The following is a 222719-nucleotide window of genomic DNA, read 5'->3' on the forward strand; positions in this document are numbered from 1 at the left end:
CGAGTACCTGCCGGCACTGTCGAACCCGATGACCCAGACGATCGCGGGCGAAGCGGGCCGGGGCGATGTCAACTTCAGCCAGGGCTGGACCTCGTTCTACTGGGCCTGGTGGATCTCCTGGTCACCCTTCGTCGGCATGTTCATCGCGCGCGTCAGCCGTGGCCGTACCGTGCGCGAGTTCATCATCTGCGTGCTGCTGATCCCCTCGCTGGTCTGCGTTCTGTGGATGAGCGTCTTTGGCGGCACCGCGGTGCACCAGGTGGTGGCTGACGGCTATACAGCCGCGCAGAGCGCCTCGCTGGAACTCAAGCTGTTCAAGATGCTGGATGAGTTGCCGCTGGCGGCCATCACCTCCTTCATCGGGATCATCCTTGTTATCGTGTTCTTCGTCACCTCCTCGGACTCCGGGTCGCTGGTGATCGACACGATCACGGCGGGCGGCAAGGTCGACGCGCCGGTGCCGCAGCGGGTGTTCTGGTGCATCTTCGAGGGTGCCGTGGCCATCGTGCTGCTGCTCTCGGCGGGTGGCCTGTCGTCGCTGCAATCGATGGTGATCTCCACCGGCCTGCCGTTCACGGTGGTCCTGCTGGTGATGTGCTTTGCCATCTGGAAGGGCCTGATGGCCGAGCGGAAGGCGCTGTAAGCGGTCATCGCAATACATGACAGGAAAGGCCCCGGCGGTGACGCCGGGGCCTTTTCCGTTTCGCCCTGGCGGCATGGGTTGACGCGCGGCGTCACAGGCGCATTGTCTCCGGCAAGCAAGAGCGATTGGGGTGACATGCTGGATATCGATTTCGTGCGGGCGCAGTTCCCCGCCTTTTCCGAACCCTCTCTTCAGGGGCAGGCCTTCTTTGAAAACGCCGGCGGGTCCTATGCCTGTCAGCCGGTGATCGACCGGCTGACGCGCTTTTACACCCAACGCAAGGTGCAGCCCTACGGCCCCTTTGCCGCCAGTGCGGCAGCGGGGGCGGAAATGGACGAGGCGCGCAGCCGCCTGGCGGCGCTGCTTGGCGTGGACAGCGACGAGCTGAGCTTTGGCCCCTCGACCACGCAGAACACCTATGTCCTTGCGCGCGCCTTCCGGCAGTTCATGCAGCCCGGAGAGGCGATTGTCGTCACGAACCAGGATCACGAGGCCAATTCCGGCCCCTGGCGGCGGCTGGAGGCCGAGGGCATCGAGATCCGCGAATGGAAGATCGACCCGGACACCGGCCACCTCGACCCCGAGGCGCTGGAACCGCTGCTGGACGAAAAAGTGCGGCTGGTCTGCTTTCCGCACTGCTCCAACGTCGTTGGAGAGATCAACCCGGTGACGGAAATCACCGCCCGCGCCCATGCGGCGGGGGCCTTTGTCTGCGTCGACGGGGTCAGCTATGCGCCGCACGGTTTCCCGGATGTGGGCGAGCTGGGGCCGGATATCTACCTGTTTTCCAGCTACAAGACCTATGGCCCGCACCAGGGGATCATGGTTGTGCGCCGCGCGCTGGCCGAGGTGCTGCCGAACCAGGCGCATTTCTTCAACGGCGACGTGCTGACCAAGAAGTTCACGCCCGCCGGGCCGGACCACGCCCAGGTGGCCGCCTGTGCCGGCATGGCGGATTACGTCGATGGGCTGGCCGCACATCATGGCTGTGAGGCGCATGAGTTGCACGACCTGATGCGCGCGCATGAAACACGGCTGTTGCAGCCCCTGCTGGACGCGGTTTCGGGACGCAATGGCGTTCGCCTGCTGGGGCCACGTGACGCGGCTAACCGTGCGCCGACCGTGGCGCTGGCCTTGCCAAGCTCGGCCGAAGCCGCGGCGGCAGAGCTGGCGACGCGTGGTATCATGGCCGGGGGCAGCGATTTCTACGCTGTGCGTCCCTTGCAGGCGATGGGGATCGACCCGGCGCGCGGCGTGTTGCGCCTGTCCTTCGTGCACTACACCAGCGAGGAAGAGGTGGCCAAGCTGATCGAGGCGCTCGACGCGGTTCTCTGATCCGGGGCTTGTCCTTTGCAGGTTTGCGCTATGTCGCATCCGGCAAGCCAGAGAAGGAGCGCGCCTTGTCCGACACATCTCCCGTTATCCTCTGGGTCCGGCGCGACCTGCGTCTGTCCGATCATCCGGCGCTGGATGCCGCCTGCGAGGCCGGACGCCCGGTGATCCCGGTCGTGATCCGCGATGCGGTGATGGACGGGCTGGGCGCCGCGCCGAAATGGCGGATGGGGCTGGGCATCGGGCACCTGGCAGAGCGGCTGGAGGCAAAGGGATCGCGGCTGGTGCTGCGGTCGGGCGACCCGGTGGAGGTGCTGCGGGCGCTGGTGGAGGAAACCGGGGCAGGGGCCGTCTACTGGATGCGGGCCTATGACCCGGCCAGCGTAGAGCGGGACACGGCCGTGAAATCCGCGCTGAAAGAGGCTGGCGTCGAAGCGACCAGCTTTGCCGGGCACCTGATGTTCGAACCCTGGCGCGTCGAGACGAAGCAGGGCGGATTCTACAAGGTCTTTACCCCGTTCTGGAAGGCCGTGCGGGGGCTGGACGTGGCCACGCCGCTGTCGACTCCGGGCCGGATTCCGGCGCCGGATGCCTGGCCGAGCAGCGAGTCACTGGAGGATTGGGCGTTGGCGGCCGCGATGCGGCGCGGCGCGGATGTGGTGCGGCCCTGGGTGCAGCTGGGCGAGGAGGCGGCGCAGGGCAGGCTGGGGGCTTTCATGGCTGAAAAGGTGGCCGCCTATGGCGACACCCGTGATCTGCCCTGGACCGATGGCACCTCTTGCCTGAGCGAGAACCTGGCACTGGGGGAAATCACTCCGCGCCAATGCTGGCACGCCGGGCGGCGCGCGATGGAGGACGGCAAGAAAGGGGCCGAGACCTTTCTCAAGGAACTGGCCTGGCGCGAGTTTGCCTATCACCTGATGTGGCACACGCCGCACCTGCTGGACAGCAACTGGCGCGAGGAATGGGAGGCCTTCCCCTGGAACGAGGACGAGACCCGCCCGGAGGTCATCGCCTGGAAACAGGGGCGCACGGGCATTCCCTTTGTCGATGCCGGCCAGCGCGAGATGTATGTCACCGGGCGGATGCACAATCGCACCCGTATGATCGTGGCCTCATACCTGACCAAGCATCTGCTGACGCACTGGAAGATCGGGATGCGCTGGTTCGAGGATTGCCTGATCGACTGGGACCCGGCCTCGAACGCGATGGGTTGGCAGTGGTCGGCCGGCTCCGGTCCGGATGCGACGCCCTACTTCCGGGTCTTCAACCCCGTCACCCAGCGCGACAAGTTCGATCCCAAGAGAAAATACATCGACCGCTGGATCGCAGAAGGCCGCAGGCACCCGTCCGAAGAGGCGCTGAGCTATTTCGATGCGGTCCCGGTCAGCTGGGGGCTGTCCGCCGGTGACGGTTATCCCGACCCGGTCGTCGCCGCAGACGAAGGGCGCAAGCGCGCCCTTGCGGCCTATGAAAATCGCGGGTTCTGATCCCGTGCCGGAAGGCTCAGTTGGTCACGCCGCCCATGCGGTCCATCTTGACCCAGCCGCTGGAATTGCCGGCATAGGCGATCTTGCAGACCGGCTTGGCGTCGGAACAGGTCTCGACGTAGCCGCCTTCGCCGGGTGCGAGGGTGCCGACCTTCTGCGTGAACTCGACGTCGCTATAGACCGCGATGGGCAGGGCGGACATGTTGAAGTAGGGGATGTCGCGCGCCACGTTGCGTTCCCAGGATCCGCCGGAAACCGGTTTGGGCTGCACCTCGCGGACGGGTTCGGACAGGGTCATGGCCGGTCGCGCCTGCGGAGCCTTGGTCTCGCCCTTCTCGACGCCAACGAAACTCATCACCTTGCCACATCCAGAGGTTGCAAGAGCCATGAGGCACACCGCTACCAATTGCTTCTTCATCTGTCATCTCCCGTTGTGAGGGAACGTATCGCTCCGGACTGATACCAGAAAACACCATGTTGACGAAAATCCAAAGCACAAATCCTTGCCACAGGTGGTTTGGGCCATAAACTTCGATAAAATATCGGCTTCTCGAAAGAAACTTATGCTATTGACAGACACCCAGGGGCAGGAACGGCTGCCCCGGTACTTCGCGCGGGTCTTCGACATGGCCCGTGGGATGGGCAGCGGCCGGCTTGATTTCGTGCTGCGCGACGGGCGCGTGTTTCGTGCCGAGGGTCGTGTGCCTGGCCCGGTGGCAGAGCTGCACCTGCATCACGACGACATCTTTGCCCGGCTGATCCGCGAAGGCGACCTTGGGTTCTGCGAGGCCTATCTTGACGGCTGGTGGTCCACCCCGGACCTGATGGCCTTCCTTGACCTTGTGCATGCCAACGAGGAGATGTTCGACGGCTACCCCGGCGGTGGGCTGGTGCGCATGTGGGAGCGGTTCCGGTTCTGGATGCAATCGAACTCCAGGAAGCAGGCGAAAAAGAACATCGCCCATCACTATGACCTGGGTAACGATTTCTACGGCCTGTGGCTGGACGACACGATGACCTATTCCTCGGCCCTGTTCCGCACCGGGCAGGAGAGCCTGGAAAAGGCGCAAGAGTTGAAATACGCCTCGATGATCGACCAGATGGGGGCGAGGCCGGGCGATCATGTGCTTGAAATCGGCTGTGGCTGGGGCGGTTTTGCCGAATATGCCGCCAGGGAGCGCGGATTGCGCGTGACCGGGCTGACCATCAGCCAGGAACAATTCGCCTATGCGCAGGACCGGATCGCAAAGGCCGGGTTGACCGACCGGGTGGACCTGAAACTGCAGGACTATCGCGACGAACGCGGCAGCTATGACGGGATCGCCTCGATCGAGATGTTCGAGGCCGTGGGCGAAAAATACTGGCCCACCTATTTCGAGACCGTGCAGGCGCGCCTGAAACCCGGCGGACACGCCACGTTGCAGATCATCACGGTACAGCACAAGCGGTGGGAGATCTATCGCCGGGGTGTGGACTTTATCCAGAAGTACATCTTCCCGGGCGGGATGCTGCCTTCTCCCGAGGTGCTGCGCGCCGAGGTCGAGCGTGCCGGCCTTCAGGTGGTCCGCAGCCTGGAATTCGGCGAGAGCTATTCCCAAACCCTGCGCCGCTGGCACGAGACCTTCAACGACCGCTGGGACGAAGTTTCCGCCCTTGGATTCGACGCGCGGTTCCGCCGGATGTGGAATTTCTACCTGGCCTCTTGCGCGGCGACCTTTCACAGCGGTAACTGTGACGTGACCCAGATCACCATCGCAAAGCCCGCCTGACTGATGCCCAACGCCGCGAAACTGATTGCTGCCCTCGGTCTCGCGACGCTGGGATGGATCGTCTCGGACATGATCAGGCCCCTGGTGCCCTTCAGCGTCGATTTCGGCTGGTTCAACTACGTCAACGCGGCGATAGGCGTGCTGGTCGGCTGGCTTTTCCTGGGGCCCCGGGCGGGGCAGGGCATCACGTCCGCGATCAACAACGGTATCACCGCCGCCATTGTCATGGTCATCGTGGGCCTGTTGGTACAGGGCGTAAACGAGATGGTGCGCCTGTCCTTTGCCCGCCGCTATGACACCCCGTTCGAGGCGATTGCCGCCATCTTCGAGATCAGCCTGGACTACGGGATGATCCTTCTCGACATGCAGGTGATCCTGACGCTGCTGGGCGGCGGGATCGTCGCCGCGCTCGTGGCCGAGGCCTTGGGCAGACGCTGGAGTTAACCTTGTCAGACCTGTTTTTCTACGGAACGCTGCGGCATCTGCCGCTGCTGGAACTGGTGCTGGGCCATGCGCCCGAGGTCGAGCCGGCGCAATTGGCCGATCACGCGGTGCTCTGGGCGGCGGGCCAGGCCTTTCCGATGATCGTGGCGCAACGCGGGGCGCGGGCCGAAGGGCTGCTCGTGCGGGGGCTCAGCGAGGCGGATCGCGCGGCGCTGGATTACTACGAGGGCGGTTTTGCCTACGAATTGCGCCCCGTGACGGTCGAGACCGGGGCGGGGTCTTGCGCGGCAGAGGTCTTTTTCCCCGTGTCAGAGGAGCGCTGGAAACCGGGGGCGCCCTGGTCGCTGGACGATTGGCTGGACCGTTGGGGCGGGGTGACGATGCGCGCGGCGCAGGAGGTCATGGACCGGCGCGGCGCCTATGCGGCGCGCGAGGTGGCGGGGATGCTGCCGTTTTTCCGCGCGCGGGCCTGGGCGCAGGACATCGCCGCAGAGGGCGCGCCGCAGACCCTGCGCCGCGCCAGCGGGATCGAGGACGTGGATTACCAGGGGCTGCGCGGTCGGCCCTACCGCGGATTCTTCCGGATCGACCCGTTCCGCCTGCGCTACCGTCGCTTTGACGGGGAATGGAGCGCGCCGCTGGAACGGGAGTGTTTCATCGCTTTCGACGTGGCACTTGTGCTGCCCTACGACCCTGTGCTGGACAAGGTTCTGCTGATCGAACAGATGCGCTTTGGCCCGATCCATCGGGGCGATCCGGCCCCCTGGGTGCTTGAGGCGGTGGCCGGTGTCATCGACGCCGGCGAAAGCCCCGAAGAGGCGGCCCGGCGCGAAACGGTCGAAGAGGCCGGGCTTGAGGTGCACGCCCTGCTGCCTGCCTGCAAGGGCTATGCCTCACCGGGGTACACCACGGAATTCTATCATGCCTTCGTGGGGCTTTGCGATCTGTCCGGTCGAGACAAGAGGATCGGCGGGCTGGACGAAGAGCACGAGGACATTCGCAGCCATGTCGTCACTTTCGATCATGCGATGGAGTTGATCGAGACGGGAGAGATCAACGCCTTGCCGCTGGCAATGCTGATAAACTGGGTGGCGGCGCGGCGGGCGGACTTGCGCGCGGGGCAGGTCGGGCAATCGTAAGGGCACAAGGGAGTGACCCGGATTCAACGGGTTACAGGATGGGTTGGCGGGCGTTCGCGCTCGGTTGGCTGCCTTGCGCTGTGCATTGATCGCGGCGCGCCCGGGACGCCGATGGCGCGGGCCGGACTGGCGCGGCCGTGAACGGCGCGCCGCTGCGTCTTGAGTTCCCCCGACCTCGGCCCTACACCAATGGGAACACGTTTCGGAAAGGACACGTCATGCGCAAATCGCAGGACCTCGCACAGGCTGTCGGACAGACGCCGCTGATCAGGCTTCGCAAGGCATCGGAGCTTACGGGGTGCGAGATCTGGGGCAAGGCGGAATTCATGAACCCGGGCCAGTCGGTCAAGGATCGCGCGGCGCTCTATATCATCAGGGATGCCATTGCGAAGGGACAACTTGCGCCCGGCGGCACCATTGTTGAAGGCACCGCAGGGAATACCGGGATCGGCCTGGCGCTGGTGGGCGCCTCGATGGGGTTCAAGACCGTCATCGTCATGCCCGAGACGCAGAGCCAGGAAAAGAAGGACATGCTGCGTCTTGCCGGGGCCGAGTTGGTGCTGGTGCCGGCTGCGCCCTACAAGAACCCCAACAACTATGTCCGCTATTCGGGCCGGCTGGCCGAGAAACTGGCCGCAAGCGAGCCCAACGGCGCGATCTGGGCCAACCAGTTCGACAACGTCGCCAACCGCCAGGCCCATATCGAGACCACCGGCCCGGAAATCTGGGAACAAACCGGTGGCAAGGTCGATGGCTTCATCTGCGCGGTTGGCTCCGGCGGGACGGCGGCGGGTGTCGGCATGGCGCTGCAGCCAAAGGGCGTGAAATGCGGGATCGTCGATCCGATGGGCTCCGGTATCTACAGCCTCTACAAGGACGGTGAGGCCAAACCCGAGGGCAGCTCGATCTCCGAGGGGATCGGGCAGGGGCGGATCACCGCCAACCTCGAGGGGTTCAAGCCCGACTTCCTGACCCAGGCCAGCGACGAAGAGGCGCTGCCCATCGTGTTCGACCTGCTGGCCGATGAAGGGCTCTGCATGGGCGGATCGACAGGCATCAACGTCGCAGGCGCCATCCACATGGCGCGCGAGATGGGGCCGGGTCACACGATCGTCACGGTGCTCTGTGACTATGGCACCCGCTATCAGTCCAAGCTGTTCAACCCGGACTTCCTGCGCGACAAGGGCCTGCCGACCCCGCCCTGGATGACGCGCGGACCGTCCAGCATTCCCGGTGTATTCGAGGACGCATGACCTCCACTTGTCGTTTCTTTCTGCGGGCGCTGACGGCGCTTGCCCTGTCGCTTTTTCTGTGGACCGCGGCGGCCCTGGCCCAGCAGGCCACGACGCCCGACTATTCCGCTTGGGACACGATCGCCACGCGGGCCGAGGCGATGATCGACGCCGAGCGCGCCTCTGACGACCGGCTGGAGACCCTGCGCACGCAGGTGGCGGACTGGCGGGAACAATTCCTGGCAGCACAGAACGCCAATGCCTCTCGTATCCAGACCCTGCAGGCGCAGATCAATGCGCTTGGTCCGGAGCCGGAAGATGGCACCGAGACTGCGGAGATCTCGGAGCAGCGGGCGGTCTTGAACCAGCAACTGGCCCAACAGCGGGCTCCGGTTCTGAGGGCTGAAGCTGCCTATTCCCGCGCCGATGCGATCATCGGCGGGATCGACCGGATCATTCGGGAACGGCAGGCCGATGCGCTGCTGGAATTCGGGCCGTCACCGTTGAACCCGGTGCATTGGCCGGGCGCCCTTCAGAACGTCCAGACCACCTTTGTCACGCTCTGGCAGGAGATCGTGCAGAACGTCAGCACGCCTGCCAACCGCCGGGCGGCCGTGCGGAACGCGCCCAGCGTGCTGTTGTACCTGGTGATCGGCATAATGCTGATCGCGCGGGGCCAGTACTGGGCGCGCGCCGGTGTCGAGAAACTGCGCGCAGGCACGCGGCGCGGCACGGGTGTGTTCCGGTTCCTGGTCTCTCTTGGCCATATCCTGTTGCCCTACCTGGGTATCGTTGCCCTGCTGCAGGCGGTGGCAGCGACCGGGTTCGCCATCGACGAATGGGACGTGCTGCTGAACAAGCTGCCGCTCTGGGCTGCGATGCTGTTCGGAATCCGCTGGCTGGCGGACCAGGCCTTCAACAAGGACGATGAGGTGGCGGCCCTGCCGCTGCCGGCAGAGGAACGCCCCAAGGCGCGCCGCCTGTCGAATCTGCTGGCTGTGCTCTACGTGATGGAATCCCTGGTCGCCACGCTGATCGAACTGGACGGGTATTCGCCCCAGACGGCGGCCGTGGTGCAATTCCCTATACTGGTGCTGTCGGCCTTTTTGCTGTTCCGCCTTGGCCGCTTGCGCAACGACGCGGCAATGGTCGGATCCGACGCCGCGCGCGAGGAAGGCGCCGGGGATTTCCGGCTGCGCTTTGCCAAGCTGTTGGGCCGGATCACCCAGATCGTCGGCATCATCGGCCCGATCATGGCTGCCATCGGCTATTTCAAGGTGGGCGAGGCACTGGTCTATCCGACCATCGCGACGCTGGCGCTTGTCGGCCTTGTCATGGTGCTGCAGCGTTTCATCAACAACCTGCACGAGTTGATCCTGGGCCGTCAGCCGGACCATTCCGAGAGCCTGCTTCCGGTGCTGGCAGGGTTTATCCTGTCCTTGGCCGCGCTGCCCCTGCTGGCGTTGATCTGGGGCGCGCGCGTCGCCGACCTGACAGAGATCTGGGCCCGTGCGCAGGAGGGGATTTCCCTGGGAGACACACGCATCTCGCCGACCTCGATCATCGTGGTGGTGCTGGTCTTTGCCGCCGGGTACATGCTGACCCGGCTGATGCAGGGGGCCCTGCGGACGTCGGTCCTGCCCAAGACCAAGATGGACCAGGGCGCACAAAACGCCATCGTGTCCGGCGTGGGCTATGTCGGGGTTTTCCTGGCGGTCATTATCGCGGTCACGGCCGGGGGGCTGGACCTCTCGTCGCTGGCGATCGTTGCGGGTGCGTTGTCTGTCGGTATCGGTTTCGGCCTGCAGAACATCGTGTCGAACTTTGTCTCGGGGATCATCCTGCTGATCGAACGACCCATCGGTGAAGGCGACTGGATCGAGGTCAACGGTACCCACGGGATCGTCAAGGACATCTCTGTCCGCTCGACCCGGCTTGAAACCTTCGACCGCTACGACATGATCATTCCCAACGCCGACCTCGTGTCGGGGACGGTGTCGAACTACACCCGCGGCAATTCGCTGGGACGGATCATCATCGACGTTGGGGTGGCTTACGGCACCGACACGCGCAAGGCCGAGCGCATTCTTCTGAACATTGCGCGCCAGCACGACATGGTTCTGATGAACCCGGCGCCAGCGGTGGATTTTATGGGCTTTGGCGCGGATTCGCTGGATTTCCGTATCCGGGCGATCCTGCTTGACGTGGGACAGGGCCTGGCGGTCAAGACCGAGATGCGTCACCAGATCGTCGAGGAGTTCGCCCGCGAGGGTATCGAGATTCCCTTTGCGCAGCGTGATCTGTGGTTGCGCAATCCGGAGGTGCTGGCCGACGCGGTGGAAAGCCGCTGGAGCGCATCGCAGGAACGCGATGCCCAATCGGGGCAGTCCGGCCCGGTGGCGCGCAAGTCCAATGCCATCATGGGGGATGAGCGCGTCGCAGAGGACGGCGAGGACGGATGAACCAGACCCTGCTCTACCGCGAAGATCCCTACCTGCGCGATGCGCCTGCCGAGGTCGTGGCCCTGACCGACGAGGGCGGCATCGTGTTGTCGCAGTCCCTCTTCTATCCGACCGGTGGCGGCCAGCCGGGTGACAGCGGCTGGCTGGAATGGGATGGTCGGACGCTGGAGATCGCGACCGCGGTCAAGGGCGATGGGGGCGCTTGTGTCCTCGTGCCGGCGGAACCGGCACAGCTGCCGGCGGTCGGGACGAAACTGGTCCAGATGCTGGATTGGGAACGGCGACACAAGCACATGCGCATTCACACCGCGCTGCACCTCTTGAGCGTGGTGATCCCCTTGCCTGTGACAGGCGGGCAGATCGGGGCCGGGACAGGGCGTCTTGATTTCAAGATGCCCGAACCGCCACAGGACCGTGATGCGGTGGAAGAGGCCCTGAACCGGCTGGTCGACCGTGACCTGGAAGTGACGGAAGGCTGGATCACCGAGGCGGAACTGGATGCACGTCCGGAACTGGTCAAGACGATGTCCGTTCAGCCGCCACGCGGCGCGGGGCAGATCCGGCTGGTCCGGATCGGCTCTGGCAGCGAGCAGGTGGACCTGCAGCCCTGCGGCGGCACCCATGTCGCGCGCACCGGGGAAATCGGCGCCCTGAAGCTGGGCAAGATCGAGAACAAGGGCAAACAGAACCGGCGCGTGTCCATCGCGCTGGCGTGATCGGCTGGCGGGGACGGGGCGGTTGAAGCAATGGGCGCTTCCGCGCGCTCTTGTCCGCATCTCGCCAGATGACGGTTTTGCCCCGCGTGGGTGAGGGTGGCTCGGTGGAGTGCAGCTTCTGGCCTCACCAGAACTAAGATCGGCAGTCGGGGTGGACCCTGTCAGCGTTTCTTGAGCGGGACGCCGTAGAGCTCCATGCGGTGGCCCTTGAGCCGGTAGCCCAGTTTTTCCGCGATCTTTTCCTGAAGTGCCTCGATCTCGGGATCGACGAATTCGATCACCTCGCCGCTGTTGAGATCGATCAGGTGATCGTGGTGTTCGCGTTCCGCGTCCTCGTAGCGGGCGCGGCCGTCTCCGAAATCGACCCTTTCGAGAATGCCGGCCTCTTCGAAGAGCTTGACGGTGCGATAAACCGTGGCGATCGAGATATTGGGATCGCGTGCAGAGGCACGGGCATAGAGATCCTCGACATCCGGGTGATCGGTCGCGCGTTCCAGCACCTCGGCGATGGTCCGGCGCTGGTCGGTCATGCGCAGGCCCTTGGCGGTGCAGCGGTCTGAGATGCTATCGGTCATGGGCCCGGAGTCGTTGGTCTGGCGCCCGTTTTAGGCAAAGCGGCGGGCGAGGCCAAGCCTCGAACGCGGCGGGCGCGTGCGACGTAGACGGCCAGGGTGACGATGACTACGGCGCCCCCCAGGATCATCCGGCGCGAAGGAGCCTCGCCGGTGCCGAGCCAGACCCAGATCGGGGCGAGCACGGTTTCGAGCAGCAACAGAAGGCTGACATTGGCGGCGGCGGTGTGGCGGGACGCCTGGCTGAGGGCAAAGAAGGACAGCGGCAGGACCAGGATGCTGGCCACGAGGATGGCCCAGAGCGTGCCCTGTGTCATCTGCGCGGGGCCAGTGACGGCCCAGCCTGTCGTCCCGGCGATCAGAGCGCCCAGGCCGATGGCCAGCAGCAGGGGCATGTCCGGATTATGACGCAGGGTGACGAAGTTGAGCGCCAGAGCGAAAGCCACGCCAAGACCGCAGGCGGCGCCCGTCAGTGCGGCTGCATCCAGTGCAGCCGCGCCCTTGTCCGTCACGGCGAGCGTCAGTCCGGCCAGCACCAGTAGAATGGCGATCCAGGTGGCGCGCGAGGTTGTCTCGCCGTGCAGGAGGCGGGCCAGAAGCGCCGCCCAGACCGGCACGCTGGCCACGCCGAGAAGCACCGGCGCCACCGGTGAAACAGCGATGCCGATCGGGAACAGCATCGCGTTCAGCGCGTGGCAGGCAATCACCATGAGCGCGGTCGGCGCGGCAACCTCGGTCAGGTCGGCGCGGTGGGTCCGGCTGGTCAGGGCCCAGGCGGCGAGGAAGATGAGTGCCATGCAGATCCCGCGCCAGCCCAGCATCTGAAAGCCGGACATGCCCGACAGCCGCATCAGCAGCGCGTCGGGTGTCAGGATCAGCGCCCCGGCCAGCGCGAGGCCGAGGCCGAAGGCCGGGGTGCGTGTCATGGATGTCTTAACCGTAGAGCGGTTGCAGGCCCATCTGCATGTGCAGCATGTTCACCACCGCCTCGTCGAGCTGCATGGCCTTGGCGAGTGTGTCGAGGTATTCGGCCTCGGCCTGGGTGTCGACGCGGATCGTCATCAGCGAGGCGGAATAGACCTGCATGCGCTGCGCTTCCGGGACTTCCGCGCCCAGGGCCTCGGGATCGACCGGGGCCTTCAGCTGCGCCTGGATGAAGGCGCGGTCCTCGGGATCGGCATCCTCGCCCAGCGTTTCGAGGATCTTGGCCTGTTCGGCCTTGTCGATGCCGCCGTCGCTCTTGGCGGCCTGGATCATCGCACGCAGCATCAGGGCGGCGGCTGCTTCGGCCTCTGGCGCGGTGGACTGGGCGTTCATGGCGTCCATCAACCCGGCGGCGCCCTTCCCCTGGGCCTGGGCCGCCGACCCCGCGAAGGCCGCAAGCATTCCGGCCATGCCGGAGCCACCTTCGCCCAGTTGCGACAGCAGCCCGCCACCCTTTCCGCTACCGGCCTGGCCCGTGAAGGCGGACAGGTCCATGCCACCGGTCTGCATGTTCTTCATCATGTCGGCCAAGGGATTGGCCCCTGCGCCACCGGTGCCGGGCATGCCGCTTTTCTGCGCCGCTTCCATCATCTCCTGCCAGCCGCCGCCCTGGGGTGCCTGGCCGCCCATCAGCTTGCCCATCTGTGCCTGCAGCGTCGCAGTCGGCGTTTTCGCCGGAACCTGCGCGCCGCCGCCCAGGAGACTGCCAAGCCCCTGGCCGCCGGACAGTCGATCGACCCCGCGTGCGGCGGCGTAACCGATGGCGAGTTTTGCCAGTGTTCCCATCAGACCCATGTGCTTTCTCCTCTCAGCCGATGATCTCCCTTGGAAGACTGTGACAGATGTTTGCCGCCGCGCACAGGGGGAGCGTCGGCGGCGGATTGACCTTGCCGGCGTCCGGGTGTCCAAGAGGGCATGGAACGCAAGCAACAGATGGACCTCGCCGGTGCGGTGGGGATGGTGGTTTTTGCCAATGTCCTGGCCTTCAACCAGGTGGCGATCAAGCTGACCAATGCCGGGATCGGCCCGGTCTTTGCGGCGGGGCTGCGCTCGGCCCTGGCGCTGGCGGTGCTGGGGATCTGGCTGCTGGTCAGCGGTCGGCGGATCACAGGCTTGCGGCGCACGCTGTGGTCGGGGCTGTTTCTGGGTGGTCTGTTCAGTGTCGAGTTCATCCTGTTGTTCACCTCGCTGGACCTGACCAGCGTCTCGCGCGCCTCGATCACCTTTTACGCCATGCCTGTCTGGCTGGCCCTGGTGGCGCATTTCACCCTGCCGGGTGAGCGGCTGTCTTCGCGGCGTCTGCTGGGGCTGGTTCTGGCGATGGCCGGGGTGGGCTGGGCGCTGGCGGATCCGCAGAGCCGGGGGGCGGGGGACATCCGCGGCGATCTGCTGGCGCTGCTGGCCTCATGGGCCTGGGCGGGAATTGCACTGAACGTACGTTTGACTCGCACCTCGGAGCTGAATGCCGAGGGACAGCTGTTCTGGCAGCTTGCGGTCTCGGCGGTGGTGCTCTGCGTGGTGGCGCCGCTCTTTGGACCGCTGTGGCGAGAGACCGACCTGTTGAGCCTTTTCGGGCTGGTCTACGGGACTTTGGTGGCTTCGCTCGGCTTCCTGTTCTGGTTACGGTTGATGGGGATCTATCCGGCGTCGGACATCGCCTCTTTCAGTTTTCTGTCCCCGGTCTTGGCCGTTGTCTTCGGCTGGCTGGTCTTCGACGAGCCGGTGGGGCCGGATTTCCTGGGCGCATTGGCGCTGACGGCCGTGGGGATCGTGCTGATCAACCGACGCCGCAAGACGCGGGCAGAGGTCCCGCCCGGTCCCGGGCAGGAGACACTGCGCAAAGAAGGCTAGGCTTGGGCAGAGGCCCCGGGTCAGGCCCGGGGCGGGGTCACGTCCGGTGGGTCATGTCCCGCAAAAGGTCGCACGGACCTTTTCGCCGCTCGACGGCGGGCGGCGTAGGTCGGCATAGCTTTCGTTCAGGTCGAATGGCGCCGAAAGCGCGGCGTTCAGGCGGTGGAATGGCGCATCGTCGCCCGCCACTGCGGCCTCGATCATCTGTTCGACTCGATGGTTGCGGGGAATAAGAACCGGGTTCACCGCGCGCATCAGCGCCTGCGGGGTCTCCTCCTGTTCCAGTCTCGCCTGCCAGCGTGCCTCCCATGCGTCAAAGGCCGCACGGTCGGTGAACTGGTCGCGAGCATCGCCATCCGCCAGGGCGCGGAAGGTATTGGTGAAATCGGCGCCACCCTCATGCATCAGGGTCAACAGGTCGCCGATCAGCGACAGGTCCTCCTGCGTCGGGGTGGACAGGCCGATCTTGGCCCCGAACCGCTCCAGCCAAAGCGCGCGCAGACGGTCGGGCATGGCGTGCACGGCCTTGGTGAAATCCTCGACGGCCTTGTCGGTGTCGGGCATCAGCGGGACCAGGGCCGTGGCCAGCTGCGCCATGTTCCAGACGATGATATCGGCCTGCGCGGCATAGCCGTAGCGGCCGAACCGATCGATCGAGGAAAACACCGTGTCCGGGTCATAGGCATCCATGAAGGCGCAAGGCCCGTAGTCGATGGTTTCGCCCGAGAGCGCACAGTTGTCGGTGTTCATCACCCCGTGGATGAAACCGACGCCCATCCATTGCGTCACCAGCTGCGCCTGCCGTTCGATCACGCCGTTCAGCAGGTCGAGCGGGTCGCGTGCATCCGGGTAGTGGCGGTCGACCGTGTAGTCGTAGAGCGTCTGCAGACGATCGTTGTCCTGGCGCGCGGCAAAGACCTGGAAGGTGCCCACCCGGATATGGCTTTGCGCCACGCGGGTCAGGACGGCGCCGGGAAGGGGACGTTCGCGGATGACCTCCTCGCCCGTGCGGATCGCGGCCAGCGCGCGGGTTGTCGGGACGCCAAGCGCGTGCATCGCCTCGGAGACGACGTATTCACGCAGGACCGGCCCCAGCCAGGCCCGGCCATCGCCACGGCGTGAGAAGGGCGTCGGGCCGGAGCCCTTGAGCTGGATGTCCCGGCGGATGCCATCGGTGCCGACGACCTCGCCCAGCAGCAGGGCGCGTCCGTCGCCCAGCTGGGGGTTGAACTGCCCGAACTGGTGGCCGGCATAAAGCTGGGCCAGCGGCTCGGCCCCTTCCGGCACGGCGTTGCCGCCGAATTGGGCTGCCAGCGCGGGGTCCTCGGCGCCGGTAATGCCAAGGAGTTCGGCCAGGTCGTGGTTGAAGGCCACGGTTTGCGGCGCCTTGACCGGGGTGGGGCCGAGACGCGCAAAGAAGCCCTCGGGCAGGCGGGCATAGGAATTGTCGAAGGGGATCTGCAAGGTCATGCCCGAGATATAGGGGCCCGATCACGGTTGCGCCAGCAGTCTTGCCACGGCTGTCCGAGGGCTAGGGTTGTCGGGGACGCAACGAACAGGAGCAAGACGATGCAGACGGACAATGCCTACGCGATGCGCCTTATGGACCGGCCCGAGTTTGCCTCGAAGCCGCAGCCGCTGACGTTTTCGCCGGACACGCTGGTCACGACCGCCGCGCAGGCGATGAACGAACGCAATTTCGGTTCGGTTGTCGTGGTGGATCCGGACAATCGCGTGTTGGGCGTGGCAACGGAACGCGACATCCTTCGCAAGGTCGTGGCCCGGAATGTCGACGCCGCCAGCCTTACGCTGCAGGAGATCATGACCCGCGATCCACGCGTGGCGCGGGAAACCGACGAGGTCATCGACTGGCTGCGCATCATGTCGAACGAGCGCTTCCGCCGCCTGCCGGTGGTGGACGAGCACGAGCGCATCAAGGCGGTCTTCACCCAGGGCGATTTTGTCAGCTACACATGGCCCGACCTGATCTACCAGGCCAAGGAGCTGGCCAAGGCAAGCGTCGGGCGCAACTATCCGATCTGGCTGATCGGCGGGGGCATCATGCTCTACTCGATCCTCATGGTGATCGTCGTGAGCGCGATGTAAGCCGGGCTCAGAGCACCCGGCTCATGAAGATGTAGCGATCACGGGGCTTGAAACGCGCGCGGCCATAGAAGCGCTGCGCGCGTTCGTCCTCGCGGTCGACTTCCAGGTGCAGGGCACGCACGCCCGCCTCGCGCATGGCCTTGGCGATGCCGTCCAGCGCCTCGATCCCCATGCCACGCCCGCGCACGGCGGGGCGCACGTACAGCTCATCAACGATGGCATCCAGTCCGCCAAACTCGACCGACCATCCGAAGGTCAGCACGATATAGCCTACCGGTGCGCGGCGCGGGCCGATCAGCCAAGCGGCGCCGTGGGGCGAGCCCTGCAGCAACGGCGAGATGGCGGCGGCGCGATGCTCGTCGTCGGTGCCATAGCCCATTTCGGTATGGAAGGCCGCAACGAGCGGCAGCAGCTTGTCGGCATCCGCTTCGCCAGCGAGGTGGAGGGATTTCATAGCCGCGCCAGCCTTTCGGTCAGCAGGGCGAAAAAGCCGTCTGCATCGACATCGCCCATGAACATGGCGTTGGGTGCGCGGTCGGTGACGCCCCACCAGTCAGCCACCGTCATGCCGCGCGTCAGGTCGGAGCGGGTCTCGATCTCGACGTTGATGAACCGTCCTGAAAAGAGATCGGGTTGCAGCAGGTAGGCGGTGACACAGGGGTCGTGCAGCGGGGCACCGTCCGATCCGTACTTTTCCTTGTCGAAGCGTTCGAAGAAATCGGTCATCTGGGCAACGGCGATGCCGACCGGGGTTCCGAGGGCGCGAAAGGCCTCGTTCCGGGCGGATGTGACCAGCGCCTTGTGCGTCACGTCCAGCGGCATGACGGTGATCGGTGCGCCGCATTTGAACACGATTTCAGCGGCTTCCGGGTCGACGTAGATGTTGAATTCGGCAGCGGGCGTGATGTTGCCCACCTCGAAGTAGGCGCCGCCCATCAGGACGATTTCCTGGATGCGCGTCGCGATGTCGGGCGCGCGTTGCAGGGCCGCGGCGATGTTGGTCAGCGGACCCAGGGGGCAGAGCGTGACAGTCTTTTCCGGCTGGGCGCGCAGTGTGTCGATGATGAAGTCGACGGCATCGCGGTCTTGCAGCGGCATGGTCGGCTCGGGCAGGTCGGGTCCGTCGAGGCCGGTCTTGCCGTGGACATGTTCGGCGGTGACCAGGTCATGCGCAAGGGGCCTGTCGCATCCGGCAAAGACAGGGGTCTCGGGCTTGCCCGCTAACTCGCAGACCATGCGGGCGTTCCGCGCGGTGAGTTCCAACGGCACGTTGCCGGCGACGGCGGTGATTCCCAGGACCTCGAGCTCGGCGGGTGATGCAAGGGCCAGGAGGATGGCCACGGCGTCGTCCTGGCCGGGGTCGGTGTCGATGATGATCTTGCGCGCTGCCATCTGTCTCTCCTGCTCGGTGCCGGAGGAGTGACACGGGGCAGGGGGCGGCGCAAGCTGGATCGGCGGTTCGGCGGTGGCTTGCCGGGACGTCGTGTCCAGCCGCTAGGCGGAACAGCTGGCCCCGCCAAGGACGCAGAACTTGGCGCAATGGGGATGGTTCAGCGAGACGTCGCGTTCTGCCGCCTCAAGGGTTTCGCCCAGGTCGAATTCCGGCTCGTAGGGCAGGAGGGTGCAGGCCACGACAGAAGGGCGTGCGGCGCCTTTGCGCTTGACCACCATGCGCGAGGAGGAACACATCACCTGTGTCGGATGCTTGTCGAGAATGCCCCAGCAGGCGGTGGTGATCTCTGGCACCTCGACGCTGAGATCCATTTCCGGGAAGAGGACGGTCATGCCCGGATCATGTGCGTCGATGTCGAACCCCTCGGTCCGGAACAGGCGGGCGAAGCCATCGCGCGACTGCGCTTCGGTCTCGTCCCACATGGTGCGGCCGGCGACCGCCATGCGGATGCCGGTATCGCGCAGCCAGCGCATCCCTTCGAGTGTTTTCTCGAATGTGCCCGCGCCACGTTCGGCATCGTGTTGGCGCGCCGACCAGTGATCAAGCGAGATGCGCAGCGTGAGCCGGTCGCCATATTCCGCCTGTAGTGCCTGCAGTCCTTCGCGCACGATGGGGCGCATCATCGGCCGCATGGCATTGGTCAGAATCAGGACCTGGTACCCCCGGGCGAGGCTGCGGCGAGTCATTTCGATCACCTGGGGGTTCATGAAGGGCTCGCCCCCGGTGAATCCGATCTCAGCCACACCCCAGTTTCGCGCCGCAAGCTGGTCGAGATACTCGGTGACTTCGTCCGCGGTGATATAGACCAGCCTGTCGTTCTCGGGCGAGCTTTCGATGTAGCAGTTCAGGCATTCGATATTGCAGAGCGTGCCGGTGTTGAACCACAGCGTCTGGGGATCGGACAGGGCCACATGCGCGCGCGGCTCACCCTTGGCGGTGTGGGCCGGGTCCTTGAACTTGTCGATATTGGCGGTGGAAGCGTCTTTCATTTCCAGTCCTTCAATTCGTCACCCAAGGCGTACGCAGTAGGCAAAGCCTGTGCCAGTCACAAGATTCCGCCTGACGCCATTGTGATGCATCAATTGGGTGTTAGACTTTGAAACGAACATGGGGTATTCGAAGCGCGAACAGGATGCGTTAGCGCTAACGGAACATTGCCGAAGGCAAGAGGCGGCCCGCGCCGCCCAACAGGAAAGGCAGGGGACTCATGGTTTCACGCGTAATTCCGGTCGACCCTTTCGATCTGGTGATTTTCGGGGCGACGGGCGATCTGGCCCGGCGCAAGATCCTGCCTGGGCTGTTCAGGCGCTTTTGCAGCGGCCAGATGCCCGAGGACGCACGGATCATCGGTGCCGCTCGCAGCGACATGGACACCGAAGGGTTTCGGCGCATGGTGGCCGAGGCCACACGCGAGTTCGGCGGTGGCCGTCATTGCGAGGATGGCACGCTGGAACAATTCCTCGAACGTATCGACTACGAGGCGGTCGACGCGATGGGGGAAGGTGGCTGGGAGGCGCTGAAGACACATCTGCGGCCGGGGACGGTGCGGGCGTTTTATTTCTCGGTTGGGCCGGCGCTGTTCGGTGCGCTGGCGGAACGGCTGCGGCATTTCGGGCTGGCGGATGACGAAAGCCGCGTGGTGGTCGAGAAACCCTTTGGACATGACCTGGACAGCGCCAAAGCGCTGAACGCGACCCTGCGCCAGCACTTTCACGAGGATCAGATCTATCGGATCGACCACTACCTGGGCAAGGAAACGGTCCAGAACCTGATGGCGGTTCGGTTCGGCAACATGCTGTTCGAACCGCTGTGGAACGCGCAGTACGTCGATCACATCCAGATCACCGTGGCCGAAACCGTCGACGTGGGCGGGCGTGGTGGCTATTACGACAAGTCCGGCGCCATGCGGGACATGGTGCAGAACCACCTGATGCAGTTGCTGTGCCTGATCGCGATGGAACCGCCTGCGCGGTTCGAGCCGGATTCGGTGCGGGACGAAAAGCTCAAGGTGATCCGGGCGCTGGACCCGGTGGACTATCATCATATCGTGCGCGGCCAATACGACGCGGATGACGACCAGCCCGGTTATCGCGCCCATGTGGAAAATCCGCGCTCGACCACCGAGAGTTTCGTCGCGATGAAATGCCATATCTCGAACTGGCGTTGGGCCGGAACGCCCTTCTACCTGCGCACGGGCAAGAAGCTGCGGGCCCGGGCCAGCGAGATCGCCGTGGTCTTCAAGGATGCACCGCATTCGATCTTTGGCCCCGAGGCAGGCACGCATCGCAACGTGTTGTCGATCCGGTTGCAGCCCAATGAGGGCATGACACTGGGCGTGACCATCAAGGAACCGGGGCCGGGCGGCATGCGGCTGGTGGATGTGCCGCTGGACATGAGCTTTGCCGAGGCACTGGGGCCGGAAGCGGAAGAGGTCCCCGATGCCTACGAGCGGTTGATCATGGACGTGATCCGGGGCAATCAGACCCTGTTCATGCGCGGTGACGAGGTCGAGGCCGCCTGGGCCTGGACCGATCCGATCATCGCCGGATGGCAGAGCCGGGGCGAGGTGCCGAAACCCTATGACCCGGGCTCGGCCGGGCCGGATGATGCGTTGATGCTGATGCATCGCGACGGGCGCCGCTGGCGCGACATCCGCGTATGAGCCTGGCAAGGCAAGGGAGGCCGGGAGCATGAGTTACGAATTCATCGAGTACCAGGACCGGGAGATGCTGGTCATCGACCTGGCCAACCAACTGGCCGGCGATTTGCGGCAGGCCCTGTCCCAGCGCGACCGGGTCGGTTTCGCGGTGCCGGGCGGGACCTCGCCCGGGCCGGTCTTCGACGATCTGAACACCGTCGACCTTGACTGGTCGCGCGTCGACGTGCTGCTGACCGATGAACGCTGGGTACCAGAGGACAACCCGCGGTCGAACACCGGCCTTCTGCGTGAGAGGCTGCTGATCAATCGGGCGCAAGCGGCGCGGTACCTGCCGCTCTATGCCCCGGCGGAACAGCCGGAAGGGGCGCTAGAGGCGCTGCAGGCGCCAATTGCCGAGGAACTGCCTTTAGCGGTGGTTCTTCTGGGCATGGGGGCCGATCTGCACACGGCCTCGATCTTTCCGGGGGCAGACCGGCTGGAAGAAGCCCTGTCCGCCAAGGCGCCCGTCCTGCTGCCGATGCGGGCGCCGGGCGCGCCCGAGCCGCGCATCACGTTGAGCGCCCCGGTGCTGAACGGGGCGCTGTCCAAACACGTCCTGATCTTTGGCGAGGACAAGCGTGCCGCGCTGGAAAGCGCGCGCGGCAAACCGGTCGCAGAGGCGCCGATCAACGCGGTCCTGTCCGAGGCGCGGGTGCACTGGGCGCCGTAAGCTGCGCACCGGGGTCGCAAATCTGTCATTTTCCGCCTGCTATGGGGTGGGCACATTTTCAAAGGGTCGCATCACGGGCGGCGAGGGGGATGGAATGTTCGAAGAACTGAAAACACTGGCCACAGGCATCGGCGAGCGCCGGATCGAAACGCTGTTCGCGGATGAGGGCCGGGCAGGGGCGTTCTCTTTGTCCGCAGAGGGTATGCTCTTCGACTATTCCAAGACGCAGATCGACGCCGAGGTGCGCGCAGGCCTGCTGGCCCTGGCCGAGGCGCGCGGCGTGGCGGCCCGTCGGGACGCGATGTTCGCCGGGGAAAAGATCAACGAGACCGAGGGGCGCGCGGTGCTGCACACAGCGCTGCGCAACCTGGACGGGGCCGAAGTGCGGGTGGATGGTGTGGACGTGATGCCGCCGGTGCTGGAGACGCTGGGCCGCATGGAGGCCCTGGCGCGCGAGGTTCGCGGCTCGGGCATCACGGATGTCGTCAATATCGGCATCGGCGGCTCGGACCTTGGCCCGGTCATGGCGACGCTGGCGCTGGCGCCTTATCACGACGGACCGCGCACGCATTTCGTGTCGAATGTCGATGGCGCAGATATTGCGGACAAGCTGGCGCTGTGTAACCCCGAAACAACGCTGTTCATCGTTGCCTCCAAGACCTTCACCACCATCGAGACCATGACCAACGCGCGCACCGCCAAGGCCTGGCTGGCCGGCAAGGGCGTGTCGGACGAGGGGCGTTTCGTGGCGCTGTCGTCGAACCAGGAAAAGGCAGCGGAATTCGGCATCCCGGCGGACCGCGTGTTCGGCTTCGAGGACTGGGTCGGTGGGCGCTACTCGGTCTGGGGGCCGATCGGTCTGTCGCTGATGCTGGCAGTGGGGCCGGAGGGGTTTCGCGCCTTCCTGACCGGCGGCATGAAGATGGACCGCCATTTCCAGGCGGCACCCCTGGCCGAGAACCTGCCGGTGCTGCTGGCGCTGGTGGGCATCTGGCACAACCAGGTGCTGGGCCATGCCACGCGCGCGGTGCTGCCCTATGACAACCGATTGCTGCGCCTGCCCGCCTACCTGCAACAGCTGGAAATGGAATCGAATGGCAAGGGCGTCAGCATGGACGGCGCCGATCTGCCCTATCACTCCGGTCCGGTGGTCTGGGGAGAGCCGGGCACGAACGGTCAGCACGCCTTTTACCAACTGATTCACCAGGGCACGCGGGTGATCCCGGCGGAATTTCTTGTCGCGGCAAAAGGCCATGAAGCTGATCTGAAACATCACCACGACCTGCTGGTGGCCAACTGCCTTGCCCAGTCGGAGGCACTGATGCGTGGCCGCGATTTGAACGAGGCGCGCGGCAAGGTGGCGGACAAGTTCGAAGGCGACGAGTTGGAACGGCAGGCGCGGCACCGGGTGTTCCCGGGCAACCGTCCGTCGACCACGCTGATCTATCCGCTGCTGGACCCCGAAACGCTGGGCAAGATCATCGCGCTTTATGAACACCGGGTTTTTGTCGAAGGGGTGATCCTTGGTATCAACTCCTTCGACCAATGGGGGGTGGAGCTGGGCAAGGAGCTTGCGACCGCCCTTGGGCCGATGGTGACGGGGGCTGCGCCGGTCGAGGGAAAGGACGCGTCGACCGCCCAGCTTTTGGAGTTCGTGCATACGCACGGACGCGGCTGAAGTTCCGGCTGGCGAAAAAAATATAGTGGGGAACAGGAGCGAAAAGAGACACGTTCTTCAGGCAGATCGAACGGAAAAAACGGAAGGAGTTCAACATGAAACGCTTCATGATGACCGTCGCTGCAACCGCTCTCATCCCCGCTGTCGCTCTGGCGGAAAGCCATGAAACCGGTGATGCGATGGACCCGGCCGCCGACCCGATGCCGATGGAGCAGGCCGACACCGCGGATCCGATGGCCGCTGACCCGGACGTCGCCAAATCCGACGATCCGGAGGTGACCGACAAGGATATGGCCGAGAGCGACGATCCGGCCGCACCAAAAGCGGATGCCACGGATACCGCAAGGGCCGACACCGGGCTGACCGCGCCGGTCAAGGCCTCGGTGATCGTCGGTGCGCCGATCTACACCCTGTCCGCCTCGGAGAGCGTGGATTGGGACGTGAACGTGAGCTATGACACCGTGGCCGACGAATGGACGCGCATCGGCTCGATCGACGATTTCATCGTCGACGAGAACGGCGAGATCATGGGCCTCGTGGCCGAGGTCGGCGGTTTCCTGGGGGTGGGTGACAAGTTTGTCATGCTACCGATGGATGAAACCAAGATGATCATGGTGAGCGAGGCGGATTACGCCGTCGTCACGCCGTTCACCAGCGATCAGCTGTCCGAAATGGAACGGGTGGAGTAACTCGCTGCAAGGGCAAAGCAATTGCGCCCGGGGCCCAGTGCCCCGGGCGTTTTCGTGCGCGTCATCCGGGAATGTTGAAACCCGGCGCGGCGAGTTCGAAACCTTCGAAGCGGAAGCCAGGTGAGACGGTGCAGCCCATAAGGGTCCAGTCGCCAAGGGACTGCGCGGCCTGCCAGTGACCGGCTTCGACGATGCCCTGCGGGCGCTGACCCCGGGCCAGGTCCGGCCCCAGAACCATGTCGTCACGTGGGCCATTGTCGGTTGCGGACCGCATCAGGCGCAGCGGGCTGCCGGCGTAGTAATGCCAGATCTCGCCGGCATCGACGCGGTGCCAATGGCTGCGCTCCTCCCCTTTCAGCAGGAAATAGATGCAGGTTCCCGGCGCGCGTTCGCCGTTGCCGGCGTCGGCCTCCCATGTCTGCCTGTAATGCCCGCCTTCGGGGTGTGGTGACAGGCCCAGAAGGGCGATGATCTCGTCAGCGGTCATGCAACGTACGGTCCCGTGAGGATTGGTTAAGAGCTGCGACGCACCCTCAGGCCATCGAGAGTGAACCGAGCAGGAGAGACTGGATGTCGACTCTGACCCCCCGCGTCCGCAGGATGGCCGAGGAAATCGTTGCCCGCGAGGGCGGATATGTCAACGATCCGGACGATCCGGGCGGTGCCACGAAATATGGTGTCACGATACATACAATGCGCCGTCTTGGGCTGGACCTGGATGGCAACGGGCGCGTCGATGCCGCCGATGTGCGCCAGATCACCCGCGAACAGGCGGTGACGATCTTCCTGACACATTACTTCCTGAAACCGCGCATCGCCGAATTGCCGGAGCCGCTGCACGCCACGGTCTTTGACATGTATGTTAATGCGGGTGGCAACGCGGTGAAGATCCTGCAGCGCCTGCTGAACCAGATGGGCGAACAGGTGTCTGTGGATGGCGTCATCGGCCCGCAGACCATTGCCGCCGCGGCGCGCGCCTATGCAAAGGCGCCGCATCACATGGCGGACGCCTACGGGATCGCGCGGCGCAACTATTACTTCCGCATCGCCGACAATCGCCCGAAGTCGCGCAAGTACGCGCGGACCCGCGCCGGCGGCAAAGGCGGCTGGATCAAGCGCGCCGAGGAGTTCATCGCGCCCAAGTACCACATGACGGAGGCCGAGTTTCACGCACGGGTGGCGGCATGGGGCTGATCGGTCAGCTTCTTGGTGTGCTGTTCGGCTCTGGCCGCAACGTGGTGACGGAGACGGCGGAGGTGTTCCGCGTCAATGCCGAGGCCCAGGCGCAGCGCGGCGCCGAGGCACAGGCCGCGGCGCTGGCGCAGATGGCGGGCGAGTTCCGCATTCGCCGTCGCGGCTGGTTCGACAGGCTGATGGACGCACTGAACCGCGTTCCGCGTCCGGCGATGGCCCTGGGGACGCTGGGCATGTTCGTGGCGGCGATGGTCGATCCGGTCTGGTTCGCGGCGCGCATGGCGGGCATCGCGCTGGTGCCGGAGCCCCTGTGGTGGCTGCTGGCGGCCATCGTCAGTTTCTACTTCGGCGCGCGCCACCAGGCCAAGGGGCAGGATTTCCAGCGTGACCTGGCGGTGACGATGGCGGCGGTCCCGCAAGTGGTGCAGACGGTCAAGGATGTCGAGGCGCTGCGAAATGCGACTCCGGATGCCGATGCCCCGGTCGAAACCGCGACATTCGAGGTGCCATCGGACAACCCGGCGCTTGCCGACTGGAGGCGGACCGCCGGCTAGCCGCTCTCCTGGTTTCGGTGCGATGACCGCGCTCCTGCACCGGGGCGCGGCTTTTTGATGGAGCAGGGCGGCACGCATATCATTGCGACAATGTGATCGGGGTATCCGGGCGAAAACGATTGGCCCGGAAGGGCGGCGCAACTATAACCCGAGACATGATTACAGAACTCGGACACTTCGCCCTGATCCTGGCCTTCCTGGTCTCGCTGGTTCAGATGGTCATGCCCCTGGTGGGCGCGCACAAGCGGTGGCCCGGGTGGATGGCCGTTGCAGAACCGGCGGCGACGCTGCAATTTCTGCTTGTCGCAAGCAGTTTCGCAGCGCTGACCTATGCCTTTGTCGTCTCCGACTTCTCGTTGAAGCTGGTCTATGAGAACAGCCACTCCGCCAAACCGATGATCTACAAGATCTCGGGCGTCTGGGGGAACCACGAGGGGTCCATGTTGCTCTGGGTACTGATCCTGGCGCTCTTCGGGGCCTGCGCGGCCTGGTTCGGCACCAATATCCCACCGACTTTGCGCGCCCGCGTGCTGGCAGTGCAAAGCTCGGTCTCGGCGGCGTTCTATGCCTTCATCATCTTCACCTCGAACCCGTTCACGCGTCTCAGCATTCCGCCGATCGACGGCACGGACCTGAACCCGTTGCTGCAGGACCCGGGGCTGGCGTTTCACCCGCCGTTTCTCTACCTGGGGTACGTCGGGCTGAGCATCTGTTTCAGCTTTGCGGTCGCCGCCTTGATCGAGGGACGGGTGGACGCGGCCTGGGGACGCTGGGTGCGCCCCTGGACTCTGGCGGCCTGGATCTTCCTGACCATCGGCATCGCGCTGGGGTCGTGGTGGGCCTATTACGAACTGGGCTGGGGTGGCTTCTGGTTCTGGGACCCGGTCGAGAATGCCAGCTTTATGCCCTGGCTCTTTGCCGCAGCGCTGCTGCATTCCGCCATCGTCGTGGAAAAGCGCGAGTCGCTTAAAAGCTGGACCATCCTGCTGGCAATCCTGGCTTTCGGTTTCTCGCTGATTGGCACCTTCATCGTGCGGTCCGGCCTGCTGACCTCGGTCCACGCCTTCGCCAATGACCCGGTGCGTGGCAAGTTTATCCTCTATATCCTGCTGTTCTTTACCGGCGGTGCGCTGACGTTGTTCGCGGCGCGGTCGAACGTGATGGAATCCAAGGGCGTCTTCGGCGTTGTCAGCCGTGAAAGCGCCCTGGTGGTGAACAACATTCTTTTGGCGGTTTCCAGCTTTGTCGTCTTCGTCGGCACCATGTGGCCCTTCGTGGCCGAAATGTTGTTCGACCGGAAGCTGTCGGTAGGTGCGCCCTTCTTCAACATGGCCTTCACACCCTTCATGGTGGTGCTTGGGCTGATCCTGCCAGTGGGCGCGATGATCAGCTGGAAACGGGGCAAGCTGGATCGCGTGCTGCGGTCTCTGACACCTGCCTTCGGTCTTGCCATCGCGTTGATGGGGCTGGTCTGGGCGATGCAGACCGGACGCAGCCTGATGGGACCGATTGGCGTTTTCCTGGGCACCTGGATCGTTGCCGGGGCCGTCACCGACCTGATCGGGCGCACCGGCCAGTCGCGGGATTTCTCGCGCCTGCTGCGGTTGCCGCGCGCGGAATGGGGCAAGGCTGTCGCCCATGCGGGCCTTGGGATCACCATGTTGGGGATCGCCGGGCTTCTGGCCTGGCAAGAGGAAGACATCCGTGTCGCCCATATCGACGAACCCTGGACCGTTGGGGATTTCGAATTCACCCTGCTGAGCGTCAACAGGGTTCAGGGGCCGAACTACAACTCCACGATGGGGGAGGTCAGGGTGACGACCGATGGGCGTGAGATCGCCGTGCTGAACCCGGAGAAACGTGTTTACCCGGTGGCCCAGATGCCCACGACCGAGGCAGCCATCGACTACCGCGTGATGCGGGACGTCTACGTCGTGATTGGCGATCCGCAGGACAATGGCGGATGGGTCATGCGGATCTATATCAAGCCGCTGGCCAACTGGATCTGGGCCGGGGCGATCATCATGGCCCTGGGCGGCTGCCTCAGCCTGTCCGACCGGCGTTACCGGATTGCCGCCGGAGCGCGGAAATCGGCACCGGCACAGGGGGTGCCCGCGGAATGATGGGGAACACCGGGCGGCGGGGCCGGGCCCCGTCCTACATTCTTGGCCTGTTGTTCGCCCTCGTGGCCAACGTGGCGCTGGCGGTTCAGCCGGACGAGATGCTGGACGATCCGGCGCTGGAGGCCCGGGCGCGAGATATTTCCGCCGGGCTACGCTGCCTCGTCTGCCAGAATGAAAGCATCGACGAAAGCAACGCCTCGCTGGCGCGTGACCTGCGCATCCTGGTGCGTGAGCGGATTATGGCGGGCGACACCAACGAGGAAGTGGTGGCGTTCATCGTAGATCGCTACGGCGAGTTTGTCCTGCTGAAACCCACGACAGGAGGCTGGAACTGGCTGCTCTGGGCCTCGGGGCCGGGGCTGTTCCTGCTGGCGCTGGTCGTGGGTATGGCCTATGTGCGCCGCCGCTCGCTGGCGGCCGGGACAGGGGATGAGGGGCTGTCTCCGGAAGAGCAGAAGCGCCTGGACGAATTGCTGAAGGGCGAGGAGGGCTGAGGCCCCCGGGCGTCGTCAGGCTGGCGCGCCCATCTGTTTTGCCACGAACCACTGTGTCCCACAGGGGGTGCGAAACCCGCCGCGACGGTCGCCGTCGCCCTTGTCCAGCATTGGTTGGATTTCTTCCGCCCCCAGTTCCAGCGCCTTTGCATGCGCCGCATCCGGATCGGGCAAATAGAGATGCACGACCGTTCCGGCGGCGCCTTCTGCCCCGCCCATCATCAGCACGGAATCCCCGATGCGGCACTCTGCGTGCAGGATCCTGTCACCATCGTGAAAGACCCGCAGCCGGGTGGCGCCAAAGACGGTCTCGCAGAACTGCAGGACCGCCTCGGGATCGGAAACGACGAGATAGGGCGAAAGATCTGTATAGCCGTCCGGTTTGTAGCTCATGGACGCAAGCATGACAGGCGGGGGCTGCCAGGGTCAACGGCGATGGACCGGACCCCGGCTTTCTGCTAAGCGGTTTTCACGGGTCCGCAGTTCACCCAGGCGCCGCCTTTCGCTAAACCTGCGACAGCATGATCCCGTGGATTGCCTTCGCGATACCCCTGGACAAGGGCGGCCCTCCTTTCCCCGATATGGGGACGCGGTATCGGTGACGGAGGACATCATGTCTCGTGATCCCATTGCCCTGACCATTCCCGATCTCTCGGCCTTTGCCAAGTCCCTGCGCGCAGGGTTGGACAACCCGCCCTCGCACCTCGAGATGCTGGGGCTGATTGCCCGCGCTGCGGGCTATCGCAACTACCAGCACATGCGCGCGCGGCTGGGCGACAGCCCGGCAGAGCCTCTGGACGACCGCGCGGTTGCCCGCGCCGCCCGGTTCTTTGACGATGCGGCCCGGTTCACGGACTGGCCAGGGCGCACATCCGTACAGGGCCTCTGCCTCTGGGTGGTCTGGGCGCAGCTACCGCCGGACACCAGCTGGACGGAACGTGAGATCAGTGCCCGGATCGACAGGCTTTGCGTCTTTCGCGATGCGGCCCAGATCCGCCGGGCGATGATCGAACACGGGCTTTTGCGGCGCGAGCGGGACGGCAGTGCCTATGTCCGGCTGGAACGGCGTCCCAGCGCCGAGGCGCGTGCCCTGATCGCCCGCGTGTTGCGCCCGTGACGCGGCGTTTGGCTTTGCCATTCCCCCGGCTGCGATGTTTGATGCCGCCAAGGTTACAGGGAGCACACCCATGCAATATGACATGATCACCTACGCAGTGGCCGAGGACATCGCCACCGTGACGCTGAACCGGCCAGACGTGATGAACGCACTGAACACCCAGATGCGGGCCGAGATTACCGATGCGGTCGAGCGTGGCGGGCGCGAGGCGCGGGTTGTCGTGCTGACGGGCACCGGCCGGTCGTTCTGTTCGGGGCAGGACCTGGGCGATGGCGGCAATGCCGCCAACCTGGATCTGGAGCGGACCCTGCGTGACGAATACGTACCGATGCTGCGGGCGATCTATGACTGCCCGGTGCCGACCATCAGCGCGGTGAACGGCGCGGCGGCGGGGGCGGGCGCCAACCTTGCGCTCTCGGCTGACGTGGTGATCGCGGCGGAATCGGCGTTCTTCCTGCAGGCTTTCACCCGGATCGGGCTGATCCCGGATGCGGGGGGCACGTGGTTGCTGCCGCGGCAGATGGGGCTGGCCAAGGCAATGGGCGCGGCGCTGTTCGCCGAAAAGATCACGGCGGCGCAGGCGGATGCCTGGGGCATGATCTGGGAAGCAGTGGCCGACGACGTCTTTGGCGCCCATGTCGCGGCGCGCGCGCGGCACCTGGCGCAGGGGCCGACGGCGGCCTATGCGCGTGTGAAACAGGCCCTGCGCGCCTCGTACGACAACGACCTGGAGGCACAACTGGGTGTCGAGTCGAAACTGCAGGGGGAATGCGGCAAGACGCGGGACTTCAAGGAGGGGGTCGTGGCCTTTCACGAAAAGCGCCCGGCGGTTTACGAGGGGCGGTGAGGCCTGCAGGGGGCTCTGCCCCCGCCTTCGGCTCCCCCGGAGGTATTTTTCGGCCCAAAGAAACAGCGAGGGGGCCAATGGAAAAGGCCCGGGCGGTGTGCCCGGGCCTTTTCATTTTGATCTGTCCCGCCTTCAGCGGTTTTCGATGTCGACGTAGTCGCGCATGGTCTCGCCCAGGTAGAGCTGGCGCGGGCGGCCGATCTTGTTCTGCGGATCGTTCAGCATTTCCTTCCACTGGCTGACCCAGCCGACGGTGCGCGACAGCGCAAAGATCGGCGTGAACATGGAGGTCGGGAAGCCCATCGCCTCGAGGATGATGCCCGAGTAGAAATCGACGTTCGGGAACAGTTTCTTCTCGGAGAAATAGGGATCGGCAAGCGCCTGTTTCTCCAGTTCCTTGGCGGTGGCGAGGATCGGGTTGTTCTCGACGCCCAGCAGGTCCAGCACCTCGTCGGCGGACTGTTTCATGACCTTCGCGCGCGGGTCGAAGTTCTTGTAGACCCGGTGGCCAAAGCCCATCAGGCGGAAGCTGTCGTTCTTGTCCTTGGCGCGGGCGATGTACTCGGGGATGTTCTCGGGCGAGCCGATTTCCTTGAGCATTTCCAGGCAGGCCTGGTTGGCGCCACCGTGGGCCGGGCCCCAGAGGCAGGCGATGCCGGCGGCGATGCAGGCAAAGGGGTTGGCACCCGAGGACGAGGCCAGGCGTACGGTCGAGGTCGAGGCGTTCTGCTCGTGGTCGGCGTGCAGGGTAAAGATCCTGTCCATCGCGCGGCTCAGGATCGGGTCGACGACATATTCTTCGGCCGGGACCGAGAAGCACATGTGCAGGAAGTTCGCCGCGTAATCCAGGTCATTGCGCGGATAGACGAAGGGCTGGCCGACCGAATACTTGTAGGCCATCGCGGCGATCGTCGGCATCTTGGCGATCAGGCGGTGCGATGCGATCTCGCGCTGGCGCGGATCGTTGATGTCGGTCGAGTCGTGGTAGAAGGCCGCCATCGCGCCGACCACGCCCACCATCACGGCCATCGGATGCGCGTCCCGCCGGAACCCCCGGAAGAAGTTGTACATCTGCTCGTGGATCATCGTGTGACGGGTGATCGTGTTCTCGAAGTTCTCGAGTTCATCGGCCTTGGGCAGGTAGCCGTAGAGCAGCAGGAAGCAGACTTCGAGGTAATGCGATTTCGAAGCCAGCTGGTCGATCGGGTAGCCGCGATGCAGCAGCTCGCCCTTGTCGCCGTCGATGAAGGTGATGGTCGAATCGCAGGAGGCGGTCGAGGTGAAACCGGGGTCGTAGGTGAAGACACCGGCCTGGCCGTAGAGCTTGCGAATGTCGATCACGTCCGGACCGGCGGTCGGCGAATGCATCGGCAGTTCAAAATCCTTGCCGTCGATCGAAAGCGTCGCGGTCTTGCTGGTCTCAGCCATGCTTGTCATCCCTCTTATATCGTGAAGCGGGGCCGTGAGACGGCCCTGCCGGTTGAAGTCACATGGCCGGTCCGGGGCTTCAGCCCTCTTGTTCGGCCGCGGCCCGGGCCAGGCGCGAAAGGCTTTCGTCGCGGCCCAGGACGAGCATCATGTCGAAGACCGAAGGCGTCACGGCGCGTCCGGCAAGAGCGGCCCGCAGCGGGCCGGCCAGCTTGCCGAACTTGGTCCCCTGATCCTCGGCGAAACGGTTCAGAACCGCCTCCAGTTCGTCTCGGGACCAGCTAGCATCTTGCAGGTGCGGCGTCAACGAGGCCAGTATACCACGGGATACCGTGTCAAGGTTCTTCGATGCCTTCTCATCCGGCTGAATTGGCGTATCCGTCAAAACAAAATGCGCCTTTTCAAGTAGTTCCGGCAGTGTCTTGGCCCGGTCCTTGAGGCAATACATCGCACGAAGCAATCCGTCACGCTGCGTCGCGGTCAGGGCGGATTCGCCTATGGCTGCAAGAAACGCCTCGATTTCTTGCAGCAGTGCAGCATCGTCGCTGATCGCGATGTGCTGGCCGCAGAGGTTTTCCAGTTTCTTGAGATCGAACCGGGCCGGCGACTTGCCGATCCCGTCCAAGCCGAACCACTCCTGCGCCTGCGCATCGGTAAAGAATTCGTCGTCGCCGTGGCTCCATCCCAGCCGCGCCAGGTAGTTGCGCATGCCCGCCGCCGGGTAGCCCATCTTCTGGTATTCGTCGGCGCCAAGCGCGCCATGACGTTTAGACAGTTTCTTGCCGTCCGGTCCGTGGATCAGGGGGATATGCGCGTAGACCGGCAGCGGCCAGCCCATCGCGGCATAGATGCCCATCTGCCGCGCGGCGTTGTTGAGGTGGTCGTCGCCCCGGATCACATGGGTCACGCCCATGTCGAAATCGTCGACCACGACGGCCAGCATGTAGACCGGCGTCCCGTCCGAGCGCAGCAGCACCATATCATCCAGCTGGTCGTTGCGGATGGTGACGCGTCCCTGAACCTGGTCCTCGATAACCGTCTCGCCGTCCTGCGGTGTTTTCAGGCGGACAACATGGGGGGCGTCCGGATGCGTGGCGGGATCGGCATCGCGCCAGGGGCTCTGGAACAGCGTCGAGCGCCCTTCGGCCCGGGCCGCTTCGCGGAAGGCCTCGATTTCTTCCTGCGTAGAGAAACACTTGTAGGCCGCGCCCTTGGCGAGCAGCTGATGGGCAACCTCGGCATGGCGGGGGGCGCGTTCGAACTGGCTTACGACCTCGCCGTCATGGTCCAGTCCCAGCCAGTCCAGCCCGCGCAGGATTGCCTCTGTCGCTTCGGGGGTCGAGCGCGCGCGATCCGTGTCCTCGATCCGCAACAGGAACTTGCCGCCACGGCCCCGGGCATAGAGCGAGTTGAACAGCGCGGTGCGGGCGCCGCCGATGTGCAGGAAACCGGTGGGCGAGGGGGCAAAGCGGGTGACGACCTGGGCGTCGGACATCTTGGTTAACCTTTTCATAACGGCATCGGGGCTAGGCTTTGCCGTTCCTTAACGAGCCGCCCAACGGGGGGCAAGCATGGGTCAGGTCCTGACGTGGCTGGCCGCCCTCCTCCTGGGGCAACGCGGCCATCTATTTCCCTGGGCGCCGGTTTGCCTGGCAACCGGCATCGGGGTCTATTTCGCGCTCCGCGCCGAGCCTTCGGCGGCGGTGCTCTGGGCCTGTGGCGGGCTTGGCTGTCTTGCCCTGGTCCAGCATCGCGCCGGACCGCTTTGGGGGCCGCTCCTGGGCGCGGTTGCGCTGGCGGCGGCCGGGTTCGCTCTGGCGGGTGTCCGGGCGCAGCAGGTGGCCGGGCCGGTGCTGGATTTCCGGTACTACGGCGCGATCGAGGGACGCGTGATCCAGATCGACCGCTCTGCCTCGGACGCGCTGCGGCTGACGCTGGACCGGGTGGTGCTGGAACGCATGGACCCGGACGAGACCCCACACCGGGTGCGGGTCTCCTTGCACGGGACACAGGGCTATCTCGATCCGCGTCCGGGCCAGGTGGTGATCCTGACCGGGCACCTGTCGCCCCCCGGCGGCGCGGTCGAACCCGGCGGGTTCGATTTCCGCCGCCACGCCTGGTTCCTGCGGTTGGGGGCCGTGGGCTATACGCGCTCGCCGGTCTTGCTACTGGAAGAGGCGGGCGAGGGCCTGCCGGTGGCGCGGATGCGGCTGTGGTTGTCAGCACGGGTCCAGGCGGCCCTGCCGGGAGAACGGGGCGCCTTTGCCGCCGCGATCATGACCGGGGACCGTTCCGGCATGGGGCAGGATACGTTGCAGGCCTTGCGGGACAGCAACCTGGCGCATTTGCTGGCCATCTCGGGCCTGCACATGGGACTGTTGGCGGGTTTCGTGTTCGCGGCCCTGCGGCTGGCCCTGATTCTGCCGCGTCACGCGCGCCATCACTGGCCCGGCAAGAAGCTGGCGGCCCTAGGTGCGTTGCTGGCCGCCGCGGGTTACCTTGCACTTTCGGGTGGCAACGTGGCGACGGAACGGGCCTTCATCATGGTGGCGGCGGCGCTCTGCGCGCTTATGCTGGACCGCCGGGCATTGAGCTTGCGCAGCGTGGCCATTGCGGCGCTGGTGGTCCTTGTGATGCGGCCCGAGGCGCTGCTGGGGCCGGGGTTCCAGATGTCCTTTGCCGCCACGACCGCGCTGGTCGCGGTCTTTGAACAGTTCAGCCTGCTCCAGCGCGACCGCAATTGGCCACGCTGGATCGCGCCGATCCTGTCGGTCGTGGTGTCCTCGGCCGTGGCAGGGGCTGCGACGGCCCCGGTGGGTATGGCACATTTCAACCAGGTGGCACATTATGGGCTGTTGGCGAACCTGGTGGCCGTGCCGGTCATGGGGGTCTGGGTGGTGCCGCTGGCGGTGCTGGCGGCGCTGCTGATGCCCCTGGGGCTGGATTGGATCGCTTTGGAACTTATGGCGCTGGGACTGGGCTGGATCCTGGGCGTTGCGCATACGGTGGCGGGTTGGGAAGGCTCTGTCGGACATGTCGTGGCACCCGGTTCCTGGGTGCTGCCGCTGATTGCCCTTGGCGGGCTGCTCTTGTGCCTTTGGCGCGGCCGTGGGCGGCTGGCCGGGTTGGCGCCACTGGGCCTGGCGGTGGTGCTTTGGGTGGGAACCGACAGGCCCGGGGTGCTGATCTCGGACAGTGGCACGCTGGTGGGGATCATGCTGCCGGAGGGGCGGGCGCTGTCGCGCGACCGCGGTTCCGGATTCGTGGCGGGGGTCTGGCTGGAAAACGACGGGCTGGGTCATGTGCAGCCCGAGGCGGCGGCGCTCTGGCCCGTGCCGGTCGAGGGTCGCGTGGCGCGGGCCGCTATCGGGGATCTCGAGATCCTGCACCTGCAGGGCAAGCGCGCCGCGCGCAGCGTCACCAGCTGCCATTCGGGTCAGATCGTGGTGTCCAGCGTGGCGCTGAGCCTGCCGGGCGGCTGCGAGGTCTTCGACCCGCCGCGCCTCGAAGAGAGCGGATCCGTCGCGGTCTGGCTGAGGGGCGGTGTGCAGGTGGTGACGGACCGTGACCTTTCAGGCCACAGGCTCTGGCACGGTGGCGCGCCGGAACCGGTACGGTTGGCGCGCTCTGCGGTTGCGGATCAGTAGGTGCGGATCAGGCCGACAAGACGGCCCTGCACGGTGACAGCCCCCTGCGGCAGCACGCGCGGTTCGTAGATCGGGTTCGCGGCCTCGAGGACGATCATGTCGCCCTTGCGGCGGAACCGTTTCAGCGTAGCCTCGTAGCCTTCGATCTGGGCCACGACGATGTCGCCGTCCGAGGCATCCGAGGTCTCGCGGATCACCACCACGTCACCGTCGTTGATACCTGCTTCGATCATCGAGTCGCCCTTGACCTCAAGCGCGTAGTGGCGGCCCTGGCCGTGCAGCATCTGCCCGGGGACAGAGACCCCCGGCGCGGGATCGTTGATCGCCTCGATCGGGCGACCGGCGGCGATGCTGCCGACCAGCGGCAGCTCGGCCAGGGTCGCCGGTCCAAGGTCGAAGGCACCCGAGGGCCGGTTGTCGGGGCGGTCGCCCTCGATCACCTTGGGTGAGAACCCGGCAGGTTGGCCGCCAAGGCTTTCGGGCAGTTTCACGATCTCGATTGCGCGCGCCCTGTGGGCGAGGCGGCGGATGAAGCCGCGCTCTTCCAGCGCGGTGATCAGTCGGTGAATGCCGGATTTCGATCGCAGGTTGAGCGCGTCTTTCATCTCGTCGAAACTGGGAGGGACACCATCACGTGTCATCCGCTTGTTGATGAAGTCGAGAAGGTCGAGTTGTTTCTTGGTCAGCATGCTCAGCCCCACAATTGTTAACTTTTGTTCTATGGCTGTTCATGTTTTGTGTCAACGATCATGTGGATAAGCCCTGCGCCCTGTTGCGCATTGGCGTCAACCGGGCGCAGGGAATACCCTGTCCTTGATGGTCTGTGAGGCGCCGCGCGGAGGGCGCTACAGGGGCAGGTAGTCCACCGTATCGCCGATCTGGCGTGCCGCATCGCCCACGGGACGCACCAGCAGCGCGTTCGCCTTGCCCAGGACGCTGAGTAGGCTGGAATCCTGACGGTCCAGGGCCCGGATCCCGTCGCCGTCCAGTTGCGCGCGCATGTAGTGTTCGCGCGGGCCATTCTGCGTGAGCGGGGCACTCAACCGGGCTGTAAGCCGGGGCGCGGGTGCGGTGCCCAGCCCCAGCATTGCCCGGATCACGGGGGCGAGGAAGACGTGACCGCAGACCATCGCAGACACCGGATTGCCCGGCAGGCCCACCATCATGGCACCCTGCAACCGGCCTGACATCAGCGGCTTGCCGGGACGCATGGCGACCTTGTGAAAGGCCCGTTCCATCCCCAGTTCTCCGGCCACGCGCGCCACCAGGTCATGGTCCCCGACCGAGGCGCCGCCGATGGTGACAACCAGATCCGCGTCCCCGACCAGTGAAAATCCGTGGATCAGCGACTCGGACGTGTCGCGGGCGATGGGCAGGATGCGGGGTTCCGCGCCGAGGTCTCGCAAAAGCGCGTGCAGGCCAAAAGTGTTCGAGGCGATGATCTGGTCCGGGCCGGGCGTGTCACCCGGCATCACCAGCTCATCCCCGGTCGAGATCAGTGCGACGCGCGGTTTTCGGGTGACGGGCACCTCGGCAATGTTCATCGCCGCCAGCAGGGCCACGTCCTGCGGGGTCAGGAGCCGGGGCGCCTCGACCGTCTGGCCGATGCGGAAATCGGTGCCAGCGGGCCGAATATAGGGATTTTCGTCCAGATCGTCATGGAGCGTGATGCTCTCGCCGTCGCGGGTCACGTCTTCCTGGATGACGATGCGCGTGGCGCCCTCGGGGACCGGGGCGCCGGTAAAGATGCGCACGGCCTGACCAGGGCCGACGCTGCCTTCGAAACGGGTCCCGGCGGCACTTTCGCCGATCACGGTCAACCTCTGTCCCGGCGCGCTCTCCGCCACTGCATAACCGTCCATCGCCGAGGCGGGAAAGGGCGGCTGATCGCGGCGCGCCGTGACGGGCCGGGCCAGCACACGGCCCGCGGCCTGGACCAGCGGGACGGTTTCCACCGGCAGGGGTGCGGCAAGGGCAAAAAGCTGGTCGAGCGCCTCGGAAACGGAGATCATTTCGCCTCGTAACGCCCCGATTTGCCGCCATCTTTCAACAGAACGCGGATACCGCCGATCTGCATGTTCTTGTCCACCGCCTTGACCATGTCATAGACCGTCAGCGCGGCGGTCGAGACAGCGGTCAGCGCCTCCATCTCGACCCCGGTCTGGCCGGAGGTCTTGACCGTTGCGATGATGCGCAGGCCGGGCAGGTCCGGGTCCTGGGTCAGGTCGACGGTGACCTTGGTCACGGGCAACGGGTGGCAAAGCGGGATCAGTTCGGGCGTCTTCTTGGCGCCCATGATGCCCGCCAGCCGCGCCACGCCGATCACGTCGCCCTTTTTCGCGCGGCCCTCGGTGATCATGGCAAAGGTCTCGGGCGCCATTGTGACGTGGCCCTCGGCGGTGGCGATACGGTCCGTCACCGGCTTGTCCGAGACATCGACCATATGGGCGTTGCCCTGGTCGTCGAAGTGGCTCAGCCCGCTCATGCCGGCACCGGGTTCTTCAGCAGCGCCTGTGTGGCGGCAGCCACGTCCGACTGGCGCATCAGGCTTTCGCCGATCAGGAAGGCGCGCGCGCCGTGCCCGGCCATGTCGGCGAGGTCAGCGGGCGTGTTCAGGCCGGATTCGGAAATCAGGAAACGGTCCTCCGGCAGGCGTTTCGACAGGGTCCGCGTGGTGTCCAGAGTGGTCTCGAAGGTCTTGAGATTGCGGTTGTTGACCCCGATCAGGGGTGAGTTCAGCGCCAGCGCCCGGTCGAGCTCTTCGCCGTCGTGTACCTCAATCAGGGCATCCATGCCCCAGCTCTGTGCGGCATCTTCCAGCTCGGCGGCCTGCGCGTCGCTGACGCTGGCCATGATGATCAGGATGCAATCGGCGCCAAGCGCGCGGGCCTCGGCCACCTGGTAGGTGTCGTACATGAAGTCCTTGCGTAGCGCGGGCAGCGAACAGGCCGCGCGGGCGGCGGTCAGAAAGGGCTTGGCGCCCTGGAAACTGGGCGTGTCGGTGAGCACCGAGAGACAGGTGGCGCCCCCCGCCTCGTAGGCTTTCGCCAGTGCCTCGGGGTCGAAATCCTCGCGGATCAAGCCCTTGGAGGGAGAGGCTTTCTTGATCTCGGCGATCAGGCCGTAACCGCTCTCGGCGGCATCCATCAGGGCACCGGCAAAACGGCGCACCGGCGGCGCGGCGCGGGCTTCGTCCTCGACCGTGCCGAGCGGCTTGGCGGCCTTGTCGGCGGCGATCTCTTCCAGCTTGTAGGCCTTGATCTTGTCGAGAATGGTGGTGGTCATCACGGTCCCTTGGGCGTCGTCCAGTTGATCGGCGTCTGGCCCTTGTCCTTAAGCCAGTCGTTGATGCGGGAAAAGGGGCGCGAGCCGAAAAAGCCCCGGCGCGCGGAGAGGGGCGAAGGATGGGCGCTGGACAGGACAAGGTGGTCGCCGCCGGTGATGTGCCTTGCGAACCCTTGCGCGTGACCGCCCCAGAGCAGGAAGGCCCGGGGACGGTCCGACAGCGCGGCCAGCACCTGTTCGGTCAGTCGTGCCCAGCCCAGTTTCGCATGGGCCCCGGCTTTGCCCGCCTCGACCGTCAGCGCCGTGTTGAGCAGGAGCACGCCCTGCTCGGCCCAGAAGTGCAGGTCGCCGGAATCGGGGCAGGCGCCGAGGTCATCCGTCATCTCCTTGAAGATATTGTTCAGCGACCGGGGCAGGGGGCGCACGTCGGGTTCGACGGAAAAGGCCAGTCCATGAGCATGGCCCGGCGTCGGGTACGGGTCCTGGCCCAGGATCACCACCCGCGTGCGGTCCGGCGGGCAGGCGTCGAGCGCGGCAAAGACCTGATGGGCCGGCGGCAGCACCTGCGCGTCTCTTTGTGCAAGCTGCCCCGCGATCCGGGGCAGATCCTGCACGAAAAAGGGCAGGTGGCGCCAGTTGTCGGGCGGCGTCAGGGCGGCGTGGGTCACGCCGCCTGCGTCGCCTTTGCCAACGCCTGCACCTTGCCGAGCGCTGCACCGCTGTCGATGCTTTCCCGCGCCAGCGCCGCGCCCTCGCGCAGGTCGGCGGATTTGCCCGCGATGGTCAGCGCGGCGGCGGCGTTCAGCAGAACCGCGTCGCGATAGGCCGATTGCGCACCGTCCAGAAGGGCGCGGAAGGCGCGGCCATTCTCCTCGGGCGTGCCGCCGACGATCTCCTCGAAGGGGTGCACGGACAGGCCTGCATCCTCGGGGTGCAGTTCGGCCTCTCGGATGCTGCCGTCCTCTTCCAGCGCCGCAATCCAGCTGACCCCGGTGATGGTCAGCTCGTCCGTGCCGTCCGACCCATGCACCAGCCAGGCGCGCTCGCTGCCAAGCTGGCCCAGGGTTTCGGCCATCGGGCGGATCAGCTCGCGGGTAAAGGCCCCGGTCAACTGGCGCTTGACGCCCGCCGGGTTGGTCAGTGGCCCGAGGATGTTGAAGATCGTGCGCGTGCCCAGTTCTGTCCGGACCGGCCCGACATGGGCCATCGCCGGGTGATGCATGGGCGCCATCATGAAACAGATCCCGACCTCGGCCAGCGCCTTTTCGACCTTGTCGGCGGGGATCATGACCTCGATCCCCATCTGTCCCAGCGCATCCGCCGCGCCGGACTTGGACGAGAGGTTGCGGTTGCCGTGTTTCGCGACCGGCACACCTGCACCGGCCACGACAAAGGCGGTGGCGGTCGAGATGTTCAGCGTGCCCTTGCCGTCACCGCCGGTACCGACGATGTCCATCGCGCCCGTGGGCGCGGCAACCTTGTTGCACTTGGCGCGCATGACGGCGGCGGCGGCAGCGTATTCGTCCACCGTTTCGCCGCGCGTGCGCAGCGCCATCAGCAACCCGCCGATCTGGGCGGGGGTGGCTTGTCCGTCAAACAGGATCTGAAAGGCGGTCTCGGCCTCGGCGCGGGTCAGGGGGCGGTCGGCAGAGGTGCCGATGAGGGGGCGAAGATCGTCGCTCATGCCGGCACCTTCATCGCGTCGAGGAAGTTGCGGAGCATGGCATGGCCATGTTCCGAGGCGATGGATTCGGGGTGGAACTGCACGCCGTGAATGGGCAGCTCGCGGTGCATCAGGCCCATGATGGTGCCATCGGCCAGTTCCGCCGTCACCTTGAGGCTGTCGGGCAGGTCGGCTCGACGCACCACCAGGCTGTGATAACGGGTGGCTTTCAGCGGCGAGGGCAGGCCCGCAAACACGCTTTCGCCCTGGTGATGGATTTCGCCCATCTTGCCATGCACGATCTCGTCATGGCGCACGACCGTGCCGCCAAAGGCCTGACCGATGGTCTGATGCCCAAGGCAAACGCCCAGCAGAGGCATGCGAACCTCGGCGGCGGCCTGGGTCAGGGCAAGGCAGATGCCCGCCTGGTCGGGGTCGCAGGGGCCGGGGGACAGCACGATGCCCTCGGGTTTCAGCGCCATCGCCTCTTGCACGTTCAGGGCGTCGTTGCGCCAGACCTGTACCTCTGCGCCCAGCTCGCCCAGGAAATGGACGAGGTTGTATGTGAAACTGTCGTAATTATCGATCAGGAGCAGCATGGCGCGGGTCGCCTTTGGACTAACGTTTACAGGTCTATAGAGCGGGGACGTGATCGGGGGCTGGCGGCCCGGGGCCACGTCGCGGTATACATGCGCAGGCCCTCCCGGTGGCGTCAAGCCCGCCGGGGGGACCGGACTGCAGGACAAAGGCGCCGGGACAGGCGCGCAAGAGGTCGGAGAGAGCAGCATGGCACGGGGTTTTCTGTCTGGGGCGATCTGGGGCGCGGTCTTTTCCGGGGCCGGGCTGGCGGCGGTATCGCTGAACACGCCATTGCCCGAAAGCCCGGCCATCGTGCCGCCACCGGGCGGGGCGGTGGACAGCAGCCTGCTGGACAAGACACCCGATGCGGAACCGGATGCAGGACCCGACGGCAAGCCGGTGGCCCAGCCCGATCCGGACATTGAGACAGTGGATGACCCGGCCCCCGATGCCTCGGCGCCGCGCGTGGTCGAGACACCCGAGGCGGGCGATGTCGCCGACCCGAAACCGGACCTGTCAGAGCCGGGACGCCGCCCGGTGCCCGAAAGCGGCGTCGACCGGCCTGCTGCGCCGGCTGGGGCACCAGCCGCGCCCTCGGGGCCCGTGGCGGTAGGGGCGGATACCGCGCCACCCGCGGCCCCCCGGGTCGGCGGGGCGCCGGATGCGCCAGAGGGCGCTGCGCCCGCGCCGGATGGGGCGGCGCCGGTTTCCGTCGGGCGTGACGCGCCGGTCAAACCGGGGGCAAAGACCTCGGCCCCCGGCGCACCCCGTCCCGAAGCCCAACCGATCATCGTCACCGGCCCGGCCCAGCCGCCGGCCCCTGTCGTACCCGGTGGCGACAGCGCACTGGTCACCGAACGGGTGGACGGGCCCGATGCGGCCGACGCCGCACCGGTGGACCCGGCGGCGGTCGATCCTGCACCCGAGGCGCCCGAACCCGCCGCTGCCCCGGATCCGGACGCGCCCGCGTCAGAACTCGATGCGCCGCGCGCGGCCACCCTTGCTCCGGATCCGGCGCTGGAACCCGTGCTGGAAAAGACGGAACCCGCGCCAGAGCCCACGGGACCGGCCATCGGCAAACCCGCGCGCTCGCTTGTGGATCGCGCAACGCCTGCCGCCCCTGTTCCAACCCCCGAGCCAGAAGACACCGAACCCGCCGCGCCGCCCTCTGCGCTGGCAGCCCTGCCTGCGGACAGCCCGCTGGTGCGGTTCGCCGCCCCGGTCGAGGTGGCCAGCGATGTGCCGCGCATGGCCATCGTGCTGATCGACGACGGCAGTGGCCCGCTTGGCCCCTCCGGGCTGGAGGCTTTCCCCTTTCCGGTGAGCTTTGCCATTTCTCCCAACCATCCGGACGCCGCCGCGGCGGCCCGGGGGTATCGGGACCTGGGATTCGAGGTGCTGGTGCTGGGGGACATGCCCGACGGTGCCCAGGCCGCCGATGTCGAGGTCGCGATGGAGGGGCTGATGCGGGCGGTGCCGGATGTCGTGGCCGTGCTTGAGGACCCGGATGGCGACCTGCAGGAGACCCGCGATGTGTCGAGTCAGGTTGCGGCCTTTCTTGCGGATAGCGGGCATGGGTTGATCACCCAGCCCAAGGGGCTGAACACGGCGCAGAAACTGGCGCTGAAGGACGGCGTGCCCTCCGTCACGCTGTTCCGCGATTTCGATGGCGAGGGACAGGACGCGACGATGATCCGCCGCACCCTGGACCAGGCAGCCTTTCGCGCCCGGCAAGAAGGCGGGGTGGTCATGATGGGGCGGCTGCGCGCCGACACGATCTCTGCGCTGGTGCTCTGGGGGTTGCAGGATCGCAGCGGCACGATCGCGCTGGTTCCCACCTCACTCGTACTGGCCGAGTCGCTGGCGGCGGAGTAAGGGTCAGGCGGTGGCCGGTGCGTCGGCCCAGCCCTCCAGCACGCGCGCCAGGTCGCCGTAACCCGTATAGCGCCGCTCAAAGGCAAGGCCCATCCGTTCGGCGCAGGCTTCGGCTCGGGCGGTCAGCTCGGCATCCTCGGTCTGGGCGAGGTAGACCAGTTTCTCGTAATTGCCGAAATACATCTCGCGCAGCTGCGGATGGCGGTCCAGTCCCAGCGGTTTCCAGACGAAGGCATCGAACTGGCGGCAAAGGAAATCCGTGAGGTAGAAGGCGGTGACCTCGTCGCGGGCCTCGAAGGCCGCAAGCCCGTCGAAGAAGGCATAGCAATGCGGGCCGGGGACCATCTCGACCCCCATCTTGTCGCAGGCGGCCTGCAACAGCCCACCGGTGCCGCAATCGGCGTAAACAACACAGATACGCGCGTAATTGGGGCGGTGCTTGTCGACCGCAGCGCGCACGGCATCTGTGATCTTTTCCGGGTGGTTGTGCAAAATTGCGGGCAGGCAGGCGAGGTCCATATGCTCCCAGCCATTCAGCCGGATCAGTGCCAGGATCTCTCGGGCGAGCGCACCGCAGGCCAGCAGAAGGATGCGACCCTCGCCATCGGGGCGCAACCCGTCCTCTGTCAGGGCACGGTCGGAAAGCGCGTCAGGTGCGGCTGTCGTCATAGGGGACATGGGCAAGCGCCCAGCGGGCCAGTAGTGCAAGCGCCAGCAGGACCGGCACCACCGTCAGAACCCCGAAAGAAGACACCGCCCAGACCGTCAGACCAGCCGCCACGATCACGGCGCATACAAGCAGGGCAAAGGATGTCACGGGCATTGGGCTCTCCTTCCTTACTGTTTAATATGGGCCAAAGGTTACGAAAGAAAAACCCCATTCGCGCTTTTGAGGCATCAATACGCGCGGTGGTGCTTACTGCGACAGCTTGACCGCCGTGCCATAAGCGACGATCTCGGAGGCGCCTTTCGCGATGGCAGAGGTCTGCATCCGCATGGAAACGATCGCATCGGCGCCAAGCGCCTCGGCCTCGGCGGCCATGCGGTCCAGCGCCTGTTCCCGGGCGCCCGCCATCAGCGAGGAATAGCCCGTCAACTCTCCGCCGACGAGCATCTTGAGCGCGGCGACGATGTCCGTGCCCAGGTGTTTTGCCCGCACGGTGGCGCCGCGCACGAGACCAAGCGAGGCGGTGATTTCGCGCCCGGCGACCTGTTCGGTGGTGACGATCAGCATCAGTGTTTCATCCCGTCGTAATGGTCGTCTTCGGCATTGCCGACCCGTTCGGCGATGACCCGGTAGAGGATATAGCCCACCAGCGCCGCGGGCAGCAGCGCCAGCCATGCGAAGGGAACGCTGAACGAGGCCAGAAGCATCATCCCGAGCCAGAAGGTCACGGCGCTGCCGGCCAGGACGCAGACGATGATCAGTACGAGTCTGTCGAGTTTCATGGCACTCCCCTCTGCATCCATTCTGACCGCAGGGGGCGCAAAAGAAAAGAGGCGGGACCCGGGCCCCGCCTCATCGACCGGCAGCTATGTCAGCCGGCCGCCATCTGGTTGTGCTTGCGCGAGATGAATTCCTTGGCGGTTTCGACCGCCACGGCCGCGTCGCGGCAATAGGCGTCGGCGCCGATCGCCTTGCCGAATTCCTCGTTCAGCGGGGCGCCGCCGACCAGCACGACATAGTCGTCGCGGATGCCCTGTTCGACCATCGCGTCGATCACCACCTTCATGTAGGGCATGGTGGTGGTCAGCAGGGCGGACATGCCGAGGATGTCGGCCTCTTCCTTCTGGATCGCCTCGATGTAGTTTTCGACCGGGTTGTTGATGCCCAGATCGACCACCTCGAAGCCGGCGCCTTCCATCATCATGGACACCAGGTTCTTGCCGATGTCGTGGATGTCGCCCTTGACGGTGCCGATAACCATCTTGCCCTGCTTGGGCGCGCCGGTTTCGGCCAGCAGCGGTTTCAGGATGGCCATGCCGCCCTTCATCGCGTTTGCGGCCAGCAGAACCTCGGGGACGAACAGGATGCCGTCGCGGAAGTCGTGGCCGACGATGGTCATGCCGCCCACCAGTGCCTTGGTCAGGATGTCGTAGGGGGCCCAGCCGCGCTCGAGCAGGATGTTCACGCCTTCTTCGATCTCTTCCTTGAGACCGTCGTAGAGGTCGTCGAACATCTGCTGGACGAGTTCCTCGTCATCGAGTTCGGAGAGGATGATGTCGTCTTCTTCATCGGACATGGCGCGGTTCCCTTGGCTTGGCATGGCATCGCATGCCGTCGTTTGAACGACTATTCGTCGTTTTCTGCAGATTTCAATTGGCGGATTGCGACATTGGGTAAAGCTGGACCGACCTGCGACACCCTAGTGCCGCGAATCTTGCCAGTGTTCCCGTTGTGTTCTAACTTGTCGGCATGAAACCCCCATCCCGCCCTGTCGATCCCGAACGCGCCCGCGGCCGCGCCGCGACGAGTCGCGACTGCGGCCGCTACGAACGGCTGCGACGAGAGGATGCGCATGATGGATGGGAGCTGCCGGAAGAGGGCGGGGTGTTCCGGACCGAGGTCAGCGAGGAAGTGCCGCGCAAGGTGATCACCTACGTCCGGTCGCCGGACCTGCCCTTCGACAGGTCGCTGAACCCGTACCGGGGCTGCGAACACGGTTGCATCTACTGTTTCGCGCGGCCAACCCATGCCTGGCTGGGCCTGTCGCCCGGCCTGGATTTCGAAACGCGGCTGGTGGCGCGGCCTGCCGCGCCCGAGGTGCTGGCCCGCGAACTGCGAAGCAGGCGCTACCAGGTTGCGCCGCTGGCCATCGGCACCAACACCGATCCCTACCAGCCGGTCGAGCGTGACCGGGGCATCATGCGTGCCTGCCTTGAGGTGCTGCGCGATTTCCGGCACCCGGTGGCCATCGTGACCAAGGGTGCGCTGATCGAACGCGACATCGACATCCTGTCGGAAATGGCGGCGCAGGGACTGGCGCGGGTGGGCATATCCGTGACCACGCTGGACCCGGTCCTGTCGCGCCGGATGGAACCGCGCGCGCCCGGGCCGCAGCGCCGCTTGCAGGTGATTCGACGGCTGACAGAGGCGGGTATCCCGGTGCGCATCATGGCCTCGCCCATGATCCCCGCGCTGACCGACCCGGAACTCGAGTCGATCCTCGAAGCCGGGGCAGAGGCGGGCGCGGATGCGGCCAGCTGGATCATGCTGCGTCTGCCGCTGGAGGTTGCCGACCTCTGGCAGGATTGGTTGCATCAACACTATCCCGACCGGGCCGGGCGCATCATGGGCCACCTGCGCGACATGCACGGCGGTGAGGTCTATTCCTCGAAATGGTTTTCCCGCATGCGCGGCGAGGGACCCTATGCCGACCTGGTGGCCGCCCGTTTCCGGCGCGCCGCGCGGGCGCTGGGGCTGGACCGCGACCAGCCCGCGCTGCGCCGCGATCTCTTTGCCCCGCCTGCACGATTGGGCGACCAACTGAGCCTGTTCTAGCCGGCGGTTGTCGGGTCGATGCGGGTCTTGATCTCGGTAATCGTGTCGGCAGGAAAGCCGCTCAACTGTGCGTGTTCGCGGATCGCATCCTCGTCCTCTGCCAGGTAGACGCAGAAGGTCTTGTCGCCGGCGACATAGGAATGGTTCCACTGCACCCGAGGCGACAGTTTCGCCAGGGCGGCATTCGATGCGCTGGCCGCGCCGCACAGTTCGTCCTGCGTCATGGACCCGGCGCCGGGAATGTTGCGTTCGATCACATAGGTCTTCATCTGGGCCTCCCTGGTGGACAAGACTTTGTTGTCTCATCCCCAGTAGAGCGCAGTTCTGTCCTGCGATCATATGAGTTATTCTATCCGACGGGTAACAGAATGTTGTCGAGGGAGCATGCCGCTTTCGCATCTCAATGCGTGGCGGGCGGTGGATGCCGTTCTGAGCGAAGGCTCGGTGGCGCGCGCAGCCGGAGAGCTGGGCGTGACGCAGGCCGCCGTCAGCGCGCAGATACGCCGGCTGGAAGAACGGCTGGGCCGGACGCTGTTCCGGCGCACCCCCGGAGGCTTGGAACCGGTCGAGGATCTGGCTGGGATGGCCCATTCGCTGCGCAGCGGGTTCGTGAGCATCGCCTCGGTCCAGGACGCGCTCTGTTCGGGGCAGGTCGAGCGGCGCGTGGCGCTGACCGTCACCCAGACCTTCGCGGAAAGCTGGCTGCCCCATCATCTGCCGGATCTTTTTGCCCAGGTCGGTGCCGTGGACCTGCGCATCGACACGAGCTGGGAGGTGGTGGACCTGGCCAGTTCCGATGTGCATTTCGCCATCCGCTTCATGGCGCCGCCCGGCCCCGGCTACGGTGCGGTCGACCTGTTGCCCAGTGGGGTGGTGCCGGTCTGCACGCCGGATTTCGCCCGCCGCTACGAACTGTCCCCCGGCCAGACGGATCTTGGCGCCGTGCCGATCGCCCATATCGATGTGCCCACCTCGGACGCGGCCTGGCTGGATTGGCAGGGCTGGAGCCGTGCCACCGGCATCGACATATCCAGCGCCAGCGGCGGGCCGCAGTTCGCGTTGCAGGGCAGCGGAGCAAGGATTGCCCGGGCCGGGATCGGCCTGGTGCTTGGCGGGTTGTCCGACGTCGTGCATTCCGTGGAAAGCGGCGCCCTGATCATGCCTTTCGGAGCGGAATCCGTTGTCCCGGCGCAGTACTGGCACAGGCTGTTGTGGTACGAAAAGCGCCCGCTGGGTCCGTTTCAGCGCAAGTTCCGGGACTGGATCAGCGCCCGTGCCGCCGATGACCGTGACAGGATGCGCGTGCTGTTCGGTGTCTGACCGGGTCCTAGCCGTTGTCGACGACCAGCCGGACCATGCCATAGCGGCCCAGGGTCTGGGCTGTGTCGCGTTCAGGTTCGGCGTCGAATGCTGCATCGTGCAGGCCCAGCTCATCCATTGCGACACGCCGTGCAACGCGCAGTGTTGCCCTTGTCGCTTGTCCGCCATTGACCTGTAGATACCTTTCAAGATCGCTCAGAACATCCGCGACCCATCTGTGATCCGCCATGATTTACCCCTTACCTGCCAACCGAATCCCATCCGGGTCGGCGGGACGAAGGTAGGGCATGGGAATTAACCAGACCTTGATCCGGATCGAAGTGGCGGACGCGAAATCCGCCACTGTCCGGTCAGCCGCGCCGACGCCGTCCCCGGCGCTCGCGGGTGGGGCCGTCGTCGCCCGTGCCGTCGCTGTCGGATGAGAAACCGCCCAGCATGCCGGTGATCTGTTCCAGCGTCGGGCGCGGGCCCTTTTCGCGGGTTTCCAGGGCCGCGCGCATGGCCTTGAGGTGTTCGGGCATCGTACCGCAGCAGCCGCCGATGATCCGGGCACCGGAATCGCGCGCCATGACCGCGTACTCGGCCATCAGCTCGGGCGTGCCGTCATAGTGGATGTGACCGTCGACGTATTTCGGAATGCCGGCGTTGCCCTTGGCGATGATCGGGCGTTCCGTGCCCTGTGCGGCGAAGCCCAGCACCGTGCGCAAGAGGTCAGACGCGCCGACGCCGCAGTTGGCCCCGAAGCCCAGCGGCGGGTTCGGCAGGCCCTCGACCATCTTGACCATGTCGGCCGAGGTCATGCCCATCATCGTGCGCCCCGCGGTGTCGAAACTCATGGTGCCACACCAGGGCATGCCCACGTTGGTAAAGGCCTCTGCGGCGGCCTTGTATTCCTCGGGGGCCGAGATCGTCTCGACCCAGAGTACATCCGCGCCGCCGTCCTTGAGGCCAGCGGCGGTTTCCTCGAACATCTCGACCGCGCGTTCGTGGGTCAGGTTTCCGGCCTCGCCCATGATCTCGCCCGTCGGACCGACAGAGCCCGCGACGATCACCTCGCGGCCCGAGGCATCGGCAATCTCGCGGCCCAGTTCGGCCGCAAGTTTCGACAGTTCATAGGCGCGGTGCCCGGCCTCGTGCAGCTTCAGCCGCGAGGCATTGGCGCCGAAGCTGTTGGTCAGGAAAAGATCCGATCCCGCCTCGACCGCGCCGCGGTAAAGCGCGCGGATCTTGTCCGGTTCATCCTCGTTCCAGAATTCGGGGGCATCCCCGGACTGCAGACCCATGTTGAAGAGGTTGGTACCCGTCGCCCCGTCCGCCAGCAGCCAGTCGCGCTGTGCCAGGGCCCGGGAAAGTGCGTCGCTCATCGTTCTTGCCTTTTCCGGACGTCGTTGATTTGCGTGTTTCACATCTGCCCACTGGAGGCAAATTCATAATCATCATCATTGTCATGAGGGTTGTTTGCCGCTCCAAGGGGCAGATGTCGGCCCGATCAGATCAGCAGGACCTCGGGCAGTTGGTTTTCCAGACCCATCGCGCGGCCCAGCGACCAGGCCCCGGCGCGCAGGATGTTGACGCCCCAGGCCGCAACCTCCCGCGCCAGAAAGAGGGCCCGGTGGGGCAGGCGCCGGCCGGGTTCTGGGCTGGCGCAGATCGCCGCGGGCCGCCCGGCCCAGAAGAAAGAAGCCTTGGCACGCCAGGCGTGAAATGCCTCTGTCACCACGATCAGGTCGGCGTCGGGTGGTAGGGACGGGCGCGAGAACAGGGCGTTCTGCAAGGTCGACAGAGAACGGGATTCCAGGCTGAGGGCCGTATCTGGCAGGCCTTTTTCCCGGGCAAGGCGGGCCAGCAGGGTGGCATTGCTGCTGCGGCCATCGGGTCCGCCGCCGGTCAGGTGCAGGTGCTTGACAAGCCCGCGCTGGTAGAGGCGCACCGCTGAATGGACGCGGCCTGTTTCCGCGTCCTGCACTGCCTTGCGCTGTTCGTCGCCGCCGCCGAGGACAACTGCGATGTCATACGAACGGTCGACGCTGCTGCAGGCCGGGGTCAGCAGCAGCGAGCCCAGTGTCAGCGCCACGCAGGCAAGGGTATAGATGACCGCCGCGCGGACCAGCCAACGCAGCAGTCGTGTCATTCCCACTCGATCGTGCCCGGGGGTTTCGAGGTGATGTCATAGGTGCAGCGGTTGATGCCCTTGACCTCGTTAATGATCCGGGTGGCGGTTTCGCCCAGGAACTCATGGCTGAACGGGTAGTAATCCGCCGTCATTCCGTCAACCGATGTGACCGCGCGCAGGGCGCAGGCATAGTCATAGGTGCGCCCATCGCCCATCACGCCCACGGTGCGGACAGGCAGGATCGCCACGAAGGCCTGCCAGATCTCGTCGTAAAGGCCGTGCTTGCGGATCTGGTCGATATAGATCGCATCCGCCTTGCGCAGGATCTCCAGCTTTTCGCGGGTGATCTCTCCGGGGCAGCGGATCGCCAGACCGGGGCCGGGGAAGGGGTGGCGGCCGATGAAAGAGGCGGGCAGGCCCAGCTCATGCCCCAGCGCGCGGACCTCGTCCTTGAACAGTTCGCGCAGCGGTTCGACCAGTTTCAGCCCCATCTTTTCCGGCAGGCCACCGACGTTGTGGTGCGATTTGATCGTCACGGAGGGGCCGCCGCTGAACGACACGCTTTCGATCACGTCCGGATACAGCGTGCCCTGCGCCAGGTACTCGGCGCCGTCGATCTGGTCGGCGTATTTCTGGAACACGTCGATAAAGAGCTTGCCGATGGTCTTGCGCTTGACCTCGGGGTCGCTGACGCCCTCCAGCTCACCAAGGAACAGGTCCTGTTCCTGCGCGTGGATCACCTGCAGGTTCATGTGGTCGCGGAACATGCCCACGACTTCCTCTGCCTCGTGCAGGCGCAGCAACCCGTGGTCGACAAAGACGCAGGTCAGCTGTTCGCCAATCGCCTCGTGCAGCAGCGCCGCCGCGACCGAACTGTCGACACCGCCCGAAAGCGCGCAGATCACCTTGGCGTCGCCCACCTGTTCGCGGATCTTGGCGATGGCTTCTTCGCGGTAGGCGCCCATCGTCCAGTCGCCCTTGAACCCGGCGGCGCGCACGAAATTCTCGTACAGCGTCTTGCCGTTGGGCGTGTGGTGCACCTCGGGGTGGAACTGCACCGCGTAGAAATTGCGCGCGACATCCGCCGTGATCGCAAAGGGCGCCCCCGGCGAGGTGCCGTAGACCGCAAAGCCCGGCGCGATTTCCGAGACGTGGTCTCCGTGGCTCATCCAGACCTGCTCGCGGCCCGACCCATCCATGAACCAGCCGTTCAACATATCGATCCGGGTTTCGCCGGGAACGACATAGGCGCGACCGAACTCGGCGGTGCCTTCGCCGGCCACGACCTTGCCGCCAAGGTCCTGCATCATGACCTGCTGGCCATAACAGATGCCCAGGATCGGCACGCCCAGGTCATAGACGCCTTTCGGCGGGCGTGGGCTGCCCTCTCGGGTCACCGAATCGGGCCCGCCCGAGAAGATCACCGCTTTCGGCGCGAAGTCGGCCAGGAAGGCCTCGGTGACGTTCTGGTAAGGGTGGATTTCGCAATAGACATTCAGCTCACGCAGGCGGCGCGCGATCAGCTGCGTCACCTGGCTGCCAAAGTCGATGATGAGGAGGCGGTCGTGCTGGGTCTCGGTCATGCCTTCCATTAGGCAGGGCCGCGGAAAAGTGCAATCGCGCTGTCAGCCTTCGGCCAGAAAGGCCTCTGTCCGGGTAAGGACCTGTTCCCACGCCGGGTCCTGCGGCAAGAGCATGTGACTGCGGCTGTCCAGCCGGACGAATTGCGCCCCTTTCAGATGCGCGGCCAGTTTTAAGCCCTGGCTGAGGGGGTGGATGGCATCCTGTTCGGCATGAAAGATCAGCGCGGGGACGTCGACGCGGGACAGGTCCTCGGTCACGTCGAAACGGTCGATGACCTGGCGCAGGGTGACGGCGGTCTCGGGGCTGGCGCTGGACAGTTGCATCCGCACCAGTTCGTCACGCTGTTCACGCGTGGCGTCCGGTGCGAAGAGCGTGGAAAAGGCCTGCATGAAAGGGCTGTCGGCCTTGCCCCAGCCTGCCCGGATCATGGCGAGGATGGTCTCTTCGTCCACGTCTTCGGTCCCGGCGGCGCGGTGCACGCGGCCCTGAACGTAGCCGCCGACGATCACCATGCGCCGCACCCTGTCGGGCCAGCGCGCGGCGAAGCGGATGGCAACCGGCGCGGCCTGCGAGGCGGCGAAGAGGTCGAAATGGTCGAACCCGGCGGCATCGGCCACCGCCGCCATGTCCTCGGCAAAGACGTCGATGCCGGTCAGCGGCGCATCCCGCGCCGACAGTCCTGTGCCGCGCAGGTCATACCGCAAAAGCTGGTGACGCTGTGACAGACGGTCGATCAGCGGTCCCCAGACGGTGCCGCCCCGGTCCAGTTCGAGGTGCGACAGCCAATGCCCGATTCGCATCAGGGGCGGGCCGTCGCCGGTCAGGCTCCAGGCGATGGCGCTGCCGTCCTGCGACAGGGCATAGGCGACCTCGGTCGGGGTGGTCGTGGGGGGATCCGCGGCCAAGGGGACGTCCCGCAATTCGGCCACAAAGGACAGGCCGCGCCGTGGTATCGTGCGCAGAACGCCCTGTTCCTTGCCGGAATCGCCCACGGCTGCCCGCGCTGCGCTGATCCGTGCCGCGATGGTCGCATCCGAGACGGCAAGGCCTTTCCAGACCACCTCGACCAGCTCGTCCTTGGGCACCACTCTTCCGCCGGACTGTGCCATATGCGCCAGCAGGTCAAAGACCTGCGGCTCCAGGTGCACTTCCTGCGTGCCCCGGACCAATGTCCGGCGGTCAAGGTCGAGCGCGCAGTTGTTGAATCTCAGGATCATGCGACCAGTTTCCGGCAATCCCGGCGCCATTGGCAAAGGTTTTCGCAAGGGCAGGGGGAATGACAAGGATTTCACAAGACAAGGACAAGACCGTCTTCAAGCGCGGCGGGCCGTGATCAGGTCAGATGAGGTCATGCCATCCCAGACCCGGAGACAGACAATGACCCAGCAGGACACCAAGATCCGCACCCGCCCCGACGGTTCCATCGACACGGCCTATTACATGGCGCGCGGTCGCCACATGCGCTCGCAGGCGGCCCATGCCATGTTTTCGCCTGAACCCGCCAAACCCCACCGTCGCCGTGGCTTTGCCCGGTTGTTTGGTGGTGTCCCGGCCTGACGCGCCCGGCCAGCCGTCAGGCCCGGCCCCGCGTGCCGAAAAGGGGATGTCCCTTCTCCGGTGCGTGGGGCACCTTGTTCAGCCCATCGAATGAGATTTGACGCGCCCGCGCTGCCGGCCCCGCTTCACGTCCGACTGCCAGGACCAAAGCGCCATGCCCGCCGCTGCGGCGACATAAAGGACGCCGGCCACGATCAGGACCTCACCCGCCACGGGCCCGACATCGGCGCGAGACACCGCCTCGTCCCAGGTTTTCACCGGAGTCGGATGCACCGCCAGTTTCCCGGCAAAGGCCAGTGACTGGATCAGCAGGATCCACAGGTAGTTCGAGCGGATTCGGCGTCCCACGGCGGTCATCAACGTGACGTGATAGGTGGGCCGCAGGTAGTCGGCGGCCAGCGTCTTCTGCCAGTTTTCTTCCAGGTGCAGGTCGCCATCGTCCAGCATGGGGGCGTAGAAATGCTGTTCCATCCAGCGGCAGCGCGCGCGCCAGACGTTGAAGTAGCGGTAGCGCCGCGCCTCCAGCATCAGGAACAGCAGGATCAGGACACCCACCAGCACCAGCGGCAGGGGTGAGGCCCCCGGTGCCGAGAAAGAGATCGACAGCGCGACGCCCAGCGTCACCACCGCCCAGTTGGTTGTCGTGTCCAGCCGGGTGCGCCAGATCGTGCTGCGATAGACCTCGCCCCGGTAAAGATGGGCAACTGCGGTGATCTCGGATGAACTCAGCGTCTTGCGCTCCAGCTCGGGCGCCTCTGCTGCGGCCTCTCCTCCCATGATGCCGGATTCCTTTCCTTTTTCGTTCACTCTGCCGCGTCTCTGCGCAGAGGTCAAAGTCGCATCGCCGTTTCGCCGCTTGACCCCGGCTCGGTGGTCTGGCTCCTCTGGGGCAACCGACGGGATGGAGGGCACATGCAGGTATTGACGGAATTCGGCCTGGGCACCTCGCTCAGGCGGGGCGATTACACCGAGGCCTCGGCCCGGGCGCTGCGCGATCTGTTGTGGAAGGCCTCGATCAACGCCGCCGAATGGCTGGGTCGCGAGAAGTCAGAGATGCGGTTGGCGGTGCGCGTGGCGGTACAACAGCCCGACCTCGTGGACCGGGCCGAACTGCAAAAGGTCTTTCCCTACGGCGAGGCGCAGATCGAGGTGGTCTTTGGCGGACTGGACGTGCCGCGCCCCGAAGGACAGGGCAATCCCACCGTCATGGCGCTGGCCGCGCTGACCCTCTCCTTTGCGGAGGTGGCACCATGAGACAGCGATTGATCGTGCAGATGGGCATGGGCGTGGGCGAATCCGCCGGACTGGCCGCAGAGCGCGCCATCGCCTCGGCGCAGGCGCGTGCGGTCCTGCATGTGGATGTGGATTGCGCGGTGCATGTCACCCTGGGTGTGCCCGAGGCAGCGGAGCTGGACACCAGCGGGGTGAACCGGGCCTTCGGCGCCGCTGAGGTCGAGGTGCGCGTGGTGCCCGGCGGAATGTCCGTGCCGCAACCGGGGGGCGCCGCGCTGGTCATGGTCAGCGCGGCGATCGAGGTCTTTCCGCTGGGGCCGGCGGCCTGACAGCAGGTGACCCGGTCTACCAGCGGTAGGTCAGGCCCAGGGCGATCTCGTTCTGGGACATGCGGGCGCGGACCTCTTGCGGCACGCCGGTCAGCGCCGGGTTGGTGCCCTTGATGCTGTTGTCAAAGGCATGTGTCCAGGACCCGGTGACGCCCCAGCGGTCGTTGAACCGGTACGAGGCGCCCAGCGAGGCATGCCATTGCGGCGTGGCCGGGGTCAGGCTGTTCATGACCGCGTTCTTGCCTTCGGCGAAGGCGCTGGCATGGCTGATCCCGCCGCGAAAGGTCCATGTCTCATTGTGCCGATAGATGGCAGCGACGCGCCAGATGTCCATGTCCGTCCAGCCGAATCCGATCCCGTTGTCGGCCCCTAGCGGCCCTTGCGGCGGTGCATTCGGGTTCGAGATGGCCGGAATGTCGCCGTAGAAAATGCGCTGATACTCGCCCGTAAAAGTCCATTTCGGCGCGGTTTGCGGCGTGTAGGCCAGGCCGATGGTGGCCGAGGCAGGGATGTCGAAACCGCCTTGTTCGGCGAAAAGTCCAGCATACTTGTCGAACTTCTGCATCTCGATTCGCGTCCGGTAGGAGGCGCCGAACGCCAGCCCGTTGCCCGGTTCCCAGAGGATGCCCAGGTTCGCGCCCCATCCGTGGGACCAGTCGTCGCCTCGGTTGGTGACATTGCCCGGCGCGGTCGACATGAAGGAAAACGCCTCCAGCCCCGTGGCACTGAACCGCTGCACCGCCAGGATCGGCGAGACGCCAACCGTCACCTGGTCGGACAGTTTGTAGGACAGGTTGAGGCTGATGAAGGCCTGTTCGAGGTTTACCCCCAGCGGTTCGGATCCGGCGCCGAACCCGGCAAAGAAGTTTGTCCCGTACTCGGTGTTCATCCCCCCGTTCCCAAACAGAAATGCGCCGAAGGTCAGTCGGTCGTTCAGCACCCAGTTTGCGCCGCCGCAGGGGATCAGGAAATAGTCGTTTCGGCTTTTGTGGGTGCCGGGGGTCAGTGGGCCGCCCGGCGCGATCTCGACCGAGCGGTCGGGTAGAAAGCTTGTCAGGCATAGACCGGCCATGTTGCCGACCTTGTGGCCCATCGCAGGGTTCTGCGCCAGGCCAAGGACGCCCGAAGGCACCGCGACACCAGCCCCGGCCATCCCTTTGGAGGCGCCTCCGAATCCGTTTGCGAAATAGCCGTTCGTGGCTTCTGCCGGGCCTGTGCCCAACCCGCAGAGAACCAGTGCGCCGGCCGTGAGGCCGCGCAGTTTCATGAGCACCATCCCGGGTGTCCCTCCCTTGTCAGCGACCGCTGTCCGGCCTGCTTTGGATTTGGTTTGTCCGCCCCGTCGTTGCAGGCCGGATTTTGTATTCCGTAGTTTTGATATTAAGCATTCGGAATGTAACTTGTCACCAAATATTATTCTCCGGGTCATCAAATCGGGATCGTCCCTCCAGCGGTCCGATTCCCGGCGGGCAGGGGCAAGGGGCCGCCCGCATGGCAAAGACCGGTGGAGGAATGTCGCTTTTTCCCCGCACCTGCCGGAAAAGACCGATGGACCCCCTGCGCGAAGCGTTAGAACGGGGAATGATCCGGCGGGCCGATGACGGCTCCGCTCCCGCAGACGAGGGCTGAAACAGATGGCAGAAGCAGCAGCGCGCAAACGGTCCAGAGGTGGCGGCGGTGCCGCACGCCGCGCGGAACGGACCTCGGTCCAGGTGGAGACCGCTCGTTACATCGAGCGAAACATCCCCAACATGGAGCTGCTGGACGAAGCCGCTCTGGAGATGATCGAAGAGCACGCCGAAACGGTGCTCGAAGAAGTCGGCGTCAACTTCGTACAGAACCCCGCGGCGCTGGAGCGTTGGCGGGCCGCTGGCGCCAATATCGACGGCGAGCGCGTGCGCATTCCGCGCGGCCTTGCGCGCGAGCTGGTCAAGACCGCACCGTCGCGGTTCACCCAGCACGCCCGCAACCCGGCCAAATCCGTCGAGATCGGCGGCAACAGCCTGGTCCTGGCCCCGGTCTACGGCCCGCCCTTCGTGCGTGACGCCGACGGTGGCCGCCGCTACGCCACGATCGAGGATTTCCGCAAGTTCGTGAAGCTGGGCCAGATGTGCAAATGGCTGCACCATTCCGGCGGCACCGTCTGCGAACCCACCGACGTGCCGGTGAACAAGCGTCACCTGGACATGCTGCTGGCGCATATGACCCTGTCGGACAAGCCCTTCATGGGGTCCGTGACCGAACCCAGCCGCGCGCAGGACAGCGTGGACATGGCAGGCATCCTGTTCGGCAAGGAATTCGTGCAGGAAAACACGGTGATGACCTCGCTCATCAACATCAACTCGCCGCTGACCTTCGACGACGTGATGATGGGCGCTCTGGAAATCTACGCGGCCAACAACCAGGCCTGCATCATCTCTCCGTTCATCGTGGGTGGTGCGATGGCGCCGGTTTCGGTCGCGGGCACGCTGGTGCAGGTGCTGGCGGAAACGCTGGCGGGCGTGGCCTATTCGCAGCTGGTACGTCCGGGCGCGCCGGTCATCATGGGCGCCTTCGTGACTTCCATCGACATGAACTCCGGAGCGCCGACCTTCGGTACGCCGGAAGCGTCGCAGGTCACTTATGGCGCCGGGCAGCTGGCGCGGCGCCTGAGGCTGCCGTTCCGGTCGGCCGGGTCGTTCTGCGGCTCGAAACTGCCCGATGCACAGGCGGCCTACGAGACGGCGAATTCGCTGAACATGGGCCTCTTGTCCGGCGTGAACTTCATGCTGCATTCCTGCGGCTGGCTCGAAGGCGGGCTAGTCGCCTCGTTCGAGAAGTTCGTGATGGATGCCGACCAGCTGGGCACGCTGCACAAGATGGCGCAGGGTGTGACGGTGAACGAGGACACGCTGGCGATGGATGCGATCCGCGAGGTCGGTCCGGGCGGTCACTACCTGGGCTGCGCGCATACGCAGGCCAACTTCAAGACCGCCTTCTGGCGCTCCGAGGTCTTCGACTACAAACCCTACGAAACCTGGTCCGAGGAAGGCGCCCGCGACACCGTCGCCCTTGCGACCGCCCGGGTGCAGAAGCTTCTGGATACCTACCAGCAGCCGATGCTCGATCCCTCGATCAACGAGGCGCTCAACGCCTACGTGGCAGAGCGCAAGGCCTCGATGCCCGACGCCTTCTCCTGAGGGTCGGGCTGAAAGATTGCGGGCGGCCTCAGTAGGCCGCCTCGCGCAGGATACGGGCCTCGCCCATCATCGCGGTCAGCACCTCGACATGGCGGCTGACCGAATAGGCGGCGTCATCGGCATGGCGCCGCTCGTTCAGTTCCGCCTCGATCTCGACCAGCCGCATCAGCGCGGCACCGGAGCGGGGCAGGGCGCCATATCCCAGCAGACGGTTGAGGTGCGGATTGCGCCGATAATCCTGAGCCCCGATGCGCGCCGCGCGGATCAGCAGCCGCGGGCGGCGCAGGTCGTTCAGCAAACCAAGAATGTCTTTCATCGTCTCGCTCCATGCAGTTCGCGTCATGCGAATACCGGCTGACTATGCACAGCTTCGGCGAGTGTTGCGTGCGGGGCGTACGGTCCGAACGCAGAGTTCAGAACTAGTTTAACTTTCTTATAAACAATCACTTTTGCGGTGTTCCGTTAACTGTCCAGTAAGGAACACACGTTTAGGTTGCTCAAGTTGCCACTGGGGATAAGTCTGTGGAAATTACCCCTCTTTCAGTATGCGCCCATGCGTGACGCGCGGCTCGACATCCCGGCGGATCATCTGCCGAACTGGGTGCCCGATGCGGCGCGCGTCTACCTTGCGCATACCGAACAGGGGTGCTCGATCCGGGAACTCGCGCGGCAAGCTGGGTGCCACGCGTCGACCGTCCTGCGACAGGTGCGCAGGATCGAGACCCGCAGGGACGATCCTTTGGTTGATGCGGCTTTGTGCAACCTGGGGGCTGCCGGGGAAACGGATCCGGCACAAGAGACCAGAAAGGACACGGACCCGATGAACGCTGCCATGACACCCACGCCGCCGGACGAGGCCACGCTCGCCCGCGAGGCACGGCGCGTGCTGCGCCGATTGTGCGAAAGCGGCGCAGTGCTGGCCGTTGCGGTCGAGATGGACAAGGCCGTGGTCGTGCGCGACACCGGCGATGGCGGCAGCACGCGCACCGCCGTGGTGGATGTTGCCGTTGCCCAGGCGATGGCGCTCAAGGACTGGATCGGCTGCGATGCGCCGGGGCGGATCTCTCGCTATCGCATCACCTCGGCGGGGCGCGCGGCGCTCAACCGCCTTGTCGCCGAACAGGAAAGCCGTGTGCGCGGCTTTGCCGAGGCCCAGGCCGGGTTCGAGACCGGGCGCGACGCCGAGGCCGCGCTGGACGAGGTCGAGCGAGATCCGCGGGCCCGCAAGGGGCGCTACATGCTGGCCGAAAGCCCGCTGACCGCCCTGGGGCGGCGCCGGAGCAAGGATGGCGAACCCTTCCTGTCCGACGAACTCATCGCCGCGGGCGAACGTCTGCGCGAGGATTTCGAGCTGGCCCAGATGGGGCCGCGCACGGCGCAGAACTGGGACCAGTTCCTGACCGCCGGTGTTGTCACGGCCCCCGGCGGGCAGGAGGACAGCGGCTCCGCAGCCGCGCAGGCCCGCCTGCAGGCGGCACTGCGCGACCTGGGCCCCGGCCTTGGGGACGTGGCGCTGCGCTGCTGCTGCTATCTCGAAGGGCTGGAGACCACGGAAAAACGGCTGGGCTGGTCGGCCCGGTCGGGCAAGATCGTGCTGCGCATCGCGCTGCAGCGTCTGCGCCGCCACTACGAGGAGCGCAGCAAGGGGGGCGGTGACCTGATCCGCTGACGCAAGCTCTGCCCCCAGGGCAACCCCGACAGACACCTCTTGCATGGCCCCGGGGCGGCATCACGCCGCTCCGGGGCCTAAGCTTTTGAAACACCGGGGAAAGGTGCAGGGGGAAATCGTTAACATCGGGGATAGGCCGCAGGGACTGCGGCCGGGTACTCTGGAAACGCCCCCTGCATTACGGTAGTAAGGGTAAGGTCCTTGCCACATGAGGGGAAATTTCCGTGCGCGATCTCAAAATGCCCGCCGAACGCCACCCGGAGAAGGCACATCGCCCGGACAATGCGCAGCCCAAGAAACCGGAGTGGATCCGGGTCAAGGCGCCCGGCGGCAAAGGCTATGCCGAGACGCGCCGGATCATGCGCGAGCACAACCTTGTCACCGTCTGCGAAGAGGCGGGCTGTCCCAACGCGGGCGAATGCTGGAACCAGGGCCACGCCACCATGATGATCATGGGAGAGATCTGCACCCGCGGCTGCACCTTCTGCAACGTCGCCACCGGGCGGCCCGATGACCTCGACGTGTTCGAGCCGGGCCGCGTGGCGGATGCGGTGCAGAAACTGGGCCTGAACCACGTCGTCATCACCTCGGTCGACCGCGACGACCTGGACGATGGCGGGGCCGAGCATTTTGCCCAGACGATCCGCGCCGTGCGCCATCGGGCCCCCGGCACCACGATCGAGATCCTGACGCCGGATTTCCTGAAATGCGGCCCAGAGGCGCTGGAGATCGTGGTGGCCGCGCGGCCCGACGTCTTCAACCACAACCTGGAAACCGTGCCAGGCCTCTATCCGACCGTGCGTCCCGGCGCGCGCTATTTCCACAGCTTGCGCCTGTTGCAGCGGGTCAAGGAGATCGACCCGTCGATCTTTACCAAGTCGGGCATCATGGTCGGCCTGGGCGAGGACCGGCAGGCGGTCACCCAGATCATGGATGACATGCGCGCGGCGGACGTGGATTTCCTGACCATTGGCCAATACCTGCAGCCCACGCCCAAACACCACCGTGTCGACCGTTTCGTGACCCCCGAGGAATTCGCCAACTACGAGAAAGCCGCCTATGGTAAGGGCTTCCTCATGGTCTCGGCGACGCCGCTGACGCGCTCCTCTTATCATGCCGGGGACGATTTCGCGCGGCTGCGCGCGGCCCGCGAGGCGCGCCTCGCCAACTGAGGCACTGGGCGTGACTGGGGCGTGCTCCAAAGGCCTGCTGCCGCAGGCTGAATCCGCCCTTGGATGCCTGACGCTTTCGTTTCTTTGCACGCCATTTGGCAGGTGTCGCTCGGCTCGGGACTCACCAAAGTGAAAGCCGGCTTTCTCCCCGGTTCCCTCCCTCGCCTGTTTCGCCCCCTGACAGGCCGGCGCACCCGCCCCAAGCACAATAGCTGCATCCCCGCGGCGCGGTGGCTGATGCGTTTGGGGAAGGCGGGGAAGGCGGCTGAACCCGGCGCGCGGGTTCAGCCCGGGATCAATTGACCGGGGTCATTCGTCCAGGGGCGGCAGGGCCTTGATGTAGGCGGCCACCGCCTCGCGGTCTTCTGCCGGAAGAGCGGCGAAGTTTTCGACCACCTCGGCCATGTGGCCCCCCACCGCGTCGAAACTCGGGGTGAAGCCCGATTCGAGGTAATAGGCCACGTCGGCTGCGGACCAGTCCAGCTTGTCCGGTGTCAGCGCGGGGATCGTACCGCTCCCCGAGGGGTTCGGCGCGCCGCCCATCCACCGGGCCTTGTCCAGCGCCCCCAGCGGGTTACGCGGGGTGTGGCATTCGGCACAGTGGGCCAGCGTTTCCACGAGATAGCGGCCACGCTCGTTGTCCGCGGCCTCGATCACGTAGTCATCCGACATGAAGAGGAACTTCCAGCCGCCGACGGAGCGGCGGATGTTGAAGGGAAAACCCACGTCATGCGGCTTGCTGGCCACGTCGCTGGGGTCCAGTGTCTGCATGTAGGCCCAGAGATCGCTCAGGTCCTGGTCCTGCATCTTGGTGTAGGCGGTATAGGGGAAGGCAGGGTAATAGTGCTGACCTTCCGGGGACACGCCGCGCGTCACCGCATTGGCGAAATCCTCGAAGCTCCAGCCGCCGATGCCCGCCTCGGGATGGGGCGAGATGTTTGGGGCATAGAAGGTGCCGAAATCCGACACGAATTCCATTCCGCCAGTCAGCAGCAGCTTGTCCTCGGACCCCTTGGCATGGTGGCACGAGGCACAGCCCGCCGCGGTGAACACCGTCTCGCCGCGCGCGGCATCGCCGGTCAGCCCGTCGAAACGGGCCGCGTCCACGCGGTTGGGGGCTGTCACCCACAGGCCGATCCCGGCGCCGACAATCGCCGCCAGGACCAGAAGTTTCAGAAAGCTGCGCACCGCGGCTTACTCGGGCGCGCGATAGGTGTCGTGGCAGGCCTTGCAGGCATTGCCGAGCGCGCCCATGTTCGGGCCCAGTGCATCGCGGCCAGTGCCGGCGGCGGCTGCCATCGCGGTGGCGGCTTCGCCGAAGTCGGCCCACTTGGACGTGAAGTCGTCCATGTTGCCCCAGATGTCGGCCTTGGCGCGGGTGCCGGCGATCGACCCGTCGTCGGTGCCGTCCGGCCACATGGCGCCCTGCGACAGCGACGACACGGCCACCAGCGAATCGGCTGCGGCCTGCGCCGCCTCGGCGTCATACTCGACCGTGCCGCGCGCCATTCCCCCCAGGACGCCCAGGTTCAGCGCCATGATGTTGAACTGGCCCTGGCGTGCCTTGACCGGCTGCGGAAGGTCCTGTGCGAGGGCGGGGGTGCCTAGAACGGCCAGAAGCGCCAGTGCGGCAAATGGAGTTTTCATGGGTATCTCCCTGTGTTGAATACCTGCAGCATAATATCGCAGGCCATTGTGACAATCACATTCTTGCCTGCCGGATACCATGTGCTCTCGCGCAGGTGTGATCTGCAAGCTCGCGCAGCATCCTTGGCGTTTGACCGGCGGACAACCGCCTGACTATCCTTGCTGCAGAAAACGTCTTTTTTCACGGAGTCCTTTGCCATGTCCCGTTTCCTTGCCGCGCTGATCGCGCTCTGGCCGCTGGCCGCATCCGCCCAGGGCGCCCTTGACCGGGAAATTTCTCCAGCCCTGGCCGAAGCGCGCGACGCCTGGCTGAACGGGCGCTACGAGGGGATCTGGGACACCGTGCGCGCCGCGGCAGAGGCGGGCGACCCGGTGGCGCAGAACATCCTGGGCGCCAGCCTGACCGAAAAGGACGGCGGCAAGGGGCTGGCCTATGATCCGGCGGCCGGGCTGGACTGGTACCGGCGTGCCGCCGAACAGGGATTTGCCCGGGCACATTTCAACATGGCGTTGTTCTGGCAGAACGATCACGACGGCTTCGGCATCGACTATGACAAGACCCGCGCCCTGGCCGAAGAGGCGATCGCGCTGGACTATCCGCAGGGCTGGAACCTGCTGGGTGACATGTATTTCCACGGTCGCGGCGTCGAGGCGGACAAGGTCATGGCGCTGGAGATGTACCGCAAGGGGGCGGATGCCGGCACCTTCAACGGGCTGCGCGAGGTCGGCTATGCCTATTACCACGGCAATGGCGTGGCGCGGGATGTGGACCTCAGCCGCGTCTACCTGGAACGCGCGGTGGCGGCGGGCGACACGAAATCGATTCCCGACCTCGCCTGGCTGTACGAGGGCAACGACGGCATCGCGCAGGATCTGCTGAAATCCTACCTTCTCTATCGCATGGGCGTCGAAAAGGGCGTGGCCAAGGCGGCTTTCGAACTGGGCCTGTTCGTCGCCTGGGAGGATTACGAGGGATTCTGGCACGACCCGGTCAAGGGCTACGGCTATTGCCTGCTGGGCCTCGACTGGGGGCACAGCCTGGAAGAGGGGGATGCCGCCGCCGACTGCGAGGAGATCGCCGAGGGGTTCGACGAGACCCGGCGCGCCACGGCGCGGGCCTTTGCCGAGAGCCTCAAGGCGCGTTGAGCCTCAGGCGTCCCGTGCCCGGCATCCCTGCGCCCGCAGCCTGCGGGCCGAGATCCGGGGCAGGGGCATCTCGCGGATGATCCGCTCGGCGCCGTATAGCGCAAGGTATTCGTCAAAATTGTCGAAGGCGCGGCGGCCGCGAAAGTCGATGAAGGTCTCGGCCGGGGCACCCTCGGCCAGGATCACCGAATGGGCCTCGGTTTCGACGTGATACCATGTCATCCGGGCGGGGAGGTCGCGCGCCGGGATCCAGCGGATGCCCGCGCCATCCACCAGTGCCGCGGCGTTGACCACCGTGCCGTCCAGCACAAGGCCGTGATCGCCGGTCACCACGAGGTCGCGCAGGGGCAGGCCCCGCCCCAGCGCCCCGGCACCGATGCGCACCGCCTGCAACGAGCGCGGCGAGCCGCTCTGCCGTCCGATCCACAGCACGGGCACGGGGATGCCGTCGGCGGTGTCGACCATGTCGCCGGTCCGCAGCTCTGCGACCGGCAGCGTTCCTCCGGGTACGGCGATCCGCGTTCCACCGGCAAAGCACTGCACTTCGTAGGCGCCCGCATCGGCAAAGGCGCTGCCGTCGTTGCCCACGCCCGGCACATCGTAAAGCGGCTTGCCCCGCGCGTCCGCCAGGGCCGAGACGCCCACGTCCAGCGCCGGGTTGGTGGCGCTGTCGACCAGCGCCACGGTCGCGACCGGCCCGCCGTTGTAGGCCAGCGTGTTGGTGCCGAAGATCAGCGCCCGGTCGCCGTCGATCACGTTGCCGCCGTTGTCGGTGAAATCGCCGGTCACGTTGGGGCCGATATCCGCCGTGTTCCCGCTGACGATGGTATTGGTCAGCGCCATCGACCCGAATTGCTGGAAAATGCCGCCGCCCGTGGCGCCGGTACCCGCCGCGACATTGTCGGTCACCGTGCAGTCGATCAGCGTCAACTGGGTGCTGGCATTGCCGCTGGCGCTGATCGCGCCGCCTTCGCCGGGATAGCCCGCAATAACCGTGTTGTTGGTGAAGGTCGTGTTCGTCGCCGTCATGACCCCCTGGCTGAAGACCGCGCCACCCTTGCCGAAGGCATGGTTGTAGGCAAACGTGCTGTCGGTGATCGTCAACGTGCCGTTGTTCCAGATCGCGCCGCCCGGGCCGTTCGGGGCCGCGTTGCCGGTGAAGGTACAGGCCTCCACGATCAGCGTCGCGTCGCCCGCGATATAGACCGCCCCGCCGCCGCCGACCGATCCACCGGTCAGTACCAGCGCGTTCAACGTCAGGCTGGACACGCCCCGGACCGCAAAGATCTGGTCGACTCCATTGGCATCCAGCGTGATGTCGGCACGCCGGTCGGCCCCCAGGACATCGCCGTCGATGGTCAGGTCCTTCTCGATGCCGATCCGGCCCTGCGTCAGCTCCACGCGCCCGCCGGCAAGAGCGGCGTCGAAAACCACCGTGTCGCCCGAGGCCGCCTGTTCGACCGCCTCGCGCAGCGTGGTCAGCCCGTCGTCTGCCGTGACGTCCCCAAGCGATGTGACCGTGATGACCGCCATGATGCCAATCCCCCCGGGCGCAGCCTGACACCAAACCCGCGGCGGACAAAAATGCCCTTTCGATGCATCTTAGGCAGCCGGTCAGGCACCCCAGTGCTCAGTCGGTAAAACGGACCTTGCCGATATAGGGCAGGTTGCGGTTGCGCTGCGCAAAATCGATGCCGTAGCCCACGACGAATTCGTCCGGGATCTCGAAGCCGGTCCAGTCGGCCTTGATCTCCACCTCGCGCCGCGTGGGCTTGTCCAGCAGCGCGATCACCTTCAGCTTGCGCGGCTCGCGCCCGCTCAGCATGTGCAGGACATGGCTCATGGTAAAGCCGGTGTCGATGATGTCCTCGACCACCAGCACGTCGCGCCCCTCGATCCCCGACCGCAGGTCCTTGAGGATACGCACCTCGCGGCTGCTTTCCATGCCGTCTCCGTAGGACGAGGCCTCGAGGAAATCGACCTCCACCGGCAGGTGCAATTCGCGCACGAGATCGGCGATGAAGACGAAGCTGCCGCGCAACAGGCCCACCACCACCAGCTTGTCGGTGTCGGCGAACTCGCGGTCGATCTCCTGTGCCAGGGCCTCGATCCGCGCGGCGATGGATTTGGCCGAGATCATCTCGTCTACGACATAAGGACGCTTTGTCATGGCTTTCCCTTGAAATTCCCGCCCGACAATACGAAATCCCGCCGCATTGTTCAGTCCCGAAAAGAGCGACATGCCGACCCACTCAGAAACCCGCAAGCTGCCCTATAGCGCCCAGCAGATGTATGACCTGGTGGGGGACGTGGCCTCCTACCCGAAATTCCTGCCCTGGACGGCAGCGGCGCGCATCCGCTCGCGCCAGGAGATGGGCGATCACGAGGTGATGCTTGCCGACCTCGTGATCTCGTTCAAGGTCTTCCGGGAAAAGTTCGGCAGCCGCGTCACGCTCTGGCCCGCCGACATGCGCATCGACACGGAATACCTCGACGGCCCCTTTCACCACATGGTGTCGAAATGGGGGTTCAAGGATGTCGAGGGCGGCTGCGAGGTCTCCTTCTTCGTCGACTTCGAGTTCCGCAACCGCATCCTGCAGGGGGCGGCGGGCATGTTCTTCTACGATGCCATGCAGCGCATCGTGCGGGCCTTCGAACGCCGCGCCGCAGAGCTGTATGGGTGACATGGGTGCGGGCTTGGCCCGGGCCCCGGCGCCACCAGCGCGCCGTTAACCAGCTTTCGCGAATCCCCCCTTGCCGGGGGCCTTCGCCCCCAATTCGCCCGATTTCCGGCGTATCTCCGAACAGGCCGTTACCTCTGTTTCGGAGCCGCTCATGCCCGCCGTCTTCAACATTGCCGCGCTGAAACTGCCGTTGGTGCAGCTGATCGGCCTGCCGCAGGCGGCCAGGAACGCGGCGCAAAAGGTGCCGCCCGGACAGGCGCCGCAATCCGCCGCCCAGGGCGCGCCCTCGGGGGCCGCGCCCAATGGCGCCGGGGCGCCGATGGCCACGGGCGCGGTCCTGCCACCCTCGGCACAGCTGCCCGTTCCCGCCCCGCCGCCCGTCGTCTCGACCAGCCAGACCGGCAGGCTTGCGGCGGCGGCGATCAACGGGCTGGACCGGCGCCCCGAGGACCGCCAGGGCAGGGACCAGCAGGGCGACCGGCGCCGCCGTGACCCGCCGTCCGAACAGGCGCCCGGCCAGGCACCCGATCAGACTCCCGAACAGGCGGCCCTGAACGGCCCGGCACCCCCGCAGGGCCTGCCCGGCGGGCCGGCGCCAGCGTGTTCCGCCCTGCAACGGGCCGCCCCGGCCTATGCCGCCGCCCGCAGCGTCACCGGACCCGACGGGGCAGAGTGACTTTACCTCGCCGGGCATCTGGCTAGTCTGCGCCGCGGACCACAGCCGGAGGCGCCCCATGACATCCCCTTTCACCCCGATCATCGAGGCCGCCCGCGCCGCCGACACCGAGACCGCGCGCGCCATCATGGCGCTTTCCGCGCTCGACTGGGCCGCCTGCGGCATCGCGGGGCAGGGAGAGCCGGTGTCGCAACTGACCCGCGCCCTGGCCGAGGACGAGGGCGGCACGCCGCAGGCCACGCTTTTCGGCGGTGGACGGGCGCCGATGCGGACCGCCGCGCTGGTCAATGGCGCCGCCTCGCACGCGCTGGATTATGACGACACGCATTTCGCCCATATCGGCCACCCCTCCGTGGCCGTTCTGCCGGCGGCGCTTGCGGTGGGCGAGAGGCTCGACAAACCCTTGCAACAGATCCTCGCCGCCGCGCGCCTGGGGGCAGAGGCCTCTGCCCGGTTCGGCCTGCGCTTTGGCCGGTCGCACTACCAGGCGGGCTATCACCAGACCGCGACCGCCGGGGCCTTCGGTGCCTGCCTTGCCGCCGCCGAGCTGATGGACCTGACCGGGGATCAATGCCTGCATGCGCTTGGTCTGACCGCCACCCGCGCCTCTGGCCTCAAGTCGCAATTCGGCACGATGGGCAAACCCTTCAACGCCGGCATCGCCGCCGCCAACGGGGTAGAGGCGGCTTTCCTCGCCGCGCGCGGATTCATATCCAACCCGGACGCGCTCGACTGTACCAACGGTTTTGTCCAGACCCACCTCTGCGACGGCAGCACGGACCAGCCGTCGGGCGCCCTGCTGGAAAGCCTCAGCCACAAGTTCCACGCCTGCTGTCACGGGCTGCACGCCACGCTCGAGTCGCTGGCCACGATGCCCGGCCTGGACCCGGCGCAGATCACCGGGATCACGGTTTTCACCCATCCGCGCTGGCTCACCGTCTGCAATTTGCCCGCGCCGACCACGGGTCTTGGCGCCAAGTTCAGCTATCGCACCGCCGTCGCGCTGGCGCTCCTGGGTCATGACACCGCCGCGCTGGAGACCTATAGCGACGCACTCTGCGCCGATCCGGCGGTGATCGCCCTGCGTGACCGGGTCGAGGTGGTGGGCAAGGACGAGTTGAAAGAGACCGAGGCGCTGGTCACGCTGGACGGACCCAAAGAGGGGCGGATGGCCAGTTTCGATCTCGAAAGCCCGATGACGCTGGACACACGCCGCGCCCGGCTGCACGCCAAGGCCGCGGCCCTTGTCGGAGAAACCCGCGCCCGGGCCCTCTGGCAGGCAGTGGAGCAGGGCGACCGCGCCGGTTTCTGCGGGTTGCTGGCCCAGGCGTGACCCCGTCCCGGGCCTGCCCCGGGACCTTTCTCCAAAGGAAAACGGGCCCCGCCGGGGCCCGTTCGTCGTCACAGGTCAGCTGCCTCAGCTGGCGTGGTCGTAGGCCCGTTCGCCATGCACCGAGATGTCCAGCCCGTTGACCTCGCTTTCCTCGTCGACCCGCAGCGGCACAAACGCCTTGACCAGGTAGATCAGCACCACCGTCACGACCGTGGTAAAGACCCCGACCACGACCAGCGACCCCAGCTGCGCCGCCCAGGACCCCAGGCCAAAGACCGCGATCATCACCGTGCCGAAAATCCCGCCGACACCGTGAACGGCGAAGACGTCCAGCGTGTCGTCGATCCGCAGCTTGTTGCGGATCAGGTTGACCGCCTCCTGGCAGAGGATACCCGCCACCGCGCCGATGATCAGCGCCTGCACCGGGCCGACAAAGCCCGACGCCGGGGTGATCGAGGCCAGCCCCGCGATCGTCCCCGTCACCATGCCCACCATCGAGGCCTTGCCGAACTTCACCTTTTCCCAGAGCGCCCAGGTCAGCGAGGCCGCTGCCGCGCTCAGATGCGTGACCGTCAGCGCCATCGCCGCGCCGCCGTCCGCCGCCAGTTGCGAGCCGCCGTTGAAGCCGAACCAGCCGACCCAGAGCATCGCGGCCCCGATCATGACATAGCCCGGGTTGTGCGGCGGATGCGTCTGCGTCCGCCGCGGGCCAAGGAAGACCGCGATGATCAGTGCCGCCAGGCCAGCGGTCTCATGCACCACGATGCCACCGGCGAAATCCTTGACCGCCTCACCGAACAGAGGCGCATCGCCGGCCAGCAACCCGCCGCCCCAGACCCAGTGCACCACCGGCGCATAGCACAAGAGCATCCACAGTCCCGAGAAGAGCAGGACAAAGCCAAACCCCACGCGCTCGACGTAGGCGCCGACGATCAGGGCCGGGGTGATGATGGCAAAGGTCATCTGGAAGGCAAAGAACAGCACCTCGGGCAGGGTGCCCGCCAGCGTGTCCGCGTCGATGCCGTTCAGAAAAGCCTTGTCCAGCCCGCCCCAGAGCGCGTTGCCCTCGCCGAAGGCGATGGAATAGCCAATGGCAAACCACAGCACGCTCATCAGGAAGGCGATGGCATAGCAGTGCATGAAGACGCTCAGCACGTTCCGTGCCCGCACGAGGCCGCCGTAAAACAGCGCCAACCCCGGTAGCGTCATGAACAGCACCAAGGCTGTCGCCACGATGATCCAGGCGGTATCCGCTCCGTTCATGTCTCTTGTCCCTCCTCTTGGATTGCGGGGCAGAAAGACGAAAACGGATGCGGAAAAAAGCGGCATCAGGGTCAAGAGGCGCGCAAAACGGTGGCTCTTTGCAAAGAGCCTCAAGAATAGGCTTAAATTTTGGATAATGCCCGCATATCGGGCAAAGAAAGGAAGTCTCAAGCTCCGTCTACGATGGCTTATCCCGGCGTACGGCGGCGGGCGACGGAATCGTTAAACTGCCTGTTTTCTAGGCATGTTGCGATGCCTTCAGGCTAGGAAAATCCCGATGCGCCCCCGGAACGGCTTGGTCAGCGACCCGGTCAGGCGTCCGGGGTCACTTTGTACAAAATGCTGGAATCGACGTACGTTTCGTACGTTTTGTACAAACTGAAAGCGCCCGTCAAAGCGCCGAAAGGATCAGGTCCAACGCGTGTTCCGTTGCCGCGGCGCGCACTTCTGCGCGACCGATTGCACCATGTTCGATGGTCTCGGTGATCACGCCCGTTGCGCTGGCCAGGCCGTAGCAGACCCGGCCCTCGGGCTTGAACTCGGACCCGCCGGGCCCGGCAATCCCGCTGATCGCAACAGCCACATCCGCCCGTGCCGCGGCGCGGGCGCCAAGCGCCATCTCGCGCACGACCTCTTCGGACACCGCGCCATGCGCTTCCAGCGTGGCGGGCAGGACGCCCAGCATTTCGGTCTTGGCGGCGTTGGAATAGGTCACGAACCCACGTTCGAACACCGCCGAAGATCCGGCAATATCGGTCAGCGCGGCTGCGACCATGCCGCCGGTGCAGCTTTCGGCTGTGGTGATTGAGACTCCGCTTTCAGAAGCCTTTTCAATGACCTGCCTGGCAATGCTCACATCAGGACTCCATGTGACAGGCCAGCGAGGGCGATTGCGACAATCGCGGCGAACAGGCCCGCCACCACGTCATCCAACATCACGCCCAAGGGGGTGCCCATGCGGTCGATGCGGCCGATCACCCAGGGCTTCCAGATGTCGAAGAGACGGAAGAGGACAAAGCCCGCGACCCAGCCGGGCCAAAGCCGCCAGACATCAACGCCCATGAACATGGCGCCGTAACTAACTGGAAAGATTGCAATCCACTGGCCTGCAAGCTCGTCGATCACGACCCAGGATGGGTCTTCGCCGTGGCCCTGCGCGGTCAGGTGTTGCACCGCCCACCAGCCCAGCCCGAAGGCCAGCAGCGTCAGCACCAGCAAGAGCCAGAACCCGCCCAGCAGGTGAATCCCGAAGGCCAGCGGCAGCGCCGCCAGCGATCCCCAGGTGCCCGAGGCGGGCCGCAGGTAGCCGACCCCGCCGACAGAGGCCAGCCATCTCACGCCGACACCAGCGTCGCGGTGGCCAGCGCCGCGATCCCTTCTTCGCGTCCAGTGAATCCCAGCCGTTCCGAAGTGGTGGCCTTGATCGAGATGCGTCCCGCGTCCAATGTCATTATTTCCGCCATTTTACCTGTCATTTCATGCGCATGCGGTCCGACCTTCGGGCGCTCACAGATCAGCGTCACGTCGATGTTCCCGATCGCGAAGCCGCGGTCCCGCGCCAGTTCGACCGCATGGCGCAGAAATATCTCGCTGGCCGCGCCTTTCCACTGTGGGTCCGAAGGCGGAAAGTGCTGCCCGATGTCGCCCTCGGCCAGGGCTCCATAGATGGCGTCGGTCACGGCATGCATGCCCACATCCGCATCGGAGTGGCCTTTCAGCTTGTGACTGTGCGGAATCCTGACGCCGCAGAGGATGACATGGTCGCCTTCCTCGAAGGCGTGAACGTCAAAGCCATTTCCCAGGCGAATGTCCATTTGTCCTCGCAAGTAACTGTCGGCGCGGGAAAAATCCCCCGGCGTGGTGATCTTTAGGTTGGCCTCGTCGCCCTGTGTGATGGCCACGTCCAACCCGGCGGCGCGGGCCACGGCCACATCGTCGGCGGCCCCTCCCGGATGTGCGCGATGGGCGGCCAGGATCTCGGCAAAGCGGAACCCCTGCGGCGTCTGCGCGCGGTACAGGCCCTCGCGGTCGCGGGTGCCGGTCACGCGGGTGCCGTCGCCCGTCCAGAGCGCATCGGTCACGGGCAAGGCCGGTGCGGCGCCGGGATGGTGGTCCAGCGCGTCCAGCACGGCGTCGATGACCGCAGGCGACACGCAGGGCCGGGCAACATCGTGAATCAGGACGTGCTCCGGCGAGTCCTGCGCCAGGGCCTCGAGCCCCGCGCGGACCGAGGCGGAACGGTCCGCACCACCTGTCACGATCCGCAGGTCCAGTCCCGCGGCGACTGCCTGTGCCTGAGACATGTCGTCGGGATGCACCACCATGACCAGGGGCCCGCGCCCGGCAAAGGCCTCGAGCGTCCAGCGCGCCACCGGCTTGCCCGCCACGCGCCGCCATTGTTTCGCCAACCCGCCGCCGGCCCGCGTTCCGCGTCCGGCCGCAACGATGATGATCCCTGTCTGCATGGTCCGTCCGATCTGTGCCGTCCTCTCATAGGCGCAGGTACGGTGGTGCGCAATCCGGCGGGGTGATTGATTAAAAAACGGGCATTTGTTCTGGAGGCGCCCTCGAATTGGGCCGGATAGATTGAAGAAAACAAAGCTCTCCCATAAGTCTCAATGACAGAGGTTACTTACACGCCATCGCACAAGGACTGGGCAATTGGGCTTTGATCTTGGAGACCGGCGGATCACCGTACCCGTTTTGCTGGCTCCGCTTGCGGGAATCACCGATCTGCCGTTTCGCACGCTTGTTTCGCGCTTTGGCGCGGGGCTGGTCGTGTCCGAGATGATCGCCAGCGGCGAGTTCCTGACCGAACGTCCCGGAACCCGCGAAAAGGCGGAGCTGGGCGCGCAGATCGAGAACACCAGCGTGCAGATCGCCGGGCGCGAACCGGGGCCGATGGCCGAAGCGGCACGCATGGTCGCCGACATGGGCGCGCGGGTGATCGACATCAACATGGGCTGCCCCGCCAAGAAGGTGACGGGCGGCTGGTCCGGATCGGCATTGATGCGTGCGCCGGATCACGCGCTGCGCCTGGTCGAGGCGGTGGTGGAGGCGGTCGACCTGCCGGTGACGCTGAAGACGCGACTGGGCTGGGATGAGGATCACCTGAACGCGCCGCAGATCGCCCGCAGTGCCGAGGCGGCCGGGGTGAAGATGATCGTCATTCATGGCCGCACACGCTGCCAGTTCTACAAGGGCAAGGCCGATTGGGCCGCGATTTCGGAGGTGAAGAAGGCGGTGCAAGTGCCTGTTATCGCAAATGGAGACGTGATCGACTCCGCCGCAGCGCGCGCGGCGTTGAGCCGCTCTGGCGCCGATGGTGTCATGATCGGGCGCGGGGCGCAGGGCGCGCCCTGGCGCCTGGCCGAGGTGGCCCATGCGCTGTATGGAACGCCAGCGCCGGAGGTGCCCGAGGGCGCAGCTCTGATCGACATGGTGTCGGGGCACTACGAAGCCATGCTGGGCTTCTACGGCAAGACGCTGGGCAACCGCGTCGCGCGCAAGCACCTTGGCTGGTACATGGACGCGGCCAATACGCCGCCGGGCCTGCGCAAGCGCCTGTTGACCGAACGGGACACGCAGGCGGTGCTGGATCTCCTGCCCGAGGCGCTGAGCGCCGAGGTGGAGGCCGCCTGATGAGTGAAACAGACCCAAACATCTGGTCTTCGCTGCCCGTGCCGGCCATCCTGATCGACGAGGACGATCGCATCGCCGACCTGAACCCGGCGGCCGAAGGCTTCATGAACAATTCCTCCAAGTGGCTGACAGGTCAGCCGATCTGGGACCGGCTCGCGGTGGATGCTCCGCTGGAGGAAAGCTTTTTGAGGGCGCGAGAGCATGGCACGCCGCTCTTCGTCAATGACGTCGACGTGGGAACGGGCGCGCGTCCGCCGCTGGTCTGCAACCTGCAGATTGCGCCGTTGTCCGGGCGTCCGGGCTGGATGGTGATGCTGATCTCGCCGCGCGAGCTGGCCGGGCGCATGACGCAGAGCCATTCGGTGAAATCCGCCGCGAAATCGGCCATCGGCATGGCCGAGATGCTGGCCCACGAGATCAAGAATCCGCTGGCCGGTATCGCCGGAGCGGCCCAGCTTCTCAGCATGAGCATCGGCCAGGATGACCTTGAATTCACGGATCTAATCGTGGCCGAGACGCGGCGGATCGTGAAGCTGCTAGAGCAGGTCGAGCAGTTCGGAAACCTCTCGGCGCCGGAACTGCGCGAGGTCAATATCCACGATGTGCTGGACCGTGCGCGGCGCTCGTCGCTGCTGGGGTTCGGGGCGCACATGAAGATCATCGAGGACTACGATCCCTCTTTGCCGATGGCCCTGGGAGACCCGGATCAGCTGCTGCAGGTTGTCCTGAACCTGATCAAGAACGCCTCGGAGGCCGCCGATCCGAAGGAGGGCGGGACGATCCGCCTGCATACCTTCTACGAACACAGTTTCCGGCTGCGGCGGGCCGATGGCTCGGGCCAGACGCTGCCTTTGCAGGTCGAGATCATCGACGACGGCCCGGGCCTGCCGCCGGACATCAAGGGCGACATCTTTGACCCCTTCGTATCGGGCAAGGAGAACGGCACCGGCCTCGGCCTGGCGCTGGTCAGCAAGATCATCTCGGATCACGACGGATGGATTTCTGTCGACAGCGTTCCGGGCAAGACGGTTTTTCGCATTTCCCTGCCGCGGGCACCTGCGGCGCCAAAGGAGAGCAGCTAGATGGATGGCACAGTTCTGGTCGCCGATGACGACCGCACGATCCGCACGGTTCTGACACAGGCGCTGACACGGGCTGGATGCAAGGTGCATGCCACGTCCAGCCTGACGACGCTGATGCGCTGGGTGAGCGAGGGCAAGGGGGACGTGGTCATCTCCGACGTCGTCATGCCCGATGGCAACGGGCTGGAGATGCTGCCCAAGATTTCCGAGGACCGGCCCGGGCTGCCGGTCATCGTGATCTCGGCGCAGAACACGATCATGACCGCGATCCAGGCGGCCGAGGCCGAGGCCTACGACTACCTGCCCAAGCCCTTTGACCTGCCGGACCTGATGAAGCGCACGGCGCGGGCGCTGGAAAACCGCAACAAGGCGCCCAAGCGCGAAGAGCCCGTGGTGGGTGCGGATGAACCGGACGAGTTGCCGCTGGTGGGCAAGACCCCGGCGATGCAGGGGCTGTACCGGCTTGTCGCGCGGGTGATGAACACCGACCTGCCGGTGCTGATCACCGGCGAAAGCGGCACGGGCAAATCCCTTATCGCCCGCGCGCTGCATGATTTCAGCGATCGGCGAACGCTGCCCTTTATCACTGTCACCGGATCGGATCTGTCGGACCTCGACGGGCCGGCGCGGGTGCTGGCGCGGGTCAAGGGCGGCACGCTCTTGATCGACGAAATCGCCGACATCAGTGACGAGATCCAGGCCCGCGTGGTGCGCATGATGGATGTGCCGGGCGATCACGTTCCGCGCTTCCTCGCCTCGTCCCAGCATGACCCGCAGTCGCTGATCGAGGACGGCAAGGTGCGACAGGACCTGTTCTATCGTCTCGACGGGGCGGCGATCGCGGTGCCCAGCCTGCGCGAGCGGGTCGAGGACATCCCGCTCTTGGCGGAACACTTCCTGAACCGGGCCGAACGCGAAGGCGCGCCGAAACGCTGGCTGTCGGAAGGGGCGGCGGACCTGTTCCGCGTCTATTCCTGGCCCGGCAACGTGCGCCAGCTGGAAAACGCCGTGCGGCGCCTGAGCCTGACCAGCCGGGCCGAGGAAATCACGCGCAGCGAGGTCGAGGCGGTGCTGGGCAACCAGCCGGAAACCGGACCGGTCCTGCGCGGCGGCGACAGCGACAAGCTGGGCGAAAGCGTGGGCCGCCACCTGCGGCGCTATTTCGACCTGCATGGCGCGATGCTGCCGCCGCCGGGGCTTTATGGCAGGATCATCCGCGAGGTCGAGGCGCCCCTGATCGAGATCGCGCTGGAGGCGACGGGCGGCAACCAGGCCAAATGCGCCGATCTGCTTGGCATCAATCGCAATACTTTGCGCAAGAAGATCACCGACCTTGATATTCGCGTGACACGCCGCCGGAAGTTGATGTAAAAGGGCCACATAAGTGTGGCCCCGCCGCCTCGGCGTGGTGAGAAGGCCACAAAATATGGCGGTCGCCGGTCTCTGGATACCCAGAGTCGGCACATTGACGAGGATAGGCTGTGGCCACGCGGGCACGCTCTTTGTACCGATTTCCGACCTGGGGGTCATTCTCACGCCTGCGTCGGACAAGGCTTTTCCAGAACATCGTGGCACTGTTCCTGGTGGCGCTGGGGCCGGTTCTGGCCTTTGCCACCTTCATGGTGCTGGGACCGCTGGACCAGGGGGCAGGGGCGCTGTCGCTGCGACTCGTCCTGCTGGCCGACCTTGTCTATGTCCTGCTGCTGGCGGCGCTGCTTCTGGCGCGGGTGGCCCGCATGGTGGCCGACCGGCGGGCGCAATCGGCGGGTTCCCGCCTGCACCTCAGGCTGACCGCGGCCTTTGCGCTGATGGCCCTGCTGCCGACCGTCACGGTGGCGGTCTTTGCGGTGCTGACCATCAACATCGGCCTGGAAACCTGGTTTTCCAGCCGCGTGCAGAACGTCGTCGGCGCCTCGCTCTCCGCCGCCGAGGCCTACGAGGAAGAAAGCCGCGCCGGGCTGATTCAGGATGCGCGCGCCCTGGGGGCCTTTCTCGATGCCAACCGCCGCCGCAACTTCGTCATGGACGACGGCGAGCTGCGCCAGGTTCTCAGCCAGGGGCAGGCCCAGATCCAGCGCGGGCTGCGCGAGGCCTTTGTCATCGACAGCGCCGGCCGCATCCGGGCGCGCGGCGAACGGTCCTACCTGTTCGATTTCGAGGAACCTTCGGTGGCCGACTTTCTGCGTGCCGATGCCGAGGGCGTGACCGTGATCCCGGACTGGGACAACAACGAGTTCCGCGCCCTCTTGCCGCTGGAAGCCTTTGCCGACCGATACCTTTATGTCAGCCGCGAGGTCGACGGGCAGATCCTCAACCTGCTGGACGAGACGCAGGAAACCGCGCGGTTCTACCAGCAGCAGGAAAGTGAACGGGGGCGGCGGCTGTTCGACTTTGCGCTCTTGTACCTGGGCTTTGCCTTGTTGCTGATCCTGGCGGCGACCTGGGCGGGCCTGTGGTTTGCCGAGCGGCTCAGCCGCCCGGTGGGGCGTCTGACCGGGGCGGCGCAGCGCGTCGGGTCCGGCGATCTGGACGTGCAGGTGCCCGAAGAAGAGGGCGACGACGAGATTTCCATGCTGGGGCGTTACTTCAACCAGATGACGCGCCAGTTGAAAGGCCAGCGCGAGGCCCTGCTGGAGAACACCCGCCAGATCGAACGCCGCCAGCGGCTGTTCGATTCCGTCCTGTCCTCTGTCACTTCCGGGGTGGTGGGGCTGGACGCCGAAGGCAAGGTGACTTTCGTCAACCGTTCTGCCGAGCGGTTGCTGGGCTGGCACGAAACCCACCGCGCCGTGCCGCTGGGCGTGGCGGTGCCCGAGTTCGGCGCGCTGTTCGAACGGTTACGGGCCGAGGCGGTGGAAACCGCGCAGGAAGAGGTCAAGGTCAGCCGCGAGGGGCGGCTTGAACACCTGTTGGTGCGTTTGTCCACGCGGCGGCGCCAGGATCGGTCGCTGGAGGGCTACGTTGTCGCCTTTGACGACGTGACGAACCTGGTCAGCGCCCAGCGGATGGCCGCCTGGGGTGACGTGGCGCGGCGCATCGCGCATGAGATCAAGAACCCGCTGACGCCGATCAAGCTGTCGGCGGAACGCATCCAGCGCAGCTTTGCCAAGCGGTTGGACGGACCGGATGCGGAAAAAGTGGCGGACCTGACGGAACGGATCATGCGGCGCACCGACGACCTGCGCCGCATCGTGGACGAATTCAGCAAGTTTGCGCGGATGCCGGAACCGGAACGTCGCCCCGAGGACCTGTGCGAGATCCTGCGCGGCGAAGTCCTGATGCAGGAAACCGGCCAGCCCGGTGTCCGCTTTGTCACCGACCTGCCGGAAGAGCCGATGCCGGCGGAACTGGATTCCACCATGATCGGCCAGGCGCTGACCAACCTGATCAAGAACGCGGGAGAAGCGGTCGAGAGCCTGCAGGAAAAGGGCGCGCCCGAAAACTATCAGCCGGAAATCCGTGTCACGGCGGAGGCGCAGGAGGGCCGCGCCGAGATCCGTATCATGGACAATGGCATCGGCCTGCCCGAGGACCGCGCGCGGCTATTTGAGCCTTACGTGACGACACGCGACAAAGGCACCGGTCTGGGCTTGCCGATCGTCAAGAAGATCATCGAGGAACATGGCGGAACGCTGGTGCTGGAAGATGCGCCCGCCTTCGCCGAGGGCGCGCACCAGGGCGCGATGGCGGTTGTGCGGCTGCCGCTGAACCGTGCGGCAGAGCTGCCGCGGGCGGCGGAGCTGGAAGATGTTTGAGCACGAAGAAATGAGAGGGCAGAGACAATGAGCGACATCCTGATCGTCGACGACGAACGCGATATCCGGGAATTGATCGGGGATATCCTCGAGGACGAGGGCTTTGCCACCCGGCTTGCAGGCAACAGCCAGGAGGCGATGAACGAGATCAACGCCGAGCCGCCGGCGCTGTTGATCCTGGATATCTGGCTGAAGGACAGCAAGATGGACGGGATCGACATTCTCAAGACCGTCAAGCGCGACAACCCCGATATTCCCGTGGTCATCATTTCGGGCCACGGCAATATCGAGATCGCCGTGGCCGCCATCAAGCAGGGCGCCTATGACTTCATCGAAAAGCCCTTTAACATCGACCAGTTGCTGGTGGTGATCCGGCGCGCGATGGAAACCTCGATCCTGCGGCGTGAGAACGTGCAGTTGAAACGTGGCGAGGTGAAATCCGCCGAGATGATCGGTGAAAGCGCCGCCTTCCGCGCGCTATTGGGACAACTGGAAAAGGTCACGAAATCCAACGGCCGGGTAATGCTGACCGGCCCCGCGGGGGCGGGCAAGGAAGTGGCCGCGCGCTATATCCACGCCCAGTCGAACCGGGCCAAGGCGCCGTTCGTGACGGTCAACTGTGCCGGGGTCGAACCCGAGATGATGGAGGCGATGCTGTTCGGCCGCGAAACCGCCAAGCGCGGGATCGAACCGGGCCTTCTGGAGCAGGCGCATGGCGGGGTGGTCTATTTCGACGAAGTCGCCGACATGCCCACCGGCACCCAGTCCAAGATCCTGCGGGTGCTGGTGGACCAGCAGTTCACCCGCGTCGGCGGCAACGACAAGGTGCGTGTCGACCTGCGCGTGATCTCCTCGACCAACCGCGACCTGCAGGACGAGATCGCCGCCGGCCGCTTCCGCGAGGAACTGTACCACCGGCTGAACGTTGTGCCGATCGCCGTGCCCTCGCTGGCCGAACGCCGCGAGGACATCCCGGTGCTGGCGGGGCATTTCATCGAACAGTGCAACCAGGCCCAGGGCCTGCCGGTGCGCGAACTGACCGAGGAGGCGGTGGCGCTGATGCAGACGATGACCTGGCCGGGCAACGTGCGACAGCTCAAGAACCTGGTCGAACGGGTGCTGATCCTGGGCGATGGCACCGGGCCGATCGAGGCGCGGGAACTGCCGCAGGAAACCGCGCCGGGCGAGGATGCGGAGGGACGCGTGGTGCTGTCGGGCACGTTGGCGACGCTGCCGCTGCGCGAGGCGCGCGAGGCCTTTGAGCGGGAGTACCTGCTGACCCAGATCAACCGGTTTGGCGGCAATATCTCGCGCACCGCCTCTTTCGTGGGCATGGAGCGCTCGGCCCTGCACCGCAAGCTGAAGTCTCTGGGCGTCGTCACCTCGGCCAAGTCCGGGGCGCGGGTGGCGCGCGTGGATGCGCCGATCTCGGAAGTGTCCTGAACGGCGTGGCCGGGATGAGGATGACACGGCGAGCGGCCCTGGGAATGGGGGGCTTGGCGCTGGCGGGCTGCGCGGCGCCCCCGGGCGCAAGAGCGCCGGGCGAGGAGAGGCCGGGACCGGCCTTTGCCGAGGTTCCGGAGGCCCCCGCAGAGAAGATCGCGCTGCTGGAACGGGCCGTGCTGGACCTGGGGCCGGACGTGGACCCGGTGGAAGCGGCAGCGGTGGCGCGCATTTCCGTGCGCGAGCCTCTGGTCTGGGCGGACCGCTGGGACGCTGTGGACCCGCCGCTGATCCACAACATCCAGGTGAACACCGGCCGCAAACCGCGCGGGCTGTGCAAGGACTGGGCGGACGATCTCGAGGCGCGGCTGAAGCGTGAAGGGCTGCGCAGCCTTTCGCTGCATCGGGCCATCGCCAATGCCGACAACCTGCGGATCGAACATTCGACGGTCATCGTCTCGACCCGTGGCGCGCCGATGGACCGGGGGCTGGTGCTGGACCCCTGGCGGCTGGGGCGGGGGCGGCTGTGGTTCGGCCCGGTTGCCAGCGACCCGAAATACCGCTGGGTGCCACGCGCCGAGGTCTTTGCCATGAAACGGGCCCGCCGCGCGCGCCGCGAGGAGCGATAGTCGTCGGAACGGGACTGTTTGCGGCTTTGCCGCAAAGGCGCCCGCCCGCCGACCCTGATGCGCGCCATTCGGCGCGGTCTTACCGCTCAAGGAATCACCAGGGAACAGGCGTGCCGCTGTTCCCCGAACCCATCCCTCGCTTTCCTGCTGCCTGGACCAGCCATCACCGGGGCGCAAGGGCAAGCCGCGCGTTCGCGCGGGGCTGTGCCCCCTTGCGCCCCGGCGCCGTCTGGCCCCGATCGGCATCATGCGAGAGATGGCTCCGGGGAACAGCGGCTCGGGACCGAGGATGCAACCCATTGACGGCGCTGCCCCCGCGTGCGAGGCAATGAGGCCAGAGCCGGGACGCGGTGCAGATCGGGGCGCAGGGCGCATGAAGGTCATCATTTGCGGGGCGGGCCAGGTCGGCTGGCAGATCGCCCGCCATCTTGCCGGAGAGCGCAACGACGTCACGGTGGTGGACAACAATCCCGATCTCGTGCGCCGGGCCACCGACACGCTGGACGTGCAGGGGATCGCGGGCTTTGCATCCTACCCCGACGTGCTGGACAAGGCGGGCGCGCGCGACGCCGACATGGTGATTGCGGCCACCTATTCCGACGAGGTCAACATGGTCACCTGCCAGGTGGCGCATTCGGTCTTTGCGGTGCCGCGCAAGATCGCGCGGCTGCGCGCGGAAAGCTACCTGACGGCGATCTATTCCGACCTCTACCGGCGCGATCACATGCCCATCGACGTGGTCATTTCGCCTGAACGCGAGGTGGCCGACGCAGCCTTGCAGCGGCTGGCGGCACCAGCGGCCTTTGACACCGAGAGCTTTCTGGACGGCAAGACCCAGCTGATGGGGCTGACCATCGACGCGGGCTGTCCGATCGTGAACACGCCCTTGCGGCAGCTGACCGACCTGTTTTCCACGCTGCGCTCCGTGGTGGTGGGGGTCCGGCGTGAGGGGGTGCTGTTCGCGCCGGAATCCGGCGACCAGCTGTTCGAGGGGGACAGCTGTTACGTCATGGTGCATGCGGATGACGTGCAACGCACGATGGAGATCTTTGGCAAGTCCCTGCGCAAGCAGGAACGCGTCGTGATCGTCGGCGGGGGCAACGTGGGCCTGTCCGTCGCGCGGCGGCTGGAGACCGGCAAGATCCGCGTGCGCGCCAAGATGATCGAGCGTAACCGCAAGAACGCCGAACGGGCCGCCGAGGAGCTGGAGCGCACCATCGTCCTGCATGGTGACGGGCTGGACGCGGCGCTCCTGGTCGAGGCCGGGGTGGCGCGGGCGGATGCGGCGCTCTGCGTGACCGATGACGACAAGGTCAACATGCTGGCCGCTGTACGGGCCAAGGCGGCCGGTTGCCCGATGGTGATCGCCCTGATCAACGACCCGACGCTGGTGCCCTTGATGGAACCGCTGGGGATCGACGCCTATATCAACCCGCGGTCGACCACCGTCAGCTCGATCCTGCGCCATATCCGGCACGGGCGTGTCAGCCAGGTCTATTCCATCGGCGATGCCGAGGCCGAGGTGATCGAGGCCGAGGTCCTGTCGACGTCGCCGATCTCCGGCAGCCGGATCCGCGAGATCGACTTTCCCGAAGGCGTCCTGGTGGGCGCGGTCCGCAAGGGGGACAAGGTGGTCAAGCCCACCGGCTCGCTCAGGATCGACGAGGGCGATCAGATCGTCATCTTTGCCCTCGCCGGCGATGTCCCGGAGGTCGAGCGCCTGTTGCAGGTCTCGATCGATTTCTTCTAGGCGCGGTCCGGTGAGGCAGATGGGGACCTTTGCCGTGACAGGCGTACAAGGGCGAGGCAACCGCCGATGAAGACCATCGCGCGTCTGCCTCTGTTCCTGCTTCTGACCGGGCTCGGTTCCTTCTCGATGCTGCTGCCGGCAGTCTTTGCCTATGTCATCGAAGAACACCACGACGCACGAACCTTTTTCTATGGCGCGCTGCTGGGGCTGATCCTGACCGCGCTGGTGGCGCTGGCCTTGGGCAACCGGCATCACAACCAGAGCGCGCTGCGCCAGCTCGTGGCGCTGGCGGCGGGGTTTGTCGTGCTGCCGCTGATTTTTGCGGTGCCCTTCCACGAGGCGGTGCGGACCACCGGCTTCGGCAATGCCTATTTCGAGATGGTGTCGAGCTTTACCACCACCGGGGCCACGATGTTCGACGCCGCGCGCCTGTCCGGGCCGGAACACCTGTGGCGGGCGCAGGTCGGCTGGATGGGCGGGCTGGTGATGTGGATCGCCGCCTCGGCGATCCTGGCACCGCTGGCGCTGGGGGGATTCGAGGTCACTGCCAGCGGTGAACCCGGGCAATCCATCGCCCAGGGCGCCATGAACACCGGGCCGACCAGCCCGGCGGAACGGCTGATGCGCAGCGCGCACGTCCTGTTCCCGGTCTATACGGGGCTGACTTTGGCGCTGACGGTGATGCTGCTGGTGGCGGGCGATCCGCCGCTGGTCGCGGTCAGCCATGCGATGTCGGTCATGGCGACCTCCGGGATCACGCCGCTGGCTGACCTGGGGGCCGCGCCCAGCGGCCTCGCGGGGGAGATGATTCTCTTCTGCTTTCTCTTTTTCGCCCTGTCGCGGCTGACCTTTTCCGCCGATACCCGCCAGGAACGGGGCCTGTTCTACGATCCAGAGTTCCGTCTTGGCGTCATGATCGTTGTGGCCGTGCCTTTGGCCATGTTCCTGCGCCACTGGGTCGCCTCGTTTGAGGTGGGAGAAGAACAGAACTGGATCGCGGGTCTGCGGGCGCTCTGGGGCGGGCTGTTCACGGCGGCCTCGTTCCTGACCACGACCGGATTCATCAGCGGCGACTGGGATACGGCACAGGACTGGTCCGGGCTGCCGACGCCGGGGATCATCCTGATGGGGCTGGCGCTGGTGGGCGGCGGCGTGGCGACGACCGCCGGGGGCGTCAAGCTGCTGCGGGTCTACGCGCTCTATCTCAACGGCAAGCGCGAGATCGAGCGCCTGGTGCATCCGCATTCCGTGGGGCGGGCGGGCCCCCTGGGGCGCCGCATCCGGCGCGAAGGGGCCTTTATCGCCTGGGTTTTCTTCATGTTCTTCGCGCTGACTCTGGCTGCAATGACGCTGATCCTGGGGGCCTACGGGGTGGATTTCGAACGGGCCACGGTGCTGACCATTGCGACATTGTCGAACACCGGGCCACTGATCGACACCGCCGCGGTGATCGACCTGGCGTCGATCCCCTGGGACGCGCAGTTGATCCTGTGCCTGGCGATGGTGCTGGGACGGCTTGAACTGCTGGCAATCATCGTGATGATCAGTCCAGAGGTCTGGCGCGAATAGTTGCGCAGGAACATCCCCCGGGCATCGGGCGCACGGATTCGGGGATTTTCGGCTGGAAACTCCCGCCGCAGCATACCATACTCCCCCAGACGAGGGCAGCCCGGCGCGCGGGCACGGCAAGAATAAAGGCAATTCAATGGCTTCTGATAGACAGAACCTGCAGGACGCGTTTCTGAACCACGTCCGCAAGACAAAGGTCCCTGTGACGGTCTTCCTGATCAACGGGGTCAAGCTGCAGGGTGTCATCACCTGGTTCGACAATTTCTGCGTCCTGCTGCGCCGTGACGGCCAGTCGCAGCTTGTCTACAAACATGCAATCTCGACCATCATGCCCAGCCAGCCGATCAACCTGTATGACGGCGAAGGGGACGCGTGAGAGAACACGCGCCGCCTGTGACCCGGGCGTGGGTCCTGCATCCTGATATCAAGAGCGACCCGGCACGCCGCGATGCCCAAATGGCCTTGGAAGAGGCCGTTTCGCTGGCACATGCCTTGCCGGGGCTTGAGGTCGTGGGATCGCAGATCGTGCCGTTGCGCGACCCGAATCCGGGTGCGCTGTTCGGCTCGGGCAAGATCGAAGAGTTGCGCGCCAAGCTGGAGGCCGAGGACATCGACCTGGTCTTGGTCGATGGCCCGGTGACGCCGGTGCAGCAGCGCAACCTCGAACGCGACTGGAAGGTCAAGTTGCTGGACCGGACCGGGTTGATCCTGGAGATCTTCTCGGATCGTGCGGCCACCCGCGAGGGTGTGTTGCAGGTCGAAATGGCGCACCTGAGCTACCAGCGCACGCGCCTGGTGCGCGCCTGGACCCACCTGGAACGCCAGCGGGGCGGGCTGGGATTCGTCGGCGGCCCCGGCGAAACCCAGATCGAGGCCGACCGCCGTGCCATCGACGAACAGTTGGTGCGCCTGCGCCGGCAGCTCGACAAGGTCGTCAAGACGCGCGAGTTGCACCGCAAGGCGCGGGCCAAGGTGCCTTACCCGATTGTCGCGCTGGTGGGCTATACCAACGCGGGCAAGTCGACGCTGTTCAACCGGCTGACCGGCGCCGAGGTCATGGCCAAGGACATGCTTTTTGCGACGCTGGACCCGACGATGAGGGCGGTACGCCTGCCGACGGGCGCCGATGTGATCCTGTCGGACACGGTGGGGTTCATCAGCGATCTGCCGACGGAACTTGTGGCCGCTTTCCGGGCAACGCTGGAAGAGGTGCTTGCCGCGGATGTGGTCGTGCATGTGCGCGACATCTCCCACCCTGAGACCGAAGAGCAGGCCGAGGACGTGCGCGGCATTCTCGACAGCCTCGGCGTGGGCGAGGAAACTGCGCAGATCGAACTGTGGAACAAGCTGGACCGGCTGGGGCCGGAAGAGCTGGAAACCGTGCGTATCCGCGCCGCGCGCAACCCGGACGTCTTTGTCACCTCTGCCCTGACGGGCGAGGGGCTGGATGACTTCCTTGAGGCGGTGACAGAGGCGCTTGGCGCCGAACGGGTCGAAGAGGACCTGGTGCTGGGCTTTGCCGAGGGCAAGCGCCGGGCCTGGCTGTTTGAAAAGGGCCTGGTCGAGGACGAGCGCCAGGAAGAGGACGGCTTTCACCTGCGCGTGCTCTGGTCCGCACTCGACAAGGCACGGTTCGAGACGCTGGGCTGATCGGCTCCCGGTGGACATGCACCCCGTTTCATGCGATCCGGGGTGCATGTTGATCCATGTTCAGACATCCGGCGCCCTGCGCCGCATCCGAATTACGCTCCCGGCCTGAACCGCCGGGCCGGGTGAGCTGTCGTCTGAACGTCTATGGCGCGGGATGCGCCGCACAAGGATCACTGTCATGTCTTCTGAATTTCCGACCCTGCACATGATGTGCGGGAAGATCGCCGCTGGAAAATCAACCCTGGCGGCCCAACTGGCCCGCCCCGAGGGCACCGTTCTGATCACCGAGGATAGCTGGCTGGACGGGCTTTTCGCCGACCAGATGGCCACGCCGCGCGACTATCTGCGATGCACGGGGAAACTGCGGGCGGTCATGGGGCCGCATGTTGCGGCGCTGCTGGATGCCGGGGTTTCCGTCGTGCTGGATTTCGCGGCTAATACTCTGGACCAGCGCGCCTGGATGCGCGGCATCCTGGAGGCGACGGGCGCCGCGCATGAACTGCACCTGTTGGCGCCGCCGGACGAGGTCTGCCTGGACCGGCTGCGCAGGCGCAATGCCTCGGGTGCACACCCCTTTGTCGTGACGGATGAGCAGTTCCACCAATTCTCCCGCCACTTCATGCCACCGGGGCCGGAGGAAGGGTTCAACGTGGTGCGACACGACTTCTGACGGGACCGGAGGTCCCGGGGCAGGCCCGGGACGGGGTCAGATCACGGCGCTGTCACGTTCCAGCAGGTCGCGGGCAATCTCCCAGCGTCGGCGTTGCCGTTTCGAGGGCGACACCGGCGTATTGGCCCAGAGGCTGATCGCGAAACAGCGTTGCAGGAACAGCCGGACCTCGGGTGCGGTGACATCGTCGCCATAGCCCTCGCGCAACGCCGCCAGGGCGGACTCGTCCCCGGTGAGCTCAAGCACGTCCAGGGCAAGGGAAAAGACGTCGCGCAGAGGTTCGTCCTCTTTCGCGTTTTCGAAGTCGATGCCCCAGACCGTGCCCTCGGGGCCGCTGACGAGGTTGGAGAGCGTCAGGTCGCGGTGGGTGATGGCCCGGGAGGCAGGCAGGCCACGGACCGTGGCGCGCGTCTCCTTGAGCGCGCGTGCGGCGGAGACCAGCCCCTTTGCGTCGATCGGAGTACGCTCACCGGCCTCGACCGCATCCACCAGCCTGGTCAGCCAGTTGACCTGTCCCTTGGGCAGGAATTTTCGTTCGCGCAGGCTCAGCCCATGATAGGCGGCCAGCCATTCCCCGGCGGAGCGCAGCAGCGGGCCGGGGGCCTCGGTTTCCAGCCGTTCACGAAAGTCTGGGCCGCCAGCGTCCTGCATGACCAGCGCGCCCTTGCCGAACCACAACACGCGCGGCACGCGGTAGGGACCATGCGACAGCACCGCCGCCAGTTCCGCCTGCCGCAGCGCCTGTCGCGAGGCCTTTGCCTCGGCCTTGCGCGGCCAGAGCTTGACCACCGCCGGGACACGTCCGCGCGACGGGCGGTAAACCCAGGTATCCTGACCGTTGCGGAGCACTTCCAGCCGACCCGACCATTCCGGCCAGAGCTTTTTCAGCACCTCGGTCGCGCGGGCCTCGCTCATGGTTTGACCAGCCGGGTGATCCCGACAGAGGCGGCGCGTGCCAGACCCACGTCCAGCGACATCGGGATGTATTCGCCGCGCCGCCAGAGTTGGCCAAGGTCGTCGTAGTGGCGCGACAGCGGGTGGCCCGACTGGCCTGTGGCAGAGACAAAGACCGAACTGTCGGGGTCGGCGAAATCGTAGACGCCGCGATAGCCCGCGCCATGCACATTGGCGAAAGGATCGGGACCGCGCCCCGAGGTCACGCCCCGTTGGAGCGTGTGATCACCGCCCGAGGTCGTCTGGCGGATGTTCACGAAGTACCGCAGGATCGGCACCTGGCCCAGAACCGGGTGTTCGTGCGTCGCCAGGTGTTCGTCCCCCCAGCGCAGCGATTCCAGCGCCTTGCCGGAATGTTCCTCGATCCAGATCAGCGCGTCGTCCAATGCCAGCCGTGCGATGTCGGTGCAGCTTTCCACCGCAGCTGACCGGATCACGTCGCACCAGGCGCTGGCCCCGTCCACATCGCGAAAGACGCGCTCGATGAACAGTGGCTCGACATGGTCGAACTCTTCGGCCAGCGGGCCCAGATCGTCGCGGATCAGGCGGGCCTGTAGCGCTCGAAGCCAGGCAGAATAGAGCAACGGCTCGGGCATGTGTTCGTTCATTTCACCGTTCCAGTTGGCCAGCAGGTCCAGCGCGCGCTGGCGGCGGCGTTCCGGCGTGCCCTCGGGCGCGGCCTCGGAGGTGTACCACAGGTCCCGCCCGATCAGCGGCAGCAAGGTGCGCGCGGCAGGCGACACCGTGTCCAGCTGGGCCTCGACGAAACTGTCGCGGGTGTGGACCTTGCGGCCCTGCATCATGGTCTGCCAGCGCTGCACGCGCTGGCTGTCGCCCCAGTTATAGCTGACGTGGTCAGGGAAGGCGCGGTCCACCAGCTTGTTGTTGGTATTGCCGACGATGCCGCCCTCGGGGGCGAGGAACTCGGGGTTGGCCGAAAAGGGAAAGATCCCCTGCCAGCGGTTCGCCGCGATCCACCCGCGCGAGGGCAGGCGGCCCAGGCTTTCATGTGCGGGGTCGCGGCGCGGCATGGCGCCGACCAGCTTCAATGCCACGGTATCCGCGTCGATCAGGGTCAGGTTCTGCGAGGGCGCGACATAGAGGCGGGACGCTTCCATCGCCTCTTCGACCGATTGCGACATCATCAGCCCGATGGCGGCGGAGGCCGAGGTGTCCTGGTGGCTGAGCGCGGTCCAGGCCAGCGAGACCAGGTGCCCCGGCGGCGTGATCTTGTCCAGGTTGAATTGCGAGGCGGGCAGGATCGGGCCGTTGTCCGTCCACAGCAGGTTCAGCGTGACCGGCGCCTCACCCTTGATGCGGATGATGGATTGGCGGGTTTCGAAGGGTTTGAATCCGTCGGGCGTGCGATACTCGCCCTGGGCGTCCGGGTTCAGCTCTTCGAAGTACAGGTCCTGATCGTCGAGGTAGGAAGAGGTGATCCCCCAGGCCAGTTGCTCGGACCGGCCCACCATCAGGGCCGGGATGCCGGGGATCGAGGCGCCGATCACGCCGCCGGATTTCAACTGCATCCGGGCGAGATACCAGAAGGTCGGCGCGGTAAAGCCAAGGTGCGGGTCATTGGCCAGCAGCGTCCCGCCCGAGGCCGAGCGTTCCGGCGCGGCGGCCCAGACGTTGGACGCGCCCGCCAGCCCGCGCCGCGGCACCGGCCACAGGAAATCCCCCCCCACCGGCGCGGCACTGGCCTGGCGCGTGCCGCTGCCCTGCGGCAGTTGCGCGACACGGGGCAGGGCGGCGACACCGCTGCCGGGCATGTCGGGCAGGATGTCGGACAGGCGTTGTTCATCCCCCAACAGCAGGGAGGTCCGGGCGCGCAGCACCTCGTCCCCGATCTGGCCGGACAGTTGCAGTGCCATCAGCTTGATCACCGCCAGCGAATCCGCCGGTTGCCAGGGCGCGATTTCCGCCTCGAAGAGAAAGAACTCGGGCGCGCCGCGTCCCAGGCTGTTGGCGTTGATCTCGGCGATGCGCGCGTTGATGCCGGCGGAATAAGCTTCCAGCGCGTCCAGCGTGCGCGCGTCCTGATGCTCGACCGAGGCCTTGGCGGCGGTGTAGATGTCCAGCCGGCGCAACAGCGTGTCGGTGCGCAGGGTGCGGCGGCCAAAGAGTTCCGACAGGCGGCCCTGCGCGGTGCGGCGCATCATCATCAGCTGCCACAGCCGGTCCTGCGCGTGCACGTAGCCCAGCCCGAAGAATGCGTCGCGGTCCGACAGGGCCATGATATGCGGCACGGCGGAATTGTCGCGCACGATCTCGATATCGGCGGTGATCCCGGCCACGGGCAGGGTCTTGTCGTAGTCGGGCAGCGAGCGGGACCCGAGGTAGTAGGCAAGTGCCACGCCGATGACGATCAGGGCGACGGCCAGGCTGGCCAGCCGCAACAGCCATCGGAACACAACCGCCATTTCGTTCTCCGTCCATATGGGCTAGGTCAGATCGCACCGGGATTAACTTGCCAGCCCGGGCTTGCCAAGGGCAGGCTGGCTGACGTGACGAGGGGAGAACAAGATGGCGAAAACGGCGTTTCTGGGCCTTGGGGTGATGGGCTATCCGATGGCGGGCCACATGGCCAAGGCCGGGCACGAGGTCACGGTTTACAACCGGACCGCCGCCAAGGCCGACAAATGGGTGTCCGAATACGGCGGCGCAGCGGCGGCAACCCCGCGCGAGGCGGCGCAGGGCGCGGATTTCGTCATGGCCTGCGTCGGCAACGACGATGACCTGCGCGGGATCTGCACCGGAGAGGACGGCGCCTTTGCCGGCATGTCCTCGGGCGCAACCTTTGTCGATCACACTACCGTGTCCCAGCAGGTGACGCTGGAACTGGCCGAACAGGCGGCGGAGCGCGGGTTGGGATTCGTCGATGCGCCGGTGTCCGGCGGGCAGGCGGGGGCCGAGAACGGCCAGCTTGTCATCATGTGCGGCGGCGATCAGTCGAACTACGACGCGGCAGAGCCGATCATGCAATCCTATGCCAAGCTGTGCAAACGCCTGGGCGACAGCGGCGCCGGGCAACTGTGCAAGATGGTCAACCAGATCTGTATCGCGGGTCTCGTGCAGGGCCTGTCCGAAGGGCTGCACTTTGCCGAGAAGGCGGGGCTGGACGGCGCCGCGGTGGTCGATGTGATCGGCGGCGGCGCGGCCGGGTCCTGGCAGATGGTCAATCGCTACCAGACGATGATCGCCGACGAGTTCGAGCACGGGTTCGCCGTCGACTGGATGCGCAAGGACTTGGATATCTGCCTGCGCACCGCAAATGAAAACGGCGCCTCGCTGCCGGTGACGGCGCTGGTCGACCAGTTCTACAAGGACGTTCAGAAACTGGGCGGCGGGCGCTGGGACACTTCTTCGCTGATCAAGCGCCTGCGGGCGATGGGGTAAGGCCGATGGCTTTTGCCGGGGACCAGGCGCTGCGCCGGGCCCCCGGTTGACCGGAGCGGATGCCCTACCGACCCAGATCCAGTGCCCTTCTGATGCTCGGGGCCGGAGCGGCGCTGCTGGCGGTCGGAGTGCTGACAGCCGGTTTCTACCGGAGCCACATGGATTCGACCCGGCTGCGCGAGGTCGAGCTTCGCCTGTCCGACCTGTCGCAGGAGCTGTTGGGCGCCATCGGCTTTGACGGCATGATCCATGACTTCAAGAATTGCGTTCTGCGCGGCGCCACCGAGCCCGCATATTGCGACGAGGCCGAGGTCGAGGCCCACCGCGCGCTGGCGGTCTTGGATCGCATGGACGAGGTGGCCGAGGCGAACGGGCTGGTCCTGGACCTGGCTGCTGTCAGGGCGTCGGCGGCGGATTACGGCGCCCGGGTGGACCGGGTGCGCGCGGCGCATGACCGGGGCCTGAGCGCTGGCCAGATCGATGTCCTGGTGCGCTATGACGATGAACCGGCGGTCGAAGGCCTGCGTGCCACGCTGGACCTTGCACGGCAAACCCTAGACGACCGTTTGACCGCGCTGCAGCGTGACTACGCCGCGATGACCCTTGTCGGAGTGCTGTTTCCGCTGGTGCTTTCGGTCTGGTTCCTGCTGGCCGCCCGTCGCGATTTCCGGGCCGCGATGGAACGGCAGGCCCAGCTGGATGCCATCTTTGCCGCGTTGACGGGCGGACTGGTGGGATTCGACGAGGCCGGGCAGATCGTTCTGATCAACCCTACGGCGCGCCGGTTCCTGCATGTCGGCGATCGCGCGGTGCCTTTTGACTGGCCGGATCATGTCAGCCTGCCGTCCGGCCCGGAGGGGGATGAACCGTCCCTGGACCCCGTCACATGGGCGATGTCCGGTGGATCCAACGGTGAAGAAGTGCGGCAGCTTCGTATCGCGATCGGGCAGGAACCGGATCGTTACATGCGGCTTGGCAGTGCCCGGATCAACCTGCGGGGCACCCGGTTGAGCGCGCTGCTCTACATGCAGGACGTGACCCTGGAAGAGCGCAACCGGCAGGTGATCGAACGTGACAGCCGGCTGGATGCGCTGGGGCAGCTGTCAGGCGGAATTGCGCATGATTTCAACAACCTTCTGGCCACTCTTCTGTTTTCGATGGAACTTGCTTTGCAAGAAGAACCATCCGAACGCGCCGCATCGCTGCTGCGTCGCGCACGAGAGGCGGTCTGGTCCGGTCGCGGCCTGACAGACCGGTTGCTGGCCTTTGCCCGGCAACAGCCCGGCCGGGTCGAGGTCTGTGCCGTCGACTGTGTATTGGAAGATATCGAGATCCTGTCGCGTCCGGCCCTCAGCGGTGAGGTCGCGCTGAGACTTTTGCCCGAAGAACCGCAGCTGCAGGTGCGATGCGATCCGGGGCAATTGCAGAATGCCTTGCTGAACCTTGTCCTGAACGCCCGGGACGCGATCCGGGGGGCGGGCAGGGCCGGGATCATCACGCTTGGCGCGCGGGCGGTTGGCGATGATCTTGTCGAACTGTCGGTCGGCGACGATGGCGAAGGCATGTCGGACGAGGTGCGCCGCCGCGCGGCGGACCCGTTCTTTACCACCCGCCGCGGCCACGGCGGCACCGGGCTGGGGCTGGCGATGGTCTATGGTTTCGTCCAGCAGTCCGGCGGGGACATGCGGATCTACTCGGTCCCGGGGCAGGGGACGACCGTGCGGCTGACGCTGCCGCGTATTGCCGGGACCCCGGGTCTGACAGTGGCGGACAGCTGGGCCGACATGCCTGCCGGGGCGGGTGAGACGGTGTTGCTGGTCGAGGATGAGCCATATCTGCTTGATCTCACTCGGGGACTGCTGCAGCGGTTGGGGTACGAGGTCGTCACGGCGCCCACGGGGCAGGCGGCCTGGGCGCTGATCGAAGCCGGACAGGCCTATGACCTGCTGTTGACCGATGTCTTCATGCCCGGGGGCCTGTCCGGGCTGGATCTCGCGGAACGCGTCGCCGCGCGTGACCCGGCGCGCCCCGTGATCCTGATGTCGGGGTTTGCCCTGCATCCGGACGTGGGCGCGGCCGGTCCCCGGTTCCGCCACCTGCAGAAACCCTGCACGCCGCATGTGCTGGCCCGGACCCTGCGCGAGGCCCTTGAAACGCGCTGAGAGCGGGACGAGGGGCCACGCGCGTCGCAATCGCTATTGTCATTCCCATCCTGCTGGCCTTATGTTAGCGGTCAGGTTGCGCGCAGAACATGCCGCGCCGAAGATTTCGCTGACCGTGGACCCTGACATACCGGACCCGGCCAGACCGATCGGGCCGCAAGGCCATAGTCCCTGCCCGGACCGCCACAAGCGACGGGCGCAATGAATGGGCGCCGTCCCGGCCCAATGCCGCAGACGCGCGTCGGAGAAGAACCGCGATGAAGCGCGCGACTGACATGAGGCATGAGGCAGGGACATCGGTTTCCCGCCATGCCATCGCGCACCATCTCGCCCAGACAAGACACGCTTCAACCGCCGCGCGCCCCCCGGGGCCGGCGGTGCGTTGGGTGTGCAAACGGATAACATGGCAAAGAAAATGCTCATCGACGCCACCCACGCGGAAGAGACCCGCGTCGTGGTGGTGGACGGAAACAAGGTCGAGGAATTCGACTTCGAGTCCGAGAACAAGCGGCAGCTCGCCGGCAACATCTATCTAGCCAAGGTCACACGGGTCGAACCCTCGCTGCAGGCGGCGTTCGTCGATTACGGCGGCAACCGTCACGGCTTCCTGGCCTTCTCGGAAATCCACCCCGACTACTACCAGATCCCCATCGCTGACCGCCAGGCGCTGATGGAGGAAGAGGAAGAGGCCGCGCGCGCCGCTGCCGAGGAAGAGGAAAAGCCCAAGAAGTCCCGCTCGCGCTCGCGCAAGCGGTCGACGAAGGCATCCGACAAGACGGACAAGGCGGAGAAGTCCGACAAGCAGGCCGAGACCGCCAAGGAAACCAAGCCGCGCGAACCCAGCGGCATGGAAACCATCGACCTCGACGACGACCTGGAAACCGGCGAGCCGGGCGAGGGCCTGTCGCCGATGGAAACCGTGCACGAGACCCCGGTTGAAGAGCCGGAGGCCGCTGATCCAGCCCCTCAGGAAACCCCGGTCGAAACCGATCCGGCGCCGGAACCCGCGCCCGTCGAAACGCCAGTGCAGCCTGAGCCCCAGGCCGACCCGGCCCCGGCCGAAGTGCCCGCTCCCGCCGAGGCGCCCGAGGTGCCCGGTTCCGAAACCGCGGCGGACCCCGCGCCGGCGACCGAGGCCCTGACGCCTCTGGACACCGAGGCCGCCGCCGAACCGGCGCCGACCCCGGACGACGAGGACACCGCCGAAGCGGCAGAGCCCGAGGACGCACCCGAGAGCGAAACGCCGCCGCGCCCCATCGCAGAAGGCACCAAGGACGAGGCCGCCGTCGTCTCGCAAGAGCCGGACTCTGGCGATGATACCGTGACGCCAGAAGAAACTGCGGAAGAGACCCCGGTCGAGGCGCCCGACGCGGCAGAGCCGGTGGCCGAGGTTGTCGCAGAGGCCGATCCTGCCCCCGTGGCGGAGGACAGTGCCGAGGACGACGTCGCGCCCGAGGCGTCGGACGATGACGACGAAGAAGACGAAGACGACAAGGACGATGCCGCGGCGCGCGATGCCTCGATCGAGTCCGTGGCCGACGACGACACCGAAGAGGACATCCGCCCGGTCCGCAAGCCGCGCCCGCGCCGGTACAAGATCCAGGAGGTCATCAAGGTCCGCCAGATCATGCTGGTGCAGGTCGTCAAGGAAGAGCGTGGCAACAAGGGCGCTGCGCTGACCACCTACCTGTCCCTGGCGGGTCGCTATTGCGTGCTCATGCCCAACACCGCACGTGGCGGTGGCATCAGCCGCAAGATCACCAATGCGACCGACCGTTCCAAGCTCAAGGAAATCGCGCAGTCGATCGACGTGCCCAAGGGCGCGGGCCTGATCATCCGGACGGCAGGCGCCAAGCGCACCAAGACCGAGATCAAGCGCGACTACGAGTACCTGCAGCGTTTGTGGGAGCAGATCCGCGAACTGACGCTGAAGAGCATCGCGCCGGCCAAGATCTACGAGGAAGGCGACCTGATCAAACGGTCGATCCGCGATCTCTATTCGCGCGAAATCGATGAAGTCCTTGTGGAAGGCGAACGGGGATACCGGGTCGCGAAGGACTTCATGAAGATGATCATGCCGTCCCACGCCAAGAACGTGAAACACTACAACGAACAGATGCCGCTTTTCGCGCGCTACCAGGTGGAAAGTTACCTGGGCGGGATGTTCAACCCGACCGTGCAGCTGAAATCCGGTGGTTACATCGTGATCGGCGTGACCGAGGCGCTGGTGGCCATCGACGTGAACTCGGGCCGCGCCACCAAGGAAGGCTCGATCGAGGAGACCGCGACCAAGACCAACCTGGAGGCTGCCGAGGAGGTGGCGCGCCAGTTGCGTCTGCGTGACCTCGCGGGTCTGATCGTCATCGACTTCATCGACATGGACGAGCGCAAGAACAACGCCGCCGTCGAGAAGAAACTGAAGGACAAGCTCAAGACCGACCGCGCCCGCATCCAGGTGGGCCGCATCTCGGGCTTTGGCCTGTTGGAAATGTCGCGCCAACGCCTGCGCCCCGGAATGATCGAGGCGACGACGCAGCCCTGCGCCGCCTGCCACGGCACCGGCCTGATCCGCTCGGACGACAACATGGCGCTGCAGATCCTGCGCCAGATCGAGGAAGAAGGCGTGCGCCGCCGTTCGCGCGAGGTGCTGGTGAAATGCCCCATCGGCATCGCCAACTACCTGATGAACCAGAAGCGCGAACATGTCGCCATGATCGAGGCGCGCTACGGCATGTCCGTGCGCATCGAGGGTGACCCGCATCTGGTGGCGCCCGACTTCTCGATGGAGAAGTTCAAGACCGCGACCCGCGTCGTGCCCGAGGCCACCGCACCCGTTGTGTCTGTCGACACGTCGTTGATGGATCAGGTCGACGAGGACACCGAGGCCGAGCAGGAAGAAGAGGAAGAGGCGCCCCAGGCCGAAAAGCCGGAGACCACCTCTGACGACAATGGTGACGAGGGCAAGCCCAAGAAGCGCCGTCGTCGTCGCCGTCGCAAGTCGAAGTCCAAGGACAACGGTGAGGGATCCGAGACCGGCGCAGAGGGCAGCACCGACAAGGACGACTCGGCCAAGGAGGCCGAGAAGCCGGTCGAGGCTGTCGAGGCTGCGGATGAAGCCAAGACCTCCGAGGCCGCTGAGGCGGATGCGCCCAAGGCAGACGAGGGTGAGGATACGGCCAAGCCCAAGCGGACTCGCACCCGGTCGCGCCGCACGCGCAGCAAACCCGCCGATGCCCAGACCGAGACGGACGAGGGGGAGGTGGCAGTAGCCGAGACCGCCGAGGCCAAGCCCGAAGCGACACCGGAGCCGACACCGAAAGCCACCGAGGCGCCCGCCGCCGAAGTGGCGGAGCCAGTCGCCGAGGCCGCGCCTGTCGCAGAGACAGCGGAAGCGCCCGAACCCGAGGTGAGCGAAGCCCCGGCCGAGGCCGCGGCGGAAACGACCGAGGACAAGCCCAAGCGCGCGCGCACGCGTCGCAAGGCCTCTGACGTGATTGCTGCCGTGGTTGGCACCCCGGTCGCGGAAACCGCCGTGGAACCGGCCTCGGCACCCGAGGAAACGACCGAAGACGCATCGGAAGAGGCTCAGCCAGAGGCCGCCGCAGCGCCTGCGGAACCTGTGGCCGAAGAGGCGCCGGAACCGGTGACGGAAACCGCCGAGGCAGAGGACAAGCCCAAGCGGCGCGGTTGGTGGTCCCTGGGCCGCTGATCCGAAAATGAAACAAGGAAAAGGCCCCGCCGAACCGGCGGGGCCTTTTTCGTTTTCCCGGAGGCCGTGGCTTACGCGGTCAGGCGAGTCGCCTCAATCGTGCGATCCAGCCGATCGCGAATCTCGGCGGGCAGCAGGCGGCGCGAGGAGACGCGGGGCCGGTTCATTTCGGGAATGATCCGCTCCGCCCCGTAGAGGTCCAGATATTCCTGGAAATTGTCGAACTGGCTGCGGGCGACCGCGTCCACGAATGTTTCGGCCGGGGTCCCGTTGGCCAGGATCACGTCATGGGCGGCGGTTTCGATATGGTAATAGGTCACGCGTTCGGGGAGCTGAGACATGGGAACAAAGGCGATGCTGTCGCCGTTCACAAGGGCAGCCGCGTTCACGACAAGTCCGTCCAAGATCAGGCCGTGATCTGCCGTAACAATCAGATCGCTGTGGGGCAAGCCATTGCCCAATGCCCCGGCACGAACGCAAACGGCCTGCAGGGCGTTGCCCGCCACCGCGTTCAACCGTGTCACGACGCCGATCCAGATCACCTGTGTTGCGCCGCCCTCATCCGTGGCGACAAGATCGCCGGACCGCAACCGCTCGACTGCAACCTCTCCTCCCGGTGTTGCGATCAGCGTACCGGGGGCAAAGCAGGCGCCGGTGAAGGTCGCGCCATTGTCAGTGTAGGTGGCCGGTGGGCCAGCAGGGACCTCGTCCATGAAGACGACGTCATAGGTCGGATCGGAGTCCCAGTTGAACACCGGCCAGACCTTGCCGTTCACGACCGCCGTACCGACGTAGGTATAGCCACTTGAGAACGCATTGACACTGTCGCCGATCTCGAAACTGGTGTCGGCTTCACCATCCGTCAAAACCTCGTTGAACGGCCCCTGGACCGCGGCGCCTGCCAGCGCGCCGTTCTCATAGGTGACGGAGTAGGTGGCCGTGAAGCTGCCCATGATCGTATCCTTTTTCACAAACTGAAGGGGCGCCGCCGCAGGCGGACAGCCAAATTGTGACGCCACTATACAGCTTTGGTCCCAGTCACCAAGCCTTACGACCGAGGCTGGGCAAATCGGCCCGGCGCCGGGACATGTCAGCCGTCATCCCTTGCGGATGCGCCAGGTGATTGCGCCGTCCGCTTCCTCGTGGCCTTCCAGCACATGCCCGGCCTCGACGCAGAAATGCGGCACGTCCACCACCGCCGCCGGGTCGTCCGTCATCAGCAGCAGAAGCTCGCCCGGGGCGATGCCCTGCAGGCGCTTGCGGGCCTTCAGGACGGGCAGGGGGCAAAGCAGGCCGAGGGCGTCGAGTTCATGCGTCATGCGCCTGATCTAGCCGCTTGTCCCGGCAAAGAAAAGCGCTCTCGCGCCATGCCGGAGATGTGACAGAGAGGTCAGGTGACGCCGCCGCGCCAATAGCCTATGTCGGATCCATGTTCGGAATCGAGATCATCGACGCATCGCTTTTGCCCGCCATGTTCGTGGCGCTTCTGGCCGGGGTCATATCCTTTCTCAGCCCCTGCGTGCTGCCCGTGGTACCGCCTTACCTCGCTTACATGAGCGGGGTATCCCTGACGGATCTCGGCGACCGCGCGGGGGCGAGCAGGAACAAGGCGCTGATGCCGGCGCTGTTCTTCGTGCTGGGCCTGTCGACGGTCTTTCTGCTGATGGGATTTGCCGCCTCGGCGGTGGGCGCGGCCTTTTTGCAGTACCAGGACTGGTTCAACACCGCCGCGGGCATCACCGTCATGGTCTTTGGTGCGCATTTCGTGGGTGTCTACCGGATCGGCTTTCTCGACCGCGAGGCGCGGCTGGACGCGGGCGACCGGGGCGGTTCGGCCTTTGGCGCCTATATCCTCGGGCTGGCCTTCGCTTTTGGCTGGACCCCCTGCATCGGTCCGCAACTGGGAGCGATCCTGAGCCTTGCCGCCTCTGAGGCCTCGGTCACGCGCGGCACGGTCTTGCTGGGGGTCTACGCGGCGGGACTGGGCATTCCCTTTCTGCTGGTCGCGGCCTTCCTGCCCCGGCTTGGCGGCCTCATGGGCTGGATGAAACGGCACATGGAACAGATCGAGCGGGCGATGGGCCTGCTTCTGTGGACCATCGGGCTCTTGATGCTGACGGGCGGCTTCTCGTCGCTGTCCTTCTGGCTGCTGGAAACCTTCCCGGCGCTGGCGACCCTGGGCTGAGGCTGCTGCCTTACTCTCGCCGAAAAGCCCCGTTACCATTGTCGCAACAATGAGGTGCGGACGATGGGCATTGGTCAGGCCGAAACATCGCAGGACGTCAGCAGACGCCGGGTCTTCTATATTCCCGGCTACGATCCGATTCATCCGCGCCGCTACCGCGAGCTTTACCGCAAGGAGGGCGCCACACAGGCGGCGATCTCCGGCTACGAGATCGGGCTGAAGCCCAAACGCACCGGCGGGCTCTACGGCTGGCATGTCGAAAGCGTGATGGCGGGGCAGCAGGTCTCGGCGGATGTCGAGGTTCTGGTCTGGTCCGACATCGTGCGCGACAGCATGTCGACCTCCATCCCCGCCACCTACGCACAGCTTGTCCGCACCGCTTGGGAGTATATCGCGACCGGCGCGCTGTTCCGGCTGATGCGGCTCCGCAAGGGACCGGTGATTGCTGCGCTCTATCCGATCGGAATGCTCTTGCTGCAACTGTTGGCGGCCCTGCTGGCGGGCTGGGCCGGGTTCGCGCTGATCGCGCAGCTGTCGCCTTGGCTGGGCATCGGGGCAAACGCACTGGGCCTGCTCGTCTGGGGTAGCATCGCCTGGGCGCTGCTGCGCTGGTTCAAGAAGAAGGACGGCAAGCTGTTCGCCTATTACCTGATGCATGACTACGCCTATTCGGCCCGGTTCCGGGGGGCAAACCCGCCCGAGCTGGAGGCGCGCATGGGCGACTTCGCCGGGATCATCGCCGAGGCGTTGCGCGACGACGTAGACGAGGTGCTGGTGGTCGGACATTCCTCCGGCGCGCATCTGGCGGTCTCGATCCTTGCCGACCTGATCCGCGCGGGACGGGTGCCCGCCAATGGCCCTAAACTGGCGTTCCTGAGCCTTGGGCAGGTGGTGCCTATGGTCTCTTTCCTGCGCGACGCGCACCGGTTGCGGGCCGACCTGCGATACCTAAGCGCGCGCGAGGAACTGACCTGGGTCGACGTGACGGCGCCGGGGGATGGCTGTGCCTTTGCGCTCTGCGATCCAGTCAGCGTCTCGGGCGTCGCGCCAGGGAACAAGCGCTGGCCGCTGGTGTTTTCGGCGCAGTTCACGCGCTCGCTGTCGCCCGAGCGTTGGAAGGAACTGCGGTGGAAGTTCTTTCGCCTGCATTTCCAGTACCTCTGCGCCTTCGACCGACCGTTGGACTACGACTATTTCCAGATCACCGCCGGGCCGGTCAGCCTGGGCACGCGCTATGCGAACCGTCCGCCCTCGGCCAGCCGGATCGACGTGGCGGTGTCGAAGTACACGAGCATTGCCGCATGACCCCACCGAAACCGGCGGCGCGGCCTGACCGGGTCTCGCTCTGGCGCTACGTCAAGCTCTTCCGGCAGGACATCCTCTCGGCCCAGCCCGCGCGGCTGTACCGGGCCAAGATGGCCGAGTTCCGCACCCCTTTCTTCCGGTCCTACCTGCTGAATCAGCCGGAGTTGGTGAAGACCGTGCTCAAGGATCGCCCGATGGATTTCCCGAAATCCGACCGTATCGGCGAGGGGCTGCGGCCCCTGCTGGGCGAGTCCGTCTTCCTGACCAATGGCGAAACCTGGCAGCGGCAAAGGCGCATCATCGACCCGGCTTTTGAGGGTGGGCGCCTGCGCGAGACCTATCCGGCCATGTGGGACGCCGCGCAGGCCGCGCTGGCGCGTCTGACCGCGCGGGCAGGGCAAGAGGTGGAGATCGAGGAGATCACCAGCCACGCGGCGGCGGACGTGATCTTTCGCACCTTGTTTTCCATCCCCATCGAGGACGAGATCGCGCAAGAGGTCTTTCACGAGTTCCGCGCCTACCAGCGCACCCAGCCGATCCTGAACCTGGCCGCCTTCATCCCGGTTCCGGGCTGGATGCCTCGGTTCTTCCGGCGGGACACCAAGGCCGCCGCCCGGCGCATTCGGGGACTCATCACCCGGCTGACCGAGGACCGGCAGGTGGCGATTGCCGCCGGGACCGCGCCCGACGACTTGGCCACCAAGATCATGACGACGCGCGATCCCGAGACGGGCCAGAACTTCAGCGCTCAGGAGATGGTGGACCAGGTGGCGATCTTCTTCCTTGCGGGGCATGAAACCAGCGCCTCGGCCCTGGGCTGGGCGCTGTACCTCATGGCGACGCATCCCGAGTGGCAGGAGAAGGTGGCCGAAGAGGCGCAGGTGCTGACGACCTGCGATTTCGCCGACATCTCGAAACTGCGGATCAGCCGCGACGTCTTCCGCGAGGCGTTGCGCCTCTACCCGCCGGTGCCGATGATGGTGCGCGAAACCACCTGCCCGGAACGGTTCAGGGATCGCGACATCCCGCAAGGCGCGCAGATGGTGCTCAGCCCCTGGCACCTGCACCGTCACGAGGGGCTGTGGGACAACCCCGACGGTTTCGATCCCGCCCGCTGGCAGACCGAGAACGGCAAGCGCTGCGGGCGTGAGGCCTACATGCCCTTTTCCGCCGGGCCGCGCGTCTGTACCGGGGCCGGTTTCGCGATGGTCGAGGGCGTTTTGCTGCTCTCGCTGATCCTGCGCGACCTGCGGGTGACGCCGGTCGCGGGCCACGAACCGGTGCCCGAGGCGCATCTGACCGTGCGGTCGCGTGACGGGATCTGGCTGCATGTGATGCGGCGCTGAGGCGGAAGACCGGCGAAATCCCGTCTGTGCGTCGCAGTTAGCGATAACCCTTGTCGCGGCCACTATACCCACCGCACGGCCTGCGTTATCGAAGCGGCAAACGCCTTTCTTCTCATCACACGAGGATTTCATGGGACAGGACGCCGCCACCTTTGCCAAACAGGTCGACCAGATGCGCACCGGAGCCGGTTTCATCGCCGCGCTGGACCAGTCCGGGGGCTCTACGCCCAAGGCGCTGCGTCTCTACGGCGTGACCGAGGACATGTATGACGGCGAAGACGCCATGTTCGGCGAGATCCACGAGATGCGCAGCCGAATCATCACGGCCCCGGATTTCACCAATGCCAAGGTGATCGGCGCCATCCTGTTCGAACGCACCATGCGCGGCGAGGTCGAGGGCCGCCCGACGCCGCAGGCGCTCTGGGACGTGCGCGGCATCGTGCCCTTCCTGAAGATCGACAAGGGGCTGGAAGACAAGGCGAACGGCGTCCAGCTGATGAAGCCGATCCCGGGCGTCGAGGAGACCCTGAAAGAAGCCGCCGAGTTCGGCATCTTCGGCACCAAGGAACGGTCCGTCATCCACGAGGCGAACCCCGAGGGCATCAAGGCCATCGTCGCGCAGCAGTTCGAGCTGGGCATGACCGTGCTGGCCGCGGGCCTTGTGCCGATCCTGGAGCCCGAGGTTGACATCAACTCGGCCACCAAGGCCGAGGCCGAGGCACTGCTCAAGGCCGAGATCAAGGCGCATCTCGATCAGCTGGCCGAGGGGCAGGACGTAATGCTGAAACTGACGATCCCGACCGAGGACGGTCTTTACGACGACCTGGCCGACCATCCCCGCGTGATCCGCGTGGTGGCGCTTTCGGGCGGCTATTCCACCGACGAGGCCTGCGAACGCCTGGCGCGCCAGCCCAAGATGATCGCCTCGTTCAGCCGCGCGCTGGCCGAAGGGCTGACCAAGCAGCTCTCGGATGCCGAGTTCAACGCGGCGCTGGCGGCGAACATCGACAAGATCTACAAGGCTTCCGCCTGATCCACGGCAGTAGCCGACGGTCAAATCAGCCCCGCGTCCGCACCGGACGCGGGGCTTTTTGCTGATCTGTCGCGAGTTTTCCGGAAAGCTTTGCGGTGATTTCAGGTGCTTGGCGCCGGACGGGGGTTTTCCACACCTGCGCGGGCCAAGGATTGCCGCCTATCTTGCGTCTCATATTCGACGTTCGGACCAAGGCAGGACGCAACCGCCCCCGGACGGACCAAGGACCCAGGACCAAGCATTTATAGTCAAAGGAACAGACCCGTGAAAAACTTTGCCAAGATCGTCTTCGCCGCCCTCGCGCTGACCGCCACCTCCGCTGCCGCAGGGCAGGGGGACAAGATCACCGCGATGGGCTATGGCCATTCCCAGCAACAGGCCAAGATTGTCACCATCCAGACCTGGACCGCCGCGGCGCATGAAAGCTACGGCTATGCCGACTGGAACACCGCCTATGTCGGCCAGATGGAATGCGTGCAGAACTACGCCAAGAGCACCAACGAGATCACCACTTTCTCGCGTGAGGTGATCCGGGTCGGCGGCGACCAGAGCGCGCCCTGGTCCTGCATCGTGAGCGGCTACCAGGACGTCAAGACCGGCTACAACGGCGGCTATGACGGCTACAAGCCGGCCAAGGGCTACGGCCACAAGGCCCCTGCCTATGGCAGCCACAAGAAAGTGCCGACTTTGGGCTATGGCAGCGGCTATGCCGGTCACGCCGGCGGCTACACCGGGGGCTATGGCGGCGGCTACGGCGGCTCGGCCTACAAGTACTGATTTCGGGCTGGTCCGAGCGCGGCCATCCCCACGTTCCCCCTGGCCGCGCCAGCCCCGAAGACCCCGGTGTTCCCCTCCCGCACCGGGGTCATTTCATGTCTGCCTCATCCGGACGTGCCGCGCCGCCAGTCGGCCAGAGTCTTGCCCGGTTCGTCCACGAAGAGCCCGGGCAAAGGGGTGAGATCGTCGATCCGATCGACCCGCAGGCTTAGGAACCCGCCCTCTGTTTCGTCCCAGCCGACGCAGGTCCAGACCCGGCCGAAGTAATCCAGGTGCAGGGGGCGGATGTCATGGCTCTTGCCGCCGGTACTCACCCGCAGGCGCTGACGGGCGCGGATCGCCGCGCGGATCACCGGCATATGGACAAAACCGCGTGCCGCCTCGGCAAAGGATTCCGTGGCAAAGCCGAAAGGGGCAGGGGCGGGGCCTGCGTCCTCTGGCAGGACCGCCTCGATCTTGGCCGCCAGGGACCGCGCGGCACCGGCCTGTTCCGGCAGGTCGGAAGCCCCCAGCGCGGCCAACGCGAGGTGCAGCGCCTCCAGCTCGTCCTCGGTCAGGTTCAGCGGCGGCAGGGTGATCGCTGCCTGCACAGTGTAGCCGTATCCGCGCGCGCCCTCGACGGGCACGCCAGAGGCGGCCAGCACTTCCATGTCGCGGTAGATCGTCCGCACCGAGACCCCCAGGTCCTGGGCCATCGCCTCGGCGGTGTGCAGCTTGCCGTCGCGCAGGCGCTGGGTCAGCGCGTAGAGCCGGTCCTTGCGGTTCATCCGCCTGCGTCCTTTCCTTTGTCCAACCGGCGAGCGGGGCCGGGATTCGCGCCTGTTGCCCGGTGTCGCGGTGGGCGATTCCGGGCAAGAAGCCGCGTACATACTGACAAAATCCTGACAACTGACAAGCTCATGACAAAACGAGTGCGCGAGCGCGGCGCTTTGGCCCTTTTTCGGGGCTCAAAGTCTATATAGATAGCCGCAGTGGCATTGATGCGCGGAGCCGGTGCGGTCTCCGCCGACCTGAGGAGAGATATCATGGGTATCGGAAACATCGGCCTTCCCGGCCTTCTGCTGATCGCCGTTGTCGTGCTGGTGCTGTTCGGCCGCGGCAAGATCTCGTCGCTGATGGGCGAAGTGGGCAAAGGCATCACCGCCTTCAAGAAAGGCGTGAGCGACGGCCAGCAGGAACTGGAAGACCAGAAGGCGGACGAGGCCAAGGACGTGACCCCCGCCGAGGAAAGCAAAGACAAGGACAAGGTGTAAGCCACCATGTTCGATCTCGGCTTCGGCGAACTGCTGGTCATCGGCATCGTTGCGCTGATCATCGTCGGTCCCAAGGACCTGCCGGTGCTTTTTCGCAACGTGGGCCGGTTCATGGGCAAGGCGCGCGGCATGGCGCGCGAGTTCAGTCGCGCAATGAACGACGCGGCGGATGAATCCGGCATGCGCGATGTGGCCAAGACCTTCAAGACGGCCACCAACCCGGTCAGCAGCGCGATGGACGGCGTCAAGGACGCCGCCAAGTCCATGACCAACCTGGACCCGGACAGCGAGACCGGCAAGCTGGCGAAGGAACGCGACGAGGCCAGGAAGAAGATCGAGGCCAACGCCGCGCGCAAGGCCGCCGAGCGCAAGCAGCGCGAGGCCGAAGAGGCCGCGCGCCGGGCCGAGGAACTGGAGGCCTCTCTGAAGGCCCCCGATGAGGCGGCCGCGCCCAAGGCGGCCCCGGACGAAGGGGACAAACCGGCATGAATAATGCCCAGGACGAGATCGAGGACAGCTCGGCCCCGCTGATCGAGCATCTGGCAGAGCTGCGCACGCGACTGATCCGGTCGGTGGTGGCGCTGCTGATCGGTATCTGCATCTGTTTCATCCCGCTGGGCGGCGATTTCATCGCCGAACACATCCTGCGGTTCCTGCTGGTCCCGATCGAAACGACGCTGCGCGCGCTGGGGGACCCCTCGCCGACGCTGCAATACACCAGCCCGCAGGAATACCTGTTCGTGCTGTTCCGCATCGGCTTGGTCTTTGGGTTTGCGATGGCCTTTCCGGTCATCGCGCACCAGATGTGGCGCTTCGTGGCGCCGGGCCTCTACCGGTCCGAGAAAAGCGCCTTTCTGCCCTTCCTCGTGGCCTCGCCGGTCATGTTCCTGCTGGGGGCAAGCTTTGCGCATTTCGTGGTGACGCCGCTGGCAATGGCCTTTTTCCTTGGCTTCACCGATGCGCCCTCGGTCTTTGCCAACCTCATGTCGGGCACGGTCGACCCTGACGGGATCGCCGCCGCCGTGGTGCCCGAGACGAGTGAAGGGCTGAAGATCACCTTCTTCGGCAAGGTCAACGAGAGCCTGCAAACCTCCCTGGTCTTCATCATGGCCTTCGGCCTGTGCTTTCAGCTGCCGGTTCTCTTGACGCTGATGGGCAAGGCGGGGTTGGTCTCGGCCGATGGTCTTGGCAGCGTGCGCAAATACGCGATGGTCGGCATCCTGGTGCTGGCCGCGCTGGTGACGCCGCCGGACGTGGTCACGCAGGTGATCCTGTTCACGGTGGTCTACGGTCTCTACGAGATCTCGATCATCCTGGTGCGCCGCGTCGAGAAGAAGCGCGAGGCCGACCTGAAAGAACAGGGTCTGTGGTTCGAGGAAGAACCCGACACCGAGAATGATCCGCTGATGGACGAATTCGACGAAGAAGAATTCGACGAAGGCGAGGGCCGCCAGAAATGAGCGGAAAGAAGGCCAAGAGCACCGCGGCGCTGGAACGCATCGCCGCGGCGCTGGAACGGATGTCACCCGCACCGCAGGCAGAGCCGGAGTTTGACGGGGCAGAAGCCTTTGTCTGGCATGTAGAGCCGGACCGGCTGGTGCCGGTGCCTCAGGTCAACCGCATCCCGCTGGAGTTGCTGGTGGGGATCGACCGATCCCGGGACACGCTGTTGGCAAACACCCGCCAGTTCGCCCGTGGCCTACCGGCCAACAACGCGCTCCTTTGGGGCGCGCGGGGCATGGGCAAGTCGAGCATCGTCAAGGCGATCCACGCCGCCGTCCGCACAGAGGGGCACGACCTGAAACTGGTCGAGTTGCAGCGTGAGGACCTGGCTTCTGTCGGTCGTCTGCTGAACGTGCTGCGGGGCACCGATCATCGCTTTGTGCTGTTCTGCGACGACCTGTCGTTCAGCCATGACGACGAGCACTACAAGAGCCTCAAGGCCGTGCTGGACGGTGGCATCGAGGGACGGCCCGAAAACGTTCTGTTCTATGCGACCTCCAACCGGCGCCACCTGATGCCGCGCGACATGATCGAGAACGAACGGTCCACGGCCATCAACCCGTCGGAGGCGGTCGAGGAAAAGGTGTCGCTGTCGGATCGGTTCGGCCTGTGGCTGGGCTTCCACCCCTGTTCGCAGGACGAGTACCTCGAGATGATCCGGGGCTATTGCGACGCCTATGGTGTCAGCGTGGCCGAGGACGAGCTGCGCGCCGAAGCGGTGGAATGGCAAGCGACGCGCGGGGCGCGGTCTGGCCGGGTGGCCTGGCAGTTCTTTACCGACCTGGCGGGTCGCAAGGGCGTCTCGCTGGGGTGAGCTCTAGGCCCCCGGGCGTTCGCCACGGCGTGAGGCGATCCGGGTCAGCGGGCCGAGATTGAGCCAGTCGGGCAAGCGCCGCATCGCCCAGCTGTCTCCCAGAACTTCCAGCCGCCGGGTTTCGACCGCCCGGGAGGGGCTGATGTCTCCGCGCAGCAGATAAATCGCATCCGGCAGCGTGCAGGCGAGGTAGAGGTTCACCTCGCCGCCCGGATCGTCGACACAAAGCTCACAGGTGCCTTTCTGGTTCAGGAACCACCAGAAACGTTTCGAGTCGACCTGGTCGGTCAGGTCGAGCCGGACCAGGCAGCGCCCGGGACCGAAGGCCCCCGGATCGCTGCCGCTTTCCAGCCCCCAGACAAGCAGGCCCAGGTCGATCTCGTGTTCTTTCAGCGCGCGGCGGGTCCAACGCTGGCCCCAGATGCCCAGGGCCTCGACCAGCGGTACGAACTCCGCCCCCGCTTCGGTCAGGCGGTAGCCGGGGCGTTTTTCTCCCATGTCGTAGCGTTCGATGACGCCTTCCTCGATCAGCCATTTCAGGCGGGATGACAGCAGCGAGGGGGACATCAGCGGCACGCCGCGTTTCAACTCGCTGAAGCGGCGCGGTCCTGCGGCGAGATCGCGGACGATCAGCGCGTTCCAGCGTTCGCAAAAAAGCTCCGCCGCCTTGGCGACCGGACAGAACTGGCCGTAGGATTTCACGCCGGCCCCCGTTGCTACAGATCTTGAACTATACCGCATGGGCCTCTGTGCGTCACCTTCAGGGGACAAGCCAACAGCCTTGGAGGACGGACCATGACCACATCCACTGCTTCGGCCGGACAAGTTTCGACATCGGCCGCCGAAATCTACGACGCCTTTTTTGTCCCGGCCCTGTTTGGCGCCTGGGCCGGGCCGCTCTGTGACGCTGCGGGAATCGAGGCGGGCAACTGCGTGCTGGATGTCGCCTGCGGCACCGGAGCGACAACCCGAGAGGCGGCGCGCCGGGCCGGCGACCGGGGGCAGGTCACCGGGCTTGACCGCAACGACGGCATGATTGCCGTGGCCCGCCGGAACGAGGCCGGCATTACCTGGGTCGAAGGCCTTGCCGAGGACCTGCCCTTTGCGCCGGAAAGTCTAGACGTGGTGTTGTGCCAGTTCGGCCTGATGTTCCTTGACGACCGGGCGGCGGCGATCGGTGAAATGCGGCGGGTGCTGCGTCCCGGCGGCAGGATTGCCCTGTCGGTCTGGGACCGCGTCGCCAACTCGCCGGGCTATGCCGCCATGATCGCGCTCATCGACGAGATGTTCGGTGCCGATGCCGCCGGGGCGCTGCGCGCGCCCTTTGTGCTTGGCGACATGGCGGCGGTCAGGGAGGTGCTCGAGGCCGGCGGGCTGGGCGGGGCGCATGTCACCACCTTGACCGGCACAGCGCGTTTTGCCTCGATCCGCGACTGGGTGCGCACGGATGTCAGGGGATGGACCCTGTCGGAGTTCATCGATGACGCGGGGTTCGAGGCCCTGGTGACAGCGGCAGAACAGCGGCTGGCGCGATTTGTCGACGGTGACGGCAGCGTGGCGTTTCCGGCGCCCGCGCATATCGCGGTCTGGACCAAAGGACCGCAGTCCGCCTGAGTCCGGGGGGCAAAGAGACCGGCCCCGTCGCAAGGCGACGGGGCCAATACTATGCTTGCGGGATCAGCGCAGGTAGGACATCGGGTCTGCGCTGTCGAGACCCTGGCGCACTTCGAAGTGCAGGAAGCCGACCTCGCCCGGGGCGACGCGCGCGATCTGCTGTCCACGGCTGACGGAATCGCCCACGTTCACGCTGATGTCCGCGACGTTCAGGTAGACCGTGTTCACGTTGTCCGGGTGACGGACGATGATGAAGCTGGAGCCGTTGGTCTTTTTCGACACGCTGATGACCGATCCGGCGGCGGCGGCCGAAACCGGCGTGCCGGGCGAGGCGCTGATGTCGATGCCAGGGTTCGAGCCGGGATTGTATTCGCGGATGATCGAGCCGGAGACCGGCATGGTCATGCTGCCCTTGGCCTTGGCCTTGTTCTGGCCGATGTCGGCGACGGGTTCTTCGGGCTTGGGCGTCGGGTCGGCGGTGCCGCGCGGTTTCGGTGTCTCCGCGGGCAGCGGCGCCGCAGCCGAGGGCGGCACCGGCGTGGGAGACCCCGATCCCGGGGGCGTGGTCGCGGGGTCGCTGCTGCGCGGCTCCGTCGGCTTGGCCACGGGGATCAGCAGGTACTGGCCTTCGCGGATCGCGAAATCCCGGTCCAGCCCGTTCCATTCGGACAGGGCGCGCGGCGACACGTTGTAGAGCCGGGCGATGGTAAAGGCGGTTTCGCCACGCGCGACCTTGTGCCGGACGGGTTCGACGCCGGTTTGCGGGTCGGCTGAGCGGCGCGAGGTGTCCGGGGCGCCGTCGATCGCGTTGGAGGCCAGGGTGGTCACGTCCACGCTGGACGGCGGACGGATCGGGCCGGTGGTGGTGGCGCCGGTCGCGGGCGAGGGTTCCGCCACGCGGCGGGGCAGGGCGATGATCTCGCCCCGGCGCAACGGATCGTTCGGACGGATGCCGTTGTACCGGCCCAGCTCATCGGCCGGCAGTCCGATGCGGGCGGCCACGTCGGCCAGCGTATCGCCCCGCTGGGCCACGGCGACCTGGTAGCTGGGGTAGGAAATGATGCCGCGATTGTCCGGTTCCGGCCGGGCGGTTGTCGCCTTGAGCGCGGCATCGGTGGTGTCGACGCCACCGCCGATCCCGCCGCGCAGGTCGAAATCGAGCCCGTCGGAACAGGCGGAAAGCAGGGCAACAAGGGCAAGAGCCGTCATGGGGCGGGAGGCAGATGTCATCTCGATATCCTCACATGCACCCCTTGTCTCCGGGGCGTCACAGGTTGGCGGCGCCTGTCCGACACCACACCGGGCGGTCAGTCCTTGCCAAGCCCTTCGACCAGGGGAACGAAACGCACCGGACGCATCTCGTGATACTCGTACCCACTGTCCGTCCGCGTCACGCGGATCAGGCTTTGCACGGCGTCGGACTGGCCCACCGGCACGACCATGATACCGCCAATCTTCAGTTGCGCCAATAGGGGGCCGGGCGGGTCTTCGGCGGCTGCGGTCACAATAATGCGGTCAAAGGGCGCCTGGTCGGGCAATCCGAAAGAGCCATCGGCAGTGAAGGCGGTGATGTTGGTCAGTTCCAGCGCCTCGAAGACCTGGCGCGCCGCATGGACCAGCCTGCGGTGCCGGTCGACCGTGTAGACCCGCCTTGCCAGCTGCGACAGGATCGCCGCCTGGTAGCCCGATCCGGTGCCCACCTCCAGCACCTTGTCGCGCGGCCCGATCTTCAGCGCCTGGGTCATCAGGCCCACGACGGAGGGCTGAGAGATGGTCTGACCGCAGGCAATGGGCAGGGGCATGTCGTCATAGGCGCGGTCGGTGAAATAGCCCTGGATGAAACGCCCGCGGTCGATGCTTTCCATTGCGTTCAGCACGGCTTTGTCCGTCACGCCCTTGGAGCGCAGCGCAAAGAGGAATTGCATCTTGGCTTCGGCGTCGAAGCTCATGAAAAGGCGTCTTTCAGGCTGTTCAGCGCTGCGTGGTCGGTCAGGTCGGCCAGCATCGGCGTGACCGTGATCCAGCCCTTGAGGTTCATGTCCGCGTCGGTGCCGCTGTCGGTCGCGGCCCGCTGGTCGCCGCCGCGTACCCAGAGGAACCGCCGGCCGGACGGCGAATGCGTCGCCTCGACCGAAAAGCGGGTGTCGCGGCGCAGGCCCTGCGGCGCGACGGTGGTGCCCGCCACGTCAGCGGCCGGGACCGGCGGAAAGTTCACGTTGTAGAAACGGCGATAGCCGCCCGCGTGGGCGGGATCGGCGGCCAGGATGGCACGCACCGTGGCGGCGCCATGTTTTGCCGAGGCTTCGAAGGGATTGTCGGCCTGGGCATTGGCGGGGCCGTAATATTGCGACAGGGCAATGGCGGGCAGGCCCTGGAGTGCGGCCTCCATCGCGCCGCCCAGCGTGCCGGAATAAAGCGCGTTCTCGGCAGAGTTGTTGCCCCGGTTCACCCCCGACAGCACCAGGTCCGGCGCATTGTCCTTCAGCACGTCGTGCAACCCGGCCAGCACGCAGTCCGCCGGGCTGCCTTCCGCGGCGAAGGTGCGTTCATCCAGTTGGGCGATCATCGTCGGGTGGCTGTAGGATATGCAATGCGCCACGCCCGATTGTTCAAAGGCGGGGGCCACGGTCCAGACTTCGCCCGATGGCCCGGCCAGCTCGGCGGCGATGTCGGAAAGAACCTTGAGACCCGGCGCGTTGATGCCGTCGTCATTGGTGATGAGAATGCGCATGAAAGGCGTGCCCGTGCTGATTTGTTCTTCTCTAGGGGCTGGGGCGCCTGCGTTGCAACCCTATCATGGGCGCTGAGGTCCGGCACCTCGGGGGCGAGGTACCGAAGCCACGGATTATCAGGCGAGCGCGGCCAGCAGGCGCGCGGCCTCCGCCTCTGGCGTGGCCAGGGCGTCGCGGTTTTCACCGGGGTGGAACCGGGCGCGTACGGCGGTGGCCATCGGGCGCGGTTCCAGCACATGGACACGGGGGCCGGTGCGTTCGGATTCCGCGGCCCAGCTGCGGGCCAAAGCGATCTGCGCGGCCTTTGTGGTGCCATAGAGACCGTAGAATTTCTGTCCCTTCACCGGATCGTCGAAGAACAGCGCCTGACCGGTCTCGCCCAGCAGGGGGGCCACGAAAGGCACCAGGTGGCCCATCGCGTCGGCATTGGTGGCCAGCGATTTCTGCCATTCCTTCGGGTCGATATGGACCGCCGGGGTCAGCGCACTGGCATGAACCGCCGTATGTGCCCAGAGCGCCAGCGTGCCCTCGCCCTCGGGTGTCTCGGGCGACCAGCGGTCATGGATCGAGCGGCAGAGGTGGGCCATCGCGTCGCGGTCGGTGACATCCATCGGCGCCAGGGTGGCCTGGCCGCCCTTTGCCTTGATGCGGTCGTCGAGCTCTTCGAGCCCGCCGACGGTGCGGGCCACGGCGATGATGTGAAAATCGGGCGCAAGCGCCTCTGCCAGGGCAAAGCCCAGGCCACGAGAGGCGCCGGTGATGAGGGCGAGCTTGGTCATGTCAGGCCATGTGCCGGGCTTTCGCGGGCGCGTCAAGCGCGGCGCGTTGCCTCAATCCGCGGCCAGGTGGGGGCGGATGTCGTCGCCGCAGGCAGCGTAGATCTCCAGCAGGTCGTCAAAGGAAATCCCCTGGGCCTGCGCCTCGGCCAGCGGGCCGTCTGTCGCCGTCACCTGCGGGCGCTGCGCCGGGTCGGGCAGGGTCAGGGTGACCGCGCTATCGGCCTCGTCCTCGAACAGGGGAAGGGCATTGGCCAATAGCCCCTCGGCGGGGCCGAAGGGCTGGTCCGGGTTATCGACCGTGGCCAGATAGGCGCGAAACACGGTCTCGGGCACCTCGACCCAGGGACCGAAGGAGAACCCGTCATCGCTGCCACGCAGGGGCAGGGTCAGCACGGCGCGCAGGAAATAGCGCGCCCCGATGCGGCAGAACTCCGGCCCCAGCCGGTCGTCCCCGATTTCCAGGTCGTTCTCATCCGGGCGCGGCCGGTGCGGCCAGTCGTCCGGCGCGTCGAACCCGATGTCGTAGATGCCGGAAAACTGTCGTCCGCAGCAGGGGCAGACCCTGTCGGGGGCATTGAAACGGCGCCAGCGGCTGTCGAGGGCAAGAAGGGTCATGGCTCTGGTGTGCGGCGCTTTGCCGGGGTGGTCAAGAGGCTGGGCAGCCAGTCCGCCTTGCGGCATGCTGGTGGCATGGGAAAGACTGGAGAGTGACGATGCTGAAACGGAGTCTGATGGTCTGTGCCTTGCTGGTGCCGGGGACCCTGGCGGCCGATGAGATCTCGGGCGACTGGTGCGCGCCGGACGGGCAGATGCTGACCATCAAGGGCAGCCGGGTGGTCGCCCCTTCGGGAATCGAGACCGATGGCCAATACAGCCGCCATCGCTATCAGTTCGTCATGCCCGAGGGAGGGCACGACGCGGGCGTGACCGTGGTGATCCGGCAATTGTCGGAGGAAGAGGCGCTGGTCAGTTTCGGCGAGGGCGCGCCCGTCAGCTGGACGCGCTGTCGCGACGTGACCAGCTGATCCTATTGCGCGACGGGCTGGGTCAGCCAGCGGGTCTTGCCCTGTTGCAGCAGGGCGATGCGGCCATCCTCGATGGCCACGATCGGGTCGCGACCGATCTTGTCACCGGCTTTCAGCGTGACGACCTTGCCTCGCGAGGTCCGCACAAGGGCCTTGCGGGCCTCTCCGCCGCCGAAGGTGCCCAAGAGGATCAGCTTGTCGAGGTTGCCCGTCGCGGGCGTGGTGGCCGCCGCGATGACGGCCTGCGGTGTTGCGGTTTCCTGTGCCATGTCCTGGTTCCGTTTTGAACAGATCAGGGGCCATACTGCGGCGCAGCATCAGGGGGAAGAGCGGCACACTGGTATGTGCGGAGGCCTGCCGGTGCGGCCTCCGTCCTGGGCGCTTTTCCGCTATCGCGGGCAACAGGAGAAGGCGGCTATTCCGCCGCCTTCATCTGAAAGCCCTTTTCGATCATGTCCGCCGGTTCCACCGGGTATTCCCCCGAGAAACAGGCGTCACAGTATTGCGGGCACTTGGTGTCGCGGCCTTCGGCCTCGCCCACGGCGCGGTAGAGACCGTCGAGCGAGATGAATTTCAGGCTGTCGACGCCCAGGTGGGCGCACATCTCGTCCTCGGACATGGTGGCGGCCAGCAGCTTTTCGCGCTGGGGCGTGTCCACGCCGTAGAAACAGGGCCAGGCGGTCGGCGGGCTGGCGATGCGGAAATGCACCTCGGCGGCGCCGGCGTCCAGGATCATTTCCTTGATCTTGCGGCTGGTGGTGCCGCGCACGACGGAATCGTCCACGAGGATCACCCGCTTGCCCTTGATCAGCGCGCGGTTGACGTTGAGTTTCAGCCGCACACCCATGTTGCGGATCTGCTCTGTCGGCTCGATGAAGGTGCGGCCCATGTACTGGTTGCGCACGATGCCCATGCCGTAGGGAATGCCGCTTTCATGGGCGAAACCGATGGCGGCGGGGGTGCCGCTGTCGGGCACCGGGCAGACCAGATCCGCGTCAACCGGCGCCTCTCGGGCCAGTTCCACGCCGATCTGGCGGCGGGTTTCGTAGACGGACCGCCCGCCGATGATCGAATCGGGGCGCGAGAAATAGACATGTTCGAAGATGCAGAACCGCGGTTTCGCCGGGCGGAAGGGGCGCGACGATTCCACGCCCTTCTCGGCGGTGATGACCACCATTTCGCCCGGTTCGATCTCGCGTACGAATTCGGCGCCGATGATGTCCAGCGCGCAGGTTTCGGACGACAGGCACCAGCCGTCGCCCACCTTGCCCAGAACCAGCGGGCGCACACCCAGCGGGTCGCGTACGCCGATCAGCTTGGTCCGGGTCATGGCAACGACGCTGAAGGCGCCTTCGACACGGCGCAGCGCGTCTTCCATCCGGGCCGGGATGTCCCGTTGCAGGGACCGGGCCATCAAGTGGATGATGCATTCGCTGTCCGAGGAGGACTGGAAGATCGAGCCACGCTCGATCAGCTCGCGCCGCAGGGCCTCGGCATTGGTGATGTTGCCGTTATGGGCAATCGCCGCACCGCCCATGCTGAATTCGCCGAAGAAGGGCTGCACGTCGCGGATCTGGGTCTGGCCCTTCGAGCCGGCGGTGGAATAGCGGACGTGGCCGATGGCCAGCTGACCGGGCAGCGTTTCCATCAACGAGGCGCGGGTGAAGTTGTCGCGCACGTAGCCGAAGCGCCGGGCCGAGTTGAACCCGTGGTCCGGATGGTGCGAGACGATGCCGCCCGCCTCCTGTCCCCGGTGCTGCAGGGCGTGCAGGCCGAGCGCGACGAAGTTGGCGGCGTCGGTCACACCGACCACGCCGAAGATACCGCATTCCTCTTTCAGCTTGTCGCCATCGTCCGGATCGCGGACGGCGTCGAAATCGAAAGGATGTGCCGGTGGGAAAATAGGGTCGGACAAGAGCAGCTCCGAATCCGCTTCGCATTTGCAGCATTACTTAGTCGCCAGCGCGCCGAATGTCACGAAACGATTACAAGAGGTTTCGCGGCCTCGGCCTTGGGCGGCGGCGCAGACCCGCTCAAAGGGCCGGTTGCACAACCTCTGCGTCTCGTTTGGCCCGGGGCTATTCTATTGATGGTTGCATGATCCCGCCCCGGGACCCTTTGCTGCGCCGTTTTGCATCCTGCAAACAGGGTGGAGGCAGCAGAACGTCGGCGCCAAGCGCCTTTTTGCGGGCTCTGCCAACTACAGGCGAGCCGGGGAACAGATTGGGGGTGATTTCTGGGCTCAGGTCAGGGCGCTTCGCAGACGCTGACCAGTTGTTCGTACTGCGCGGTGATCCAGCCAAGCGCCTGCTCGGGGTTCTGTTCCTCGATCTGGTCGGTGAACTGGGCAAAGACCGCCGCCGACCGCGAGTCGTTGATCATCGGAATATCCTGCGAGGTGATCACCACTTCGTAGACGAAGAAGGCGATGGCAACCAGCAGGATGCCGCGCGCCACGCCGAAGAGAAAGCCAAGCGCCTGGTCCAGCCCGCCAAGCGCAGACCGCTTGATGAGTGAGGAAAACAGCGGCGTGAACAGCGACACGACCACCAGCGCCAGGGTAAAGATGGCGGCAAAGCTGGCGATCACCGCCAGTTCGCAGCTGTCAGCCAGGAATTCGCCGATGACCGGGATCTCCTTGACCAGCGGTTGCAGCTGATCGGCAAAGAGAAAGGCCACGATGGCGGCGGCGACCCAGCCCAGGATCGCCATCGTCTCGCGCACCAGGCCACGGGAATAGGCCAGCAACGCCGAGAGCAGGATGACGACGCCCACCACGCCATCGACGATTGTAAAGCCTTCCATCTGCCGCGTCCGCCTCTTCTGCTCGGGCCCTCTGGCCCCTTTGTCGTGACTGTTACCGTGGTTTCCCCCGGTCCGCTATCCCGCACCGAAGACATCGCCGACAAAAGCGGTCAGATCGGGCATCCGGGTCAGCGCCATGCCGCCGGACGCCGTGGCCTTTCCTCCCTCCGGCAGGATCGCCTTGGAGAAACCAAGTTTGCGCGCCTCTTTCAATCGGTTTTCGGACTGCCCGACGGGACGCAGGCTCCCTGATAGGCTGATTTCGCCGAAAACGACAGTATCCGGGGGCAGCGGGGCGTCCTCACGGGCGGAAAGTAGCGCAGCGGCCACAGCAAGATCGGCGGCCGGTTCGCCCACGCGCATGCCGCCCGCCACATTCAGATAGACGTCCAGACCGGCAAATGGGATTCCGCAGCGCGATTCGAGGACCGCCAGGATCATCGCCAGCCGCCCGCCGTCCCAGCCCACCACGGTCCGGCGCGGCTGGCTGTGCGGGCTGGGAGCGACAAGGGCCTGGAATTCGACCAGAACGGGCCGCGTGCCCTCGATCCCGGCAAAGACCACCGATCCCGGCGCCGGCTGGCCGCGTTCGGCCAGGAACAGGGCCGAGGGGTTGGGCACTTCCGACAGGCCGCCGCCGGTCATCTCGAAGACGCCGATCTCATCGGTGGGGCCAAAGCGGTTCTTGACGCTGCGCAGGATGCGGAACTGGTGCCCGCGCTCGCCCTCGAAGTAGATCACGCTGTCGACCATGTGCTCGACCACGCGGGGGCCCGCCAGCTGGCCCTCCTTGGTCACATGGCCGACCATCATGACGGCGCTGCCGGTGCGCTTGGCAAAGGTTGTCAGTTCATGCGCGGCGGCGCGCACCTGGCTGACCGATCCCGGCACGCTGTCGACGTTGTCGGCCCACATGGTCTGGATCGAATCGATGATCGCCAGGTCGGGGCGGCTTTCGTCCAGGGTCGTCAGGATGTCCCTCAGGTTGGTTTCCGTCGCCAGTTTCACCGGCGCCTTTTCAAGGCCCAGCCGGCGGGCGCGCAGCCGCACCTGTGCGCTGGCTTCCTCGCCCGAGATATAGACGACCTTCAGCCCGGCATTGGCAAAGGCCGCCGCCGCCTGCAACAGGAGTGTCGACTTGCCGATCCCCGGGTCGCCCGCCATCAGCACGGCGCTTGCGGGCACCAGCCCGCCGCCCAGGACACGGTCGAACTCGTCCAGGCCGCTGGCGGTGCGCGGCGGCGGATCTTCCTTGGTGGACAGGTCGCTCAGCACCACGGCGCGGCCACGCGACTTGCCCAGGCTCTTGCCAGAGGGGCCCTGGCTCAGCGGCTTTTCCTCGACGATGGTGTTCCACTCGCCACAGGTCTCGCAGCGGCCCGCCCACTTGGTGCCAACGGCGCCGCAGGACTGGCAGACGAAACGGGTCGAAGCTTTGGCCATGTGGTCTCCGCTGGCAGGTCACGGGGGGCTTATGCCGCATCCCGCCGCCGGGGCCAATGGGGCGGCGGGGCCTTGCGCCGCGCGCGTGTTTCTTTGGGCCGAAAATACCTCCGGGGGTGAATGGGCCGCAGGTCCAGAGGGGGCAGCGCCCCCTGACCCGGTTGGGTCAATCCACCGGCCGGGACTTTTCCACAAGGCCCAGCACGACCGACCCAAGGATGCAGCCGGTGAACAGGTAGAGCCCCCAGGCGGTTTCCACCCGGCCCACGCCCATGCCCTGCGCCAGCGTGATGTAAAGCGCAATCAGAAAGACATCCGCCATCCCCAGTCGTCCGACCACGTTCAGGGCGGGCAGGGCGCGCCTGTCCAGAAAGCCGAACTGTACCAGCGCCAGTCCCAGTGTCTTGATCAGCGGCGCCACCAGCGCAAAGAGCGTCACCAGCAGCGCAAGGAATACATCCGTGCCCCAAAGTGACTGCAAACCCGATACCAGGCTTATCTCGCTCATGCCGAACAGCGGCAGCAACCCGGCACGCATCAGCGGTGCAAACCAGGAAATCGGGTACAGCAGGAACAGCAAGAGGTTGAGCCAGCGCAGGTGGCGGCGCCAGTCCGCGGCCCCCGAGGCCGCTGTCACGAGGTCCACCACCACAGACCCACGAGCCCGGCCAGCATCGCCAGGTGTATGAGATCGATCCAGCGGGCCCGGACACCGGGCAGCGTCCCGCTCAGGCCCAGGATGATGGAGGGCACGATAAGGACGGGCAGGCCGCCGCCCTCGGCCATGGTGCGTGCGGCAGCCGTGTAGAGAACCCCGTTGTTGAGGCCGAAAGCGGGCGCAAAGACCGTCGCGACGCCGGCCAGCGACATCATGAACGCCACCAGCGCCAGTCCCTGGGCAAGGCCCCGGCCGAGCAACAGACGCAAGAGTGCGAGGATCGCCAGGACTTCCAGGTAGAGGAACTTCTTGGCGAAGAGAAAGAAAAGGACCACCGGATCGGGCTGGAAGATGCCGTTCATCGCACCGCCTCGATCGGGCCCTCGGCGCGGCCAGAGATGAACTGGTCGACGTAAGGGTCGCCGCTGCTGTCCAGCTGTGACACGGGGCCGGTCCACTGGATGACGCCATCGTGCAGCATGGCCACGCGGTCGGCGATGGCGCGGACGCTGGTCATGTCATGGGTGATGGTCATGGCGGTGGCGCCCATCTCGGTCACGATCTCGCGGATCAGCTCGTTGATGACCCCGGCCATGATCGGGTCCAGCCCGGTTGTCGGTTCGTCAAAGAAGATGATTTCCGGCTCTGCGGCGATGGCGCGGGCAAGGCCGACCCGTTTCTGCATCCCGCCCGAAAGCTCCGCCGGCAGGCGGTCGGCCACGTCGGGTTTCAGGCCCACGCGACGCAGTTTCTCGATCGCGATGGCGCGGGCCTCGTCGCGCGGTTTCTTGAGCGAGCCGCGCAGCAGGCGAAAGGCCACGTTCTGCCAGACCGGCAGGCTGTCGAACAATGCCGCGCCCTGGAACAGCATCCCGAAGCGGGCCAGAAAAGCGTCGCGATCGGCCTTTGTCACGTCCTGTCCGTCCAGCGTGATGGTGCCGCTGTCGGGGGGGACGAGGCCCAGGATGCATTTCAGCAGCACCGATTTGCCGGTGCCCGAGCCGCCGATGATGACCATCGAGCTGCCCTTGTCGATGGTCAGGTTCACGTCGCGCAAGACGTGGTTTTCGCCGAAGGCCTTGGAGACATGGCTGAGGTCGATCATGAGGCACCATCCAAGGGGCCAGGGACGAGCGCGTTTGAACGCGCTTGGAAAGCGTCTTCGAAGACGCTTTCTCCGTCGGTGGCCAATCGGTTGCGCAAGCTGACGCTCATAGCGAGAAGAACGCCCCCGTCAGCAGGAAGTTCGCGGCCAGGATCAGCACCGCCGCCGCCTCGACCGAGCCCTTGGTGGCGCGGCCCACGCCCTGGGCGCCGCGGCCTGAGGCCATGCCGAAATAGCAGCCCATCAGCGTCGCCAGCCCGCCAAAGGCGCAGCCCTTGACCAGCGAGGAAATCACGTCGAGCGGTTCGAGGAAATCCATCGTGTTCTTGAGATAGGCGGCTGGGTTGAACCCCAGCGAACCGGTCGCCACCGCGTAGCCGCCGAAGATGCCGATCACATCCCCCACCGCCACCAAAAGCGGCACCACGATCAGCCCGGCCAGCACCCGCGGCGCGACGAGGTATTTCATCGGATCGGTGGACAGCGTGACCAGCGCGTCGATCTGTTCCGTCACCTTCATGGTGGCGATTTCTGCCGCGATGCTCGATGTCACGCGCGCCGCGATCATCAGGCCCACCAGCACCGGGCCCAACTCGCGCACCATGCCGATGGCGACAATCTGGGGCACCACCGCCTCTGCATTGAAACGCGCGCCGCCGGAATAGATCTGTAGCGCCAGGGCCGCGCCGGTAAAGATCGCCGTCAGCCCGACGACCGGCAGCGAGAGCCAGCCGATGTTCAACAGCGCCAGGCCCAGTTCGCGGCCATAGAAAGGTGGGCGCAGCACGTGGCTGAGCGCGGTCAGAGCAAAGAGCGTGACACGCCCGACGACGGCCATCAGCGCCAGTGTGGCGCGCCCCAGCGCGCCGAAGGGCGACAGCAGGATCACGCGCCGGTGTAGGTGCGGGCGTAACGCGCACCCAGCGAGGTCAGGATCTCGTAGCCGATGCTGCCGGCCCAGTCGGCCAGTGTGTCGACGCTCTGGTGACGGCCCAGCAGTTCAAGGCGTTCCGGCGTTTCCGCCACCGCCGTCACGTCGACGCCGATCAGGTCCATCGAGATGCGGCCCAGCACCTCGCACCGGGTTTCACCGGCCCAGAGATGGGCCTTGTGGCTCATGGTGCGCAGGATGCCGTCGGCATAGCCGGCGGCAACGGTGGCGACCCGGGTCGGACGTTCGGCGGTCCAGGTGTTGCCATAGCCCACGGTTTCGCCCGGTTCGACGTCGCGGACCTGGATCACCGGCAGATCGACAAAGGCCACGGGCCGCGCATCGACGAAGGGCAGACCGCCATAGACGCCGATCCCGGGACGGGTGATCTCGAAATGATAATCCGGCCCCAGCAACACCCCGCCGGTGGCCGACAAGGACCGGGGCGCCTCGATCCCGTCGGTCATCTGGCGGAAGGCCTGCAACTGGCGGGCATTCATCGGATGATCGGGTTCATCGGCGCAGGCAAGGTGGCTCATGATGAGGGCAGGGTGCTGCGACAGGGCGATATCGCGCAGCGCGCTCCACTCTGCGGGTTCCATCCCCAGACGGTTCATGCCGCTGTCCAGCTGGATGCCGAATCCGTGGCCCGGCAGGCTTTCCACATGGCGCAGCATCTGGTCGATGGAATTGATCATCGGGGTCAGCTGCGCATCGCGGATCAACCCGGCATCGCCCGCCATGTGGCCGGAAAAGACGCAGATTTCCGGACCCGGGCCTAGGATGCGGCGCAATTCGGCGCCTTCTTCGGCGATGGCGACAAAGAACCGCCGCGCGCCTTCGGCGGCCAGCGCCGGGGCGACCCGTGACAGCCCGAGGCCATAGGCATCCGCCTTGACCACGGCGCCGGCCTCGGCCTGTGCCATGTCGGCAAGTGAACGCCAGTTGGCGCGCAGCGCCGCGAGATCGATGGTAAGACGTGCCTGAGCCATGCCCGCTGTCTTTCTCAGGTTCTGGGTGAGGGTCAAGCGCGAAATCGCCGCGTGTGCGGGCTGGACGGCGGGCCTTTGCCGCTTATGCTGGGTTTCCGGACGGAGCGGGAGGGTCAGGAATGTATGCGGCATTGCGGCTTGAGGGTCTGCTGTTCCTCCTGGCGCTGCGCTATCTGACCCGTATTCCGGTGCCGCGGGGGCTGCCGGTCTCGGACGACCTGATGGTGCGGGCGGTGAAATACCACCCCGCCGTGGGCGCGCTGGTGGGCGGGATCGGGGCATTGATGCTTTGGGCGGCGGCGCCCGTCCTGCCCTGGTCCACGGCGGTGATCCTGTCGCTGGCCGCCACCCTGCTGGCGACGGCGGGATTTCACGAGGCCGGGCTGGCCGATGCGGCCGAGGGGCTGTCTGTCGGCCGTGACCGGGCCGAGGTCATCCAGATCATGGATCACACCCGGCTGGGCACCTATGGAGCCCTGACGCTGGCCGTTGTCCTGGGGCTGAAACTGACGCTCCTGGCGGGGATGTCGCTGGGGCAGGCTTGCCTGGCGCTGATCGCCGCCCATGCGGTGGGCCGGATGGCGGCGGTTCATGTCACGTTGATCACCGTTCATGCCCGCAGCGAGGGGATGCAGAAATTCGTCCCAAAGGTCACGCCCGATGGCTATCGTGTTGCGCTGGCCTGCACGCTGGTAGTGCTGGCGCTGGTCGTGATGCCGCTGGGCGGCGAAGAGGTGCTCTGCGCGTTCATCGGGGCGATCCTGCTGGCTCAAGCCTTCCGGGCGGTCTGCGTGGCGCGGATCGGTGGATATACCGGCGATTGCCTGGGTGGGTCCGTGCTGTTTGGAGAACTCGGGTTCTACCTCGGGTTAATTGTCTGGTTTCAGGTGTAATATCAGGTCATTGCATGGCGGTCTTCGGGCGGTGCACGAAAGCGTCTCTTTCAGCCTTCGGCAACCCGGCCCGGCGGATCTGACGCCTCTTGTCCCGGGTCGGATTGCCGGTCTGCCCGACGGTCGTTCGATTACACCTGGCCCGCGTCGCCGTGCTGCCACGGCTTGACGAGGTTGCCGAAGCGGGTGAACTGGCTTTCGAAGGAGAGTTCGACCGTGCCGATGGGACCGTGACGCTGCTTGCCGATGATGACTTCGGCCTTGCCGTGCAACCGGCTCATGCGTTCCTGCCAGGCGGCCATTTCGTCCAGCCGGTCGTCCGAGGGTTTTTCCCGTTCGGCGTAATATTCCTCGCGGAACACGAACATGACCACGTCCGCGTCCTGCTCGATCGAGCCCGATTCCCGAAGGTCAGAAAGTTGGGGCCGCTTGTCGTCGCGGCTTTCGACCTGGCGCGAGAGCTGGGACAGGGCGATGACCGGGATGTTCAATTCCTTGGCGATGGCCTTGAGACCCATCGAGATTTCCGCGATCTCCTGAACCCGGTTGTCGGCGGTGCCGCGCAGCAGTTGCAGGTAGTCGACGATGATCAGGTCCAGCCCGTGCGTCCGTTTCAGACGGCGCGACCGCGCCGCCACCTGGCTGATCGGCAGGGCGGGCGTGTCGTCGATGTAAAGCGGGCAGGCCTCGAGATCCTTGGCGGCCTGGACGAAGCGGCGGAACTCGGTTTCGTCCATGTCACCCTGGCGGATCTTGTGGCTGGAGATTTCCGAGGCCTCGGCCAGGATCCGGCCCGCCAGCTGCTCGGCGCTCATTTCCAGGCTGAAAAAGCCGACGACACCGCCGTCGATTGCGCCGGTACTGCCGTCCGGGCGTTCGCCCTTCCTGTAGGCCTTGGCGATGTTGAAGGCGATGTTGGTGGCCAGCGAGGTCTTGCCCATCGAGGGGCGTCCGGCGAGGATCAGAAGGTCCGAGGGATGGAGTCCCCCCAGCTTCTTGTCCATGTCGATCAGCCCGGTCGAGATGCCGGCAAGCCCGCCTTCGCGCTGGTAGGCCGCGTTGGCAACATTAACCGCCTCTGTTACGGCCTTGAGAAAGCTTTGAAATCCGCTTTCGGTCTGACCCTGTTCCGCCAGCTTGTAAAGCGCCTGTTCCGCCTCGACGATCTGTTCGCGCGGCTCGGATTTCACGTCGACCTTGGCCGCCTTGTCCGAGATGTTCTTGCCCAGGCGGATCAGGTCACGGCGCACGGCCAGGTCATAGATCATCTGCGCGTAGTCGCGCACCGCGAAGGTCGAGACGGCGGAGCCGGCAAGCCGGGCGAGATAGGCGGTGCCGCCCAGTTCCTTGAGACCCTCGTCGTCCTCCATGAAGGCCTTGAGCGTGACCGGCGAGGCGAGGTTGTTCTTGGCGATGCGTGCAGCGGCGATTTCGAAAATACGGGCGTGCACGGGATCGTAGAAGTGCTGCGCGCTGATGATCGCGGCAATGCGGTCGTAGATGTCGTTCTCGGTCAGGATCGCGCCCAGGAGCTGCTGCTCGGCCTCGATCGAATGGGGCATGGTCTCGGCGGACTGGACCTCGATTCCGGTCGGATTGATTGTGGCGATCTCGTTCATTTTTCTCCCCCACTGCTCGGGATGGCGGCATAGCAAGCGCAGCCGCCGGGGTGCAAAATGTATGTTTCTGGGGATAAGCCGGGGATGCTCCCCACCACATGATATTGCCAGCCGGGGCGCCCTGCCGTCAATATCTTGACGGCACGACTCGGGGCTGTGGTGGGGGTGCCACAGGCAACGTGCTCTTTGCAGAGCTTAACGCGTGGTTAACCCTCGGCGCGGGCGGCGCGCCAGGCGTGCGGATCCTTGAGGAACGACTCGACCTCGGACAGGACGCCGGCATGTTTCGCGGGGGCCTCGGCCAGCACCTCCCACCAGGTGCAGAGGTGGTGGAGGTCTACGCCGTGGTCGCCCAGGGTTTTGATCGTCTCGGGGAAGATGCCGTAGTAGAAGATCACCGCCGTGTGGCCACAGGTGGCGCCGGTGTCGCGAATGGCATCGACAAAGCTGAGTTTCGAGCCGCCATCGGTGGTCAGGTCCTCGACCAGCAGCACACGCTGGCCTTCGGTCATGGCGCCCTCGATCCGGGCATTTCGACCGTAACCCTTTGGTTTCTTGCGCACATAGGTCATGGGCAGGCCCATGCGCTCGGCCACCAGGGCGGCAAAGGGGATGCCTGCGGTTTCGCCCCCGGCGATGTTGTCGAAGGCCTCGAAGCCTGCGTTGCGCATGACTGTGACGGTCAGGAAATCCATCAGGGTCGAGCGGATGCGCGGGAAGGAGATCAGCTTGCGGCAGTCGATGTAGACGGGCGACAGCTGGCCGGAGGCGAGCTTGAACGGTTCATCGGTCATGAAGTTGACCGCCTCGATTTCCCAGAGCATCCGCGCGGTCAGGCGGGCCATTTCTTCGGCGGTGGGATAGGTCGAGGGGATCATGGCGCGTGCTCCGGCTGTCTGGGTCGCGCCGGATTAGCGCGTTGCGCGCCGGTTTTGAAGGGGGGATCGCATCCCGCGGATCTTGTACAAAACGTACGTTTTGTACGCCGAAATCCGCATTTTGTACAAACCGCGCGCAGTGCTCAGCAGCGGGCGTAGATCCGGCCCCAGAACATCCGGTTCGGAAGCGGGTCGGTGGTGCGGGTTTTCTTCAGGTAGCGCCCGCCCAGGGTGTAGGCCTCCGGCTCGCCCATCGCGAGACAGTCCCAGCTTTGCGAGGCGCCGCTTTTCCATTGAACGTAGTGGACCAGTTCGTGCAGCAGGATCTCTCGCCACAGGGGGTTGTCCGTGGGGCTGTCGAAGTCCTCGGCATAGTCGATATGGGCCGGGGCCAACACGTAGATCGTGCCATTGGGGCCGTCGGTGCGTGCAAAGAGCGCGTTCAGACGATCGTCTACCCCGTCCTCGGGCATCAGATGGGCGACGCCGCTGTAATATTCGCGGGTCAGCTCCTGCGGGCTCATGACGCGCACAATCGGGTGCGGCAGGTCATGGGTGTCATAGTCTGTCTCTTCGCCAATCCAGGCGAGCAATGCGTCGATGAGGATATCCACGACCAAAGTCTCCCTTGCAAATGCCAGGAGTCTGAGACGCGAACGGCCGGAAAGTCCTGAACTGGTCCTGAAAGTTTTCTGAATTCTCGCCAAACTCTGCTAATTTGAGGGCTATAGGAGCGTGATTGCCCGAAATGATTGCCGAATCGCAGCAGGCCGACACGACGTCGGGTAGGGAATTTGATGACAGTGCGCTGCGGCCCCATGCGGCCGCGATGCTGGCTTACTTCCGTGCTCGTCCGGGTGAGGTGGTCAGCAAGGAAGAGCTTCTGGATGCGGTCTGGCCCGAGACGCATGTTTCCGAGAACTCGTTGTATCAATGCGTTTCGGAACTGCGCAGGGCGCTGAAAGATCATGCTGGAATGGCGCTGCAAACCGTACCGCGCCGGGGTTATCGGCTGGTATTGAAGGCTGCGGGCGAAGGGGCGGGCGCGGGTCCCGGTTCGGGGCAGGTCGCCCGACCGCGCGGTGCGGCCCTGCTGGGTTTGGGTGTGCTGGCCGGAGGGATGCTTGTCGCGCTGGCCGTGCTGCTTTGGCCGGGTCTCAAGGGCGAGGCCTCACTGGCAGAACGTCCTTCCGTGCTGGTCGGGGCGTTCCGCAACGACAGCGATGACGTACGCTGGGACCGACTGGGCCGGGCCCTTGCGGGGGATATTGCCAATACCTTGTCAGATGAGGGCTGGTTGCGCGTGATCGAGGGCGAACAGGGCGCGGCCCGCTATCGGCTTGCCGGCAGCATCCAGGCCGAGGGCGACCGGATCGCCGTGCAGGCGCGCCTTGTGGAAGTGTCCAGCGGAGAGATCGTCTGGGGCGAAACGTGGCGAGACGGGACGGGCGGATTCTTTGCAATCCAGGATGCGATCACCGACCGTGTGACCGGCGCACTGCGCGGGACATGGACCGGTGCGATTGCCAGCAACGACCGCCGCGCGGTTCATCGGCGCGGGACCGAGAGCCTCGACGCCTATGAACATTTCCTGATCGGAACCGAGCACAAGCACCGATTTACCCCCGCCGACTACGAGATCGCCGTGGCCCATCTTGAAACGGCCATCGCACTGGACCCGCAGTTTGTTCAGGCCTGGGGTACACTGGCGGTCGTGCATGCCCTGCGCGGCAGCAACGCGGCCACGCCCGAGGCGCTAGCACCGATCTTTGCGGACCGGATCGAGGCGATCGAGACGGCGGCGCGCCTGGCACCGGAAGAGCCGCAGGTGCTGGTGCAGATGAACTGGCTGGCCGGTCACCGGGGCGAGACGCTGCGCGCCGAACAGCTGTTGCGGCGGGCGGTGGAGCTGGCGCCCAACAACCCCGACATCCTGGCCGAGGCCGCCTGGATCGGGAACTGGCGCGGCGAACTGGGCGAGGATTCCGTCGCCTGGTCGGATCGGTCCAAGGTGCTCAACCCGGACTGGCCGGCCTGGTACGCCGTGGGCGCGGGTCTGTCGCGGTTCAACCTTGGCCAGTACCGCGCGGCCATCTCGGCGCTGGAAGAGGCACCCGATTTCATCGAGCGCCATCTTTATACCGCGGCGGCGGCGGCGCATCTGGGCGACCAGCCCGCGGCAGAGGCCGCAAGGGATCGCCTGCTTGAAATGAAACCCGATTTCAGCCTGGACACCTATTCCGTCGCCCGCGCGATCCATGATCCGGCCACGCGTGATCGGCTGTACTCGGGGGCAAGGGCCGCGGGTGTGCCGCTCAGCCCACGCGCCAGTGCAGGGGCATCATTGGATTGAAGATCGTCACCGGGCCGTCGCCGGTCTCGATCTTGTCCGGGTAGCTGACCGGTTCGCCCTTGGTCAGGGTCACGCGCGTCTCGTTCGGGGGCAGGCGGTAGAAGGCCGGGCCGTTGAGCGAGGTGAACGCCTCCAGCCGGTCAAGCGCGCCGTCCTGTTCAAAGACCTCGGCGAGGATCGACAAGGTGTTGGTGGCGGTGAAACAGCCCGCGCAGCCGCAGGCGTTTTCCTTGAGCGGGTCGATGTGCGGTGCGCTGTCGGTGCCCAGGAAAAAGCTGGCATCGCCCGAGGTGGCGGCGGCGCGCAGCGCCAGCCGGTGTTCCTCGCGCTTGGCGACGGGCAGGCAGTAGTAATGCGGCTTGATCCCGCCCACCAGGATGGCGTTGCGGTTGATGACCAGGTGATGCGTGGTGATCGTCGCGCCCAGGTCGTCGCCGCCCGCGCGGGCGTAGTCGGCACCCTGGCGGGTGGTGATATGTTCCATCACGACGCGCAGGCCGGGGGTGGCCCGGCGGACCGGGTCCAGGATGCGGTCGATGAAGACGGCCTCGCGGTCGAAGATGTCGACATCCGCGTCGACCACTTCGCCATGCACGCAGAGGGGAATGCCCGCCTCTGCCATCGCCTCGAGCACGCCGCGCACCTTGTCGAAGTCGCGCACGCCGGAGGCAGAGTTGGTCGTGGCGCCCGCCGGGTAGAGTTTCACCGCCGTCACGATGCCGTCCGCATGGGCGCGGACCACGTCGTGGGGGTCGGTTTCCTCGGTCAGGTAGAGCGTCATCAGCGGCTTGAAATCCGCGCCCTCGGGCAGGGCGGCCAGGATGCGGTCGCGATATGCGGCGGCCTGGTCGCCGGTCACGACGGGCGGCACGAGGTTGGGCATGATGATGGCGCGGGCGAAGTCGCGGGCGCTTTCGGGGGCGATTCCCTGCAGCATGGCGCCGTCGCGCAGGTGCAGGTGCCAGTCGTCGGGGCGGCGGATGCTGATCTGTTCCATGCCGGAGCCGTTAGCACGCGGACCGGCGCCGCGCCAGCCTGTCGTGGGGCGTCTCAGGCGCTGTCGTCGGTGGCCTCGATCTGGGCCAGGCGGCGACGGAAGCGGGGGGCATGCATCCGCGCCACCACGTTCTCGCACAGGATGCGCGTCAGCTCCGTCCGGCCATCGGCGTCCAGCCGGTGCAGCAGGCGGCGCAGGTAGGGCGGGTGGTCCCGCCGGGCGCGCAGCATCGAGGCAAAGAGCGCCGGGGAAAGGCGGTCCTCGGCGGCGGCGGAGAGCAGGCCGGGAAGCAGGTCGAGCGCCCGGAAATCGGCCTGAAGCGCGCCGCCCATGAAGGGCGCGCGGTAGCGGGCGACATTGGGTTTTTCGAACAGGGCGGAATGCATCGCATCCAGCCGTTCGCGGGGATCGTAGATCACCCAGGCCTTGTCGGCGGCGTCGATCATTTCCGGCGCGAACCCGTAGCGCGAGGTGAAGTCCCGGCGGCGTTCCTCGGCAAAGCGGTCGTCCCATTCGGCGACGCGCGGGTCCAGCGTGGCCTGCGGTTGCAGCATCAGGACGCGGGCGCCGGGGGCGGTGACGGAATAGGCGCCGGCGGCATAGCCGCAGGGACCGGCGCCGTAGAACAGCACCGTCTCGAACTCGTCGAAGAAACCATCGTCCTGCAACTGGTCGAAAAAGGCATAGACGCGGGGATCGCGGAACCATGTGTCGCCGTGGCTGAGCAACGAGAGCGAGGACCAGCCCGCGCCGCCCACCATGTCGAACCCGATGGGGGTGCGGGTTTCCGACAGCGCCTCGATCCCCGACATGCTCTCGAAGCTCACGATCAGCGTGTCGCCGTCCTCGACGAAGATGGCGGCATGGGTCTTGCCCATCGGTTCGGCAAACCCCTGTTCCTCTCCGATGCGCCTGAGCGCGCCAAGCCACTCGCTGCGGGAGAGGTGGCTGAGGTCGGGGGCAAAAGTGCTTTGGTGCGATTCCATACCGGGCGGTCCCTCGTATTCCGCAAAATAAGACGCGGATTTGAGGCGAATATACCCGGTATTTTCGGCGAGATTGTGGTGCGCGGGTGGCAAAAGGGTGCGGCGGCGCCGTGATGTGAAAGCGCCGCCCTGTGAGAGCGGCGCTTGGTTCTGTGTGTTGCCTCAGGCGGCGCGGTTGCCGGCCATGCGTGCCTTGAGCGCCGGGGGCAGCAGGCGGCGCGAGCTGACACGCGGCATCGGCATCTCGGCAAGCGCCGGTTCTTCGCCGAACTGCGCGATGTAGTCGGCGTAGTTGTCAAAGCTGCGGCGGCCGACGTGGTCGATATAGGTTTCCGACGGCGTGGCCTCGGCCAGGATGATCTCGTGGTCCTCGGTCTCGATGTGATAGACGGCAAAGCTCTCGCCAAGCTCGGACAGCGGCAGCCAGTCGATTGTATCGCCGTTGACCAGCGCACTGGCATTGACCAGCATCCCGTCGATCAGCAGTGCATGGTCGGCGGTCAGCACCAGGTCACGCTGCGGCAGGCCATCGCCAAGGGCGCCCGCGCGCAGGCGCACCGGTTGCAGGCGGTCGGCCGGGCCGAAGCGGGTCGAGACTTCCTGCGTCCAGATCCATTTCACCGGCACGCTGCGGCCATCGGGCGTGAGCACGGGGTCACCCATCGACAGGGTTTCCACGGCGCGCGCGCCCTCGGGGGTCGAGATCAGGGTGCCCTTGCCGAAGCAGAGGTAGACGTTGCTGTCGCTGGTTTCGGATTGGAACGTGTTCGAGGTGCCGGAATTGGCAACCAGCGTCTGCGTTGTCGCATCGGGAATGACCAGCGCATAGTTGCCGCCACCGTCGGTAAAGACGGGGTATTCGACACCGTCACCGCCCGAAATCGTGTAGCCGGTGAAGGTTGCTCCGCCGCTGGCGAAGGTGTCGACGCCCGCGTCCAGCCGGCCGTCGTCGTCCTGGTCCACGATCGTGCCCGAAGTGTCATCGGCGGAAAACAGGCCACCCCAGTTCAGGCTGCTGCCCGGGGCACCTTCGGTGCCGTTGAATGTGACGCCGGACAGCAGGACATTGCCCTGTGCTTCGTAGTTGGTGGGCATGGAAATCTCCTTAGCAAAAAGTTGGAACGTTCAACCCATTGAATTGCTAGGGTTTCAGGTTGAGGATTCAACCGTTCAGCCGAAAAAGGTGCAAAAAGAAAAAACATTTTATCCTTGACGTCCGATCCGCGTGCACACGCAGCCGCGCGAAATCAATGCTGGTCGCCGGCCTGTCTTGCGTGGGTGGCGTGACGGGCCAGCACGCGCGCGGCCTGGATCGGCACCGGGCGTGAGGGCGGAGTCATCAGCAGGCGCGCAAAGAGAGCGCGGTAGGGTTCCTGCGCCAGCAAGGCCTCCAGCCTCTGGTGGCGCCAGGCGACCGCCCCGGCGTGCAGCCGGGCCAGCTCCGGGTCGGCGGCGAACGCGGCGCGGCGCTCTGCCACGCCGGGCAGGGACAGGATGCTGCGGTCTTCCTCGTTGCACCAGTTGCGCTCGACCCAGTAGTCCATGCCAAGCGCGTGGTCCGAATGGACCGCGCGGCCCCGGTCGGCCTTCAGCAGGTAGCTTTCCATCGCGCCGAGGGCGTAGTGATTCAGCTGGGCCAGTGCATAGTTCGACCGGCCGTACTGGGAAAAGATGCGGCGGGTGCGGAACTGGTCGTCCAGCTCGCGGCCCTCGCCGTCGAACCAGCGCGCGTTGTCCAGCCTTGACTTGTCGGGCGCGCGGGGACGGTGGACGCCCAGCCGGGCATAGGTGCCGTCATTGCGGTAGAGCGTCTTGAACATCGCCGCGCGCCAGGGCCAGTGCATGACCACCGGCGCGGCGGCGGTGAATTGCCCGGTGATCGGTGCATCGGCGTACCGCGCCACCCCGGCATTGCCGAAGAGCCGCCAGGTGAGCGTGATGGCCGTGGCCTCGGGCAGGGCGGCGATCAGCGCGGGCAGGGTGCGGTCGCCTGCGTGGACATTGACGTATTCGTCGATGTCCAGCGCCAGCAGCCAGTCGGCCCCGGTGACGGCGGGCGCCGCGTCGGCCAGTTTCAACCCGGTGAACTGGATGCCGCGTTCGTCATGGGGGCCATCGTTGCGGATATGGGTCAGCGGCGCGACCTGTGCCAGCCGGTCGAGGATCGCGTCGGTGCCGTCCTGGCAATCGTTCGAGAGCGCGACCACATGGGTCACGCCACAGGCCAGGTGATGCGCCAGCCAGTCCAGCAGGAAGGCGCCCTCGTTGCGGACACAGAGAACGGCGGTGATCTTCACGCGGCGCCCCCGTGGCGGAAGGTCCCGGCGCAGAGGCCGGGACGGGGACATGTCCCGAGAGCCATCACCAGCCCTTGCGGAAGGTGACGACCTTGGCCTCGGAGGCCTTGGGGAAATAGGTCAGCCCGGCGCGGTGCATGGCGTCAAAGACCGCCTGCACGCCCGACTGCCCGATCCATTGCGGGTGCAGCTCGATCACGGCGGCGCGCAAGCCGGACCAGTCGCCGGCCGGCAGCAGATCGGCCTCGGCGCCCTCGATGTCGCAGACCAGGACATCGGGCGTTTCCGCCTCCAGCACCGGGGCGATGGCGTGCTGCATGATCGGGACTTCTTCTGTCACGCTGTCCGGGTCGGCCTCGCGGTCCATCGAGGAGGCGAGGAAGTTCCTGCGGACGTAGAAGGGGACGGGATCGCCCGCTTGCGGTGACAGCAGCGCGTTGCGCAGGTCGACGTTTTCCACCCCGTTGGCCGCGTGGACAGAGCGGATGTAGGGGATCAGCGCCGGGTTTGCCTCGTAGCTGACCACGCGCGCGACCTGTTTCTTCACCGAGAGAAGCGTGGACATGTAGCCGATGCCGCCGCCCAGCTCCAGCACCCGGTCGCCCGGGCGCACGACGCGCACGACCGCGTCGCATTCCTTGCGCTCGTAGGCGTCGGATTTCAGTGCGCCGCGAATGCGGCCCTTGGTGATCTGCGGATGCTTGGGGATCTTCAGCCCGCGCGAGTGCAGGTAGGGATCGCGGGGGGCGGGCTCGGCGCCGTCCATCTCAGGTCTCCATGTCGAGGGCGAGCGCATAGGCCACGCGTTCGGTTTCCGTCAGGTCCAGCGCCAGCGCCTGCCGGTAGAGTTCCTCGAACTCGGGCATGCCGTGCAGTTCGGCGGCCTTGGCGCGGTGCCATTCCAGCGCCCGGTGATGCGCGGCGCGCAGGGTGTCGTCACGCATCAGCCGGTCATATTCGGCCCGGACGCGGGGGATGTTGCGCTTGATCGTGATGTCACGGTGCACCGACCAGTCCATGCGGATCCAGTAGTTCAGCCCGATGTTGCGGTCGACATGCAGGGCGCGGCCCCTCTGACGCTTGATCAGGAAGCTTTCGGCGGACCGCAGGGCGTAATGGTTGAGTTGGATCAGGTCATAGCCGATGGTCCGCTTGGAACTACGCCAGCCGTTGCGGATCGCCGCCTCCGTCATGTCGCGGCCCGAGCCGTTGACCCATTTCACGCGGTCCTCGAACCCCTCGGCCAGCTTGTTGGGCCGGTGGCACGAGATCTTTTCGTAGGCGCCTATGTTGCGGAACATGGTCTTGAAGCCCCAGACCGTGTGCGGCTTGGGGCAGTATTTCGGGGCGCAGGTGTCGAATTGCTCGATCACGAAACGGTCCTGAAAACGGCGCACGCCATTGTGCCCGAACAGCCGCCAGGTCATCGCGATATTGGTGGCGTCCGGCACCCGCTGGAACACGTCCGAGAGCGTGCCGTTGCCGCAACGGATGTTGACGAACTCATCGACGTCGATATGGGCGATCCAGTCGGCCTGCCTGATCACCTCCTCGTCCAGCGCGGCATCCAGCGCGTGCTGTTGCGGGGACTTGCCGGACCAGGTGTTGTTGTCGCGGTGATGGACGATGCCCAGGGCATCCAGCCGCTGCAGGATCTCGACCGTGCCGTCGGAACAATCGTTGGTATAGATCAGGAAATTGTCGAAACCGACCGCGCGGTGATAGGCGATCCATTCGAGGATATAGGGCCCCTCGTTCTTCATGCAGGCCACGACCACATTGCCGGTCGACCCCTTGGGCAAAAGGCGATGCGGGGCAGGGGTGAATGCGGCGGCCAGGTCCTCTTCGTTGACGCGGCCCAGCTTGTTGTGTGGGGCGTAGGGCGAGCCGTGCAGCCGCACGAAATTCTGTTTTGCCTGCGCGGGCAGGGTCTCTGCCGCGGCGTCGGTCAGGGGCGGTGTGTCCGGCTCTGCCGGGGTGTCGCCGGTCAGATGGGCCAGCTCCTCGGCCCTGGCCGCACGCTCTTCCTTGTCGCCCTGAGCGATGCGCCAGCGGAAGGCCATCAGGTACTGCGTCGCACGGAAACCACGCGTCGGGTCCGTCTCTGTCCAGTCGCCGCACATGGGGTCGGCCTCCATGTCCTCGGGCGACATGCCGGGATGGGCGGCGCAAAGGGCGGCGATGTCCTCTTCGAAGCGCATGGAAATGGCCGAGAGGCCGCCCGCGAGGATCGCGCCGCCGGGCACCTTGATCTCTGCCAGCAGCTTGCGCCAGAGCGGACGGGGCAGCAGGATGTCCTGCCGGTCGAGAAGGCGCAGCACCGCATCGTTGAACAGCCGCGCGCGGGTCAGCCAGGCCGCCGAGGGCAGGCGCGGCAGATCCTCTGCCTCGGCCTTGCCGATCTGGGCGGAAATGCCAAAGGCGGCGCGCAATTCATCCGTCGCCTGCTCGGACCAGAGCCGGTCGCGGTTGATCGAGCGGAACTGCACCGTATCGGCGCCAAAGACCGCCTCCCATTCCTCTTGCAGGCGGGTGTAATCCAGCCAGAAGTTGGCACCCTGCACCTCGCCGAACAGCCCGGCCAGGGGCGCGGTCTCGGGCCGGGTGTCCAGCGCGGCCTGCCAGTAGTCCGGGGCCGCCAACAGGCCCAGTTCCAGGTCCAGAGAGCGCGCGCGCCCGTCCAGGACTTGCGCGCCATAACGTGCGACCAGCGCACGGGCCGGTTCGTCCAGCCAGGCAACGATGCGGACATCGGTCGAGATCGGCGCCAGCAGGTCGCGCAGGCGCTCCAGCTCGGCCCGGGTGCTCAGCGAGGTTCCCAGTTGATGCGCCGAGAGGATCAGGGCCTGCGGCGCGTCACGGGCGACCTCATGCGCCAACTGGCGGGCCACCTCGTTACGCAGGGCTTGCTGTTTCTCGGGCAGCATCAGGCCGCGGTTGAAGCGCAGCACATCCGGGCGGTCCGGGTCGCTGACGGCCATGAACAGGCGGGTGTGATTTCGGGCGCCGGGGCTGCGGGCGTAAAGAACGCCCTCGTCCCTGAGCCGCCCGCGCTTGGCGTCGAGAACCCTCTGTATCCGGTCGCTGGACGGACCATCCGGCCCGATATGTAGATAGATCCTCATCACGCTGCCCCTCGTGCCGTTCCGGCCTTGGTTTTCTTGCCTGTCGTCCCCGTTTCGGGGTTCTTGTTCAGCCTGCCCCACCAGGGCAGGTCGATCCTGAGATGTGCCGAGAGCCGCTGCCGTGCATCGGCGGCGCCCACCGGCAATTCCAGAAAGCGCGGATCCTCGCCAAAGAGGTCGCGCAGCATGGCGTAGTGCCCCTCGATCCAGCGGATGCGCTGGTCGTCGTTGGCGCCATATCCCTGCGGCAGACCCGGGATGGCCCCGCCGGGCAGGCGATCCTGCCCGAGATTGCCCCAGCGGCGCATGCTGTCCGAAATCTCTGCCGACGGGCGCCAGGTGGCCACGAACAGCATGTCGGGCCGCGCCAGGCGCATTGCCTTGATCATCGTGTAATCGCATTGCGGCCAGAGCGAGGCCGACGGGTTCAACATGCTGATTTCCGTCAGCGCATCGTAAAGCCCGTCGAGATGGGCAAAGGGGTCGCCGGTTTCGAAATAGCCGTTATACAGCTGGCGCGCGATGGAGGTGCCGCCCAGGCCGGGGGTGCGGCAATGCACACGGCGCACCTTGTGATCCGCCGCCCGCCAGCCGCCTTCGTTCAGCGCATGGGCCAGCGTCGTGGTGCCCGTCTTGGGCAGGCCGAGGTTCACCAGCTTGACGGTCAGGTCGCTCATAGTCCCAGCGCCTCGATCAGTTCGGCCTCGCCGGGCGGAAGCGCGGGCAGGGCCGCCAGGTGCGCGTACATCCTGGCGTAGTCCGCCTGCGCCATCAGAGCATCGCGCCTTTCGCGGTGCAGGCGCACGCAGTCGCCGTGCAGGCGCGCGATGTCCGGGTCCGCCTTCAGGGTGTCCAGCGCGGTCTCCAGCCGTGGCAGGTAGCGCAGGATCGAGCGATCCTCGACGGCGGCATCGTTGCGCTCGCGCCAATAGGTGTCGTCAAAGACGCGGCCCTCGCGGTTCACATCGCCCCGGTCGTTCTTGACCAGGTAACTGTCCAGCGAGCGCAGGGCATAGTGGTTGAGCGTCGCGAAATTGCGCGCCCCGGCGGCGGGAAACTTGCGGATGCGGCGCGGATTGGCGGCAGCCAGGAACTTGGGCGGGACCTTGCGCCCCGAGGCATCGGTCCAGGCCGGCAACTTGTCCTCTGGCAGGGACTTGCGGAAAAAGGGCCGATGCGCGCCGAAATACTGCAGGGGGAAATCGCGGCGCACGAGGCTTTTGACCTCTATCGCGGTTTCGGCGCACCAGAGATCGGGATTGTGGGACCGGGTGAACTGGGCAATCACCGGGCGATCAACGAAATCCGTCACGCCATCGTTGGCAAAGAACTGGAAATTGACGGAAATCGCCTGCGGGTTACCACATGCGGCGATCAGCGCGGGGATGGTGTGATCGCCCACGTGCACGTTCAGGAACTCGTCGACATCGGCAATCCAGACCCAGTCGGCGCCCGTCACCAGCGGGTGTTTCGCCGCCGCCTTCAGCGCCTCCATCTGGTAGTTGCGGCCCTCGGCGGGGTTGGGCAGGTGCACGACATGGCCGGTTTCCGGGCGATCGGAGGCGGCCAGTGCGTCCAGCAGCACATCGGTGCCATCGGTACAGTCGTTGGAATAGAACAGGAAATCACTGATACCCAGAAGACGATGAAAGGCGATCCATTCCAACAGGAACGGGCCCTCGTTCTTCACGCAGGTTACAGCGGTGATGCGCCGCGCGGCGCCCGCCTTGATATCAGCCATGTCTGCTCGTCTGCCAGAACCCCGGGTTTCTTCCCGGGTTTTATACCCCGAATCATGACATTCCGTGAGCACCCCGTCAATCCGCGCCGTCGTCAAGGGCATCGGGGCGTGACTTCCGTCCTATTGACGGCCCTCGCGGGGCTTGGGAAACCGGGGGCAGGAGGACCGCCATGACATTGCCTGCATCAATCGACGAAGTTCAGGAAACGCTGGGCGCCACGGGCTATGTCTGTGGCCGGGCGCTGGCCACCGTCGTGTTCCTGTCGCTGCGCCTGGGCCGGCCCCTGTTCCTCGAGGGCGAGGCCGGGGTTGGCAAGACCGAGATCGCCAAGGCGCTGTCCGCGGCGCTGGGACGGCGCCTGATCCGGCTGCAATGCTACGAGGGGCTGGACGCCTCGAGCGCGGTCTACGAATGGAACTTCCCGGCCCAGATGATCGCCATCCGCACCGCCGAAGCGCAGGGCAGTGCAGACCGCGACGTCCTGAACCGAGAGCTTTTCGGTCCGGATTTCCTGATCGAACGTCCCCTGTTGCAGGCGATGCGCCCGGATGAACACGGCGCGCCGATCCTTCTGATCGACGAGCTGGACCGGACGGACGAACCCTTCGAGGCCTTCTTGCTGGAGGCGCTGTCGGATTTCCAGGTCACGATCCCCGAGATCGGCACCATCAAGGCGCCCGAGCCGCCCATCGTCATCCTGACCTCGAACCGCACGCGAGAGGTGCATGACGCGCTCAAGCGGCGCTGCCTCTATCACTGGGTCGACTACCCGGGCTTCGACCGCGAGGTGGAAATCCTCAACGCCCGCGAACCGGATGTCTCCGAGACGCTGAGCCGCGAGATCGTGGCCTTTGTCCAGTCCCTGCGCACCGAGGACATCTTCAAGAAGCCGGGGGTGGCGGAAACGATCGACTGGGCGAAATGCCTGCTGGCGCTGGACGTGGTGGACCTGTCGCCCGAGGTGATCAGCGACACGCTGGGGGCAATCCTGAAATACCAGGACGACATCGCGAAAATCGAAGGCTCCGAGGCCAAGCGCATTCTCGACGAGGCAAAGGCCACCATCGAGGCCGCGTGAGCGCCGTGCCTCAGCCCTCGGGAGGTGCAGGTTGGCCCGGGTCTTCCGGCCCGGTCTTTCGCGTCCTGAGGGCAACGAGGGGTGGAACGACGATCACCAGTGTCAGCGCGGCGGCGGCCACGAGGAAGACGACCAGCATGAGGGTGAAATAATTATCGACGAAAAGGGCGGTCAGACTGCGGGCGTCGAAGAGCAACAGTGCCTCCGGCGCGGTTTTCGAGGCGGTATAGTAGAACTCCAGCGGCACGGCGTTCGCCGTCGGCGCCTGCCGGACCGCAAGGGCAACCACGGCGCCTGGTACGAGGTTTGCCCGGATCGCCGCCTCGCGCGGGCCGGCCTCGAGCGTGACATTCGTCGGCGACACCGGAGGTGTCCGGTCAAGCACCGCATAGCCGCCGGAGGGCTGCGCCATGAGACAATCCTCGCGCCCGTCGGTGCAGGCGATTTCGAACCTGGCGTCCGCAACAACCTGCGCCAGCGAGACGTTCTTGAGCCGCAATTCGGCGGTGCCGTCAGCAGACTGGCTGAAGCGATAGGTCACGACCGGCTGGCTGCGGATTTCCGCGATGACGGTCGAGATGTAGAAGCCGATGACCGAGAGGATGACCGCCAGGATGGCCGGCGCCTGTTGCGAGGTGAAAAGGTTCATCGAGGGTCTCCTGACCAGGCCGGGCCCCTGAGGGCCAAGGCTATCACCCGAAAGTCGCCTTGTCTTGGGCGGTCAGACTGCGAAGGTACCCGTCATGCCTGAATACCTGCCGCTTGAAATCCCGGAAAACCCGCGCCTTGCGCAGAACATCATCCATTTCGCACGCGCCCTGCGCCGGGCCGGGTTGCCCGTGGGACCGGGGCGGGTGATCGACGCCATCCGCGCGGTCGAGGCGGCGGGCTTTACCGAGCGGATGGATTTCTACTGGACCCTGCACGCCTGTTTCGTGAACCGGCCCGAGCATCGCGTCGTCTTTGCCCAGATCTTCCGCCTCTACTGGCGCGATCCGCGATTCCTGGAACACATGATGTCGATGATGCTGCCCGCCATTCGTGGCGTGCAGGAGGATCGCTCTGCCGTGGCCGCCGAGAAACGGGCGGCGCAGGCCCTGTTGGGTGACCAGATGCCCGAAGTGCCCACCGAGGAAGAGGAAGAAGAGGGCACCCAGATCGAGGTTGACGCCTCGATGACCATGTCCGCCGAGGAAAAGCTGCGCAGCCTCGATTTCGAGCAGATGTCGACAGAGGAAATCGCCCAGGCCAAGCGGATGCTGGCGCGGCTGACGCTGCCCGTAAAGCCGATCGAGAGCCGCCGCCTGATGGGATCGCACCTGGGCCACCGCATGGACGCGCGCAAGACGATCCGCGACGCTCTGCGCAAGGGGGGAGAGATCCACTCCATCGCCCGGGCCAAACGGCGGCCGCGCTGGCCGAACCTGGTGGTGCTCTGCGATATTTCCGGCTCGATGAGCCAGTATTCCCGCATGGTGCTGCATTTCCTGCACGCGGTGGCCAATGAAAAGGGGCAGGGCTGGGCCAAGGTCCATGCCTTCACCTTTGGCACCCGGCTGACCAACATCACCCGGCACCTGGCCACCCGCGACGTCGACGCGGCGCTGAAGTCGGCAGGCGCCGAGGCGCAGGACTGGGAAGGCGGCACGCGGATCGGGGCCTGCCTGCATGATTTCAACCGGGACTGGTCGCGCCGGGTCATGGGGCAGGGGGCGGTCGTGCTGGTGATCACCGACGGGCTGGACCGCGACGATGCGGGCGCGCTGGAAAAGGAGATGGAGCGGCTGCATCTGTCGGCGCGCCGTTTGATCTGGCTGAACCCGCTCTTGCGCTGGGACGGCTTCGCGCCCAAGGCGACGGGTATCCGGGCCATGCTGCCGCATGTGGACAGTTTCCGCGCCGGACATTCCATAGCCTCGCTGGAAGACCTGGCCGAGGCGATCTCGCGGCCTGACGACCTGGGCGAAAAGGCGCGGCTGATGAAACTGCTCTAGGCGGGTTGCCGCCTGTCCTTAAGATCCGGGGGAACCCGGGGCGGTGCATCGTGCGTTTCCTGTCCAAGCCCCACGCGGGCACAAGGAAAGGAGACTGCCATGACCCCCATTCGCAACGCCACGGCGCTGGCCGGAGCCCTGACGCTCGTCGTCGGAGGGAGCGCGATGGCGCAGGGGCAGGACGGTGCAAACGCCGCCAAACGTCTGCCCCCGGCGCAACTGGAACTGCTGAGCGGAATCTGCGAGGTCGGTGGCAACCTGCCGGACGGGCTGACCTGCGATGATGTGGCCGAGGCCCTGCAGAACAAGGGCGGCGGCAAGGACAAGCCGGACCAGGCCGACGCGGACCCGGCGGCAGACCCGGCCGATGCGCTGAAACCGGCGCAACCCGCGCCCCCCGAGACCGCCGATGTGCCCAAGCCGCCGGAAGCTGCGGAGCCGGCCGAGGCACCGGAGCCCGAAGTTGCGGAACCGGCGGACCCGCCGGAGCCCGAGGCGCCCGAAACCGCGGATGTGCCGAAGGACCCGGCCCCCGAGGCAACGGACCCGCCCGAGACAGCCGATCCCGGTGATGTCCTGGTGCCCGAGGCACCCGAAGCGCCAGAGCCCGCGCCCGAAACCGCGGATGCGCCGAAGGACCCGGCCCCCGAGGCAACGGACCCGCCCGAGACAGCCGATCCCGGTGATGTCCTGGTGCCCGAGGCACCCGAAGCGCCAGAGCCCGCGCCCGAAACCGCGGATGCGCCAAAGGATCCGGCCCCCGAGGCGCAGGATCCGCCGGAGGCCGCCGAGGCGGCGCCCGCCCCGGAGAGGCGTGATCCGCAGGCCCAGGTCGATGCCCTGCGGCGCCTGCTGGAAGGTTCGCCCGCCGCGGCGGCAACGGATCCGCGCGACGACGGCGAACTGGTCGAGGAAACCCTGGACGAGGGCGACGTGCGCCGCTCGGACGAGGATTTCCGCACCGGACTGGACGGCGCGGTGAAGCCGGGCGCCGAAGCGCGCAAGGACAATGGCGACGACGACGGGCTGGAACCCTGGGCCAAGGCAGCCCTGCTGGGCCTTGGCGCCGTGGCCCTCTCCGAGATCCTGGACGAGGATGACCGCGTAGTCTCCAACTCGGGCGACCGGGTGGTTGTCGAACAGGATGGCCAGTTCCGCGTGCTGCGCAACGACGACGTCCTGCTGCGCCGCCCCGGTGCCGAGGTCGAGACCCGCCGGTTCGACGATGGATCGACCCGCACGCGTGTGCGCTACGAAGACGGCTCTGTCGTCGAGACCATCCGCGCCGCCGATGGCCGGGTTTTGCGCCGGGTGCGTGTCCTGCCGGACGGAACGGAGGCGGTTCTCTTCGATGACACCCAGGCCAGTCCCCGGGTGGAGGTAAGCGAACTGCCCCGCGTGACCGAGCGCAACCGCATCGACTATCGCGACACCACGGCGGAGTCGCTGGCGCGTGCGCTGGCTGCGACCGGGGCCGATGGCGTGAACCGCAGCTTCTCGCTGGCGCAGGTGCGCAACATCGACGCCGTGCGCCACCTGGTCCCCGAGATCACGGTGGATACGATCAACTTCGAGACCAACTCGGCGGCGATCCGGCCCGAGGAGGCACAGGCGCTGGCGGTGCTGGGCGAGGCCATGAGAAGGGCCATCGCCCAGAACCCCGGAGAGGTCTTCCTGATCGAGGGGCACACCGATGCGGTGGGGGGCTTTGCCTATAACCTGGCCCTGTCGGACCGCCGCGCGGAATCCGTGGCCCTGGCCCTGACCGAGTATTTCGCCGTGCCGCCGGAGAACCTCGTGTTGCAGGGCTATGGCGAGGGCGACCTTCTGGTGCGCACAGAGGATGCGGAACGTGCCAATCGCCGCGCCGCGGTGCGCCGGATCACGCCGCTGCTTGCGGCGCGCTGACGCTCACGATCCGCCCATTTCCGGACCCCCGGCAGAGCCTCTGCCGGGGGTCTTCCTTTGCGGGTCTGGAATACCTCCGTTGTCCGAAATCGTCGAACGGGGTTTGATGACGCCACGTCACCAGACCCGCTGCCGGGAGTATTGTTTTCATTGCTGGCCGCCCTACCGGGCAGGGCCGCGCATTCGGTGTCGAGACTGGTGCGACAAGGACTTTACCTCCGTCCATGCCTTTGCTGGAAAGGAATTGCCGAATGAAACGCCTCCTCCTCGCCTCGGCTGCGCTTGGCCTGCTGACGGTTGGCTTTGCCGGCCCCGCCGCGGCCCAGAACTTTGACCTCAAGCAACTCTGCAATCCCGCGCTGGGCATCAAGTGCGATCTCGACAGGGGCACGGTCCGCCGGGTGCCTCAGGTCAAGAAGACGCCGCAGGTGATCGTTCAGCCGCCGCAAAAGACCGTACGCACCCCGAAAAAGACCATCCCGGTGCCCCAGGTCATCGTGACCCCGCAGCCCAAGAAGCGCCCTGCGCAGGTCGTCATCCCCAAGCAGGTGACCCCCAAGGTGCGGGTGCCCGACGTCCAGATCGTGCGCCCGAAGGGCAAGACACCGACCATCCGTGTGCCCACCGGGACAATCGCGCCGGGCCTCAAGGTGCCGGACGTCAAGATCGCGATCCCGCCCAAAACCCGCCAGCCCGCCATCAAGGTCGCGCCCGGCGGCAAGGTCACGGTCAAGCCCGGTGCCGTGGACCTGGATGCGCTGCGAAAGCAGCTTGCCAAGGATATCGTCGGCGGCAAGCCCTCCGGCGGAGTCAAGATCGCGCCGCGCCCGGGCAAGACCGTGCGACTGCCGGTCGGCAGCATCGACCTGGGGTCCAGCCAGCGACAGGCCGATATCGTGGCCCTGCGTGACGTGGCCAAGGTGGCCGCGGCCGTCGGCATCGCGGCCGGGGCGGTCAAGGTGCTGGATCGGACGCTGACCGCCGAGGACGTGCGCCGCTCGTCCGAGGATTTCGACAAGGTGGCCCGCCAGATCGGTATCAGGACCGGCACGCTGGATTTTCGCCGCGTGGACCTGGGCAAGGTGCTGCAGAACGGTGACAAGGTCATCACCAACAGCGGTGACCGCATGGTGGTGCAGAACAACGGTGTCATGCGCGTTTTGCGCAACGACGACGTGCTGTTGAACCGGCCCGGCACCAACGTGCAGACCTTTCAGTACAAGGACGGCTCCACTCGCAACGTGATGCTCTACCAGGATGGCAGCCAGGTCGAGACGGTGCGCGCACCGGACGGGCGCGTGCTGCGCCGGTCCACCATCGCGCCCGACGGGACCGAGGTCGTGCTGTTCGACGACACGCAGCAGAGTGACCAGGTGGTCGTCACCAACCTGCCCGAGGTCAAGGGGCCCAGCGTCGTCGCCTATCAAAGCGACAGCGACGTGAACGGGGCGTTGGGCGCCGAGACTGCCGTCGATGCGGGGCGGCTGTTCTCGCTGGCGCAGGTGCGTGACATCGACGCCGTGCGTAAGATGGCGCCGGGGATCAACATCGACACGATCCACTTTGCCTCGAACTCTGCCGCGATCCGACCCGAAGAAGCCGAGGAGCTGGCCGCGCTGGGCTATGCCATGCTGGAGGCGATCGCCCTTGATCCGGGCGAGGTCTTTCTGATCGAGGGGCACACGGATGCGCGGGGGAACAAGGCCTACAACCTGTCGCTGTCCGACCGGCGGGCTGAATCGGTGGCCCTGGCCCTGATCGAGTATTTCGGCGTGCCGCCGGAGAACCTGGTGCTGCAGGGTTACGGCGAAAGCGATCTGCTGGTCGTGACCGACCAGGCGGAACAGGCCAACCGCCGCGCCGCCGTCCGCCGGATCACCCCGCTTTTGACCGATACCTGATCCTGCCCTCTGAACATGGTAAAAGCCCCCGGCACGCGCAGGGGGCTTTTCCGTTTCACGACCCGAACGAAATATTCTGTTTCTTGCACATTTTAAGCTGCGCATTGATCTGGATCATCCGCCCCTCCTTGCTCGAGTGATATTCTGAAAGTGGAATATCAATGCAAAGGGGGAGAGAGCGCATGACTCTCGACTGGAAACTTGGAGGCGTGCTCTTGGGCGTCGTCTTCTTTGCGGCGGTGCTGCTGGTCAAGCCCATCGGTGTCTCGACGCAATTCGTGATCCTGGACGGGATCGTGGCGGATGCGGTCAACCCGGATTTCATCACTCAGACCGAGGACGGATATACCTCGACCAATGCCTACATGGCCAAATCGTCGGGCAAATATGCCAAGAGTGCGGCCAATCCGCTGAACTACTCGTTCATCTTCGTTTTGGCGATGGCAGCGGGTGCTGCGCTTTCGGCCTTTTCGCGCGGGGGCGTCGGACGGGCCGAAAAACGGTTGCCGCAGATCTGGGAGGCCAATTTCGGTGACACGCCGTGGAAACGCTATGCCGTGGCCTTTCTGGGCGGGTTTGTCGTGCTCTACGGCGCGCGTCTGGCGGGGGGCTGTACCTCGGGGCACATGATGTCGGGCATGATGCAGACCGCTCTGTCAGGCTACATCTTCGCCGCCGGGGCCTTTGCCGCCGCCATTCCCACCGCAATGATGATGTACAAGGAGGGCTGAACGATGGAAATCCTTCTGGCAATCGTGATCGGTGTCGCCTTCGGGGCGGTGCTGGACCGGATCGGGGCGACCAATCCCAACGTGATCTCGGGGATGCTGACCCTGCGGCGCATCAAGTTGATGAAGACCATCCTGCTGGCGATCGGCACCGGCTCGATCCTGATGTTCGGCGGGCAGATGCTGGGCCTTGTCGACGTGGGCCACATGAGCGTCAAGGCCGCCTATATCGGTGTCTTCATCGGTGGCTTGATGCTGGGCGCGGGCTGGGCGGCCTCGGGCTTCTGCCCCGGCACCGGCGTCTGTGCGGCGGCCACCGGGCGCCGTGACGCGCTGTTCTTCATCGCCGGGGGCCTTCTGGGCGCGGCTGCCTACATGGCGACCTACCCGGCCTGGAAGGCCAGCGGCCTGCTGAACGACATCGCGGGTGGCAAGGTCACGTTGGGCAGCGTTCCGGGGGCGTCCTACGACGGGATCTTCGCTGTCTCTGGTGACATCCTCGGCATCGTGCTGGGCTTGGTCTTCGTGCTCGTGGCCTTTGTTCTGCCGGACAACCTGACCGGCCAGAAACGGCCCGCCGAGCTGCCCGCGGAATAAACCGCCACTCACGCAGCAAAAACGCCGTCCCGGGAGACCGGGGCGGCGTTTTTTCAGTCGATCAGAACGCCTTCGGTGACAAAGACCGCGCGATAGGTTTCCGGGCTGTCGTCGAAATTCAGGGTTCCGCGCACGGTGACCTTTGTCGCCTCGGGGACGTCGGGCATGGGGCGCTTCATGCTGACCTCGAGCGAGGGACCATAACCGTTCTGACCGCAGAACGGGCAATCGGCCGGGTCCGGCACCAGCAGGAAGGTCGAGACATAGGCCTGTGCCTCGACCGGGACGTAATAGCCCGTGACCTCGAAATCCTGCGCCTGGTCGCGCAGCGCCTCGGGGATGGTCTTGGCCACCGACCACGAGGTCTCTGTCTCTGTCTCCTCGTACTCGATCGCGCTGATCAGGTCCCAGGGGTTTGCCTCGGCCGTACAGGGTGCAGCAAGGCAGAGCGTGGCGGCGTGGAAGCCGGCGATGAGATGCATCATGGTCATGGGGCGGAAGATAGGCCATGCGCCGCGCCCATGCCATGCCGATTGCGCACAAGGCCGGGGGGCTTGGCAAAGAATTGCGCGCCGCCGCCTTTCATGACCCGGTTCGCCTTGGCTATAGATTGGACAAGCTAGGAGGGTGAGGCACGGCATGAAGGCATCGGAACTGACACGGCGGCAGGCAACGCGCACAATCGACGGGTTGTCCTTTCCGGTGATCCAGAGGATCGGCGACTATCACCTCGTGGACATGACCGTTTTCGAGGATGGTTTGATCGAGGCGCCGGAACTGATGGACCTGGCCATGTTCGAGGAGGACGTTCGCAAGGGGCGGGTCCGGACCTCGATCCCCGATGGCGAACCGTTGCGCCTTGGACGGTCCGGTTTGCTGGACCTGGAACAGGGGGACTGGACGCTCACGCCCGATGCGCTGGTCGAGCGGGTCTATGGCCTGCTGGCCGAGTTGAACCCCGACCTGGACAACCTGACAGACCTGCAAGGCAGCGCCAGCCATGTCGTCGATGGGCGGTTGCGCTGGAAGCAGAACCGCACCCGCAGTGCGCCCTGGTGCGAGGCTGAGCCGGACAGCGACCATGACCGGAATCCGGGTAAGTGGCTCTGGGCCTTCGAGAGGGGCGGGGAGAGTATCGACCTGGTGCAGCTGGTTCTGTTCCGGAACGATGCGCTGACGGTCACGGGCAGCGGCGGGACGCGGTCTGTGTCACTCGATGATTTCGAGGTGGAGCTGGGACAGGGCCGATACGATTTCCCGCGTGAGGGCGACAGGGTGACGATCCGGGGGCTGGGGGCGGCAACCTGCGCCTATGCTGCGCCGGGGCCCTGTTCGGGTGAGGCGCTGATCGGAGAGTTGCGGGAAAGCGGGCGCGAACTGCGCGGCGAGCCGACGAGCTTCCATGTCTGCCGTTCGGCGGCGGATGCCTATTGGGCGGACCCCACGGAAGAAAACCTTGAAACCCTGCGGCGGACCTACGAGGCCGTACCACCCCACCTGCGCCGCTACTGCGGTGACATGGATGACAAGGACGTCCCGATCCGCAAGGTGCTGTACGGCGACAGCAGGGTCTGAGGCTTTGGTGTGGCACCCGGAATGGAGGGGTGTGGGCGGTGATCCTTTCCTGACGGAAAGGACACCTTTGCCCACCGTAACTTTCGCGATGGGACGCGAAAGTTACACCATCATCTCCTTGGTCGCGCTCAGGGTCACGTCCGGGTAGTCGCGTTCGATCCGGTCGATGTCCCATTGCAGACGCGTCAGGTAGACCACGTCACCGTCATGGTCATAGCTGATGTGCTGCTTGTTGGCGTTGATGAACTTTTCCACCGCGGCCTTTTCGCCGGTCACCCAGCGGGCCGAGGTGAACTGCGAGGCGTCGAACCGCACCGGCAGACCGTATTCCAGCTCGATCCGGCTGCCCAGCACCTCGAATTGCAGGGCGCCCACGACACCCACGACAAAACCCGAGCCGATCATGGGTTTGAAGACCTTTGCCGCGCCTTCCTCGGCGAATTGCATCAGCGCCTTTTCCAAGTGCTTTGCCTTCATCGGATCGCCCGCGCGAACGCTTTGCAGCAGTTCCGGCGCGAAGGAGGGGATGCCCGAGACCTTGAGCATCTCGCCCTCGGTCAGCGTGTCGCCGATGCGCAGCTGGCCGTGGTTGGGAATGCCGATGATGTCGCCGGCCCAGGCCTCTTCCGCCAGTTCCCGGTCAGAGGCCAGGAACAGCACGGGGTTGGAGATCGCCATCGGTTTCTTGGTGCGCACATGGGTCAGCTTCATCCCGCGGGTGAAATGCCCCGAGGCAAGCCGCACAAAGGCCACGCGGTCGCGGTGCTTGGGGTCCATGTTGGCCTGCACCTTGAAAACGAACCCGGCGACCTTCTTTTCCTCCGGCGCGATTTCGCGCGGGGTGGCCTGTTGTACCTGAGGTTCCGGCCCGTAGGTGCCGATGCCTTCCATCAGTTCCTTGACCCCGAAAGAGTTGATCGCCGATCCGAACCAGATCGGGGTCATGTGCCCTTCCAGTACCGACTGAGGGTTCAGCGCGGGCAAGAGCTCTCGCGCCATCTCGACCTCTTCGCGGAGCTGTTCCAGCAGGTTGGCGGGGATGTGTTCGTCGAGCCTGGGGTCATCCAGACCCTCCATCGCGATGCTTTCCGCCACCCTGTTGCGGTCGGCGCGGTCCATCAACTCCAGCCGGTCGTTCAGCATGTCGTAACAGCCGAGGAAATCGCGCCCCATGCCGATGGGCCAGCTGGCGGGTGTCACGTCAATAGCCAGGTTTTCCTGGATCTCGTCAATGATCTCGAAGGTGTCGCGCGCCTCGCGGTCCATCTTGTTGCAGAAGGTCAGGATCGGCAGGTCACGCAGGCGGCAGACCTCGAACAGCTTGCGGGTCTGGCTTTCGACGCCCTTGGCCCCGTCGATCACCATGACCGCCGCGTCCACCGCAGTCAGCGTGCGGTAGGTATCCTCGGAAAAGTCGCTGTGGCCGGGCGTGTCCACCAGGTTGAAGCGGAAGTTCCGCTCTTTGCTGGAAAAGTCGAAGGACATGGCCGAGGCCGAGACGGAAATGCCCCGGTCCTTTTCCATCTGCATGAAGTCCGACCGCGTGCGCCGCGCCTCGCCCTTGGCGCGCACCTGCCCGGCCATCTGGATGGCGCCGCCATACAGAAGGAATTTCTCCGTCAGGGTCGTCTTGCCGGCGTCCGGGTGCGAGATGATCGCAAAGGTCCGGCGGCGGGCGATTTCGGGCGGCAGTTGGGGGCGGTTGGTGTCCAGCATGGACGCGAATTACAGCGGATTTCCCGCAGGCACAATCCATGCTTGGACGACGCGCTGGGCATGAGTGGCGAAGGCGCGGCACGGGGGTAGGACGGACAGGGTGACGTTACGTCAATGTCGAGTGTTAACCGTATGCGCCTCAAGTTGCCGCGGTTATCCTTTCGCGTGATATGGCCATCAGGTCGCCATGTCCGTCCGGCTTTCGACTTGCGTTGGCGGGATTGCTCCCTCGAAAATCAGACGCATAGGCCAATACATGACACTCAATCCCGGCTCTCTTTATTTCACCGCCGTCATTACCGATGCCAACGCGCCTTATGCGGAATCCTTTTCATTCGTGGTGACGCAGGCCGTGGCTCCGGGTGAACAGATCCAGTTCTGGGATGCCGACACCACGCCCGCGGGTTTCACCTATACGGTTGGTGCCGGCGGCCTCAGTCCGCTGGACCGGGTCACGATCGCCGAGTTTTCAGCGACCGCCAACACCTTCACGATCCTCGAAGATCCGTCGGGCGGATCGGTTTCGGGGCTGACCCTGGGCAGTGCCGCCACCTGGACCAACAACAACGCGGAAACCCTCATGGCCGTGTCCGGCAACCAGGTGATCGCGGCGATCAACTCGCGGGACGCCTGGGACGAGAACTTCTCGGACATCGCGGCATACGGCGTCAGCCGGACCGCGATGGACACGTATCTGGCCGGCACGCCTGACCCCTCACCTGTTCTGTCGAATATCATCGGCACGCCGGCGGGGGCGGACAACTACATGTTCACCGGCACGGACCTTACCGGGCTGGACGATCCCGCAAACTGGACCGGGAACATCGACCCGGTCGACCACACGAACCCCAATGTGAACGGAACCACCTACGCGACACAGGACGCCAACATCAGTTGTTTCGCGGAGGGCACCCTGATCGCCACGCCGCAGGGCGAGGTTGCGGTTGAGACCTTGAACGCCGGTGACATGGTGCTGACCGCAGAAGGCGCAGCGGTCGAGGTTCGTTGGATCGGGCGGCAGACAGTCGTAAAACGCTTTGCCGGGGAAAAGGCGCAATTGGTTCGCATCGCATCCGGGGTGTTGGGCAATCATTCGGATCTCTGCGTGACCGGCGATCATGGCATGGTGCTGGACGGTCTGGTCATCACTTCCGCGGCGCTGGTGAACGGCGGCAGCATCGACTGGGTGCCGCTGTCCGAGACGCCCGACCGGTTCACCGTCTACCATGTCGAGACCGAGGCCCATGATGTGATCCTGGCCAATGGCGCCCCGGCAGAGAGTTTCGTCGATTATGCCACGCGGCGGCGTTTCGACAATCACGCCGAGTACCTGGATCTCTACGGCGAGGATCGAGCGATCCCCGAAAGCCCGCTGCCGCGGATAAGCGCCGCGCGCCACGTGCCGCTTGCCCTTCGGCAGAGGCTGGGGATTTCCGGGGCGGCCTGATCGGCACGATTCCGGTGAGTTCTTGCCGGTTTCGACGGGCCAGTGCGTCGTCATTGGCAGAAATGCAGTTGAAGGCTATCCTGACGGGACCATTTCAGAAGGGGGTTCTTTCATGTCGGACTCGTCGCGCATTAAATCGCGCCTGAATCGTGCGCTCTGTGCTTTCGTCTCGGTGCCGCTCAGCGCGCTGCCCGTTGCCGCTCAGGACGGCAAGCTGCCTGACCGCATTCCGGGGCGGACGCAGGGCCGCACGCAGATCCGCATCGACCGCAGCAGCAAGATCCGCGTTCCGGGCCGGACCACCATCGGCAAGCGCCTGACCACCGGCGCCAGCATCGACGGCGGCCAACTAAGAACTCCCAGTGGGATCCGGGTGAACCGGACAAGGATCGGCGACTGATCCTGCGCGCGGGCGGCGTGTGATGGGCGGCACACGGTGCCTTGTGCCGGATTATGCCCTGCCTGACGCGTTATGCGTGCCCTATTGGCGCTTCGACGTGCGCGAGGCCCTTGAGGCCGTCGCCCGTACTGCGGCGCGCCAGTGTGGCGTGATCCTGATCACACCTGATCCGGCAAGCGCCCGCGAGTTTATCGCGACAACGGAGCATCCCGACCACTTCGGCATCGTGTCTGGCGCATTCGACAGCCCCTGGCTGCGGGATCATGCGCCGATCGCCGTTGCCGAGGGGGATGGCATCTGCCTCGTGCGGCCTGCGCGGCCCGAAGGCGACCGCAAGCGCGACCACGCCCTGTTCGAGACCATCCTGCCCGGGGTGCAGGAGGTGACGTGCCATATCGTGGCGGGCGGCAACCTGGTCGGCGGGCCAGAGGGCAAGGGGTTTTCCACGACCGATGTCCTGCGTGAAAACGGGCTGGAGGACCCCGAGGTTCTGGTCGAGACCGGGCGCCAGCTTGGTCTCGAACACTGGCAGTTCCTGACGCCCTTTCCGGACGACATCAGCGCCCATGCCGATTGCATGTTGCGGTTCCTGGGGCCAGGACTTTGTGCGATCTGCGCTCGGGACGATACCCCCGAGGCGCGCGAGGTCAGTGCCGAGATGCGCGCCCGACTGGCCGAAACATGCCCGCAGGTGTCCATCCTGCCGCTGCCCTGCGTGGCGACGGACGGGTTCAACAGCCCGCTCAACTGGGTTCAGCTGGACCGTTGCCTTTTGGTGCCGGAGTTCGACCGGGCCGACCCGCTGGCCAAGACGCGGGCGGACCTGCTGCGCGAAGCCGGGTTCGAACCGGTGCCGATCCCCGCGATGACAGAGGGGCTGGGCGGTGCGCTGCACTGCCTGACCGCCTCGATCTTTGCCACTGCGCCGGAAGGGCGGTGATTTGTCTTGCCGCTGTTACATGGGCATGGCAGTGTGAACGTATAGTGAACATTTGGGAGGGTGACATGGATTTCAAGGCAATAGCACAGGAGCTCGTCGCGGGCTGCCGCGAAGGGCGCGAACTGGAAAATCTCGACAAGCTCTATGCCGCCGACGCCGTTTCGGTCGAGGCAATGACGATGCCGGGGGCCGACAGCGCCGAAACGCACGGGCTGGACGGGATCAAGGGCAAACATGCCTGGTGGTCCGAGAATTTCGAGGTGATCGAAGGGGTTGTCGACGGCCCCTATGTCCACGGCGAAGGCAGTTTCGCGGTGATCTTCGACATCAAGGCAAGGAACAAGGCCACGGGCGACGTGGACGCGATGAAGGAGGTCGCGATCTACACCGTCGCCGGCGGCCGGATCGTGCGCGAGGAATTCTACTACGCCACCGCCGCCTAACCGCCAGAGGACTTGCGCAGAACCTCGGCTGCGTCGGGGCGGGCCAATAATTGTTCTTCGACCTCCAGCGCCCGGGGATCGCTGCGGCGGTGGCCGGGCAACAGGTCGGCAACTTCGAGATCCTTGGGCAGCGCGGCGCGGGTGCGTGTATCGACCAGCATGGATTCCGCGGCGATTCCTTCGGCATAGATGATCTGATGAGTGTCAAAGAGCATCTGGTAGTAGTCCACGAAACCGCCCTTGCGCCGGGCCACGGTGTCGCCGTTCACGAGGTGGCGGGCGCGGACCAGCAATTCCGACCGGCCGGCGCCCAGGTGATCGCGGCGCTGGTAGATGAACAGGCGGTGGTCGGGCGAGACCAGCAGGTCACGGGTGTTATTCAACACGCCTTCGCGGATACAGATCGGGGCGAAGGCACCCACGGCGCGCACAGTCTGGTGACCGATCCAGCGGATCGGCTGCGGGCCGTCGTCGCGGGTCAGGATGCGGTCGCCGACCGTCAGCTGCTCGACCGCGCGCTGCGCGCCGTTGGCCAGCGTGATCATCGTCCCGGCGGTGAAGGATACGCAAGCCACCTGCGCATAGCGTTGCAGGGCGCCGTCGCAATCCACGCCGACAAGGACGTAATCCGCCCGGGCCGTCATCGGCGCCAGCGGCAGCAGGTAAACCTCTGCGGCATTGCCCTCGGCATCGGTTTCGACCAGCACCAGCGCCTCGGTCGTCTGGCCGTCGCCGGACATGAAGGTCACGCAACAATCCAGGTGCAGGTCGGCGCCGGAGGTGCCCAGGGCACTGCTGCCAGAGATTCGAAAGGGCGGCGTCGCCCCGGTTTCGACGGTCAGCGGTTTCAGCGCTGCCAGGGGCGAAAGTCGGTATATGTCGTCATGCACCAGTTCCTCGGCAAAGCCGATGGGATCGCCTAGGTTGGCACCGTTCACGACCCGCAGCGCATCGGCGCGGTAGACCTGCAGGCTTTGCGTGGCGCGGGCGGGATCGGTCTGGGGCATGGGTCTTTCACAAGGGCGATGGTCACTGGATAGACGCGGTCGGCCATTGTATGCCAGCACAATGTGTCTTCAAATAGTCCCATCTCCGGCGTTTTGTCGGCAATTGGGAAACAGGAACAGGGAGCGGAACATGGATCTGGGAATTCGCGGCAAGCGGGCGCTGGTATGCGCCTCGTCCAAGGGGCTGGGGCGCGGATGCGCCGAGGCGCTGGCAGAGGCGGGCGTCGATCTCGTGATGAACGCGCGCGGCGCCGATGCCCTTGAGGAAGCCGCCCAGGACCTGCGGGATCGCTACCAGGTCTCGATCAAGACGGTCGCGGCGGACATTGTGTCGGAAGAGGGCCGTGCACAGGTTCTTGAAGAGGCGGGCGACGTCGACATCCTGGTGACCAACGCGGGCGGCCCGCCGCCGGGCATGTGGTCCGACTGGGGGCGCGAGGATTTCATCAAGGCGCTGGACGCCAACATGCTGACACCGATCGCGCTGATGACGGCCCTGATGCCCAAGATGATCGACAAGGGGTGGGGCCGGGTCGTCAACATCACCTCTGTCTCGGTCAAGGCGCCTGTGGCGGTTCTGGGCCTGTCCAATTCGGCCCGCACCGGGCTGACCGGCTATGTCGCGGGCACCGCGCGGCAGGTGGCGCCCGACGGGGTGATCGTCAACAACCTGCTGCCGGGGTTCCATGCCACCGACCGGGCCGATGCACTGGACGGCGCGCGCGCCAAGGCGGCGGGGATCTCGATCGACGAGGCCCGCGCCGAACGCTATGCCACCGTCCCGGCGGGCCGCTACGGCACGCCGGAGGAATTCGGCAAGATGTGCGCCTTTCTCTGCTCGCAGCACTCCGGGTTCATCGTCGGCCAGAACATCCTGCTGGATGGCGGCGCCAGCAACATGACCATGTAATCACATGGCACGCGGACCGGACGGGCAGGGCGGCGGCGCGGGGTTCTCCCTCGCCGATCAGTTGTTCAACGCGGACAGCCTGCGCGACCTCGCGCGGGACTATGCTGCCCTGCCAGGATTCGATGCCGATCGTTTCCACCGGGAGGCGGTCGGCGGGCTGGACGGGCGCGGCCTGCTCGAGCGGCTGGACTGGATCGCCACCTGTGTCGAGCGGCAGTTACCCGCATCGTTTCCCGCGATGGCCGAGGCACTGGAGGCGGCCTTGCCGCCGCCCCTGGACCCGGCGCTGACCGATGACGATTTCGGCCGGTTCATCCACGCTGTTCCCGGTATCCTGGCGGTGCGGCACGGGCTAGAGGATCACCACGACCGTGCGCTGGACCTGATCTACGAGGCGACAAAGCGGTTCTCGATGGAGTTCTACATTCGCCCCTTCATCAACCGTTGGCCGGACGCGACACTGGCCCGGCTGGATTATTGGGCGGGGGACGAAAACTATCACGTCCGCCGGCTGGTCAGCGAGGGCACGCGCCCGCGTCTGCCCTGGGCCGCGAACATCACGCTGGACCCGGCGGTGCCGCTGCGGTTTCTTGACCGGCTGCACGCGGACCCCACGCGCTATGTCACGCGTTCGGTCGCCAACCACATGAACGACCTGTCGAAAGTCATGCCGGACCGGGTGGTGGCGCGACTGCGGGACTGGCAGTCGCGGGGGCGGCAGGATGCCAGGGAAATGGATTGGATCACCCGTCACGCCCTGCGCACGGCGGTCAAGCGGGGCGAGGGCCCGGCGCTGGAGCTGCTGGGCTATCGCCGCGGACATGTCCGGGCGCGGATCGATGGGCTGGCCGATTGCCTGCGCATCGGCGACACGCTGGAATTCGACGTGGTGCTGGAGGCGGACGAGGCGCTGCCGGTGCTCGTGGATTATCGCCTGCGGTTCAACCGTCCCAAGGGCACGGCGGAAAAGGTTTACAAGCTGAAAACGGCCAAGGTGACCCCGGGCAAGCCGCTGCGCCTGTCCAAGCGACACGCGCTCAAGGGAAATGCAACCACCTACACCCTGCACCCCGGCCCTCACGGGATCACCGTACAGGTCAACGGGCAGGACGTGGCCGAGGCGGCGTTCGAGCTGACGGCCTGAGCGGCTCAGGCCTGTTCCCAGCGCGCCTCCAGCACTTCCAGCGCCTTGATCCGTTCGGATGTCTTGGGGTGTGACATCAGCCATGCAGGCACGGCGCCCGCACGCGTCCTGGTCAGATCTTCCAGTTTGCCGAACAGCGATTTCTGCGGCGCCACGCCGATCCCGGCCTTGGTCAGCAGGGCAGCGGCATAGGCGTCGGCCTCGTATTCGTCAGAACGCGACAGGCGTGCCGCCAGCAGCGAGGCCAGCCCGTTGGCGATCAAGACGCCGATGCCGGGCAGGATACGTCCCAGAACCATCGCCAGGGCGGTCCGCAGCGCGTTCTGGCCGGAAAAGTCGATCATCCGGCGCCGCGTGTGCCCAAGGGCAACGTGTCCCAGTTCGTGGGCGATCACGCTGGCCAGTTCCTCGGCGCTGACCTCGCCCTGCTGGTACTTGCGATAGAAGCCGCGCGTGATGAAGATCCGCCCGTCAGGCGCCGCCAGCCCGTTGATCGGGTCGATCTCGTAGATGTTCACGCGAATGCGCGGCAGGTCAAGCGCGTCGGCCATGCGGTCGGTCAACCGCTTCAGCCGTGGGTCGGCCAGTTCCGTCGACTGGGCATCCAGCTCTTTCGCCGTGCGCCAGGCGGAAAAGCGGTAGTAGATCAGCCCGTAGGCCAGGGCGAGCAGGATCGGGGTCAGCTTCAGCATGAGGGGAATATGGGGCGGAACGCTGCCCGCGGAAAGGTGGCGTTCCCCCGTTTTCCGTGATTTGCCCCGGGTCAGCCGAAATGCTGTTCCAGCGCCCCCTTGGACAGGTCTGCCAGCTCTGCCAACGGCGCTTCGGACTTGCCAAAGCGAACCGTGTCGCCGGTAAAGCGGCCCACGGCACTGATCGGCACGCCGGCCTGGCCTGCGGCGATCATCAGCGCCTCTGCCGAGTCGAAGTTGCAGGAGACCAGGTAGCGGCCCTGGTCCTCTCCAAAGAGCGTGGCGGTGTCGTCGGTGTCGATCTGCACGCCCACGCCCGAGGCTGCGGCCATCTCGAAGGCCGCCAGCGCCAGCCCGCCATCCGAAAGGTCGGTACAGCAGCGGATCCATTCCCGGTTGGCGCGGATGAATTCTCCGGTCAACTTTTCGGCGGCCAGGTCGACCGCCGGTGCATCGCCGTCCTCGCGGTGGAACACCTCGTAAAGCAGGGCAGACTGGCCGAGGTGGCCCTTGGTCTCGCCGACCAGAAGGGCGACATGGCCGTCGCGTGCATAGTCGAGGATCGGTTCCTCATCGGCGGCGATCAGGCCCACGGCGCCGATGGTGGGCGTCGGCAGGATGCCCTGGCCATCGGTTTCGTTGTAAAGCGAGACGTTGCCCGAGACGATCGGCATGTCCAGCGCAAGGCAAGCCTGCCCGATCCCGTCCAGCGCGCCGACGAATTGCCCCATGATCTCGGGCTTTTCGGGATTGCCGAAATTCAGGTTGTCGGTGGTGGCCAGCGGCCTTGCGCCCACGGCGCAGAGGTTGCGCCAGGCCTCTGCCACTGCCTGCTTGCCGCCCTCGACCGGGTTGGCGCGGACATAGCGCGGGGTCACGTCGCTGGTGAAGGCCAGCTTCTTGTCGGTGCCGTGTACGCGGATGACACCGGCGCCAAAGCCGGGCACGCGCATGGTGTCGGCCATGACCTGGCTGTCGTATTGCTCGTAGATCCAGGACCGCGAGCAGTAGTTGGGGCTGGCAAGCAGCAGTTTCAGCGCGTCCACGGGGTCGACCTGCGGCACGTCCTCGAGGGGGGCGGGCGGCTCTGTCGGTTCCCAGGGGCGGTCGTATTCCGGGGCCGAGGACGACAGCCGCGACAGCGGCATGTCCGCCATGCACTGGCCGTTGTGCATGATCAGGAAGCGATCCTCGGGGATCGTTTCACCAACGATGGCAAAATCGAGGTCCCACTTGTCGAAGACGGCCTTGGCCTCGGCCTCTTTCGCGGGGTCCAGCACCATGAGCATCCGCTCCTGGCTTTCGGAGAGCATCATCTCGTAGGCGGTCATGTTGGTTTCGCGCTGGGGCACGTTCTCCAGGTCCAGCCGGATTCCCAGCTGGCCCTTGTCGCCCATTTCCACCGCCGAGCAGGTCAGGCCTGCCGCGCCCATGTCCTGGATCGAGATCACGGCGCCGGTCTGCATCAGCTCCAGCGTCGCTTCCATCAGGCGTTTCTCGGTGAAGGGGTCGCCGACCTGGACGGTGGGACGCTTTTCCTCGATCGACTCGTCGAACTCGGCGCTGGCCATCGTGGCACCGCCGACGCCGTCGCGGCCCGTCTTGGCGCCCAGGTAAACCACCGGGCGACCGACGCCGCTGGCGGCGGAATAGAAAATCTTGTCCGCATCGGCGAGCCCGGCCGCAAAGGCGTTCACGAGGCAGTTGCCGTTGTAGGCAGGGTGGAACCGGGCCTCGCCGCCCACGGTCGGGACGCCGAAGGCATTGCCATAGCCGCCGATCCCTTCGACCACGCCATGCACCAGTTGCCGGGTCTTGGGGTGGTCCTTTTCGCCAAAGCTGAGCGAGTTCATCGCCGCGATGGGCCGTGCGCCCATCGTGAAGACATCGCGCAGGATGCCGCCCACGCCGGTGGCCGCACCCTGGTAGGGCTCGATGTAGGAGGGGTGGTTGTGGCTTTCCATTTTGAAGACCACGGCCTGACCGTCGCCGATGTCCACAACGCCCGCGTTCTCACCCGGGCCGCAGATCACCTGCGGGCCGGTGGTCGGCAGTTTCTTGAGGTGGATCTTGGACGACTTGTAGGAACAATGTTCGTTCCACATGGCCGAGAAGATGCCCAGCTCGGTAAAGCTGGGTTCGCGATTCAGGATGCGCAGGATCTCGGCGTATTCGTCGGGCTTGATCCCGTGCGCCTCGATCAGCTCTTCGGTGATGGCCGGTTCCTGCATCGTCTGTCCCCCGTCTGCACTGTCGAGCGGTCTTTACGCGATGGCTAGACGCAGGGAAAGGGGGCGGATTGCGGCGCATGTGCGCGGAGGCGCGTTATGCTGCAGGTGCGAAGGCCACGGGATGGGCAGCCTGCGGATCTGCGCTCCAAAAGAGAACCCTTGGCGGAGCGAATTGTCATTCACTCTCCCTTGGCGTGCAATTCCGGAGTATGCCGAGATGTGAATTTTCGGCCATTTGTCAGAGCGGGTGATGAAAATGCGGGCAAATCTCACGGTCTTTCGGTAATTGACGTATGGTCAACTGTTGGTATGTGGCCCAGATCAAGCGAGTGTCGTGTCAGGCGCCACACGATATAGCGGGAAATCAGGCGTTGTCCGTCGGGCCAAAAAAAAGGCCGAGCTCAAAGCTCGGCCGAAGTCCAACAGGGAGGTATGAAGATGAACCGCGAATGAGCGTTTCATCGTTCACATGCCGAATATGTCATCGGAACTGACTCGATCAAGCCATTTTACGTCGCAGGCGCAGCATTGCCGCTATGCGTGATGCGCATACCACAGTGATTTATGCCCGTTTAGCGAGAGTTCAGTCGTCTCCCATCGCGCGAACCTGGCGGCGGTGGGCCATGATTTCTTCCTGCACGAAGTCGCGGAACGCGGCTACGCGCTTGGATTGTCTCAACTCTTCCGGGTAGGCGAGGAACACCGGCACTTCGACCGACTCGACCTCCGGCAGGACGCGTACGACATTCGGGAAATCCTCGATGATGTAATCGGGCAAGACGCCGATTCCGAGGTTCGAGATCACGGCCTGCAATACGCCGAAATAGTTGTTCACGGTCAATGTGGCCGGCAAATCGTAGGTCAGCAGCTCCTGCACCAGTGCCTTGCCCGAAGCAACCTGCGCCGAATTCGGATTCTGGCAGATCAGCCGATGCCCCTGCATGTCCTCCAGGGCCTTGGGCTCGCCATGAGCCGCAAGGTACTGCGGCGACGCGTAAAGACGCATCCGAATGCTCATCAGCCGTTTGCGGATCAGGTCGGCCTGGCTGGGTTCCTTCATGCGGATGGCCACGTCGGCCTCGCGCATGGGAAGATCCAGCACGCGTTCCTCCAGCATCAGGTCGATGTTCAGCTCGGGGTATTTCTCGTAGAGCTTGAAAAGGCGCGGTGCCAGCCAGAGGGCGCCAAAGCCATGCGTCGTGGTCACGCGCAGCTTGCCAAAGACCTCTTCCTCGCTGTCTCGGATGCGGGCGGTGGCGGCGTCGATCCGCTTGATCATCGACGAGGTCGCGTCGAACAGAAGTTCGCCCTGCTCGGTCAGGATCAGACCACGGGCGTGACGGTGGAACAGGGTGGTGTTCAGTGATTCCTCGAGCGCACGGATCTGCCGCGACACCGCCGATTGTGACAGGTGAAGCGTATCGCCCGCGTGCGTGAGGCTGCCTGCGTCAGCAACCGCGTGAAATATTCTGAGCTTATCCCAATCCATATCGCCACAGTCTTGTTTGTCTGTCTCATTATACGACAGAATGCGTTTGTTAAGGGCTTTACAGGACTAACACGTCATTTTCGCGATATTTTCCCTGTTCGGGTCATACAGTCTGACCTATATTTTACCCTGAATGCACATATCTTCTGCGTTAGGAGGCGCGCGATGAGCAAGCACCAGATTACGCTGAACGACCGGTTCGACCTGGACAAGGACAAGGTCCTGCTGAACGGGACACAGGCCCTTGTCCGGCTGATGCTGACCCAGAAGGCCCGCGACCGGGCCGCAGGACTGAACACCGCCGGTTTTGTCACGGGCTACAGGGGGTCCCCGCTGGGCGCGGTCGACATGCAGATGCGCCGGGCCGAGAAATACCTGCGTGCCGCCGATGTGAAGTTCGAGGAAGGGCTGAACGAGGACCTGGCTGCCACCGCGCTCTGGGGTAGCCAACAGGCGGAGCTGCGCGGCGAGGGCAAATTCGACGGGGTCTTTGGCCTCTGGTACGGCAAGGGGCCGGGCGTCGACCGGTCCGGCGATGCCATGCGCCACGCCAACATGGCGGGCACATCGAAACATGGCGGCGTGCTGATGGCGATGGGTGACGACCACACCGGCGAATCCTCGACCGTGCTGCACCAGTCCGAATGGGCGCTGGTGGATGCCTACATGCCGGTCGTGTCGCCCGCCGGCGTGCAGGAGATCCTGGACTACGGCCTGTATGGCTATGCGCTGTCGCGCTTTTCCGGCCTCTGGGTCGGTCTGAAGACGATGAAGGACACGATCGAGGCGACAGCCGTGGTCGATGGTCGCCCCGACCGGGTGCAACTGGTCACGCCTGACTTCGACATGCCCGAGGGCGGGTTGAACATCCGCCTTCAGGACACGCCGCACGCGCAAGAGGCGCGGATGATCGACTACAAACGCTTTGCCGCCGAGGCGTTCTCGCGCGCCAACGGCATGGACAAGCGGGTCTGGGGCAAGCCGGGGGCCAAGATCGGCCTGGTGGCGGCGGGCAAGAACTGGCTCGACCTGCAACATGCCATGTCGCTGCTGGGCATCGACGAGGGTGAGGCCGAACGCCTGGGGATCACGACCTACAAGGTCGGGCAGGTCTTTCCGCTGGACATGCAGGGGTTCTACGACTGGGCCGAGGGGCTCGACCTGATCGTGGTCATCGAGGAAAAGCGCAAGCTGATCGAGGTGCAGATCAAGGAGGCGCTGTTCGACAACCGCCAGGGCCGCCGCGTCTATGGCTGGTACAAGGGCGGGGCAGGCGGCATGCACCGCGATGAGCTGTTCCCGACCCGTGGCGCGCTGGACCCGACATGGATCGCGCGCAAGCTGGGCGAAATTTTCGTCGAGGAAGGCCGGGGCACCGACCGGATCAAGGCCGGGCTGACGCAGATCGAAGAAGCGGCACGCGCCGACAACCTGCCCGAGATCGCCGCCCGTCTCCCCTATTTCTGCGCCGGTTGCCCGCACAATTCATCGACCAAGGTGCCCGAGGGCAGCCGCGCCTATGCCGGCATCGGCTGTCACTACATGGTACAGTGGATGGACCGCGAGACGCTGGGCTTTACCCACATGGGGGCAGAGGGCGCGAACTGGATTGGCGAGGCGCCGTTTTCGAAACGCGGCCATGTGTTCCAGAACCTCGGTGACGGCACCTACAATCACTCGGGTGTGCAGGCGATCCGCGCCGCTTTGGCGGCTGGCACAAACATCACCTACAAGATCCTGTTCAACGACGCGGTCGCCATGACCGGCGGGCAAAAGAACGAGGGCGGGCTGACGCCACAGCGCATCGCCGCCGAGGTCAAGGCGATGGGTGTCGAAGCCGTCGCCGTGGTCTACGATGAAAAGGAAGAGGTGAACCCTGCCTCTTTCCCGGACGGCGTGCAGACCTTTGAACGCGCCGAGCTGGAGACCGTGCAGAAGCGCATGGCCCAGACAGAGGGCGTTTCCGCCATCATCTATGTCCAGACCTGCGCCGCCGAGAAACGTCGCCGCCGCAAACGCGGCAATTTCCCCGATCCCGATCAGCGCGTCTTCATCAATACCGATGTCTGCGAGGGTTGCGGCGATTGCGGGGTACAGTCGAACTGTGTCGCCATCACGCCCAAGGAAACCGAACTGGGCCGCAAGCGCGAGATCGACCAGAGCGCCTGCAACAAGGACTTTTCCTGCCTCAAGGGGTTCTGTCCCTCCTTCGTGACCCTCGAAGGCGCGCAGGTGAAGAAATCCGCAACCACGGAACTGCACCTGCCCGACATGCCCGCGCCGCAGATTCCCGGGATCGACGGCACGCATAACGTCGTCATCACCGGCGTCGGCGGCACAGGTGTGGTGACCATCGGCGCGGTGCTGGCGCAAGCGGCGCAGATCGATGGCAAGGGCGCGGCCATGATGGAGATGGCGGGCCTCGCGCAGAAGGGCGGGGCCGTCCATATCCACCTGCGGCTGGCCGAAACCCCCGAAGACATCAGCGCCGTACGCGTCGCCACCGGCGAGGCTCATGCGCTGATCGGTGGTGACCTCGTTGTCTCTGCCGGGTCCAAGACTCTTGGCCTGACCCGCACCGGCCAGACCGGCGCCGTGGTCAACAGCCATGAAATCATCACCGGCGACTTCACCCGTGACACGGAATTCACCCTGCCCACCGACCAGTTGCGGCTCGCGCTCGAGGCGCGGCTTCAGGACCGTGTAGCCTTTTTCGATGCCTCGGAGCTGGCCCGCGCAACGCTGGGTGACTCGATCTTTTCCAACATGATGATCCTGGGCGCCGCCTGGCAGCAGGGGCTGATCCCGCTGGGTCATGACGCCATCGCCGAGGCTGTGGAGCTGAACGGTGCCGCGGTGGACAAGAACCTGCGCGCCTTCGAGATCGGCCGTTGGGCGGTGCTGTACCCGCAAGAGGCGCGGGATCTGCTGACGCCCAAGGTGGTGGCGAAACCCAAAAGCCTCGAGGAAAAGATTGCCTTCCGCGCCGACCACCTGGTGGAATACCAGGGCAAGGGGCTGGCGAAGCGCTATCGCAAGCTGGTCGATCCCATCGAGGACAAGCGTCTGAAAGAGGCCGTCGCCAAGGGGTATCACAAGCTACTTGCCTACAAGGACGAATACGAGGTCGCCCGCCTGCTGCTGGAGACCCGCGACAAGGCTGCGGGCACCTTCGGCGGCGACTTCAAGATGACCTTCCACCTTGCGCCGCCGATCCTATCGAAAACCGGTGCCGATGGCCGCCCGGTGAAAAAGACCTTTGGCGAAGGGATGCTGCGCTGGTTCCGCCTGCTGGCCCGCTTGAAGGGCCTGCGCGGCACGCCGCTGGACATTTTCGGCCGCAGCGAAGAACGCCGCATGGAACGCGCGTTGATCAAGCAGTACGAGGCCGACATGGCCGAGTGGCTGCCCAAGGCACGCCCTGAAACAATGGATGCGCTGGTTGCCCTGGCCGAATTGCCTCTGCAAATCCGCGGTTTCGGTCCGGTCAAGGCTGGCAACGAGGCCAAGGCCGCCAAGCGGCGCGAAGAGCTGCTTTCGGTCCTACGGCAAGGCGGAAGCCCCTTGAAGGAGGCGGCGGAGTAAGGGAAAAGGCGCCCGCGCCGGGTCACGAAAGCTTCATCGGAATGTCACATATTCTGGTCACAAGGGTCGAACGACAGTAAAATGGCGCACGACACCAAGAAGGACCCGTTGCCGATGCCGAACCGGCGTCAGATCGCCCGTGACATCTCGTACAGCTATTCGGCCAGTACCCGGGGCGGGCGTGCCATGATCCGGCTGATGGAAAATGCCACGGGCCGGATCGGTCTGATCCGACGGGCCGAAGGCTATGAACATGAGGTCGCGCAGGGGCGGGATTTCTGGCAGGTCATGGTCGAACGCTATGGCCTGGGCCTCGAGGTGGTCGGCGGCAGCCTGGACAACCTGCCCAAGGACGGGCCGCTGATCGTCATTGCCAACCATCCCTACGGCATTCTCGACGGGCTGATGCTGGGCCATATCCTGTCCGTCGTGCGGGGCGATTTCCGTATTCTGGCGCACAAGATCTTTCGCAAGGCCGAAGAACTGGACCGGATCGTGTTGCCCGTCAGTTTCGAAGAGACGAAGGAAGCGGTGCAGCAGAACCTGGCGACCCGGAAAGAGGCGCTCGACTATCTCGCGAGTGGCGGATGCATCGGCATCTTTCCCGGCGGCACCGTGGCGACGGCGGGCAAGCCCTTTGGCCGCCCGATGGACCCGGGCTGGCGGACCTTTACGGCCCGGATGATCGCCAAGTCCAACGCGACCGTGGTTCCGATCTATTTCGACGGCCACACCTCGCGCCTGTTCCAGCTGGCCAGCCACCTGCACACGACGTTGCGCATGGGGCTGTTGATCAAGGAATTCCGCAAACGCGTGGACACGCCCGTGCGCGTCGCCATCGGGGAGGCGATCCCGAGGGCGGAAATCGACGCAAGGGCCAAGGATGCGCGCGCGATGATGGATTTCCTGCGAAAAGCCACTTATGAGCTGTCTCCGACTCCCCTGGCGTCCTACGACTACGGGTTCGAGTTCGAAGAGAAACACAAGGAAAAGCCGAAGGCGCGCCACTGACAAGACGCGCCGCAGGGCAGGCGGGAGCGCGAGAGCATGGCGGTAGGGATCTTCGACAGCGGCCTCGGTGGGCTGACGGTGCTGGATGCGGTATCGAAACGCCTGCCGGATGTGCCCTTTGTCTATTTCGGTGACAACAAGCACGCGCCCTATGGTGTGCGCGATGCCGACGATGTCTACAACCTGACCTGCGCGGCAACGGAACGGTTGTGGGACGCGGGCTGTGACCTGGTGATCCTGGCCTGCAACACCGCCTCTGCGGCGGCGCTGCGCCGGATGCAGGAAAGCTGGATTCCCCGCGACAAGCGCGTTCTGGGCGTCTTTGTCCCGCTGATCGAGGCGCTGACCGAACGCCAGTGGGGCGACAATTCCCCCCCACGCGAAGTGGCTGTCAAACATGTCGCGCTTTTTGCCACGCCGGCGACCGTGCGCAGCCGGGCCTTTCAGCGCGAACTGGCCTTCCGCGCCATCGGCGTCGATGTCGAGGCGCAGGCCTGCGGCGGTCTCGTCGATGCCATCGAGGAAGGCGACATGATCCTGGCCGAGGCGCTGGTGCACAGCCATGTCGATGCGCTGAAACGCAAGATGCCGGCCCCGGAGGCGGCGATCCTGGGCTGCACGCATTATCCGCTGATGCAGGACATCTTCCAGGAGGCGCTGGGACCGGATGTGTCGGTCTATTCGCAGGCCAATCTCGTGGCGGAATCGCTGTCGGACTACCTGGAGCGACATCCGGACATGATGGGCCCGGGCACGGAAAGCGGTTTCCTGACCACGGGCAACCCGCTGAAGGTCTCGCAGAACGCAACACAGTTCCTGCGCCGCAAGATTTCTTTCGACGCGGCCTGAATGGTGGCGCAGTCCGGTCCGGGGCTATTCTGACGTGCCGGGCCGTTCGCCCACGTCGCCGGACCACCAGGCGCGCTTGATCCCCTGGTAGACGGTGATTTCCTGGCCAGGCTGATAGGGGCTCAACTGGTGTTCCTTGTACGCCAGGCTTTCACCGTGGCGCCCGTTTTGCTCTTCCCAGGTCAGTCGATAGCGATAGCGGTTGTTGACGCGGTAATTGGTGCGCTTGGTGCCCGTCACCCGCGCGGTCTCGCGCGTGCCGTAGCGCCTGGCGCGCACGGCGGCCACGGCCTTTCGTCCGGGAAACCACATGGCCAGCAGGGCCGCGACGCCAAAGATCAGCGCAATCCAGCGCGTGATGACCGAGGCAGTCCGATTTTCACCTCGGCGCAGCTCGGTCGTGTCGGGAGCGCTTTCAAGATACCAGATCGGCACGCGGTCGCCGATGTCACTGTTGCGATAGAGGCTGGAACCGACCGAGCGGGTTAGGTTGATCGTCTCACCCCTGTTGGTCTCGAAGCGGAGCTGGAAGTAATAGGTGACTTCGCGATCGCCGTCGCTGTCGGTGGTGACGCGCTGGTACTTGTCCAGAAGGTCGGCGGCGGTCTCGCGCCCCTCGGCGTCAAAGCGATGCGCGAGGTTCAACGAGATGTGGCTGATGAAGGTCAGGATCGAGAGGATCAGAACGAAAATCAGCGTGAGCCATCCGCCCATTCGCCAGAACAACCGCCAGAGCGGTACGGGTCTGTCACCTGCCACTTGTGCCATGTCGGCATATTGGCGGCGACCGCGCCGGGGATCAACCGTGCAAGCGCCGGTTTTCTCCATTGATTACAGGGGAGGGGGCGGCTATAGCCTTTGATCAGAGGAGCCCTGTCATGACCGCCTTTCACGCCCTGCGCCTGCGACGATGACCCGCCAGCCGTCCCCTTCGGCGGCGCCTTTCTCCTTTATTTCCCGCATTTCGCGCGGTGCGACCCGTGCGCCCCAATCTGCAGGTGACCTGACATGACCCATTCCATCGCCATCATCGGTGCCTCCGGCTACACCGGGGCCGAGCTGATCCGGCTGCTCGCCACCCACCCCTCGTTCGAGATCAAGGCACTGGCTGCCAATTCCAAGGCCGGCCAAAGCCTTGCCCAGGTCTTTCCGCACCTGCGCCACCTGGACCTGCCGGATCTCGTGACCTGGGAGCAGATCGACTTTGCCGGGATCGACCTCTGTTTCTGCGCCCTGCCGCACAAGACCAGCCAGGAGGTGATCTCGCAATTGCCGAAATCGGTGAAGATCGTCGACCTCTCGGCGGACTTCCGGCTGCGCGATCCGGCGGACTACGAGAAATGGTACGGCAATGCGCATGTGGCCGTGGAGACGCAGGCCGAGGCGGTCTATGGTCTGACCGAGTTCTACCGCGACCAGATCAAGGGCGCGCGGCTGGTGGCGGGCACGGGCTGCAACGCGGCAACCGGGCAATACATCCTGCGGCCACTGATCTCGGGCGGGTTGATCGACCTCGACGAGATCATCCTGGACCTGCAATGCGGCGTCAGCGGTGCGGGACGGTCGCTGAAGGAAAACCTGCTGCACGCGGAGCTGTCGGAGGGCACAAATGCCTATGCGGTCGGCGGGACGCATCGTCACCTGGGCGAGTTCGACCAGGAGTTCAGCGCCCTGGCGGGCCGCCCGGTCGAGATCCAGTTCACCCCGCACCTTGGCCCGTTCAACCGGGGCATCCTGGCGACCGCCTACCTGAAAGGCGATCCGCAGGCGATCCATGCCGCGTTGACCACGGCCTATGCGGATGAACCCTTTGTCGAGGTGCTGCCCTTTGGCGAGACCCCTTCGACCCACCATGTGCGCGGTTCGAACTTTTGCCATCTCGGGGTCAGCGGCGACCGGCGTCCGGGGAGGGCCATTGTCGTGGCCGCGCTGGACAATCTGTGCAAGGGCAGTTCGGGGCAGGCGTTGCAGAACGCCAACCTGATGCTGGGCGAGGCGGAAACCGCCGGGTTGATGCTGGCGCCCTGTTTCCCCTGATCCAGCGGAGCGCGCTGGCCGCGCGCGCAGGTGAGTTTGCGTTCAGGCCACGCAGGCCTTGAGGAGGGCGCTGCCCTCCTCAAACTCCTCCCGGAGGTATTTCTGGCCCAAAGAAGCTGGCAGGCGCGGCAAATTGTGCAAGCCCCTCCCCAAGGGCCCGTGGTTTCTCTATATTTGCGGCATAGCTTCGCGACGCGGTGAAAGAGGATCCACATGGCCCTGAAATCCCTCAAGAAACAAAGGCGGATCCAGATCGTTGCGCTGGCCGCCGTGGCGCTGATCGTCTCGACCGGGCTGATCGGTTACGCCATGCGCGACGGGATCAACTTCTTTCGCTCGCCCAGCCAGGTGATGGAAGAGCCGCCTGCTCCGAACGAGGTGTTCCGCATCGGCGGGCTGGTCGAGGAAGGGTCCCTTGTGCGGGGCGCGGGTGAGCAGATCCGGTTCAGTGTGACCGATGGCGGGGCGACGGTGCCCGTGGTCTATACCGGCGTGCTGCCTGACCTCTTCGAGGAGAACCAGGGCATGGTCGGCACCGGTCGCTATGTGGACGGCGTGTTCGAGGCCTCGGAGATCCTGGCCAAGCATGACGAGACCTACATGCCCAAGGAAGTGGTCGATGCGCTGAAGGAACAGGGCGTCTACCAGGAGCCCGAGAGCTGAGCACCGGGTTTGCTCGGCGTGTTGGGCGTTTCGACCATGTAGAGCACCACGCGCAAGCCGCCGCGTAGCGGGCGGTCCAGCATCATGCCGCCGCCGGACTGGCGGGCAAAGCCGGCAACGGAGGACAGGCCGAGGCCGCTGCCTTCGTGCGGAGGCTTGGTGGTGTAGAAGGGTTCCGCAAGGCGCGGCAGGGCCTCTTCCGGCACGCCGGGTCCGTCATCCTCGACGATCAGCGCGACGTAGGGCGGAGGGGATTCGGGAGCGGGGTCCAGCCCTCCGGCAGAGCCACGACGTTCCGCGGTGATCCGGATCGTGCCGTATCCGCCCGTTGCCTCCTGCGCGTTCAGGCACAGTTGAATGGCGCAGGTTTCCAGCATGTCACGGTCGGCCAGGGCCACGAGCGGATCGTCGGGCGGCTGGGTCTCGACCCGCATGTCGGGGCCGAGCATGTCGCTCAGGACCTCTGTCAGGTCGAAGAGGAACCCTTCCATCGGGATCGGGGCAGGTGACAGGCGGGTGCGACCGCTGGCCGCCATGAGTTGTCGGACGGTGACCGCAGCGCGGCTGGCGGCGGCGCGGCTTTCTTCGATGGCGGCCTGGCGTTCACGGGCATCGGGCAGGGTCTCGAACAGTTCGAGGTTGCCCAGGATGACGGTCAGCTGGTTGTTGAATTCATGCGCGACGCCGCCGACGAACTGACCCAGGGCGCGGGCCATCTGTGCGCTGGCATAGCGTTTCTGCGCGGTGCGCAGATCGGCCTGCAGCCGCCAACCCACGATCATCGACCCGATGTAGTAGCCAAGCACCGCCAGGGCGACGAAGGCGACCAGAAGCCGGTCGGTCCAGGTCTCGAGAAGTGGCTGCAGCAACACCACGAGCGACAGCATCATGATGGAGACCAGAGCGCAGTCGGCGACCAGCAACCCGGATTCGCGCTGCGGGCGTTGCAGGGTGTAGAGCGCGTAACCCACGAGACCCGCAGCGCCTGCAAAGGTCGTTCCGGGGTTCATCTGGACGGACACCAGGTAGAGCGGCAGCGCCAGGAAAGAGAAACCGGCCAGAACGTAGCAGGCCAGCGCACCCCAGTAACGCAACGGCGCCGGACCTGTCCGCAGGCGCAGCAGCAGGAAGGCAAGCCCGCCTTCGAAGACAAGGTAAGCCGCACCCCAGGCCAGGGCGATCTGCCGGTCGATGACTAGCAGCAGCACGGAGACCACCACGGCAATGACGACATAGCGGATCACGATCTCGAGCGGGGATCCGTATTCGGCGCGCCGCATCTCGTCCAGCCGCGTCTGATAATTGTCACGGGAGGGGAGCGGGGCCATGTCCTGCGTCTCTCCGCCTGGGCCGCGCGAACATGCGGCTGTGATCACGATAAAACATGGCTCAGGGTACGCAATCTCCTGGGCCGCGTCACTTGCGTTATTCGGAATGCTACCCGAATGAACAGGGCCCGATGGCATGCCTTAGGGCCCTGTTAAGGTTTTGAAACCAAAAGGTTGTTAGCGGAGGATACTGCGTCCCGCATAGATTGCAGTGTCTTCCAGCATCTCCTCGATCCGGATCAGCTGGTTGTACTTCGCGAGCCGGTCCGAACGCGCCAGCGAGCCGGTCTTGATCTGGCCGCAGTTGGTGGCAACGGCGAGGTCGGCGATGGTCGCGTCCTCGGTCTCACCGGAACGGTGCGACATCACGTTGGTCATGCGCGCGCGGTGCGCCATGTCCACGGCCTGCAGGGTTTCAGTCAGGGTGCCGATCTGGTTGACCTTGACCAGCATCGAGTTGGCACAGCCCTGTTCGATGCCCATCGCCAGGCGCGCGGGGTTGGTCACGAAAAGATCGTCACCCACCAGCTGCACCTTCTGGCCCAACACCTCGGTCAGCATGCGCCAGCCGTCCCAGTCGTCCTCGGCACAGCCGTCCTCGATCGAAATGATCGGGTAGTCGTTCACCAGGGCCTGCAGGTAGGCCACGTTTTCATCCGGGGTCAGCGAGAGGCCTTCGCCCTTCATCTCGTATTTGCCGTCCTTGAAATACTCGGTCGAGGCGGCGTCGAGGGCCAGATACATGTCCTCGCCGGGCTTGAAACCGGCCTTCTCGATCGACTTCAGGATGAAATCCAGCGCGTCGCGGGTGCTCTTGAGTTCCGGCGCAAAGCCGCCTTCATCGCCGAGGCCGGTGGACATGCCCGCCGCGCTGAGTTCCTTTTTCAGGGTGTGGAACACCTCGGAACCCATGCGCACCGCTTCGCGGATGTCGGTCGCGGCGACCGGCATGATCATGAATTCCTGGATGTCGATCGGGTTGTCCGCGTGTTCGCCGCCGTTGATGATGTTCATCATCGGGACGGGCAGGGTGCGCGCCGAGGTGCCGCCGACGTAGCGGAACAGGGGTTGCCCGGTGAATTCCGCCGCGGCCTTGGCGGTGGCCAGGCTGACACCCAGGATGGCATTGGCGCCCAGGCGGCCCTTGTTCTCGGTCCCGTCCAGTTCGCACATGGCAAGGTCGATGGCGACCTGTTCGGTGGCGTCGAAGCCCAGGATCGCCTCGGCGAGTTCGCCGTTCACGGAGGCCACGGCATCCAGAACGCCCTTGCCCATGTAGCGGGCCTTGTCGCCGTCGCGTTTTTCCACCGCTTCGTGCACGCCGGTCGAGGCGCCCGAGGGCACGGCCGCCCGGCCCATCGATCCGTCTTCGAGGGTGACGTCGACTTCGACGGTCGGGTTGCCGCGGCTGTCGAGGATCTCGCGCGCGTGGATGTCGATAATGGTGCTCATGGATCTGGTCCCTCAAGGCTGTCCGTTCGCCGGTGTCATAACAGGCGCGCGGGGAAAGTAAACGTGAGCGATAGCGCTAACGCCCCTTTGTGTGTGAGGGTTGCGCTAACGTCGCGCGCTAACGGTCCGGGGCAGACAGGGCTGCGGAACGAAGAAACCCAGTCATTGTAACCCCTTGATGACGTTCCGTCGCCCAGTAACGGGCAGGTGGATCAGGCCTCCGCGGCGCGGGCCAGCCGCCGCTCGCGCACGAAGGTATAAAGCCCGGCGACGAGGATGAGGGCGGAGCCCGCAAGCGTCCAGAAATCCGGTCGATCGCCAAAGATCAGCACGCCCAGCCCGGTGGTGAACACGAGCCGCGAATAGCGGAAAGGTGCCACGATCGAGGCCGGTGCCATGCGCATGGCCGAGGTGATGGCCAGGTACCCCGAGGTCGTCACCACGACCGCGCCCAGGGTCGGCCAGAGCGCGGCGCCGGTAAAGCTGGAGGGTTCCGGTGTCAGTGCCCAGAGCGTCAGCCCCGGCAGCAGGGTCGAGCCGAATCCCCAGGTCGAGATCGCCAGTGCCGGGATGTGGCCGGGCGAAAGCCGGGTGACAAGGTCACGGGCCGACAGCGCGGTGATGCCCATGACGGCGAACAGTTCCCATCCGGTGAACGCGGCACCGAAGGGGCGGATCACCATCATCATGCCGATTATGCCGACACCCACGGCAGCCCAGCGGCGCCAGCCCACATGTTCGTTCAGGAACAGCGCCGCGCCCAGCGTCACCACCAGGGGGCCGGTCTGGATGATCGCGGCAAAGACCGGCAGTGGCACATAGCGCAGCCCGACCACCATGCCGATGGCGCCGAAGACCTCGAAGAGATTGCGCAGCAGGATCATCGGGTGCAGTGCATCACGGCTCCAGACAGTGACGCGCAGGGCGCGGGCCATGACGATGAACAGCAGCGTGCCGCCCAGTCCCACCAGCGTCATCACCTGCCCGATGGGCGCGGCAAGCGTGGCGAGCTTGAAAAACGCATCCGCCCCGGCCAGCAGCGCCATCGAGAGGATCATCAGGGAAATGGCGCGCAGGATCATGCGGGCGCCTGCGCGGGGCGGGTGCGGGTCATTCCGGGGCTTTCGGTGAGTGTCGTGTCCCGCAGGTATCGCCCGGGCGCGCGCGCGGGGCAAGGGGCAAGCCGCTTCGAAGCGGCTTGGGAACGGGTTCGGAAACCCGTTGCAAGGGCTTTCGAAAGCCTTTGCGCGCCAGATCAGGCGGCCATGATCTCGGCCAGATGGGCGGCGCAGCCCCGGAGCGCGGCGTAATCGTCGGTGACCAGGTCGACCGGAAACTGGGTCATGTAGGCATTGAACCGCCCCTTGTCGGCAAAGGCCTCGGCAAAGCCCAGGTGGCGCAGGTGTGGGCCCAGGTGGCGCGTCACGCCGCCGACCAGATAGATGCCGCCAAAGGGCAGGGTGACCAGAGCCAGGTCGCCGGTGTAACGGCCCAGAAAGCGCACAAAGAGCCGTGCGGCCCGCTGCGCGCGCGGCTCACCGGCCTCGAACCCGGCCATGATCTCGGCCGCGGGCAGGGGCAGGCCGTCGCCCTCGTCGTGACAGACCCAGGCGTAAAGCCGTTCCAGCCCGCGGCCCGACAGGATCTCTTCGAGGCCCGGATGCCCGGTCTTTTCAGCGACCCAGTCGACCAGCCGCAATTCCTCGGCATCGCGCGCCAGAAGCGAGACATGCCCCGCCTCTGCCGGGGGTACAAGGGTGCGAGCGCCCTGGGTGTAGACGGGTACGGCGTTCAGCCCGGTGCCCACGTTCACCACAAGGCGCACGGCATCCGCCGGGGCTTCGCGCCCGGTCAGGACCGGCGACAGGCTATCGTGACCCAGGTGTGCCACGGCGAACCCCTGCGCCTGAAGGTCGTTCAGAACCGCAACCCGGGCCGCCCCGATGCGCTTCTTGAGCGCGGCCGAATCCACAGTCCAGTCCAGGTTGGTCAGCGTGCCCACCCCGTCATGCACCGGCCCGGCCATGTCGATGCAGACACCGACGGGGGCCACTTTCTGGTCGTCCAGGTAGCTGTCCAGGATCGGTTCGATCCCGGCGTTCTCGGAGTTGCGAAAGCGGCGGATGCTGTCGTCCAACACCTGGCCGTCCCGGCTCAGGGCGACCCGCGTGTTGGTGCCGCCGATGTCGGCGACAACGGAAAGCTCTTGCGTCATGGCGTGGCCTTTCAGGTGGTCAGGGCTTTGGCAAGCGCGTGATACGATGCCTTGGGCGTCCGCGCCAAGGTCTCGAAATCGACATGGACCAGGCCAAAGCGCTTTTCGTACCCAAGCGCCCATTCGTAATTGTCCAGCAGAGACCAAGTGAAATAGCCCTTCAGCGGGACGCCCTCGGCAATGGCCTGCCGGACCTTGTCCAGGTGGGCATCCAGATAGGCGGTGCGGGCCGGGTCCTCAATCTTGCCATCCTCCAGCACATCGGCCGAGGCCATGCCGTTCTCGGTGACGTAAAGCGGCAGGTCGCCAGTGTACTCGCGCGCGGTGCGGGTCAGGAAATTGTAGAGGCCCTCGGGGTAGATTTCCCAATCCATGAAGGTCTTTGGCAGCGGGCCTTCGACCTCGCGGTAATCGGGCCAGGGGTTTCCGGCGGGGGCGATCAGCTTGCGCGTGTAGTAATTGATCCCGCACCAGTCGAGCGGGGCGGTGATGGTCGGGAAGTCCTCTTGCCAGCCCCTGGGCAGATGTGGCTCCAGCCCGTCCAGCGCGGCCTGCGGATAGGCGCCCTTGAACACGCCAGCCATGAACCAGTGGTTGTAGATCGCGTCATAGCGGTCGGCGGCGGCGCGGGCGGCCGCGCTGTCGTCGGCTGGGTCGGCCCATTCCATGTTGAAGACCCCACCAAGGTTGTCCATGCCCAGTCCGCGCATGGTTTCGATGGCGCGGCCATGTGCCAACAGGACGTGGTGCATTGCGCGCGCCGTGGCGCGGATGTCGCGGACGCCGGGGGCGTGGTGGCCGTCGAAATGGCTGAGCCAGGCGACGCACCAGGGCTCGTTTATTGGCGCGACGGAAAACATCCGGTCGCCGATGCGCTCCATGATGATCTGCGTGTAGTCGGCGAACCAGCCGGCGATGTCCCGGTTGCGCCAGCCGCCGAGGTCCAGCACGGGCGAGGGCAATTCCCAGTGATAAAGTGTGGCGCAGGGCCTGATGCCGCGATCCAGCAGAGAGTCGGCCAGGCGATCGTAGAAATCCAGCCCCTCTTGGTTGACCGGCCCGCGCCCTTCGGGCAGCACGCGCGCCCAGCTCAGCGAAAAGCGGTAGGCGTCGAAGCCGGCCTGTTCGACCAGGTCCAGATCCTCGCCATAGCGGTGATAGTGATCGCAGGCCTTGTCGCCGTTCTCGAAACGGGTGACGTTCCCCGGGGTCGCGGCGAAATCATCCCATTGGGTGCGGCCTGCGCCACCAAAGGCGTGACCCTCGATCTGGTAGCTCGAGGTGGCGCAACCGAAGAGGAAATCTTCGGGAAAATCAGATCTCTGGTGTTTCATGTTCAACCTTTATTGCGCGGGTCCGGTCGAGCTTCCGATGATCAGCTCGGCCTCCATCAACTGGGTCAAGGGCGCATGCGCGGGATTGCGGATAAGCTCCAGCAGCATTTCAGCCGCCCGCATCCCGGCCAGGCGCACCGAGGAGCGCGTGGCGGTAAAGATCGGCACGTCATGGCCGTTGCGCAAATAGCCCAGGTCGTCGTCATGGGTGATGACGGACACGTCTCGTCCCATTTCCAGCCCGGCCTCGTGGATCGCCCGGCGGACGCCGATGGCGGTGATCATCGAGGAGACAAGGAAGCCGGTGGGCGGAGTGTCCAGCGCCAGCATCTCTGCCGCGCTGCGGTAGCCATAGACCTCTGTCATCTCTTCCGAGCGCATCAGCGCCGGGTCCAACGCGATGCCACGGTCGGCCAGTGCCGCCTCATAGGCGACGCGGCGGCGGTGGGCGAAATCCATGAATTCCAGCCCGTTGATCAGGGCAATCCGCCGGTGGCCCAGGTCCAGCAGGAACTCGGTCGCGCGCTGGAACGCGCGCCCGTTGTTGGTGTCCAGCCAGGAATAGGGCAGGCTGACCTGAGAGGCGCGGCCATGCACGACGAAGGGCAGCCCCAGCTCGGTCAGCAGCGCGATCCGGCCGTCGGTCATGCGTGGGCCGTGCACGATGATCCCGTCGACATTGCCACGGCTGCGGATCGAACGATAGGCCTGTTCCTCGTCCTTGTCGTCGACCAGGCTGATGACCACCTCGTAGCCCGCCTTGGAGTAGGTCTGACCGGCCCCGGCGATGAAATCTCCGAAGATCGGGTTCACCATCTCGTGCTGGTCGCTGATCGGCAGGACGTGACCGATGGCATGGGCGCGGCCCGTGGCCAGCCCCTTGGCCCTGGCGTTGGGGCTGTAGTTCAGCTCGCGCGCGGCACGCAGAACCTTTTCCCGGGTCTTTTCACTGACCTCTGGATAACCGTTCAGCGCACGGCTGACGGTGGTCTGGGAAAGGTCGAGGTGTTCGGCGAGCTGCTTGAGGTTCATGTCACGATAAGGCCCAAAGCGCTTCGGATTTGTCAAGAGACGACCGCACGGATGGTGCTGTATTGCAGAAAGCTTAGCCGCACCGCAGCATGTAAATTTCAATGGTCAAAGGACGAATGTTGACAGGTTGGGCCGACTCGCAGATAGTGGCGCCACCCAAAGCGCTTTGAGAAACTTTGTTTTCGACGGGTGCGGGATACGCAGGAGAACCCGCGCGGCGAGGTGCGGGAGGGGAGGATAATCAATGAAGTCACCGTTTTACCTGAGCGTCGCGGCCCTGGCCCTTGGCGCCGGCATGGCGCATGCGGAGAAGCTGACCGTTTTCGGCCCCTGGCTGGGTCCGGACCAGGAGCTGGTCGAGGATGTTCTGGATGTCTTCGCCGAACAGACCGGCCATGACGTTTCCTATGTGGGTTCTGACAGTTTCGAGCAGCAGATCGTTGTCGATGCCGAAGCAGGTTCGCCCCCGAACGTCTCGATCTTCCCGCAGCCGGGCCTTGCCTCCGACATGGCGTCGCGCGGTTTCCTGACCCCGCTCAAGGATGGCACCGGCGACTGGATTCGCGAGAATTACGCGGCAGGCGACAGCTGGGTCGACCTCGGGACCTACGCCGACCAGGACGATGCGGACAAGTTGTTCGGCTTCTTCTACAAGGTCGATGTGAAATCGTTGGTCTGGTACAACCCCGAGAACTTCCTCGATTTCGGTTACGACGTGCCGGAAACGATGGAGGAGCTGCGTGCGCTGGAGCAGCAGATGATCGACGATGGCGAAACGCCCTGGTGCGTGGGCCTGGGATCGGGCGGGGCGACCGGCTGGCCGGCCACGGACTGGGTCGAGGACCTGATGCTGCGCACGCAGCCGCCCGAAGTTTATGACCAATGGGTTGCCAACGAGATCCCCTTTGACGATCCGCGCGTCGTGGCCGCGATCGAGGAATTCGGCACCTTCATCGAGGATGACAAGGTGGCCGGCGGCCGGGGCGCAGTTGCCTCGACCGATTTCCGCGACAGCCCCAAGGGTCTGTTCTCGGCACCGCCGCAATGCATGATGCACCGTCAGGCGTCATTTATTCCGACCTTCTTCCCCGAGGGGACAGAGGTCGGCCTTGATGCCGATTTCTTCTATTTCCCGGCCTACGAAAGCAAGGATCTGGGCCAGCCGGTCCTTGGCGCGGGCACGCTGTGGGCGATCACGAATGAAAACGACGCGGCACATGACCTGATCGCCTTCCTGCAAACCACCGAGGCGCACGAGATCTGGATGGCCAATGGCGGCTTCATGACGCCGCTGAAATCGGTCGATCCGTCCAAGTTCAAGGACGAGGCCACCGCCAAGATGAACCAGATCCTGCTGGACGCGACGACCTTTCGCTTTGACGGATCGGACCTGATGCCCGGTGGCGTTGGCGCGGGCAGCTTCTGGACCGGCATGGTCGACTATGCCGGCGGTAAGCCCGCGGCAGAGGTGGCGGCCGAAATCCAGAGCAGCTGGGACTCGCTCAAGTAAGCGGATCGAACCGGACCCACCCGTCCCGGGCCTTGCCCGGGACCACTGCCGGGCCGATCAGCTCGATGAGGGCAGGGGCCCCGGATCAGGTCCGGGGCGGGGTTTCTGACGACCTGCGCTGCGCGAATGCGTGCGGCCAATATCCAGAGTGACAGGGAGCACAGCATGCATCCGGCGCTACAAGGACTTCTGACAATCGTGATCGGCGTGGGGTCGTGTATCGGCTACTTCTGGGCGTCGAACCAGTTCCTGGACCGGGTCCTGTTTCCGGCCAGGGGGCCGAACGCGGGGCGAAACATCAACCGCGCCAACATGATCCGGCCCTGGCTGTTCCTGTTCCCGGCGCTGTTCGCGCTGACGCTCTACCTGGCCTACCCGGTTTTCGAGACGCTGCGCCTGTCGCTGACCGACCGCGATCAAGGCGGGGCCTTCATCGGGCTGGCCAACTACACGCAGATGATGGGCGAATCCAAGTTCTGGGAGGCGATGGGCAACAACATGCTCTGGCTGATCGTCGTGCCGGCGCTATCGACGGCCTTTGGCCTGCTGGCAGCGCAGCTCACCGATCGCATCGGCTGGGGCAACATTGCCAAGTCGTTGATTTTCATGCCGATGGCGATTTCCTTTGTGGGTGCGGCGGTGATTTGGAAACTGGTCTATGACGCGCGCCCGCCGGATGCGGAACAGATCGGCGTGCTGAACGCACTCTATGTCTGGTTCACCGGCAACGATCCGGCGCAATGGCTGACCATCCCCTTCTGGAACAACTTCTTCCTGATGATCGTGCTGGTCTGGATTCAGACCGGCTTTGCGATGGTGATCCTGTCGGCGGCGCTGCGCGGGATCCCCGAGGAAACGGTCGAGGCGGCCATCGTCGACGGGGCCAACCCGTTCCAGATCTTCTTCAAGATCAAGGTGCCGCAGATCATGCCGACCATCATGGTGGTCTGGACGACGATCACGCTGGTCGTGCTCAAGATCTTCGACATCGTCTTTGCCATGACCAACGGCCAATGGGGCACGCAGGTCCTGGCCAACTACATGTTCGACAAGCTGTTCCGCGCCAATGACTGGGGCGTGGGCTCGGCCTCGGCCATCGTCATCATGCTGCTGGTCACGCCGATCCTTGTCTGGAACGTGCGGCAGGCCCGCAAGGAAATGCGGTAAGGGAGCGGGATCATGGACAATATCGCAGGTCACAAGTCCTCGCTCACCTGGGCGGTTCATATCTCGGTCGTGCTGCTGGTTGCGCTCTGGCTGTTCCCGACCGTTGGACTGTTCGTGTCCTCCTTTCGCACGGCGGACCAGATCGCATCCTCCGGCTGGTGGAACGCGCTGTTTCCAACGGAACAGTCGCTGACCCTGCGCACGGATTCTCCCGAGGAACAGGTGCAACAGGACGGGGTCTACGTGCTGGAGGGCAACCTGTTCATGGTCGAGGGGCGTGAGGCTGCGCCGATCTCGTCCTATGGGACCTCCTCGCGCGACATCTCGGCCTTTGCGCCGGGTGAGGAGGCCGAGTTGCGCCGGGGCGGGACAATTACCGTGCAGGAAAACGGCGACTACCGCCTTGTATCCGATGAGGAAATTGCCGGTGGACGCGGCATCCGGATCTTTGTCACGGCCGAGATTCCACCGGAATTCACCCTGCGCAACTACGACACCGTTTTGGGCCAGGACGTGGTCAAGCGGCTGGCCATCTACATCGCGGCGGCGGCAATCCTATGGGGTGTGATGCGCTATACGCTGGCCGCGCAGCCCGCGATCGTGGCGCAGGGGGCGCCGGTCGTCGGCGGGCTGGTGCTGCTGGTCCTGCTGGCCGCGACGATCGGACTGTCCAGTGGCGCCGCCGAGGGGGCGCAGACCACCGACGACATGGGGCGCGCCTTTTTCAGTACGCTGACGGTGACGGTTCCGGCGACGATCATCCCCATCGTGGTCGCCGCCTTTGCCGCCTATGCGCTGGCCTGGATGGATTTCCCCGGTCGGGCGCTGCTGATCGCCTTTGTCGTGGGCCTGCTGGTCGTGCCGCTGCAACTGGCGCTGATCCCGCTTCTGAAGCTGCACCTGGCCATCGGCATCGGCAAGGGCTACCTCGGCGTCTGGCTGGCGCATACCGGGTTCGGCCTGCCGCTGGCGGTCTACCTCTTGCGTAACTACATGGCCGGCCTGCCGCGCGACATCATCGAGAATGCTCGCGTGGACGGCGCGACGGAGTTCCAGATCTTCACCAAGATCATCCTGCCGCTGTCCTTCCCGGCGCTGGCCAGTTTCGCCATCTTCCAGTTCCTCTGGACCTGGAACGACCTGCTGGTGGCCAAGGTCTTTCTGATCGACGCGACGGGCCAGACCACCGTGATGACCAACCAGATCGTCGAACTGCTGGGCACGCGCGGCGGCAACTGGGAAATCCTCGCAACGGCGGCCTTTGTCTCGATCGCGGTGCCGCTGGTCGTCTTCTTTGCCATGCAACGCTATCTCGTGCGCGGCCTTCTGGCCGGCTCTGTCAAGTAAACCCCGCCCCGGACCTGATCCGGGGTCACCCCCTGCGGGCACCGGGACAGGATGTCCCGGGTGAAGCCCGGGACGCGAAGGATCAAGACATGAACGCGCAACTGCAAACCCAGACCGATCCGAAAGCCGACAAGGACTGGTGGCGTGGAGCGGTGATCTACCAGATCTACCCGCGCAGCTACCAGGACAGCAACGGCGACGGGATCGGCGACCTCAACGGCATCACGGCACGTCTGCCCTATGTGGCCAGCCTCGGCGTCGACGCCATCTGGATCTCGCCCTTCTTCACCTCGCCGATGAAGGATTTTGGTTATGACGTCAGCGATTACTGCGACGTGGACCCGATGTTCGGCTCGCTCAGCGATTTCGATGTCATGGTGGACACGGCGCACAAGCTGGGCATCCGGGTGATGATCGACCTCGTGCTGTCGCATACCTCGGACCAGCATCCCTGGTTCGCGCAAAGCCGGGCCAGTCGCGACAACCCGAAGGCGGACTGGTACGTCTGGGCCGATCCCAAGCCCGACGGCAATCCGCCCAACAATTGGCTGTCGATCTTCGGCGGTCCGGCCTGGCAATGGGACGCGCGGCGCGAACAGTATTACCTGCACAACTTCCTGACCGAGCAGCCGGACCTGAACTTTCACAACCCGGACGTGCAGGATGCGCTCTTGAACGTGGTCCGCTTCTGGTTGGATCGTGGTGTCGACGGCTTCCGCCTGGATACGATCAACTTCTACGTCCACGACCAGAAACTGCGCGACAACCCGCCCTTGCCGGTGGATCAGCGAGACGCCTCGATCGCGCCGCGGGTGAACCCCTACAATCACCAGCTGCACCTCTACGACAAGAACCGCCCCGAGAACCTCGATTTCCTGGCCCGTTTCCGCGCCGTGCTGGACGAATACGACGCGACCACGGCAGTGGGAGAGGTCGGCGATGCCCAGAAGGGGCTGGAGATCATGGGCGAATACACCGCCGGGGACGAGCGGGTGCACATGTGCTATTCCTTCGAGTTCCTCTCGGGCACCCAGCCGGACGCTGCGCGCATTGCCGACGTGATGGAGCGGGTCGACACGGTGGTGCCGGACGGCTGGGCCTGCTGGGCCTTTTCCAACCATGACGTGGTGCGCCACGCATCGCGGTGGGAACTCACACCCTCCGCGCAAAGGGCCTTTGCCACGCTGATGATGTGCCTGCGCGGGTCGGTCTGTATCTACCAGGGCGAAGAGTTGGGCCTGCCCGAGGCCGACGTGCCGTTCGAGGACCTGCAAGACCCCTACGGGATCGAGTTCTGGCCCGAGTTCAAGGGCCGCGACGGGTGCCGCACGCCGATGGTCTGGGAACAGTCGAACCAGAACGGCGGCTTTTCCACGGGAACGCCCTGGTTGCCGGTCAGCCACGCGCATCTTGGTCATGCTGTCGCGGTTCAGGAGGACGATCCTGGCGCGCTTCTTCACCACTATCGCAAGGCGATCCATTTCCGGGCGACCCAGCCCGCGCTGGTCAAAGGCACGCATGACAAGGTCAAAGCGACAGGCAGCGTCGTGCATTTCACCCGCAGCCACGAAGGCGAAGAGGTCTTTGTCGCGGTCAACATGAGCGGAGAGCCGGCGGTGATCGAGATGCCCGCCGGCACCTGGCAGCAGATCGGGCAGGAACTGGGCAGCGCCACGGCGGCGCCGGACGGCAAGCTGCACCTTGGACCTTGGCAGCCCGCGCTGGCGCGGCGGCAGGCATAACGAGAAAGAGGGGGAGGGGACATGGCCAACCTGAAACTGACCGATGTCGAAAAGACCTATGGCGGCACCGTGCAGGTGCTGCGCGACATCAACCTCGAGATCGACGAGGGCGAGCTGATCGTCTTCGTCGGCCCCTCGGGCTGTGGCAAATCCACGCTTCTGCGAATGATCGCGGGACTGGAAAAGATCACCGGCGGCACGCTGGAAATCGACGGACAGGTGGTCAACGACGTGCCGCCCGCGCAGCGCGGCATCGCGATGGTGTTCCAGAGTTACGCTCTGTATCCCCATATGACCGTGCGCGAGAACATGTCCTTTGCGCTGAAACTGGCGAAGAAAAGCCCTGACGAGATCGACGCGGCGGTGGATCGGGCGGCCAAGATGCTGCAACTGGATCCCTACCTCGACCGCCTGCCCAAGGCCCTGTCCGGTGGCCAGCGACAGCGGGTGGCCATTGGGCGGTCGCTGGTGCGCGATCCCAAGGTCTACCTGTTCGACGAACCGCTCTCGAACCTGGATGCTGCGCTGCGGGTGGCGACGCGGATCGAGATCGCGCAATTGAAGGAACAGATGCCCGACAGGACCATGATCTACGTCACCCATGACCAGGTCGAGGCGATGACGCTGGCCAGCCGGATTGTCGTGCTGGCCAACAAGGGGATCGCGCAGGTGGGCAGCCCGCTGGAACTGTACGAGCGGCCCAACAGCGAGTTCGTGGCGCAGTTCATCGGCTCACCCTCGATGAACCTGCTGCCCGGCGAAGTGGTCGAGACCGGCACGCAGACCCGCGTGAAACTGGACGGCGACGGTACGGCCCTCTCGGACTATCCGACCACCGAGGCTGACAAGGGGCTGCGGGTCAATGTCGGCGTGCGGCCCGAGGATTTCGTGCCCACCGAGGACACGCCGATCTATTCCGGCATGGTCGAGATCACCGAGGCCCTTGGGGAGGTGACGCTGCTCTACTTCCAGGCCGAAGGTGGGGGCGACCCGGTCATCGGCAAGCTGCCCGGCATCCACCGCGAGATGCGTGGCAAGCAGGTGTCGCTGGGCGCGGAACCGGACAAGGTGCACCTCTTCGCGGAGGGGGGGTCGCTGCTGTATCGGTGAGGCGCTGCCCGCTGTTGCCGTGGTCGACCTTGCGGCGGCGTTGACTGCCCCCGTCCGAGCGTTTCAGGTCGGTTGCCAATGATCCACGTTCTTGCCATGTCCCCAAACAGGGTAGGAGACGTGCGACATTGGCAATTTACCGGAAGGAACAGCATGGCCAAGGCAATACACAGCATGATCCGCGTGCTCGACGAGGCACGTTCGGTCGATTTCTACCGGACGGCTTTCGGGTTGGAGATCTCGGAACGCAAGGACTTCGATGATTTCACGCTGGTCTACCTGAGCAATGCAGAGAGCAGCTTCGAGATCGAACTCACCGTGAACAAGGGACGTACCGAACCCTATGACCTGGGCGACGGGTATGGTCATCTTGCGGTTTCGGTCGCGGACCTGGACGACACCCACAAGCGGCTGACCCATGCGGGGCTGGCACCGCGCAAGATCGTCGAATTCGCGCCGGACGGAAAGAGGTTCGCCCGTTTCTTCTTTGTCGCGGACCCCGATGGTTATCAGATCGAGGTCATCGAACGGGGTGGTCGGTTTCTCTAAGGGTGCCGGACATGGACGACAGGCAAAAGTGTCCCCGGGACGGCGGGCCTTGAAAAATTCGTGCTTGGGAAAGCGGTGAGGTTCGAAGCGCAGCGACTGCTTTGACCCCGAGGGCCAGCCACACGCGCCATTGCTGCGCGAGCGGTTTCGTCCTCGGGTCGTCCTTGAAGATGGCCGAGGCGTTTAGATTTCAATAGCTTTAGAAATCGCCAGCGCATCTTCAAGTTCAACGCTGAGCTGCCTCAGAGGGCAGTCATGAGTCCCGTTCGTGCCTAATGCTGCATGGCGTATCCAATCGGGACACAAGGCGCCGATGCTCGTCCGTCGTTCCAAATCAGGCTGTCGCCGTCAGGCAACCCTTGGCTGACAGATGGGGTTCTGTCGGAAACGCTCTTCCGCCGCGCTGATGATCTTTCCCGCTCTGTTCTTGGCGGATCACCGATCCGCTTTCTCAAGCACCAGGAACGTCATCATGCCGAAAGGGGGCAGCGGTTTCTTCTCTCTGACCGTAAGCTCCGGTTGTTTAAGCACGGTGCCGATGTCGAAATCGGAATGCCAGCCCAACAGGTTTGCGAATGGCGCAAAAAATCGTTCGATCCGTGCCATGATACCGGTTTCCTGGGCGAAGTGATTGGTGATGACGACCTTGCCTCCGGGTTTGCAGACCCGCGCTATCTCGGCCATCACGCGTTCGGGTTCCGGCACGACAGAGATGATGTGCATCGCTGCGACGGTATCGAAATGATTGTCCGGAAAATCGAGACTTCGCGCATCCATCTGCCGGAGGCTCCTGACGTGCCCCAACCCGAAGCGATCGACTTTTTCCCGCGCCTTGGCCAGCATGTCGTCGCTGAAATCAATACCCGTGACGCAAAGGTCTGAACGATAGTTTCGTAGTGCAAGACCGGTCCCGACACCGACCTCCAGAACGCTCGTCCCGCTTTGTCCATTGATGTACTCGACTGCCGCGCGCCGTCCGGTATTTGTAATCGCGCCGAAGGTCTGGTCATAGACGGGGGCCCACCTCGCGTAGGAGGTCTTGATTGCGCCGAGTTCCATCGCGTTAGTCCTTTGTGTTCCTTGATTTGCGAGCGGATCGAAACGCCCAGATCAGGCTGCAGATGTAGGCAAATGTCATCAGCGCCAGGGTGGCCCAAAGATATGTCAGCAATGCTGCAGCCATAAGCCCGGCGCCAAGAAGGAAAAATTTGGCGTTCCCTCGGTCGATTGACAGCTGCTTGAAGGAATAGGTCGGGATGCGACTGATCATCAAAAGACCGACAAGAAAAACGTGGCCAGCGATGACCGAAGGCGCGGCCAAGGGCAGGTCAGAGAAGAGAAAGGAGATAACCATTGGCAGCAACACGAGAACTGCGCCCGCTGGCGACGGGACACCGACAAAGTAACCGCATCCGGTGTCTTCTTTGTCCATCCGGCTGTCGACGTTGAATCGTGCCAGTCGCAGGACGCAGCAAATGGAATAGCTCAAGACAGCTATCCAGCCCGCGCTTTGGAAATCCTGCAGGGCCCATTGGTACATGATCAGTACAGGCGCCACTCCGAAATTCAGGAAATCCGCCAGGGAATCCAGTTCCGCACCGATCGGCGACTCGCTTTTCGTCAAACGCGCGAGCCGACCGTCCAGACCATCCAGAACGCAGGCCACCAGAACCAGGCGCACGGCCAATTCGAAATTCCCTTCATAGCCAAAGCGTATGGCCGAAAGCCCCGCACATATGGCCGAGATGGTGACCAGATTCGGCAGCAGCTGCAGGACGTTGATTTTCTTTCTCTTGTCGGGCAACGGGTGGGGCATGCTTTAATCTGTTCGCGCCGAACGAGCAGGCTCGTCCGAGGCCAAGTCGGCAAGGACCGTCTCGCCCGCGATCATGGTTTGCCCCAGAGCGACAAGTGGTTGCACACCATCCGGCAAATAGACGTCCAGTCGCGAACCGAAGCGTATCAGGCCAAACCTTTCACCGGTTGCCAAGACGTCGCCCTGCGCGGAAAAACAGACGATCCGCCGCGCAACCAATCCAGCGATCTGAACCACGGCGATCTGTCGCCCGTCCGCCATGTCGATGCACAGGCTGTTCCGTTCGTTGTCGGCGCTGGCCTTGTCCAGAGAGGCATTGAAGAACTTGCCCGGCCGATAGGCGATCGCCGAAATCCGGCCCGCGACAGGTGCACGGTTCACATGGCAGTTGAAGACACTCATGAAGACGCTGACACGGGTCAATGGCTGATCCGTCATGCCCAATTCCGGCGGCGGCACGGCCTTTTCGATCAGCGAGACCACGCCATCGGCGGGACTGACGATCAGGCCCTCACGGCTTGGTGTCACACGTGCCGGGTCACGGAAAAAGTAGTAACACCAAATCGTCAGTCCGACGCCCACCCATCCCAGGACGGACGAGACCAAGAAGAGCGCGGCTGCGAAAACCGCGAAAACGGCCACAAAGCGTCGCCCTTCGGGATGCATCGGTTTGATGAATGTATCGCGCATTTTCATGGATGTGTCGCTTTTCCTTGGCGAATGGTCGCTTCCATATCCAACCCGGGCACGGACCACAACATCTTAAGGGTGATGGATGTAGCCGCGCCCCAAGCCGAAGAAAACGAACCTGTCGATCTGTTCCGCTACCGACGGACAGTACTTTTCGGTGAAAGTCGGCTTAAGTCCGATTGGCCGGGGTTCAGCGCAAACAGCTCCCGAAGGTTTCTTCGGGAGCTGTTGTGCGACATGGCTTTGTTCCGACAATGCCACAAGCAACAAGTTGTATCGTTTCCTGCAAAGGGCTGGCCGGGACAGGGGCCTTGTGATCGACTGGTTGGCCGGCCTTACTCCGGCTCGTAGGTCAGTTCGATGGGCTTGCGGAACAGCACCTTGTTGCCTTGACCCATCACGTAGCGCAGCTCGTACTTGCCCGGACCTTCGGGGAGTTTCAGCACCAGCGGGCTGTCCTCGGAGGTGTGCTTGTAAGTGCTGTACTTGTTGTCCGGCTCACCGACGCGGGCAAGGCTGATGTAGTCGCCCTTGTAGTCCGGCCCGTCCCAGTCCAGCCCGAGGACCGCGCCCGCAGGCACCTGTTCCGGCGCGTCGATGCTGGCCGTCACCTCGGTCAGGGTGATCTGGTTGCGCGCCACCACGCGGGGGCTGTCGCCCGCCGCCACGTACCGGATCTCATAGGTGCCCGGTTCCGCCGGCAGCCGCAGCAGCAGCGGAGAGCCTTCGCGCGTGTAAGTGTAGAAGTGGTACTTGTTGTCGGCCATGTCGGCATCGGCCACGGTGACATAGTCCTTGTCGTAGCCGGGACCGTCCCATGTCACCAGCACCGAGGCGCCGGCCCGCGCCTGCGTGACCACGTCAAGCGTCGCGCTGACATCAGAGACCTCGATGGTCTTGGTGGCCAGAACGGTCCGGTCCTGCCGCATGACATAACGGATTTCGTAGGTGCCTGCATCGGCGGGCAGGGTCAGGTCCAGCGGCGAGCCTTCGCGGGTATAGGTATAGTTCACATAGCCGTCCTCGCCGATCTCGGACACGGTGATGTAGTCACCCTCATAGTCCGGCCCGGTCCATGTCACTGGGATGTCCGATCCCGCCGCGCCTGTCGGCGCCACGTCCAGCGTGGCCGAAACCTCTGTCACCTCGATCATCCGCGTGGCCAGAACGGTCCGATCCTGGCGCATGAAATAGCGCAACTCGTAGGTCCCCGGTTCCGAGGGCATCTTGAGTGTCAGGGGCGAACCCTCGCGGGTGTAGGTGTAGTTGACATAGCCCTTGTCGTCCGGCTTTGAGACGGCGATGTAGTCGCCCTCGTAGTCCGGCCCGGTCCAGGTCACGGGGATGTCGGCACCCACCTCCGCCGTCTCGGCGGCCTCGAGGCTGGCGTCCAATGCCGTCACCTCGATCATGCGGGTGGCCAGCACGGTACGGTCCTGGCGCATGAAATAGCGCAATTCGTAGGTGCCTGGCTCGGGCGGCATCACCAGTTGCGCGGGCGTGCCGTCGCGGGTGTAGCTGTAATTGACATAGCCTTTGTCGCCGGGTTCCGACACGGCGATGTAATCGCCGTCGTAATCCGGACCGGTCCATGTCACCGGGATGGTTGCACCGGTGGGCACGCTGCCGTCCGCGTCAAGGCTGGCCTCTGCCGCGGTGACGGTGATCGCCTGCGTGGCCAGTGTCTGGCGTCCGTCCCGAAGCACATAGCGCAGCTCATATTCGCCGGGTTCGGGCGGCATCACCAGTTGCGCGGGCGTGCCGTCCCGCGTGTAGGTGTAGTTCACGTAGCCCTTGTCGTCCGGCCTGGAGACGGTGACATAGTCGCCGTCCTCGTCCGGGCCTTCCCAGGTGACAGGGATCGTCGATCCGGCCACCGCCTGTTCAGCACCGCTGACCAGCGCCTCGGGCAGGGAACTGGGCAGCACAAGAGTGACGGTCTGCGTGGCGTCGGTCACGTCAAAGCTCTTTTCGACGCTGCTTTCGTCCTCGGGGCGCAGCACGGTCACGGTATAGCTGCCGGCGGGCAGGTCGATGTCCAGCGAGGCGCTTTGCTGAAAGTCGACGATCACCTCGTCGCCGCGGCGAACATCCCAGACCAGCGGCGTTTCGATGGTGCCGCCTTCGGCGCCGTCCTGCGCCACGAACCGGGTCGAGAAGGTGGCCGCCGGCTGCGCCTGGGTCACCTCGGTCAGGGCCTTGCCCAGCTCGCTGGCATTGGCGGCCAGCAGGAACTGGCCACCGGTCTCGTCGGCCATGCATTGCATCTGGCGGCGTGCCTCGGGGTCGCTGACGTCAAAGCCGACCACGTGCACGGTCAGGTCCACGCCGGCCTCTTCCAGCGCGCGGGCGGCGGCGCAGGGATCGGGGTTGCAGGTCTCAATCCCGTCGGACACCAGGATCACGGTGGCCGGGTCTTCGGTGTATTTCAGAGCCTGGGCGGCCTGGATGACCGCATCGGTCATCGGCGTCTTGCCACGCGGACGCAGCTTGTTCACCTGGGCGGCGATGGCGTCGCGGCTGGCGGTGCCGGGTTCGACAAGCGTCTGGATGTCCGTGCAATCGCCCTTGGTGCGGTGGCCATAGGCGGTCAGCCCCAGCGCCTGCGTCTCTGGCAGGGAGGACAGCAGGTCGCCGACGACGCCCTGAGCGATGGTGATCTTGGCGACCCCGTCTATCTGGCCCCACATGGAGCCGGAGGCGTCGAGTACGAGAATGGACTTGCTGTCTTCCTGTGCGGCGGCAAGCGCCGGAACAAGGCAAAGCGCCAGAGCGGCGCGGCGAAACCCGGTCATGAAATCCCCCCTTTTGGCGGTAATACGCCGCTACCCTGCACCGAGGGACACTGTCCGGGCAAGGAAAGGTTTACCCCACTGGCGCCCGCTTTCCGACCAGCCTGCGGCGTGAGGAAGCACGCCGACGGAAATCCGGGCGCTGTTGCTTTTGTTCACACTTCGTTCACGTTTTTCGATTGGCGGTCTCGCCGAATTCAACTATGTCTACGCAGGTTGGAATGCCGGGGGTGAGTGATGCCGGAACTCAAGCAGATCGAAGTCCGCGGGGCGCGCGAACACAATCTCAAGTCGATCGACGTGGATATCCCGCGAGATCAACTGGTTGTCATCACCGGCCTCAGCGGGTCGGGCAAGTCTTCTTTGGCCTTCGACACGATCTATGCCGAGGGGCAGCGCCGCTATGTCGAGTCGTTGTCGGCCTATGCGCGGCAGTTCCTGGACATGATGGAAAAGCCCGACGTCGACCACATCAGCGGCCTGTCGCCTGCCATTTCCATCGAGCAGAAGACGACGTCGAAGAACCCGCGGTCGACCGTTGGCACCGTGACCGAGATCTACGATTACCTGCGGCTGCTCTTCGCCCGCGTCGGCACTCCCTATTCGCCCGCCACCGGCCTGCCGATCGAGGCCCAGCAGGTGCAGGACATGGTCGACCGGGTCATGGGCATGGAGGAAGGCACGCGCGCCTACCTGCTTGCCCCCATCGTGCGCGACCGCAAGGGCGAATACCGCAAGGAATTCCTGGAACTGCGCAAGCAGGGTTTCCAGAGGGTCAAGGTGGACGGCGAGTTCTACGAGCTGGATGAGCCGCCGACGCTGGACAAGAAGTTCCGCCATGACATCGACGTGGTGGTCGACCGTATCGTGGTGCGCGAGGGGATGGAAACCCGGCTGGCGGATAGTTTCCGCACCGCGCTGGACTTGGCCGATGGCATCGCGGTGCTGGAGACGGCCCCGCGCGAAGGCGAGTCCGAGCGGATCACCTTCAGCGAGAATTTCGCCTGTCCTGTCAGTGGCTTCACCATCCCCGAGATCGAACCGCGCCTGTTCTCGTTCAACGCGCCCTTCGGCGCCTGCCCGGAATGTGACGGGCTTGGGGTCGAGTTGTTCTTTGACGAACGTCTGGTGGTGCCTGACCAGACGCTGAAGATCAGCGACGGCGCGCTGGCACCCTGGCGCAAGGGCAAGAGCCCCTATTTCCTGCAGACCATCGAGGCGATTGCCAAGCACTACGAGTTCGACAAGAACGCGCGGTGGAAGGATCTGCCCGCGCATGTGCAGCAGGTCTTCCTCTACGGCTCGGGCGACGAGGAAATCCAGTTCCGCTATGACGAGGGCGGGCGCGTCTACCAGGTCAGCCGCGTTTTCGAGGGCGTCATTCCCAACATGGAACGGCGTTATCGCGAGACCGACAGCAACTGGATCCGCGAGGAATTCGAACGCTACCAGAACAACCGCGATTGCGGCACCTGCGACGGCTATCGCCTGCGGGAAGAGGCACTGGCGGTCAAGATTGCGGGACTGCACGTGGGCCAGGTGGTCGAAATGTCGATCAAGCAGGCCTTCGACTGGTGCGAAACCGTGCCCGCCAGCCTGACCAGCCAGAAGAACGAGATCGCCAGGGCCATTCTCAAGGAGATCCGTGAACGGCTGGGTTTTCTGAATAACGTCGGACTTGAATATCTCACGCTAAGCCGTTCTTCCGGAACGCTTTCCGGCGGAGAGAGTCAGCGTATCCGTCTGGCCAGCCAGATCGGCAGCGGGCTGACCGGGGTTCTCTATGTCCTCGATGAGCCGTCGATTGGTCTGCATCAGCGCGACAACTCGCGCTTGCTCGACACACTCAAGAACCTGCGCGACCAGGGGAATACAGTTCTGGTGGTGGAACACGACGAAGAGGCGATCCGCGAGGCGGACTACGTCTTTGACATCGGTCCCGGTGCAGGGGTGCATGGCGGTCAGGTCGTGTCGCAGGGCACGCCAGAGGAAGTCGCAAGTGACCCCGCCAGCCTGACGGGCCAGTACCTGAGCGGCACGCGTGAAATCTCTGTTCCGGACAAGCGCCGGAAAGGAAACAAGAAAAAGCTGAAGGTGGTCAAGGCGACGGGCAACAACCTCAAAGAGGTGACCGTCGATTTCCCGCTGGGCAAATTCGTCTGCGTGACCGGCGTGTCCGGCGGCGGCAAGTCGACGCTGACCATCGAGACCCTGTTCAAGACCGCCAGCATGGCGCTGAACGGCGCCCGTCAGACGCCCGCGCCCTGCGAGACGATCAAGGGGTTGGAGCACCTGGACAAGGTCATCGACATCGACCAGCGGCCCATTGGGCGGACTCCTCGTTCGAATCCAGCGACTTACACCGGGGCCTTCACCCCGATCCGCGACTGGTTCGCGGGATTGCCAGAGGCCAAGGCGCGGGGCTACAAGCCGGGGCGGTTCAGCTTCAACGTCAAGGGCGGGCGCTGCGAAGCCTGCCAGGGTGACGGTGTCATCAAGATCGAGATGCACTTTCTGCCGGATGTCTACGTCACCTGCGAGACCTGCAAAGGTGCGCGCTACAATCGCGAGACGCTGGAAGTTCTCTTTAAAGGCAAGAGCATAGCTGACGTTCTTGAGATGACTGTCGAGGATGCGCAGGAGTTCTTCAAGGCCGTTCCGGCGATCCGTGACAAGATGGATGCGCTGATGCGCGTGGGGCTGGGCTATATCAAGGTGGGTCAGCAGGCGACGACGCTGTCGGGCGGCGAGGCGCAGCGGGTGAAGCTGTCCAAGGAACTGGCCAAGCGATCCACGGGCCGCACGCTGTACATCCTGGACGAGCCGACCACGGGCCTGCACTTTGAGGACGTGCGCAAACTATTGGAAGTGCTGCATGAATTGGTCGAGGCCGGGAATACGGTGGTGGTGATCGAACACAATCTCGACGTCATCAAGACCGCCGACTGGATCGTGGATATCGGCCCCGAGGGGGGCGATGGCGGTGGCAGGATCGTTGCCGAGGGCACGCCGGAAAAGGTGGCCGAGGTCGAGGCCTCTCACACCGGGCGTTACCTCAAGCCGATGCTGAAGCCGCGCAAGGTGGCGGCGGAATAGCGAGCCGGTTTTTGTACGAAACGTACAAAACGTACAGCGAATCCGGCAAAACGTACAAAACGCACCAGAAGTGAACAGGAGGGCCTTTCGGCCCTCCGCTGGATCAGTCCAGAAGTGCGGCGAGAGAGCCGATGAAATTCAGGATCTCGCCGGTTTCGCGGTCCACCCGCACGACCTCGTCCCCTAGGCGATAATAGGTGCGGTCCGGGTCCAGGCCGTAACGCAGCGGATCGCCCAGGATGACGTAGTCATCCGTGATGTAGTGGCGGTCGCGGTCCGGGGCCTTGACGCCTTTCTTGGCCAGACCGGGCGGCACGCAGGCCGGATCCTTCTTGGCGAGTCCGGGCGGACAGCCTTTGGGCTGGGCCGTGGCGGGCAGGGCCAGTGGCATGGCGGCCAGGACAAGGATGGCAAGCGAGCGGGTTTTCATGGTCGGATCTCCTGTGTCTTTGGAGGGAAATACCGTCCAAAGCCTTCGGGTTCCGACAAAAGTCATGCCCCCGGCAAAGACTTGCCGAGGGTGTCATGTGCCTGTGGTTACTTTCGGGCGCAGGTCTTGATGCCAAGCAGGCTGTAGGGCGGGCAGGATCCCATCGCGGCGGTGGCCAGCATGACCACGCCGACGATCAGGGCAATCCAGGCCCAGGTGCCGCTGAGCCATGCAAAGAAGGCGATCACCAACAGGACGCCCAGAACGGCACGGATGGCGCGATCGGCGGACCCCATGTTTTTCTCGAACATAACGTTTCCCCAGACAAAGGTTCATCTTCGGGTAAGCTATGACTCGGATCGCGAGTCGGGAATATGATTTGGATCAACTGCGCCCGCGGGTCTCGAACCGGGGCAGCATGGCCGAGAAATCGCGGCCCGCGCCGTCCTCTTCCTCGACGAAGCGGCGGTAGAGATCCATCGCGGCCTGGCCCAGCGGCGTATCGGCGTCGACCTCGCTGGCGGCCTGCTGGCTCAGGCGCAGGTCCTTGAGCATCAGGTCGGCGGCGAACCCGGGCTTGTAGTCGTTGTCCGAGGGCGATTGCGGGCCGACGCCCGGGGCGGGGCAATAGGTGGTCATCGACCAGCTCTGTCCCGAGGAGGTCGAGACCACGTCGTACATGGCCTCGCGCGACAGGCCCAGCTTGTCGGCCAGGGCAAAGGCCTCGCAGGTGGCGATCATGGTCACGCCAAGGATCATGTTGTTGCAGATCTTGGCCGCCTGGCCATTGCCCGAGGCGCCGCAATGCACCGCCTTCTGGCCCATGACCTCGAACAGGGGCAGGGCGCGGGCAAAGGCGGCGTCGGAGCCGCCGACCATGAATGTCAGCGTGCCGCCCGCCGCGCCACCGACCCCGCCGGAAACCGGCGCATCCAGCGCCTCGACCCCATGTTCGGCAGCCATATCCGCCGCCGCCCGGGCGGCGGCCACGTCGACGGTGGAGCAATCGAGGTGAATGGCGCCCTTGTCCATGACGGGCAGGATCTCTGTCGCGACGGCCTTGAGGATCGCGCCGTTGGGCAGCATGGTGATGACCACGTCGGCGCCCTGTGCGGCCTCCTGTGCGGTGGCGACGGAGGTGACGCCCTCGGCGGTTGTGCCCGCCACGTCGAAGCCCTTGACCGCATGGCCCGCCTTGGCAAGGTTGGCGGCCATCGGCGCGCCCATGTTGCCCAGTCCGATGAATCCGATCTGCATGGTCCTCTCCCTGAAATCCAGCTTGTCCTTGCCGAGCGGCATCAGCATCTTCGACACGTCCACGAGGGGCACGCTGTCGAGCGCGTGGCGCCAGTTCGGCGATTTGTCCTTGTCGATGATGGCCGCCCGGATGCCTTCAAGGAAGTCCCCCTGGTCCATGATCCGGTGGCTGACCCGGTATTCCATCTCGAGCGCCTTGCGGATGTCGAGGCCGGGGGTGCGCAGACGGTGGATCATTTCCAGCGTGACGGCCATCGACAGCGGCGAATTGCGGGACAGGCGCTTGAGCGCGTCCCGGGCCAGGTCGCTGTCGCTGGCCCGGAGGGTGTTGAGCACGTCGCGCAGGGTCTCGCCGCCGAAAAGCGCGTCGATTTCGGCCTGTGTGGCGGCCAGCGGGCTGTCCGGGGCCTGTGGCGCCTCGCCCAGGGCGGCCACGTCGCCGCTGTCGATCAGCGCCTGTTTCAGAGCGGGCCAGACCGCTTCGGGGTGGAACCGATCGGCAAAGCCCGCGTGGATGGCGTCGCCCGGACCCATGCGCGCGGCGGTGATCCCGAGGTATTCGCCCAACCGCCCCGGTGCGCGGGCCAGCGTGTAGGTGCCGCCGACGTCGGGCACAAAGCCGATGCCGCATTCGGGCATGGACACCTGCGTCGTCTCGCCCACGATCCGGTGCGAGCAATGCCCGCCGATGCCGACACCGCCGCCCATGACAAAGCCGTGCAGGAAGCTGACGATGGGTTTCGGATATTCGGCCAGCTTGGCGTTCATGCGGTATTCGTCGCGCCAGAAGCTGCGCCCGTAGTCGAGGTCGCCCGCCTTGCCGGTCCGGTACATCTCGGCGATGTCGCCGCCGGCGCAGAAGGCGCGGTCGCCTGTCGCGTCGAGGATGATCAGCTTGACGGTGTCGTCACTGGCCCAGGCGTCCAGCGCCTGTTCCGTGGCCAGGCACATGTCCCAGGTCAGCGCGTTCAGCGCCTTGGGACGGGACAGGGTGATGCGGCCGGCCTGGCCTTCGGTGCGGATCTGGATGTCTGACATGTCGGTCCTGGCTGTGAGGGCGGGAGCGAGGGGGCTGTCTGCCCCCTCGCGCTCCCCCGAGAGGTATTTTACCCAAGAAGAAGCAGCGGGGCGGTCAATTGGCCAGCATCTGGCGCGAGACGATCAGGCGCATGATTTCATTGGTGCCTTCGAGGATCTGGTGCACGCGCAGGTCGCGGACGATCTTTTCGACGCCGTAGTCGGCCAGGTAGCCGTAGCCGCCGAACATCTGCAGGCAGCCGTTGGCGACCTCGAAGGCGCTGTCGGTGACCATGAGCTTGGCCATCGCGCAGAATTTCGTCGCGTCGGGGGCGCCGGTGTCGAGCTTCCAGGCGGCCTGGCGCAGGAAGGTGCGGGAGGCCTGGAGCCTGGTCTCGTACTCGGCCAGGCGGAATTGCAGGGCCTGGAACTGGTCGATGGTGCGGCCGAAGGCCTTGCGCTCGGACATGTATTGCAGCGTCAGGTCGAGCGCGTTCTGCGCACCGCCAAGCGCGCTGGCCGAGATATTGAGGCGGCCGCCGTCGAGGCCGGCCATCGCGTAGCTGAATCCGCGGCCTTCCTCGCCGATGAGGTTTTCCGCCGGGACCGGGCAGTCGTCGAACTGGACCTGGGCGGTGGGCGAGGATTTCCAGCCCATCTTGTCCTCGAGCGCGCCGAAGCTGAGGCCCTCGGCCCCGTCCTCGATGTAGAGCGTCGAGATGCCTTTCGGGCCGTCGTCGCCGGTGCGGCACATGGTGACATAGGCATCCGAGTAGCCGCCGCCGGAGATGAAGGCCTTGGTGCCCGTCAGGCGGTAGCCCTCGTTGGTCTTGGTGGCGCGGGTGCGCAGGGCGGCGGCGTCCGAGCCCGAGCCCGGTTCGGTCAGGCAGTAGCTGAGGACCGTTTGCATCGTCAGGACCTTTGGCAGGACCCGGGCCTTGAAGGCGTCGCTGGCGAAGCTGTCGATCATCTTGGCGCACATGTTGTGGATCGACAGGAAGGAGGCGACCGAGGGGCAGGCCATGCTGAGGGCCTCGAAGATCAGCGTCCCGTCGAGACGGGTGAGACCGGCGCCGCCGCTCTCCTCGCTGACGTAGAGCCCGCCGAAGCCCAGTTCGGCGATCTCTGGCCAGAGCTGTTTCGGGATGGTGCCCTCGGCCTCCCACTGGCGGGCAAAGGGGGCGATCCTTTCCTGCCCGAAGGCATAGGCCATGTCGAAGATGGCGGTCTGTTCCTCTGAAAGCGCGAAATCCATTGCGGCCGTCCTCCCCCGGGCTGAAATGAACGCATGTTCAAATTGTCGCCCGAAGGGCCGCGCAATGCAACCATGCACAGCGCAGGACTGCTTTGCATTTCTGCAAAGCGGTGGTGCCGGTCGGTGACCTGTGTTTGCGGTAACTCAGGTGTTGCCGAGGGTCGTGCGGATCACCTCCTCGACCCGGGCCAGGCCGATGTCGTTGTCGAACTTTGCCTCGGCGGTGGCGCGGGCGGCGCGGGTCATCTCTGTGCGGTCGGGCGTGTCGAGGATCTGTGCGATGCGATCGGCAAAGCCGGTTTCGTCCCATTCATCGACCAAAAGGCCGTTCACGCCGTCCTCGACCGCCTCGGGGATGCCGGCGTGGCGTGTCGACAGGGTGATGCAGCCGCAGGCCAGTGCCTCTTGTATGGCGGTGGGCAGGCCCTCGGTGTTGCCGTCCGGGGCGGTGATGGAATGCTGCAGGAAGACCTCTGTGGATTGCAGGTGCTGGCGGACCTGGTCGTGGGGCAGGGCGCCGGTGAAGGCCACCTTGTCCCCCACGCCAAGGGTCTGGGCCAGGGCCTGGCATTCTGCCAGTAGGGGGCCGTCGCCGATGAAGGTCAGATGCGCGTCGCGGGTGGCGGCGGCGCTGGCGAAGGCGCGCAGGGTCACCTGCGGGGCCTTCTTTGTGACCATGCGCCCCACGGCCAGGAAGCTGCCGGGGCGTTTGTCCGCCGGGGTAAAGCGGCGGATGTCGACGCCGGAGGGGACCACATGGGCGTTGTCGTGGCGGATGCCGTGGCGGGCGAGGTTGTCGAGCAGGAATTGTGAGACCGAGAACATGCCAGCGAGGCGCGGCATCATCAGCCGGTAGGAGCGCACCCGCTGCGCCGAACGGAGCATCTTGGAGGCATCGGTGCCGCGCCAGTAGGTGAAGACGGGAATGCCCAGATCATTGCCCAGCTTGGCCATGACCAGCGCCTGGGTGCCGAACTCGGCCAGGATCACCTGCACGCCCTGGTCTTGCAGGAAGCCGGCCAGGCGCTTGCGGTTGTCACCGAAGGGCAGGCGCGAGGTGCCGTGCAGCAGGGCGCCGGAGGCGGCGGCAAAGGGAGCCCGCAGCTTGTCCATCGGGGTCAGGGGGGCGCGGCGGGTGAAAAGGGGTTTGCCCAATGGGTCCTCGCCGTTGGACCGCCCGCAGACCACGCAGGTATCGCCCCCGAACAGGTGGGCGATGTGGCGATTGATGAAGGTCTCGCCCATCACGAAGTAGTCGGAGGTGGCGATGGCGGTTTTCATGGGGCTCTCCACGCTGTTCCGGCCTCGTAGCGCGGGCAGGGCGCGGTGCCAAGGGGATCGTCCCGTCGCGGCCGGTCCGGCGGCAAGAGGCGGCGGCCCCGGGTCCCGATCCTTCGGAAAATCCGAAAGGTCATGTTTGGTTTTCATTATACCCAGCGTGTAATCTATTAACTAACATTTCACAAATCATGCCAGCTGGCAGGTCAATAAGAACGGGAGGGCCGGGGGCGCCGAATGCTCCGGGCCGGGAGAAAGGGAGAGGAAAGATGCACGCAATCACGGCAGAGGCCGACAGCGGCGAGGTGGCGCAGGACGCGCTGCGCCCGGTGACGGAGAAGGAAAAGACCTGGGGCTGGTTCGCGATCTTCAACGTCTGGGCAAACGACATCCAGTCGCTGTTCGGCTATTCGCTGGTGGCCTCGTTGTTCATTTCGTTCGGGGTCAGCGGCTGGACGGCCTTTGCCTCGCTGATCGTGGCGGGGCTGTTCGTGATGTTCCTGGTGAACCTCTCGGGGGCGGCGGGGGAACGCTATGGCATTCCCTACCCGGTCTTTGCCCGCGCCAGCATGGGCACCCAGGGCGCCAAGCTGCCCGCCGTCCTGCGGGCGACGGTGGCGGTCTTCTGGTACGGGGTGCAGGTCTATTTCGCCTCGACGGCGCTGGCGCTACTGATCAAGTCGGTCACCGGGATCACCGGCGGCACCGCCTACCTGGGCCTGACAGAGATCGACTGGCTGTCCTTCGTCCTGGTCTGGGCCTTTCACATCGTGATCTTCTGGCGCGGCATGGACTGGGTCGAAGGCTTCCTGAACTTTGCCGGGCCGTTCGTCTATGCGGTCATGATCGGGCTGGTGATCTACCTGTGGTTCGCCGCTGACGGCAAGCTGTTGTCCGAGGCGCAGACGATCTTTGCCAATCCCGAGGGCACCTGGGCGACCGAGCTGAAGGGCGCCGTGGCGATCTTTGGCACGATGGTGGCCTATTTCGCCGCCGTGATGATCAACTTTTCGGACTTCTCGCGCTATGCCCGGGACAAGAAGGCAATGGTGCGCGGCAACCTGGCGGGTCTGCCGTTCAACATGATCCTCTTTTCGGCGCTGGCCCTGCTGACCACCGCCGGGGCCGCCGTGGTCTATGGCGAGAAGATCATCAACCCGACCGAGATCGTCGACCGCACCGACAGCGTCGTTCTGGGGATCATCGCGGCCATCACCTTCTTTGCCGCGACCGTGGGCATCAACCTGGTGGCCAATTTCATCCCGGCGGTGAACGGCATCGCCAACCTTGCGCCGTCGAAGATCAGCTTTCGCAAGGCGGGGCTCATCACCTCGGGTTTTGCGCTGGTGATCGGCGGGCTCTGGACCAGCTTCATCAGCCAGTTCGGCATCTCGGGCTTCGTCAACACGCTGGGCGCGACGCTGGCACCGCTCTACGGGATCATGATCGTCGATTACTACATGCTGCGGAAGGAAGCGCTGAAGCGCGACGACCTCTACAACGAGCGGGGCGGCATCTACCACTATGGCAACGGCTGGAACGAGCACGCGCTGGTGGCCTTCTGCGTGGCGGCTGTCTTCTCGGTGGCGACGGTCTGGGTGCCGGGGCTGAACGAGCTGGCCGGATACGCCTGGATCATCGGGGCGGTGCTGGGCGGCGGGATCTACCTGGTCCGCGCCAAGGGCAAGGTCGCCGTCTGACCTTTCGGTCGCGGACCCTGCTCCGGCCGCGACCCGCGCGGGACACTCCTCTGCCCGTGCATGGCGCCAGGTTTCGGCCTGGCGCTTTTGCTTTGGCGGGGCCTGAGGGCGTGACCTTGCGTCATCGCCGCCGGATATGCCTAGGTGGGGTCAGTCGAAAGGGGGACTGCGATGTACGACCTGACGCCACTGGATCCCGCGGACGTTGACCCGCAGTTGGCGCCCTTCCTGGAACCCGGAGAACGGGTGCTCTGGCAGGCGCGCCCGGACCCAGCCACCTTTGGGTCGGGCGGATCGACATTTGGCGGTGTTCTGACCGGGGGGCTTGGTCTTGCGATCCTGACCGGGATTTTCGACAGCGTGACGGGCCTGTCGCTGGAAGGTCAGCCGCGTTTGATACCGGGGCTGGCGCTTGTCGGGGTCGGGTTGGTGGCCTTTGTCACGCCCCGGATCAACCGCCGCCGTGTCAGGGTCTACGCGGTCACGGACAGGCGCCTGTTGAGCATCCGGGGGAATGATGTCTACAGGTCGGCCCGGCCCGACGAGATCCGCACTGTCTACACCCGGCGGGGTGCCGTCTGCTGGCGAGAGCTTGGGTTTGGGGACAGGGGCAACTCGCGGTCGGTAGAGGAACGCCATCCCGGTTTTCACGGGGTCGAGGACCCCGAGACGCTGCTTCGCCTGGTTCAGGACTGGCGCGAAGGGTTTTCCCGCCGGGCCGAGGCGGCGGCGACGGACTTCCTTGCGCGGGAGCAGGGAGAGGGGGGTGGGGATGCGGATGGTCAGACCGACGACGGCAGCCAGCGGGTCCGTCATCCCGCCACCGGGCTGACCGTGGATGTTCCGGCGGGCTGGCCCGTGACCGTGCGCCAGGACTATGACGGTCCGCTGGTCGTCTTCGGGGTCACGCTTTTGAAACGGATCATCCGGCCCGGGCCGGAACGGACGCTGGGCAGCGGAGGGGACTGGAACCTGATGATGGCGCGCGGCGGACCGGATGCCGGTGTCGGCATGAAGATCCTCGATGGTCCGATTCCGCAAAGCTACGAGGAGGTGCTGAACGATCCCTGGTCGCGGCGGTTCAAGCTGAAACTGCTGCAGTCCAACCCGGAGGTGGTGGTCGGGCCTTTTCGGGGCTTCTCTGTCGTGCGGCAGATGCCGAAAGGGGCCAACCTGCAGATGTTCGGCCAGGTGGCGGCCCCGGTTGCGGTGCGGCAGATTTGGCTGGCGCGCGGCGACATGCACATCCAGTTCATGGGTATCGCGCGGCTGGACCAGCACGACGTGCAAAGCGCCGTGGATGCGGTGGTCAAATCCCTGCGCGTGACCTGACCGGGCCTCACAGGTCGGCGTGGAATTCCTCGATCAGGTGGTGCACGACCGCGCGCATCTGGCCCTCGTGGTCGGCGCCCGCGTCCCGCGCGACGGCCAGCGCGGCGCGCTGGCGGTCGGCCGAGGTGCCCTCGGCGGCGATCTCGCGGGCGCGGGCCAGTTCCGTCAGGCATTTCAGCTCGGCGGCGTCCTCCTGCAGCAGCTCCATCAGTTCCTCGACCAGTTGCGGGAAGGGAACCACCTGCGCCGCCCCGAAATCGATCAGTCCCTCGGAGACGCCATAGCGTTGTGCGCGCCAGCGGTTCTCGCCGATCAGGAACCGGTCATACAGGCGCCAGCGCTGATTGCGCACGCGCAGCCGCCAGAGCATCCGCATCAGGCATTGCACCAGCGCCGCCAGCGTCAGCGCATGTTCCATGCGCGGCTGCACGTCCATGATGCGCGCCTCGAGCGTGGGGAAATTGGACGAAGGGCGCAGGTCCCACCAGATGCGGCTGCGGTCCTCGATCACGCCGGTCTCGATCAGCACCTCTGTCGAGCGGTGATAGTCCTGCCAACTGTCGAACTGCGGCGGCAGGCCGGTGCGCGGCAGGTTGTCGAAGACCGAGATGCGGTAGCTGGCCAGCTTGGTGTCCTCGCCCTGCCAGAAGGGCGAGGAGGCCGAGAGCGCTAGCAGGTGCGGGAGAAAGTAGCTGGTCTGCGCCAGCAGGTCGGCGCGCAGCGGGTCGTCCTCCAGCCCGACGTGCACATGCATCCCACAGATCAGCATCCGCCGCACCACGCTGCCCAGGGCGCGGTCCAGGTCGTTGTAGCGTTCCTTGTCGGTGTGGTGCTGTTTCTTCCAGTCCGCCAGCGGGTGACAGGAGGCGGCGATGGGCGACAAGCCATAGCTGGCTGCGTGGCGCGACACGGCCTCGCGCAGGCGGCGCAGCTCCTCCCGGGCCTCGGCGACGCCGGCACAGGGGCGGGTTCCGATCTCGATCTGGCATTGCAGGAACTCGGGGCTGACCTGGCCTTCAAGCTCGGCGGCGCAGGCCTCCATCAACCCGTCGGGCGCCTCGACCAGCGCACAGGTCTCGCGGTCGACCAGCAGGTATTCCTCTTCGATGCCGATGCTGAACGGTGGCTCGGTCATGTTCCCCCCTGGGTTTTTTCGAAGGAAAGCAGAGCGCCGGAGCAAAGGAAAGGGGGCAATATGCGCGGATCAGCCAGCTGCCACCCTGGGCCGCAGCGCCTGGTCCAGCGCGTAGAAATCCGCTTCGGGCTGCCCGGCAAGGGCAAGAGCCTCACCCTCGTCGCGCAGGATCTGGAACCGCAGCCTGGACACCGGCTCCACCACCTGCTGCATGATCCGGGCCATGCCGAAGATCAGGTCGCGGGGGGCGTAGATGATGCTGCTGGCCTCCTCCGGAAAGCTGCGCAAAAAGGGCATCGCCCGTTGCACCCCGCCAACGATGCCAAGGAAATCCGCATCCACCGCGCCAACGTCCTGGGCGTCGGTGAGCATCACATAAGATGGATCGAACCGGGGGTTCCGGACGTAATCGGAAAACGACCCGAGGGTCTGCGCAACGTCGATCGTGCCGGTCATGTGGAAATGAGCGAGACCGCGGTCCGGATGAATCGAGTATGAAATCGGCATTATCACGGTTCCGGCATGCATGTTTTCAGGCTGGCGACCTGTTCCGGGTCCGGCCCACTGACAAGAGGGCATGATGCCCCAAGGATCATGAAAGAGTTCATTCCAGCCCAAGGGGTTACTGAACACTATCCTTACGGTTGAGCGTGGCATGCCAATGGGAGAGCTGTCAACGATTAGAGAAAGCTTTATACTTTTGGACGATGCCGCAAAGAAACAGGGCGCACCTTTTTCAGGCACGCCCTGCGAGATGGTCTGGACTGGGGATCAGTCCATCGCCTTGAAGTTGAACTCGCCGCCTTCCTTGATGCCCGAGAACCAGCGCGCCGTGACGGTCTTGGTCTTGGTGTAGAAACGGAAGGCGTCGGGGCCGTACTGGTTGAGGTCGCCGAAGGCCGATTTCTTCCAGCCGCCAAAGGTGTGGTACGAGAGAGGCACCGGGATCGGGAAGTTGATGCCGACCATGCCGACGTTCACCCGGTGGGCAAAGTCGCGCGCGGTGTCGCCGTCGGCGGTGTAGATCGCGGTGCCGTTGCCATAGGGGTTGTCGATCACCAGGTTCAGCGCATCCTCGTAGCTGTCGGCGCGAACGGTCGACAGGACGGGGCCAAAGATCTCTTCGCGGTAGATCTCCATGTCCGGGGTCACGTCGTCGAACAGCGACGGGCCGACGAAAAAGCCGTTCTCGTAGCCCTGCATCTGGAAACCGCGGCCATCGACCACCAGCTTGGCGCCCTGGTTCACGCCGCTGTCGATCAGGCCCTCGATTCGCGACTTGGCCTGCGCGGTGATGACGGGGCCATAATCGACCTCGTCCTCGGAGGTATAGGGGCCGACCTTCAGCTTTTCGATGCGGGGCACAAGGCGTTCGATCAGTCCGTCGGCGGTTTCCTTGCCGACCGGAACCGCGACCGAGATCGCCATGCAGCGTTCGCCCGCAGCGCCGTAGCCCGCGCCGACCAGCGCATCGGCGGCCTTGTCGAGGTCGGCATCGGGCATGATGATCATGTGGTTCTTGGCGCCGCCGAAACACTGGGCGCGCTTGCCGTTGTTGGCGGCACGGCCATAGATGTACTGCGCGATGGGTGTCGAGCCGACAAAGCCCACGGCGGCGATATCCTCGTTGTCGAGGATCGCGTCGACCACTTCCTTGTCACCGTTCACGACCTGCAGGACGCCGTCGGGAAGGCCCGCTTCCTGGATCAGCTCGGCCAGGCGCAGCGCGGTGGAGGGCACGCGCTCCGACGGTTTGAGGATCATGGCGTTGCCGCAGGCCAACGCCGGGGCCATCTTCCACAGCGGGATCATGGCGGGGAAGTTGAACGGCGTGATGCCGGCGACCACGCCCAGCGGTTGGCGCATGGAATAGAGGTCGATGCCCGGGCCGCCATCGTCGGTGAACTCACCTTTCAGCATGTTGGGCGCGCCCATGCAGACCTCGACCACCTCGAGACCGCGCTGCACGTCACCGCGTGCGTCGGGCAGGGTCTTGCCGTGCTCGCGGCTGACCAGCTCGGCCAGTTCGTCCATGTGCTCGTTGATGAGCTGGCCGAATTTCATCATCACGCGGGCGCGGCGCTGCGGGTTGGTGGCACCCCAGGCCTTCTGCGCTTCCTTGGCCTTGGCGACGGCCTCGTTCAGTTCGTCCACGGAGGACAGCGGGGTCTTGGCCTGCACCTCGCCGGTGGCGGGGTTGTAGACATCCGAAAAGCGGCCCGAGCCGCTCTTGACGTGCTGGCCGTTGATCCAGTTGGTGAGTTCGGTCATCGGAATCCTCCTTGTTCCCTTGGCGCGGACTGTACTCTTGCAAAAATGAGCTGAACAGACAGAATGCGGCAAAAGCGTTTTGCGTTTTTGCAAAGGTGGATGATGGACAACTGGGATGACCTGCGGATCTTCCTTGCCGTGGCGCGGGACGAAAGCCTGTCGGCGGCGGGGCGGCGCCTGCGCATGGATGCGGCGACGGTGGGGCGCCGGGTGGCGCGGCTGGAGGAATCGTTGGGGGCGCCGCTCTTTGCCAAGTCCCCGCAGGGTTATGCGTTGACAGAGGCGGGCACGCGGCTGGTGCGCTTCGCCGAAGAGGCGGAACAGGCGGCGTCGCAGGCCTCGGAGGCGTTGGTCGGCCGGGCAGAGGGGTTATCGGGGCAGATCCGCATCGGGGCGCCGGACGGTTGCGCCAATTTCCTGTTGCCACAAGTCTGTGCGCGCATCGCTGCGGCGAACCCGGACCTGGACGTGCAGATCGTCGCGCTGCCTCGGGTGGTGAACCTTTCCCGGCGCGAGGCGGACATGGCGATTGCCGTCTCTCCACCCTCTGCCGGGCGACTGGTCGTGCAGAAAATCACCGACTATCGCCTGCATCTTGCAGCAAGCGCCGAGTATCTTGCGCAAAACGACCCCGTGAGACGCCCCGAGGACCTGCGTGGCCACAGGATCGTCGGCTATATTCCCGACATGATCTTCGACAAGGAGCTGGACTACCTTGGCGAACTTGGGCTGGACCGGGTGCCGCTGGCCTCGAACTCTGTCGCGGTCCAGTTCCATTGGCTGCGGCAGGGGGCGGGGCTGGGCATCGTGCATGATTTCGCCATGCCGACGGCGCCGGGGATGCGCTTTGTCCTGCGTGACGTGATCTCGCTGACCCGCAGTTTCTACCTCGTGCGCCATGCCGACGACCGCCGTCTTGAACGCCAGACCCGTTTTGCCGAGGCCCTGGTGGCCGGCATGCGCGAGGAACTGGCGCGTCTGGAGGCACTGGCAGATCGCGCCGAGACAGGCTGAGCCGGGACGGCGCTCGCCGGTGGCTTAAGACTTTCAGCCACTTGACAGGTTATGTCCGCCCGCGTCACGCTGTCGCATAGGGTATCATGCAAGGAGGTTCGACGATGCAGGTCCACCAGATCCTGAAGAGCAAGGGCACGGACGGGGTTTTCACCGTCAAGCCGGACACCAAGGTGGCCGATGCCGCGCGGATCCTGGCCGAGAAACGCATCGGTACGGTCGTGGTCTCGAAGGATGGCTCGACCGCGATGGGAATCCTGTCGGAACGCGACATCGTGCGTGAACTCGCGGCCCACGGCGGCGGCTGTCTCGACGCCAGTGTCGACACCTACATGACCCCTGATCCGATCACCTGCACGCGCGACGACCGGGCCGACGCGATCCTGGCCAGGATGACCGAGGGCCGGTTTCGCCACATGCCCGTGGTCGAGGACGGCAAGATGGTCGGGCTGGTCACGCTGGGCGACGTCGTCAAGGCGCGCCTGACGGAACTGGCCGCGGAAAAGGACGCGCTGGAGGGGATGATCTCGAACCCCTGGTGAGGGATTTCGCCCCAGATGGCGGTTCCGGGTTGCATTCGCACGCGCAATATTGTTGCGTGCGAACCGACGTACCACAAGGGAAACAGCCATGCGCGTTGGTCTTTACCCCGGAACCTTCGACCCCATCACGCATGGGCATATCGACATCATCCGGCGCGGCGCCCTGCTGGTCGACCGCTTGGTGATCGGTGTCGCCATCAACCGTGACAAGGGCCCGCTGTTCTCGCTCGAAGAGCGGGTGGCGATGATCGAATCGGAATGCAGCCTCCTCTCGGAAGAGACGGGCACGGAAATCATTGCCCATCCCTTCGAGAACCTGCTGATCGACTGCGCCCATGACGTTGGCGCACAGTTGATCATTCGCGGTCTGCGCGCCGTGGCGGATTTCGAGTATGAATTCCAGATGGTCGGCATGAACCGGGCGCTGGACGACAGTGTCGAGACGGTGTTCCTGATGGCCGAGGCGCGGCATCAGGCGATCGCCTCGAAACTGGTCAAGGAAATCGCTCGGCTGGGGGGGGACGTGTCGAAATTCGTCAGCCCCGAGGTCAAGACGGCGCTGGATAACCGGTTCAAGGCGGGTTGATCTGCGTCATTTGGCGCGGTCACGTGGGGGCGTATTCCTGTTCGTATCACGCGGAACAGGAGGGATCGAATGCGCAAACCCGTGTTGGGCGCGACGGCACTGGCAATCTGGGCGGCTGGGCTTGCGATTGCCGGCCCGGTGACTGAATTCGAAACGGAATTCCGGGCCGTCTACGCCGACTATCGCAAGGCCTTGTTCATGACCAACAGCGGCAACCGTGACGGGTCTGCCGCGAGCCTCGGGGCCTTTGGCACCGGATGGGCGGCATTGACAGCGGACCATGCCACAAATCCGCCCCCACAGTATGCAGACGATCCGCAGTGGGCCGATATGCTGCGCCAGGTCGACGCGCTGCTGGCCAGTGCGGGGTCACAAGTGGCCGAGGGCGATCTGGCCGAGGCGCATGAAACGCTGGAAGGGGTGCGGGAGGTCTTTTCCCGATTGCATCTGCGCAACGGCATTCAGACCTTCTCGGACCGGATGAACGCCTATCATGCCCGGATGGAACATGTCCTGGCCATCGATCCGGACAGCCTCACAGAGGCGGACCTGCCAAGGATGGCCGGAGAGGCAGCGGTGCTGTCCTACCTCGCGGGCGAAGTGGCGGGTCATCCCCCGGCAGAAGCTGTTGAAAACGAGGAGTTTTCAAAGCTTGTCAGCGGGTTTCGCGCCTCGGTTCAGACGCTGGAGGATGCCGCCCAGGCCGGAGACTTGGAGGCGCTGCGCAAGGCGCTGACCGGGTTGAAAAAGCCCTATTCTATGCTGTTCCTGAAGTTCGGCTGAACAGTCGTCAGCCCGAGCGCAAAGGATTACGCCTCGGATCGGCTGCGGGGCCTTGGCGGTCATATCCCCCGCGCAAGACAAAGGCGCCGGCCCATTGCCAGGCGCGGCGCCTTTTCACAACCACCGATTAACGGGGGTCAGCCGTAGACGGCCTCATGCGCGATGCGGCGGATCTCCGAGGGCGCGATGTCAAGGTCGCGGGCGACGGAGGCGTCAAGGGCGCTGAGTTCGCGCACGGTGGCACGGTACTTGGCGCGTTTCTGCATCGAGCTGCGGAGTTCTGTGAAAACACTCATGGGTCTGTGTCCTGTGTCTGCGTTTCTGTTGTCGCAAACATAGGCATGCTGCGGCGCAGCACAATTGACGGTTCCGGAAAGGCGCCTTGCATTTCCTGCAGGGCTTGGCGCGAGGCTACCGGCTTCTTCTTGGTGAAAATACCCCCGGGGGGTCTGGGGGGCAGCGCCCCCCAGCCGGTCGGATCGCGAAAGCGATCCGAAACCGGATCACCCAAACGCAAAGGGCCGCCCAAAGGCGGCCCCGAACCCCGTGACGGCGTCATGCGCCCTGTCAGATGAGCTTGCCCATCGCGACGGCGGTGTCGGCCATGCGGTTGGAAAAGCCCCATTCATTGTCATACCAGCTCAGGATGCGGCACATGTTGCCGTCCATGACCTTGGTCTGATCCGTGTGAAAGATCGAGGACTGCGGGTCGTGGTTGAAATCCATCGAGACCAGCTTGCGGTCGGTATAGCCCAGCACACCCTTCAGCGGGCCGTCGGCGGCGGCACGGATGGCGTCGTTGATTTCCTCGACGCTGGTGTCGCGCGCGGCCTCGAAGGTCAGGTCGACGACCGAGACATTGGGCGTGGGCACACGGATCGCCACGCCGTCCAGTTTGCCCGCCAGTTCCGGCAGCACCAGGCCCACGGCCTTGGCCGCGCCGGTCGAGGTGGGGATCATCGACATGGCCGCGGCGCGGGCGCGGTAGAGATCCTTGTGCATCGTGTCCAGCGTCGGCTGGTCACCGGTGTAGCTGTGCACGGTGGTCATGAAGCCGCGCTTGATGCCGATGGTGTCGTTCAGCACCTTGGCCACCGGCGACAGGCAGTTGGTGGTGCAGGAGGCATTGGAGACGATCAGGTCTTCGGCGGTCAGCGTGTCGTGGTTGACGCCGTAGACGATTGTCTTGTCCGCGTCCTTGCCGGGGGCCGAGATCAGCACGCGGCTGGCGCCGTTGTCCAGGTGCGCCTGGCAGGCTTCTTTCGAGGTGAAAATGCCGGTGCATTCCATCACCACGTCCACGTCCGACCAAGGCAGATCGGCGGGGTTGCGGATGGCGGTCACGCGGATCGGGCCACGGCCCACGTCGATGCTGTCTTCGGTATGCGTGACCTCGACCGGGAACCGGCCGTGCACGCTGTCGAATTGCAGCAGATGGGCATTGGTTTCGACCGGGCCGAGATCGTTGATCGCGATCACCTCGATATCGGTCCGGCCGGACTCGATGATCGCGCGCAATACGTTGCGGCCGATGCGGCCAAAGCCATTGATGGCGACTTTAACACTCATGGGGCGTGTCCCTTTGTGGCTTGCGGGCAGGGCGGGGACGGTGCGTCAATCGCTCCGTCCAGCGTTTCGTTACCGCTAACAATCACCTGCGAGCGAAAAAGTCAACCTCGCTTCCCGTCGGGACGGGAGGGCGCGCCGCCTAGCGCCAGAAAGCCAGCCAGTCGAGGAGAACGAAGAGCTTGCGCCCGAGGAACAGCAGGTTGTCGCCTTTGTTGAGCTGGAGATCGGCGACGATGGCCGCGATGACGGCCAGGCCAAGGAGGATCGCAAGCCGGTTGGTCATGGCGGGGCCTTTGCATTTGGTCTTTGCCCTTGTCATGCCAGAGCGGCGCCGGGCTGTCACGAGGGCGCGGGCGCGGCCTCCATCAGCTCTTCGATGAAATAGGCCAGGAAGGCGCCGCGCCCGCTGACCCCGGCCTTGCGGTAGATCGCGCCCAGGTGGGCCTTGACCGTGCCCTCGGCATTGCCGCGCATCCGGGCGATTTCCGGGATCGCCAGGCCCTTGAGCGTCAACAGCGCCACGTCCTGTTCCGACGGCGTCAGGCCCCAGGTATCGAAATGCTGCGCCACGATGTCGTGAAAGGCCCCCGCGGCCAGCCCCAGTTGCTGTTCCAGGTGCGCCTCGCGGCGCAGCATCTCCATCAGGATGCGGGTGCCGAAGATCACCCCGGCAATCAGCGCGGCGGCGGCCAGCGCCTCGACCATGAAATGCCAGTGGGTGAAGGGCGGCCAGCCCAGTTCGATCCCGTCACGCAGGACATCCAGCAGGAAGAAGGCCGCGCAGGCACTCTGCGCGGCGATCAACAGGCCAAGGCGAAGCGGCTTTTTCCCGGTCATGGGTCCAGTCGTACCGTATCGGGCACGCGCTTGACACCTGTCAGCATGGCGCGGGGCAGGTTGATCCCCGAGCGGCGGCTTTCCCAGAAGACCGCTGCGATATGCGCCACCACAGAGATCTCTGCCCAGGTCACCAGAACCTCGTGCATCTCCTCGACCCATTCGATGCCCCAGAAGGCATTGGTGGTCATCATGTAGCCGGTTGCGCTGATTCCGATCAGCGTCGCGATCAGGTTGAAGATCATCAGCGCGCCCAGCGGCGAATGCCCGAGATGCGCGGATTTGCGGGCCGCCGCCATATCGGTCAACTGGGCGCGGATGCTGTTGCTGCTGGGCATGAAACTGGCAAATCGCGCCGAGCGCGGCCCGATCAGCCCCCAGACCAGGCGCAGCGCGATCAGGGCGGCGATGGCATAGCCCACCCATTCGTGCAGCGTTTCGTCCGGGTCGGTAAAGATGGCATTGGCCAGGAAGAGGATCGCCAGGCTCCAGTGAAAGAGGCGCAGGAAGGGATCCCATATGCGGTGGTCTGTCATGTCCGGTCTCCGGGGCAGGGCCGGACCCACGGGGCGGGTCCGGCGCGGTTGGGATCAGTCGTCGATCTTGGTGCGGACAATGTTCAGGTCCTGGTCCAGGTACAGTTCGAACCGCTGCCCGTCTTTCAGCGCGTAGACCTCGATCATCCCGTCTTCCCGGTCGATGCCGCGGACCTCGTAACCCTGTTCGGTCAGAAGGGCGGTGATCTCGGCTTTGCGGGCCTTGTCCATCTGGCCGTACTCGCCGCTGGAGGCAAAGGCGGGCAGGGCGATCAGGGCGGAAAGGGCGGCGGCGATCATGGTGCGGGTCATGTTGTATCTCCTGTGTTGCGGCCTGCGGTGGTGCAGGGCGTGACAGGAAGATGTGCCGGTCGAGGCGGGAAAGATATTGGTCCAAAGCGGGGGAAGGGGCAGGCTGTGACTTTGGTTTAGGATTGATTTGAAAGGTTTTTTCCTGGAGTGCCGAGCTGCCGTCACCGTCACGACGCAAAACGGCCCCGCAGGGCGGGGCCGGTGATCCGGATCTGGCGGCGGCTCAGCGCGGTGCGCGCATCGCCATGACGAACAGGCCGGCGATCAGGGCAGAGGCCGCGACATTGTAGTTGGCCATCGACAGGCCGAACAATTCCCAGGGGATCTGGTCGCAGGGCACCATCGGTGCGTTCATGATCGCCTCCATCGCCTCTTCGGGCGACAGGCCTTGCAGCGAAGGGGCGCTGCAGCTTTTCAGACCTTCCCACCACTGCCGTTCGACCCCGCTGTGAAAGAGGCCGATGGCGGAGCTGGACAGCGCCGAAAGCGCCGCCAGGGCCAGTAGGATCCGGTTCGGCAGCGCAAGGGCGATGCCGCCGATGATCAGCGCGCCGACGTGGCCATAGCGCTGCCAGTAGCAAAGCTGGCAGGGCAACAGCCCCTGAACGTACTGGAAATAGAGCGCGCCGAGCAGCAGCCCGGCGGAACCAAGTACACCAAGCAAGGTCAGGACAGTGCGGTTCATGGCATCCTCAAGTATTCGATCTTTGCCTACAGGTGGCGCAGGCGTACGGGGCGCGCAAGCGTAAACGGGGCGATGTCGCGGACGTGATCAGAGCCCGAGCCAGGTCTTGACCAGGCTCGCCAGTGTTGCCCCGGCCAGGACAAGTGTCGATATCCAGGCGGTGCCGATGATGGTTCCGACCACGACAAGCACTCCGTCCCGTTGCAGCAATCCCATGGCGATCACGACCACGGCAATGCCCGGAACGGTGTTCGTGCCGGGCAACGGCACAAGGATCGAGGCGCTGAACGCCACCAGCGCGATCCCGATGATCCGATCCAGCGGCGGCCGGGTCAGTGCGCCCAGCCTTGGACGGCTGACCGCCTCGATCCGGCGCAGCCAGGGGCCCGCCCGGCGTGCCAGGGATTCCAGCCCGCTGGTCGTGACGGTGCGCTCTCCGAGCTTGCCGGGTAGCCAGGGAACCTGCCGACCGAAAAGGATCTGAACCGACACGAACATGAGCGGCAGGGCAACCACCTGCGGAATTCCGTAGAGAAACGGAATGCAGCAGGGCAGGGCGAGGATCAGCAGAAACAACCCGAAGGCCCGTTCGTGAAGTTGCCCGAGCACCCAGTCGAGCGAAACGCTATCGCCCTGGGCCTCTGCCGCCAGGGCATCAAGCCGGTCCGAAATCGCCTGGTCCGTTTCTTGTGGGGCTGTCATCCAGGGCTCTCCTTGAGTTGCAGACCTCAAAATTTTCTCTCCGCTAGCAGGTCGTGTTCCAGTAGGCCAGCGTCCGACCGTCGCATCCCTCTGGGGAGGCCGCGAAAGCGCCCTGGAATGATCAAAAGGGCATCCAACGCCGCTTGCCCCCATTCTTGCCCATGTGTATATGGCCCTACGGGCCCAAGTGGCGGAATGGTAGACGCAGGGGATTCAAAATCCCCCGCCTTCGGGCGTGCCGGTTCGAGTCCGGCCTTGGGTACCAATGACTTGGCGGATGCGCAGGCCCGGCGCATCTGGACGGGTCACACGGTAGGGTGACAGCGTGCTTTCGCCGCCTTTGTCCCCGTTCTTCCCCACACCTCAAGACACGGCCATTTGGGCCTAGTGAAACATCAGGCGGCAGCCCCCTTGTGTTGCGGGCGCGAAGCGGGACCTCGGGTCCCGCTCCCTTGATCCTGACGCTCAGGGGGCACTGACCGGGGGGCCGCTCTGGTACGCCGGGGCGCCCTGCGCGGCTGGCGGCTGGGCCCAGTCCTCCATGTGATAGGCGCTGTCCCAGAACCGCCATTCGTGCCAGCAGGCCCTGCGAAAGGCCCGTTCCATGCGTGTCGTCGTCGGGCCATCCGCTTCGGCCCCCAGCCTGTCTGTCAGGGACAGCATGCGCGAGACGCTTTCGTCGAAGGCTTCGCCGGAATAGGTGTCGATCCAGGCCGCGTAGGGATTTGACGGCTGGCTGTGCTTGGCAATGTCCCGGCCGACCTCGCGGTAGATCCAGAAACAGGGCAAAAGCGCCGCGACCGCCTCTTGAAAGTCCCCCAGCGCGGCGGAACGCAGCAGGAAGGACAGGTAGTGGTCGCAGGCCGCAGAGGGCTGAATGGCGGCGAAAGCGCTGTCGGAAACCCCGAACAGGCCCATGTAATGCGCGTGAAGTTCGCGCTCGACGTGGATCGCTCCGGTTGCCGAACCCGCCAGCTGCGCCAGCACTTCGGCCGAGGGGGCCTTGGCCGCGGCCAGTGACAGGGCGCGGGCGAAGCCTTCGAGATAATGCGCATCCTGCACGATGTATCCCTGGAACACGTCACGGCGCAGGGTGCCCGATGCCATGTCGCGGTTGAAGGGCATGTCGTAGATCTGCTGCCACAGATCCGCGGTCTGCTTGGCCAAATCCTGTGTGAAGGTCATCTGTCTGTCCCCGTGATGAAATGAAAGTGATGGACCGGGCCGTGCCCCGTTCCGACCGACAACCGGTCTGCCGCCGCAATGGCGGCGCTGATGTAACGCTTGGCCCGATCGGCGGCCTCGGTGATCGCCAGCCCGGACCCGAGGGCGGTGGCCAGCGCCGACGAGAAGGTGCAACCCGTGCCATGCGTGTTGCGCGTCGCCGTGCGGGGGCCGTCGAACCAGGCCTCGACATCGGGTGAGAGCAGGAGATCGGGGCTGCGGTCTCCGGAGAGGTGCCCGCCTTTCAGCAGCACCGCGCCCGGCCCCAACGCCAGCAGTGCCCGGGCCTGCCGGATCATCTCTTCCGTGGTTGCGGCCTCGGCACAGCCGAGAAGGTCCGCCGCCTCCGGCAGGTTGGGGGTGATGACGCCGGCAAGGGGCAACATGTCCCGCAAGGCCGCCACGGCCGGTGCCCGCAACAGCCTGTCGCCGCCCTTGGCGACCATCACGGGGTCCAGCACGACGGGGCATGCAAGACCCGCGATGCCCTTTGTCACCGTTTCGATGATGGCCGCGTCACCCAGCATGCCGATCTTGATCGCGTCGATGGCGATGTCGTCGCGGATTGCCGCGATCTGGGCGGCAACCATGTCGGTGTCGCACAGGCTGACCGCCGTCACGCCACGGGTGTTCTGGGCGGTCAGCGCGGTCAGGACGCTCATTGCGTAGCCGCCATTTGCCGAGATCGCCTTGATGTCGGCCTGTATGCCCGCACCGCCGGAACAATCGGAACCGGCGATGGAAAGGATGTTCGGGATCATGCCGTCCTCCATGCGTGGATCAGGGTCCGGGTCGCGGCGGTCATGTCCGCCGCCCGTGAAATCGCCGAGACGACGGCCAGCCCGGCGCCACCGGCGGCCTTGACCGGCGCGGCGTCGCGGGCCGTCACGCCGCCAATGGCGAGGCAGGGCAGCGAGGTGCGCCCGGCGATCACGGCGAAACCGTCCAACCCGATGGGTGCGGCGTGATCTGGCTTGGACCCGGTCGCGTAGATCGGTCCGACGCCGAGGTAGTCGACACCGGCGGGCACCGCGTCCAGCTGCGCTGCCGTCTCGATCGACAGGCCAAGGATCATGTCCGGACCGATCTTCCGGCGGATGCGGTCGGGATCTCCGTCACCTTGGCCGACGTGCAGACCCGCCGCGCCGATCGCGATGGCCAGGTCGACCCGATCGTTCACGATCAGCTTGGTCCCGAAGGGGGAAAGTGCGGTCATCAGCGCCCGCGCGAGCCGGGCCAGATCCGCGTCCGGTGTCACCTTGTCACGCAGTTGAACCCATTCGGCGCCTCCCTGTGCGGCGGCAACCGCCTGGACGATGACCGGTGCGGGTGCGGTGGCATCCGTGATGAAACAGAGCGGCGGGATCATGCCAGCGTGATCCGGGCGCCGCGCGCCAGGTCCTCTGGCGTCATCGTGTACAGCGCATCAATGAAGGCCACCTGGAATGTCCCCGGTCCCCGGACGCCTTCGGCGGCCTGTTCGCCGGCAAGACCGAAAAAGGCCAGCGCGGCAATGGTCGCCTCAAATGGATCCTGCCCGACGGTAAAGGCGCCGACGATGCCGGTCAGGGAACAGCCCAGGGCCGTCACCCGGGGCATCAGGGCGTGGCCATTGGCGACCTCGGCATTGCGCGTGCCATCGGTGACGAAATCCACGGGGCCGGTCACGGCGACCACGCCGCCGGTCCGCCGTGCCAGGGCGCTTGCAGCCTCCTGCGCCTGGGAAACCGCGTCGGCGGTGTCGGCGCCCTTGCCGCTTGCGTCGGCGCCGGCCAGCGCCATGATCTCCGACGCATTGCCCCGGATCACGGTCGGGGCGAGGTTCAATAGGCGTGCACCGATGTCCCGGCGATAACCCGTGGCGCCGACTGCCACCGGATCGAGTATCCAGGGCGTTCCCTGCGCCTGAGCGGCCCCGGCGCTCTCCAGCATGGCGTCGGCCCAGGCCGGTGAGAGCGTCCCGATATTGATCGTCAATGCCTGCGCCAGGCCTGTGAATTCGGCCGCTTCCTCGCGCGCGTGGACCATCGCGGGCGAAGCCCCGGCCGCGAGCATGACGTTGGCCATGATGTTCATGGCGACGTAATTCGTGATGTTCTGAACAAGCGGCGCCGTCCGGCGCATGTGATCCAAGTGCTGTCCCGTATCGTCCATCGTGATCTCCTTTCGCCCGGCGGCATGAGAGATCACGAGACGTCGACCGGAGTCCGGTCTGCCCTGTGCGCCTCCCTCCGCCGGCATTATCCGGTTCAGGTTCGAAGGGTACGTCTCAGCCCGGTTTCCCGAGCGCCCCTGTCGCTAACGGCGAGAAGGTCGCATCAGACGGCGCCAGCGTCAATCAGCTTCGCCGGTTTCGCGTCGCGAAATCCGGACGTTTGGGTCGCGGGATGGCGGGAATTGGCCTGTCGAAGGGGGAAATCCTTGCAAGACCCTGTTTATACTGGCCTTTTGCATCCCCTTGTGTATAGGCTGGATGCAGAACACTTCCAGAAGGCCGGGTATGCCTGATCGCGACGACCTGAATGCCAAGTCGATATACGATGATCTGTTGCATCGGGCGCAGGGGGTGATCCGCACCAGGGATTTCGACGGATACCAGGGGGTCTTCGACCTTCCGTTTCGGCTTGTGAACCTCGATGCGGCGCATGTCTTTTCCACGCCGGACGATCTGCGGATGATCTTCGAGAACATCCAGCACCGGATCTTCTGCCTCAATCTCAGCTCTTACTTCGCGGTCTGCCTCGACGCGCAGCGCATCGACGAGACGACGATTGTCGCCACTCATGAAACCCGGATGATCACCGAGAACCTCTTGGTCGGCGATCCGGTGCCCTCGGTGGCCGTCCTGAAACATGTCCGGGGGCAATGGTTGCTGACGGAGGTCTGGAACTTTCGCCCGGACCGCTTCGGGACCAGTTTCCTGCGGGTCGAGCAAGAGACGCGGCCAGCGGCGCAATGGATCGCGATGCAGGCCCGCGTCTATGGCGCGCTCGGCGGGCGGACAGGCGTTTCGGCGGTTCGCTGACTGCCCGTGTGGCGCCGCGGATCGGTGCCGGTCGGCAGCCCGCAGCAGCGGCCGAGGGCTGGGACGGCAGCGATCCGATCCGTGAAGGCTGGCCGGGAACAGGAGCTCGGGGAAGGAGCCTGGAGGACGCTGGCAGTCGATCCGCAGGATCCGCGCCAATGCAATCGTCACCCGCAGACGGCCCCGGCAAGCACCTGACCGGGACAGCTGTCGGGATTTCCAGATGCCCGCAAGGAGGCCTTTATGGCTGGCCAGGTCATACCCGACTACCACGAGATCACGCGTGTGCTGACGGACCGTTCCATGCGCCAGGCGCTGTACGACGAGGGGGGCGTCGTCATGGATGACGTCCTGCTGACGCTGCATGGCCGAGACCATCACAAGCGGCGGGTGCTGGAGTTTTCGGTGCTCCGCAGGGACGACTTCTCGGTCTACGAGACAGAGATATTCCTGCCCGCCCTGGCACAGGTCATCGGGCCGCTTTCGGCGAGCGGCGGGATGGACCTGATCGACTTCGGCTATCGCGTCACGATGAACCTGACTGCAGATTTCGCGGGCCTCGACCGGCCCGAGAAATCGCCCGAGGAAACCGAGCAGTTGCTGAAACTGGTCAAGAACTTCTCGGAATGCGCGACGCTGACCCATGTGACCCGAGACAAGGAAGCCGTACGGGCCGCGCCTTGTCCGAAGGCGTGCCGATTTGGGGCTGACCTTTGGTTATGGCATGCACATGTGCCTTGGCCGCGATCTTGACGGTGGACTGCCGGCGGGGCCGGACACCGATCCGGACAGGCACCAGTACGGGATCGTGACGCGGTTGGTCCAGACGCTGCTGGACCGCGACGTGCGCCCCGACCCGGACCGTTCGGCGGTGCAGGACACCAACACCTCCCGCATGAATTTTTCGTCCTATCCCGTTCTCCTGACACCCGAACCCGAGGAATGAGCATGAAATCCGAAATCGTGACCGGGGCCGCTGCGGGCCTCGGGGCAGGCGTGGCCGCAAAATTCGATGCCGAGGGCTATCGCGTCGGGGTTCATCGACGGAGGCATGTCCGCGCCGTTCTATGCCGATCCCAAGGTCCGCGCCGCATGCGAAGGTGCCGTGCCGAACGGCGGTCTGGGCAAGATCGAGGACATCGCCGAGGCGGTCTGGTTCCTGGCCTCGCCGCAGCCCCGCTACGTCAATGCGCATCAGCTGGTGGTGGACGGCGGCGTCTGCCACAGCCTTCTGCGCTCGCTGCCGCGGGAATAACGGCAATGCGCGTGGTCATCCTGAAAGGCGGCATCCCGGCAGCGGCTGGCATGGAGACGGAGCTTGTCGGTTCTCCGGCAGATCCGGTCTCCGCGCTGGACCGAGCCCCGGCGGGGCTTGTCGGGGTGCGGGCGCTGCGGTTCCGGATGCTGGGCAACGAGAAATACGCGCCCTACCGGGCCGAATGGGCCTATGAGACCGGTCCGGAACTGGTGAGCATGCTGGACGCTCATGCCGGGGCCGGGCGCGGCATCGTCGCGCTGCACACGGGCTGTATCTGTTTCGACGGCTGGCAAGGCTGGCTCGACCTGCTGGCAGGCGGATGGGTCTGGGGTCGGCGCTATCACGCGCCGGGGCTGGAAACCGTCGACGTGACCCCGGTGCAAGACCAACCCGTGACAGCGGACATCGCGCCATTCGCCGTCACTGACGAACACTACAGCGACCTGGCCCTTCACCCCGAGGCGATCATCCTCGCCCAGGGCCGCATGGGCGAGGGCGTGGATCACCCCGTCGGCTGGGCCCGCGACGGCGGGGACAGCGGCATCGTTCCGGTCTGAGGGCAATTCGCCCGCGCCACCGATCCCCCGAAATTCGACGCAAACCCATCTAACGAGTTGTAAACACGACAAGGACCGCCGACAATCAGTCCCGTATTCCCCCGTGATGCCCGGTCCCCGGGGTTGCGACCGGCCCATCTTGCGAAAGTCCTTGCATGATCGTCCCTTTTCACGTCTCCGAAATGCTGCGCCGGGTGCGGCAGCGGATCGCCGGGACGGGCGCGCTGCCCGACATGGCCCCCCGGCCGGAGGGCAGCCGCTCTTTGCGCATGTCGCCACGCGTGACCGCCGATACGGTGGCGCGCCTGCACCGCGACCTGGGCCTCGATGCCGAAAGCGCCGCCTGTCTCTTTGACTCGCGGGCGCAGGCGGACCTGCCGCACTACGCCGCCAATATCGAGAACATGATCGGGACCGTGTCGCTGCCGGTGGGGGTTATCGGGCCGCTGCGTATCAACGGGGTCAACGCCGTGGGTGATTACCCCGTGCCGATGGCAACGTCGGAGGCCGCCTTGGTCGCCTCTTACGGGCGGGGGGCGCGGGCCGCGAACAAGGCCGGCGGGATCGGCACGGCGGTGCTGTACGAGGGTGTGTTGCGCAGCCCGGCCTTCGTGTTCGAAACGCTTCTGGAGGCGGGGCAGTTCGTCGATTGGGTTGTGACGGAGGCGGACCTGCTCAAGGCCAGGGCCGAGGACACGACCCGGCACGGCAAGCTTGTCTCGCTGGAACCGGTGATCGACAACAACGTGGTCTTCCTGCTGTGCCGCTACACGACCGGCGATGCCGCCGGACAGAACATGGTGACGATCGCCACAGAGGCGCTCTGTCGCCATGTGGCCGCACATTGCCCGATCCAACCGCGCAACTGGTATGTCGAGGGCAATTTCTCGGGTGACAAGAAGGCCTCGAGCCTGGGCATGATCACCGGGCGCGGGCGCAAGGTCAGCGCCTCTGTCGTCCTGCCGGAGGCGGTTGTCGAAACCACGCTGGGCACGACGATGGAGGCCATGCTGGACTATGGTAGGGTGGCGAACCTGGGTGCGCTTCTCTCTGGGCAATTCGGGGCGCAGGCGCATTTCGCCAATGGCCTGGCCGCCGTCTATATCGCCACCGGACAGGATGCCGCCTGTGTCGCCGAAAGCGCGGTCGGATATACCCGAATGGAACGCCGCGACACGGGGCTCTTCTGTTCCGTCACCATGCCGTCGATCCTTGTGGGCACCGTGGGCGGTGGCACGGGACTGCCGGCGCAGGCCGCTTGCCTGGACCTCATGGGGCTGCGCGGCGCGGGCCACGGCGAGGCTCTGGCCGAGGTGGTCGCCGCGACCTGTCTTTGCGGCGAGATTTCCATCGTCGCGGCAATGGCCTCGGGCACCTTCGCCTCGGCGCATGAAAAACTGGCGCGCCTCAGATGACCCCGTTCCAGCGTTTCCTGATCTACCAGAAAGAGCGGTTTCCGCTGGCTAAGACCGCGCCGCTGCTGGCGGTGTTCTCCGCCGCCAGCGTCACGGTTTCGGCGCTGCTGGCCGGGCGTCCCCTGCCGGGGATGGGCAGCTACGGTGCCGGGTTCCTGCTGGCCATGATCCTGTTTTTCCAGATGCGCGCGGCGGATGAATGGAAGGACCGAGAGATCGACCGGCTGTACCGGCCCGAACGACCCATTCCGCGTGGACTGGTGCGCTTGAGGACTGTGGTCTGGCTGGCGGTGGGGGTGATCCCCGTGGGGTTGATCGCGGCGGCGGGGGCCGGGGTGGTCTGGCTGCTGCTGCTGTGCTGGCTCTGGCTGGCCCTGATGACCGTGGAATTCGGCGCGCCGGAGTGGCTGCGGGCACATATGCTGGTCTACCTCGTCAGTCACATGGCGATCATGCCGATCATGGATCTGATGCTGACCGGGATCGAATGGCGCGGGCAGGGCGGTCCGGCGCCGGGGCTCTGGCTGTTCCTTGCGCTGTCCTTCGTCAACGGCTGCGTGCTGGAGATCGGGCGCAAGACATGGGCCCCCGAGGCCGAGCGCGAGGGCGTCGAGAGCTATTCGTCGCTCTGGGGACCGGAGCGCAGCGCGCGTATCTGGCTGGCACTGGTGGCTTTGGCGGCTTCGCTGCTGGTCGGGCTGGGCGCCGTTCTTGGGCTGTTCTGGCCTTTCGTCGTTCTGGCGGGCCCGGGGCTGGCAGGGGCCGCCCTTGTCAGTTTCGCCTTCACGCGTCACCCATCCCGCACCACGCAGGCGCGGCTGGATGCGGCGGCGGGGCTCTGGGTGCTGGTCTGCTACGCAGGTGCTGCTGGGCTGCCGCTGGTGCTGGGGGGCGGCGTATGAAGGGGGTGATCCCGGCGGACAGGGCGCAGGACCCGCAAGAGGTGGGCGGCAAGGCCGCAGCCTTGTCCCGGCTGAAAGCGGCGGGTTTTGACGTCCCCGGGTTCCTTGTCCTGGCCGACGAGGCTTTCGCCGAACATGGCAGTGACCTGCTTGAGTCCGTCACAGGCGCCTTGCCGGACGCGCTGGCCGCGCTTGGGCCGGGGCCCTATGCGGTGCGGTCTTCGGCGCGCGCAGAGGACGGGGCCGAAGCCAGCCATGCGGGCCAGTTCGACACCGTCCTGAATGTTCCCGCCGACGGCATAGCGGCGGCGGCGGCGCAGGTGCGCGCCTCGGGCAAGGCGGAACATGTCGCGCGCTACCGGGCCGACCGGGGCGTGGCCGACAGCGGCCTTCCGGCGGTGCTGGTGCAATGCATGATCGCCGCGCGGACGGCCGGGGTCGGCTTTTCCGCCGATCCGGTCAGCGGACGCCGGGATATCTGCGTTGTGTCCGCCGTGCAGGGATTGGCCGATGCGCTGGTCGGTGGCGAAGTGGATGGCGAAAGCTGGACTATTTCGCGCGATGGCGTCGTCGATGCGCCTGATCCGCCCGAGGTCTTGACGCCGCAAGAGGCCACCGAGGTCGCCGATCTTGCCCGTCGGGCCGAGGCGGCGTTCGGCACCCCGCAGGATGTCGAATGGGCCTACGAGGGCAGCCGGTTGCACCTGCTGCAATCCCGCCCGATCACCACCGATCTGCGCCCCGCGCCCAGGCCGGATAAGGCGCTGGTGGTGCTGGACAATTCCAACATCGTCGAGAGCTATCCCGGCCTCGTCAGCCCGCTGACCTACAGCTTTGCCGCCTATTGCTACAATCGCGTCTACCGCGCCTTTGTCCGTCTGCTGGGCCTGCGCGAGGCGCAGATCGCCGAGAATGCCGCCGTCTTCGACAATCTTCTGACCCGCGTCGACGGGCGGGTCTATTACAACCTAGGCAACTGGTATCGTGCGCTGGCGCTCTTGCCGGCCTTCTCGCTCAACCGGGGTTACATGGAAACCATGATGGGCGTCGAGGAACCGCTGCCGTCCGAGCTGACCGACCGGCTGGCACCGGACCCGGCGCGCGGTTGGCAGAAGGTCCGGGCGTTCCTGGGGCTGGGGCGCGTGGCGGGTGGCCTTGTCTTCGAGGCCATGCGGCTGGGCCGGACCCGGCGGCATTTCCTGGCGCGGCTGCAATCCGCGCTGGACGAGGGGGCGGACACCGCTGGCGCCAACCTGACCCAGCTGGCCGCCATGTACCGCCGGATCGAGGCTCGGTTGCTGGATCGCTGGGACGCGCCGCTGGTCAACGATTTCCTTTGCATGATGGGGTTCGGCGCCTCGCGCGCGCTTTTGAAACGATGGGCCGGAGAGGCGGGCGAGGGGTTTCACAACGATGTCATGATCGGGCAGGGCGGGATCGTCTCTGCCGAACCGGCCCGGCGTATCGCCGCTATGGGCCGAATGGCGCGGGAAATGCCCGGTGCTCTGGACGCACTGGGGCAGGGGCGGGACGCGCTATCCGCGTTCCCCGATCTCAACTCTGCCGTTACCGCCTACCTTGCCGACTTCGGCGACCGCTGCACCGAGGAGCTGAAACTCGAAAGCTTGCCTCTGTCGGTTGATCCGGCACCGCTGCTGGCTGCCATTGCCAGCGCCGCCCGCCGGTCCGACGAACCGCAGGCCCGCCGCAATGTTCCCGACTGGAACGGGCTTTTCCCGCGACAGCCGCTGCGCCGTGCCCTGGCGCGCGCCCTGACGGGCTGGGCCGCCGCCCGGGTACGCGACCGCGAGAACCTGCGGTTCGAACGCACGCGCATCTTTGCCCTGGCGCGGCGCTGTTTCCTGGCGATGGGGCGCGAGTTCCACGCGCGTGGCCTGCTGGATACACCGCGCGACGTGCTGTTCCTGACCGTCCCCGAGGTCATGGGCGCCATCGAGGGCAACGCGCCGGGCGACGACCTGCGCGCCCTGGCCGCCATGCGCAAGGCCGAGGCAGAGGCCAGCGCCAGCCGCCCCGCGCCGCCGGAACGGATCGAACTGCGCGGACCCGTGGGGGCCTATCGCCCGGCAGAGGCGCCCCCGGTCAAGGTCGAAGGCGGCGATGACCGGACTGGCACCGGCTGTTCCAAAGGCAAGATCACCGGGCGCGCCCGCGTCGTTCGCGATCCGAGGACCGAGATGCTGGAACCGGGAGAGATCCTCGTGGCGGCGAACACGGATCCCGGCTGGATCGCTCTGTTCGCCGGGGCCGCGGCGATCGTCGTGGAGCGCGGCTCGCTCCTGTCGCATTCGGCCATCGTTTCACGCGAGATGGGGATTCCCTGCGTCGTCGGCATCCGCGACGCGACCTGCTGGTTGCAGACCGGCGACCTGATCGAGGTGGACGGCGGCAGCGGAGAGGTTAGGAAACGCGATGGATGATCGTGGCATCGACCTCCGCGCCTCGTTCGAACGTATCCGCTATGCCCAGGCCTGGGAGGATGCCGATGTCCTGACGCAGGCGATGGGGGACGTGTCGGGGGGCGATCTGGTGGCGGTTTGTGCCTCGGGGGACAATGCCCTGGCGCTGCTGCTGACCGATCCGGCACGGGTCTTTGCCGTCGACATCTCGCCCGCACAGATCGAATGCCTGAACCTGCGGCTGGGTGCCTACAAGGCCCTGACCCATTCCGAGTTCCTGGAACTGATGGGCGCGCGCCACAGCACCCGGCGGGCCATGTTGCTGGCCCGGGCGCTGTCGGACGCACCGGGGCAAACCCGCGCCTTCTGGACGGCGCTGACGCCGCAGGTCGAGGCCTTTGGCGCGGGCGGTCTGGGCAAGTTCGAGGGCTATTTCCGCATGTTCTCGCGCTACCTGCTGCCCTTGGTGCACAGCCGCGCGACCATCGACGCGATCTTCGAGCCACGCGAGAGGGCCGCGCGCGAGGTGTTTTTCGACAACCGGTTCAACACCTGGCGCTGGCGCCTCTTGGTGCGGTTGTTCTTTTCTCGCGCCGCGATGGGGATGCTGGGCCGCGATCCGGCGTTTTTCGAACATGTGCAGGGCAGCGTGGCCGACCACGTCTTTTCCCGCCTGCGTCACGCAGGCGTGGACACCGACCCGGCGCAGAACCCCTACCTGCACTGGATCATGAAACGCTGCCACGGCACTGCGTTGCCACTGCCATGGCGGGCAGAGGCCCACGAGGTCATCCGGTCGCGACTGGACCGAATCCAGCCGGTGCAGGGCACGGCAGAGGCGCTGACCCTGGGTGGCGTGGCAGGGTTCTACCTGTCGGATATCTTTGAATACATGTCGGCCGAGCTGGCCGCGCAGGTCTATGGCACCTTTCTGGACATGGCGCGGCCCGGGGCACGCCTAGTCTACTGGAACATGATGGCGCCGCGCCGCGTGCCGCCCGCTCTGGCCCACCGTGTCACAACGTTGGGCGACCTCGAAACCCGGCTGAAGGCGCAGGACATGGCCTTTTTCTATTCCGATTTCGTGGTCGAAGAAGTCGGATGAGCATTCTCTGGCAATCGGCACTGGCGCTGGGGCTGATCCTGGGCCTTCTGGGCATCATGACGGTCCTGTCGCGCGTGGCGCGCAGGGGCGACTGGCACCCGGAACTGGCGCGCAAGATCGTGCATGTCCTTGCCTCGGGGCTGGCCATTCCATTGCCCTGGCTGTTCGTGGAAGACTGGCCGGTCTGGCTGGTGCTGGGCTTGGCCCTGTCGGCGATGGTGGCCATGCGGACCCCGCTGTTGGCAGGGCCGGGACGGGCGCTGCATTCGGTCGAGCGCAAGTCCTGGGGAGACGTTTTGCTGGTGGTCTCGGTGGGGCTGTTGTTCCTGTTGCAGGGGTCGCATCCGGTGCTCTACATCCTGCCGCTCTCCGTGGTCGCGCTTGGCGATGCCGCCGCCGCGCTGGCCGGCAGTGCCTATGGCCGCAACTTCTACCTGACACCCGATGGCCGCAAGAGCGTCGAGGGCAGCACCATGTTCCTGCTGGTGACGCTGATCCTGGCCATGATCTGCCTGTTGCTGCTGACCGACATGGGGCGCGGAGAGCTAATCCTCGCCGCTTTCTGTATCGCGCTTTTCGCCACGGTGATCGAGGCCGACAGCTGGGCCGGGCTGGACAACCTTTTCCTGCCGATGGGTGTCTACCTGTTCCTGGTCAATTTCTACGGCTGGCCGGACACGGGCGGGCTGACGCGGCTGGTTGCGGCGGCCTTGGCCATGCCGCTGGCCTACGGGTTGAGCCGGGCCGCCGGAACCACCGGACAGATCGCCCGCATCCATGCGGTGGCGCTGTTCATGATCCTCTGTGCGGTCCACGTCTGGAACGCGGTCCTGCCGGGGTTGGTCCTGCTGGGGCACGCGCTGCTTTCGGCCCGGCAAGGAGAGGAGGGGACCGACCGGGGGGCGCTGAACGTGGTGACGGGACTTGCGGCGGTCAGCTTTGCCTTCCTTGCCATCGACGTGCCCTGCGCTGCCAGTGGCATCGGGTTTTACGGTATCGGTTGCGCCGCGATTGCCGCGGGGCTGGTGTCCCACGGCCTGCCGGACATGGCGCGGGGGCTGCGCCTGGGCGCCGGCCTTGCGGCCTGCGGCACGCTTTGGCTGCTGTGGTTCCTGCTGAGCGACCTTAATGTTGGCAGCATGGCCTGGCACGCGGGGCAAGAGGTGCAGGCGGCGGTGCTGATCCTGCTGGCCGGGCTCTTGCCGCAGGTCTGGCCCGCTTTGTTCCAACGCGGCGCCGAGATCCGGATCACCGTGCTTGGGGCGTTGCCCGCGCTGTGTCTATATGGCGGCAACTGCCTGCTGAACGGGGGAGCGGGGACATGACGAAACAGTTGCGAGAGTCTGGGGGCGCGCGGGCCAACCTCTATCCTGGCGGGCCGGAATGGGATGGCGCAGCAACCGCCACAATCGGCGAATTCAAGTGCGACAGTCCCGAAGAGGGCGCCGCGCTGCTGCGGTCGATCTGCGACGAGGTCAGGACGCAGGGCATAACCCGCGTCCTGGGGCCGATGAGCGGCGACACCTGGCACAGCTACCGCCTGGTGACCGAAAGCGACGGCACGCCGCCCTTCCTGATGGAACCGCAGAGCGGCCCGCATGACCTTGCCGCCTTCGAGACCGCCGGGTTCAGCCCGGTGTCGCGCTATGTCTCGGCCCGCGTGACGCCGGAGGCGGGCATCGGCCCGGACCCCGATCCGATGCCCGGTATCGAGATCGCCAACTGGGATGGCAGCGCGCCCGAGGTGCATTTCGCCGAGGTCCACGCCCTGTCGACCCGCGCCTTTGCGGGCAATGCCTTTTATCAACCCATCGGGCTTGACGCCTTCCTGGCGCTCTACATGCCTTTCGTGCCCCTGCTGAAGCCGGACCTGATCTTTACCGCCCGTGACGCGGCGACCGGCGCGCTGCAGGGGTATCTTTTCGGCATTCCGAACTACGGGCACGGGGCCAATCCCGACACGGTGATCCTGAAAACCTATGCCAGCCTGCGATACGGGCTTGGCCACCACCTGGCCCAGGCCTTTCACGTCCGGGCGCGCGACCTGGGCTATGCGCAGGTGATCCACGCGCTGATCCATGAGGCCAATGCCTCGGCCGATCGCAGCCGCCGTCATGGCGGAGAGGTCTTTCGCTGCTACGCGCTGATGGGCCGAGTGCTGGATGACTGACCTCGCGCGGCGCTTTTCCCGGGTCGCGGCGGAACAGGGCGCCCGCACCGCGCTGATCACTCCGGCAGAGCGCGTCAGCTTTGCCGAACTAGAACGGCGCGCCAGCGGTTTCGCCGCCACCTGTGCCAAGCGCGGGTTGGGCAAGGGCGACCGGGTGCTGATCGCCATGCCGGTCGGGGTCGATCTGTATGTTGCTTTGGCTGCCTGCTGGCGTCTGGGGGCGGTGGCGGTCTTTCCGGAACCGGCGATGGGGCTGCGGGGGCTGCGCCACGCGGTGGCGGTAACCGCACCGAAATTTCTTCTGGCCAGCGGTCTCTATCGGCTGATCCGCCTGCTGCCCCCGCTTTGGTGTTGTCCCCGACTGGCGCCGGCGGATTCGGACCGCGGGCATGTGCCTGCGGTGGACCTGACCCCGCACGATCCTGCGCTGATCTCTTTCACCTCCGGGTCCACCGGCGCGCCCAAGGCGATCCCGCGCAGCCACGGCTTTCTGACCGCGCAATTCCAGGCGGTGCGGCAGGTGCTGGCCACTGAACGCGAGGAAACCGATCTCGTGGCCTTTCCGGTCTTTGCCCTCGTCAATCTGGCCGAGGGGCGCCCAACCGTGCTGCCCGACTGGAAACTGACCCGCCCCGAAGATGTCAGCCCCAAGGCGCTGTCGGCCTGGATCCGGCAGACGGGCGCAACCCGGGCATTGTTGCCGCCCGCGCTGTGCGAGACATTGGCGGCCGCAGAGATCCCGAAGGTGCTGCACAGCGTCTTTACCGGCGGGGGGCCGGTCAAACCCGCGCTCGTGGATCGCTTGCGGAACGCCGGTCCGGGGCTGCGGGTGGTTTCCGTCTATGGGTCGACCGAGGCAGAGCCGATTGCCGAATTGGACTGGGCCGATGTTGGCGCAGAGGATCGCGCCGCGATGGCCGAGGGCGCCGGGCTATTGACCGGGGCGCCTGTTCCGGGGACGCAGGTGCGCATCGTGGCGGATGAGATCCAGGTGGCCGGCGCGCATGTCAACGCGCACTACCTGGACCCGCAACAGGAAACCGGCACCAAGATCCGCGAAGGCGCGACCGTCTGGCACCGGACCGGAGATGCCGGGCGGCTGGACGGGCAGGGGCGGCTCTGGCTCTTGGGG

At 65.5% G+C, this 222719-nt stretch carries 215 protein-coding genes, 1 tRNA gene and 1 riboswitch (2 of these 217 cut by a window edge); of the genes, 106 read left to right on the forward strand and 110 right to left on the reverse strand.

Translation table 11 applies throughout. The features are described from left to right. The 3 genes from BLQ71_RS00285 to BLQ71_RS00295 form a co-directional block, all read left to right on the forward strand. A protein-coding gene (locus tag BLQ71_RS00285; RefSeq protein ID WP_043139902.1) for a BCCT family transporter crosses the window boundary here: on the forward strand, positions 1–643 show its 3' end. Its footprint begins 1187 nt before the window's first position; the window shows 643 of its 1830 coding nt (coding positions 1188–1830); its start codon lies beyond the left edge, outside the window; its stop codon occupies positions 641–643. Positions 644–778: 135 nt separating this feature from the next. Further along, positions 779–1978 (forward strand): aminotransferase class V-fold PLP-dependent enzyme, encoded by a 1200-nt coding sequence (locus tag BLQ71_RS00290; RefSeq protein WP_043139900.1) that lies wholly within the window; start codon positions 779–781, stop codon positions 1976–1978. 65 nt (positions 1979–2043) lie between these two features. After that, a complete protein-coding gene (locus BLQ71_RS00295; protein ID WP_074620312.1) occupies positions 2044–3465 on the forward strand; it encodes a cryptochrome/photolyase family protein in 1422 nt (473 codons plus the stop codon). 16 nt (positions 3466–3481) lie between these two features. Here BLQ71_RS00295 and BLQ71_RS00300 read toward each other — a convergent pair whose 3' ends face one another. Next, the gene (locus tag BLQ71_RS00300) at positions 3482–3883 is read right to left on the reverse strand and encodes a hypothetical protein (protein WP_133065633.1); all 402 of its coding nucleotides are present in this window, start codon (positions 3881–3883) and stop codon (positions 3482–3484) included. A 145-nt stretch (positions 3884–4028) separates the two neighbouring features. Here BLQ71_RS00300 and BLQ71_RS00305 point away from each other — a divergent pair, with 145 nt between their 5' ends. The 6 genes from BLQ71_RS00305 to BLQ71_RS00330 all read left to right on the forward strand — a co-directional run bounded on the left by BLQ71_RS00305 (position 4029) and on the right by BLQ71_RS00330 (position 11227). After that, positions 4029–5234: an SAM-dependent methyltransferase gene (locus BLQ71_RS00305; protein WP_074620313.1), complete on the forward strand. Its 1206-nt coding sequence runs from the start codon at positions 4029–4031 to the stop codon at positions 5232–5234. 3 nt (positions 5235–5237) lie between these two features. After that, positions 5238–5678 (forward strand): TrgA family protein, encoded by a 441-nt coding sequence (locus tag BLQ71_RS00310; protein ID WP_074620314.1) that lies wholly within the window; start codon positions 5238–5240, stop codon positions 5676–5678. Positions 5679–5680: 2 nt separating this feature from the next. Continuing rightward, positions 5681–6817 carry an NUDIX domain-containing protein gene (locus BLQ71_RS00315; protein ID WP_074620315.1) on the forward strand — a complete coding sequence of 379 codons (1137 nt, stop codon included), beginning with the start codon at positions 5681–5683 and terminating at the stop codon, positions 6815–6817. Between the two features lie 218 nt (positions 6818–7035). Then, positions 7036–8070 (forward strand): cysteine synthase A, encoded by a 1035-nt coding sequence (locus BLQ71_RS00320; RefSeq protein WP_043139888.1) that lies wholly within the window; start codon positions 7036–7038, stop codon positions 8068–8070. After that, entirely contained in the window at positions 8067–10511 is a 2445-nt protein-coding gene (locus BLQ71_RS00325; RefSeq protein ID WP_074620316.1) for a DUF3772 domain-containing protein, read from the forward strand. Before BLQ71_RS00320 ends, BLQ71_RS00325 begins: the two co-directional genes overlap by 4 nt. Beyond that, positions 10508–11227: an alanyl-tRNA editing protein gene (locus BLQ71_RS00330; protein WP_074620317.1), complete on the forward strand. Its 720-nt coding sequence runs from the start codon at positions 10508–10510 to the stop codon at positions 11225–11227. Before BLQ71_RS00325 ends, BLQ71_RS00330 begins: the two co-directional genes overlap by 4 nt. A gap of 161 nt (positions 11228–11388) precedes the next feature. Here BLQ71_RS00330 and BLQ71_RS00335 read toward each other — a convergent pair whose 3' ends face one another. Genes BLQ71_RS00335 through BLQ71_RS00345 form a run of 3 tightly spaced genes read right to left on the reverse strand, consistent with a single transcriptional unit; the run spans position 11389 to position 13578 of the window. Then, complete coding sequence (locus BLQ71_RS00335; RefSeq protein ID WP_043139880.1) at positions 11389–11802, reverse strand: Fur family transcriptional regulator; 414 nt, start codon at positions 11800–11802, stop codon at positions 11389–11391. Next, positions 11799–12725 (reverse strand): DMT family transporter, encoded by a 927-nt coding sequence (locus tag BLQ71_RS00340; protein ID WP_074620318.1) that lies wholly within the window; start codon positions 12723–12725, stop codon positions 11799–11801. The genes BLQ71_RS00335 and BLQ71_RS00340 overlap by 4 nt, the downstream gene beginning before the upstream one ends. A gap of 7 nt (positions 12726–12732) precedes the next feature. Next, the gene (locus BLQ71_RS00345; protein WP_074620319.1) at positions 12733–13578 is read right to left on the reverse strand and encodes a tellurite resistance TerB family protein; all 846 of its coding nucleotides are present in this window, start codon (positions 13576–13578) and stop codon (positions 12733–12735) included. Positions 13579–13698: 120 nt separating this feature from the next. Here BLQ71_RS00345 and BLQ71_RS00350 point away from each other — a divergent pair, with 120 nt between their 5' ends. Further along, a complete protein-coding gene (locus BLQ71_RS00350; RefSeq protein ID WP_052244389.1) occupies positions 13699–14634 on the forward strand; it encodes a DMT family transporter in 936 nt (311 codons plus the stop codon). Between the two features lie 51 nt (positions 14635–14685). Here the strand turns inward: BLQ71_RS00350 and BLQ71_RS00355 are convergent, their stop codons facing one another. Beyond that, complete coding sequence (locus BLQ71_RS00355) at positions 14686–16104, reverse strand: protein adenylyltransferase SelO (protein ID WP_074620320.1); 1419 nt, start codon at positions 16102–16104, stop codon at positions 14686–14688. 99 nt (positions 16105–16203) lie between these two features. On the opposite strand from BLQ71_RS00355, the gene BLQ71_RS00360 reads away from it, so the two are divergent. Further along, on the forward strand, positions 16204–16740 hold the full coding sequence (locus BLQ71_RS00360) for a CBS domain-containing protein (RefSeq protein WP_074620321.1): 537 nt from the start codon (positions 16204–16206) through the stop codon (positions 16738–16740). A gap of 7 nt (positions 16741–16747) precedes the next feature. Here BLQ71_RS00360 and BLQ71_RS00365 read toward each other — a convergent pair whose 3' ends face one another. The 3 genes from BLQ71_RS00365 to BLQ71_RS00375 form a co-directional block, all read right to left on the reverse strand. Then, positions 16748–17194 carry a GNAT family N-acetyltransferase gene (locus BLQ71_RS00365; RefSeq protein ID WP_069209869.1) on the reverse strand — a complete coding sequence of 149 codons (447 nt, stop codon included), beginning with the start codon at positions 17192–17194 and terminating at the stop codon, positions 16748–16750. Beyond that, the gene (locus BLQ71_RS00370) at positions 17191–18132 is read right to left on the reverse strand and encodes a nucleoside hydrolase (protein ID WP_074620322.1); all 942 of its coding nucleotides are present in this window, start codon (positions 18130–18132) and stop codon (positions 17191–17193) included. Before BLQ71_RS00370 ends, BLQ71_RS00365 begins: the two co-directional genes overlap by 4 nt. A 102-nt stretch (positions 18133–18234) precedes the next feature. Then, positions 18235–19182 carry a radical SAM protein gene (locus BLQ71_RS00375; protein ID WP_074620323.1) on the reverse strand — a complete coding sequence of 316 codons (948 nt, stop codon included), beginning with the start codon at positions 19180–19182 and terminating at the stop codon, positions 18235–18237. Positions 19183–19400: 218 nt separating this feature from the next. Between BLQ71_RS00375 and zwf the strand changes: the two genes are divergently transcribed. The 4 genes from zwf to BLQ71_RS00395 all read left to right on the forward strand — a co-directional run bounded on the left by zwf (position 19401) and on the right by BLQ71_RS00395 (position 23928). Next, on the forward strand, positions 19401–20855 hold the full coding sequence (gene zwf / locus BLQ71_RS00380; protein WP_043139862.1) for a glucose-6-phosphate dehydrogenase: 1455 nt from the start codon (positions 19401–19403) through the stop codon (positions 20853–20855). 28 nt (positions 20856–20883) lie between these two features. Beyond that, the gene (pgl, locus tag BLQ71_RS00385; protein WP_069209865.1) at positions 20884–21561 is read left to right on the forward strand and encodes a 6-phosphogluconolactonase; all 678 of its coding nucleotides are present in this window, start codon (positions 20884–20886) and stop codon (positions 21559–21561) included. A gap of 94 nt (positions 21562–21655) precedes the next feature. Then, a complete protein-coding gene (gene pgi, locus BLQ71_RS00390) occupies positions 21656–23239 on the forward strand; it encodes a glucose-6-phosphate isomerase (RefSeq protein ID WP_074620324.1) in 1584 nt (527 codons plus the stop codon). Between the two features lie 95 nt (positions 23240–23334). Beyond that, positions 23335–23928: a PRC-barrel domain-containing protein gene (locus BLQ71_RS00395; RefSeq protein ID WP_074620325.1), complete on the forward strand. Its 594-nt coding sequence runs from the start codon at positions 23335–23337 to the stop codon at positions 23926–23928. Positions 23929–23989: 61 nt separating this feature from the next. Here the strand turns inward: BLQ71_RS00395 and BLQ71_RS00400 are convergent, their stop codons facing one another. Then, the gene (locus tag BLQ71_RS00400) at positions 23990–24415 is read right to left on the reverse strand and encodes a cupin domain-containing protein (RefSeq protein WP_074620326.1); all 426 of its coding nucleotides are present in this window, start codon (positions 24413–24415) and stop codon (positions 23990–23992) included. A gap of 83 nt (positions 24416–24498) precedes the next feature. Between BLQ71_RS00400 and BLQ71_RS00405 the strand changes: the two genes are divergently transcribed. The 4 genes from BLQ71_RS00405 (at position 24499) to BLQ71_RS00420 (ending at position 28293) form a co-directional block, all read left to right on the forward strand. Beyond that, a complete protein-coding gene (locus BLQ71_RS00405; protein ID WP_229754818.1) occupies positions 24499–25122 on the forward strand; it encodes a holin-associated N-acetylmuramidase in 624 nt (207 codons plus the stop codon). Continuing rightward, positions 25113–25676: a holin family protein gene (locus tag BLQ71_RS00410; protein WP_175459215.1), complete on the forward strand. Its 564-nt coding sequence runs from the start codon at positions 25113–25115 to the stop codon at positions 25674–25676. Before BLQ71_RS00405 ends, BLQ71_RS00410 begins: the two co-directional genes overlap by 10 nt. 155 nt (positions 25677–25831) lie before the next feature. Then, complete coding sequence (locus BLQ71_RS00415) at positions 25832–27799, forward strand: heme lyase CcmF/NrfE family subunit (RefSeq protein ID WP_043139852.1); 1968 nt, start codon at positions 25832–25834, stop codon at positions 27797–27799. Continuing rightward, positions 27796–28293 carry a cytochrome c-type biogenesis protein gene (locus tag BLQ71_RS00420; RefSeq protein ID WP_170122569.1) on the forward strand — a complete coding sequence of 166 codons (498 nt, stop codon included), beginning with the start codon at positions 27796–27798 and terminating at the stop codon, positions 28291–28293. The genes BLQ71_RS00415 and BLQ71_RS00420 overlap by 4 nt, the downstream gene beginning before the upstream one ends. Before the next feature lie 15 nt (positions 28294–28308). Here BLQ71_RS00420 and BLQ71_RS00425 read toward each other — a convergent pair whose 3' ends face one another. After that, positions 28309–28686, reverse strand: coding sequence for a VOC family protein (locus BLQ71_RS00425; RefSeq protein ID WP_043139849.1), 378 nt, complete (start codon positions 28684–28686; stop codon positions 28309–28311). A gap of 220 nt (positions 28687–28906) precedes the next feature. Here BLQ71_RS00425 and BLQ71_RS00430 point away from each other — a divergent pair, with 220 nt between their 5' ends. Together BLQ71_RS00430 and BLQ71_RS00435 are read left to right on the forward strand one after the other, a co-directional pair. Further along, positions 28907–29410, forward strand: coding sequence for a DUF2087 domain-containing protein (locus BLQ71_RS00430; protein WP_074620327.1), 504 nt, complete (start codon positions 28907–28909; stop codon positions 29408–29410). Between the two features lie 70 nt (positions 29411–29480). Beyond that, positions 29481–30257 carry an enoyl-CoA hydratase-related protein gene (locus BLQ71_RS00435; protein ID WP_069209860.1) on the forward strand — a complete coding sequence of 259 codons (777 nt, stop codon included), beginning with the start codon at positions 29481–29483 and terminating at the stop codon, positions 30255–30257. Between the two features lie 132 nt (positions 30258–30389). On the opposite strand, the gene gltA is transcribed toward BLQ71_RS00435, so the two are convergent. Together gltA and gltX are read right to left on the reverse strand one after the other, a co-directional pair. Beyond that, the gene (gltA, locus tag BLQ71_RS00440; protein ID WP_043139843.1) at positions 30390–31685 is read right to left on the reverse strand and encodes a citrate synthase; all 1296 of its coding nucleotides are present in this window, start codon (positions 31683–31685) and stop codon (positions 30390–30392) included. A gap of 79 nt (positions 31686–31764) precedes the next feature. Further along, positions 31765–33180, reverse strand: a complete 1416-nt coding sequence (gltX, locus tag BLQ71_RS00445) for a glutamate--tRNA ligase (protein ID WP_074620328.1) — start codon at positions 33178–33180, stop codon at positions 31765–31767. Between the two features lie 76 nt (positions 33181–33256). Here gltX and BLQ71_RS00450 point away from each other — a divergent pair, with 76 nt between their 5' ends. Next, a complete protein-coding gene (locus BLQ71_RS00450; RefSeq protein WP_074620329.1) occupies positions 33257–35332 on the forward strand; it encodes a ComEC/Rec2 family competence protein in 2076 nt (691 codons plus the stop codon). Here BLQ71_RS00450 and lexA read toward each other — a convergent pair. The 7 genes from lexA to BLQ71_RS00485 form a co-directional block, all read right to left on the reverse strand. Beyond that, complete coding sequence (gene lexA, locus BLQ71_RS00455; RefSeq protein WP_043140079.1) at positions 35326–36021, reverse strand: transcriptional repressor LexA; 696 nt, start codon at positions 36019–36021, stop codon at positions 35326–35328. The two genes, BLQ71_RS00450 and lexA, sit on opposite strands and share 7 nt — an antisense overlap. A gap of 156 nt (positions 36022–36177) precedes the next feature. Next, the gene (locus BLQ71_RS00460) at positions 36178–37344 is read right to left on the reverse strand and encodes a molybdopterin molybdotransferase MoeA (RefSeq protein ID WP_074620330.1); all 1167 of its coding nucleotides are present in this window, start codon (positions 37342–37344) and stop codon (positions 36178–36180) included. Beyond that, the gene (gene moaC / locus BLQ71_RS00465; RefSeq protein ID WP_043139834.1) at positions 37341–37817 is read right to left on the reverse strand and encodes a cyclic pyranopterin monophosphate synthase MoaC; all 477 of its coding nucleotides are present in this window, start codon (positions 37815–37817) and stop codon (positions 37341–37343) included. The genes BLQ71_RS00460 and moaC overlap by 4 nt, the downstream gene beginning before the upstream one ends. Next, entirely contained in the window at positions 37814–38617 is an 804-nt protein-coding gene (trpC, locus tag BLQ71_RS00470) for an indole-3-glycerol phosphate synthase TrpC (protein ID WP_074620331.1), read from the reverse strand. The genes moaC and trpC overlap by 4 nt, the downstream gene beginning before the upstream one ends. Next, on the reverse strand, positions 38617–39270 hold the full coding sequence (locus BLQ71_RS00475) for a uracil-DNA glycosylase (RefSeq protein WP_074620666.1): 654 nt from the start codon (positions 39268–39270) through the stop codon (positions 38617–38619). The genes trpC and BLQ71_RS00475 overlap by 1 nt, the downstream gene beginning before the upstream one ends. Before the next feature lie 11 nt (positions 39271–39281). Next, positions 39282–40301, reverse strand: a complete 1020-nt coding sequence (gene trpD, locus BLQ71_RS00480; protein ID WP_074620332.1) for an anthranilate phosphoribosyltransferase — start codon at positions 40299–40301, stop codon at positions 39282–39284. After that, positions 40298–40879: an anthranilate synthase component II gene (locus tag BLQ71_RS00485; RefSeq protein ID WP_074620333.1), complete on the reverse strand. Its 582-nt coding sequence runs from the start codon at positions 40877–40879 to the stop codon at positions 40298–40300. The genes trpD and BLQ71_RS00485 overlap by 4 nt, the downstream gene beginning before the upstream one ends. Positions 40880–41066: 187 nt before the next feature. Between BLQ71_RS00485 and BLQ71_RS00490 the strand changes: the two genes are divergently transcribed. Further along, positions 41067–42734, forward strand: coding sequence for a divergent polysaccharide deacetylase family protein (locus BLQ71_RS00490; protein ID WP_074620334.1), 1668 nt, complete (start codon positions 41067–41069; stop codon positions 42732–42734). Between the two features lie 3 nt (positions 42735–42737). Here the strand turns inward: BLQ71_RS00490 and BLQ71_RS00495 are convergent, their stop codons facing one another. From BLQ71_RS00495 to BLQ71_RS00510, 5 genes are all read right to left on the reverse strand, one after another. Further along, positions 42738–43403 carry a DUF1638 domain-containing protein gene (locus tag BLQ71_RS00495; protein WP_074620335.1) on the reverse strand — a complete coding sequence of 222 codons (666 nt, stop codon included), beginning with the start codon at positions 43401–43403 and terminating at the stop codon, positions 42738–42740. Then, a complete protein-coding gene (locus BLQ71_RS26240) occupies positions 43384–43557 on the reverse strand; it encodes a hypothetical protein (RefSeq protein ID WP_162846260.1) in 174 nt (57 codons plus the stop codon). The genes BLQ71_RS00495 and BLQ71_RS26240 overlap by 20 nt, the downstream gene beginning before the upstream one ends. A 93-nt stretch (positions 43558–43650) precedes the next feature. Next, positions 43651–43968 carry a YbjQ family protein gene (locus BLQ71_RS00500; protein WP_043139820.1) on the reverse strand — a complete coding sequence of 106 codons (318 nt, stop codon included), beginning with the start codon at positions 43966–43968 and terminating at the stop codon, positions 43651–43653. Next, the gene (locus BLQ71_RS00505; protein WP_069209853.1) at positions 43968–44183 is read right to left on the reverse strand and encodes a hypothetical protein; all 216 of its coding nucleotides are present in this window, start codon (positions 44181–44183) and stop codon (positions 43968–43970) included. The genes BLQ71_RS00500 and BLQ71_RS00505 overlap by 1 nt, the downstream gene beginning before the upstream one ends. 89 nt (positions 44184–44272) lie before the next feature. Continuing rightward, positions 44273–44977, reverse strand: a complete 705-nt coding sequence (locus BLQ71_RS00510; protein ID WP_074620336.1) for a corrinoid protein — start codon at positions 44975–44977, stop codon at positions 44273–44275. Positions 44978–45150: 173 nt separating this feature from the next. Here BLQ71_RS00510 and BLQ71_RS00515 point away from each other — a divergent pair, with 173 nt between their 5' ends. Beyond that, positions 45151–46236, forward strand: a complete 1086-nt coding sequence (locus BLQ71_RS00515) for a PA0069 family radical SAM protein (RefSeq protein ID WP_074620337.1) — start codon at positions 45151–45153, stop codon at positions 46234–46236. On the opposite strand, the gene BLQ71_RS00520 is transcribed toward BLQ71_RS00515, so the two are convergent. Then, positions 46233–46505 (reverse strand): DUF4242 domain-containing protein, encoded by a 273-nt coding sequence (locus tag BLQ71_RS00520; protein WP_043139809.1) that lies wholly within the window; start codon positions 46503–46505, stop codon positions 46233–46235. The genes BLQ71_RS00515 and BLQ71_RS00520 overlap by 4 nt on opposite strands. A gap of 115 nt (positions 46506–46620) precedes the next feature. Between BLQ71_RS00520 and BLQ71_RS00525 the strand changes: the two genes are divergently transcribed. Further along, positions 46621–47556, forward strand: a complete 936-nt coding sequence (locus BLQ71_RS00525) for a LysR substrate-binding domain-containing protein (protein WP_074620338.1) — start codon at positions 46621–46623, stop codon at positions 47554–47556. Between the two features lie 7 nt (positions 47557–47563). Here the strand turns inward: BLQ71_RS00525 and BLQ71_RS25855 are convergent, their stop codons facing one another. The 5 genes from BLQ71_RS25855 to BLQ71_RS00545 all read right to left on the reverse strand — a co-directional run bounded on the left by BLQ71_RS25855 (position 47564) and on the right by BLQ71_RS00545 (position 52470). Continuing rightward, a complete protein-coding gene (locus BLQ71_RS25855; protein WP_133066110.1) occupies positions 47564–47785 on the reverse strand; it encodes a hypothetical protein in 222 nt (73 codons plus the stop codon). 121 nt (positions 47786–47906) lie between these two features. After that, entirely contained in the window at positions 47907–48920 is a 1014-nt protein-coding gene (bmt, locus tag BLQ71_RS00530) for a betaine--homocysteine S-methyltransferase (RefSeq protein WP_043139807.1), read from the reverse strand. A gap of 125 nt (positions 48921–49045) precedes the next feature. Next, entirely contained in the window at positions 49046–49687 is a 642-nt protein-coding gene (locus BLQ71_RS00535; protein ID WP_074620339.1) for a YdcF family protein, read from the reverse strand. Then, positions 49684–51252, reverse strand: a complete 1569-nt coding sequence (gene guaA, locus BLQ71_RS00540; RefSeq protein WP_043140068.1) for a glutamine-hydrolyzing GMP synthase — start codon at positions 51250–51252, stop codon at positions 49684–49686. The genes BLQ71_RS00535 and guaA overlap by 4 nt, the downstream gene beginning before the upstream one ends. A 42-nt stretch (positions 51253–51294) precedes the next feature. Continuing rightward, a complete protein-coding gene (locus tag BLQ71_RS00545) occupies positions 51295–52470 on the reverse strand; it encodes an alpha/beta hydrolase (RefSeq protein ID WP_074620340.1) in 1176 nt (391 codons plus the stop codon). A gap of 160 nt (positions 52471–52630) precedes the next feature. Here BLQ71_RS00545 and BLQ71_RS00550 point away from each other — a divergent pair, with 160 nt between their 5' ends. Beyond that, on the forward strand, positions 52631–52810 hold the full coding sequence (locus tag BLQ71_RS00550) for a hypothetical protein (protein ID WP_043139801.1): 180 nt from the start codon (positions 52631–52633) through the stop codon (positions 52808–52810). A 78-nt stretch (positions 52811–52888) separates the two neighbouring features. Here BLQ71_RS00550 and BLQ71_RS00555 read toward each other — a convergent pair whose 3' ends face one another. Next, the gene (locus BLQ71_RS00555; protein WP_052244384.1) at positions 52889–53587 is read right to left on the reverse strand and encodes a DUF2270 domain-containing protein; all 699 of its coding nucleotides are present in this window, start codon (positions 53585–53587) and stop codon (positions 52889–52891) included. A gap of 135 nt (positions 53588–53722) precedes the next feature. Between BLQ71_RS00555 and BLQ71_RS00560 the strand changes: the two genes are divergently transcribed. Together BLQ71_RS00560 and BLQ71_RS00565 are read left to right on the forward strand one after the other, a co-directional pair. Next, positions 53723–54064 carry a Lin0512 family protein gene (locus BLQ71_RS00560; RefSeq protein WP_074620341.1) on the forward strand — a complete coding sequence of 114 codons (342 nt, stop codon included), beginning with the start codon at positions 53723–53725 and terminating at the stop codon, positions 54062–54064. Continuing rightward, the gene (locus BLQ71_RS00565; protein WP_083342101.1) at positions 54061–54372 is read left to right on the forward strand and encodes a Lin0512 family protein; all 312 of its coding nucleotides are present in this window, start codon (positions 54061–54063) and stop codon (positions 54370–54372) included. The genes BLQ71_RS00560 and BLQ71_RS00565 overlap by 4 nt, the downstream gene beginning before the upstream one ends. A gap of 16 nt (positions 54373–54388) precedes the next feature. Here the strand turns inward: BLQ71_RS00565 and BLQ71_RS00570 are convergent, their stop codons facing one another. Continuing rightward, positions 54389–55639 (reverse strand): OmpP1/FadL family transporter, encoded by a 1251-nt coding sequence (locus BLQ71_RS00570; RefSeq protein WP_074620667.1) that lies wholly within the window; start codon positions 55637–55639, stop codon positions 54389–54391. A gap of 367 nt (positions 55640–56006) precedes the next feature. Here BLQ71_RS00570 and BLQ71_RS00575 point away from each other — a divergent pair, with 367 nt between their 5' ends. Continuing rightward, on the forward strand, positions 56007–57551 hold the full coding sequence (locus BLQ71_RS00575) for a trimethylamine methyltransferase family protein (protein WP_074620343.1): 1545 nt from the start codon (positions 56007–56009) through the stop codon (positions 57549–57551). Between the two features lie 28 nt (positions 57552–57579). On the opposite strand, the gene BLQ71_RS00580 is transcribed toward BLQ71_RS00575, so the two are convergent. Continuing rightward, complete coding sequence (locus tag BLQ71_RS00580) at positions 57580–57867, reverse strand: DUF6477 family protein (RefSeq protein ID WP_074620344.1); 288 nt, start codon at positions 57865–57867, stop codon at positions 57580–57582. A gap of 237 nt (positions 57868–58104) precedes the next feature. Between BLQ71_RS00580 and BLQ71_RS00585 the strand changes: the two genes are divergently transcribed. Together BLQ71_RS00585 and lipA are read left to right on the forward strand one after the other, a co-directional pair. After that, positions 58105–59220, forward strand: coding sequence for a DUF6456 domain-containing protein (locus tag BLQ71_RS00585; protein WP_052244382.1), 1116 nt, complete (start codon positions 58105–58107; stop codon positions 59218–59220). 224 nt (positions 59221–59444) lie between these two features. After that, complete coding sequence (lipA, locus tag BLQ71_RS00590; RefSeq protein WP_043139788.1) at positions 59445–60392, forward strand: lipoyl synthase; 948 nt, start codon at positions 59445–59447, stop codon at positions 60390–60392. Between the two features lie 309 nt (positions 60393–60701). Here the strand turns inward: lipA and BLQ71_RS00595 are convergent, their stop codons facing one another. Together BLQ71_RS00595 and BLQ71_RS00600 are read right to left on the reverse strand one after the other, a co-directional pair. Beyond that, entirely contained in the window at positions 60702–61580 is an 879-nt protein-coding gene (locus BLQ71_RS00595) for a cytochrome c (protein ID WP_043139786.1), read from the reverse strand. Positions 61581–61586: 6 nt separating this feature from the next. Continuing rightward, positions 61587–62039, reverse strand: coding sequence for a c-type cytochrome (locus BLQ71_RS00600; RefSeq protein ID WP_074620345.1), 453 nt, complete (start codon positions 62037–62039; stop codon positions 61587–61589). A gap of 198 nt (positions 62040–62237) precedes the next feature. Here BLQ71_RS00600 and BLQ71_RS00605 point away from each other — a divergent pair, with 198 nt between their 5' ends. Next, positions 62238–63185, forward strand: a complete 948-nt coding sequence (locus BLQ71_RS00605; protein ID WP_133066109.1) for a tetratricopeptide repeat protein — start codon at positions 62238–62240, stop codon at positions 63183–63185. 3 nt (positions 63186–63188) lie between these two features. Here BLQ71_RS00605 and BLQ71_RS00610 read toward each other — a convergent pair whose 3' ends face one another. Continuing rightward, the gene (locus BLQ71_RS00610; protein ID WP_074620347.1) at positions 63189–64718 is read right to left on the reverse strand and encodes a Hint domain-containing protein; all 1530 of its coding nucleotides are present in this window, start codon (positions 64716–64718) and stop codon (positions 63189–63191) included. Between the two features lie 97 nt (positions 64719–64815). After that, on the reverse strand, positions 64816–65355 hold the full coding sequence (gene hpt / locus BLQ71_RS00615; protein ID WP_043139779.1) for a hypoxanthine phosphoribosyltransferase: 540 nt from the start codon (positions 65353–65355) through the stop codon (positions 64816–64818). Between the two features lie 70 nt (positions 65356–65425). On the opposite strand from hpt, the gene BLQ71_RS00620 reads away from it, so the two are divergent. The 3 genes from BLQ71_RS00620 (at position 65426) to BLQ71_RS00630 (ending at position 67878) form a co-directional block, all read left to right on the forward strand. After that, entirely contained in the window at positions 65426–65869 is a 444-nt protein-coding gene (locus BLQ71_RS00620) for a type II toxin-antitoxin system RatA family toxin (protein ID WP_074620348.1), read from the forward strand. 151 nt (positions 65870–66020) lie between these two features. Beyond that, a complete protein-coding gene (locus tag BLQ71_RS00625; RefSeq protein ID WP_043139776.1) occupies positions 66021–66545 on the forward strand; it encodes a hypothetical protein in 525 nt (174 codons plus the stop codon). A gap of 58 nt (positions 66546–66603) precedes the next feature. Then, a complete protein-coding gene (locus tag BLQ71_RS00630) occupies positions 66604–67878 on the forward strand; it encodes an MmgE/PrpD family protein (RefSeq protein ID WP_074620349.1) in 1275 nt (424 codons plus the stop codon). A gap of 84 nt (positions 67879–67962) precedes the next feature. Here BLQ71_RS00630 and BLQ71_RS00635 read toward each other — a convergent pair whose 3' ends face one another. From BLQ71_RS00635 to BLQ71_RS00650, 4 genes are all read right to left on the reverse strand, one after another. Continuing rightward, positions 67963–69141, reverse strand: a complete 1179-nt coding sequence (locus tag BLQ71_RS00635) for an ammonium transporter (RefSeq protein ID WP_074620350.1) — start codon at positions 69139–69141, stop codon at positions 67963–67965. A gap of 391 nt (positions 69142–69532) precedes the next feature. Next, positions 69533–69997, reverse strand: coding sequence for a CinA family protein (locus BLQ71_RS00640; protein WP_074620351.1), 465 nt, complete (start codon positions 69995–69997; stop codon positions 69533–69535). Next, positions 69994–70479: a phosphatidylglycerophosphatase A family protein gene (locus BLQ71_RS00645; protein ID WP_074620352.1), complete on the reverse strand. Its 486-nt coding sequence runs from the start codon at positions 70477–70479 to the stop codon at positions 69994–69996. The genes BLQ71_RS00640 and BLQ71_RS00645 overlap by 4 nt, the downstream gene beginning before the upstream one ends. Further along, the gene (locus tag BLQ71_RS00650; protein WP_074620353.1) at positions 70476–71606 is read right to left on the reverse strand and encodes a bifunctional 2-C-methyl-D-erythritol 4-phosphate cytidylyltransferase/2-C-methyl-D-erythritol 2,4-cyclodiphosphate synthase; all 1131 of its coding nucleotides are present in this window, start codon (positions 71604–71606) and stop codon (positions 70476–70478) included. Before BLQ71_RS00650 ends, BLQ71_RS00645 begins: the two co-directional genes overlap by 4 nt. A gap of 196 nt (positions 71607–71802) precedes the next feature. Here BLQ71_RS00650 and dusB point away from each other — a divergent pair, with 196 nt between their 5' ends. The 11 genes from dusB (at position 71803) to BLQ71_RS00705 (ending at position 85331) form a co-directional block, all read left to right on the forward strand. Then, positions 71803–72783: a tRNA dihydrouridine synthase DusB gene (dusB, locus tag BLQ71_RS00655; RefSeq protein WP_074620354.1), complete on the forward strand. Its 981-nt coding sequence runs from the start codon at positions 71803–71805 to the stop codon at positions 72781–72783. After that, complete coding sequence (locus tag BLQ71_RS00660) at positions 72783–73865, forward strand: two-component system sensor histidine kinase NtrB (RefSeq protein WP_043139761.1); 1083 nt, start codon at positions 72783–72785, stop codon at positions 73863–73865. Before dusB ends, BLQ71_RS00660 begins: the two co-directional genes overlap by 1 nt. Next, positions 73866–75236, forward strand: a complete 1371-nt coding sequence (locus BLQ71_RS00665; protein WP_043139759.1) for a sigma-54-dependent Fis family transcriptional regulator — start codon at positions 73866–73868, stop codon at positions 75234–75236. It abuts the gene before it with no gap. Between the two features lie 110 nt (positions 75237–75346). Further along, positions 75347–77620 (forward strand): sensor histidine kinase NtrY-like, encoded by a 2274-nt coding sequence (locus BLQ71_RS00670; protein WP_083342103.1) that lies wholly within the window; start codon positions 75347–75349, stop codon positions 77618–77620. 27 nt (positions 77621–77647) lie between these two features. Then, complete coding sequence (gene ntrX / locus BLQ71_RS00675) at positions 77648–79063, forward strand: nitrogen assimilation response regulator NtrX (RefSeq protein ID WP_043139756.1); 1416 nt, start codon at positions 77648–77650, stop codon at positions 79061–79063. Positions 79064–79083: 20 nt separating this feature from the next. Beyond that, positions 79084–79692, forward strand: coding sequence for a hypothetical protein (locus BLQ71_RS25860; RefSeq protein WP_229754819.1), 609 nt, complete (start codon positions 79084–79086; stop codon positions 79690–79692). A gap of 373 nt (positions 79693–80065) precedes the next feature. Beyond that, positions 80066–81442 carry a Trk system potassium transporter TrkA gene (gene trkA, locus BLQ71_RS00685; protein WP_074620357.1) on the forward strand — a complete coding sequence of 459 codons (1377 nt, stop codon included), beginning with the start codon at positions 80066–80068 and terminating at the stop codon, positions 81440–81442. Between the two features lie 66 nt (positions 81443–81508). Next, positions 81509–83011: a TrkH family potassium uptake protein gene (locus BLQ71_RS00690; protein ID WP_043139750.1), complete on the forward strand. Its 1503-nt coding sequence runs from the start codon at positions 81509–81511 to the stop codon at positions 83009–83011. A gap of 136 nt (positions 83012–83147) precedes the next feature. After that, a complete protein-coding gene (gene hfq / locus BLQ71_RS00695; RefSeq protein WP_023849333.1) occupies positions 83148–83387 on the forward strand; it encodes an RNA chaperone Hfq in 240 nt (79 codons plus the stop codon). Between the two features lie 17 nt (positions 83388–83404). Beyond that, positions 83405–84661 carry a GTPase HflX gene (hflX, locus tag BLQ71_RS00700; RefSeq protein ID WP_043139746.1) on the forward strand — a complete coding sequence of 419 codons (1257 nt, stop codon included), beginning with the start codon at positions 83405–83407 and terminating at the stop codon, positions 84659–84661. A gap of 178 nt (positions 84662–84839) precedes the next feature. Beyond that, positions 84840–85331, forward strand: a complete 492-nt coding sequence (locus BLQ71_RS00705) for a P-loop nucleotide/nucleoside kinase family protein (RefSeq protein ID WP_074620358.1) — start codon at positions 84840–84842, stop codon at positions 85329–85331. A 36-nt stretch (positions 85332–85367) separates the two neighbouring features. Here the strand turns inward: BLQ71_RS00705 and BLQ71_RS00710 are convergent, their stop codons facing one another. Further along, positions 85368–86246 (reverse strand): aminoglycoside phosphotransferase family protein, encoded by an 879-nt coding sequence (locus BLQ71_RS00710; protein ID WP_074620359.1) that lies wholly within the window; start codon positions 86244–86246, stop codon positions 85368–85370. After that, on the reverse strand, positions 86243–88708 hold the full coding sequence (locus BLQ71_RS00715; protein ID WP_074620360.1) for a penicillin acylase family protein: 2466 nt from the start codon (positions 88706–88708) through the stop codon (positions 86243–86245). The genes BLQ71_RS00710 and BLQ71_RS00715 overlap by 4 nt, the downstream gene beginning before the upstream one ends. Positions 88709–88811: 103 nt before the next feature. On the opposite strand from BLQ71_RS00715, the gene BLQ71_RS00720 reads away from it, so the two are divergent. The 3 genes from BLQ71_RS00720 to BLQ71_RS00730 all read left to right on the forward strand — a co-directional run bounded on the left by BLQ71_RS00720 (position 88812) and on the right by BLQ71_RS00730 (position 95555). After that, positions 88812–89684, forward strand: a complete 873-nt coding sequence (locus BLQ71_RS00720) for an NAD(P)-dependent oxidoreductase (RefSeq protein WP_074620361.1) — start codon at positions 88812–88814, stop codon at positions 89682–89684. A 92-nt stretch (positions 89685–89776) separates the two neighbouring features. Further along, on the forward strand, positions 89777–91846 hold the full coding sequence (locus tag BLQ71_RS00725; RefSeq protein ID WP_074620362.1) for an ATP-binding protein: 2070 nt from the start codon (positions 89777–89779) through the stop codon (positions 91844–91846). 403 nt (positions 91847–92249) lie between these two features. Continuing rightward, positions 92250–95555, forward strand: a complete 3306-nt coding sequence (locus BLQ71_RS00730) for a ribonuclease E/G (RefSeq protein WP_074620363.1) — start codon at positions 92250–92252, stop codon at positions 95553–95555. Positions 95556–95626: 71 nt separating this feature from the next. Here BLQ71_RS00730 and BLQ71_RS00735 read toward each other — a convergent pair whose 3' ends face one another. Then, the gene (locus tag BLQ71_RS00735) at positions 95627–96508 is read right to left on the reverse strand and encodes a Hint domain-containing protein (protein WP_074620364.1); all 882 of its coding nucleotides are present in this window, start codon (positions 96506–96508) and stop codon (positions 95627–95629) included. A 144-nt stretch (positions 96509–96652) separates the two neighbouring features. After that, positions 96653–96874, reverse strand: a complete 222-nt coding sequence (locus BLQ71_RS00740; RefSeq protein WP_043139736.1) for a sulfurtransferase TusA family protein — start codon at positions 96872–96874, stop codon at positions 96653–96655. Between the two features lie 110 nt (positions 96875–96984). Here BLQ71_RS00740 and BLQ71_RS00745 point away from each other — a divergent pair, with 110 nt between their 5' ends. The 5 genes from BLQ71_RS00745 (at position 96985) to BLQ71_RS00765 (ending at position 102201) form a co-directional block, all read left to right on the forward strand. Beyond that, positions 96985–97740, forward strand: a complete 756-nt coding sequence (locus BLQ71_RS00745; protein WP_074620365.1) for a cytochrome c biogenesis CcdA family protein — start codon at positions 96985–96987, stop codon at positions 97738–97740. A 63-nt stretch (positions 97741–97803) separates the two neighbouring features. Beyond that, positions 97804–99045 (forward strand): hypothetical protein, encoded by a 1242-nt coding sequence (locus BLQ71_RS00750; RefSeq protein ID WP_074620366.1) that lies wholly within the window; start codon positions 97804–97806, stop codon positions 99043–99045. After that, positions 99042–100391, forward strand: coding sequence for a cytochrome P450 (locus BLQ71_RS00755; RefSeq protein ID WP_074620367.1), 1350 nt, complete (start codon positions 99042–99044; stop codon positions 100389–100391). Before BLQ71_RS00750 ends, BLQ71_RS00755 begins: the two co-directional genes overlap by 4 nt. Positions 100392–100521: 130 nt before the next feature. Next, entirely contained in the window at positions 100522–101424 is a 903-nt protein-coding gene (locus BLQ71_RS00760; RefSeq protein ID WP_043139727.1) for a fructose bisphosphate aldolase, read from the forward strand. A gap of 264 nt (positions 101425–101688) precedes the next feature. After that, positions 101689–102201, forward strand: a complete 513-nt coding sequence (locus BLQ71_RS00765) for a hypothetical protein (protein WP_069211505.1) — start codon at positions 101689–101691, stop codon at positions 102199–102201. 104 nt (positions 102202–102305) lie between these two features. Here BLQ71_RS00765 and BLQ71_RS00770 read toward each other — a convergent pair whose 3' ends face one another. Continuing rightward, on the reverse strand, positions 102306–102968 hold the full coding sequence (locus BLQ71_RS00770; protein WP_043139723.1) for a helix-turn-helix transcriptional regulator: 663 nt from the start codon (positions 102966–102968) through the stop codon (positions 102306–102308). Positions 102969–103226: 258 nt separating this feature from the next. Between BLQ71_RS00770 and tatA the strand changes: the two genes are divergently transcribed. Genes tatA through BLQ71_RS00790 form a run of 4 tightly spaced genes read left to right on the forward strand, consistent with a single transcriptional unit; the run spans position 103227 to position 105771 of the window. Beyond that, the gene (tatA, locus tag BLQ71_RS00775; RefSeq protein ID WP_043139721.1) at positions 103227–103454 is read left to right on the forward strand and encodes a twin-arginine translocase TatA/TatE family subunit; all 228 of its coding nucleotides are present in this window, start codon (positions 103227–103229) and stop codon (positions 103452–103454) included. 6 nt (positions 103455–103460) lie between these two features. Then, entirely contained in the window at positions 103461–103943 is a 483-nt protein-coding gene (gene tatB / locus BLQ71_RS00780; RefSeq protein ID WP_043139719.1) for a Sec-independent protein translocase protein TatB, read from the forward strand. Then, entirely contained in the window at positions 103940–104914 is a 975-nt protein-coding gene (gene tatC, locus BLQ71_RS00785) for a twin-arginine translocase subunit TatC (RefSeq protein ID WP_043139717.1), read from the forward strand. Before tatB ends, tatC begins: the two co-directional genes overlap by 4 nt. Continuing rightward, positions 104911–105771, forward strand: a complete 861-nt coding sequence (locus BLQ71_RS00790) for an ATP-binding protein (protein ID WP_074620368.1) — start codon at positions 104911–104913, stop codon at positions 105769–105771. The genes tatC and BLQ71_RS00790 overlap by 4 nt, the downstream gene beginning before the upstream one ends. 3 nt (positions 105772–105774) lie before the next feature. On the opposite strand, the gene BLQ71_RS00795 is transcribed toward BLQ71_RS00790, so the two are convergent. After that, a complete protein-coding gene (locus BLQ71_RS00795) occupies positions 105775–106473 on the reverse strand; it encodes a winged helix-turn-helix transcriptional regulator (protein WP_043139711.1) in 699 nt (232 codons plus the stop codon). Positions 106474–106566: 93 nt separating this feature from the next. Between BLQ71_RS00795 and BLQ71_RS00800 the strand changes: the two genes are divergently transcribed. Next, complete coding sequence (locus BLQ71_RS00800) at positions 106567–107385, forward strand: class I SAM-dependent methyltransferase (protein ID WP_074620369.1); 819 nt, start codon at positions 106567–106569, stop codon at positions 107383–107385. Positions 107386–107448: 63 nt separating this feature from the next. Here BLQ71_RS00800 and BLQ71_RS00805 read toward each other — a convergent pair whose 3' ends face one another. The 5 genes from BLQ71_RS00805 to BLQ71_RS00825 form a co-directional block, all read right to left on the reverse strand. Continuing rightward, on the reverse strand, positions 107449–108615 hold the full coding sequence (locus BLQ71_RS00805; RefSeq protein ID WP_074620370.1) for a peptidoglycan DD-metalloendopeptidase family protein: 1167 nt from the start codon (positions 108613–108615) through the stop codon (positions 107449–107451). A 77-nt stretch (positions 108616–108692) separates the two neighbouring features. After that, positions 108693–109334 carry a protein-L-isoaspartate(D-aspartate) O-methyltransferase gene (locus tag BLQ71_RS00810; protein WP_043139704.1) on the reverse strand — a complete coding sequence of 214 codons (642 nt, stop codon included), beginning with the start codon at positions 109332–109334 and terminating at the stop codon, positions 108693–108695. Beyond that, positions 109331–110116 carry a 5'/3'-nucleotidase SurE gene (gene surE / locus BLQ71_RS00815; protein WP_069211501.1) on the reverse strand — a complete coding sequence of 262 codons (786 nt, stop codon included), beginning with the start codon at positions 110114–110116 and terminating at the stop codon, positions 109331–109333. The genes BLQ71_RS00810 and surE overlap by 4 nt, the downstream gene beginning before the upstream one ends. A gap of 117 nt (positions 110117–110233) precedes the next feature. Then, positions 110234–110896: an SDR family NAD(P)-dependent oxidoreductase gene (locus BLQ71_RS00820; RefSeq protein ID WP_043139699.1), complete on the reverse strand. Its 663-nt coding sequence runs from the start codon at positions 110894–110896 to the stop codon at positions 110234–110236. Between the two features lie 51 nt (positions 110897–110947). Beyond that, entirely contained in the window at positions 110948–111511 is a 564-nt protein-coding gene (locus tag BLQ71_RS00825; RefSeq protein WP_074620371.1) for a DUF2199 domain-containing protein, read from the reverse strand. A gap of 98 nt (positions 111512–111609) precedes the next feature. On the opposite strand from BLQ71_RS00825, the gene BLQ71_RS00830 reads away from it, so the two are divergent. Beyond that, the gene (locus BLQ71_RS00830; RefSeq protein WP_074620372.1) at positions 111610–111921 is read left to right on the forward strand and encodes a hypothetical protein; all 312 of its coding nucleotides are present in this window, start codon (positions 111610–111612) and stop codon (positions 111919–111921) included. Between the two features lie 2 nt (positions 111922–111923). Here BLQ71_RS00830 and BLQ71_RS00835 read toward each other — a convergent pair whose 3' ends face one another. The 9 genes from BLQ71_RS00835 to alr all read right to left on the reverse strand — a co-directional run bounded on the left by BLQ71_RS00835 (position 111924) and on the right by alr (position 119855). Further along, positions 111924–112190 carry a hypothetical protein gene (locus BLQ71_RS00835; protein ID WP_052244376.1) on the reverse strand — a complete coding sequence of 89 codons (267 nt, stop codon included), beginning with the start codon at positions 112188–112190 and terminating at the stop codon, positions 111924–111926. A gap of 146 nt (positions 112191–112336) precedes the next feature. Continuing rightward, positions 112337–113836 carry an amidophosphoribosyltransferase gene (gene purF, locus BLQ71_RS00840; RefSeq protein WP_209037479.1) on the reverse strand — a complete coding sequence of 500 codons (1500 nt, stop codon included), beginning with the start codon at positions 113834–113836 and terminating at the stop codon, positions 112337–112339. A 332-nt stretch (positions 113837–114168) separates the two neighbouring features. Then, the gene (locus BLQ71_RS00845; protein ID WP_069211497.1) at positions 114169–114726 is read right to left on the reverse strand and encodes a CvpA family protein; all 558 of its coding nucleotides are present in this window, start codon (positions 114724–114726) and stop codon (positions 114169–114171) included. Positions 114727–114801: 75 nt separating this feature from the next. Next, positions 114802–116169 (reverse strand): DNA repair protein RadA, encoded by a 1368-nt coding sequence (gene radA / locus BLQ71_RS00850; protein WP_043139690.1) that lies wholly within the window; start codon positions 116167–116169, stop codon positions 114802–114804. A 166-nt stretch (positions 116170–116335) separates the two neighbouring features. Then, positions 116336–116806: a paraquat-inducible protein A gene (locus BLQ71_RS26730; RefSeq protein WP_373286029.1), complete on the reverse strand. Its 471-nt coding sequence runs from the start codon at positions 116804–116806 to the stop codon at positions 116336–116338. After that, positions 116803–117189, reverse strand: a complete 387-nt coding sequence (locus tag BLQ71_RS26735) for a hypothetical protein (RefSeq protein WP_229754821.1) — start codon at positions 117187–117189, stop codon at positions 116803–116805. The genes BLQ71_RS26730 and BLQ71_RS26735 overlap by 4 nt, the downstream gene beginning before the upstream one ends. Further along, positions 117186–117932 (reverse strand): ABC transporter ATP-binding protein, encoded by a 747-nt coding sequence (locus tag BLQ71_RS00865; RefSeq protein WP_074620373.1) that lies wholly within the window; start codon positions 117930–117932, stop codon positions 117186–117188. Before BLQ71_RS00865 ends, BLQ71_RS26735 begins: the two co-directional genes overlap by 4 nt. Positions 117933–118038: 106 nt before the next feature. Then, positions 118039–118770, reverse strand: a complete 732-nt coding sequence (locus tag BLQ71_RS00870) for an MlaE family ABC transporter permease (RefSeq protein WP_052244402.1) — start codon at positions 118768–118770, stop codon at positions 118039–118041. 47 nt (positions 118771–118817) lie between these two features. Further along, positions 118818–119855, reverse strand: coding sequence for an alanine racemase (gene alr, locus BLQ71_RS00875; protein ID WP_074620374.1), 1038 nt, complete (start codon positions 119853–119855; stop codon positions 118818–118820). A 119-nt stretch (positions 119856–119974) separates the two neighbouring features. Between alr and BLQ71_RS00880 the strand changes: the two genes are divergently transcribed. Beyond that, on the forward strand, positions 119975–120748 hold the full coding sequence (locus BLQ71_RS00880) for an adenosylcobinamide-GDP ribazoletransferase (RefSeq protein WP_074620375.1): 774 nt from the start codon (positions 119975–119977) through the stop codon (positions 120746–120748). A 131-nt stretch (positions 120749–120879) separates the two neighbouring features. Here the strand turns inward: BLQ71_RS00880 and BLQ71_RS00885 are convergent, their stop codons facing one another. From BLQ71_RS00885 to BLQ71_RS00895, 3 genes are all read right to left on the reverse strand, one after another. Beyond that, positions 120880–122367 carry a replicative DNA helicase gene (locus BLQ71_RS00885; protein WP_043139679.1) on the reverse strand — a complete coding sequence of 496 codons (1488 nt, stop codon included), beginning with the start codon at positions 122365–122367 and terminating at the stop codon, positions 120880–120882. Between the two features lie 206 nt (positions 122368–122573). Then, the gene (locus tag BLQ71_RS00890; RefSeq protein WP_043139676.1) at positions 122574–123245 is read right to left on the reverse strand and encodes an orotate phosphoribosyltransferase; all 672 of its coding nucleotides are present in this window, start codon (positions 123243–123245) and stop codon (positions 122574–122576) included. Between the two features lie 143 nt (positions 123246–123388). Beyond that, on the reverse strand, positions 123389–123859 hold the full coding sequence (locus BLQ71_RS00895; RefSeq protein ID WP_088702282.1) for a DUF6647 family protein: 471 nt from the start codon (positions 123857–123859) through the stop codon (positions 123389–123391). Between the two features lie 134 nt (positions 123860–123993). On the opposite strand from BLQ71_RS00895, the gene BLQ71_RS00900 reads away from it, so the two are divergent. Further along, complete coding sequence (locus BLQ71_RS00900) at positions 123994–125598, forward strand: winged helix-turn-helix domain-containing protein (protein WP_074620377.1); 1605 nt, start codon at positions 123994–123996, stop codon at positions 125596–125598. Here the strand turns inward: BLQ71_RS00900 and pyrC are convergent. The 8 genes from pyrC to BLQ71_RS00940 all read right to left on the reverse strand — a co-directional run bounded on the left by pyrC (position 125561) and on the right by BLQ71_RS00940 (position 134744). Beyond that, entirely contained in the window at positions 125561–126595 is a 1035-nt protein-coding gene (gene pyrC, locus BLQ71_RS00905; RefSeq protein ID WP_074620378.1) for a dihydroorotase, read from the reverse strand. The genes BLQ71_RS00900 and pyrC overlap by 38 nt on opposite strands. A 53-nt stretch (positions 126596–126648) precedes the next feature. Next, positions 126649–127581, reverse strand: coding sequence for a phosphoadenosine phosphosulfate reductase (locus BLQ71_RS00910; RefSeq protein WP_069211492.1), 933 nt, complete (start codon positions 127579–127581; stop codon positions 126649–126651). A 162-nt stretch (positions 127582–127743) separates the two neighbouring features. Further along, entirely contained in the window at positions 127744–128676 is a 933-nt protein-coding gene (locus BLQ71_RS00915) for a Hint domain-containing protein (protein WP_074620379.1), read from the reverse strand. A 152-nt stretch (positions 128677–128828) separates the two neighbouring features. After that, positions 128829–129878 (reverse strand): glycosyltransferase family 2 protein, encoded by a 1050-nt coding sequence (locus tag BLQ71_RS00920; RefSeq protein ID WP_074620380.1) that lies wholly within the window; start codon positions 129876–129878, stop codon positions 128829–128831. A 64-nt stretch (positions 129879–129942) separates the two neighbouring features. Then, on the reverse strand, positions 129943–130644 hold the full coding sequence (locus BLQ71_RS00925) for an FkbM family methyltransferase (RefSeq protein WP_074620381.1): 702 nt from the start codon (positions 130642–130644) through the stop codon (positions 129943–129945). Between the two features lies 1 nt (position 130645). After that, a complete protein-coding gene (locus BLQ71_RS00930; RefSeq protein ID WP_074620382.1) occupies positions 130646–133003 on the reverse strand; it encodes a glycosyltransferase family 2 protein in 2358 nt (785 codons plus the stop codon). Further along, positions 133003–133680, reverse strand: coding sequence for a sulfotransferase family protein (locus BLQ71_RS00935; protein ID WP_229754822.1), 678 nt, complete (start codon positions 133678–133680; stop codon positions 133003–133005). The genes BLQ71_RS00930 and BLQ71_RS00935 overlap by 1 nt, the downstream gene beginning before the upstream one ends. Next, the gene (locus tag BLQ71_RS00940) at positions 133677–134744 is read right to left on the reverse strand and encodes a glycosyltransferase family 2 protein (RefSeq protein WP_074620383.1); all 1068 of its coding nucleotides are present in this window, start codon (positions 134742–134744) and stop codon (positions 133677–133679) included. The genes BLQ71_RS00935 and BLQ71_RS00940 overlap by 4 nt, the downstream gene beginning before the upstream one ends. A 170-nt stretch (positions 134745–134914) precedes the next feature. Here BLQ71_RS00940 and BLQ71_RS00945 point away from each other — a divergent pair, with 170 nt between their 5' ends. Next, positions 134915–135823, forward strand: a complete 909-nt coding sequence (locus BLQ71_RS00945; RefSeq protein ID WP_074620384.1) for an AAA family ATPase — start codon at positions 134915–134917, stop codon at positions 135821–135823. Positions 135824–135833: 10 nt separating this feature from the next. Here BLQ71_RS00945 and BLQ71_RS00950 read toward each other — a convergent pair whose 3' ends face one another. Further along, positions 135834–136472: a hypothetical protein gene (locus BLQ71_RS00950; protein ID WP_074620385.1), complete on the reverse strand. Its 639-nt coding sequence runs from the start codon at positions 136470–136472 to the stop codon at positions 135834–135836. Between the two features lie 94 nt (positions 136473–136566). Here BLQ71_RS00950 and BLQ71_RS00955 point away from each other — a divergent pair, with 94 nt between their 5' ends. The 5 genes from BLQ71_RS00955 to BLQ71_RS00975 all read left to right on the forward strand — a co-directional run bounded on the left by BLQ71_RS00955 (position 136567) and on the right by BLQ71_RS00975 (position 142951). Further along, a complete protein-coding gene (locus BLQ71_RS00955; protein WP_074620386.1) occupies positions 136567–137817 on the forward strand; it encodes a vWA domain-containing protein in 1251 nt (416 codons plus the stop codon). Positions 137818–137916: 99 nt separating this feature from the next. After that, positions 137917–139725 (forward strand): OmpA family protein, encoded by a 1809-nt coding sequence (locus BLQ71_RS00960; protein WP_074620387.1) that lies wholly within the window; start codon positions 137917–137919, stop codon positions 139723–139725. A 251-nt stretch (positions 139726–139976) separates the two neighbouring features. Next, positions 139977–141626, forward strand: coding sequence for an OmpA family protein (locus tag BLQ71_RS00965; protein ID WP_074620388.1), 1650 nt, complete (start codon positions 139977–139979; stop codon positions 141624–141626). A gap of 182 nt (positions 141627–141808) precedes the next feature. Beyond that, on the forward strand, positions 141809–142357 hold the full coding sequence (locus BLQ71_RS00970; protein ID WP_074620389.1) for a YeeE/YedE thiosulfate transporter family protein: 549 nt from the start codon (positions 141809–141811) through the stop codon (positions 142355–142357). 3 nt (positions 142358–142360) lie between these two features. Continuing rightward, positions 142361–142951, forward strand: coding sequence for a YeeE/YedE thiosulfate transporter family protein (locus BLQ71_RS00975; protein WP_074620390.1), 591 nt, complete (start codon positions 142361–142363; stop codon positions 142949–142951). 53 nt (positions 142952–143004) lie between these two features. Here BLQ71_RS00975 and BLQ71_RS00980 read toward each other — a convergent pair whose 3' ends face one another. Beyond that, positions 143005–143436, reverse strand: a complete 432-nt coding sequence (locus BLQ71_RS00980; RefSeq protein WP_133065636.1) for a hypothetical protein — start codon at positions 143434–143436, stop codon at positions 143005–143007. Between the two features lie 154 nt (positions 143437–143590). On the opposite strand from BLQ71_RS00980, the gene BLQ71_RS00985 reads away from it, so the two are divergent. Beyond that, positions 143591–144526, forward strand: a complete 936-nt coding sequence (locus tag BLQ71_RS00985; protein WP_074620391.1) for a DUF7638 domain-containing protein — start codon at positions 143591–143593, stop codon at positions 144524–144526. A gap of 102 nt (positions 144527–144628) precedes the next feature. Here BLQ71_RS00985 and BLQ71_RS00990 read toward each other — a convergent pair whose 3' ends face one another. After that, the gene (locus BLQ71_RS00990; protein WP_074620392.1) at positions 144629–146242 is read right to left on the reverse strand and encodes a peptide chain release factor 3; all 1614 of its coding nucleotides are present in this window, start codon (positions 146240–146242) and stop codon (positions 144629–144631) included. Between the two features lie 256 nt (positions 146243–146498). Here BLQ71_RS00990 and BLQ71_RS00995 point away from each other — a divergent pair, with 256 nt between their 5' ends. The 4 genes from BLQ71_RS00995 to BLQ71_RS01010 all read left to right on the forward strand — a co-directional run bounded on the left by BLQ71_RS00995 (position 146499) and on the right by BLQ71_RS01010 (position 149472). Beyond that, positions 146499–147689 carry a Hint domain-containing protein gene (locus tag BLQ71_RS00995; RefSeq protein WP_074620393.1) on the forward strand — a complete coding sequence of 397 codons (1191 nt, stop codon included), beginning with the start codon at positions 146499–146501 and terminating at the stop codon, positions 147687–147689. A 112-nt stretch (positions 147690–147801) separates the two neighbouring features. Beyond that, positions 147802–148089: a hypothetical protein gene (locus tag BLQ71_RS01000; RefSeq protein WP_074620394.1), complete on the forward strand. Its 288-nt coding sequence runs from the start codon at positions 147802–147804 to the stop codon at positions 148087–148089. A 22-nt stretch (positions 148090–148111) separates the two neighbouring features. Beyond that, positions 148112–149029: an agmatine deiminase family protein gene (locus BLQ71_RS01005; protein WP_074620395.1), complete on the forward strand. Its 918-nt coding sequence runs from the start codon at positions 148112–148114 to the stop codon at positions 149027–149029. A gap of 65 nt (positions 149030–149094) precedes the next feature. Beyond that, positions 149095–149472, forward strand: a complete 378-nt coding sequence (locus tag BLQ71_RS01010; RefSeq protein WP_074620396.1) for a nuclear transport factor 2 family protein — start codon at positions 149095–149097, stop codon at positions 149470–149472. Here the strand turns inward: BLQ71_RS01010 and BLQ71_RS01015 are convergent. Further along, complete coding sequence (locus BLQ71_RS01015) at positions 149469–150479, reverse strand: Hint domain-containing protein (RefSeq protein WP_074620397.1); 1011 nt, start codon at positions 150477–150479, stop codon at positions 149469–149471. The genes BLQ71_RS01010 and BLQ71_RS01015 overlap by 4 nt on opposite strands. Positions 150480–150609: 130 nt before the next feature. On the opposite strand from BLQ71_RS01015, the gene BLQ71_RS01020 reads away from it, so the two are divergent. Together BLQ71_RS01020 and BLQ71_RS01025 are read left to right on the forward strand one after the other, a co-directional pair. Further along, positions 150610–151389 carry an SDR family oxidoreductase gene (locus tag BLQ71_RS01020; protein ID WP_069211474.1) on the forward strand — a complete coding sequence of 260 codons (780 nt, stop codon included), beginning with the start codon at positions 150610–150612 and terminating at the stop codon, positions 151387–151389. Positions 151390–151393: 4 nt separating this feature from the next. After that, complete coding sequence (locus BLQ71_RS01025; RefSeq protein ID WP_074620398.1) at positions 151394–152533, forward strand: YhaZ family DNA alkylation repair protein; 1140 nt, start codon at positions 151394–151396, stop codon at positions 152531–152533. A 5-nt stretch (positions 152534–152538) separates the two neighbouring features. Here the strand turns inward: BLQ71_RS01025 and BLQ71_RS01030 are convergent, their stop codons facing one another. From BLQ71_RS01030 to BLQ71_RS01040, 3 genes are all read right to left on the reverse strand, one after another. Next, complete coding sequence (locus BLQ71_RS01030) at positions 152539–153225, reverse strand: M48 family metalloprotease (RefSeq protein WP_074620399.1); 687 nt, start codon at positions 153223–153225, stop codon at positions 152539–152541. 71 nt (positions 153226–153296) lie between these two features. Then, complete coding sequence (gene purL, locus BLQ71_RS01035) at positions 153297–155456, reverse strand: phosphoribosylformylglycinamidine synthase subunit PurL (protein ID WP_074620400.1); 2160 nt, start codon at positions 155454–155456, stop codon at positions 153297–153299. 583 nt (positions 155457–156039) lie between these two features. Beyond that, entirely contained in the window at positions 156040–156945 is a 906-nt protein-coding gene (locus BLQ71_RS01040; protein ID WP_043139620.1) for a LysR family transcriptional regulator, read from the reverse strand. Between the two features lie 165 nt (positions 156946–157110). Between BLQ71_RS01040 and BLQ71_RS01045 the strand changes: the two genes are divergently transcribed. The 3 genes from BLQ71_RS01045 to murI all read left to right on the forward strand — a co-directional run bounded on the left by BLQ71_RS01045 (position 157111) and on the right by murI (position 162390). Beyond that, positions 157111–160530, forward strand: a complete 3420-nt coding sequence (locus tag BLQ71_RS01045; protein WP_074620401.1) for an indolepyruvate ferredoxin oxidoreductase family protein — start codon at positions 157111–157113, stop codon at positions 160528–160530. Between the two features lie 114 nt (positions 160531–160644). Continuing rightward, complete coding sequence (locus BLQ71_RS01050; RefSeq protein WP_043140023.1) at positions 160645–161541, forward strand: lysophospholipid acyltransferase family protein; 897 nt, start codon at positions 160645–160647, stop codon at positions 161539–161541. 36 nt (positions 161542–161577) lie between these two features. Next, a complete protein-coding gene (gene murI / locus BLQ71_RS01055) occupies positions 161578–162390 on the forward strand; it encodes a glutamate racemase (protein ID WP_043139615.1) in 813 nt (270 codons plus the stop codon). 24 nt (positions 162391–162414) lie between these two features. On the opposite strand, the gene BLQ71_RS01060 is transcribed toward murI, so the two are convergent. Further along, positions 162415–163104, reverse strand: coding sequence for a DUF3592 domain-containing protein (locus BLQ71_RS01060; RefSeq protein WP_074620402.1), 690 nt, complete (start codon positions 163102–163104; stop codon positions 162415–162417). Between the two features lie 294 nt (positions 163105–163398). On the opposite strand from BLQ71_RS01060, the gene argC reads away from it, so the two are divergent. Both argC and ccmE read left to right on the forward strand, forming a co-directional pair. Next, positions 163399–164427: an N-acetyl-gamma-glutamyl-phosphate reductase gene (argC, locus tag BLQ71_RS01065; RefSeq protein WP_074620403.1), complete on the forward strand. Its 1029-nt coding sequence runs from the start codon at positions 163399–163401 to the stop codon at positions 164425–164427. 213 nt (positions 164428–164640) lie between these two features. Beyond that, a complete protein-coding gene (gene ccmE / locus BLQ71_RS01070) occupies positions 164641–165090 on the forward strand; it encodes a cytochrome c maturation protein CcmE (protein WP_043139608.1) in 450 nt (149 codons plus the stop codon). Here the strand turns inward: ccmE and BLQ71_RS01075 are convergent. The 6 genes from BLQ71_RS01075 to BLQ71_RS01100 form a co-directional block, all read right to left on the reverse strand. Then, positions 165069–166418, reverse strand: coding sequence for a sensor histidine kinase (locus BLQ71_RS01075; protein WP_074620404.1), 1350 nt, complete (start codon positions 166416–166418; stop codon positions 165069–165071). The genes ccmE and BLQ71_RS01075 overlap by 22 nt on opposite strands. Positions 166419–166595: 177 nt before the next feature. Further along, positions 166596–167870 (reverse strand): phosphopyruvate hydratase, encoded by a 1275-nt coding sequence (eno, locus tag BLQ71_RS01080; protein WP_043139607.1) that lies wholly within the window; start codon positions 167868–167870, stop codon positions 166596–166598. 212 nt (positions 167871–168082) lie between these two features. Continuing rightward, positions 168083–168952, reverse strand: coding sequence for a DMT family transporter (locus BLQ71_RS01085; protein ID WP_074620405.1), 870 nt, complete (start codon positions 168950–168952; stop codon positions 168083–168085). Positions 168953–169125: 173 nt separating this feature from the next. Beyond that, positions 169126–170085, reverse strand: a complete 960-nt coding sequence (locus BLQ71_RS01090) for a glucokinase (protein ID WP_043139605.1) — start codon at positions 170083–170085, stop codon at positions 169126–169128. Between the two features lie 11 nt (positions 170086–170096). Continuing rightward, positions 170097–171419 (reverse strand): GH1 family beta-glucosidase, encoded by a 1323-nt coding sequence (locus tag BLQ71_RS01095; RefSeq protein WP_074620406.1) that lies wholly within the window; start codon positions 171417–171419, stop codon positions 170097–170099. 9 nt (positions 171420–171428) lie between these two features. Then, positions 171429–172451, reverse strand: coding sequence for a LacI family DNA-binding transcriptional regulator (locus BLQ71_RS01100; RefSeq protein WP_043139602.1), 1023 nt, complete (start codon positions 172449–172451; stop codon positions 171429–171431). A gap of 244 nt (positions 172452–172695) precedes the next feature. Between BLQ71_RS01100 and BLQ71_RS01105 the strand changes: the two genes are divergently transcribed. The 6 genes from BLQ71_RS01105 to BLQ71_RS01130 all read left to right on the forward strand — a co-directional run bounded on the left by BLQ71_RS01105 (position 172696) and on the right by BLQ71_RS01130 (position 179876). Continuing rightward, a complete protein-coding gene (locus BLQ71_RS01105) occupies positions 172696–173961 on the forward strand; it encodes an ABC transporter substrate-binding protein (protein WP_074620407.1) in 1266 nt (421 codons plus the stop codon). A 165-nt stretch (positions 173962–174126) separates the two neighbouring features. Further along, positions 174127–175128, forward strand: coding sequence for a carbohydrate ABC transporter permease (locus BLQ71_RS01110; protein ID WP_043139599.1), 1002 nt, complete (start codon positions 174127–174129; stop codon positions 175126–175128). 12 nt (positions 175129–175140) lie between these two features. After that, entirely contained in the window at positions 175141–176475 is a 1335-nt protein-coding gene (locus BLQ71_RS26740; RefSeq protein ID WP_229754823.1) for a carbohydrate ABC transporter permease, read from the forward strand. A gap of 89 nt (positions 176476–176564) precedes the next feature. Next, positions 176565–178217 carry a beta-galactosidase BglA gene (bglA, locus tag BLQ71_RS01120; protein WP_074620408.1) on the forward strand — a complete coding sequence of 551 codons (1653 nt, stop codon included), beginning with the start codon at positions 176565–176567 and terminating at the stop codon, positions 178215–178217. A 21-nt stretch (positions 178218–178238) separates the two neighbouring features. Next, positions 178239–179327, forward strand: a complete 1089-nt coding sequence (locus BLQ71_RS01125) for an ABC transporter ATP-binding protein (RefSeq protein WP_074620409.1) — start codon at positions 178239–178241, stop codon at positions 179325–179327. A gap of 153 nt (positions 179328–179480) precedes the next feature. Further along, positions 179481–179876: a VOC family protein gene (locus tag BLQ71_RS01130; RefSeq protein ID WP_074620410.1), complete on the forward strand. Its 396-nt coding sequence runs from the start codon at positions 179481–179483 to the stop codon at positions 179874–179876. A gap of 435 nt (positions 179877–180311) precedes the next feature. Here BLQ71_RS01130 and BLQ71_RS01135 read toward each other — a convergent pair whose 3' ends face one another. The 4 genes from BLQ71_RS01135 to BLQ71_RS01150 form a co-directional block, all read right to left on the reverse strand. Further along, on the reverse strand, positions 180312–180935 hold the full coding sequence (locus BLQ71_RS01135) for a class I SAM-dependent methyltransferase (protein ID WP_074620411.1): 624 nt from the start codon (positions 180933–180935) through the stop codon (positions 180312–180314). Between the two features lie 4 nt (positions 180936–180939). Continuing rightward, complete coding sequence (pssA, locus tag BLQ71_RS01140) at positions 180940–181692, reverse strand: CDP-diacylglycerol--serine O-phosphatidyltransferase (RefSeq protein ID WP_074620412.1); 753 nt, start codon at positions 181690–181692, stop codon at positions 180940–180942. Between the two features lie 3 nt (positions 181693–181695). Then, positions 181696–182388: a phosphatidylserine decarboxylase gene (locus tag BLQ71_RS01145; RefSeq protein ID WP_043139586.1), complete on the reverse strand. Its 693-nt coding sequence runs from the start codon at positions 182386–182388 to the stop codon at positions 181696–181698. A gap of 329 nt (positions 182389–182717) precedes the next feature. Next, positions 182718–185177 carry a vWA domain-containing protein gene (locus BLQ71_RS01150; protein ID WP_074620413.1) on the reverse strand — a complete coding sequence of 820 codons (2460 nt, stop codon included), beginning with the start codon at positions 185175–185177 and terminating at the stop codon, positions 182718–182720. A 234-nt stretch (positions 185178–185411) separates the two neighbouring features. Between BLQ71_RS01150 and uvrA the strand changes: the two genes are divergently transcribed. Next, positions 185412–188270 (forward strand): excinuclease ABC subunit UvrA, encoded by a 2859-nt coding sequence (uvrA, locus tag BLQ71_RS01155; RefSeq protein WP_074620414.1) that lies wholly within the window; start codon positions 185412–185414, stop codon positions 188268–188270. Positions 188271–188373: 103 nt separating this feature from the next. On the opposite strand, the gene BLQ71_RS01160 is transcribed toward uvrA, so the two are convergent. From BLQ71_RS01160 to BLQ71_RS01180, 5 genes are all read right to left on the reverse strand, one after another. Then, positions 188374–188700 carry a hypothetical protein gene (locus BLQ71_RS01160; protein ID WP_074620415.1) on the reverse strand — a complete coding sequence of 109 codons (327 nt, stop codon included), beginning with the start codon at positions 188698–188700 and terminating at the stop codon, positions 188374–188376. Positions 188701–188807: 107 nt separating this feature from the next. After that, on the reverse strand, positions 188808–189011 hold the full coding sequence (locus BLQ71_RS01165; protein WP_043139583.1) for a YgaP family membrane protein: 204 nt from the start codon (positions 189009–189011) through the stop codon (positions 188808–188810). 73 nt (positions 189012–189084) lie between these two features. After that, the gene (gene mmsB / locus BLQ71_RS01170) at positions 189085–190995 is read right to left on the reverse strand and encodes a 3-hydroxyisobutyrate dehydrogenase (RefSeq protein WP_074620416.1); all 1911 of its coding nucleotides are present in this window, start codon (positions 190993–190995) and stop codon (positions 189085–189087) included. Between the two features lie 94 nt (positions 190996–191089). After that, entirely contained in the window at positions 191090–192229 is a 1140-nt protein-coding gene (locus BLQ71_RS01175; protein WP_074620417.1) for an acyl-CoA dehydrogenase family protein, read from the reverse strand. A 144-nt stretch (positions 192230–192373) separates the two neighbouring features. Beyond that, the gene (locus BLQ71_RS01180; protein ID WP_074620418.1) at positions 192374–193510 is read right to left on the reverse strand and encodes a glycosyltransferase; all 1137 of its coding nucleotides are present in this window, start codon (positions 193508–193510) and stop codon (positions 192374–192376) included. Between the two features lie 266 nt (positions 193511–193776). Between BLQ71_RS01180 and BLQ71_RS01185 the strand changes: the two genes are divergently transcribed. Together BLQ71_RS01185 and BLQ71_RS01190 are read left to right on the forward strand one after the other, a co-directional pair. Continuing rightward, complete coding sequence (locus tag BLQ71_RS01185) at positions 193777–195207, forward strand: NCS1 family nucleobase:cation symporter-1 (RefSeq protein WP_043139578.1); 1431 nt, start codon at positions 193777–193779, stop codon at positions 195205–195207. 171 nt (positions 195208–195378) lie between these two features. Further along, the gene (locus BLQ71_RS01190) at positions 195379–196539 is read left to right on the forward strand and encodes a hypothetical protein (protein ID WP_074620419.1); all 1161 of its coding nucleotides are present in this window, start codon (positions 195379–195381) and stop codon (positions 196537–196539) included. Positions 196540–196546: 7 nt separating this feature from the next. Here the strand turns inward: BLQ71_RS01190 and BLQ71_RS01195 are convergent, their stop codons facing one another. The 3 genes from BLQ71_RS01195 to BLQ71_RS01205 all read right to left on the reverse strand — a co-directional run bounded on the left by BLQ71_RS01195 (position 196547) and on the right by BLQ71_RS01205 (position 199945). Continuing rightward, the gene (locus BLQ71_RS01195) at positions 196547–197674 is read right to left on the reverse strand and encodes a carboxylate-amine ligase (RefSeq protein ID WP_074620420.1); all 1128 of its coding nucleotides are present in this window, start codon (positions 197672–197674) and stop codon (positions 196547–196549) included. Positions 197675–197743: 69 nt separating this feature from the next. Beyond that, a complete protein-coding gene (locus BLQ71_RS01200; RefSeq protein ID WP_088669062.1) occupies positions 197744–198181 on the reverse strand; it encodes a hypothetical protein in 438 nt (145 codons plus the stop codon). A 264-nt stretch (positions 198182–198445) separates the two neighbouring features. Beyond that, entirely contained in the window at positions 198446–199945 is a 1500-nt protein-coding gene (locus tag BLQ71_RS01205; RefSeq protein WP_074620421.1) for a CoA-acylating methylmalonate-semialdehyde dehydrogenase, read from the reverse strand. 99 nt (positions 199946–200044) lie between these two features. On the opposite strand from BLQ71_RS01205, the gene BLQ71_RS01210 reads away from it, so the two are divergent. The 4 genes from BLQ71_RS01210 to BLQ71_RS01225 all read left to right on the forward strand — a co-directional run bounded on the left by BLQ71_RS01210 (position 200045) and on the right by BLQ71_RS01225 (position 202870). Next, positions 200045–200959 carry a LysR family transcriptional regulator gene (locus BLQ71_RS01210; RefSeq protein WP_074620671.1) on the forward strand — a complete coding sequence of 305 codons (915 nt, stop codon included), beginning with the start codon at positions 200045–200047 and terminating at the stop codon, positions 200957–200959. A 104-nt stretch (positions 200960–201063) separates the two neighbouring features. After that, on the forward strand, positions 201064–201501 hold the full coding sequence (locus tag BLQ71_RS01215) for a CBS domain-containing protein (protein WP_043139566.1): 438 nt from the start codon (positions 201064–201066) through the stop codon (positions 201499–201501). 88 nt (positions 201502–201589) lie between these two features. Continuing rightward, positions 201590–202087 carry a pantetheine-phosphate adenylyltransferase gene (gene coaD / locus BLQ71_RS01220; protein ID WP_043139564.1) on the forward strand — a complete coding sequence of 166 codons (498 nt, stop codon included), beginning with the start codon at positions 201590–201592 and terminating at the stop codon, positions 202085–202087. A gap of 69 nt (positions 202088–202156) precedes the next feature. Beyond that, on the forward strand, positions 202157–202870 hold the full coding sequence (locus BLQ71_RS01225) for a hypothetical protein (protein ID WP_069211447.1): 714 nt from the start codon (positions 202157–202159) through the stop codon (positions 202868–202870). 137 nt (positions 202871–203007) lie between these two features. On the opposite strand, the gene BLQ71_RS25865 is transcribed toward BLQ71_RS01225, so the two are convergent. The 8 genes from BLQ71_RS25865 to BLQ71_RS01260 form a co-directional block, all read right to left on the reverse strand. Then, positions 203008–203166, reverse strand: a complete 159-nt coding sequence (locus BLQ71_RS25865) for a YjiS-like domain-containing protein (protein ID WP_121494987.1) — start codon at positions 203164–203166, stop codon at positions 203008–203010. Positions 203167–203437: 271 nt separating this feature from the next. Continuing rightward, complete coding sequence (gap, locus tag BLQ71_RS01230; protein WP_074620422.1) at positions 203438–204439, reverse strand: type I glyceraldehyde-3-phosphate dehydrogenase; 1002 nt, start codon at positions 204437–204439, stop codon at positions 203438–203440. Positions 204440–204578: 139 nt separating this feature from the next. Beyond that, a complete protein-coding gene (locus tag BLQ71_RS01235; protein WP_074620423.1) occupies positions 204579–204722 on the reverse strand; it encodes a glyceraldehyde-3-phosphate dehydrogenase in 144 nt (47 codons plus the stop codon). 56 nt (positions 204723–204778) lie between these two features. Next, a complete protein-coding gene (locus BLQ71_RS01240; RefSeq protein ID WP_043139556.1) occupies positions 204779–205276 on the reverse strand; it encodes a helix-turn-helix transcriptional regulator in 498 nt (165 codons plus the stop codon). Beyond that, positions 205273–205812, reverse strand: a complete 540-nt coding sequence (locus BLQ71_RS01245) for a cytochrome b/b6 domain-containing protein (RefSeq protein WP_074620424.1) — start codon at positions 205810–205812, stop codon at positions 205273–205275. Before BLQ71_RS01245 ends, BLQ71_RS01240 begins: the two co-directional genes overlap by 4 nt. Before the next feature lie 54 nt (positions 205813–205866). Then, positions 205867–206124, reverse strand: coding sequence for a PepSY domain-containing protein (locus BLQ71_RS01250; RefSeq protein ID WP_043139549.1), 258 nt, complete (start codon positions 206122–206124; stop codon positions 205867–205869). A 223-nt stretch (positions 206125–206347) separates the two neighbouring features. Then, positions 206348–206809 (reverse strand): disulfide bond formation protein B, encoded by a 462-nt coding sequence (locus BLQ71_RS01255; protein WP_074620425.1) that lies wholly within the window; start codon positions 206807–206809, stop codon positions 206348–206350. An 87-nt stretch (positions 206810–206896) separates the two neighbouring features. Further along, a complete protein-coding gene (locus BLQ71_RS01260; protein ID WP_074620426.1) occupies positions 206897–207511 on the reverse strand; it encodes an exopolysaccharide biosynthesis protein in 615 nt (204 codons plus the stop codon). Positions 207512–207692: 181 nt separating this feature from the next. On the opposite strand from BLQ71_RS01260, the gene BLQ71_RS01265 reads away from it, so the two are divergent. Beyond that, positions 207693–207776, forward strand: a tRNA-Leu gene (locus tag BLQ71_RS01265). A 200-nt stretch (positions 207777–207976) separates the two neighbouring features. Here the strand turns inward: BLQ71_RS01265 and tenA are convergent. From tenA to thiM, 4 genes are read right to left on the reverse strand one after another with little or no spacing between them, the layout of a single operon-like run. Further along, complete coding sequence (tenA, locus tag BLQ71_RS01270; RefSeq protein ID WP_074620427.1) at positions 207977–208696, reverse strand: thiaminase II; 720 nt, start codon at positions 208694–208696, stop codon at positions 207977–207979. Continuing rightward, a complete protein-coding gene (gene thiD / locus BLQ71_RS01275; protein ID WP_074620672.1) occupies positions 208693–209496 on the reverse strand; it encodes a bifunctional hydroxymethylpyrimidine kinase/phosphomethylpyrimidine kinase in 804 nt (267 codons plus the stop codon). The genes tenA and thiD overlap by 4 nt, the downstream gene beginning before the upstream one ends. Continuing rightward, the gene (thiE, locus tag BLQ71_RS01280; RefSeq protein WP_074620428.1) at positions 209493–210104 is read right to left on the reverse strand and encodes a thiamine phosphate synthase; all 612 of its coding nucleotides are present in this window, start codon (positions 210102–210104) and stop codon (positions 209493–209495) included. Before thiE ends, thiD begins: the two co-directional genes overlap by 4 nt. Further along, on the reverse strand, positions 210101–210889 hold the full coding sequence (gene thiM, locus BLQ71_RS01285; protein WP_074620429.1) for a hydroxyethylthiazole kinase: 789 nt from the start codon (positions 210887–210889) through the stop codon (positions 210101–210103). Before thiM ends, thiE begins: the two co-directional genes overlap by 4 nt. Before the next feature lie 55 nt (positions 210890–210944). Next, positions 210945–211039, reverse strand: a riboswitch (TPP riboswitch). 196 nt (positions 211040–211235) lie between these two features. Here thiM and BLQ71_RS01290 point away from each other — a divergent pair. From BLQ71_RS01290 to BLQ71_RS01345, 12 genes are all read left to right on the forward strand, one after another. Further along, complete coding sequence (locus BLQ71_RS01290) at positions 211236–211760, forward strand: hypothetical protein (RefSeq protein WP_074620430.1); 525 nt, start codon at positions 211236–211238, stop codon at positions 211758–211760. A gap of 243 nt (positions 211761–212003) precedes the next feature. After that, a complete protein-coding gene (locus BLQ71_RS01295) occupies positions 212004–212513 on the forward strand; it encodes a cytochrome P450 family protein (RefSeq protein ID WP_074620431.1) in 510 nt (169 codons plus the stop codon). Then, positions 212491–212706 carry a hypothetical protein gene (locus BLQ71_RS01300; RefSeq protein ID WP_074620432.1) on the forward strand — a complete coding sequence of 72 codons (216 nt, stop codon included), beginning with the start codon at positions 212491–212493 and terminating at the stop codon, positions 212704–212706. The genes BLQ71_RS01295 and BLQ71_RS01300 overlap by 23 nt, the downstream gene beginning before the upstream one ends. 66 nt (positions 212707–212772) lie before the next feature. Then, a complete protein-coding gene (locus tag BLQ71_RS01305) occupies positions 212773–213015 on the forward strand; it encodes an SDR family oxidoreductase (protein ID WP_083342112.1) in 243 nt (80 codons plus the stop codon). Between the two features lie 5 nt (positions 213016–213020). Further along, on the forward strand, positions 213021–213575 hold the full coding sequence (locus tag BLQ71_RS01310; protein ID WP_074620434.1) for a ThuA domain-containing protein: 555 nt from the start codon (positions 213021–213023) through the stop codon (positions 213573–213575). Between the two features lie 155 nt (positions 213576–213730). Continuing rightward, entirely contained in the window at positions 213731–214990 is a 1260-nt protein-coding gene (locus BLQ71_RS01315) for a hydroxymethylglutaryl-CoA reductase (RefSeq protein WP_074620435.1), read from the forward strand. Continuing rightward, on the forward strand, positions 214987–215892 hold the full coding sequence (locus BLQ71_RS01320; protein ID WP_074620436.1) for a UbiA family prenyltransferase: 906 nt from the start codon (positions 214987–214989) through the stop codon (positions 215890–215892). Before BLQ71_RS01315 ends, BLQ71_RS01320 begins: the two co-directional genes overlap by 4 nt. Continuing rightward, on the forward strand, positions 215889–218333 hold the full coding sequence (locus BLQ71_RS01325; protein ID WP_074620437.1) for a PEP/pyruvate-binding domain-containing protein: 2445 nt from the start codon (positions 215889–215891) through the stop codon (positions 218331–218333). Before BLQ71_RS01320 ends, BLQ71_RS01325 begins: the two co-directional genes overlap by 4 nt. Beyond that, positions 218326–219417 carry a DUF3419 family protein gene (locus BLQ71_RS01330; protein ID WP_074620438.1) on the forward strand — a complete coding sequence of 364 codons (1092 nt, stop codon included), beginning with the start codon at positions 218326–218328 and terminating at the stop codon, positions 219415–219417. Before BLQ71_RS01325 ends, BLQ71_RS01330 begins: the two co-directional genes overlap by 8 nt. Then, positions 219414–220742 (forward strand): hypothetical protein, encoded by a 1329-nt coding sequence (locus tag BLQ71_RS01335; protein ID WP_074620439.1) that lies wholly within the window; start codon positions 219414–219416, stop codon positions 220740–220742. The genes BLQ71_RS01330 and BLQ71_RS01335 overlap by 4 nt, the downstream gene beginning before the upstream one ends. Continuing rightward, positions 220739–221587: a hypothetical protein gene (locus BLQ71_RS01340; protein WP_074620440.1), complete on the forward strand. Its 849-nt coding sequence runs from the start codon at positions 220739–220741 to the stop codon at positions 221585–221587. The genes BLQ71_RS01335 and BLQ71_RS01340 overlap by 4 nt, the downstream gene beginning before the upstream one ends. After that, positions 221580–222719, forward strand: partial view of an AMP-binding protein gene (locus tag BLQ71_RS01345; RefSeq protein WP_074620441.1) — the 5' portion only. Its footprint extends 279 nt past the window's final position; only the first 1140 of its 1419 coding nucleotides appear in the window; it begins with the start codon at positions 221580–221582; the stop codon falls past the right edge of the window. The genes BLQ71_RS01340 and BLQ71_RS01345 overlap by 8 nt, the downstream gene beginning before the upstream one ends.

The sequence above is a fragment of the Antarctobacter albus genome (genome assembly GCF_900101505.1).
GTDB lineage: Bacteria > Pseudomonadota > Alphaproteobacteria > Rhodobacterales > Rhodobacteraceae > Antarctobacter > Antarctobacter albus.

Coding starts and splice junctions, on each gene's coding strand:
- BLQ71_RS00290 (WP_043139900.1), top strand. CDS start 779: ATGCTGGATATCGATTTCGTGCGGGCGCAGTTCCCCGCCTTTTCCGAA.
- BLQ71_RS00300 (WP_133065633.1), bottom strand. CDS start 3,883: ATGAAGAAGCAATTGGTAGCGGTGTGCCTCATGGCTCTTGCAACCTCT.
- BLQ71_RS00305 (WP_074620313.1), top strand. CDS start 4,029: ATGCTATTGACAGACACCCAGGGGCAGGAACGGCTGCCCCGGTACTTC.
- BLQ71_RS00310 (WP_074620314.1), top strand. CDS start 5,238: ATGCCCAACGCCGCGAAACTGATTGCTGCCCTCGGTCTCGCGACGCTG.
- BLQ71_RS00320 (WP_043139888.1), top strand. CDS start 7,036: ATGCGCAAATCGCAGGACCTCGCACAGGCTGTCGGACAGACGCCGCTG.
- BLQ71_RS00325 (WP_074620316.1), top strand. CDS start 8,067: ATGACCTCCACTTGTCGTTTCTTTCTGCGGGCGCTGACGGCGCTTGCC.
- BLQ71_RS00330 (WP_074620317.1), top strand. CDS start 10,508: ATGAACCAGACCCTGCTCTACCGCGAAGATCCCTACCTGCGCGATGCG.
- BLQ71_RS00335 (WP_043139880.1), bottom strand. CDS start 11,802: ATGACCGATAGCATCTCAGACCGCTGCACCGCCAAGGGCCTGCGCATG.
- BLQ71_RS00340 (WP_074620318.1), bottom strand. CDS start 12,725: ATGACACGCACCCCGGCCTTCGGCCTCGGCCTCGCGCTGGCCGGGGCG.
- BLQ71_RS00345 (WP_074620319.1), bottom strand. CDS start 13,578: ATGGGTCTGATGGGAACACTGGCAAAACTCGCCATCGGTTACGCCGCC.
- BLQ71_RS00350 (WP_052244389.1), top strand. CDS start 13,699: ATGGAACGCAAGCAACAGATGGACCTCGCCGGTGCGGTGGGGATGGTG.
- BLQ71_RS00355 (WP_074620320.1), bottom strand. CDS start 16,104: ATGACCTTGCAGATCCCCTTCGACAATTCCTATGCCCGCCTGCCCGAG.
- BLQ71_RS00360 (WP_074620321.1), top strand. CDS start 16,204: ATGCAGACGGACAATGCCTACGCGATGCGCCTTATGGACCGGCCCGAG.
- BLQ71_RS00365 (WP_069209869.1), bottom strand. CDS start 17,194: ATGAAATCCCTCCACCTCGCTGGCGAAGCGGATGCCGACAAGCTGCTG.
- BLQ71_RS00370 (WP_074620322.1), bottom strand. CDS start 18,132: ATGGCAGCGCGCAAGATCATCATCGACACCGACCCCGGCCAGGACGAC.
- BLQ71_RS00375 (WP_074620323.1), bottom strand. CDS start 19,182: ATGAAAGACGCTTCCACCGCCAATATCGACAAGTTCAAGGACCCGGCC.
- zwf (WP_043139862.1), top strand. CDS start 19,401: ATGGTTTCACGCGTAATTCCGGTCGACCCTTTCGATCTGGTGATTTTC.
- pgl (WP_069209865.1), top strand. CDS start 20,884: ATGAGTTACGAATTCATCGAGTACCAGGACCGGGAGATGCTGGTCATC.
- pgi (WP_074620324.1), top strand. CDS start 21,656: ATGTTCGAAGAACTGAAAACACTGGCCACAGGCATCGGCGAGCGCCGG.
- BLQ71_RS00395 (WP_074620325.1), top strand. CDS start 23,335: ATGAAACGCTTCATGATGACCGTCGCTGCAACCGCTCTCATCCCCGCT.
- BLQ71_RS00400 (WP_074620326.1), bottom strand. CDS start 24,415: ATGACCGCTGACGAGATCATCGCCCTTCTGGGCCTGTCACCACACCCC.
- BLQ71_RS00405 (WP_229754818.1), top strand. CDS start 24,499: ATGTCGACTCTGACCCCCCGCGTCCGCAGGATGGCCGAGGAAATCGTT.
- BLQ71_RS00410 (WP_175459215.1), top strand. CDS start 25,113: ATGGGGCTGATCGGTCAGCTTCTTGGTGTGCTGTTCGGCTCTGGCCGC.
- BLQ71_RS00415 (WP_043139852.1), top strand. CDS start 25,832: ATGATTACAGAACTCGGACACTTCGCCCTGATCCTGGCCTTCCTGGTC.
- BLQ71_RS00420 (WP_170122569.1), top strand. CDS start 27,796: ATGATGGGGAACACCGGGCGGCGGGGCCGGGCCCCGTCCTACATTCTT.
- BLQ71_RS00425 (WP_043139849.1), bottom strand. CDS start 28,686: ATGAGCTACAAACCGGACGGCTATACAGATCTTTCGCCCTATCTCGTC.
- BLQ71_RS00430 (WP_074620327.1), top strand. CDS start 28,907: ATGTCTCGTGATCCCATTGCCCTGACCATTCCCGATCTCTCGGCCTTT.
- BLQ71_RS00435 (WP_069209860.1), top strand. CDS start 29,481: ATGCAATATGACATGATCACCTACGCAGTGGCCGAGGACATCGCCACC.
- gltA (WP_043139843.1), bottom strand. CDS start 31,685: ATGGCTGAGACCAGCAAGACCGCGACGCTTTCGATCGACGGCAAGGAT.
- gltX (WP_074620328.1), bottom strand. CDS start 33,180: ATGTCCGACGCCCAGGTCGTCACCCGCTTTGCCCCCTCGCCCACCGGT.
- BLQ71_RS00450 (WP_074620329.1), top strand. CDS start 33,257: ATGGGTCAGGTCCTGACGTGGCTGGCCGCCCTCCTCCTGGGGCAACGC.
- lexA (WP_043140079.1), bottom strand. CDS start 36,021: ATGCTGACCAAGAAACAACTCGACCTTCTCGACTTCATCAACAAGCGG.
- BLQ71_RS00460 (WP_074620330.1), bottom strand. CDS start 37,344: ATGATCTCCGTTTCCGAGGCGCTCGACCAGCTTTTTGCCCTTGCCGCA.
- moaC (WP_043139834.1), bottom strand. CDS start 37,817: ATGAGCGGGCTGAGCCACTTCGACGACCAGGGCAACGCCCATATGGTC.
- trpC (WP_074620331.1), bottom strand. CDS start 38,617: ATGACCACCACCATTCTCGACAAGATCAAGGCCTACAAGCTGGAAGAG.
- trpD (WP_074620332.1), bottom strand. CDS start 40,301: ATGAGCGACGATCTTCGCCCCCTCATCGGCACCTCTGCCGACCGCCCC.
- BLQ71_RS00485 (WP_074620333.1), bottom strand. CDS start 40,879: ATGCTGCTCCTGATCGATAATTACGACAGTTTCACATACAACCTCGTC.
- BLQ71_RS00490 (WP_074620334.1), top strand. CDS start 41,067: ATGGCACGGGGTTTTCTGTCTGGGGCGATCTGGGGCGCGGTCTTTTCC.
- BLQ71_RS00495 (WP_074620335.1), bottom strand. CDS start 43,403: ATGACGACAGCCGCACCTGACGCGCTTTCCGACCGTGCCCTGACAGAG.
- BLQ71_RS26240 (WP_162846260.1), bottom strand. CDS start 43,557: ATGCCCGTGACATCCTTTGCCCTGCTTGTATGCGCCGTGATCGTGGCG.
- BLQ71_RS00500 (WP_043139820.1), bottom strand. CDS start 43,968: ATGCTGATCGTCACCACCGAACAGGTCGCCGGGCGCGAAATCACCGCC.
- BLQ71_RS00505 (WP_069209853.1), bottom strand. CDS start 44,183: ATGAAACTCGACAGACTCGTACTGATCATCGTCTGCGTCCTGGCCGGC.
- BLQ71_RS00510 (WP_074620336.1), bottom strand. CDS start 44,977: ATGTCCGATGAAGAAGACGACATCATCCTCTCCGAACTCGATGACGAG.
- BLQ71_RS00515 (WP_074620337.1), top strand. CDS start 45,151: ATGAAACCCCCATCCCGCCCTGTCGATCCCGAACGCGCCCGCGGCCGC.
- BLQ71_RS00520 (WP_043139809.1), bottom strand. CDS start 46,505: ATGAAGACCTATGTGATCGAACGCAACATTCCCGGCGCCGGGTCCATG.
- BLQ71_RS00525 (WP_074620338.1), top strand. CDS start 46,621: ATGCCGCTTTCGCATCTCAATGCGTGGCGGGCGGTGGATGCCGTTCTG.
- BLQ71_RS25855 (WP_133066110.1), bottom strand. CDS start 47,785: ATGGCGGATCACAGATGGGTCGCGGATGTTCTGAGCGATCTTGAAAGG.
- bmt (WP_043139807.1), bottom strand. CDS start 48,920: ATGAGCGACGCACTTTCCCGGGCCCTGGCACAGCGCGACTGGCTGCTG.
- BLQ71_RS00535 (WP_074620339.1), bottom strand. CDS start 49,687: ATGACACGACTGCTGCGTTGGCTGGTCCGCGCGGCGGTCATCTATACC.
- guaA (WP_043140068.1), bottom strand. CDS start 51,252: ATGACCGAGACCCAGCACGACCGCCTCCTCATCATCGACTTTGGCAGC.
- BLQ71_RS00545 (WP_074620340.1), bottom strand. CDS start 52,470: ATGATCCTGAGATTCAACAACTGCGCGCTCGACCTTGACCGCCGGACA.
- BLQ71_RS00550 (WP_043139801.1), top strand. CDS start 52,631: ATGACCCAGCAGGACACCAAGATCCGCACCCGCCCCGACGGTTCCATC.
- BLQ71_RS00555 (WP_052244384.1), bottom strand. CDS start 53,587: ATGGGAGGAGAGGCCGCAGCAGAGGCGCCCGAGCTGGAGCGCAAGACG.
- BLQ71_RS00560 (WP_074620341.1), top strand. CDS start 53,723: ATGCAGGTATTGACGGAATTCGGCCTGGGCACCTCGCTCAGGCGGGGC.
- BLQ71_RS00565 (WP_083342101.1), top strand. CDS start 54,061: ATGAGACAGCGATTGATCGTGCAGATGGGCATGGGCGTGGGCGAATCC.
- BLQ71_RS00570 (WP_074620667.1), bottom strand. CDS start 55,639: ATGAAACTGCGCGGCCTCACGGCCGGCGCACTGGTTCTCTGCGGGTTG.
- BLQ71_RS00575 (WP_074620343.1), top strand. CDS start 56,007: ATGGCAGAAGCAGCAGCGCGCAAACGGTCCAGAGGTGGCGGCGGTGCC.
- BLQ71_RS00580 (WP_074620344.1), bottom strand. CDS start 57,867: ATGAAAGACATTCTTGGTTTGCTGAACGACCTGCGCCGCCCGCGGCTG.
- BLQ71_RS00585 (WP_052244382.1), top strand. CDS start 58,105: ATGCGTGACGCGCGGCTCGACATCCCGGCGGATCATCTGCCGAACTGG.
- BLQ71_RS00600 (WP_074620345.1), bottom strand. CDS start 62,039: ATGAAAACTCCATTTGCCGCACTGGCGCTTCTGGCCGTTCTAGGCACC.
- BLQ71_RS00605 (WP_133066109.1), top strand. CDS start 62,238: ATGTCCCGTTTCCTTGCCGCGCTGATCGCGCTCTGGCCGCTGGCCGCA.
- BLQ71_RS00610 (WP_074620347.1), bottom strand. CDS start 64,718: ATGGCGGTCATCACGGTCACATCGCTTGGGGACGTCACGGCAGACGAC.
- hpt (WP_043139779.1), bottom strand. CDS start 65,355: ATGACAAAGCGTCCTTATGTCGTAGACGAGATGATCTCGGCCAAATCC.
- BLQ71_RS00620 (WP_074620348.1), top strand. CDS start 65,426: ATGCCGACCCACTCAGAAACCCGCAAGCTGCCCTATAGCGCCCAGCAG.
- BLQ71_RS00625 (WP_043139776.1), top strand. CDS start 66,021: ATGCCCGCCGTCTTCAACATTGCCGCGCTGAAACTGCCGTTGGTGCAG.
- BLQ71_RS00630 (WP_074620349.1), top strand. CDS start 66,604: ATGACATCCCCTTTCACCCCGATCATCGAGGCCGCCCGCGCCGCCGAC.
- BLQ71_RS00635 (WP_074620350.1), bottom strand. CDS start 69,141: ATGAACGGAGCGGATACCGCCTGGATCATCGTGGCGACAGCCTTGGTG.
- BLQ71_RS00650 (WP_074620353.1), bottom strand. CDS start 71,606: ATGCAGACAGGGATCATCATCGTTGCGGCCGGACGCGGAACGCGGGCC.
- BLQ71_RS00660 (WP_043139761.1), top strand. CDS start 72,783: ATGAGTGAAACAGACCCAAACATCTGGTCTTCGCTGCCCGTGCCGGCC.
- BLQ71_RS00665 (WP_043139759.1), top strand. CDS start 73,866: ATGGATGGCACAGTTCTGGTCGCCGATGACGACCGCACGATCCGCACG.
- ntrX (WP_043139756.1), top strand. CDS start 77,648: ATGAGCGACATCCTGATCGTCGACGACGAACGCGATATCCGGGAATTG.
- BLQ71_RS25860 (WP_229754819.1), top strand. CDS start 79,084: ATGACACGGCGAGCGGCCCTGGGAATGGGGGGCTTGGCGCTGGCGGGC.
- trkA (WP_074620357.1), top strand. CDS start 80,066: ATGAAGGTCATCATTTGCGGGGCGGGCCAGGTCGGCTGGCAGATCGCC.
- BLQ71_RS00690 (WP_043139750.1), top strand. CDS start 81,509: ATGAAGACCATCGCGCGTCTGCCTCTGTTCCTGCTTCTGACCGGGCTC.
- hfq (WP_023849333.1), top strand. CDS start 83,148: ATGGCTTCTGATAGACAGAACCTGCAGGACGCGTTTCTGAACCACGTC.
- BLQ71_RS00705 (WP_074620358.1), top strand. CDS start 84,840: ATGTCTTCTGAATTTCCGACCCTGCACATGATGTGCGGGAAGATCGCC.
- BLQ71_RS00710 (WP_074620359.1), bottom strand. CDS start 86,246: ATGAGCGAGGCCCGCGCGACCGAGGTGCTGAAAAAGCTCTGGCCGGAA.
- BLQ71_RS00715 (WP_074620360.1), bottom strand. CDS start 88,708: ATGGCGGTTGTGTTCCGATGGCTGTTGCGGCTGGCCAGCCTGGCCGTC.
- BLQ71_RS00720 (WP_074620361.1), top strand. CDS start 88,812: ATGGCGAAAACGGCGTTTCTGGGCCTTGGGGTGATGGGCTATCCGATG.
- BLQ71_RS00725 (WP_074620362.1), top strand. CDS start 89,777: ATGCTCGGGGCCGGAGCGGCGCTGCTGGCGGTCGGAGTGCTGACAGCC.
- BLQ71_RS00730 (WP_074620363.1), top strand. CDS start 92,250: ATGGCAAAGAAAATGCTCATCGACGCCACCCACGCGGAAGAGACCCGC.
- BLQ71_RS00735 (WP_074620364.1), bottom strand. CDS start 96,508: ATGGGCAGCTTCACGGCCACCTACTCCGTCACCTATGAGAACGGCGCG.
- BLQ71_RS00740 (WP_043139736.1), bottom strand. CDS start 96,874: ATGACGCATGAACTCGACGCCCTCGGCCTGCTTTGCCCCCTGCCCGTC.
- BLQ71_RS00745 (WP_074620365.1), top strand. CDS start 96,985: ATGTTCGGAATCGAGATCATCGACGCATCGCTTTTGCCCGCCATGTTC.
- BLQ71_RS00750 (WP_074620366.1), top strand. CDS start 97,804: ATGGGCATTGGTCAGGCCGAAACATCGCAGGACGTCAGCAGACGCCGG.
- BLQ71_RS00755 (WP_074620367.1), top strand. CDS start 99,042: ATGACCCCACCGAAACCGGCGGCGCGGCCTGACCGGGTCTCGCTCTGG.
- BLQ71_RS00760 (WP_043139727.1), top strand. CDS start 100,522: ATGGGACAGGACGCCGCCACCTTTGCCAAACAGGTCGACCAGATGCGC.
- BLQ71_RS00770 (WP_043139723.1), bottom strand. CDS start 102,968: ATGAACCGCAAGGACCGGCTCTACGCGCTGACCCAGCGCCTGCGCGAC.
- tatA (WP_043139721.1), top strand. CDS start 103,227: ATGGGTATCGGAAACATCGGCCTTCCCGGCCTTCTGCTGATCGCCGTT.
- tatB (WP_043139719.1), top strand. CDS start 103,461: ATGTTCGATCTCGGCTTCGGCGAACTGCTGGTCATCGGCATCGTTGCG.
- tatC (WP_043139717.1), top strand. CDS start 103,940: ATGAATAATGCCCAGGACGAGATCGAGGACAGCTCGGCCCCGCTGATC.
- BLQ71_RS00790 (WP_074620368.1), top strand. CDS start 104,911: ATGAGCGGAAAGAAGGCCAAGAGCACCGCGGCGCTGGAACGCATCGCC.
- BLQ71_RS00800 (WP_074620369.1), top strand. CDS start 106,567: ATGACCACATCCACTGCTTCGGCCGGACAAGTTTCGACATCGGCCGCC.
- BLQ71_RS00805 (WP_074620370.1), bottom strand. CDS start 108,615: ATGACATCTGCCTCCCGCCCCATGACGGCTCTTGCCCTTGTTGCCCTG.
- BLQ71_RS00810 (WP_043139704.1), bottom strand. CDS start 109,334: ATGAGCTTCGACGCCGAAGCCAAGATGCAATTCCTCTTTGCGCTGCGC.
- surE (WP_069211501.1), bottom strand. CDS start 110,116: ATGCGCATTCTCATCACCAATGACGACGGCATCAACGCGCCGGGTCTC.
- BLQ71_RS00820 (WP_043139699.1), bottom strand. CDS start 110,896: ATGACCAAGCTCGCCCTCATCACCGGCGCCTCTCGTGGCCTGGGCTTT.
- BLQ71_RS00825 (WP_074620371.1), bottom strand. CDS start 111,511: ATGACCCTTCTTGCCCTCGACAGCCGCTGGCGCCGTTTCAATGCCCCC.
- BLQ71_RS00830 (WP_074620372.1), top strand. CDS start 111,610: ATGCTGAAACGGAGTCTGATGGTCTGTGCCTTGCTGGTGCCGGGGACC.
- BLQ71_RS00835 (WP_052244376.1), bottom strand. CDS start 112,190: ATGGCACAGGAAACCGCAACACCGCAGGCCGTCATCGCGGCGGCCACC.
- BLQ71_RS00845 (WP_069211497.1), bottom strand. CDS start 114,726: ATGGAAGGCTTTACAATCGTCGATGGCGTGGTGGGCGTCGTCATCCTG.
- radA (WP_043139690.1), bottom strand. CDS start 116,169: ATGGCCAAAGCTTCGACCCGTTTCGTCTGCCAGTCCTGCGGCGCCGTT.
- BLQ71_RS26735 (WP_229754821.1), bottom strand. CDS start 117,189: ATGAACGGCATCTTCCAGCCCGATCCGGTGGTCCTTTTCTTTCTCTTC.
- BLQ71_RS00865 (WP_074620373.1), bottom strand. CDS start 117,932: ATGATCGACCTCAGCCATGTCTCCAAGGCCTTCGGCGAAAACCACGTC.
- BLQ71_RS00870 (WP_052244402.1), bottom strand. CDS start 118,770: ATGGCCGTCGTCGGGCGTGTCACGCTCTTTGCTCTGACCGCGCTCAGC.
- alr (WP_074620374.1), bottom strand. CDS start 119,855: ATGGCTCAGGCACGTCTTACCATCGATCTCGCGGCGCTGCGCGCCAAC.
- BLQ71_RS00880 (WP_074620375.1), top strand. CDS start 119,975: ATGTATGCGGCATTGCGGCTTGAGGGTCTGCTGTTCCTCCTGGCGCTG.
- BLQ71_RS00885 (WP_043139679.1), bottom strand. CDS start 122,367: ATGAACGAGATCGCCACAATCAATCCGACCGGAATCGAGGTCCAGTCC.
- BLQ71_RS00890 (WP_043139676.1), bottom strand. CDS start 123,245: ATGATCCCCTCGACCTATCCCACCGCCGAAGAAATGGCCCGCCTGACC.
- BLQ71_RS00900 (WP_074620377.1), top strand. CDS start 123,994: ATGATTGCCGAATCGCAGCAGGCCGACACGACGTCGGGTAGGGAATTT.
- pyrC (WP_074620378.1), bottom strand. CDS start 126,595: ATGGAACAGATCAGCATCCGCCGCCCCGACGACTGGCACCTGCACCTG.
- BLQ71_RS00910 (WP_069211492.1), bottom strand. CDS start 127,581: ATGGAATCGCACCAAAGCACTTTTGCCCCCGACCTCAGCCACCTCTCC.
- BLQ71_RS00915 (WP_074620379.1), bottom strand. CDS start 128,676: ATGCCCACCAACTACGAAGCACAGGGCAATGTCCTGCTGTCCGGCGTC.
- BLQ71_RS00925 (WP_074620381.1), bottom strand. CDS start 130,644: ATGGACGGCGCCGAGCCCGCCCCCCGCGATCCCTACCTGCACTCGCGC.
- BLQ71_RS00930 (WP_074620382.1), bottom strand. CDS start 133,003: ATGAGGATCTATCTACATATCGGGCCGGATGGTCCGTCCAGCGACCGG.
- BLQ71_RS00935 (WP_229754822.1), bottom strand. CDS start 133,680: ATGAGCGACCTGACCGTCAAGCTGGTGAACCTCGGCCTGCCCAAGACG.
- BLQ71_RS00940 (WP_074620383.1), bottom strand. CDS start 134,744: ATGGCTGATATCAAGGCGGGCGCCGCGCGGCGCATCACCGCTGTAACC.
- BLQ71_RS00945 (WP_074620384.1), top strand. CDS start 134,915: ATGACATTGCCTGCATCAATCGACGAAGTTCAGGAAACGCTGGGCGCC.
- BLQ71_RS00950 (WP_074620385.1), bottom strand. CDS start 136,472: ATGAACCTTTTCACCTCGCAACAGGCGCCGGCCATCCTGGCGGTCATC.
- BLQ71_RS00955 (WP_074620386.1), top strand. CDS start 136,567: ATGCCTGAATACCTGCCGCTTGAAATCCCGGAAAACCCGCGCCTTGCG.
- BLQ71_RS00960 (WP_074620387.1), top strand. CDS start 137,917: ATGACCCCCATTCGCAACGCCACGGCGCTGGCCGGAGCCCTGACGCTC.
- BLQ71_RS00965 (WP_074620388.1), top strand. CDS start 139,977: ATGAAACGCCTCCTCCTCGCCTCGGCTGCGCTTGGCCTGCTGACGGTT.
- BLQ71_RS00970 (WP_074620389.1), top strand. CDS start 141,809: ATGACTCTCGACTGGAAACTTGGAGGCGTGCTCTTGGGCGTCGTCTTC.
- BLQ71_RS00975 (WP_074620390.1), top strand. CDS start 142,361: ATGGAAATCCTTCTGGCAATCGTGATCGGTGTCGCCTTCGGGGCGGTG.
- BLQ71_RS00980 (WP_133065636.1), bottom strand. CDS start 143,436: ATGATGCATCTCATCGCCGGCTTCCACGCCGCCACGCTCTGCCTTGCT.
- BLQ71_RS00985 (WP_074620391.1), top strand. CDS start 143,591: ATGAAGGCATCGGAACTGACACGGCGGCAGGCAACGCGCACAATCGAC.
- BLQ71_RS00990 (WP_074620392.1), bottom strand. CDS start 146,242: ATGCTGGACACCAACCGCCCCCAACTGCCGCCCGAAATCGCCCGCCGC.
- BLQ71_RS00995 (WP_074620393.1), top strand. CDS start 146,499: ATGACACTCAATCCCGGCTCTCTTTATTTCACCGCCGTCATTACCGAT.
- BLQ71_RS01000 (WP_074620394.1), top strand. CDS start 147,802: ATGTCGGACTCGTCGCGCATTAAATCGCGCCTGAATCGTGCGCTCTGT.
- BLQ71_RS01005 (WP_074620395.1), top strand. CDS start 148,112: ATGGGCGGCACACGGTGCCTTGTGCCGGATTATGCCCTGCCTGACGCG.
- BLQ71_RS01010 (WP_074620396.1), top strand. CDS start 149,095: ATGGATTTCAAGGCAATAGCACAGGAGCTCGTCGCGGGCTGCCGCGAA.
- BLQ71_RS01015 (WP_074620397.1), bottom strand. CDS start 150,479: ATGCCCCAGACCGATCCCGCCCGCGCCACGCAAAGCCTGCAGGTCTAC.
- BLQ71_RS01020 (WP_069211474.1), top strand. CDS start 150,610: ATGGATCTGGGAATTCGCGGCAAGCGGGCGCTGGTATGCGCCTCGTCC.
- BLQ71_RS01025 (WP_074620398.1), top strand. CDS start 151,394: ATGGCACGCGGACCGGACGGGCAGGGCGGCGGCGCGGGGTTCTCCCTC.
- BLQ71_RS01030 (WP_074620399.1), bottom strand. CDS start 153,225: ATGCTGAAGCTGACCCCGATCCTGCTCGCCCTGGCCTACGGGCTGATC.
- purL (WP_074620400.1), bottom strand. CDS start 155,456: ATGCAGGAACCGGCCATCACCGAAGAGCTGATCGAGGCGCACGGGATC.
- BLQ71_RS01040 (WP_043139620.1), bottom strand. CDS start 156,945: ATGGATTGGGATAAGCTCAGAATATTTCACGCGGTTGCTGACGCAGGC.
- BLQ71_RS01045 (WP_074620401.1), top strand. CDS start 157,111: ATGAGCAAGCACCAGATTACGCTGAACGACCGGTTCGACCTGGACAAG.
- BLQ71_RS01050 (WP_043140023.1), top strand. CDS start 160,645: ATGCCGAACCGGCGTCAGATCGCCCGTGACATCTCGTACAGCTATTCG.
- murI (WP_043139615.1), top strand. CDS start 161,578: ATGGCGGTAGGGATCTTCGACAGCGGCCTCGGTGGGCTGACGGTGCTG.
- BLQ71_RS01060 (WP_074620402.1), bottom strand. CDS start 163,104: ATGGGCGGATGGCTCACGCTGATTTTCGTTCTGATCCTCTCGATCCTG.
- argC (WP_074620403.1), top strand. CDS start 163,399: ATGACCCATTCCATCGCCATCATCGGTGCCTCCGGCTACACCGGGGCC.
- ccmE (WP_043139608.1), top strand. CDS start 164,641: ATGGCCCTGAAATCCCTCAAGAAACAAAGGCGGATCCAGATCGTTGCG.
- BLQ71_RS01075 (WP_074620404.1), bottom strand. CDS start 166,418: ATGGCCCCGCTCCCCTCCCGTGACAATTATCAGACGCGGCTGGACGAG.
- eno (WP_043139607.1), bottom strand. CDS start 167,870: ATGAGCACCATTATCGACATCCACGCGCGCGAGATCCTCGACAGCCGC.
- BLQ71_RS01085 (WP_074620405.1), bottom strand. CDS start 168,952: ATGATCCTGCGCGCCATTTCCCTGATGATCCTCTCGATGGCGCTGCTG.
- BLQ71_RS01090 (WP_043139605.1), bottom strand. CDS start 170,085: ATGACGCAAGAGCTTTCCGTTGTCGCCGACATCGGCGGCACCAACACG.
- BLQ71_RS01095 (WP_074620406.1), bottom strand. CDS start 171,419: ATGAAACACCAGAGATCTGATTTTCCCGAAGATTTCCTCTTCGGTTGC.
- BLQ71_RS01100 (WP_043139602.1), bottom strand. CDS start 172,451: ATGAACCTCAAGCAGCTCGCCGAACACCTCGACCTTTCCCAGACCACC.
- BLQ71_RS01105 (WP_074620407.1), top strand. CDS start 172,696: ATGAAGTCACCGTTTTACCTGAGCGTCGCGGCCCTGGCCCTTGGCGCC.
- BLQ71_RS01110 (WP_043139599.1), top strand. CDS start 174,127: ATGCATCCGGCGCTACAAGGACTTCTGACAATCGTGATCGGCGTGGGG.
- BLQ71_RS26740 (WP_229754823.1), top strand. CDS start 175,141: ATGGACAATATCGCAGGTCACAAGTCCTCGCTCACCTGGGCGGTTCAT.
- bglA (WP_074620408.1), top strand. CDS start 176,565: ATGAACGCGCAACTGCAAACCCAGACCGATCCGAAAGCCGACAAGGAC.
- BLQ71_RS01125 (WP_074620409.1), top strand. CDS start 178,239: ATGGCCAACCTGAAACTGACCGATGTCGAAAAGACCTATGGCGGCACC.
- BLQ71_RS01130 (WP_074620410.1), top strand. CDS start 179,481: ATGGCCAAGGCAATACACAGCATGATCCGCGTGCTCGACGAGGCACGT.
- BLQ71_RS01135 (WP_074620411.1), bottom strand. CDS start 180,935: ATGGAACTCGGCGCAATCAAGACCTCCTACGCGAGGTGGGCCCCCGTC.
- pssA (WP_074620412.1), bottom strand. CDS start 181,692: ATGCCCCACCCGTTGCCCGACAAGAGAAAGAAAATCAACGTCCTGCAG.
- BLQ71_RS01145 (WP_043139586.1), bottom strand. CDS start 182,388: ATGAAAATGCGCGATACATTCATCAAACCGATGCATCCCGAAGGGCGA.
- BLQ71_RS01150 (WP_074620413.1), bottom strand. CDS start 185,177: ATGACCGGGTTTCGCCGCGCCGCTCTGGCGCTTTGCCTTGTTCCGGCG.
- uvrA (WP_074620414.1), top strand. CDS start 185,412: ATGCCGGAACTCAAGCAGATCGAAGTCCGCGGGGCGCGCGAACACAAT.
- BLQ71_RS01160 (WP_074620415.1), bottom strand. CDS start 188,700: ATGAAAACCCGCTCGCTTGCCATCCTTGTCCTGGCCGCCATGCCACTG.
- BLQ71_RS01165 (WP_043139583.1), bottom strand. CDS start 189,011: ATGTTCGAGAAAAACATGGGGTCCGCCGATCGCGCCATCCGTGCCGTT.
- mmsB (WP_074620416.1), bottom strand. CDS start 190,995: ATGTCAGACATCCAGATCCGCACCGAAGGCCAGGCCGGCCGCATCACC.
- BLQ71_RS01175 (WP_074620417.1), bottom strand. CDS start 192,229: ATGGATTTCGCGCTTTCAGAGGAACAGACCGCCATCTTCGACATGGCC.
- BLQ71_RS01180 (WP_074620418.1), bottom strand. CDS start 193,510: ATGAAAACCGCCATCGCCACCTCCGACTACTTCGTGATGGGCGAGACC.
- BLQ71_RS01185 (WP_043139578.1), top strand. CDS start 193,777: ATGCACGCAATCACGGCAGAGGCCGACAGCGGCGAGGTGGCGCAGGAC.
- BLQ71_RS01190 (WP_074620419.1), top strand. CDS start 195,379: ATGTACGACCTGACGCCACTGGATCCCGCGGACGTTGACCCGCAGTTG.
- BLQ71_RS01195 (WP_074620420.1), bottom strand. CDS start 197,674: ATGACCGAGCCACCGTTCAGCATCGGCATCGAAGAGGAATACCTGCTG.
- BLQ71_RS01200 (WP_088669062.1), bottom strand. CDS start 198,181: ATGCCGATTTCATACTCGATTCATCCGGACCGCGGTCTCGCTCATTTC.
- BLQ71_RS01205 (WP_074620421.1), bottom strand. CDS start 199,945: ATGACCGAACTCACCAACTGGATCAACGGCCAGCACGTCAAGAGCGGC.
- BLQ71_RS01210 (WP_074620671.1), top strand. CDS start 200,045: ATGATGGACAACTGGGATGACCTGCGGATCTTCCTTGCCGTGGCGCGG.
- BLQ71_RS01215 (WP_043139566.1), top strand. CDS start 201,064: ATGCAGGTCCACCAGATCCTGAAGAGCAAGGGCACGGACGGGGTTTTC.
- coaD (WP_043139564.1), top strand. CDS start 201,590: ATGCGCGTTGGTCTTTACCCCGGAACCTTCGACCCCATCACGCATGGG.
- BLQ71_RS01225 (WP_069211447.1), top strand. CDS start 202,157: ATGCGCAAACCCGTGTTGGGCGCGACGGCACTGGCAATCTGGGCGGCT.
- BLQ71_RS25865 (WP_121494987.1), bottom strand. CDS start 203,166: ATGAGTGTTTTCACAGAACTCCGCAGCTCGATGCAGAAACGCGCCAAG.
- gap (WP_074620422.1), bottom strand. CDS start 204,439: ATGAGTGTTAAAGTCGCCATCAATGGCTTTGGCCGCATCGGCCGCAAC.
- BLQ71_RS01235 (WP_074620423.1), bottom strand. CDS start 204,722: ATGACCAACCGGCTTGCGATCCTCCTTGGCCTGGCCGTCATCGCGGCC.
- BLQ71_RS01240 (WP_043139556.1), bottom strand. CDS start 205,276: ATGACCGGGAAAAAGCCGCTTCGCCTTGGCCTGTTGATCGCCGCGCAG.
- BLQ71_RS01245 (WP_074620424.1), bottom strand. CDS start 205,812: ATGACAGACCACCGCATATGGGATCCCTTCCTGCGCCTCTTTCACTGG.
- BLQ71_RS01250 (WP_043139549.1), bottom strand. CDS start 206,124: ATGACCCGCACCATGATCGCCGCCGCCCTTTCCGCCCTGATCGCCCTG.
- BLQ71_RS01255 (WP_074620425.1), bottom strand. CDS start 206,809: ATGAACCGCACTGTCCTGACCTTGCTTGGTGTACTTGGTTCCGCCGGG.
- BLQ71_RS01260 (WP_074620426.1), bottom strand. CDS start 207,511: ATGACAGCCCCACAAGAAACGGACCAGGCGATTTCGGACCGGCTTGAT.
- tenA (WP_074620427.1), bottom strand. CDS start 208,696: ATGACCTTCACACAGGATTTGGCCAAGCAGACCGCGGATCTGTGGCAG.
- thiD (WP_074620672.1), bottom strand. CDS start 209,496: ATGATCCCGAACATCCTTTCCATCGCCGGTTCCGATTGTTCCGGCGGT.
- thiE (WP_074620428.1), bottom strand. CDS start 210,104: ATGATCCCGCCGCTCTGTTTCATCACGGATGCCACCGCACCCGCACCG.
- thiM (WP_074620429.1), bottom strand. CDS start 210,889: ATGGACGATACGGGACAGCACTTGGATCACATGCGCCGGACGGCGCCG.
- BLQ71_RS01290 (WP_074620430.1), top strand. CDS start 211,236: ATGCCTGATCGCGACGACCTGAATGCCAAGTCGATATACGATGATCTG.
- BLQ71_RS01295 (WP_074620431.1), top strand. CDS start 212,004: ATGGCTGGCCAGGTCATACCCGACTACCACGAGATCACGCGTGTGCTG.
- BLQ71_RS01300 (WP_074620432.1), top strand. CDS start 212,491: ATGTGCCTTGGCCGCGATCTTGACGGTGGACTGCCGGCGGGGCCGGAC.
- BLQ71_RS01305 (WP_083342112.1), top strand. CDS start 212,773: ATGCCGAGGGCTATCGCGTCGGGGTTCATCGACGGAGGCATGTCCGCG.
- BLQ71_RS01310 (WP_074620434.1), top strand. CDS start 213,021: ATGCGCGTGGTCATCCTGAAAGGCGGCATCCCGGCAGCGGCTGGCATG.
- BLQ71_RS01315 (WP_074620435.1), top strand. CDS start 213,731: ATGATCGTCCCTTTTCACGTCTCCGAAATGCTGCGCCGGGTGCGGCAG.
- BLQ71_RS01320 (WP_074620436.1), top strand. CDS start 214,987: ATGACCCCGTTCCAGCGTTTCCTGATCTACCAGAAAGAGCGGTTTCCG.
- BLQ71_RS01325 (WP_074620437.1), top strand. CDS start 215,889: ATGAAGGGGGTGATCCCGGCGGACAGGGCGCAGGACCCGCAAGAGGTG.
- BLQ71_RS01330 (WP_074620438.1), top strand. CDS start 218,326: ATGGATGATCGTGGCATCGACCTCCGCGCCTCGTTCGAACGTATCCGC.
- BLQ71_RS01335 (WP_074620439.1), top strand. CDS start 219,414: ATGAGCATTCTCTGGCAATCGGCACTGGCGCTGGGGCTGATCCTGGGC.
- BLQ71_RS01340 (WP_074620440.1), top strand. CDS start 220,739: ATGACGAAACAGTTGCGAGAGTCTGGGGGCGCGCGGGCCAACCTCTAT.